Here is a 230,686-nt window from a genome sequence, read left to right as displayed (position 1 = left end):
ATCATGGTTTCGACCAAGGTATTCCACGCGCTGCACTCACCACACTGGCCGGCCCACTTGGGAAATGTGGCACCGCATTCGGTGCAGCCATACAATCGTTTGGCCTTAGCCATCAACAGACTTCCTCAGAGCAAAGCGTCCATCATAGCCTTTCCTGAGGAAGCAGCGACAATCCACATAGCCTGAAAACACCCTACCCGGCAACAGCCATTGAGGCGTTTAACTTTCGGCGTTCGCGAGTAAATCGGAGATTTCATCTTTGAGGGTCACGCGTTGCATTTTCAGGCCTTGTAAGTTCAGATCATCCATTGAGTCGTTACCGTCTTCGACTTCATAAATACGTTTATCCAAGGCTTCGTATTCTTGCACAAGTCGGGCAAACCGCTTATTTGACTGGGCCAATGCGCTGAACTGTGCGCCGTATTGTGGAAACTCATTTTTTAGGGAGTGATGTTCCAACGGCATGTTTGCGTCCTCTTGGTGTATTTACCTTCAGCCTAGTCGAGCCTACGCGCTCTGCTTGCTTGCAGGCCTGCTCAGAGATAAACAACAGCGGCTCGTTGCTGAGCAGTCAACTTTTTTGCACTAACGCACCAAGTCAATCCAGACAGCCACATTTTTGACAACCCCTGACAAAAACGCTCAGTTATTTAGTGGCTAAATGCAGTTGAGTGTTTAGAATAAAAAGACAACCATAGATCGCAAGGACCGGAAACATGAGCTTTATCAGTGAGTTCAAAGCGTTTGCCGTTAAGGGCAATGTGGTCGACATGGCCGTCGGTATTATCATCGGCGCGGCATTCGGCAAAATCGTCGCATCCTTCGTGGGCGACCTGATCATGCCGGTATTAGGTGTGATGATTGGCGGTGTCGATTTCACCGATTTAGTTGTGGTGCTTAAAGCGGCGCAGGGCGATGTCCCGGCAGTGACCATGAATTACGGCAAGTTCATCCAGACCTTGGTCGACTTTCTGATCGTGGCCTTCGCTATCTTTATGGCGATCAAAGTCATGAACAGCCTCAAGCGTAAGGAAGAAGTAGCTCCAGCAGCACCGGCTGCCCCGACCAAAGATCAAGTGCTGCTGACTGAGATCCGCGATCTGCTGAAAGATAAGATCTAACAACCATCGCGAAATAAAGCTCGGGGGGGTCGACACCTTTTTCGGCCACCCTTTTTGCAGGCATATTCGATCATTAATTGATCCTTGGTGGCCAAGCTTCGCGTTGACACACCCCTACAAAACCACCACTCGCGCCTGCTACCAATAATTCTCCACTGCGACTTGGCCCGGCCTACGGGTCAGGCTCAGTTGCATATCGCGCTTCTTCAAAAGCTGGCGCAAGTCATCAATCATCTGAGGATTGCCGCAGAGCATCACGCGCGAGTGTTCAGCGTCCATCGCGACGCCGGCAGCACGCTCTAATTCACCACTTTCAATTAACCCAGTGATTCGTTGACTGAGGCAACCTGCAACTGATTCTCGGGTAACGACCGGCACATACACCAACTTGTGCGCGTATTCAGCCAAGTGTTCCAAAGTGCTTAGCTGCTTAATCAGCTGCTGATATGCCAACTCCTGAGCGGTGCGGGCGCTGTAGACCAGCACAATGCGCTCGAAGCGTTGCCACACCTCAAGGCCCTGCAATATCGACAAGAATGGCGCCAAGCCCGTACCACTGGCGACCAGCCAAAGGTCACGACCATCAATAAAGCGGTCAAGGGTGAGAAAGCCAAAGGCTTGCTTATCCACCAGCAACGTATCGCCCACCGACAACCGACTCAGCTCAGAAGTAAATTCACCGCCCGGCACAACGATCGAAAAAAACTCCAGATAGTCATCATGGGGCGCGGAAACCATCGAGTATGCCCGCCAAACCACAGTCCCATCTGCTTTGCTCACACCTAAGCGGGCGAACTGCCCAGCCGTAAATCTAAATCCCGGATCACGTGAACAGCGCAGGCTGAATAAGGTAGGCGACCAGACATGCACATCGCTAAGAATCTGCCGGGTGAACTTGTCATCACTCACGCTCATAGGGCTCCCCAAGTGAGTCAGTGGTTGGGCCTGAGCAGTGTCCAGGTACTATTGCTGCACGGTGATGAGGGTAAAACAGCTAAGCTATAGCCTTCTAACCGCCCGGCCCATCAGTCTGCAGTGTCGCGCACTTTCTCGTTGATAAAAACCAGCAGCTTATATGCCTATATTTGTTACGCCTTTTGCTGAGCTTGAGCTAATCCGCCAGCCAGAACAGTCCCATGAAACCCTGCAGGCCTTTGATGCCGCAGATGAATACCTGCTCAACCAGTTTGCCGAGCAAGGCACTGGGGCAGGCCTGCGCGTGTTGGTCCTGAACGACAGCTTTGGAGCACTCGCCTGCTCGCTTGCTGCCATGAAGCAAAACCGCCCGCAGATTCTCAGCAGTTCAGACTCGCATTTAGGCCATATGGCGCTGCAGATCAATCTGCAGCGCAATCAGTTGGAGACAGACGCCGTCGACTTCGTAACGGCTGAACAGGTCCCGCAAGGGCCGTTTGATCGCGTGTTGATCCGAGTTCCCAAGACCCTGGCCTTGCTCGAAGAACAGCTAATTCGCCTCCATGGCCAGTTAGCACCGGGCGCTCAGGTTGTGGCGGCCGCCATGGTCAAACACTTACCGCGTGCAGCGGGCGACCTGCTGGAAAAATACATCGGCCCGGTTCAGGCCTCGTTAGCCGTCAAAAAGGCCCGCTTGCTAATTGCCACGCCAGAGCAAATGCCACAACCCGTCTCGCCTTACCCGAGCCGCTATGCCCTGGAAAAGCCGCCAATAAGCCTGATTAATCATGCCAACGTTTTCTGCCGTGAAGGCCTCGACATCGGTACGCGAGCCTTCTTGCCGCACCTGCCTAAACATCAGACGCCGATGCGCGTTGCTGACTTGGGCTGCGGCAATGGCGTACTGGCAATCGCCTATGCACTGGGTAACCCTGATGCACAGATGACGCTGGTGGATGAGTCTTATATGGCGGTGCAATCAGCACGTGAGAATTGGCTGAATGCGCTCGGTGACCGTCCTGTGGATATCCGCGCGGGTGATGGTCTGGCGGAACAACCGGATGAGTCATTGGAGATGGTGCTGTGCAATCCGCCGTTTCACCAACAACAAGTGGTCGGTGACTTCCTTGCCTGGCGCATGTTTCAACAAGCCCATGCCGCGCTGGTCACCGGTGGCGAGCTGTGGATTGTCGGTAACCGTCACCTTGGCTACCACCAAAAACTGAAACGCCTGTTTCGTGGCGTCGAACAAGTGGCAGCCAACCCTAAATTTGTCATTCTCAAAGCAATTAAGTAGCTGTTAGCGACCCACTTTTCTCTGAGCGACCTATGGCAGGCCTTGGACTTTTTCATTCAAGGCTTAACCTGTTATAACAAAGGTGCCTTTACAAAAGGCAGATGCCAACAAATAAGAACGCAATAACGCGTTCAAATAATAAGGAATCTCAGATGAGAAAATTCTTCACCGGCTTGGCGATTACCGCCAGCCTGCTAGGCGCTTCAATGACAGCTCAGGCGGGTCCGGTTCTTGATGACATTGTTAAATCAGGGGAGCTTAAAGTTTGTTTCGATGCGGGCTACATGCCGTTCGAGATGAAAAGCAAAACGGGCGAATTTATCGGTTTTGATATCGATATGAGCAAACTGCTCGCCAAACAAATGGGGGTTAAATACGTTCCGGTTAACACCGCTTGGGACGGCATCATTCCCACCTTGCTGACTGGCAAGTGCCACATGATCAATGGCGGCATGACCATCAACACCCAGCGCAACATGCGCGTTAACTTCGCTGATCCCGTTATCGTGATTGGCCAGAGCATTCTGTTGAATCCTAAGCTCAAGGATAAAATCAACAACTACAAAGACCTCAACGATCCGCAGTACACCATCACGACCAAGCTCGGTACCACCGGTGAACAAGCAGTGAAACGTCTGCTTAGCAAAGCCAAAATCAACGTCTTCGAAACCCAGTCTGATGCCGTGCTTGAAGTCACCAACGGCAAAGCTGATGCATTCATCTATGACCTGCCATTCAACGCAATCTACTTTGCGCAGAATAAGGACAAGGTTGTTCACCTGAACAAGCCGTTCACCTTCGAGCCACTGGGCTGGGCTGTTGCTCAGGGCGACCCTGAAATGCTCAACGTCCTGAACAACTTCCTGCGTCAGATCAAAGGTGAAGGCACCTACGATCGTCTTTACGCCAAGTGGTTTGAAAGCGATACCTGGCTCAATCAGGTTCAGTAACACCCATCAGGCCAGACTCAACTCTGGCCTGATTTCCACTTGCCTCGCGCGTTACCGCAAAACCTAAACTTTCAGGAGGTCACTTTGCTGACCAGTCCCCGACGCTGGCTTTGGCACGGCTTATCAGTACTTATTCTCGCGGGCCTTATGGGCACGTTGTATATAGCCTCAAAGCAGATCAACTACAGCTGGCAATGGGCACGCGTCCTGCCTTATCTCGTCAACACCGCACCGCTCGATCTACGCGCCAGCGGTAATGGCACCATCACCAACATCACCCAAGACACCATTACCCTTACCTTGGATGACGGCAGCAAACCACAGCTGTTCAAAGACTATGATCAAGTCGTCGCCAGCCAAGGTGATTTGATTTTTGAAGGCGATGTAGTCGCTCGTACAGTGAAGTGGCGTTCTGGCCCACTGCTCGATGGCCTGTGGGTGACCTTAAAAATTTCAGTGATCTCGCTGTTCTTCGCCACCTTGATTGGTCTGGCCGCAGGTTTAATGCGGATATCCCATAATCCGGCCTGCCAAAACCTGGCGTTTATGTACATTGGCCTGATACGCGGCACGCCGTTGCTGGTGCAGATATTCATCATGTACTTCTTCGTCGGGACCATGCTCAACCTTGACCGCTTCTCGGCTGGGGTTATGGCGTTGTCGATTTTTACCGGGGCCTATATCGCCGAGATTGTGCGCTCAGGTATCCAGTCGATTGCACCAGGTCAAATGGAAGCCGCTCGTTCGCTGGGTATGTCGTATCCCAAGGCGATGACTCACGTCATTTTGCCCCAAGCGTTCAAGCGCACATTGCCGCCGATGGCGGGCCAGTTGATCAACCTGATCAAGGATTCCTCGCTGGTTTCGGTCATTGCTATTACCGACCTGACCAAAGCCGGGCGAGAAGCCATCAGCGGTAGCTTTGCGACATTTGAAGTGTGGATCACCGTTGCCGGCCTGTACCTAATCCTGACGACCCTGCTGTCGTGGGTTGTTCGCCGCATTGAAAAGAGGTTAGCCGCCAGTGACTGACGCCTATACCGGCAATGACATGATCATTGCCACCCAAGTAAATAAAATCTACGCCAATGGCTGCCATGCCCTTAAGAATGTCAGCGCGACCATTGCTCGCGGTGAAGTGGTGGTGATTATTGGCCCGTCCGGCTCGGGCAAATCGACCTTTTTGCGCGCACTCAACCAGCTTGAACAGATCAATGATGGTCAGATCATCATCGATGGCATCAACATGTATGCCCCCGGCACCAACATAAACAAGCTACGTGAACGGGTCGGCATGGTGTTTCAGTCGTTCAACCTATTCCCGCACAAGACAGTTAAAGGCAACGTCATGCTGGCACCGATCAAGGTAGCCAAGCGTGAACCAAAGCAGGCAGAGCAAGACGCCGAACAACTGCTTAAGCGCGTAGGTCTGGGTGACAAACTGAATGTTTACCCGGCGCAGCTTTCGGGCGGCCAACAGCAACGGGTGGCCATTGCCCGCGCGCTGGCCATGAACCCTGACGTCATGCTTTTTGATGAACCCACATCAGCGCTCGACCCGGAAATGGTCGGCGAGGTGCTTGATGTGATGAAGAGCCTGGCCAACGAAGGCATGACCATGGTGGTGGTGACCCATGAAATGGGCTTTGCCCGCGAAGTGGCTGACCGGGTGCTGTTTATGGAAGACGGTGAGCTCTTGGTCAGCGACACGCCGGATAACATCTTCAGCAGCACCAAACACCCACGCCTTGAGCAGTTTTTGTCGAAGCTCCTGTAGGGCGGCAACGGCCCTGTGTGGCCTTAACACCCTTGGCTCTCGTAGGGTGGTCGACGCTCTTTTCGGCCACCATTTTTGCAGGCTCACTCAATAGCTAATTGACCCACGGTGAACACGCTTCGCTTGTCACACCGAACGAACAACGCCTTTAAGAGGTCATCCCTGCTGCGCTCATAAACCAGCGCAGCAGTAATGACACCACCCCCAATGCCAGCACGCTGCCCGCCCAGATAGCCACCAACCAGCCAATTCGCTGATACAAGGGTTTCTTCTGCTGCGTGTCAGCCATGCGGCGCTCCTTAGTGGTAGCCATGTTCATGGGTTATTTTGCCGCGGAATACGTAGTAGCTCCATGCGGTGTACATCAAAATGAACGGGATGATAAACAGCGCGCCGACCAGAATAAACGCTTGGCTTTGCGGCGGTGAAGCCGCCTGCCAGATGGTCACGCTTGGCGGGATGATATTCGGCCACAGGCTAAGCCCCAAACCGCTGTATCCCAAGAAGATAAGGCCAAGGGTCAGCAAAAATGGCGCGTAATGCTGACGTTTTTGCACAGCCCGCCACAACGCCCATGTACAGAGCAGAACCAGTATTGGCACCGGCGACAGCCAGAACAGATTCGGCAGGCTAAACCAGCGCTCGGCAATTTCGGGGTGGGCCAGAGGTGTCCACAGGCTGACAATACCGGTAACCGCCAAAACCACCAAAATCAGCGGTTTACCCAGGTTGTGCATTTGTTCCTGCAAGCGCCCTTCGGTTTTCATGATCAGCCAGGTGCAACCCAACAGCGCATAGGCCGCGACCAACGCCAGGCCACAAAACAATGCGAAGGGTTTCAGCCAGTCCAGCGGGCCGCCAGCGTAGGCGCGGTTAACCACTTCAATACCATCGATGTATGCACCCAGCGTGACGCCCTGAAAGAAGGTGGCGGTAATCGAGCCGCCAATAAATGCCTTGTCCCAGATATGCCGCTTGTGGGCCTTGGCTTTGAAGCGGAACTCGAAGGCTACACCGCGAAAGATCAAGCCGAGCAACATAAATATCAACGGTAAATAAAGCGCCTCAAGCACCACCGCATAAGCCAATGGGAAGGCGCCAAACAATGCCGCGCCGCCCAACACCAGCCAAGTCTCATTACCGTCCCAGACGGGTGCCACAGAGTTCATCATCAGGTCGCGTTCGCTGTCATCCTTAACGAACGGGAAAAGGATACCGATACCCAGATCGAATCCATCCATGACCACGTACATCATCACTCCAAAGGCGATGATCACAGCCCAGATATGCGAGAGATCTATGCCGACCATGTTCAGCTCCTTTCAGTCTGAGTGTCTTCGTTGTCGTCCGGCGCAGCAGACAGCGGACGCGACGGTGTGCGTTTCTGGCCTGGGCCACCTTCCTGATGGTTAGTGCCTTCAACCGGCACAGGGCCTTTGCGTACCAGACGCATCATGTAACCGAAACCCGCACCAAACAGGGCGAAATACACCACGACAAATAGCACCAGGGTCACGCTCATCTGCATCACGGTGTGATTTGAGACCGCATCCGAGGTGCGCATCAGGCCATAAACGACCCAAGGCTGACGGCCAATCTCAGTGGTAAACCAGCCCGCTAAAATCGCGATCACACCCGAAGGCCCCATCCACAGTGCCAAATTCAAGAACGCGCGATTCTCGTACAGCTTTGCGCCTCGGCGTAACAACAGCGCCCAAACCCCTGTCAAAATCATCAGCAAGCCAAGACCGACCATAATCCGGAAACTCCAGAACACCACGGTCGAGTTAGGCCGGTCCTCCTTGGGGAACTCTTTAAGTGCAGGCACTTGTTTGTCGAGGCTATGGGTCAGGATCAAGCTACCGAGCTTGGGAATTTCGACTTTGAAGCGCGTCTCTTCGCGCTCCATATCTGGCCAGCCAAATAGAATCAATGGCGTAGCCTCACCTGGAGGATTCTCCCAGTGCCCCTCAATTGCGGCGATTTTTGCGGGTTGATGCTCCAGCGTGTTGAGGCCATGAAAGTCGCCAATAACCGCCTGAATGGGTGCAACAATCAGCGCCATCCACATCGACATTGAGAGCATGGTGCGAATCGCCGGACTGTCTCGACCGCGCAGCAGATGCCAGGCAGCAGATGCCCCAACAAAGAACGCAGTGGCCAAGAACGCTGCCGTTGCCATGTGCATCAAGCGGTAAGGAAACGACGGATTGAAAACCACCGCGAACCAATCAACCGGGATGACCCGGCCATCAACTATTTCGAAACCTTGCGGTGTTTGCATCCAGCTGTTTGAGGCCAGAATCCAGAAGGTGGAGATCAGTGTACCGATGGCGACCATCAGCGTGGAGAAGAAGTGCAAGCCCGGGCCTACGCGGTTTAAACCAAACAGCATGACCCCAAGAAAACCTGCTTCGAGGAAGAATGCAGTGAGCACCTCGTAAGTCAGTAAGGGCCCGGTAACGGCTCCGGCAAAATCAGAGAAGGCACTCCAGTTGGTGCCGAACTGGTAGGCCATCACCAGACCTGACACCACGCCCATACCAAAGTTAACGGCAAAGATTTTCGACCAGAAGTGATACAAATCCATGTACACACTTTTGCCAGTCTTCAGCCACAGCCCTTCGAGCACTGCCAAATAGCTGGCCAAACCGATGGTGATTGCGGGAAAGATGATGTGAAACGAAATGGTGAAAGCAAACTGGATCCGGGCTAACTCCAATGCCTCTAAGCCAAACATGGCGCGTCCTCAATCAGGTTATACAAAACCCCGCTTCAACCGAGGTCTGCCAAATTGTTCTCTAGACTCTGATCGTCAAGTGGCGTCAGGGTTCTTATCGTTGATCATTAGAATGATACTGGGTGCGTCCTTAATCACGAGCCGTGGAGGACGCCAACCAAGGGTTCAGCGAAACGTTGGCACTCAAGCGCTGACCTGTATCAATACAGAGTAAGCAAAAAGCTGCTTACGCTAGATCAAGAGTAGCTGTTTACTCAGAATTAACTGCTGTGGTTGTTTGTCGCTATCAGTCACGGTCTTCAACGCAGTGCGTCAGGGCGATCTACATCGAGCAGGATCGCAGCATCCTCAACGACCACGCTAACACAAGACAGTGCATGCTCCTGCAGCAGCGCCTTGGCACCTTGATCGCCTTCCAAACCTTGTAACTGCGGCCAATACTGCTTGCCAAATATGACCGGATGACCACGCTCAGCGTTATACACAGGGAACACAATCCGCGAGGCATCAGCGGCATGTATCAGCCGTTGCAGCGTGCCGTCGGCAATCCAAGGCATATCCCCCAGCAACACAGCAATGGCCTGCGCCTGCGGGTGTAGCCGGGACACCGCTGTAACAGCCGCCGCCAGGCTGGTACCCATCCCCTTATCGGCATCGGTGCAGCGAACAATGGCTGTGTCAGAACGGAGCCCAAGCTGCTGGGGGTCATCATCACCACGCAAGAGCACATAGACCTTGGCAAAATGGCGCTGCGCTTGAGCGATACTGGTGGCCAGCAAGCCTTGGCCGTTGCGCAGCCTGGCAATGCGTTTGTCACTGCCAAAGCGCCGCCCTCGCCCAGCAGCCAACACTACGGCGATAACCTCGCAGGCAGCGTTATTCAGAGCAGATCCTTGGCAATGCCGTTGCGCAGGCGAACGATGTCGGCAAGCACCGCCAGAGCGATTTCCGCTGGGGTTTTACTGCCAATATTGAGGCCTATGGGCGCTTGGATTCGCGACAGGTCAGTTTCGCTTAGGCCGCCAGAACGTAACAACCGCGCAAAGCGCTTCTCGGTGGTTTGCTCAGACCCCATTACGCCGATATAAAACGCCTCGGTTCGCACCGCTTCGATCATGGCTAAGTCATCAATGCGTGGGTCATGGGTGAGCGCCACAACAGCGGTGTCTGCATGACAACCACCTGCGGCTATCACCATCGAAGGCAATTCGCGGCGGATCTCCACGCCCGCAATTTCAACGCCGTCGAGCACCTCATCCCGCGGGTCACAGAGCACCACTTCAAAACCGAGGGTTTTACCAAATTCGGCGCAAATATGAGCCACACTGGAATAGCCTGCCAGAAGCAGACGCTGCGCCGCGCCAATGCGGATTTGCAAGGTGTCCAAGTCGCGGCGCACCCGTGGGCCGTGCTCGACATCCACAGTCAGCTGCCATGTGCCCTGCGGCATAGTGACCGAGCGCATTAACCGGCACTGGCCGAGCAAGGCGCTTTCCATCTCACGTAGATGCGCCTGCACCTCACAGCTGGATGCCAGGTTTTCGACCAAGACCTCCAAAACGCCACCACAGGGCAAACTTACATTCGAGTGACTGTCGGTCCCGTCGCCATAACGCACGGAGGTTGCAGGTTCAGGAAAAGCACCTTCGCTGACACGCTGGAGAAAATCGTCTTCGACACAGCCGCCAGACAACGAGCCCAGCCAGCCGCCCTGCTCATTAACCACTAGCAATGAGCCGGGCGCCCGTGGCGCGGAGCCATAGGTGAATAACACCGTACACAGCCAAATTCGCTGGCCGGCCTGCGACCACTGCAGGGCCTGACGAATCACCAATAGATCAAGATGTTGCATTTAGCGCTCTCTACAAAAATACGGGCCGTTGCCATAACAAATGGGCTGGGCGAAGCTTGTCCACCGGCACAAAACAGCTTTAGCAATCATTCTGATGGGTGGATAAAAAAGCGTCATACCCCTACCGCTCACACTCAACATGTCTGGCAGCGCGGAAATCAAGATTGCCACTTTATCAGGACTCAGCGCTGCAAGCAGGTATGAGTCACGACCCAAACTAGCCCCCAAGAATTTTGAGCATAGGCAGCCGAAACAATTTGTTTCAGCTAGACTTTGCGCCCGCCCATGCCCGAGCTGACGCTGTTATGTCAAACACCTCGCCAATCCTTCTGCGTCACCACCGCCCCTTTATCGCCTTCTGGCTGGCCCGTGTAGCCACTGCCAGCGGTTTCCAAATGCTAACGGTTGCGATCGGCTGGCATATCTACCAACTGACCGGCAGCGTGCTCGACCTGGGTTTGGTTGGCTTGGCCGAGTTTCTACCGCGTGTGCTGTTTATGCTGCACACCGGCCACGTTGCCGACCGCTACAACCGTGCACGCATAGCCGCCATCTGCCAGACAATACAGGCGCTTATCGCCCTGGCACTGGTGGTCAGCAGTTACAGCGGTGATATCAGCCGCGAAATGATTTTCCTCTTGGCGTTTAGCTTGGGCGCAGCGAGAGCCTTTGAAATGCCCGCCACCCAAGCATTACTCCCTCGCTTGGTACCGCCAGCCCTGTTTCCGGCAGCGGTGGCTGCGTCGGCGTCAGCCATGCAAACCGCAACCATTGTCGCGCCAGCCTTGGGCGGCTTTCTATTTGCCTTTGGCAGCATCTGGGTTTATGTGCCAACCGCTATTTTGTACGGGCTGGCTTGTGCGTTGATGCTCAGCCTGCCGAAACACCCCGCACAGCAGAGTAAAGAGAAGGCGTCACTGAACAACTTGTTGGCTGGTATTCGCTTCATTCGTAGCCGCCCGGATGTGTTTGGCGCCATCTCGCTGGATCTGTTTGCAGTATTACTTGGCGGGGCGACTGCACTGCTGCCGGTATTTGCCAAAGACATCCTGATGACAGGCCCCTGGGGGCTTGGTTTGCTGCGTTCAGCACCCGCAGCGGGCGCGCTGTTGATGTCGTTCTGGCTGGCTCGCTTCCCAATCAATCGTCACGTCGGCCGGACCATGTTTACTGCCGTGGCGATTTTTGGTGTGGCAACCATCGCTTTTGGTCTATCGACCTCATTCTGGTTTAGCTTGTTGGTGCTGGTCGTTCTGGGTGCCGCGGACATGATCAGCATGGTTATCCGGGGTGCCTTTGTGCAGTTACAAACACCTGACGCCATGCGTGGCCGGGTCAGTGCAGTGAATGGTTTGTTTATTGGCGCATCCAACCAACTCGGGGAGTTTGAGTCCGGCCTCACCGCTCACTGGCTTGGCACTGTACCCGCCGTGGTACTGGGCGGAGTGGGGACGTTGCTGGTGACCGGCACCTGGATCAAACTGTTCCCGACACTGGCTCAGCGCGATACATTGGAGCAGACCGAGCAAGAACTGGCCGCAACCAAACAGGCCAACAGCAGCGTTTAAGGCACCAGCATTGCCGCTGCGACTTGGCGGCACTGGGCTTTGCTCAGCACCTGCTCAACCAACACCAGGGCGAATTCCAGCGCCGTGCTGGCGCCCTGACTGGTGATGCAATTGCCGTCGACCACCACCGGCTGATCAATGAAGACACAACCTGAAAGGCGCTCACTGACTGCTGGATAACAGGTCATGCGGCGCTGACGCAGCACTCCATAGTGCTGCAGCGCAACCGCCGGAGCGGCTCCAATTGCGGCGAAGAACAACCCGGCATTAGCTTGCTGACGAACCCGCTCAGCCAATGGCGGGTGCTCAGCCAAGCGCTCAGCGCCGGGCATGCCACCGGGCAAGACAATCAAATCAAAGCGCTGCGCCAACACATCGATCAACATGGCATCGGCGGTTAATCGCGTACCTCGGGCACAGGTAATCATCCGCCGGCCTTCTATACTGGCCACTATTACTTCAATCTCAGCTCGGCGCAGGGCATCAATCAATGTCACGCATTCAAGGTCGTCAACGCCATCGGCAACAGCAATTACGGCACGTGCAGTCATCTGTATATCCTCGACCAGACAGAACGTCGGGTCATAAATTCACCGCCACCGGGCTTGCTGGTATGATGCGCGCCTTTTGCGCATTCGCCAGCAATAAAGCTCACTCAGGGATGGATGTGCTTTTCTATTGATCAGGCCATTTTCGGCGCTCTTAACGCCATGGGGAACCCAGCATGCTGGAAAGACTGTTCCAACTTAAAGCACATAACACCAACATCCGTACAGAGATGCTGGCCGGTCTGACCACGTTCCTGACCATGGCGTACATTTTGTTCGTCAACCCGAGCATTCTCGGTGAAACGGGCATGGACAAGGGCGCAATCTTTGTCGCCACCTGTTTAGCAGCCGCCATCGGTTCGGCGATTATGGGCTTTATCGCCAACTACCCTATCGCTCTTGCACCGGGTATGGGCCTTAACGCCTTCTTTACCTACACCGTTGTCCTGCACATGGGCCACACCTGGCAGGTCGCGTTGGGTGCAGTGTTTCTCTCGGCGTGCATGTTTTTTCTACTGTCGATATTCAAGATTCGCGAATGGATTATCAACAGTATCCCGCTGGAATTACGCTCGGCGATCGCAGCAGGTATTGGCCTGTTCCTGGCACTGATCGCCCTGAAGGAATCCGGTATCGTGGTCTCCAACCCAGCCACTTTGGTGGGCATGGGTGATTTGTCCAAGCCTGAACCGCTGCTGGCGATTCTCGGTTTCTTCGTGATAGTTGCACTCGAAGCGCGCAAGGTAACCGGCGCGGTCCTGATTGGTATTTTGCTCACCACCGGGCTGGGTATCGCCCTGGGTGTTTCGCAGTTCGGCGGTTTTGTATCTATGCCGCCATCGCTGGCACCCACCTTCTTGCAGCTCGACATCATGGGCGCGCTGGATATCGGTTTGGTCAGCGTAGTGTTTGCCTTCCTCTTCGTTGATCTGTTCGACAACTCCGGCACCTTGATTGCCGTGGCCAAAAAAGCGGGCCTGATGCGCGCCGACGGCTATATGCCGAAAATGGGCCGTGCACTGATAGCGGACAGCAGTGCGGCGATGGTTGGTTCACTGCTGGGCACCTCAACCACCACCAGTTATATCGAGTCCGCCGCTGGCGTCAGCGCTGGCGGCCGCACAGGACTTACCGCTGTAGTGGTCGCCATTCTCTTTCTGCTGGCGCTGTTTTTCTCGCCCCTGGCGGGCAGTGTTCCGGCGTTCGCCACAGCACCCGCGCTGTTGTTTGTCGCAGTATTGATGACGGCGGGCCTGGCTGAAATAGACTGGAATGACATTACCATTGCCGCCCCGGTGCTGGTCACCGCCCTGGCGATGCCACTGACCTTCTCGATAGCTAACGGGATTGCCTTTGGTTTCATTGCATGGGCAGCTATCAAGCTGCTGGCGGGGCGTGGCAAAGAGCTGAACCCGGCGCTGGTGATCCTGGCTGTTTTGTTTGTGATCAAGTTTGCGTGGTTTAACGCCTAAGCGCATTCGCAAGCGACCACTATCAACAAGCGCTGCAGGTTAACCTGCAGCCTTCTGACCCTGCTGAAGAGTTATTCATGAGCGCGCCACAATTCGACCCCGCCAGCTACGACGAGCAGTTGGCAGAAAAACAACAACGCCTGATCAACCTGCTCGCGCCGTTCAATGCGCCAGCGCCAGAGGTGTTTGACTCACCACGCAAACATTATCGTTTACGTGCTGAGTTTCGTTTGTGGCGTGAAGACAGTCAGCGTTTTTACGCAATGTTTGCGCCGGGTGACAAGCGCACGCCAATCCTGATTGATGACTTCCCGATTGCCAGCGAGCGTATCAATGACTTGATGCCGCGTGTGAAGGCCGCATGGCAAGCCAGTGAAGCGCTCAGCTTCAAGCTGTTTCAAGCAGAGTTCCTCACCACCTTGTCAGGCGATGCGCTGGTCACCTTGTGCTATCACCGCCCGCTTGATGAGCACTGGCAAAACGCTGCGCAGCAGCTTGCTACGGAGCTAGGCGTCAGCCTTATCGGCCGCTCACGCGGTCAACGGCTGGTAATTGGCCGCGACCATGTAGTTGAAGAGTTGCAAGTCAATGGCCGTGCCTTTAGCTATCGTCAGCCTGAAGGTGCATTCACCCAGCCCAACGGCACAGTCAATCAGAAGATGCTCAACTGGGCTTTTAAAGCGCTGGGCGAACGGCAGGACGATTTGCTTGAGTTGTATTGTGGCAACGGTAACTTCACCCTGCCGCTGGCTACCCGAGTGCGCAAGGTCCTGGCCACTGAAATCAGCAAATCTTCGGTCAATGCAGCGCTGGCCAATTTGGCTGACAACAACGTGGACAATGTCACTTTGGTGCGTTTGTCCGCAGAAGAACTCACTGAAGCGCTGAATGAGGTCCGCCCATTTCGCCGTCTGGCGGGGATTGATCTCAAGAGCTATGAGTTTGGCACTGTGTTTGTGGACCCGCCGCGCGCCGGCATGGACCCAGACACCTGTGAGCTGACCCGACGCTTCGAGCGCATTCTGTACATTTCATGCAACCCCGAGACGCTGGCCGCCAACATTGAGCAACTCAGCGATACTCATCGCATCGAACAATGCGCGGTATTCGACCAGTTCCCCTACACCCATCACATGGAGTCGGGTGTATTGCTGGTGCGAAAGTAAGACCGAGCGTGTGGGCAAGGCTGAGCTTGCCCACCAAACCTTGGCAAACACCCAAACACTAGTAACGTCAAAGGCGGGGATAGAAAACACTGCCCGCTGGCTTTGACCTGGCGCTTAGCTGCGATTAAGACAGCGCAGAGCATAGAAGCTCAGCCCCCCGGCAACGACCTCTGCCAACAAAATATAGAGATTAAAGGTTTGCCCGGCACCGCCGTCGAGCCACAGGCCGCCTACTCTTGCGACTGCCAAAGCGCTGTACAGCAGCACCATCAATGTCAGGGCACTGCGGGTTAAATCGATACGCGTCAGGGCTAATCCCAAAAACGCTGCCAGACCAATTTGCAGGCCGCCGTAATAAGCACGCACATCAGTCACCGCAGCCGACTCCATCAACAACATTCCTGAAACATTGGACATCTGCTGCGGGCTAACAAAGTAAGCCAAGCCCAAGGCAAACAAGATCACAATCTGAATCGCCAGCACCACTCTTGCAAATAACATTACTAAATCCTTTTAAGTATCCAAAACCCCAGCTTAGGCGTGATTGAAGCTCAAGCCCAGCAGTAGCCAAAACTGACGACCGGACTGGCGTCTGGCTTATACTGAGCGACACTGATAACAGCACTTTCAAAGGGATGCGAGCTATGCGCTGGAACAAAGGACGACGCAGTGACAATGTGGTGGACGCGCGCGGCAGTGGCGGCGGAGGCAGACGCTTCGGCGGTGGCCGTGGGTTGAGCCTAGGCGGGATAGCCGTGGTGGTTGTCGTCGGCTTATTGATGGGCCAGGACCCGCTGCAAATTCTCGGCAATATTGCCGGTCAAGCCACGCAAAGCAGCGCTCCGGCCCCAACGCAGCAGTCTTCGGGCAATAATCCTGCGGCCAATGACCAGCAGTCTGAATTTGTTCGCTCGATTCTTGGTGACACGGAAGACACATGGCGTGAGATTTTCAACAATGCCAACCGCCAATATAAAGATCCAAAGCTGGTGCTATTTAGTGGCGGGGTTAACTCAGCCTGTGGCTTTGCCGACGCAGCGGTAGGTCCCTTCTATTGCCCGGGCGACCAACAGGTCTACCTGGACCTGTCGTTCTTTCAAGAGCTTGAGCAACGCTTCGGCGCGGCGGGTGACTTTGCTCAGGCTTACGTCATTGCCCATGAGATCGGCCATCACGTCCAGACCTTGCTGGGCGTATCGGCAAAAGTAGACGCCGCACGCAAAGCCGGGCAACGCATGGAAGGGAGTAATGGCTTGCTGGTCCGCCAAGAGCTCCAAGCAGATTGCCTCGCCGGGGTTTGGGCAAACAGCGCACAACGGCGGCTGAACTGGCTGGAACCGGGTGACGTAGAAGAAGCATTAAACGCAGCCAACGCCATTGGTGATGACCGCTTACAGAAACAATCCCGCGGCCAAGTGATGCCCGACTCATTCACCCACGGCACCTCCGCGCAGCGTATGCGTTGGTTCAAGGCGGGGTTTGACAGTGGCAAGCTCGGCAGTTGCGACACCTTTGGTGCCGCCAGCCTGTAGCGCAAACTTATTAATAAAAAAGCCCCTTTCGGGGCTTCTTTATGATTGCATCCAGGGCGGCGGAGGCTCTTCGCCTGATGGCGCGTCATCCGCGTCGAGCATTGCCTGGCGGCGTGCTTCCTCAGCCAGTGCGGCCTTGATTTCACGCATTACTGCATCAACGTCAGCCGCATCTTCAGGGTCATCAAACTCACCCGTCAGGGCCGATTCCGGGGTTAACTTGCCCTCTTCGTACAACGCCCACATTTCTTTGGCGTATTTGGTGTACTTGAGTTCAGGGGCAAACTGACCAAAATAAGCAGCCATGTTGCCGACATCACGCTCAAGCATCTTGAACGCGTGGTTATTCCCCGCTGCATCGACCGCTTGCGGCAAGTCAATAATCACCGGCCCCTCGGGCCCCAGCAACACGTTGAACTCAGACAAGTCGCCATGCACCAGACCGGCACAGAGCATCTTGACGATTTCCTCGATCATGAACGCATGGAACTCACGGGCGTCGTCCGGGTGCAGGTCAACATCATTGAGGCGTGGGGCAACATCACCCTCACCATCATCGACCAACTCCATCAACAGCACACCCTCAAGGAAGTCATAGGGCTTCGGCACTCGCACGCCAGCGCTGGCAAGTCGAAACAAAGCACCGACTTCAGCATTCTGCCAGGCGTCTTCCTGGCCTTTGCGCCCGTACTTTGAGCCTTTGGCCATTGCCCGCGCATCGCGGCTGTTGCGCACCTTACGACCTTCCTGGTACTCCGCCGCCTGGCGGAAACCACGCTTATTTGCCTCCTTATAGACCTTTGCACACCGCAATTCCTGACCACAGCGCACAACATAAACTGCAGCCTCTTTACCACTCATTAGCGGGCGTATCACCTCGTCGATCAGACCATCTTCGACAAGGGGTTCAAGACGTTTGGGAGTCTTCATCAGCTTTAATCACGGGTCCTTTGTGGCTCATTTCACCTGTTCTGCTCGTTATACGGCAATCTTTCGACAGCGCCCAGTCTATACGACCATAACCTTTCATGAGTCTATCAATTAGCCAGCAAATGTCGCCGCAGCGCTTCAATCGCATAGCGCACTTTTGCCGGCTGCACATCGCGCCTCGGCGTCACTATATAAATCCCTACAGGTGGCATTTGCCAACCCGGTAACAACCTCTGTAACTGCCCTGTTGTCAATTCTTCAGTAATCTCGTGTTCAGGCTGCAGCGATATACCCATCCCTGCCAGGGTAAAGTTACGCACCGCAAGCAGGTTGTTGCAAGCCACTCGCCCCTCTATGCGAATTTTCTCAGCTTGGTTGTTGGGTCCTTGTAGGCTCATGGTCTCGTGCATCTGGGTGGTACTAAGGAGCAACCAATTGGCGCTGACCAAATCATGCGGGCTCATTATCGGCGAGTGAGCCCGCAAATAACTAGGTGCCGCACAGAGCACGAAGACAGCGTCGCCAATATGCCGCGCCACCAGCGTCGAGTCTTCCTGTGGGCCGACTCTAATTGCCAAGTCGATTCGTTTCTCGACTAAGTCAATTCGCTCATCCTGAAAGAATAACTGCACACTCAAGCCTTTGTGCGCTTGAAGCAAGGGGGCCAAGGCATCACTCAAATGTCGCCCGGAGAAGCCTACCGGCACTGCGATGCGCAACTCACCAACAGCCGCATCACGCATCTCAGCCAGACGCTGCTCTGCCTCCTGCGCCAACGCCATGACCTGCGCGCTGCTTTGGTAAAACCCGACTCCGGCTTCAGTCAGAGTGAGCTTGCGCGTGGTGCGATGCAACAGGCTGACTTGGGTGCTTTGCTCCAGTTTACGGATCTGTTGGCTCACAGCCGAAGCGGTCATTCCAAGCACTTCAGCGGCTGCAACCATGGAACCGCGCTCAACCACGGCAGCGAAGATTGCCATACGCTTTAGCTGTTCCATTATTAAGCCCTGCTTATTAGTTAAAGCGTTTATAGCCTATTTATCTGGCATTTACTGCTATGAAATTATGGATTCATCCTAAGTACTGGACAATTATCGGATGAACATCGCCCTGATCGGCGCCACTGGATTTGTCGGCGCAGCCGTTTTACAAGAAGCGTTAAACCGTGGGCACAAGGTGACCGCTATCGTTCGCGCCCCTGAAAAGCTCACTGAGAGCCCAGGACTAACAGTTCGAAAAACTGATGTTTATGACACTCAAGACCTCGCTCAAGCCCTTGCCGGGCACGACGCAGTGGTACACGCCTTTAACCCTGGCTGGGGCGAGCCACAGATTCGCAGCCTGTTTATTCAAGGCAGCCAATCGATCTATGCCGCAGCCCAGCAGTGCGCGACCAAGCATTTGCTGGTTGTCGGCGGCGCTGGCAGTTTGTTCGTCGCTCCCGGAATACAGCTGATCGATACCCCGCAATTCCCCGCGGCCTATAAAGAGGGGGCAGAAGGTGCCCGCCAAATGCTGCAGTGGCTCCAGGATAAACGCGACCTTGAATGGAGTTTTATTTCCCCGCCCGCGCTGCTGGAAGCGGGTGTGCGCAGCGGTCAATTCCGCATTGGCGCTGACCAGTTACTGATGAATGGCCAAGCACCTGCCAGCATCAGTGTTGCTGATTTGGCGGTCGCTATTATCGATGAACTGGAAGCCCCGGCGCATATTCACCAACGATTCACTGTCGGATACTAATCCGCTCAGCATTTTTCCCAAGGAGTTCCCCATGACACTGACTTCATCTGCATTCGTCAGCACCGAGACACCCGCGCGCTACATCGGCCGGCTGTGCAAACACTTCGCACATAAAATCCCGGTTACCTATGACGAACAACAAGGCCGTATTGAATTTGAGATGGGTGTAGCCCTGCTGCAAGCCAGCGAAGATGGCTTGCAGCTGAGCGTACAAAGCGAATCAGAAGCACAACTTGAACGCCTTAAAGGTGTAGTTGGAAGCCACTTTGAACGCTTTGCCTGGCAAGAAGCCTTGACGCTCGACTGGAGCTGATAAGCGCTTAGCGACTAATGGGAATCTGCCGGTAAACTCAGTTCAATTGATTCACCCATGGAGTCGTTCAGGCGTTCGAGCTCAAAGTTGATTGCTTGAGCATCCTCTTCCAGAGACAAGGCAATTGCGCAAAAGGCATCTGCAGCCTCAATGAAAGCCAGCACCACGGATGGATCAAACAACGTACCGCTGGCAGCATTGATCCGCGCCATAGCCTCATCGTGACTGAGTGGTTGGCGATATGCATGATGACTGGTGAGTTGCTCATAACGCCCCGCAACCGCCATTAACCGCGCCGAAAGCGGAATCTGTTCGCCGCGCAAGCCTTGGGGGTAACCGCTGCCATCCCAGTTTTCATGCTGGCTGTAAACGATGTCTTTAGCGTCGCTCAAAAAGCTGCGCGAGCCATCAAGCTTTTGCTCGGCAGCCTCCAGTGCGCTATAGCCGGCCTTGGCGTGACCTTGCATAAGCTGCAGGTCGTGGCCTTTTAGCTCCGTCGGGCTCAGCAAAATACGGTCGGGCAAAACCAGCTTGCCAATGCCATTCAGCAATGCTGAGCGCCCCAGTTGGCTAATTCGATCTTCGCTGAGCTCATCACTCAGGCTTGGCTGCTGGCGGGCTAACGCTGTCGCCAAGGTGACCACATAGGCCTTGATCCGTGCCAAGTGCTGACTACAGGGGTTGTCACGCATAGCCGCGAGCCCGGCCATCGCCTCTATCGCCACTTCCTGATGCTTTTCAATATCGCGGGTGCGGCGACGCACTTCTAGTTCCAGGTATTCATTTTTATCGCGAAGAAAGTCCGCGCTGACCTTAAGCTGCAAGTGCGCTGCAACCCGTGCCATAACGATCGGTGGGCTGATTGGTTTGGTGATGTAATCCACTGCACCCAGGTCAAACCCAAGCTGTTCATCCTCAAGCTCACTCTTGGCAGTCAGGAAGATAACCGGGATGCCCGCTGTTTGTGGGTTTTCCTTAAGCGCACGACAGACCTCGTAACCGTCCATACCCGGCATCGTAATGTCGAGCAAGATCAGATCAGGCGGGGTATCACTGGCCGCAATACGCAAGGCATTAATGCCGCTACTGGCGACTTTCACCCGGTAACTGTCGAGTAGCAACTCACTCATCAGTTCAAGGTTCTCAGGGATATCGTCAACAACAAGCACCAGCGGCTGATCCGGATAATTCAAAACATCGTCCATCTTAAAACCTCCCTAATAGATCAAGTCTCACCGCTGCTGTGATCACGAATTGCACGCAGAGCGCTCGCAAAATCATAAGCACGTACCGCACTGGCAAATGCATCATAGTCACCCTTCAAAAACTTGCGTAACTCAAGCGCTTGCGATTCAAAAAGCCTGATCACACGAGGGTCATCATCGGCCAATAGGCGCTCAAGCTTCATGCACAACTCACGTACCTTGGCTATATCCACCGGCTGCTCATCATGGTCAGGGGCCTCGGGAAACACCTTATGGATTGCCGTGATCAACTCATGCAAACTGCTCTGCACGGGCTGCAACCGCTCCTCCAAATCCTGATGTTTCGGGTCTTTGATTGCCGACTCAAGCAGCGCTGTTTGAGCCTGCAAATCATTGGCACCCAAGTTACCAGCCAACCCTTTGAGCGAGTGCACAAGGCGCTCTGCAGTTGCCTGATCGCCGTTATGCATTGCGACGCGAATTTGCTCGGGTGCATCCCCCTGGTTACTGGCAAACGTTGTCAGCAAGCGCTGATACAGCTCAGTTTTACCCAGCATCCGGCGCAAGCCTGTGGCGACATCAACACCGGGTAAATGCCAGTTCTGAGTCTGGGCCACTGCCGCTTTTATCTGGGATTTCGCTGTAACCACTGGCGGCAAATCCGCAGTTTTTACAGTCAGCCAATGCTTTAGAGTCGACCAAAGCTGATTAGGTTCGATGGGTTTACTAATGTGGTCATTCATCCCCGCACGGGTACAGTCCTCGCGGTCCTCAGCCATGGCATTTGCAGTCATTGCGATCACGGGTAACGAGGCGAAGCGAGGTTCTTTACGAATCGCCAAGGTCGCACTAATTCCGTCGAGCACTGGCATCTGCATATCCATGAGTACCAATGCGTAGTAATCGTCAGGATTGGCATGCAACTTTTCCAACGCGATAGCGCCGTGCTCAGCGTGCTCAATTAACAGACCGCTTTCTTCCAACAAGCCTGCAGCCACTTCTCGGTTTAGCTCATTGTCTTCGACCAGCAATACACGCTGGCCGCTAAACCTGGGCACCCACTCCCCGTCAAACTGTGGGTTCGGGTCGCTAGCGCAGGGGGCCGCGTTCAGGCTACGCAACACAGCCTCGCGCAATAGCCCCGGGTTGACCGGTTTGAACAACACATCCTCAATCCCTTCCGCCTTGGCACTGAACAGCAGTTCTTCCCGGCCGTATGCGGTAACCATCAACACCTGCGGCGGATCTACCAGTTCAAGCGCCCGTATCCGCCTTGTCGTTTCCAGGCCATCCATCACTGGCATTTGCCAATCAATCAGCACCAGTTCATAAGGTTGACCTTGACCAATAGCGTGCTGAATTTGACTGATTGCCTGTGCGCCAGACTCGACCACATCAACTGCCATTCCCAGGTTACTCAGTAACCCGAGCAACACCTGACGCGCAGTGTTGTTGTCGTCCACGACCAGCACATGCCGATCCTTGAGCTGAAGCGGAACATCTTGCACGCCGCCCTGTTCAAGGCCTATGCCAAAAGGCACTGAGCACCAGAACAAGCTACCTCTGCCCTGCTCACTCTCAACACCGACCTGCCCGCCCATGGCTTCAGCCAGTTCTTTGCAAATCGCCAAGCCAAGCCCGGTACCGCCGTATTTACGCGTGGTCGATGTATCCGCCTGCTGGAATGACTGAAACAGGCGGCCGATCTGCTCTTTAGTCAGGCCAATGCCGGTGTCTCGCACCGCAAAGTAAATGTGCACTTGCCTGCTGCTGCGTTGATCGACACGGATCAGCAACTCGATCTCGCCAACCTCAGTGAACTTCACGGCGTTATTTGCAAAGTTAATCAGGACTTGCCCCAGGCGAAGCGGGTCACCGATCAAAAACTGTGGCACTGCCGGGTCAAGGTTGAAGATCAACTCAAGGCTCTTTTCATTTGCCTTGTCGCTGATCAGATTAGCCACATTTTCCAGCACTTGGCGCAAGTCGAAGTCGATGTGCTCAATCTTTAACTGGCCGGCTTCGGCTTTAGAGAAATCTAGAATGTCGTTGATAATGCCCAGCAAGTGCTGACCGGATTGCTGGATCTTATTCAGGTAATCGCGCTGGCGCGGCGAGGGATCTGCGCGCAATGCGAGATGCGACATGCCAATAATGGCGTTCATCGGGGTGCGGATCTCATGGCTCATGTTGGCAAGAAAATCCGACTTCAACCGCACAGCATCCTCGGCCATATCCTTGGCTGCCAGCACCGCCTCTTCAGCTTGTTTACGGACGGTAATATCCCGGCTCACGCCAACCAGCCCCAATAACGCGCCCTGATCATCCTGGAATGTGGTTCGCAAGGTATCAAACACCACACGGCGACCGTCCGGATAACGGGCCCAGCCTTCGGCCTCGAAAGCACCCTTACGACTCAGTGCAATTTTATCGTGACCTGCACGCGCCTCGGCCCACTCAACACCGAGCAACTCAACATCGTTCTTACCAATCGCCTCATCCGTCGTGATACCAAATAGATCTGCGCAGGCTTGATTGATCCCCGCGTAATTGCCCATCTCATCCTTAAACCAGATCGGATCAGGAATCGCGTTTATCAATGCGATCAAGGTCCGTCGCTGGAGCTGAGCCTCAGCCTCTGCACGCTCACGTTCAGCGATTTGTACACTGAGCCGGCGATTCCACACCAACACGAAGGCGATCAGCAAAATAATTCCGAGTAAATAGGGCCACCCGACGTTCAGCAAGCGCTGCCAGTTAAACTCGGTCAGTGCCGGCAACCAGTGGTTTTTAATGGTTGCAATGTCGTGATCATTAAGTGTTAGCAGGCCCTTATCCAATACCTGCTGTAATTCGGGAGCACTCTTGCGCACCGCAAAGCTCAACTCACTGCTGCTTAAACCTGACTCGCCGCGAACCTCAATATTGGTCAGGTTGAGTTCACGAATAAGGTAGGTCGCCACGATCATATCGCCGACATAGGCGTCGGCACGCCCAGATGACACTGCTTGCAATGCATCGCTAGTTGAGTCGACGCGCATCAGGCGGACATCGGGAATATCGGCCTTGAGCCGCGATTCGACCACATAGCCACGCTCAACCGCGACCTCATGACCGGCTAGGTCTGAGAGTGTTTGCAGCGGGTCATCCGAGCGGGTGAAAACCAAACTGCTGCTGACAATGTAGGGCTTGGTAAAACGCATGAAGGTGTCGCGTTCAGGTGTTCGAATCACTGACGGCAGCAGGTCAATCTTATCGCTGCGCAAGGCTGCAATTGCCGCATCCCAGTTATCAAACAGCACCACCTCGACTCTCAGCCCCAGGCGAGCGCTGATTAACTGTAAATACTCGCCGCTAAGCCCGGTGTATTTGCCTTGCTTATCGATCACATCAAAAGGTGCCCAGCCCTCACGCTCAACCCCCACGCGAATGACCGGGTTCGCCTTGACCCATGCTTGCTCCTGCTCACTTAGCGGCACTTGTGCCCCATACGCCGAAAAGCACAGCAGCCAGCACAGCAGCAGCCCACCGACACGCGTCATCATTAAGGTTCCTTAGCCTAAGTAGTGCTTTATTGCAGCTTAGCCACTGCGGGCGAAATTACTCGCTACAGCCGCGCATGCAGGAATAAAAACGGCGCCCAGTGAGGCGCCGTTGAGTACCGCTGCGAACCGTATCTACTTCTCGAGAATGGCCGTCACACCCTGCCCGCCTGCTGCGCAAATCGAAATCAAACCACGGGCCTCAGTTTGTTCGGCTGCCGCCAATAACTTGGCCAGATTCGCCACAATACGACCACCCGTAGCCGCGAATGGATGGCCTGCTGCCAATGAGCTGCCTTTGACATTCATTTTACTGCGGTCAATCGACCCCAAAGGCTGATCCAGGCCCAAGCGTAACTTGCAGTACTCAGGGTCTTCCCATGCTTTGAGCGTGCACAATACCTGCGCCGCAAATGCCTCATGAATCTCGTAGTAATCAAAGTCCTGCAAGCTCAGGTTATTACGTGCCAACAACCGGGGCACGGCGTATACCGGAGCCATAAGCAAGCCTTCAGCGCCATCTACAAAGTCCACCGCGGCGGCTTCGCCATCACGCCAGTAAGCGAGAATGGGCAACCCCCGGGCCTTAGCCCATTCTTCACTGGCGAGCAGCACCATAGATGCGCCATCAGTCAGAGGCGTCGAGTTAGCCGCCGTCAAAGTCCCGCGCGAACTGCGCTCGAATACCGGCTTCAGCGTGGCGAGCTTTTCGATGTCGATCTCGGGCCGCAGATTGTTATCGCGAGTCAGGCTGCAAAACGGTGTCATCAAATCGTCTTGCCAGCCTTCAGCATAAGCAGCCGCCATTTTTTGATGACTGGCAACCGCCAGTTGATCTTGCTCATCTCGGGGGATCGACCAGGTTTGCGCCATTAACTCGCAATGCTCACCCATCGACAGCCCAGTACGCGGCTCGCCATTGCGGGGCAGCGATGGTGCCAGGTGGCGGGGTCGGATTTTCAACAGGGTTTTGATCTTGTCGCCTGTGGACTTGCTGCGATTGGCTTCAAGTAAAATCTGGCGTAAGCCTTCGTTAACCCCGATAGGTGCATCTGAAGTCGTATCGACACCGCCAGCAATGCCACATTCAATCTGCCCCAGGGCAATTTTGTTGGCGACCAGTAGCGCCGCCTCAAGCCCTGTACCGCAGGCTTGCTGAATATCGTAAGCCGGTGTTTCAGGGGCCAGCAAAGACCCAAGTACGCACTCGCGGGTCAGGTTGAAGTCACGGGAATGTTTGAGTACGGCGCCTGCAACCACTTCACCGAGGCGCTCGCCGTGCAGGTTAAAGCGCTCAACCAAACCACCCAGCGCGCTGGTCAACATCTCTTGGTTGCTTGCAGTGGCATATGCCGTATTGGAACGTGCGAACGGAATACGATTGCCGCCGATAATGGCAACTCGACGCAGTTGGGTCATGAGTGACTCCTTGCGAAAATAAAATTGGAGTGTCGCATAGGCTAGCCTGTAACAGCAGTTTCGCATTGGCCAGCATGCCAGCTGAAGAAAGTTTCAAGTCAATTGCACAATGCTGTTGTCATAAAGTTAGGTAACTTCTGACGGCCAAAGCTGTTACACATTGCTGGAGTAGCCCTTCATGCTTGAAAGCGCACTCGTGCTTACCATTAGAAGACCCTTGGTTCACTTTTTTGTTCTGCTCGCAGGAGCCCTTCATGTCTGACCGTTATCTATCTTTCGCCAATTCAGCCACCGGACGCCGCGTTGTCAGCGCCCTCGGCCTACCCGCGCCGCTAAGACTGGAACGCTGGACAGCCGGGCGCAACCGACCAGTCGATGGTGCACTGCTGCTCAGCGCAGGGCCGCTATGCCAGGTAATTAGTGGTTTTGCCAACAAGCTCAGTGACCAACTCTTCGCCAATGAAGAAGGCACATTTGAGCTGCCACGCTGGACAGCTGAGCACTCACCTAAGCTCAAGGCATTGGTGTTTGACGCCAGCGAGTTAACCCGCTTCGACCAGCTCAATGCCCTTCGCGAGTTCTTTCAACCCGCGCTCAAAGGACTTGGCACTTGCCCACATGTCGTGGTGCTCGGCCGTCCACCAGAATCCATTAAGAACCCGGTAGCCGCTAGCGTGCAGCGCTCGCTCGAGGGCTTCACCCGCTCGCTGGGCAAAGAAATACGCCGGGGCGGCACTGTGCAATTGCTTTACATCGGCAAAGGTGGAGAAAACCAACTGGAAGGAGCCCTGCGTTTTTTCCTTTCGCCTAAAAGTGCTTATGTGTCAGGACAAGTGTTGCACCTCACCGCCTGCAACGCTCAGGTAAAAGACTGGACACGGCCGTTGATCGGTAAAACCGCACTGATTACCGGTGCCTCACGCGGCATTGGCGCAGCGATCGCCGAAACCATGGCCCGAGATGGTGCCGAGGTGGTGCTGCTGGATGTGCCGGCGATGCAGGATGATCTCGATGCCTTGGCCGCGCGCCTCGGCGGGCGCAGCATTGGCCTGGATATTTGCGCTGAGAACGCGGCGAGCACATTGATTGAAGCGCTACCCGACGGCCTCGATATCCTGGTGCATAACGCTGGAATCACCCGCGACAAGACACTGGCAAAAATGACTGAAGGCTTTTGGAACTCGGTCATTAACGTCAACGTCGCTGCACCGCAGGTATTGACCCAGGCACTCCTCGACGCCAACAAACTGCATGAAGATGCGCGTGTGGTGTTGATTTCCTCGATTAGCGGGATTGCTGGCAACATGGGCCAAACCAATTACGCCACCAGCAAGGCCGGGGTCATTGGTGTAACCCAGTCATGGGCACCAGCGCTGGCCAAGCAAAACATCACCATCAATGCGGTAGCCCCTGGCTTTATCGAAACGCAAATGACCGCCGCTATCCCGCTGACCCTGCGTGAAGCTGGCCGCCGCATGAACTCGATGGGCCAGGGCGGCTTGCCACAAGATGTCGCTGAAGCGGTGGCATGGTTCTCTCAGCCGTCCTCGGGAGCTGTTACCGGCCAGGTGATGCGCGTTTGCGGCCAGAGCCTACTGGGCGCTTAAGATAGAGCGGTAAAGCGTTGACCACAGGAGGCAAGCAGCTTGCCTCCTGTGGTCAACGCGGCGCTTGCCAGCGTCAACAGTACCTGGCTTACCCCTTCTTACGGTTGCGAAACTCAACCGGTGTGACCCCAACCCAGCGCTTGAATGCACGATAAAAGGTACTCGGCTCAGAGAAACCCGTGAGTTCGACAATCACCTCAATGCGCTCATCAGTATTGAGCAGTAGATCTTTAGCCAGCCGGCAACGGTAATCCCCGACCAGATCATTAAAGCGCACCCCGGCGATGGTCAAGCGTTCGCGCAAACGCCGCGCAGGCATATCCAATCGTTTGGAGACTTGCTCCAAGGTTGCGCGGTTTTCAACCACCAGCTCGGCAATCAATTCACGTACCCGGTTGACCAGATCAAGCCGCTCAATCTCACTTAACTGGCGCTGAGCCAGCAAGTCATGCATCTGCAAAAGCTCAGGCTGGGCAAGCGCCGAAGATTTACTCAGGATTGCGCTATCAAACACCAGTGCATAGCGCTCACTGCCCATATGCGCCGGGCACCCATAAGCGGCTCGATAGTCCTCAGCACTGGCTCCACAGGTGTGGATGAAGTGCACCTCGTAAAGTGAAAAGTCGCCTTCTGTCAGCGCCTTGAATAAACGAATAACTGCTCCGGCCAGTAACTCCGGAAAGTGTCGCGAAACGCCGCTGGCGGCCGCCAAGGTCAGCACGGCGCGGTCACCTTCAACATCAAGGCGGGCAGTCAACGCATCAGACAGCAAGCGTATATAACGCAAAGCGTGGCGCAAGCCGGCACCAAAGGTTTCGCTCGAAAAGAATAAATACTCAAGCAACAGGCCCTGGTAGATGGGCAGGTGCTGGATCAAGAACAACCCAGCATGCTCCTGGCCAGTTTCGTCAATGACCGCTTGCCAAAACTTTGTCTGGAGGGCGTGGGGAAAACGTTTGGGCGGGAGTTCGCCTGCTTGTAGACCAATACGGGCCAACACCTTGGCAGGGTCTGTTCCACTGGCTTGCAATGCGGCGAGTACAGGCCGCATCAACGCAATATCATCCGTAAGATCGCGCATGCTTAAAGTTTCTTGTAGGTATTTATTGAGTGCATGACATCTTAGGCAGCTTTACCAAGCGGGCTCAAGTAAGCATCTTGCTTAATTAGCGAACGGCTGGGGAAAATCCATTGTCCAAGGGCTATTGACTGGCATGACAGGCGCTTGAGCAAAGTGGCCAATGCTTGAGGTTATGCAGCTACTAAGCTGCTGCCATGGATTAAATGAGGCGCACCTAAATGACGACCCAATGGCTTGACCTAGATACTGTGCCGGCACTGCCCGGATTATTTATGAGGGCTGTTTTGCGCCGAGGGATCACAGGTAAAAAGTTGCCAGACCTCGGCCTACGCACGCAAATTAGCATCGACCCGGAGAATCTTACGGCCTATCGAAAGGTCTGCGGCGTTGTCGAGTCCAGTCTGTTGCCGCCCGCTTACCCGCATGTACTGGCATTTCCCCTGCAACTTAAATTACTCACCGATAAGCACTTTCCGTTCCCTCTGCTCGGCCTGGTTCATCTAGAGAACAGTATCCAAGTATTACGCCCGCTTGCGGGGCTGGGTCCATTCAGCATCAGCGTGCATGTGGAAAACCTGCAACCCCATGACAAAGGTGCAGTTTTCAGCGTTATTACTCGCCTAGAGGACCAACTCGGCCTGCTATGGCAGGGTGACAGCCGAATTCTATGTCGCGGGGTTAAACTTGAAGGCAGCCCCGAGGCCCCCCTGGAACTGCCGGATGTGCAACTCACCGAACGCGCTCACTGGCACGCACCGAGTGATATTGGCCGACGTTATGCGCGAGTCGCAGGCGACTACAATCCAATTCACCTGTCAGCGTTGAGTGCCAAGCTCTTTGGATTCCCCCAGGCAATCGCCCATGGCCTCTGGAACAAAGGCCGGGTATTGGCCGAGCTCAGGGAGCAACTTCCAGACAGTGGTTACCAAGTTGATGTGCGCTTTAAAAAGCCGCTGTTACTTCCGGGCGATGTCGTCCTTAAGTCCAGCGCCGACGCCGCAAGCGGGCAGTTCACGCTGACGGGGACCAACGACATGCCGCACTTGCAAGGCACTTGGCAGCCACTGGACAGCTCAGTTCAGAGCCCTAATTGAGGATAGGTGATCTCGGCGCTAAAGCGGCTTGCACAGTCGCTCGTTCCATCTCAAGCTATGCGCCTTAAAGGAGCGCAGCATGAATATCACCGAACTCACCAGCCGCCTGCACGCAATACGTGATCGTAACAACTGGCGGCAGTTTCACAGCCCTAAAAATCTGGCGATGGCGGCAAGCGTCGAAATGGCTGAGCTGGTCGAAATTTTCCAATGGCTGACGGAACAGCAATCCCATGAACTGCCGAGCGAAGTGCTGGAGCACGCGGGTCAGGAAGTCGGTGACATCGTCCTTTATTTACTGCTGCTGTGCAGCGAGTTGGGGTTGGATATGGAACAGGTCGTGCGCGCCAAACTGGCCGACAGTGAAAGGCGTTTTGCAGTATGAATGACCGTCATTTCGATGAGCTTGCCACCCGCTTTGCGGAAAAAATCTACGGCGGTGCCAAGGGTGCAATCCGGCTCGCGGTCCTGCAAGCAGATCTCGCCGAAGCCCTGCCTGATCGCCCGTTGCGGGTTCTCGACATTGGCGCTGGCTTGGGGCATATGTCGCTGTGGCTTGCCCAACGCGGTCATAACGTCACCCTGGCCGAACCCGCCGAGCCGATGCTAAACGGCGCTCGCGAACGCTTCGCTGAAGCCGGTATCGAGGCCACGTTCATTCAAGCACCATGGCAGGACTTACTTGGCCAAGGCCATCAGCCTTATGACCTGGTTATCTGTCACGCAGTACTCGAATGGCTGGCTGATCCCCACTCAATTTTGCCTGTACTGCACCAGCTGACAGCACCTGACGGCTGGTTGTCCTTGGCGTTTTATAACAAAGATGCATTGATCTACCGCAACCTGCTCAAAGGTCATTTCCGTAAGCTGCGTAAAGCTGAGTTTGCCGGTGAAAAACAAAGCCTGACGCCGCAACGCCCTGTTGACCCCCATGAGTTGGCAGCGCAACTTAGTGATGACTGGGAAGTCGAATTACAAAGTGGCGTGCGTGTTTTTCATGACTACATGCCGCGCGACTTTCAGCTTAAAGCAGAGCTGGTCGACCTTTTAGAAATGGAACTGGCTTACCGACGCCACCCCACGTTTGCAGGCCTGGGCCGTTATTTACATTGGGTGTGCCGTCCCCGTTAAAAGGAGTCGCAAGATGCACCGTGCAGTCAGCTTAATCGTCAGCCTGACAGCCTTGCTCAGCATTGCGGCCTGTCAGTCAACCAACAATCCCTACAGTGCAGACTCAAAACCTCTACCGCCAGCGCCTGCACAGGCGGCAGGGCAGATCGATATGAGTGCTTACCCTGCCCCCACACGGGATTACGGTCGTTACCGCAGTTGGAGTTGGGCCAATAAGCAGCTCCCCGCTGGCAGTGCCTGGGCCAGCAGTGAAATGATCAGCAGCGCGGTCAGTAACAGCCTCGACCGAGCGGGTTTGCGCCCGGTACAAAGCGGTAAAGCAGCTGATCTGTGGGTAACGGCAAGCGTGCGACTGGAAACTCGCCAGCGCCAGTCCTACGATCAAGGAGGTGTCTACTATGGTGCAGGTAGCGGCTATTACGATCGTTACGACCGCTATGGTGCCTATGGCAGTGTGCCGATAGTGCGCACCTATCAGGAAGAAGTTGCAGTGGTGCGCGTGGACTTATACGACAGCCGTGATGGCCAACCGATTTGGAGTGGCAACGCCGAAGCCTTAAGTGGCAGCGATGAAAGCGAGCGCAACAAAGCACTGCGCGAAGCTCTAAATACAGCACTAGCGAGCTACCCGCCGAGTTGAGCGACACGGCTTGCAACACTCATCATTTGCCTCGCGGCATGGCCCGCGCTTGCATAAGACTACAAACCCTAAGTAGTGGTCGGAGATAAAGCATGAAACGTCATTTATTAATTATCGCCAGCATTGTGCTGTTGAGTGCCTGTCAAAGCATTCAAATCGACCGCGACTACGACCCAAATCGAAATTTCTCCAACTACCAAAGCTGGTCGTGGAAAACCCCGGCACTGACCTATTCGCCCGACGATCCACGAATAAAAAGTGACCTCACCGAACAACGCATCCGCGAAGCGGTAAAAGACCAGTTCGAACAACGTGGTTTACGAGAGGCCCCAGCCAACACTCCAGCTGACCTCAGCGTACAGGTCGCGTTGATAGTCGATGACCGGCAAAACCTCTACACCACCAATTACGGTGGCGGCTGGAATAACGCGTGGGGCGGTGGATACTGGGGTGGCCCGATGTACACCGAAACCCAGACTGTCGATTACAAAGTCGGCACCTTGCAACTCGACCTATACGACACCAAAGACAGCAAGCTGGTATGGCGTGGTAGCGCCCAGCAAGTCATGCCACGCAATGCTCTGAGCCCCGCGGAACGCGAAGCAGCAATCCGCGAAACGGTCACAAAAGTGCTCAGCCAGTACCCGCCCCATTGATCATGACTTTTAGTCCCCAACGGCTCAGCCAGCGACCTGTAGAGGATGGCGATTTACTCACCATTGCCACCTTTGTGCAGAGCGCCACTGAGCTTTTCTATAGCTACCCGAAAGCGAGCTGGCCGCTGACGCCAGAACAGCTCGTCGATGCAATTAGCCAGCGCCGCGATAGCACTGTTGTACTGCTCAACGATGAAGTGGCCGGCTTTGCCAACTATTATCAATGGCAAACCGGCGTGTATTGCGCACTCGGTAATGTGATGGTTTCACCCAACGCCCGGGGGCATGGCGTCGCCAGTTACCTGATCAAGGTAATGGAAGAGCAAGCACGCACCCAACTGCAAGCCAAGCGCATGCGTCTTTCATGCTTCAATGGCAACACCGCGGGCCTGCTGCTCTACAGTCAGCTTGGCTATGAGCCATACGCCATCGTCGAGCGCGAAACACCTGATGGGCAACGCGCCGCGCTAATTCAGATGGATAAAGCCTTATGAGCGACACCGCCAGTCAGCGCATCTTGATCGTGGTAAACAGCGGCCCCAGCACTCCTGCGCGCTGCGCAGCGCCTTTCTATACAGCCACACTTCTGGCCTGTATGGATGCGCAAGTAACGGTATTTCTGAGTGGCGAAGCCACTCAACTGGCACAGGCAGAGGTCTGCGACAAACTTTATGCGGCCGCAGATGGCGAGCCCGTCAGGCACTTTATCCAACAGGCCAAAAGCGCTGGTATACGCTTACTCATGTGTCGCGCACCGGGCGTTGTAATCAATGAGCAAGGCTTGATTCCTGAACTTGATGAGATCGCCAGTGGCGGCGAACTTGCACAGATGATTCTTGAGTACGACAAAGTCTTAACCCTATGAAACTAGATGGCTTGGAATTTCCCGACGACTTGCTTTATGCACCCGAGCACAACCTCTGGCTACGGGAAGAAGCAGACGGCATCCTGACCATTGGTCTCAGCGCTTATGGCTGCGCCAGTTACGGCCAAATTTTCGCCTTCACCCCCAAGCGTGACGGCCAAATCATTGAGGCAGACCGCAGCTTCGGAATTGTTGAGTTCGCCAAGGCGGCCTCTTCGGCACGCTCGCCCATCGCAGGAACCTTGATCGCCAGCAATACCGAAGTGGTGCGCCGCCCTGCCCTGATCAACCAAGACTGCTACGGCGAGGGCTGGATGATCCGCCTCCAACCAAGCGACTGGGCCAGCGCCCGACTCCCGCTGCTCACTGGCGATGCCGCCTTAAATGCCTTCGCAGAGCGCATGCTACTGGACGGTTACAACCCAAAAGACAGCGGCGTACAAGCGCTACGCGAGGATTGAGTCAGGCACCATTCGAGCGATGAATGCGGCTTAAGCTTGGTCCTGAGCTCTGCTAGTTTGAGTCCTGTGAACACTCATCAGGACATCAGCATGCAATCGCAGGACTTGAAGGTAAACGGCATCAACCTCCACGTGCACAGCGATGGCCCCGAACAGGGTCGGCCAATTTGGCTGTTGCATGGTTTCCCCGAGTGCTGGCACTCATGGCGCGAACAAATCCCCGCATTGGTCGCTGATGGCTACCGCGTCTATATCCCGGAAATGCGTGGCTACGGGCGCAGTGATGCCCCGCATGATGTAAATGCCTACGACGTGCTGACCATTTGCGCAGATATCCAAGCCAGCATGACTGCACTCGACCAGCATGAAGTCTGCATTGTCGGCCACGACTGGGGCGCGATGATTGCGTGGCACCTGGCCCTACTCGAACCGCAACGGGTCAGCACGCTGGTGACCATGTCAGTGCCCTTCGCAGGCCGCGGCAAACGCCCGGCAATCGAGGTGATGCGCGAACACTTTGCCGAGCACTTCAACTACATCATTTACTTTCAGCAGCCCGGTATCGCTGAGCAGGAACTGAATGCGGATATAGAGCGCAGTCTGCGTATTTTTATGCAAGGTGCCAGCTCCAGTGACCTGCTGCTGCAACAACGTCCAGCCAACTCGACACTATTCGACGGCATCGAAGCCCCATACACATTGCCAGACTGGTGCAGCGCTGAAGACTTCACGCTGTACGTCGAGGCATTCAAAAAACACGGCTTTCGCGGCGCACTGAACTGGTATCGCAACTTCGAACGCAACTGGCAAAAAACCGAGTTCCTCCAGGATGTAACCGTCGAGCAGCCCACTCTGTTTCTGGTTGGCGATCAAGACCCCGTTGCCACACTTGAAGCCCACACAATCAGCCGCATGCCAAACCGAGTCAGCAACCTGGAACAACATCAGCTAACAGAGTGCGGGCACTGGATACAAAGCGAAAAAGCCGAGGAGGTGAATACGCTGCTGCTGGCGTTTCTTGCGAAACACTTTCCTGCGTAAGGTACAACTACGCAAAGCGTATCCACCAGGACTCAATAGCCACAGTCAAGAATCGGTAATAACCCTGTACTGGGTGATCGCCAATGGTGGATGGAAGAAGCGTCATCCACCCTACCCAACGCCCGGATTTCGCAGGGCAGCAAACGCGAAGCTGGTCCACCAGGGTTAAATATCCAGCCGATCAGAAATGGGCAATAACCCTGTAGTGCGCGACCGGCTGAGATAGATAAAGAGAAGAAATGGCGGAAGGCAGTAAGAGTCGAACTCTACAATTTACTATGTCATTGCTGCTCTGACCCGCTCAATGCAAGGGTTTGAGCTTTTAGTACTGCTCGAATTCGCACATAAAAGCTCTTCGTTTTCGACATTTTTTCGACACATAGGCTCTTGATGCCTATTCTCTGCCTTTCTGATGTGTGAATCTAAATTGGAGCACTGGCCCAGTGGAGTTTGATAAATAATAATGTATGTGTTCTCGTTTCTTAGCTTGGTTTATCTAGCATTGATGATTGCTGCATTTCCTCATGTCAAGAAAGGCCAAGGGTTAGTATCGATTGGCCCGTGGTGGTGCTTGTATACAAATAGCTATGAGAAGAGTGCTAAGAGTCTCTGTGGCTATGGACGGGTAGTGTTGGGTATAGATCTAATCTTACTGGGATACATAATTGCTAGTTAGCAAGCACTGGGTTTTGTAGCTCATCCTAGGTGCTAGGTGCTAGCTGAAGACTTTAGATAAATAGGCGAAGGTTTATAGCCTTCGGAAGGCTGTGTCATTGGTGCATTTTGCTGCTCAATTCAAGGGTTTACGCTTTTTCTATCGCCCGAATCTGCACATAAAAGCTCTTCTTCTTCGACATTTTTTCGACATATAGACTGTTGACCCATACCTTCTGCTCGGACGGTGTGGCACATTAGCATCATGCTAATCGGTTGTTTGCATACAAAGCCTAGTTTGTCCCATTACCACATCGTTCTCCCTACGTTACAAAAAAAATAAAGGATTTCATGATGAATAAAGCCAGTTCTCTCTTTGCTTTTATGATTGTAGTAATAATTTCAGGTTGCAGCTCTAATTCCACTGTTTCCACACCACCAGCCGAACCTAATCGTCCCCCCGTTATATGGACGAAACAAATTGCCACAATGGATGAGCAAGAAAATGCTAAGGCTACAGTTGTTAGCAAGCTCAAAGACCCCGAAAGTGCACGTTTTGGTGAGATTTGGGCTATGCAAGGTACAAATGGTAAACGGTCTGTCTGTGGATACGTAAACGCAAAAAATAGTTATGGTGGTTATACCGGCCAGAAAATGTTTTCGGTAAGTAACTCCCATTTAATTATGGAAGGTAACGATATATTAGGTCGTTTGCTTCCTGAGGTATGCACACCTCGAACTGTTAACTAATGCTGCAGGTAACAATAGGGGACTAACAATAGGGGACAGACCACGGTTTATTCAAAATGTCAGCTAGAAAACGTGCTCTATCCCCTATTGCGTCCTATTGCGACCCTCAAATGAGCGGCTCTCGCAGTGGCTAGGCTGGTGTTGGGTAAATTAGGCGGTCCAGTACTTACCTTAGCTGCGCAAAGGTTTTTCAGTAGCAAAATGACTGCTATGGTCTTCAAGATTTTTGCATTGCGCTCGGATCAGGCTGCATTGATAGGGTATGCTCGATTTGACGGTTCAACGACTCTTTAGCTACACGTTGAGACAGAGCAAAATGGAAGGCAATCACGCCCGGTGGCGTGGCCGGGCTTCAAACCCGGTAGGGGACGGCAGCCGTTCCTAGGTAAGTTCGACTCTTACTGCCTTCCGCCATTTTCTGACCTCAACCGAGAGTCGTAGGGGTAAGCGATGTTTGAGTCGAAGGTGCTCGTAAACGTGGTCTGTCCCCTATTGACACAGCAAAGCTGAATACTGGATTGACTCAGTAGTCCTTCCCATTTATTTATAACGAGCCCGTCATCTGCGAGTGCCGTCAATTTGAATAACTTCCCCATCATCGCAACCATATTGTCGATGGTACTTGGCCTGTCTATCACCCGGTTGTTGACTGGCTTGGTCACCTTGTTCCGGATTCGCAAGACAGCCCCCACTGATTGGGTGCCTATCGTTTGGTCAGCCGTGCTTTTCTCCATTCAGCTTGAGTATTGGTGGGCAATCAATCAACTGCCAACACTTGAAAGCTCATTTTCATATTTAGAGTTCCTATTCTTTGTTCTGCTAACGCTGATGCTCTTCGTGACAGCTTCACTGCTACTGCCCACGCGCAGTGAAGATGAGGCCAGCGGGGTCCGGGTATATTTCGAGCAGGACGGCCGCTTCGCCCTGCTCTCACTGTCTGCATTTCTGACTCTGGGTCTGGTGCTTAACGTATTTGTTATGAAAGTTCCGCTCTGGTCATATTGGGCAATACTGGACATCTTTATGATCACCCTGCCCATCATTGGCTTTCTCGCCAAGTCCCGAAAAATATACGCCGCCATCACCCTTGTTTACCTGCCGTTGATGGCACTGGATGTATTCGTTTCACTTAACGAGTAGCAAACCAGGGCCCAATTTCGCTCATGGCTTGCGGGTCACTTTTCGTCGTATCAACGCACCCGCCAAGCCAATCAACAGGCCTGGGATAAATATCCAAACCAGCTCTGAGGCAATGACTCTAAGGCCGCGCTCTGTGAAGAACGCACCAATGCCTATGGGCGAAACCTGTATGGGTCTGAATGGAAAAAACACCCGCTCCATGCTAAATGGCCAGTAAAGGGCTACACCTAAACCGCCATTGGTCATCGCATCCAAAGCAGCGTGAGAAGCGCCAGCGATGAAACATACGAGGAAGACGATCCAAGGTTTGGCATTAAGGGGTTTGGAGAAAAGCATACAAACTGCCGCTATCACTGCCGCAAACGCTAACGAGTGGGTAAAGCCTCTATGCCCCCACTCGGAGGCATAGGCAATGCCGAACTTGAATCCAATTACATCTGCATCGGGAGCAATAGCCAAAATAACAGCTAAAGCCAGCAAGCGCAGATTCATCGAAGGACCCTTGAAGACCGCGTAAACAACCAGCGGCACAACGGCGTGGGCAAATGCTGAAGCCATAGTATTTCCGTAGAATTTATCGTGTATGTGCGCAGGTGCCTTTGTCCACCGCCAACGCCGAATCCATACGAATCTTACGCTCACCGACCAGCCTGCGGGTAAAGCCTATGCGGTCGAAGTATTCAAGTAATTGAATGCTGCGTTTGCGACCGAGACTGATGGCGTCGCGCCAAATAGCGGGTTTGATTGAGCCGTTTTGCTGCTCGATCGTCTGGGCTATTGCAGCCAACTGGCGAACTGTTTGTTCGGGGTAGAACAGGTCTTTAACCACTTGATGCAGCAGGCCCAGCCTGGCCAGTTTGCGCAACAGCAGACGGACTTCAGCCTCTGGTTTTTGCAGGCTGCTGGCAAGGTCACGTACCCAAGGCGGATCAAAATTGCCGGCAAGCAGTAACGGCCAGAGCTGTTCACGCAGGGCTTCATCGGCCTCGCCAAGTTGTACCTGGTGCTCCGGCAAATGCAGCCATGGCCCGCTGTTCGCAACGGCACCACAAGCAAGCTGCTGCTCCAGTAGACTGATAAAAACCGGACGCTCCAAGATGGGCAATGCGTAGCGCCTTAAGCGGTCACGGTCTGGGCCAAGTTCGTCCGGGCACTCCCCGTGAAATCGCCCTAAGCCCTGAAGTAATTGCTCGGTTAATTGCTGCCAAACACATGTACTAAACAGCCGTAGACCAAGTCGGGTGTTGATTTCCAGCACATCAGCGGGCAACGCCCACTGCGCCCGCGGACGATTGAACTGGCGCTCAATTAATGTGGGATCCAGGCCATTGACCGCACTCATCAGCAAGGTCGGCAGCGCAGTCTCAAGGCTATCAACCAGCAGGCTGTTGAGTTGAGCCAAACGGGCTTCGCTGCGCCGGTTACGGGCCGGTGCAAAGGGATCAAGTACCCGGCCTCCCGCCACCGTGCGCTGCGCCGATTGATCACGTATCACCAGACGATCGTTATGCACCGCATGCACTGGCGCATTGAGCAGGATCTGCGCCAGTGCGGTTTTGCCCGGTTCGACGTGTGTACCGTCAAGCAGGGCCACCCGACCAGTGACATCCTGTGCAGCGAGATGCACGTGAACCGGCGTCCAGTGACTAAAGTCGCGATTTTCGCCGGGCAGTATTTCCAGTTGGATATCAATGCGTGTTGTCGGCGCATGCAGGGCTGGTGTCAGCAACCAGTCACCCCGGCGAACATGCTCCAAAGCAAGGCGTTCGCCGGTAATATTCAGCGCAACGCGCTGCCCGGCAAAAGCGTGATCGGCCTGTTGATTCTGCGCGTGTATACCCCGTACACGTAGACTGCGCCCGCTGGGGCTGAGGGTTAACTCATCACCCACACTCACCTGTCCGGCTTTGGCGGTGCCGGTCACGACAATGCCTGCCCCTGAAACACTGAATGCGCGGTCGATGGGCAAGCGAAAGTGGCCGCTAAGGCTACGCTGCTGCACATGCTCAGCGTTGTTTTTAAGTGCTTCCCGCAGCTCAGCAATACCTCCACCGTTGAGAGTTGAAACGGGATAAATTGACGAACCCGCAAGCGGACCGGTGCTGAGCAACTGAGTCACTTGCTGCTGCACCGCAATCACTTGCTGACTGTCTACACGGTCGATTTTGCTCATCGCTACAATCGCCCGGCGAATGCCTAACAACTCAGCGATTGCCAGATGCTCACGGGTTTGCGGCATGACTCCATCATCAGCTGCGACCACCAATAACAACAGGTCAATGCCGCTGGAGCCGGCGAGCATGTTATGCACAAAGCGCTCATGGCCTGGTACATCGATGAAACCTGTGAGCTGGCCATCGCCAAGGTCGGCATAGAGATAGCCCAGATCGATGGTTATGCCGCGTTCACGCTCTGCCGGACGCCTGTCGCCCTTATGCCCGGTCAGGGCTTGGAGCAAGGCAGTTTTACCGTGGTCAATGTGCCCTGCAGTACCGACGATCAAGGCTCACTCCTCAGACAGTAAATGCAGCTGAGCGGTGAACGCTAGCTCATCATCTAACTGGCGTAAGTCCAGCCACAAGGCGTCATCATCGATGCGGCCCAATACAGGTATGGGTAAGCAACGCAGGTTTTCTTCGAGCCTGTGCAACGCGCGCCCACGCAGGCGTTTTGACTGCAGCGGGCGAATGCAAATGGCCGCACTGGGTAAGCGAGCAACCGGCTGAGCACCACTGCCGATCATGCCCAACGCCCCTTGCACCGAGACTTGCCATGTCTGACCAAATTGCTGCGCCATCAATGGGGCAACGCGTTGGGCCTGAGCCATGATGTCCGCTTGCGAGCGGCTAAGCAGACGCAAGCTGGTAAGGCGCTCGGCCAAAGTATCAGGATCTCGATACAGATTGAGTACAGCCTCAAGGGCTGCCAAAGTTAATTTATCGACTCGCAATGCCCGTTTTAGCGGGTTCTTTTTGATCTTGTTGATCAGCTCGCGACTGCCGAGAATCAAACCGGCCTGGGGGCCACCCAAGAGTTTATCGCCGCTGAAGGTGACAATATCGGCACCGTCCGCCAACGCTTCCTGCACAGTCGGCTCTTTGGGCAAGCCCCAACGGGTCAGATCCACCAAGGTGCCACTGCCGAGGTCTTCAAGCAGCGGTAGATTGTTGGCGTGGGCAATGTTGGCCAGCTCCGCTGTCGGTACGCTGGCGGTGAAACCTTGCACGCTGTAATTACTGGTGTGCACACGCATCAGCAAGCCTGTGCGCGGGTTAATTACCGCTTCATAGTCGCGGGCGTGGGTGCGGTTGGTGGTGCCCACTTCAACCAGCTTGACCCCGGCGCGCGACATGATGTCAGGAATACGAAAAGCGCCACCAATCTCAATCAACTCGCCACGGGAAATAACCCCTTCCTTGCGCACCCCCAAACTATTGAGGGTGAGCAATACCGCTGCGGCGTTGTTGTTGACCACGGTTACAGCTTCGGCCCCGGTCAACTCACGGATTAAACCGCTGATTAAATCATCGCGATCCCCCCGCTTACCGCTGGCCAAATCAAACTCAAGGTTGAGTGGGTAGCGGGCAGCAAGGCTCACAGCCACAATGGCTTCTTCGGGCAGTAACGCACGTCCAAGGTTGGTGTGCAGCACGGTGCCGGTGAGGTTAAATACCCGGCGAATTTTACTGGCATGCTGCGCGGCAAGGCGCTCACCCACTCGCCCAGCCAGCACGGCTTCGCTGAGTTCAATGGCGGCCAGTGCGCCATGTTGCGCGGGCTCGCGCAACTCATCGAGTAGGTCGCGCAGGGTTTTAAGCATGGCTTCGCGACCGTAGCGTTGTTGCAATGGCGCGATAGCCGGGCTGCGCAGCAAGCGGTCGACTGAGGGTAGACGAGCGGCCGTCATTAAGCGTCCTTAACCTGTGGGTATCAGATCCCAGTGTAGGCGTTCATTCTGCACCTGGGGCAAGCAACAGGTTTGGCGCTCGGCGCATATAACCGGCTTCATTAACCATCATGTCCAGATCGAGGCTCGCAATATCGTCGGCCATTGCTTCGGCCTCACTGTCGTATTCAAGGTAAAAGTGTTTCAAATAACCCTGACAGTTCGGGCAGACTTCTGCACGAATGGGTGCCGTCTCTGGTTTTGCATCATCACGCTGACGCGACAGGTAGGCGAGTTGCTTACTCTCTTCGCAGTGGCTGCATTTGACCCGCACATAGTGCCACTCACATGAGCACAGCGAGCAGGTCAGATAACGCAAGCCAATCTGCTTGCCACGGTGGCGGATCATCCCCGCAACCGGAGGCGAACCACAGGCAGGGCACTGGGTGCAGCTTTCGCGCTCACTTAAGGTGCCTTCGGGCAGTGCCAGCAGCCAATGGCTAAAGGCTACTTGCAACCCCGCGCCAAGAAAGGGCACCACGGCTGCGGGCAGCAAATCGAACTGACCACTTAACAGGCTCACCGCCCACGCCTTGCGCTGGCCACTGTCCGCCCGTGATAGCTGCTGCAGCGCTGCAGCAACAGCAGGGTTGTCTGGCGTCGAGAATTGCTCAAGCAACTTATCCAGTGCTGGCAGCCAATCATCGCCCCTCACCAATGCCTCGAATGCCAGTGGCGGCATGTGATGCTCGTGGCTTAAATCCAACGCGCGCTGGTCTGGCCTCGGCAATGCAGGCAATGCGGCAAGCGCACGGTCTTGTGCCTCGCAGAGCTGCGCCATCAGCAGCAGGTAGCCACTGAGTGGATGGCCTTGTGCAAGGATTTTAAACCGCTCGGCACGACGCTGAAATAATGATGCTGTAGCAGGATTAAGGAAGGGTGGGATATTGGCCGACGCTTCGATTTCGCCGCGCTCTAGTATTCTGCCTGACACGCAGGACTCCTTTCGCAAAACAGCTTAGGTAAGTTCAATAACCGCTCGATAAAAAGCCCGCCCAATCCACGCGCCCATGCAAAGAGGCGCGCAGCGGTCTTACTGTACTGGTTTAATGTTTGTTCTCGCCCTTCTCAACTTCTTTATACCAAAGACTGTGATGCTTGCGCGCCCAGCCTTTGCTAACCCACCCGGTAAGCATCGCGCCAACCGAGCCCTTGACCCAGATCCCGGCGTAGATATGCACGATTATGCTCATAACCAGCACCAGTGCGGCTACCGCATGGAGCAATACCGACAGGCGAATCGTGTTGATGCCGAACAAGTAACTGAAGTACTCGCGCCAAATCACTATGCCAGTGACCAGCAGCAGTAACATACACACCAGCAGCACCCAGAAAAGCAGTTTCTGGCCACCGTTGTAACGCCCCACTTCAGGCATCTTGCCTTCACGGTTGGCTATCACATCGTCCATTTGCTTGAGCCACTGCACATCACGTTTGTGAATGAAGTTATGGCTCATAAAGCGCATCACCAGCCACATAAAGAACAGGAACATGGCGATGCCGATAAAGGGATGCAAAATACGCGTCCACGGGCCTCCGCCGAAGAGGTTGCTCAACCAGAATAGCGCAGGGTGAAACAACGCCAAGCCTGACAACGCGGCAAGGACAAACAAAATCGCAACTGCCCAATGGTTGGTGCGATCACCTGCGGTGTAGCGTTGGATGTCATGTTTCATATTGACTCCCTCGAACCTCTGCACAGGCCTTCGCCGCTGCAGAGGTTGATCATTTCACTCAGCGCGGGGTTCTAGGGTCGTACTCATGCACCGCCGGATCAACCTTGTGTACGGCTGTGTCCACCACGGCACCAGGTTCGTCCTCCTCAACCACGTTGCGCCCAACACGCAAATAGTGGAAGAAGCCGATCAGTGCAGTTGCCCCCATGGCAAACAAGCCCAATGGTTTGGCCACACCTTTCCAGACATGAACCATCGGGTTGATGGATGGGTCTTCGGGTAAGCCGGAGTACAGCGTTGGCTTGTCTGCATGGTGCAGCACATACATCACATGGGTGCCGCCCACACCGGGCGGGTCATACAAACCTGCGTTGTCATAGCCACGGGATTTAAGGTCAACAATGCGCTCAGCGGCGTGATCTTTCATGTCTTCTTTGGTGCCGAAGACAATCGCGCCAGTTGGGCAGGTTTTAACGCATGCCGGCTCTTGCCCTACGCCGACGCGGTCAGAGCAGAGGCTGCATTTGTAGGCCTTGTTATCTTTTTTGGAGATACGCGGCACATCAAATGGGCAACCAGTGATGCAATAACCACAGCCGATGCAGTGATCCTGATTGAAATCGACGATGCCGTTGGCGTACTGCACAATCGCCCCCGGGCTCGGGCATGCCGTCAGGCAACCGGGCTCGGCGCAGTGCATGCAGCCGTCTTTGCGGATCAGCCATTCGAGCTTGCCCGCCTCATCTTCATGTTCGGCAAAGCGCATCAGGGTCCAGGAGTCAGCTGTAAGGTCGGCCGGATTTTCATACGTGCCGTGGTTGTGGCCAACCTCGTCACGCAACTCGTTCCATTCCGAGCATGCCACTTGGCAGGCCTTGCAACCGATACACTTGGAGACGTCGATAAGTTTTGCCACCTCATCCATCTGTCGAATCGATGACGTCTGAGTGGTGGTGGCGGAGCGTGCGATGATGTCTTGACTAGCCATGCGTCAGCTCCTATGCCTTTTCCACGTTAACGAGGAAGGACTTAAACTCAGGCGTCTGCGTGTTGGCATCGCCCACGAAGGGTGTCAAGGTGTTGGTCAGGTAACCATTGCGCGCCACTCCGGAGAATCCCCAATGAATCGGGATGCCGATCTGGTGCACGGTTTTGCCGTCAACCGTCAGCGGTTTCAGGCGTTTGGTCACCACCGCAACCGCTTTAATGTAGCCACGGTTGCTCGATACCTTGACCCAATCCCCCGCCGCAATACCCAACTCTTTGCCCAGGGCCTCACTCATTTCCACAAACTGCTCTGGCTGCACAATCGAGTTAAGGCGACAGTGCTTGGTCCAGAAGTGGAAGTGTTCAGTCAGCCGGTAAGTGGTTGCTGCGTACGGGAAGTCGGCAGCGCTGCCAAATAACTCCATATCGCCCTTGAAAACACGTGCCGCCGGATTGCTGGTCACGCGCGGATCATCCGGGTGCAGCGGGTTGCGCCCTATCGGCGTTTCAAAGGGTTCGTAATGTTCAGGGAATGGGCCTTCGGCCATCTTGTCGACGGCAAAGAAACGCGCCACCCCTTCCGGGTTCATGATGAACGGATTCATCCCGGCGTCAGGTGGTGAATCAGCCTTGTAGTCCGGCACATCAGCGCCACCCCATGACTTGCCATTCCAGAACACCAGCGGCTTGTTCATACCTTCCCAGGGTTTGCCTGATACATCCGCAGAAGCACGGTTGTAAAGGATGCGCCGGTTAGCTGGCCACGACCACGCCCAGCCGAGCGTTTGGCCGATGCCGAATGGGTCAGAGTTATCCCGGCGCGCCATCTGATTGCCCTGCATGGTCCAAGAACCGCAGAACAACCAGCAACCGCTGGAGGTACTGCCATCAGCGCGCAATTGAGCAAAGCCTGCCAGTTGATCACCACCCTTAACCAGCAGCGCACCGCTTGCAGGGTCAGTCAAATCATTTATCGCCTTGCCTGAGTACTCCTTGGCAAGCTCTTCTGCAGAAGGATCTTCCGGCTGCAAATACGACCAGTCGAGATTCAGAATCGGGTCTGCGAACTTACCGCCGTCTTTGGAATACATGTCACGCAGACGATGATAAAGCCCCGCCATGATCTGAATATCCGTGCGCGCTTTGCCCGGTGGTTCAGCGCCTTTCCAGTGCCACTGCAACCAACGACCACTGTTCACCAGCGAGCCGTCCTCCTCGGCGAAGCAGGAGGTTGGCAGCCGGAATACCTCGGTTTGGATATCAGCAGTATTCACGTCGTTGAACTCGTCGACGTTGCGCCAGAACTCAGACGTCTCGGTGGCCAGTGGATCCATGATTACCAAGTACTTGAGCTTAGCCAGCGCCGCGCCAATCTTGGCCTTGTTCGGGAACGAGGCAATCGGGTTGAAACCCTGACAGAAGTAGCCATTGACCTTGCCTTGATACATCATGTCGAAGACTTTCAGTACGTCGTAACCCGGTGCAGGCGCATCAAGTTTAGGTAACCAGTCGTAGCCCCAGTTATTTTCTGCGGTAACGTTTTTGCCGTACCACGCCTTCATCAGGCTGACGTGGAATTTCTCATAGTTCTGCCAGTACGACAGTTGCCCCGGACGCAGTGGTTTACTGGCGCGCTTGGCAATGTAGGCCGCGTAATCCTGCTCGGCATCACTTGGCAGAGTCAGGTAGCCCGGCAGCAAATTAGACAGCAAGCCAAGGTCAGTAAGCCCCTGGATATTGGAGTGCCCGCGCAAGGCATTCATGCCGCCACCAGGCATGCCGATATTGCCTAACAACAGCTGCAACATGGCACCCGCACGAATCATCTGCGAGCCTGTGGAGTGCTGAGTCCAACCGAGCGCGTACATGATGGTCATGACTTTGCCCGGTGCCGAGGTTTCGGCGATGGTGTCCCACACCTGCATCATCTGGGTTTTCGGAGTGCCGCAGATGCTGCTGACCATATCCGGCGTATACCGGCTGTAGTGTTTTTTCAGCAGGTTGAATACGCAGCGCGGATGGCCCAGTGTCGGATCGACCTTGGCATAACCGTCTTCACCAATTTCGTAGCCCCAGCCCGATTTATCTGGATAGCCGCGCTTGGACTCATCGTAGCCGCTGAAGAAGCCGTTCTCGAAGTCATAACCTTCGCGAACGATAAAGCTAACATCGGTGTAGTTACGCACGTACTCGTGCTGGTACTTGTCGTTTTCGATCAGGTAGTAGATCAACCCACCCAGGAAGGCGATGTCCGAGCCGGTACGAATAGGCGCATACAGATCTGCCACCGAGGCGGAACGGGTAAAGCGCGGGTCGACCACAATCAGCTTGGCGTTGTTATGCGCCTTGGCTTCGGTCACCCATTTGAAGCCGCACGGATGCGCTTCAGCAGCGTTGCCGCCCATAATCAAAACCAGATCGGCATTCTTGATGTCGGTCCAGTGATTGGTCATGGCGCCGCGGCCAAACGTCGGGGCAAGACTTGCCACCGTCGGGCCGTGTCAGACACGTGCTTGGTTATCGAATCCTAATATGCCGAGTGAACGCACCACTTTATGGGTGATGTAACCCGCTTCGTTGGACGATGCCGACGCCGCGAGGAAACCGGTACTCAACCAGCGGTTGACCGTTTGGCCTTGTTCATTGGTCTCAATGAAGTTGGCGTCACGGTCCGTCTTCATATGCTTGGAGATGCGATTTAGGGCATCGTCCCACTCGAGTTCCTTCCACTCGCTGGAACCGGCCTCGCGCACCTGAGGTACCTTCAAGCGCGTTTCACTGTGCACGAAGTCGAGCAGCCCAGCGCCTTTAGGACACAGCGTGCCGCGATTGACTGGGTGATCAGAGTCGCCTTCGATATGAATGATGTTTTGTGCGACGTTCTTAGCCGCATCGCCCTGGCTGTACATGATCAGGCCGCAACCGACCGAGCAGTATGGGCAGGTATTGCGCGTTTCAATGGTGCGTGCCAATTTGTTTTGGCGTACTTGGTCGGCATAGGCATTGGGCGGTGCAACTCCCAAAGCCACGAGGCTCGACGTCCCAAGGCCTGCAGCGCAGACCTTGAAAAACTGTCGACGGTTCATATCCATCGTGATTCTCCTGCATCAGGCAGTTGTCGTCCCGATACATTGCCGGAACGTAGCACGATGAAGATTAGCGCCTATGTAGCTTTTTGCCAGTAATCGACACACTAATAGTATGGGTAGCCATACTAAAGTTTGGCGCTCATGACCGGCGGCAGCAGGATGCTAAAGCACGCACCTTGCTCACGATTAAACGCCCTTAACTGCCCGCCCATTTGCTCGATAATGCCAAAACTGACCGAAAGCCCCAGCCCCGTGCCTTTACCCACCGGTTTGGTGGTGAAGAACGGCTCAAAGATACGCTCAAGCAAGCGTGGTTCGATCCCGCCGGCGTTGTCTTGCACCTCAATCAATAGCCCCTCAGGCAGCAAGGTCGCGGATAGAGCGATGCGTGGTGTGAACTCGGTTTCACCCTCGCCTCGCGAAAGCAGTGCATCCCGTGCATTGACCATCAGATTGATCAACACCTGTTCCAGCTGATCACCATGACCTTTGACCTTGACCGCAAGGTCCAGCGGTTCAAACTGCAACTCAACGCCCTTGCCCAACAAGCCATCACGCAGCAGTGACATAGCACCCTCTATGGCCTGCAATGGATCAAACAAGCCATGTTCCACCTCGGAACGGCGTCCGAATACGCGCATGTGATCGACAATCTTCGCCGCACGAAGCACCTGCGCCTCGATACGTTGCAACTTGTCTTGCAGGTAGTCCGCAGGCACATCACCGGCGGCAATACGCTTGAGCGTATTGGCCACTGCCATACGCATCACGTTTAATGGTTGATTCAACTCATGGGCCATGCCTGTTGCCATCTCGCCCAATGTGGCCATCTTGGCCCCCTGGAAGAGTTGTTGTTGAGCCTTACGGACCTCGGTGTTGTCGCGCCCCACGGCCTGGATTTCGACCAACTGCCCTTGCTGATCAAAAATGCCGCGATCCGCCCACACCCACCAGGCGTGTTCGCGCCCCGGCAATTGCAAACAAATTTCAGCGCTGCTTATCGGGCTCTCAGGCGTAAGACCAAGCAAGCGCTGCGCAAAGGCGTCGCGCTGCTCATGGGACAGCCACTCACTGAGGTTTGCGCCTATAAGCTGGGCAGAACTGCGTTCGAGATAATCTGCCAGCGGGCGGTTGGCGAAGTTGAGGGTTAAATCCGGCAGATACCGGCAAATCATCGCAGGCGAATCCTCGACCAGAACCCGGTAACGCTCTTCGCTCTCACGGATACGCTCAGCAGCAAGCGTGGCTTCAGTGATATCCAGCCACAAACCAACCGCCTCTCGCGGTTGGCCCAGTTCATCGCGCAGTAATTTCGCTTCATCTAATAACCAGTGGTAATCGCCTTGACGGTCACGCAAGCGAAAGCGGCTGCTGACAGAGCCCTCACGCAACAACTGCCGCGTTCGATTAAAGAAGTTTTCGTGGTCATCAGGATGAACGATGTCTGCAAGCAGGCCCGCTTGCAACTCAGCCAAGGTCCAGCCAAGCAAAGGCTGCAAACTGTCGCTGCAAAACTCCAATAGCAAAGCTCCATCGTTGTAGCGCTGCACATAAATCACCGCGGGTGCACTGGCGATCAAGTTGCTCAAACGCTCATGGGCTTCCGAGGCTTTGGTTTCTTGGGTTTTAATATCGCTGATATCAATCAGAAAGCCATAAATGCGCAGCTTACTGCCACTCCCTTTGGCCAACGCCTGCAAGCGATACCAGCTATAGCCTAGGGTCTGATCAACCACTTGCAGACGCAAGCACTGAATAAAGCTCTGGCCACCTGCAACCAAGTTATTGAGACGCACCCGAAACTCGTCACGGTCGGTGGGATGAATACGTTCAAGCCAGACTTGTAACTCAAGCCCGGCATCTGCTCCAGTGCCGAGGATCGAGGCTAGCTCAGGGGCCAATTGCAGTGTTTGATTGAGGCTGTTGAACTCCCACCAGCCAGCCCCCAACAACCCCTGCAAGGCACTTTGCCGATCTTGCTGATGGGCGTGGTTCAAGGCGTGCAAGCGCCCAATCAAACCCGCGCCAAGCTGGACGAATAACCCGGCCCAATCACTCAGTTGCAGTGCACGCGCATGGCGCTGAGCATCAAACCCAGCGCACAGTAGCCAAGCGGATGTCACACCCTGGTGCTGATACGGCGTAACAAAGCCGAGGCCTTGAGGAAATAACACCTGAAGCCCAGGATGCTTGGTTAAGGTGACCGCACTGAGTTGCTGCGGATAGGTCTGATCCAACTCATCCAGCACCTTCCCCAGCGATTGCTGATCACGCCACTCTTGACCGTGAGAAGCATTGTGCTGTGCATACACACGCCAATCTCCAGCTTCATCCCGCAAGGCAATCGCCACGCTGGGAATGCTTAACGTCTGCCGCAACTCAGATAACACCTCCACAGTTGCAGACTGCAAGCGCTCAGGTGATTGATAGCCCAGGTGCCGGGCAAAATCGGCTGCCTGTGCGAGCGCATGGCGGCGAATGTCATTGCTGCGCGCCTGCTCAAGCAGGTCGGAAACATCCAATAGTTGCAGCAGCCAACCTTCAGCATGGGCATGCAACCAGCCGCGCAGGGTTAAAACGGTGCCAGCGCAGCCTTTGAAATCAAGCTCCAATATTTGCTGCTGATAGCTGGGCATGTCGGTGCCCAGCGCAGCGCCGCGGCACAGATAAGTATCGAGCGGGTGCTGGCTTTCAGAGGTAGCCAGACGCTTGGCCAGTGAGCCAGTGATGTGGGTAACAATCCCCTGAGTATCCAAAAGCAGGCTCAATCCTGCCGAATTTGACGGCATATTCACGGCTGGATCGCTGGCAGAATCCACAGGCAAAAGATTGCTGGCCACAGGGTCATTTTTAGGATTTAAACCGAACCAGCGCGCCATGGCCTTTCCTTAATTAGTCAGCTTAATACTTGCGGTTGCGACAAGGTCATCTGGCAAGCTTGGAATCCGTCCAATACCCGGCAAAACCAGAAACGGCACCAGCGGATTGCTGTTGTACGGATAACTGATACGCACGCTCATCACGCCGTCTGCGCCCGGTGAAGTAATATTCACCGCGACCAGACTGCGCGCCGCGTTGGGCATCCAACTCAACTGCTGATTGACCACTGCAAGCGCCTCTTGCTGGTAATCCGCTTGCCCGGGCACCCAGCTAACCGCTTGGCGTACCGCCTCGGCGCTGGCATTGTTAAAAGACTGCATCATTAACAAGGGCAGGCTATAACTGACTGTGCCGTAAAAAATCGCAAAAAAGAGAATAAACACCAGCGCAAACTCAATCGCGGCGGCTCCCTTTTGGCGGCGAGCAAATGCCTTTTTGACGATGCATTGCATGGCTGATACCTCCACTGCTAAGAGAGTTGAAGATTTGCCCAGTACTGCCCAGCACCCAACTTCAAACACAAACACACTTTCCGATAGCCCTCAACGCAAAGAGCCTAACCACCCATGAACACCGCTATTTTGCTGGTCTGGCTGGCTATTTGCGCCGCACAAGATGTACATCAAAAGCGTATATCCAACTGGTTAACACTCGGTGGCATCCTCTTTGCGCTTTGTTATTTACTCCTGCGCGGTGAAAGCCTTCTGGGCAGCTCGCCCACTGATGCCTGTATTGCTGCGGCCTTTGCCGTTTTACTCAGTTTGCCCGGCTACATGCTTAACAAGCTGGGCGCTGCAGACGTCAAGTTGCTGCTGTTTATTGGCCTGAGCAGCAATAGTCAAATACTGCTCATGACCATTGCCGCTGCCGGTGTCTGCTTAATCGCCTGGGCAAGCTGCGCAAACAGAATTTGGCCAACACTCAGCACAACAACGCACAACTGGCTTAAGCACCTAAAACCACACTCCAAGATAGCTTATCCCTATGGGCTATTTCTTTTTGGTGGCTTTTTGACAGCTCTTATTCTGACTAAAACTTTCTGAATACAAACAAAGTGCTATACCTTAAGTATGGGACGAGCGTACTGACTTCTTAAACCTGTGCTTCTGAAGCATTCAGTCCATGCGTTTCGAGCCTTATCCAGGCATTTAGCCTCTTGGGTACTAATAACTAAAATCATCGGATGAGTTGACATGGAAAGGCATCAACGCGTGATTAAACTCCTCGTTGTGGACGACGAACCAGACATCGTTGACGAACTTTGTGAGTTTTTGAACCATAGCGGCTACATCTGCATGGGTTGCCACAGCGCCCATGAGGCAATCGAATTGTTCAATGCTGATCCGCAGATAGGCATTGTGTTGAGCGATCTGCACTTGCCCGGCAAAGATGGCATCAGCCTGATCAATACCTTGGAAAAAACCTACGGCGGCAATCGCCAGTTCGAGGCGATTATCTTCACCGGCCAAACCGAAACCCAAGACGTTGTTTCGGCGATGCGCGCCGGGGTTGCTGACTTCTACCAAAAGCCCATTAATATGGACGAGGTTGGCCGCGCGGTTAAGCGCCTTGAACGGCATTTGCAGGAGCGTTTGGATGATGGTGCCAAACTTGAACAGATGAACCAGAAGCTGCACTTTCTGGCCGAATCCATCGGTGAGTTGCACCTTGACCTGAATCAGATGCGCAGTCACTTTGGCCAAGTCCAAACCACTCCAGATACAGAGGGTGCTGAAGCAATACCCGTCCACTTCAACCAACTCTCTCCACGCCAACTGGAAGTTGCACGGTTGATTGGCAAGGGCTTGACCAACTATCAAATCGCTTGCGAGTTGGGCATTACCGAAAACACGGTAAAACTTTACGTGTCGCAGGTGCTGCGCCTCACACACATGCATAACCGCACGCAATTGGCTCTGGCGTTGTCGCCGACTCGAAAGAGTGAAGGCTCTGCGGTGACCGCTCACTAGGCTGCGCTGATCACGCAGTTGAGATTGAGCAGACTGAGTCGCAGAGCCACATACAGATGAAGGTTGATGCGCGCTGAAGTTCATAACAACAACTCAGCGCGACTGCCGCAGGTGAGATTGGCACCTACGTCGGCTTTTGCCAGATCGATGCCCAGCTCATTGAGTAATGTATTAACGAGTGGGTCAAATAGCTTCCCGAGTACATTATCGACCACGTGTTCAAGATTGCCCAATAGACTGCTAATCAACGTAATCGATGTATTAATCAAACCACCTAAAATATTTGGATCGCCTGTTGGCAGATAAGGCTCCAAGTCAATCCCTGACAGCGTATTTGAAAGGCCCGACACTAAGTCTTTGGCTTCAACATCTTGAAAGGATGGTGGCTCTCCGACGTCCGACAATGGGGCGGGATCCTGGGTGCTATACACGCGCGATAACATGCCCCCACCGCTGCCAATCACACTTGAGTTGACCTTGGCCCCGATTCCGGAGAGCACAATAAACTCGGCTTGGTCAGGACTAGATACCCAGTTACCGGCCGCAGTCCTCCACTTGATACCAGAACAGAGTGTGAGCAAACACGAGGTTGCCCTAGCCTTCTTTTCACCTAGCATGACTAAAGGCAGCGGGGCTGCCACGGGTAAGCTTGGTGAATTAAATACCTTGTCTTGAACTTCTGCGGGACTATTTCCCAATTGCCCTATGGCTACATTTAAAGCTGATGTCTTCGCATCGACATACAGTGTTTTATCTGTGTTTGTCGAACAGCTGTAATCGGTAACGCGAGCTTGGGCTTCAGCAACATCAATCATCACGTCAATCCGCTTACCGGGGATGATCTGAACAGACGTTACACTTTTACTCTGGCATGGCCCACAAATAATACCCTGCACAAGACCGCTCACAGCCCCGAGCAAATCAAGGTTCAGCGCGTCATTCAAAAAATCTCCCACGGTAGTGGTCGCGCTCACCGAGTCCAGAATGCCCGTTAAAGCACCTGTAGTCCCACTTAAATCAACACTCAGCGCCGTACGAATCTGCGCGGAGCGCACGGCAATTTGATTGGGACCAAAAGGGTCCGCCTTGGCCAGCTCCGGGTTGCCTATAGCCGATAACTGCGGCGGCTCGATGACCTTGATGTTCAGACTGACGTTGCCCAGCCCCGGTACGTTAATCGGCACGCTGGCCACTGCTGCGTTCTTGCTATTAGCCAACTCAACCGTGCTCTGAACCAACTGCAACAGATTAAGCGAGGTGGCCAACCCGGCTTTCTGGGTTGCGCTTTGCGCCTTGATCAAATCACCCAACTGCAACAATGGCGATGCGGCCGGCACCACGGCAGAGAGTGCGCTTAACCCTGCTACTGCCGCATCTAAATCAACACTGCTGCCTGACTGCTGCAATGTGGTCGCCGCCACATCCAACAACGTGCCGAGTGACAGGCCTTCATCAAGTACCGATTGATAGTCGCCGGCTGTAATGCCCTGACTAATCGCTAACTGGTCGAGATAGTCCAGCAGATTGATCTGGCTCTTGGCCAGACCATCCCACCCAGCCGCGGAAAGATTGACTGAACCGCCGAGCAAGCCACCTATAACGCTGTTTAGCAACGGCGATTGAGTTGAGTCGACCGATGCCAGAGTCGTGCGTAAAGTAAGTGCAGCAAGGGGTTCGCGTTTGGCCGCGACGGCACGGGCGGAGATTGTCACTTGTTCGCCGAATAATCCGCCCAGAATCAAACTGGCAGGTATCTCACGGCTGACATCCACCGCAATCGCGCGGCCGCTGGTGTCGGCGCTAAAACTACGCCGGCTGCCACTTTCATCGACATTACCGCATGTCGCGACAAGTTGGCGCTGTTGATCAAGGGTGAAGCCGTTACGTGTTTGCGCGTTCTCTGCAGCGTAGATTTGCGCGGTGGTCGCCTGTCCTCCGGCCTGGCAATTACCATCACGCAGCACCGCCTCCAAGGCCGCCATATCAGCCACACGCTGGACACTGCGCTTCTCCAAATACAAACGGCCGCTGTCGATTACCAGCATCAAAAACGCAAAGGCTGCGAGCATCACTATCGCGGCCATCAGGCCAATTGCGCCGTGCTGGCGGTGCATATCCAGCACATATTTAGGAGAAGACCTGCAAGCCATGCCCGTACTCCTTTGCGATGGATGAACAAGACGTCGCCACCTTGCGTCAATCCGAAGTAAGGTTAATTACTGCTGCTACCCGTCGACATTTTTCCGCCCTCTTCCTGGTCATAAAAATCAGGGATTGGATGGCTGTAGCTGTCGAGCCAGCGCTGATAGGCAAGCTCACGCTCAGCGGGTGTAGCGCTCTGCAATTTGGCGGATGCGGCTCGGCCATCACGTTGTATGGCTAACCAACTTTCGGTTTTTGACGGCTGTGGAAGTGGTCTGCTAGTCACCTTGTCATCTGCTTGCACAAGCATTGGCAGGAGCAAGCCCAAAGCCAACAGACTGCAAGTTACCCACTGGGTCTTTGGTGAGCTGTTCATGGCAAGACGTCCTGCTCAATATGGCTGATGGTTTCGGCCAATACGCCCACAGCTTCCGGGGGGCTTGTTGAATCCTGACTGGCCAGTGGCAGTGAGATTGCAGCAGACTTTAATTGTTGCGAACGCGTGAGGGCCTCACGCACCTGGGTTGCACTCAGGTGCAGACGCGAAACCAGATCAGCGGCTTGTTGTGACTTGTCTTCAACAAACAACAGCGCCAGCAAATTGGTTGCAGGCAAGGTATCGGACTGGCTCAGCTCGACGGCGGTTAGAAACTCAAATCGCGCATCGTCGGTGCGATTCTGGTTGAGGTACACCACGCCTAGGTCATTACGGATCTTCGCATCAGTAGGTGCCAGGGAAGCCGCACGCTCCAGTCGCTGAGTGGCTTCTGCCTGATCGCCACGGGCAGCGGCAAGTTGACCAAGCCCCTGCTCACCTGCAGCCGTCAGGCAGGTTCCGATTAAACTTTGATACAGCGCTTGGGCTTCTCCACGACCAATGTTGCGCATGATCCGCGCTTGGCGAAGACGCACCTCCGGTGAGGATTGCGGCAGCCCTTGCAAGTGAGCCAGCGCCGCATACAAGCGGCCTTCATCGGCCATTTCTTTAGCAAGATTAAGCCCCAGCTCTTGCTCTTGCGTTGGCTTGTTCGCACAGTCTTCGCCGTTGTCAGCAGCAAATCCCGGTGTCACTTGGTGTGCGGCACAACCACTGAGTAGCGCAGCACATAGGACACTGCAAGACATGGCTACTAATTTCATGAAATACCTCCAAGAGCGCGGCTGATTGCACTCAATCCAGGGCCTGCCAGAACGATCAGCAAAGCAGGAAACAGAAACACCATCATCACCACTGACATTTTTCCTGACAGCTTGGAAATGTATTCCTGAAGATTGGTTAAGCGCCGCTCATCGAGGAGTTTTTTCAGCGCTAACAAGGAGTTCATGGCACCGCCGCCTTGGCGGATCAATTGCTGCAAGATGGCCAGGCTGTCGCTGAGTTCGTCCACATCCAGCTGCTTGCCCATAATCATCAGCTCATCGGCCAGTTCCAGGCCGGAATCAACGTGTTTTAGCACCGCGTCCAATTCAGCAGTGAGCACGGGCAATAGCTGTTTGCTTTCAAGGCTGATGACCCGCAGCGACTGTTCAACCGTCAGCCCGGCATCAAACAGAATGCGTAGCAGCGGAATAAAAATAGAGACTTCATTGACTAATTGCTGCTGACGCCGAGCGGCGGCAATCGACAACACACGCTTGGGCAATAAGAAGCCGCAGCCTGCAGCGAGGACCATATACACCCATGCATTTTTCGGTGGTTGCCCCAGCATTGAAATCACCAATACCGCTGCCCCCAACATCAAGACGGGAGCGACCACTTGGCAAGCTAAATAGAAGGCTCGCTGATTAGCCCGACGCCAACCGATACGGTTAAGCAGCACATGGCTTTCACCATCAAGACTAAGGAGCTTGCGACCCAAACGGCTGCGCCCTATCTGCTGGATAAATGCATCACTACGCCGGCCCTTATGCTGAAACTGTTCGCGCCCGCCCGACAAACGTCTGGCGACCAAAGCGCGTACCCGTTGTTGCTGCAAAGCGTTGGCGATCAACAACCCGCCAGCCATTGCGAGCAGTAGCGCCATCACGGCCCAAGCCATATCAGACACTCCTCAGCATGCGCCACAACATCACGGTGCCGATCACTTGCAGGATAAATGCACTCAACAGCATTTTCTGGCCGCTGCTATCGAGCCACATATTCATTAAATAGCTGGGATTGACCGCCAATATGTAGGCCGCCATGCAAATCGGCAGTACACCCAAAACCACGGCAGTCAGCCGGGTTTCACCGGTCATCGCGCGAAGCTGACGGGCCATTTGCTCGCGCTCCTGAATCACCTTGATCAGGTTTGCCAACAGTTCAACCGCGCTGCCCCCAAAACGATGATTAACCTTGACCCCCAAGGCGAGAATACGCAGCTCCTCTTGCTGATAGAGTTCAGCGACATCATCCAGCGCCTCGGGCAAGCTGACGCCCAGCTGTACGTTGCGCTGCACCCTCAGCAACGCGCCATGCAAGGGCTCCGGCGAGGTATCAATGCCTTTGATAAGGGCGTCACCCAAGGTCCGCCCGGTTTGCAGGCTGCGCATCACTTGATCGAGCATTTGCGGCAATTGATGAACCACTCGGCGCAGTCGCCGCCGATAACGCCAACTCAGCAACAGGTGCAGGGCTAAAAGTGGCAACACCAAGGCAATCAATCCAAGCATCCAGCCACCCAGTAACTGGGCGACTACCAGCAGCGCTATCCAACAGCTGAGCAGGATGCCAAGCCGGTCATTGGGCAGCTTAAAACCTGCGCGCAGAAACGCCCGCTCCAGCCACCCCCAGCGAGCCTGTTTAGCGATTGCAGGTTTGGCATGTGCAAGCCGCTCAATGACTTGTTCTGAGCGCGACTGACGCCAACCGTGCTGCAAAAGCAGCAAGGCCAGCGCAGCCAGTACCAAGCAGACAGCAGCCAGTAGCAGCGGCGCTTTCATTGCAGTTCCCGCCATGCGTGCTGAAGTTTTTCGCTGGCCGGATTCATGGCTTCACGCAGGAAGCGGCCTGAGTGACGCTCAAGTCGAAATAGTGTGTTGGTGACATAGACACCATCACGAATGCCCACCACCTCAACCACCTCACTGACGCAGCGGCGACCGTTCGGCAAGCGAGTGAGCTGGATCACTACATCCAGTGCGGCACAGATCATCTGACGGAGCGTGCGCTCAGCCACTTGCCGTCCGGTAAGCCCGACCAAGGTTTCCAGTCGCAGCAATGCATCCTGCGCACTGTTGGCGTGTACGGTGCTCATTGAGCCATCGTGACCGGTGTTCATGGCTTGCAGCACGTCAATAACTTCCACACCGCGAATCTCGCCAAGAATGATCCGGTCCGGGCGCATGCGTAAGGCGTTACGAATTAAGTCACTGGCCATTACCTCACCATGCCCTTCCGCATTCGGCGGGCGGGTTTCAAGGCGAACAACGTGCGGATGATTGAGCTGTAATTCGGCTGTGTCTTCGATGGTCACCAGTCGCTCTTGCTCAGCGACCAACAAGCTCATCACGTTAAGCAAGGTGGTTTTACCGGTGCCGGTACCACCGCTGACAAGCACGTTGCAGCGCTGACTCACCGCCAGACGGAGAAACTGCAGGACGGCTTCATCCACCGATTGGTGGGCCAGCAAATCGGCACTTTGCAGTAAGTCTTTGCGAAACTTACGCACTGACAAACAAGGCCCATCCAGCGCGATGGGTGGGATGATCGCATTCACCCGGCTGCCATCTGGCATACGCGCATCGACCATGGGGCAAGACTCATCAAGCCTGCGTCCGAGCGGAGCCAGGATTCGCTGGATAACCCGCTGCACGTGCTGATCGTCAATAAAACGCAGGTCGCTTTGATGGAGCATACCGTCGCGCTCGATAAACACCCGGTGCGGGCCATTGACCAAAATTTCAGTCACCGAGGCGTCGTGCAAGAGCACCTCCAGCGGGCCGAAACCGGTGAGTTCATCGACCAGTTCCTCAGCCAACCGCTCCATCTCATAGCGCGACACGGCGAGGTGATGGCGGTTTACGTAATCAACCACTCGCTCAGTGACAAAATGGGCGATTTGCGGCCGGGGGCTTTCCAGAATATTGACGCCTTCATCGTCAATGGCATCAATGATAAAGCGGTGCAGCACCAGCTTAAGCCCCTGCCCTTCATACTCGCCTTCCTGGCTGTAACGAGCAGTTCCGCCGAACAGTGTTTCGCCACTCATGCGGATTTCCTCCTAGGCCAAGGCCAACGGGAAGCGCCCGGTGCCTTGCGCCGCTCAGCCAACAAGCAGCCCAACTGGCGAAGCGCTTTGCTGATCCGCTCACGGGGCGCTACCTCAAATAAACTGCGGCCCAGGTTGCGTGCACTCATGCGTACCTCAGGACTGGAGGGCAACACTTGCAACACGGGCAGGCTGTAGGTTTTACCCAGGGTTTCACTGTCGGGTGCGACGCTGGGCATATAGCGGTCAATCAGTAGGCTGGCGTTGTGCAACTTAACGCCGGCATCGCGCCAGCTACTGAGCAGTTCGAGGTTGCGCTGACAACCCGAAACGCTTTGGTCGGTGCACCACAACATTCGCTCAGCGTTAGTTGCAAACAAACGCAAAGCCTCGCTATCCGGCTGTCCGGCAAGGTTGATCACAATATATTGGAAGTGCTGACGTAACGCCCCGAGCAGCAGATACAACTCCGCGGCGGTGGCGGTTTGCAAAGGTTGATCCTTGGTTGTCTGCGACAACACGCGCAGGCCACAACGGGTTTGACTGAATGCACTGTCAATCAGGCTTGCATCCATACGCCGGGTATTACGCATGGCATCAGCAAAGTTGAACGATGCCTGTAAACCCAAGGCTGCCAAACATTCCCCTTGAGGCAGCCCCAAATCAAGCAGCAAGGTGGTTTGATCGGTCTGACATATGGCCAGCGCCAAGTGGCTGGCGATCAAGCTGATGTCTGCATCTTGCTGGCGTGAGCAAAGGGCGATCAGTTTGCCGGTTTGCGCCGTCGGTTGCAGGCTGGGCATGCGCCGACCGAGGTGCCGGACCAAGCCGGTTACCTCGCTGGTACGCGCGCCGTAGGCGATAAAATCACGAGCGCCTGCGCGCATGGCGCTCAAGACCAACTGGTTGTCCAAACCGTCACCCAGGGCGACAATCGCCAGCATCGGCTTGGCTTCCAGCACACCTTCAATCAGCGAACTCTGCGCCACCAGGTTTTCCCGGTCCAAGCCCACAAACAACAGACCGGCTCCGGTCACGTCGGCCAATGACAGCACTTCGTTCAACGCGCCGTGGCCCACCTTAAGTACTTCGCCCAATGAGCTCAGCGATCCGCGCAACCATTCAAGGTCAGCCTCATTACGGGTCAAGGCTAAAAATGTTTGACTCATAGCCACCCCCTATTGCGACAGACCGGAACGTTTATCGAAATCACCGTTCTCGAAGAAGTACATTTTGAAAAAATTCGGATCATAGTGGCGCAGGTTCTCACCCGGCAAAGAAGGCATTTGCGCGTCAGCAGCAAGCGGCTGCACCAGATGCGGAGTAACGATCATCAGCAACTCACGGTCTTCACGGCTGATATTGGTTGAACGAAAAAACGCCCCTAGAATTGGGATATCGCCCAAACCCGGAAACTTGTTCAACTGCGCGTTATTACTGCTGCTGATCAAACCGCTGATCACAAAGCTTTCGCCATCGGCCAAGCTGATACTGGTATCAGTGCGGCGCACATTCAGGGCTGGCACAGTGGTACCGGCAATCTCAATACCGTTTTGGAAGTTCAACTCGCTCACCTCAGGCGCAACCTTGAGGTTGATTCGGTTGTTGCCCACCACCGTCGGCGTCAGCGTCAGGCGTACGCCAAATTCTTTGTACTCGATGCTGATGTTGTCGCTGCCATTGCTCGGCACTGGCACCGGAAACTCACCGCCCGCAAGAAAACTGGCACTCTGACCACTTAATGCAACCAGACTTGGCTTAGCCAAGGTGTAGGCAAAACCGCTGTTTTCCAGGGCATTCAACAACCCCAGAACCTTACTGCTGCCTCCGCCAAAGACAATATTGAAGCCACTGTTTACCAGCGGAATCGCCGGACTGATGCCCCCAACCAAACCGGGAGAAACAGTCACACCGCCGACGGTGCCGGGGGCACCAAAAAGAAAGTTGTTGGAGCCGGTGCCGAATATCGAAGTGCTGGCCTGTTTCATCTTGCTGCGGCTGACCTCGACAAAGCGGATGTCAGTCTGCACTTGGCTGGCCGGTTGCTCTAATGAATCTGGCAGAACCGGCCGGGCAAGAGCGGCCGTAGCCACACCTTCGACATACACCATGCTGCTACGCGGCTGGGCGCTGCATGAAGTCCAGACCATCAAGCTGGTGGCGCCTGACTTTTTACCCAGCAACAAAAAACTGTCATTGCCGATGAGGCGTACGTCAGCAATCTCGGGATCACCCACGGCCAAACGCTTGATCGCCATTGGATAGCGAATTTGCTGCTGCAAGCTTTGCCCCACTTCGATCACCGCAGGCACGGCGGCAAGTGATGAACACCCCGCCGGTGCAGCCAGCGCCTGAGGGATACCGACTACCGTGCAGGCCAGCAAACTCAGGGTAAAAACGATCCGACGACTCATACAGATCATGCGTGGGCTTCCTTGCGGGTCAGGGTGTTTGCCAAGAGTTTTCTACGCCGCGAAACACCTGTATCCCAGGGTTACGGGCAACGGCTTGCGAACTTTGTTTTACGTTGGCAACGCGGGGCGCGGGCTTGCCCTCAAGCTGGTTAATCGGCAGCAGGTTGCGGGTCTTATCATCGAGCGCAACCATCTCGACTTCGCCAGCTGCGTAGCGCGCTTGTAAGTGCTCATCTGCACTGCGCACAGCCAAGCGCAAGATACCGGCCTGACTGGCCAGCATTAGACGGGTCACCCATTCCTGCGGAACCCCCAGAACGACACTGCGCCCGGCTTTAGCAGGTTTGTTCTGATCATCCTTGTCCTTGTGCTGCAACGCTTGGCCTTGCAGGTTCGGGCCTAATGCCTGGCCGTAACTCAAGAGCCGCACAGCAGGCACTGCAACCTGGGCGGTTTGCTGTTGCTGGCCGTCCTTTTCCTGCATAAACAGCAGCACATCGACGTAATCCCCAGGGCGCACATGCCCGCCGCCACTGACGATTTCATCGACTGCAACGGCAACCGCGCGCTCTTGTGGGCGGATCATTTGTGCCAAGGGGCCGCCCGCGGCAAAACTTTCCTGGCTTAACCAGGTGCCAACACCAATTGGATTCCAGGTGCTGCGCCCAACGACTTGTTCGATGCTGGTAAAACTATCGGGGGGTGCAACACGCAGCATCTCAATGCCGACATCTTCAGCCGTGATGGGTACAAATGGCGCCAGGGGTTTAACGGCGACTACCACGGCCGTGCGCTGCACGCTGTCAGTCGCCTGATCGATAAGCGCACCTATGGTTTGAGGTTGCTCGCTTACAGGCGGCGCAGTAGCCGCTTCAGGTACGGGGAGAGGTTGTTGACTCAGGGTTATTCCCCAATAACCTGCCACCGCTGCTCCCAGCAATAGCACTCCAGCCAACGCCATGGTTACCCGGCTGTCCATGATGACTCACTCCTTTGACCTGACAACTAGTGAATGCCTTATTGTTTTACGTGTGCGGCATCAATACAGGTGGCGGAAAACGGATAAAGCGGCTGTGCCTGTTACGGTTGTGAGGTTCCCATTCCACTCACAAAGGTTCGCGCTAAGGAACCTCTGAAAAACTACTGCGCTAGGTATTGCGGCGTTAAAAATCTGCTCACAGCCTCTGGCTGAACGCACTTTAGTGCGGCCCCGAAGGGGTGAGCTATGCGAATCAAATGCTCATTTAAGACAACTAAACTGCGCTTTTTCGCATCTTTTTGCCTTGTACTCCCGTCGCTCGCTACCTTTTTCAGAGGATCCCTAAAGCCGTTACTGCCCACTACAGTGATAGCGCTAATTACGCCACTTAACCACTATGACTTTATAACTATACCCATGGGTCTAATTACTTCTTACAGTTGCGCTGAATCGAGGCGTGAACAACTATCTACTGGCAAGTACGTCTGAGAATAAGGAGATTAAGATGTCCCTCATTAATGTGATTCGAAAACTGCACATTGCCGCCGTGGTTAAAACGCATAAATTTATCAAAGAAGAAAAAGGCGCGGCCGGTATTGAATATGCAATCGTGGCGACTTTAGTTGCGGTGGCATTGGTCGGATTTGCCGGCCCCATCAGTACTGAGGTTAAAAGTATATTCAGCGACATTTGTACTGCTATAGGCTCACAAAGCTGTCCGTCCTAGTTAACACTAACGCTATTCATTAGTTGTATAACCAGGAGACACGCCATGCTCCTTTCATCCACCGAGCAACACGAGTTGCTGTTGGTCGATGATGAAGCGGACACGCTACTGGAATTGACTGAGATACTGGAGCTGGAGGGCTATTGCTGTCACACGGCTACGTCGGTGCGCAAAGCCCTTGAGCAACTGACCCATCATCCCTATATCGGGCTGGTGATCACTGACTTGCAGATGCCAGAAGAGAGCGGCGTAAAGCTGATTCAACACCTGCGAGCTCATTGCTCACGGCAACACTTACCGATCATCGTTACCTCATACCACAACGCTGCGGACGAGGTGGTTGATGTACTCGGACTTAATGTTATCGATTTCTTCCAGAAGCCGATTTATCACAATCGACTGCTAGAAATACTCAATAGACTGCTACCTGCAATGCCGGTAAAAGCCGTGCGATTATAACCCCAAAGCATCTGACTCAAACGCGCTCCCTACCCCTGCGGTACGGAGCGTTTTTTATTGCGCACATTGCTGATCTGGCGACCTCGCATCTCTGACCACTGCGCCGGCCCTAGATATCGAAGCGTGGCTCTCAACCGGGCCCCGTTAAGGAACCTCTGAAAAACTACTGCGCTAGGTATTACGGCGTTAAAAATCTGCTCAAAATGCTCATTTAGGACAACTAAACTGCGCTTTTTCGCATCTTTTTGCCTTGTACTCCCGTCGCTCGCTACCTTTTTCAGAGGATCCTTAAGAGTCCATGGGGACTCGCTCAATTTGCCCGGTGTTTGTTTCAGCCTCTCTAAAGTTGATAGCTAAAGCTTAGAGTCAAGCGCGGCCGGCGGTTATTGCTGTCGAGCGCGACATCAGACATGGGTTTGGCTGCCTCCAGTGAGATGTTGTAATAACGTGCATCACCAAAGCGTAGGCCCAAGGCTGCCGAGGACAACTGCGAAGTCGGTAAGGGCAAGTCGTTATACCAGCTGCGCGCCGCATCCACTGCAATATAGGGCTGCAACAGACGCAACCAGTCACTCTCACGACGGTAGCTGTAATTAAGCTCATAAGAAGCGCCCCAGCCCTTGTCGCCGGAGGCTTGATCGCTGGGGTAACCACGGCCAAAGTTTTGTCCACCCAGCACCACTGTTTCAGCATCTGGCAGGTTGTCATCCGTCCAGTAGAGCGCCGCAGAGATAACCCCTTGCCAGTTGTCCCAGAACTGATCGCTTTGCACCCCAGATAAGCGCACCCGCAGGAAATCCAGATCATAAAGCGGGTTATCCGTGTCCGCGCCCATGCCATCGACACCCTGATAGAGACCCGCACTGAGAATACGCAAGCGCTGGCTGGTGGCCTGACGCCAGTCTGTTTCAAGCCCGAATACGCGAATATCGGTGTCGTCATCAATGCTCAGTGGAAACCCGACCACATCAAACTGGCTCTTGTCGTTAACGGCATAAAGCCGGGAGCCAACAGTCCACAGGCGATCCGGTGCGGCAATCAGCGGATGGCTCAAGCCTATTGAGTAGCGATCATTCTGGCGCTTGCGGGTCAACTCGATGCCGTTATCCAAGCGCAAACGGTCATGGGGCTCGCTCTTGTAGGTCGAGCCATACAGGCTTAACTGAGTGCCTTCACTGCCGAGAAACTGGCTGTAATCCAACCGGTAGTAGCGCTCTTCATCCTCACCCGGCGGTACCAAGGCACTTAAGGTCAACTGCTCAGCCAATGCCGTCTGGGCGTTGCTGCTGGCCGACAAGACGGCCTGGAGCTGATCACGGCTGCTGTCGCTCAGGTTCATGGATGAGGTCCATGGCTTGCGCGATGCTTCGGCAATCAAGGTGGTTGCACCGTCTGTTGTACCGGGTGGCGGCACCTGCGCCCCCACAGTCAGACCAGGCACCATGGTCAGGAGCGTGGTGTAGCGTTCAAAGGTTTTACGGGTTAACGGACGTTCGCCCTGAATCTTATCCAGCAACTTGCGTACATAGCTCGATACCGGGCCAATGTCACCGCGCAACTGGTAGTCCTTCACATACCCTTCAACCAGTACCACGCGCACAACACCCTCATTAAAGGACTGCGGCGGCAGATACGCATAAGACAACAGGTAGCCGTCATCCTGATAACGCTGAGTGATGCTGCGAGTCGCCGTGATCAGCTCGCCAATACTGGCCTCGCGTCCAACCAGAGGCTGAAAGATCGCGGCAACTTCATTAAGGGAATAGACACTGCCGCCGGCAATTTGAATATTGCGCACAGCCACCTTAGACCCCATCTGCAGTTGCGAAGGCTGTGGCGCCGGGACTTGTAGATCAGGGGTGGTCGGCCGGTAAGCATCAACCGGAAGGTTGGGTGTGGGAAGGTTACGTTCGACATCATTACTGTTGAGGTAGCTTGGCAGTTGTTGCGCCAAGGCCAATTGGGAACAAGAAAGACTCAGTAAAACCGGGACTATCAAAGCGCGCATAGGACACTCCATGACCAAACTACTGACACGTTTAAACCAACACAAACAAAAATGACGCCGAACCCCAGGGAGAGGGCTCGACGCCTAATGTTGTCGACTATTTACGGTTTAGCAGGCCTCCAGTCAGGCCACCGCTTGCACCACCGTTCACAGCGACACCAGCTCCAACTCCACCCAGCAACCCTCCTTTCAATAAGCCACCTGAAGTACCGTTACCTGTTGTTGCACCTTTGACTAAACCGCCCAAGGCACCCACAGTCTGGCCTACAGTGTTCACCGTGTTACCCACTTGGTTTAAAACCGGGTTGCTGCTGGCAGCGGCAACCTGAGAACCAAGACCACTTACCACCCCGCCCACTTGATTAAGAACCGCATTGACCGGCGTGCCTAATTTGGTCGCGTCTCCGACCTGCTGTGTGACACTGCTTACACCGCTGACTACCGGCGTAACGGCACTGCTCAAGGCTGCACCTGCAACAGTCAATGGCTGGGTCAAGGCGTTGTTGGTATTAGCTACCCCACTGCCGCCAACCAACGACCCCAGTGAAGCAACAGTCCCGCCAGCCGCAATGCCGTTAACCGCTGCACCACTGACAACCCCGTTGGCGCTGCCGATATTGAGGCCGTTACTGAGTGATTGAACTGCACCACCGGTGGTTTCAAGCAAGCCCCCAACCGGGCCACTGAGTTTGGCTTTCTGCCCTATCGCACCTGTTACACCGCTGGTACTTGCGACCAAGGTGTTGAGGCCGCCTGCGGCTAATGGCAGACCGGAAGTGCCTTCACCGCTGCCATTAACATAACCGCCAGTAGTCGCCACTGTGCCGCCAACACCGCTGAGCACACCGCCTACTGCGTTAGTTAAAGGATTGCCACCGCCAGCACCGGCGACCTGATCACCCAGCCCACCAACAGCGCCACCCACCTTGGCAACTAAACCTGTCACCGGCTGACCCAGCCCAGTTGCAGTGCCGAGGGTTTGAGTTGTGCCTTCAACAATACTGACCACTGGCACCAGCACTTTGGAGCCAAGTTGATCTGTCACCTGCCCTAAAGGCCCTGTGGTGCTGGCAACACTCAAGGTGTCTCCAAGCATGGTCACGCGCTCACCCACACCGTCAACAACGCCGCCGACTTGGCTGACAACACCACCGACTAAAGGCACTTGTTGAATGGCGGAGGAAGCCCCAACTCGCTGCAAAGAAGTCCCCACACTGGAAACCCCAGTGCCCAGGTCGCCTGCTGCATTACCAACGCCGGCCACGGTGATGCCAACGGAGTTGCTGTCTGTACCGAGCTGACCCAAGCCATCATTGAGACCGGCACTTACACTGTTAACCGCTGCACCTGTTGACGAGACTAAACCGCCGACACCTGAAGTCAGGTCGGTGCTGCCTGCAATTGGGGTATTGGCGATTTGATCGCCGAGATCGGTCAAGCCATCGCCAACAGCGCCAGTCGCGTTACCGAGGTTATCGACCACAGTGGCCGTCACCAGTGGCGTTGGCGCTGCGCCAGGATTAGGGTCAACTGGATCACCGCCTCCTGGCGTCGGGTCTGTTGGATCTGTTGGATCTGTTGGGTCGGGAATCTGGCCAACGGTGTCACCCCCCCCTGTTCCATTGCCATTGCCTGAACCATTTCCGGCTCCATTGCCTGCACCATTTCCGCTGCCATCACCATTGCCTGTGCCATTTCCACTGCCGTCACCATTGCCTGTCCCGCTGCCATCATCAGTGGTCGAAACAGGGTCTGATGAACTGCCATTGACTTTGCTTTTGGAGCCACCACCGCCGCTGCTGCAACCGGTAGTGGCTGACATCATAAGAATCAGTGCAAGTGCTGTAGTTGTTTTAATTATTGCGGAGCTGTTCATGATCAGAGTCCTTCATAAGTGTTGTATATCTCTGAGGTTTAATGCCGCCAAACCTCAACAACCTGTGACTTATAAAAGTACAACCCGACCTTCACAACAACGTGTATCTTGGTATTAACAGTTTATATAACCCCCCTTAATTAACGCCCCTTAGTCACTCCCAACTAATTACAAAGTTATAATGCACTTTACCGCGCTTACATAACACACTTACATAACGCACTTACTACGCTATAGCTTGGAATTTCTTATATTTCCAGCTGACGTGACTAGTTGCGTCCTGCCCATCGTTGGGTTAATAAAGTTCGCACGGTGGTTTTTCAGCCGTATCTTTGCGGCATAATGCGCTGCCCTCGCCAAAGGAATTACCCCATGCCCGCTCCGATCTGGTGGTTACTCGCCCTGCCTTTTGTCGCAGGCGCTTGTCTACCACTACAAGCCGGTATCAATGGCCAGTTGGCCAAGCAGGTATCCAGTGTGCTGGCCGCATCGCTGATTTCGTTCGCCGTGGGAACCACGGCCTTGTTACTGCTGGTATTGGTCCAACGAGAAGTCCCTTCACTTAGCGCACTTAAAGGCCTGACATGGTGGCACTGGTGCGGCGGCATGCTCGGCGTAATGTTTATTGCAACCGCTGCATTTGCAGGCCCGCGCGTAGGTGCCGTGTTGTTTATGGCCTTGGTAATTGCCGGGCAACTGACCATGGCTGTTACCCTGGATCATTTCGGCTGGGCCGGTTTTAAAGAGGCACCTATCAGCGCCGGAAAGATTGGCGGCTTGCTGTTGATTGTCGCCGGAATCTGGCTTATTCGCCGCGGCTGAAGGTCGGGAACGCTCTGAATGTAACGGCATGTGTGTTATTTTGCCGACCAAACTTAAAGCCTCCCTCTGCTCGGCGCGCCGCTTTGCTGCCCGCTGAACTGGAATGCATTCGTCATATCAGCCCCTCGCTACACAGCCTCGGGCACGCGCCTCACTGGAATTTGTCATGCTGCAATCATTGAAAAACACCTGGCTGTTCAACTTACGCGGCGACATTCTCGCTGGTCTCGTGGTTGCTCTTGCCTTGATTCCTGAGGCGATCGCCTTCTCGATCATTGCTGGCGTCGACCCCAAAGTCGGCCTCTACGCCTCATTCTGTATTGCGGTGGTCATTGCCTTTGTTGGCGGTCGCCCCGGTATGATTTCCGCCGCCACGGGTGCCATGGCACTGCTGATGGTGACCTTGGTCAAAGATCACGGCCTGCAATACTTGTTGGCGGCATCCTTGCTCTGTGGCGTTCTCCAAATCGGTGCTGGCTACCTCAAACTGGGCTCGTTGATGCGCTTTGTCTCGCGCTCGGTGGTCACGGGTTTTGTTAACGCCCTGGCGATCTTGATATTCATGGCGCAATTGCCTGAACTCACCAACGTCACGTGGCATGTATACGCCATGACGGCGGCTGGGCTTGGCATCATTTACCTGTTCCCCTATGTGCCGGTAATTGGCAAAGTGATTCCTTCACCGCTGGTATGCATCTTGTCGTTAACCGCAGTGGCTGTTGCGCTGGGTCTCGACATTCGCACAGTGGGCGATATGGGCGAACTGCCTGACACTCTGCCAATCTTCCTCTGGCCGGATGTGCCACTCAACTTCGACACCTTGGCGATCATCTTCCCGTACTCGGCCGCAATGGCCGTGGTGGGTCTGCTTGAGTCGATGATGACCGCCACTATCGTTGATGACCTGACCGACACCAGCAGCGATAAAAATCGCGAATGCAAAGGCCAGGGCGTGGCCAATATCGCGTCCAGCCTGCTCGGCGGCATGGCCGGTTGCGCGATGATCGGCCAATCGGTAATCAATGTTAAATCCGGGGGCCGTGGTCGCCTGTCCACGCTGATTGCCGGTGTGGTGCTGCTGATCATGGTGGTGTTTTTAAGCGACTGGGTCAGCAAGATTCCGATGGCGGCATTGGTTGCGGTGATGATCATGGTCTCCATCGGCACCTTCAGTTGGGATTCGATCCGCAACCTCAAGCACTACCCCTTGTCGACCAATATAGTCATGCTCGCCACCGTGACGGTTGTGGTGTTCACCCACAACCTGGCCTATGGCGTATTGGTCGGCGTGTTACTGGCGGCCATGTTTTTCGCCAATAAGATTGGTCACTTCCTGTACATCGAATCCGAAGTGGACAACGCGGCCACCCACCGCACTTATTTAGTCGTAGGTCAGGTGTTCTTTTCCTCATCGAGCAAGTTCACTGATGCCTTTGATTTTAAAGAAGCGATTGATAAGGTCACGATTGACCTGACGCGTGCCCACTTCTGGGATATCACCGCTGTGGCTGCGCTGGATAAAGTCGTACTCAAACTGCGCCGTGAGGGTGCAGAAGTCATAGTGCTAGGCTTGAATGAAGCCAGTGCCACAATTGTCGATCGCTTTGGTGTGCACGACAAACCCGAAGCCGCTGACAGCTTGATAGGTCATTAAAGACTAAATAAGGATGTGCCCATGTCAGAAGTACTCGCCTGCATCGATGGTTCAACCACCGCATCTGCTGTTTGTGATTACGCTGTATGGGCAAGTCAGCGCCTGCAAACTTCACTGACGCTTCTGCATGTTTTGGATAAGACGCAGTACCCCCAGCGCAGTGACTTGAGCGGCATCATCGGCCTTGGCACTCGCGAGCACCTGCTTGAAGAACTGGCAAGTGTTGACCAACAGCACAGTAAACGGGCGCTGGAACAAAGCCATTTAATCCTCGAAACGGCGCAAGCACGTGCCATTCAGGCAGGCATTAGTGCGCCCCTTATGCGTCAACGCCATGGCAGCTTGGTTGAAAGCCTCGCAGCGTTTGAGGAAAGCATTCGCTTACTGGTTATCGGTCGCCACAGCGCCACCAACGATAACGTCTCAGAGCACGTTGGCAGCCAGTTAGAGAATGTTATCCGCACAGTGCAGCGCCCTGCGTTGATCACCTGCGGTGACTTCCTTGCGCCACAAAGTTATTTGTTTGCCTATGATGGCAGCTTCACTGCTCGCAAGGCCTTGCAGATGGTTGCAAGCAGCCCGTTACTGCAAGGTTTGCACTGCCATTTATTGATGGTTGGCAGCGATCGTACAGCCTGTGACGCCTTGCTGAATGAAGCGGCACAGGTGATTAACACTTCGGCTGGCGAAGTCACCATCGCCTGGCGTGAGGCAGATGTGGAGCCGTCGATTCGGACTTATCAACTGCAGCATAAAGTCGATCTGCTGGTGATGGGCGCGTATGGCCATTCGCGTATTCGTCAGTTGTTACTCGGCAGTACCACCAGTCAATTGATCGCTTCGAGTATCTGCCCGTTACTGATTTTACGTTGAGTTCAGCTTCGGCTAAAACTCAACGGCCGTAACGTATAGCCAAACCATGCTGCAGGCGCTCAAAAGTGCTGTCGATACAAATGGCCAACAAACCAATCAGCACAGCCCCCTGCAAAACATAAGCGGTGTTGCCGTTGACCAGCCCGGCAATCACCGGGTTACCCAAGGTGCTGGCACCAATGGTGGAGCCAATCGCCGCCGTGGCGATGGTGACGGTCACAGAGGTGCGGATACCTGCCAGTATCACCGGGCTGGCCAGTGGTAGCTCGACTTGCAGCAAGACTTGCAGCGGCGACATACCAATTCCGCGAGCGGCCTCCAACGCGGATGCTGGCAAGCCTTGCAACCCTGCCAAGGTATTGCGCAGCACGGGTAGCAAGCCATAAAGCATCAGCGCAAAAATAGTCGGCAGATTGCCAAATCCGAGTAACGGCACCGACAGTGCCAGTACTGCAACGGGTGGAAAGGTTTGTCCAATTGATGCGACCTGACTCACCAGCGGCAAGAAATCCCGTCCCCATTTGCGTGTCACCATCACCCCTGCCAAAACGCCAATCACAACAGAAACAAACGCAGCGATAGCGACTACAAAGAGGTGATTGAGCAGCAGTTGGGCGAAGCTCTCACGGTGGTAAATCACTTCCCGTGCAGCCGGTGCCAACTCGCGAAAAAAACCCTCTAACTGACCCATGCCAAACACGGTTAATGCCAGTAACCCCAGCCAGAACAGCGGCCCTCGCCAAGTCTTGAGTTGCTTACTCATGGCTGTGCAGGACTGCGCTGATTGGCAAAACACCCTGCGCAGATGAGTCAGGTCCGCGCACGCACAGCTGATCCACCCGGTGCCAAAGCATCAATGACAAGGCTTGGCGCAAGCTGCTGCCTGTTTCGATATCCAAGCTGGGCGGCTCACCACTGAGTGGCAACATAAATTGCTCGACACGCTGCAAGCTGGCACGCTTGAGGCCGCGTTCGCCTTGCCCCAAGAGATTTTCGACAAAGCTATTCGCCGGATTATTAAGCAGGTTTTGCGGGGTGTCGTATTGAACAACCCGGCCTTTATCCATCACCACAATGCGACTGGCCAAACGCAAGGCCTCATCAATATCGTGGGTCACAAAGACGATCGTTTTATGGATATGCGCCTGAATACGCAGCAACTCGTTTTGCAACGACTCACGGGTAATGGGATCGAGCGCACCGAAGGGCTCATCCATCAACAGAATATCCGGGTCTGCTGCCAGTGCTCGAGCAACACCGACACGCTGGGCCTGACCACCGGAAAGTTGGCTGGGGAATTTCGCGGCAAAGGCGGTGTAAGGCAGCGAGAGCAATTCAAGTAATTCACGCACCCGCGCCTCAATTTTATCGGCCGGCCAACCCAGCAGTCGCGGCACCACGCCGATATTGCGCGCCACCGTCCAGTGGGGGAACAAGCCGGTGCTCTGAATCGCATAGCCCATACGGCGGCGTAACAGTTCGCTGTCGAGCTTCGCGACATTTTCACCGTCAACCCATATCTCACCGCTGGAACAATCAATCAGCTTATTGAGCAAACGCAAGGTGGTGGATTTACCGCAGCCGGAGGTGCCGATAAATACGCAAATCTCACCCTTTTCAATGCGCAACGACAGGTTATCCACTGCTGTGATATCGCCAAACTGACGGCTGACATTGCGTAATTCAATCATGGCCTCGCCTTTCATTTAGGCGCTCCCGTTTTAGTCAGTGAAGCCAGTCCGCTAAACAAGGCATCCGCCAGTAGCGCCAAGATGATGGTCGGTAAGGCTCCAAGCAATACCAGATCCATGGCTCCTTGCCCCAAGCCCTGAAAAATAAAGCTGCCAAAACCACTCGCCCCAATCAAGGCAGCCACTGCAGTCAGGCCAATCGCCTGTATAGTGGTAATTCGCACGCCCTCAAGAATCACCGGCAGCGCTAATGGCAGGCGCACTTGGGCAAACACTTGCCAGCGGCTCATACCCATGCCACGTGCAGATTCAATCACTTCTGCGGCAACGCTTTGCAAGGCCACACAAGTGTTACGCACCACCGGCAACAAGCTGTATGCGATCAACGCCAGTAGTGCCGGGGCCCAACCGATGCCGCGCACACCCAGTTGTTGCAACAACGGCGAATGGGCAGACAGGTAGCTGAGCGGCGCAATGAGCAAGCCAAACAGCGCCAGGCTTGGAATGGTTTGAAAAAAGTTAAGCAAGGCAAAAACCGGGCGCTGCAACGACTCGACAGCAATGATCAGCCAAGCCAGTAGAAAGCCAAGCAGCAAGCTCACTAGCACAGCGCCACCCACCAAACTCAAGTGCCCATACAACAATTGCCAGAACGTCGCGCTACGGCTGTGGTATTCACGCAGCAGAGCCAATGGTGCCAGCGCCCCCGTGCTGATCAGCAGCCAAGTCACAGCGAATAACAGTCCGACAATGATCTTTACCCAGTAGCGCCCGCCGTCAATGCGCTGCTGTAATTCAACCAACAGCAGTACGCTAATAAACAGCAACCCCCAGCAACTGCCTGCCAGCCCAACGCGCGCATAGTTTTGCTCAGGATCGATGTGCAGCAGGCTAAACCAGGCGAGCGCCAACGGCAGTTGAATCAGCAATGCACCGCTAAGCGCAAGCATTAGCCAATAGCGAATGCGTGTCGGCCGCAGCGCCAGCCCCGCGACTGCCAGCAAAACGGCAACCACTGCACACATCCAAGGCCAACCTAACCCCGCCAGTAAACTGAAGCCCTTCCCAGGAACGATTCGATTAGCCTGCACACTTGCAAAGTCACCAAGGCATAGGATCAGCAGGGCCAGCACAGCCAGGGTCACAACAACCGGGTTACGCGCAAGCAACTGGGGTGCTGGCATTAATGACCGAGACCATCCAGAAAGGTGCGCGCAACCTGCTGTGGATCAGCACCATTGACCGCCACATCAGCATTGAGCTTTTGCAGGATTTTTTCATCCAAGGCAGCGAAGACAGGTGCCAGCAACGTTTCAATTTGCGGATATGCCTTGAGTACTTCTGCGCGGACCAACGGAGCGGGCTGATAGACCGGTTGCACGCCTTTGCTGTCCGTCAGGGCAACCAGATCGAGGGCACTCAAGCCCCCGTCAGTGCCATAGCTCATAGCGGCATTGACGCCGTTGGTTTGTAACGCGGCGGCACGCAAAGTCGCAGCGGTGTTCCCTCCCGACAGTACGACAAGCTGCTCAGGTTTGAGGGTGAAACCATAGGCTTTTTGAAAGGCCGGCAAGGCGGTGGGCGAATCGACAAACTCAGCACTTGCAGCAAACTTGAAGTCACCACCTTGCTTCAGGTACTTGGCCAGATCATCCAGCGAGGCCAAGTTATGTTCACGCGCCAGATCACCTCGAACACTCATGGCCCAGGTATTATTGGCATTGGCTGGCTGCAACCAAACCAGTTGGTTAGCCGCTAAATCGAGCTCTTTTACAGTGTTGTAGGCCTTGCTCGGGTCTTTCCATACATCGCTGTCTGCCCGATCAAAAAAGAACGCGCCATTACCGGTGTACTCAGGGTAGATATCAATCTCACCGGCAATAAGGGCCTTGCGCACAATACTCGTAGCACCCAGTTGTAGGCGCAGGCTAACTGGCACGCCGCCCTTCTCAAGGGTCTGCGCAATCAACTGACCAAGGATTGAACCCTCGGTGTCGATCTTCGATGAAATCACCACCGGTTTTGCTGCATAGGCAGCCGAAGCGCTAACCGCACACGCCAGCATTAGCCCCTGGACAAACTGTTTAAAACGCGAAGATACGCCCATCTCTTATTGCCCTGATTCTGCTCAATACGACGCCGTCATCAGCGCGCCCAAAAAGATGCCAGTAGCAATGACCATGTGGCGAGCCTATTGCACCGCCAGCCATTAATGACATCCGTGTGTGGCATAAGAGTAAAGCAGAGCGCTCGCCAGCGCCAAGTAATGGCCAAGCAATGTGCGCCTGGCTAGGCTCCTGGAGAGTGGTCGACGCCTTTTTCGGCCACCGTCTCAGTCAGGACTGCGGCGCAATGAGACGGCCATATACCCGGCCACCAAATACGTTAATGATCAACCCCGCCATAACCAATAAGGCACCGACCATTTGTATATGGCTCAGTTGCTCATTAAGCAGCACGGCTGATGAACTCAAACCGATCACCGGCACCAGCATAGAGAACGGCGCGATCTGGCTGGCCGGATAGCGCGACATCAAGCGGCTCCACAAGCCGTAGCCGAGAATGGTGGCGATAAACGCCAGGTAAACGATGGCCAGTATCGACGACAAGCTGATGGTGCGCAGCGCTGTTTCGATTTGCGCCGGGCCCTCAAAAAGCAGTGACATCGCCAAAAATGGCAACGGCGGAACCACACTGCCCCAGACCACCAAACTGACCAGATTAATCTGCCCGACTTTTTTGGTGATGATGTTGCCCATGGCCCACATCACGGCGGCACAAATAGTCAGCAAGAACCCGGCGAGGGTCATACCAACACCGCTTTGCATGCCAATCAACAGCAAACCAGCGGCCGCCACCACCAGCCCCAGCAAGTTGCTGGTACGCACGCGCTCACCCAGCACCATTGCGGCGAACATTAAGGTGAAGAACGCTTGTGACTGCAAAATCAATGAGGCCAGCCCAGCTGGCATGCCGACCGTCATGGCGGAAAACAAGAAGGCAAACTGACCAAATGAAATGGTCATGCCGTAAGCAACTAGCCAGCGCAAGGGTATCTCAGGGCGCTTGATAAAAAATACAGCAGGAACTGCCGCCAAGGTAAAACGCAAAGCGCCCAATAACATAGGCGGCACACCATCAAGACCGACTTTGATCACCACAAAGTTTAGCCCCCAGACCACAATCACCAGCAGGGCAAAAAATACATCTCTGGGCGTCATCACGCGCACTCCGGTGTACAAGATTAGGAAGCTATCTAAACACTGACGCCGCATATATGAACAGTACAGTGAGGCAATATTCTGGCTGTACAGCTCAATCGATTCTTACGCATTTTTCCGTTAAAACCACGGCGGGCAAGCTGGGGCTTGGCCGCCCTAGGCGTGCCATTGCACACCAGGATATTCGGGTCGATGTGTAGGGCCGGTGACGCTTTTTTCACCCACCATTACGGCCGTAAATATTCGGAAGATTGCATGACCCATGGCGGATAAGGTTTCACTGCCGCACGCTGAAGCGTAGCAAAGCCGTTTGCCCGCTCTCGTCAAGCACGCTTAGCTGAAATTCGCCGCTGCGCTTAAACACATGGACAAAGGATTCACCTGATGTGGTTTCGGCGACCTGCTGGCCGTCTAAAAACCACCAGCGCCGACCGCTACCACCGAGCGCCGACATTTCAAGCCGCAAGGCTTGATCACTGGTTGCCGGTTGGCGCAGCCGATCACCGTCACGCACCCCAACAATCGAAAGAGGCGCTGCGGTTGGTGCTGCGTGAGGCGCACAGGTTTTATCGATTGCTGGCAAACGCGCAGCGCGGCGTTCACTGCGTGGCAGCCAAGGCTCAAGCGGTGCAGGCCAAAGCGCTACATCACGGGGTATCGCCCCAGGGCAACTGGCATCAACACGCAGTTGCTGCGAATTGAGCCAGATACGCTCAAGTAAACCAAGCCCAAAGGGCTGCTCTTGGGCCTGCAAGGTCGGGGGAGTCGTCCCGTCCAAGGTCCAGGCAAAGCGCTGTCGCCTGCAATTATCACTTTTGTTGTCGAGCGGCTGCCCCAATGGCCAACATATTGCGGCAACCCCAACACTCGCGGGTTTCGGATCACGCGGCACAGCGGCGCCCCGTTGACTGTCGCGGTTGACCAGCAAATCATGCACCTGCAGCAATAACGGCGCTGCCGAAGCCAGGCCAAACTGGCCGGCGACCGGCGTACCGTCTGGACGGCCAATCCATACTCCAATCACGTAGCGCGGTGCTACACCAATCGCCCAGGCATCGCGAAAGCCGTAGCTTGTGCCGGTTTTCCAAGCCAGTGTGGGGCGCTGAATCAAATCGGCATGGGGATCGGTATCAGGCCGCGCTTGACCACTGAGTATGCGCCGAATAATCCAGGCTGCACCGGGTGACAACAAACGCCGCTCATACAGTGGGTCTTGCGGCTGATAGCGCAAATGCGCGACCTTGCCGCCACGGGCAAACGCGCTGTAGCCACTGACCAGTTCATCCAACCGACTGCCTGCGCCGCCCAGAATCAGCGATAGATTAGGCTCGGCCAAGGGCGGTAATGCCAACGGCACACCGACACTGCGCAGTTCACCAGCAAACCGCTTAGGCCCGTAAGCCTCAAGCAATTGCACGGCTGGCAAATTCAGTGAACGCGCCAATGCCGAGCTAACCGACACAGGGCCGCTGAAATCTGCGGCAAAATTTCCCGGATGATAATCACCATAACGGCGCGGCACATCTTGCAGCAGTGACTCAGAATGAATCAGCCCTGCATCCAGCGCCATGCCATATAAAAAGGGTTTGAGGGTCGAGCCCGGTGAACGCGTGGCACTGACCATATCAACATGACCGAAGCGCTGGGTGTCCGCCAGATCGACCGACCCCAGATAGGCCCGAACCGCCATATTTGGCAGTTCAGCCACCAAAATCGCTGCCGAAGTGTGCTGCGGCAACCGCGCTTTCCAGCCCATCAATAAATCTTCAAGACGGCGTTGCAGCGCTGCATCAATCGTGGTGTGAATCAACACCGGACTACCCGGTTGATTCAAGCGTCTGGCCAGTAGCGGTGCCAAACGCGGCGCTTGCCGTGGTGCCAGCAACACGGGTTCTTCCAGCGCATCATTAACCGCAGATTGCGGCCACACATCGAAGTTTGAAAGGCGCTGTAAAACTTTGTCCCGCGCAGCCTGCGCACGCTGTGGGTGACGATCAGGGCGCAGACGGCTCGGTGCCTGAGGCAGTACCGCGAGCAGAGCCGCTTCTGCCCGGGTCATTTGGCTTGGCGCTTTGCCAAGGTAGGCCCAACTCGCCGCAGCAACGCCTTGCAGCGTGCCGCCGAATGGCGCGCGATTAAGATACAGAGTGAGGATCTGATCCTTGGACAAGTGCCATTCAAGCTGTGCAGTACGCCAAACCTGCTTGAGCTTGCCCGCCAGACTCCGCGAGTGCGGGTCGAGCATTCGCGCCACTTGCATCGACAGGGTGCTACCACCGGAGACCACCCGACCGCCCCGCACGTTTTGCCAACCGGCACGCAGCACAGCCAGTGGGTTTACCCCCGGATGCTGATAAAACCAGCGATCTTCATAGGTCAGCAACGCTTGCAGGTAATAGGGCGAAACCTGATCAATCGTCACCGGGTAGCGCCACACACCGTCGGCATCAGCAAAGCGCCACAATGGCGTGCCATCCTCGGCGAGCACCACTCGCGCCTGGTCATCCCCTGGCATAGGCAAGGGAAACAACCTATCGAGGGTCAATAGGCTCACCAAGAGTAGCGGCCCCAGTGCAATGAGCACACGCCTGCGGGTCGGCATACGCCGCCAACGTGCACGCAAATTTCGAATCAAAATAACATCCACTGTATGAAGTATTTACCCGCTGTCGGGGAACCCGACACTGTTATTTTCAGACCAATACGCCAGCAGCCACGGCGAATGAATGGCACACTGACGGTCATTATGAGCAAATCACGCTGCTCAGGCTCGGATATGACGAGCCCGGAATTGAAGGGAATAACAGTATGCAGGTAGCGGGATTTTTTGAATCACTTGGCCAAGCCTTTGGCGCAGTAGTGAAGTTTATAGTCGATACGCTCAGCGGTTTTTTCGACGCCTTTGGCGGTGCCATTGGCGGTTTTATTAACGGCATGTCGAAAACCCTTGGCATTACCCCTTCCATCCTCAGCGTTGTGGTGCTGATCATCGGTTTATTGATGCTCTATAAAGCGGTTCGCGCCTTTATGCGGGCTGGCATTATTGCCGGTTTGATCTGGGCGTTTTTGGGTTTGTGGTTGCTGAGCGGTTTAATCGCCTAATGTTCGTAAACAATGCAGCCCGCCATCACTGACGGGCTGCTCTAAATTAACGCGGCTTAACCACCATACGCGCTGGCGCCGTACCCAAAGCCTGCCAGTTTGGCCGATACATTGACTCAACCTGCGGTGGTGGCACACGGTAGCTGCCGGGCGTTACCGCCCGTGCCAGATAGAGCAAGTGGCTGGTTTCATAGCGGCTGACATCCAGCGCCGCCACATAACGATCAGCACGAAACTCCTGATGTTTGACCCCGGCGTTCTGCATCGAGTCGCGCCACTCTTTCACCTGACTGCTGGCGTCGTCCAGACTCGCTGCGCTTTGCGCCAGATTTTGGTTTTCCAGCTCCAACCCTGCGGGCAGCAGATCAACCACCAATGCATCCGGTACGCGCAGGTCTTTAGCCCGCACAGTCAGGTGCACCAGCACTAACTCACCGCTTTGCAAATCATTCAGATCCAGCGGCTTGCCATCCATGCCCAGGTAATCACGCTCGATTGTCAGGTTTTCACCACCCGCGACCGGCGCTTGAGCCGGATAGCCCGAGAGCGTCAGTTGCTGATACAAGGCCTCATCACCTTGCTGACTGATGCTCAAAGGCGTGGCAAGCTCGTCGCCTTCGAGCTTGATACCCGACTGCTGATTGCTCAGGTCGAAGTTGAAGTCACCACTGCGCAGCGCCGCACTCCAGTCAGGCTCGGGCTTGCTCAACAAATTGCGACCGGCCAAATACAGCGCATTACGCTCCTGCGTTGACAGCCACTGATTGCTCGCCACCTCGTCAGCCAAGTTAAACAAACGCTGTTCGCGGCTGCTCGCCGCCAAGTCGTTCTCCTCAAGCAATGCCAGGATGAGCGCATCATCACGCAGTGGGCTGCCGTAATCCGCTAACCAGCTATTGGCCCCTCGGTGACGCGCCAGGCCATCAGCCAGGGCAGTGTCAGCACGGGGCTTGTCGCCCATCTTTGCCAAGGCAATCGACAACTGCACCAGCGGCAAGCCAGAGCGCGCGTCACCCCGGCGCTCATACAGGCTGCGCAAAGCCCCCAGCGGTGCCTGTTGGCTACGCGCCAGGACGTAACCAGCGTAGGCTTGCACGGCAAAACGGCTGTGCTCGACATTCTGGCTGTAATCAACGTCGACCAAATTGCGCTCTTGTACATAACGCAGCAGTCGCTCGCTGGCCTTTTTCAGTGCCTCGGCTGGCACCGCAAAACCTTGCTCACGGGCGCGCAACAGGAAGTCTGTCACATAAGCCGTCAGCCAGTATTCTTCAGGGCTATCAGCCCCCCACAGGCCAAAGCTGCCGTTATAGCGCTGCATGCTCAGCAAACGCTCAATGCCCAGTTCAATGGAACGTTTGCGCTGCTCGGCAGGCTCACCGGTGATGCCCAAGCGTTTTAAGGTACTGGCATCGGCATATAACGACGGATACAAACCGCTGGTGGTTTGCTCAAGGCAACCATATGGATAGGCTTTGAGTGCACGAATCTGCTCGCCCAAATTGAGCGGTGGGCGACTCGAAACCGCTAAGCGGGCCTCAAGACCGGCGGACTCAAAGACATCGAGCGCCCCTTCTGGCAGGCTCCATGGCTGGTCTTTGATCACGCTGCGGTACTGCCTGACCTGCGCGGGGTACGCTGGACGAACCCCTAAGTCCCAGTCACGGCTGAAAGGTTTAAGCGCCTCACCCGGCAGACTCAACCCTTGTACAGCGACCTTGATATGACCTTGGCCGTAGCCGCCCAAGGCATCAACCGGGATATGCAAGGTGGTGCGCTCGCCCTGCTTGAGTTGCAACGACTGCTCAGCGTAATCACTGCTCAATTGGCCATTGGTCGTGACATTGACCTTGAGCGTTTGCGCTTGCCCCGAGAGGTTGGTCAGATCAAGCGCCAGGGTCGTGTGATCCCCCCCGGCCATAAAGCGTGGTGCCGACAGTTCGGCTACCAGTGGTGCGGCGACGACCGTTTTAGCTTCAGCCATGCCGAACTGATCAGCACTCCAGGCTTGCGCCATTAAGCGCAGCTCACCATTGAAGTCCGGAATATCCAGATTCACCACGCCCTCGCCTTGGTCATCCAGACTCAAGGGCTTGGCTTGCAACGCGACAATCAGCACGCTTGTATCTGGGCGCTTACCGCCTGCGGCCAACGCGGCATCCCCGCCGAATGCCAGCTTGGCGAGGCGCCCTTGACCGGCCTCGATCAATTGGCCATACACGTCCAGTTGATCAGCGCCATAAGCCTTGCGGCCGAAGAAATTGGCGAATGGATCTGGCGTTGCGTAATCGGTGATATTGAGAATCCCCGAGTCAACTGCGGCCACCAGCACCTGTGCTTGCTTGGGAATGCTGCCGTCGGCGCTACGCACCCTGACCTTGATGCTCAGCGGCTGCAGCGGGCGAATTTTCTCGCGCGCATCAAGGCTCACCTGCAATTTGCGTTCAGCCCGTTGCAACGGTAGATGCAGCACACCCACGGCACGTTTCGGCGTGGCATTGGTTGCGCGTTCGCCGGGGCGGATCACCAAGGCACTGATGTACAGATCATGACGCGCCCACGCTTTATCGATGGAAATATCAAAGCTTTTGCCTTCAGCGGGCACTTCAATTTCTTGCCACCACAGCGGGCCATCGCTCGACTCAACCATCAAGTAGCCTTTACCAGCGGCGGGTGCAGTGACTGTCACCTTAGCCGTGTCGCCGTCAGCATAGGCCGGTTTATCCAGCGCCAGTTTGACTTGGTCAGGCCGCACTGCGCCGCCATCAGCGTTGTCTTGCCAACGATACCCGGCCCAGAATCGCAGGCTGCTGAGCATGCCGGTTTTAGCATCAAGCACTTCGACGCGGTACGGGCCCCACTCCACAGGGAAACTGATTTTGGCAGTGCCACCCGCCGCAACACTGAGCGTTTCTTCACTGAGGTTGAGGTACTTCTCGTTGTAGTGATAGCTCCAGCCATCGTTGTCGGAGAAATTCCAGTAGTAATCACGGCGCTCACGAATCAAGCGCACGGTGAGTTGATCCGCTGCAAGCTTATGACCCTCAGGATCAGCCACCAACACTTCGAACTCAACCTGGCTATCGGAATCGACCTCTTCGCCGTCGAACACGCCACGCACTGCGGGCAAGCGCTCTGCGGGCCAAACGGGCTGCTCTAAACGTCGGGTGATTGGGCGACCACCGGACTCCTGCAGGCTGGCTTGCAGGATCAATTGCACGGGTGACTTGATCTGCGACCAACGCGACTCAACATCGAGGATTGCCTGGCCTTGCGGGTCGAGCTTTTGCTCATCGAGTTCGATATCTTGACTGAGCTCCTCTTCAGTCACCGAACCAAACTGGTAACCGGGCAGGCTTTTCACTGCCTCACGCAATGGCCGCACATACACTTGACCGCTGATACGATTGCCCGCCGCAGGTGCGCCATAGAGATAACGCCCGGTCACCGAAAATTGCGCATCCTGCTGCGGTTCCAAGGGTTGTTCACTGCCCTTTAACTCCAGCGCCAAACGCTCTGGCAGGAAATCCTCGACCGAAAACTCATACAGCTGCGGCGAACCATCGCCCATGTCCAGCACCAACTGCCAGCGACCCGTTGGTGCCTCTTCAGCGAGCTGCAGTTGATACTGATAAAAACCTGAGTCATCGCCCTTCCAGACAAATTTACGGCTGACTTGCTCATCCGGGCGGCGCACTTCGACATTCACCGGCTGCGATTTGAGCGGGCGACCATCGGCGTCACGCAGCAGTGCATTGAGTAGCACTGTTTCACCTGGGCGATACAAATCACGCGGGCCGAACACAAAGAACTGCAACGGATGCGCTTTGGCACCTGCGATATCAAACTCGGCTAAATCCAGCGCTGAACTGTTCACGCGCAACAGGCTGGTTTGCGCGCCCTTGCTGGCCAGTAGCACATCAGCCTTGTCGGTCAAGGGCATCTGCGCATGGCCCTTGCCGTCGGTTTTCGCGGTGCTCAGTACCTGACCTTTTGCATCGAGCAATTCAAGGTCAATGCCTTCTTGCGCTTCCCCCCCTTCGAGCGCCTGAGTGAATACGTCCAGACGGTTGTGATAGCGGTGCGCAGACAAGCCAATATCGCTGAGGCTGAACAGCGTCGCAGGTTGCGAATAGCTGTAACCGCCTGCCGCACGCATTACGGCCAGGTACACGCCAGGTTGCTTGAAGGGTTCCAGGCCAGTAATCGGCAATACCAGCGTCTCTCGCGTGTTGCGTGCAGGATTCAGATCAAAACGCCCGCCATAGACAAGATCCGCCATGGGCAACAATGACTGTGCATCCCAGGTATCAAGATTCGCGTTGCGTCCCCAACGACTGAGGAACTTGGGCAGCGACTCAGGTTTGATGCGGAAGAACTCAACATTAACCTTGTCGACGTTCAAGGCAATGACCGGCAAACCTTCAGCCAAGCGCGTCGGCAACAGCGAGCCTCGACTGGCAAAACCAACGCTGGCTTGCAGGTCTCGGGTTTCCAAACGAGTAATGCTTTCAGCGCTTAGCGCGGCATCATTCAAGCCGCGAAGTCCGGCATCAACGGTTAGCACCAATTTACGCTGGGGCTCGAGGTGACGCAGGCGCAACTCCATGAGGTTGTCGCTCAACTCCCAAGCACCATCGACCTTGCCGGTCTTGGTATCGACCAAGTGCAGCTTTTCAGCGAAGTTCTGTTCAGGATCAAGTGGCACAGAAAAGCTCACAGACAAGGCGCTGGCACCCTCGAGCTGAACTTCGGACGCATCAACAACCGTCAGCTCACGTCCCGCATAACGCTTGGCTAATGCCTCGCGATCAATGGCTGGCTTAGGCTGTGCAGGGCTATTGGCCGCTGGCGCGCTCGCCACAGCGGCCGGCTGACTCGATGCCCTAACCTGTGCCGCGTCATCAGATGAGTCACAAGCGCTGAGCAAACACAGTACAAGCCCAAGCAATATTCCTTTGTTGCGCATCGCAAACTCCATTTTTTATGGCGAGCGTAAAAACCAGACACTATAGACGAAGGCAGGACCCGCACCGTCACCAGCAGGCAGAACACCGTACATTAGCTCAAAAAAGTAGATCAGCTTCATGATCGGTAGCTAAGTATGACTGCGGTCATGAATCGGAGCATGCAACACCATCAGCTCAGCTACCCACTCAATAAACACCCGCAACTTGATACTGATGTGTCGATTCGGTGGAAAGGCCACGTACATCGGCATTGGATCCAGCTGCCAATCTTCAAACAGGCGCACCAACTCACCCTTCGCTTCGTGAGCCTTGGCCATGTAATCCGGTAGCCAGATAACCCCTAAACCTGCCAAGCCTGCGGCAAGGTATGCATTGCCGTCATCCACGGCTAAAACATGCCGACCTTGCACCTGCAACTGCTCACCGTTACGCCTCAGGGCATAAGGTAAAACTTTGCCGGTGCGCGCCCAGAGAAAACCTACGGTGCGTTGTGCGGAGTCTTCGAGTTCACGCGGGTGCACTGGTGTGCCAAGGCGCTGCAGATAACTCGGCGCGGCATACACGCCGAGCTGCAGATCGCCAATGCGCCGGGCCATAAGCGATTGATCGGTTATCTCGCCGCCGCGCACCACACAATCGACGTGTTCACCGAGGATATCCACGATGCGATCGCTGACGCCCATATCAATCTGGATATCGGGATACTGCTCGTGAAATGCAGGCAATGCCGGTATCAATATCATCCGCGCAAAGGGGCTGGGCACATCCACCCGCAATCGTCCCCGGGGCAATGAAGCCGCCGCTGACAAGCTGGTTTCAGCATCGTCCATATCATTGAGCAGTTTAACCACCCGCTCATAAAAGACCGCACCATCTGCGGTGACCGCAACTTTGCGGGTGGTGCGGTTCAGCAGTTTGACCCGTAGCCGCGCCTCAATCTGCTGGACCAGTTGCGTCACCGTGGTTTTGCTCATGTGCAGGGTTTCAGCAGCCTTGGTAAAGCTGCCCGTTTCCACCACTCGGGCAAATGCCTGCATCGCATCAAAACGGTCCATTGCGCTACAGCCTCTCGATTGTTTGGGTTTTACAAACAGTGATGACTAAGGTTGCTGGTTTATCGCCCAAGCGCAAGTTCATAAAGTCTGTTCAAGGTTAATGACCGGTTGAACAGACCCCTTTATGGAGATTGATTATGAATACCCGAGATGTTGTTTTCCCAAGTGGCCGTCAAGCGCTGTATGAGCGCAATCGCTACTCGCCAGCCATCCGCTCCAACGGTTTGCTGTTTGTATCAGGGCAAGTTGGCAGCCGCGAGGATGGTTCGCCAGAGCCCGATCTGGAGGATCAAGTCAGGCTGGCGTTCAACAACCTAAACGCAGTTCTGCAGGCTGCTGATTGCAGCTTCGATGACGTGGTGGATGTCACAGTGTTTATCGTCGACCCGGAAAAAAGGTTTGAGCGGATTTGGCAGGTGGTGCCCGAATTTTGGGGCGAAGCACCTTTCCCAAACATCACCTGCGTAGGCGTGACCTGGCTCTATGGTTTCCAGTTCGAGATCAAGGTGATCGCCAAGCTGCCAGAAAACGCTTAAGGGCTGTTAGTAGCTAAACAATGCACTGAGGCTGGCAAGTGTGCCTCAGTGCAGATCAATCAAAGCGGCGTCAGCAACTCACCTGTGTCGATAAAGGCTTTGATATTGGCGCTTAGCAGGTCTTCCATCTGCTGGCGCGTTTGGACGGTTGCGCTGCCTACGTGGGGCAATAGCAGGACGTTGTCCATTTCGAGCAGGGCTTGCGGGACCTTGGGCTCGTGAGCAAACACATCCAGCGCGGCACCGGCAATCTGGTGTTGTTGCAGGGCATTGACCAGGGCTGCCTCATCGACCACGGAGCCACGGGCAATATTGATTAAATAGCCCTTTGGCCCCAATGCCTCTAGCACGCTTGCATTAATCAAATTGCGCGTTGCATCGCCGCCCGGGCAGGCCAGCACTAGAAAGTCGGCCCAACGTGCCAGCTCCTGCAAATCGGCTTCATAGGTATAAGGGCTGTCTGCAACCGGACGCCGGCTGTGGTAACGCACCGGCATATCGAAGCCGCCAGCACGGCGTGCAATGGCCTGGCCGATACTGCCCAGCCCAACGATCCCCATGCGCATGCCGCTCACGCGCATGGCCAACGGAAAGCCGCGTTGCTCCCAGCTACCTGAGCGCACAAACCGGTCGGATTCTGCGATGCGGCGCGACACATCAATCAGCATGCCCATGGCCAAGTCAGCGACGCAGTCAGTCAGTACATCCGGCGTGGTGCTCACTGGAATGCCGCGATCACGGGCCTGATCCACAGCAATGGCATCATAGCCAACGCCGAAACTACAGATCGCTTTTAGCTTCGGCAGCAATGCCATTTGCGCTGCACTTAGGCCGAAGCGGGCCGAGGTGGCAACCACCTCAAACTGCGCGCCCTGCTCGCGTAAAAAAGCCTTGGGATCAACCTGTTGCCACAACGCGGTAACCTGATGATCAGCCGCCAGCGCTTGATTGAAGCGATCGCTCAATGGGCCAATCTGGAGAATTCGGGTCATAACGATTCCTTAGCTCTAAAGCACCTTGCCGGGATTCATCAACCCAGCGGGATCAAGTGTGGTTTTGATGGCCTGCATCAACTTGAGTTCAAGTGGATCTTTGTAGCGCACCGCCGCCTCTCGCTTTGATTGGCCCAAGCCATGTTCAGCGCTGATACTGCCGCTGAATGCCAGCGTCGCGCTGTAGATAACCTGCATGATTGCCTCGGCCTGGGCTTTAAACGGCCCGTCCTCGCTGCCAACCGGTTTGCTGATGTTGTAATGCAGATTGCCATCGCCGACGTGGCCGTAGGCCACAATGCGCACACCGGGAAAAGCATCATGCAAGCGCTGATCGGTAAGTTTGATAAAGGCCGGAATACTGCTCACCGGTACGCTGATGTCATGCTTCAGGCTTGGGCCTTCATGGTTTTGCGCCTCGGAAATACCTTCACGAATCGCCCACAACCCAGCGACTTGCGACTCATTGCTGGCAACCACAGCATCGAGGGCAATTTCACGCTCGAAAGCCTCGCCCAAGGCGTTCTCAAGCATCTCAGCCAATTGCGCATCGACTAAGGTGTCGCTGACTTCAATCAACACATACCAAGGGTGGACTTCTGCAAAGAGATCATTGCACCCAGCAACATGACTGAGGACGAACTCGACGCTCTGGCGCGACATCATTTCGAAACCGGTGAGGCGATCACCGCATTGGCTGCGCATCAAAGCGATCAGCTCAATGGCGGCCTCAGTGCTCGGCAATGCCACCCACGCGGTGGTGGTGCTGCGCGGAGCCGGATAAAGTTTGAGCACCGCCGCAGTAATGATGCCCAAGGTGCCTTCAGCACCAATAAACAAATGTTTGAGGTCGTAGCCGGTGTTGTCTTTGCGCAGGCCCCGCAGGCCATTCCAGATTTGCCCGTCGGGCAATACCACTTCCAGCCCAAGGGTAAGGTCGCGCATGTTGCCGTAGCGTAAAACCGCCGTGCCCCCAGCATTGGTTGCCAAATTGCCACCCACGGTGCAACTGCCTTCAGCACCCAGTGACAAGGGAAATAAGCGCCCTGCTTCAGTTGCAGCTTCTTGCAAACGCTGCAAAATGACACCCGCCTCGACCGTGATGGTTTCATTGCCGGTATCAACTTCGCGAATGGCATTCATCCGGGTCAGGGACAACACCACTTGCTCGCCACTCTGATCGGGAATCGAGCCGCCGCACAAACCGGTGTTGCCGCCTTGAGGCACTATTGCCACGCCCGCTTGATGGCACAACCGCACAACCGCGGCAACTTCTTCAGTACTGGCCGGACGCACGACCACTGCCGCGGTGCCGCTGTAAGCGTTACGCCAGTCAGACAGGTAGCTCTGCATGCGCTCGGTGTCAGTAATCAGGCCAGCCGGGCCAACCACCTGCTCAATGTCGAGAATCAGTTTTTCGTGCAGCACTTTGTTCTCCAAAGTGGGTGGGCCAGCATGAGCGGCTATTTCTCGGCCTGTTGTAGCGCGTGAAAGGTCATATCGCGCGACAACAGGTTCGGTCTATACCGCTTAGGTCACTGGGGCCGGGTTGAACAACACCAGATCGTTATGCAGACGATGACGCTCAGCCCAGGTTTGCGACTTGCCGCTGGCCACATCGAGATAGAGTTGGAAAATCTTCCAGCCCATTTCATCCAGGGTCAAACGCCCGGAAGTGATCTGCCCAGCATCCACATCAATCAAATCTGGCCAGCGCTCAGCCAGTTGCGTGCGCGTGGCGACCTTAATCACCGGAACCATCGACAAGCCATAAGGCGTGCCGCGACCCGTGGTGAAGATATGCAGGTTCATCCCTGCGGCGATTTGCAGGGTGCCGCAGATAAAGTCGCTGGCTGGCGTGGCGCAGAACCACAAGCCTTTACCTCGAATCCGCTCACCCGGCGAAACCACCCCGGCGATGCTGCTGGAGCCTGATTTGGCAATGGAGCCCATGGCTTTCTCAACGATATTGTTAAGGCCGCCCTTCTTGTTACCGGGTGTGGTGTTGGCACTGCGATCTGCCATACCACGTTGCAGGTAGCGGTCGTACCAATCCATCTCGCGGATCAACGCATCTGCGACTTCAACTGAAGCGGCACGCGGAGTCAGCAGGTGAATGCCGTCACGCACTTCGGTGTTTTCCGAGAACATTACGGTAGCACCCGCGCGCACCAGCAGATCCGCTGCGACACCAAGTGCCGGATTGGCGGTGATACCGGAGAATGCGTCACTGCCGCCACACTGCATGCCCACCGACAGCTCACTGGCCGGCACGGTTTCACGGCGGCGCTGATTCATCACCTGCAAGCGGGCATCGATCATCTGCATGATCTGCTCGATCATGCCATTGAAGCCAGTGCCCGAATCCTGCAAACGGAACAGCCAGTCTTCTTCGTCCATGCCGTTGGTGAGCTGGTCGCCATCCATCAGTTGGCTGGCTTGCAGCTTCTCGCAACCCAAGCTGATCACCAGCGCCTGACCGCCTAAGTTGGGGTTACGGCTGATGTTGTATAGCGTGCGAATCGGCACCACAGCATCGGGCGCAGTAATTGCCACGCCGCAGCCATAGCTGTGCGACAGGGCAACCACATCATCAACATAAGGATATTTAGGCAGCAGTTCTTTACGCACTCGCTCAACGCAGTGATCGAGAACCCCAACGACGCATTGCACCGTGGTAGTGACACCGAGAATATTGCGCGTACCCACGGTGCCATCAGCGTTACGAAAGCCTTCGAAGGTATAGCCTTCAAGTGGTTCTACAACTGGCGAGGGAATCGTTGCCTTGGGCAGGTTATCCAGGGCCGGAGCCTCAGGCATGCGTAGCTGCGCTTCGGTTACCCAGCGGCCTGCGGCTATGGGTTCCAGTGCATAACCAATAACCTCGCCATAGCGCACTACGTCGCCGTCGATGGCGATGTCTTGCAGGGCGACTTTATGGCTCTGTGGGATGCCTTCAACGGCAACCAAACCGTCGTCGAAACGACCGCCTGCGGCAACACCTTGCTCATTAACCACCACCCCGACGTTATCGGCAGGGTGCAAACGAATGTAGCGCGGCGAATCCTGATGGGGGATCAACTGCATGGACATGCTCTCCTGTTGCATAGGGATCAAACGACCACTGCGTTCTTCGCACTGGAGTCAGTCTCATCGACCAGTTCGATCCTGTGAATACGACCAACGATGAACAGGTAGCTGATCATCGCCAGTAAAGCGTTCGCGCCGACATAAATCAGCGCGCTATCAAAAGATCCGGTGCGGCTAACCAGATAACCGACCACGATGGGCGTGGTAATGGCCGCTAAATTGCCGAAGGTATTAAACAAGCCGCCAGACAGGCCGATGATCTGCCTTGGCGAGGTATCCGCCACCAGCGTCCAGCCCAAGGAGCCAAAACCCTTGCCGAAAAATGCCAGAGCCATCAAGGCAACAACAGCTGTATCGCTCTGCGCGTAGAGGCATAAAACAATGCAACTCGACAGCAACATACCGCTGACCACCGGCAGCTTGCGGGCCAAGGTCAATGAATAGCCACGGCGTAGCAAACCATCGGAAAATATGCCGCCCAGCACGCCGCCAACAAAGCCGCTGATGGCCGGTAACGCCGTGACAAAACCTGCGGTGAGAATGGTCATGCCGCGGGCCTGCACCAGGTACACCGGAAACCAGGTCAGAAAAAAATAGGTAATCGCATTGTTGCAATACTGGCCGAAATACACCCCGACCAAGGTGCGTTGAGTCAGCAACAGTTTTAGATAGCGCCCTTGTGAACCGGCGTTTCCTGCGGGGTGCGGTTCAAGGTCGAGCAGAGCGCCGCCGTTCTCGATGTGATGAAACTCAGCCTCGCCAATACGCGGATGCTCGCGAGGGCCAAATATGGATTTGACCCACACCAAGCACAGCAATAAACCGAGGCTGCCCAGCACCACAAAAACATACTGCCAACCCATCGCCTGCACCACCCAGCCCATCAGCGGGGCAAACACGGCGGTCGCGGCATACTGCGCAGAACTGGAAATGGCCGTCGCCGTCCCACGCTCAGCAGTTGGGAACCAAGCCGCGATGATTCGCGCATTACCGGGGAAACAAGGCGCACCGGCAAAACCAACCGCCATACGCAAAAGAAATAAAGTCACCACAGCCCAAGTCAACGGCAGTACGCCAGCAATGCCTTGCAGCAGGGTAAAACTAGACCAGCAAAATAAAGTTATCGCATAAACGCGCTTAGGGCCAAAACGATCCAGCAGCCAGCCGCCGGGAATCTGACCAATGACATAGGCCCAACCGAATGCGGAGAAAATATAGCCCAGCGTCACCGCATCGATACCCAAGTCAGCCTGCAACGCCGAGCCCGCGATCGATAAACTTGAACGATCGGCAAAGGTTACCGTTGTAGCAAGAAACAACATGAGCAAGACGGAGTAGCGCACCCGGCCTCGTTTGACTGCGGACATCTGGCTAACTCATCAAGGTTTGGAAGTCGCGCCTCCCCCGGCAATCCTTAGACGGCCGGGGTGGGCTTCTGGTGCTTAGCGCACCATGCAAGGTTTTTTGTTGTCGAACTTCCAGTTCGGGATCAAGAACTGCATCGCGATGGCATCATCGCGTGAGCCCAATCCTTTGGCCTTGTAAAGCTCATGGGCTTTGGCCAGTGAGTCCCAATCCAGCTCGATACCCATACCCGGCGCTTTTGGCACTTGCACCAAACCGCCTTCGATTTTCAGCGGGTTGCGGGTCAGGTGCTGACCGTCCTGCCAAATCCAATGGGTATCGATGGCTGTCACCTTACCCGGCGCAGCAGCGGCTACGTGGGTAAACATGGCCAATGAGATGTCGAAGTGGTTGTTTGAATGCGAGCCCCAAGTCAGGCCCCACTCATTACACATCTGCGCCACGCGAACCGAACCGGCCATGGTCCAGAAATGCGGGTCAGCCAATGGGATATCCACTGATTGCAGTGAAATGGTGTGGCCCATCTGCCGCCAGTCGGTAGCGATCATATTGGTCGCCGTTGGCAGGCCAGTGGCGCGACGAAATTCAGCCATCACTTCACGACCGGAGTAGCCATTTTCAGCGCCACATGGGTCTTCGGCATACGCCAGGACGCCATGCAGGTCACGGCACAACGACACCGCCTCTTTAAGCGACCACGCGCCATTCGGATCGAGGGTGACGCGGGCATCTGGGAAGCGTTCAGCCAAGGCGCGAATGGCCTCAACTTCGGCAGCACCTTGCAGCACACCGCCTTTGAGTTTGAAGTCTTTAAAACCATAACGCTCATACGCGGCTTCAGCCTGACGCACCACCGTCTCGGGTGTCATAGCTGTTTGGTTGCGTACGCGGAACCAGGCGTCGTCAGCATTCGACTCGTCACGGTAGTCAAGATCAGTCTTGCTCTTGTCACCGACATAGAACAGGTAACCGAGCATCTCTACCGCATCACGCTGCTGGCCTTCACCGAGCAGGGCGGCAACCGGCACACCCAGGTGCTGACCAAGCAAGTCGAGCAGTGCAGCTTCCAGAGCGGTCACAGCATGAATCGTGATGCGCAGGTCGAAGGTCTGCAAACCACGGCCACCGGAGTCGCGATCAGCAAAGGTGTTGCGAACGCGATTAAGAATGCCGTTGTAGTCGCCAATCGATTGGCCTACCAACAGGCTGCGCGCATCTTCAAGGGTCTGGCGGATTGATTCGCCACCCGGTACTTCGCCAACACCGACATGGCCGGCATTGTCTTTGAGAATAAGAATGTTGCGGGTGAAATAAGGGCCGTGGCCCCCAGACAGGTTCATCAACATACTGTCTTGGCCAGCGACTGGCACAACAGTTAGTTCAGTGATCACTGGCGCGCCGGCGAAGGCTTGGCCGTTACTTGATTCGTTCATAGCTGTTTACCCAAATTATTTTTATGAAGGGCTGTCACGTTTCAATACAGCATGTTCGGCTACACCCTCCCCGCCGAAGGCATCAGCGGGAAAGGCGTGAAGTCAGGCTTAGCCGATGTAAGTTGTCTTCACCGTGGTGTAGAACTCTTGAGCATACCGGCCTTGCTCGCGCGAGCCGTAGGACGAGCCTTTACGACCACCGAATGGCACGTGATAGTCAACACCTGCAGTTGGCAGATTGACCATAACCATGCCTGCTTGAGCATGACGCTTGAAGTGATTAGCGTATTTCAGCGAGGTGGTGCAGATACCCGCAGAAAGGCCAAACTCAGTGTCATTAGCCATCGCCAAGGCTTCCTCGTAATCAGCCACGCGGATGACGTTGGCCACTGGGCCAAAGATCTCTTCGCGGCTAATACGCATGTCAGCAGTGGAGTCAGCAAACAGAGTTGGCGCCAGGTAGTAACCGTCTTTTTCGCACTTAACGCGCTCGCCGCCACAGACCAGACGTGCGCCCTCTTCCTTACCAATCTCGATGTAGCTCAGGTCTTGATTAAGCTGCGATTCAGAGACGACTGGGCCAATGTCCACGCCTGTTTCAAGCGCATTACCAACCTTGATCGACTTCATGCGCTCGGCCATGGCTTCGATAAACTTGTCGTAAATACCCGCAGTCACGATCAAACGGCTCGATGCGGTGCAACGCTGGCCGGTTGAGTAGAAAGCGCTTTGTACTGCCAACTCAACAGCGACTTTCAGGTCGGCATCGTCAAGGATGATTTGCGGGTTCTTGCCGCCCATCTCCAACTGCACTTTTGCCTGACGAGCGACACAATTAGCCGCGATGCTGCGACCTACACCGACAGAGCCGGTAAAGCTGACGCCATCGACTTTCGGGCTGTTGACGATAACGTCACCAACAACACGGCCGCTGCCCATCACCAGGTTGAACACCCCTGCCGGGAAGCCAGCGCGGGAGATAATTTCAGCAATGGCCCACGCGCAACCTGGTACCAGGTCAGCCGGCTTGATTACGACGCAGTTGCCGTAAGCCAAGGCTGGAGCAATTTTCCAAGCAGGAATCGCAATCGGGAAATTCCATGGGGTGATCAAGCCGACCACACCCAGACCTTCGCGAGTCACTTCAACTGAAACGCCAGGGCGTACCGAGTCGAGCACTTCACCCGACTGACGCAGGCATTCACCGGCGAAGTACTTGAAGATATTACCTGCACGCGTTACTTCACCAATGGCTTCAGGCAGGGTCTTGCCTTCTTCGCGAGCAAGCAATTCACCCAGCTCGGCACGGCGAGCGAGAATCTCAGTACCCACTTTATCCAGCGAGTCGCTGCGAGCCTGAATACCAGAGGTAGACCACGCTGGAAATGCAGCGCGGGCGGCAGCAATTGCCTGCTCGACTTGCGCAGCGTCAGCCTGAGCGAATTCGCCGATTACATCAGCCAGATCGGACGGGTTACGGTTTACCGAATAAGTGGCACCGGCCACCCACTCGCCGCCGATAAAGTTTTCAAAGCGTTTTGTCTCAGCCACAAGTAGCCTCCTGATAACAGGCCGCGGCATGCCACGGCGCGTTGAATGTTAAGCGAACCCTTGAACAGGTATGACTCAAGGGTTGTTGGTGAGTTATTGCGCGCCTTGCTTCTCGATCAACGCGGCAAGCTGCTCGTACTCGTCTGGCAGCAGGTCAGTCAGCGGGGCGCGAACCGGGCCAGCGTCGTGACCCACAATCTTGGCACCCGCTTTGACGATGCTCACGGCATAGCCTGCGCGACGGTTGCGGATGTCGAGGTAAGGCAGGAAGAAATCATCAATGATCTTGCCGACGGTGGCGTGATCATCGCGAGCGATGGCGTGGTAGAAATCCATCGCGGTTTTCGGGATGAAGTTAAACACCGCCGAGGAGTAGACCGGTACGCCCAGTGCTTTATAAGCTGCAGCGTAAACTTCTGCAGTCGGCAGGCCACCCAGGTAGCTGAAGCGATCACCGAGGCGGCGACGGATCGACACCATCAACTCGATGTCACCCAGACCGTCTTTGTAGCCGATCAAGTTCGGGCAACGCTCTGCCAGTTGCTCAAGCAAAGTGGCATTGAGGCGGCAGACGTTGCGGTTGTAGACCACCACACCAATTTTTACCGACTTGCACACTTGCTCAACGTGAGCCGCTACACCTTCCTGACTGGCTTCGGTCAGATAATGCGGCAGCAGCAGCAGGCCCTTAGCGCCCAAACGCTCAGCTTCTTGCGCGTATTGGATGGCCATACGAGTCGCCCCACCCACGCCAGCCAGGATTGGCACACCACCGTCGCAGGTATCAACTGCCGTCTTGATGACAGATGAATACTCATCGGGTGCTAACGAGAAAAACTCGCCTGTACCACCGGCCGCAAACAGAGCAGTAGCGCCATAAGGCGACAACCATTCAAGACGGCGGGCATAAGTATCAGCACGGAAATTACCGGCAGCATCGAAGTCAGTCACTGGGAAAGACAGCAGGCCGGAAGAGAGGATGGACTTCAGTTCTTGTGGATTCATTATTCGAACACCCTGGGCAGAATTTTAGAGTCGGTACAGGTACCAAACCGAGGAAATACGTTATCGTACAACTGTCTAGATTGCCAACTGGATTTTTTAGTTAATCCGACCGACTACACCTGTTCCATCGACAAGAATTTATTGCCTGACATAGCAACCCTGCTCAGCGAACCGCTTTAATTCCGCCATAAATAGCGATCTAGAGCAGACTAGGTAGGCATATAGCTGAGCCCACCCGGCGTTTTATTTGTACCTAATTGTTAAGACATCGACTTTAGTCACGTTGACAAGTGCATTGCGCCCTGTTGAAATCAGTCCATAAATGGTTATACGACAACGTATAACCACACAAACAATAACAATTTAGTCAGAGGCCACCTCATGACCATAAACTCTTCAGCTCAACCGCGCCTTTCGCGCCTGCTTTTAACGGGTGCCGCCGGAGGCCTTGGTAAGGTTCTGCGCGAACGCATGCAGCCTTACGCCGATGTAATTCGTCTTTCTGATATCGCACCGATGAATCCTGCCAGCGGACCTCACGAAGAAGTGGTGCAGTGTGACCTCTCTGATAAAGCCGCAGTACATGCACTGGTTGAAGGTGTCGACGCCATCCTGCATTTCGGTGGCGTATCGGTAGAGCGTCCGTTTGAAGAAATCCTTGGCGCGAACATCAGCGGCGTTTTCCATATTTATGAAGCGGCTCGCCTGCACGGTGTGAAGCGCGTGATCTTCGCCAGCTCCAACCATGTGATCGGCTTTTATAAGCAAGACCAACATATCGATGCGCTATCCCCTCGCCGCCCAGACAGCTACTACGGCCTGTCCAAATCCTATGGCGAGGACATGGCTAGCTTCTACTTCGATCGTTACGGTATTGAGACGGTCAGCATCCGCATTGGCTCATCGTTCCCGGAACCGCAAAACCGCCGAATGATGTCGACCTGGCTGAGCTTCGACGACCTGACCCAACTGATCGAAAAATCACTGTTCAGCGCCGACGTTGGCCACACCGTTGTTTACGGTATGTCAGACAATGCGCAGGTTTGGTGGGACAACCGTTATGCAGCACACCTCGGATTCAGCGCCAAAGACAGCTCAGAAGTTTTCCGCGACAAGGTAGAGGCGCAACCACCTGTGGCGGCTGATGACCCTGCTGCGGTCTATCAGGGCGGAGCTTTTGTCGCCGCCGGTCCTTTCGAATAAGCCCAACCGCTTAATCAACTGACCCGCAAAAAAATAAGAGACGCCGCCATGCAAGCTGAATTGATACTCGATGCCCGTAATTCCGTTGGCGAAAGCCCAGTCTGGGACATCAACGAACAATCATTGTATTGGGTCGATATTCCCGCTCGCCGCTTGCACAAGTGGCAAGCAACCCAAATGCAGGCACAGAGCTGGCAAGCAGAAGAAATGTTGGCTTGCATCGCCCGCCGTGAGGAGGGTCAAGGCTGGATCGGCGCAATGCAAAGCGGCATCTTTGACCTACAACCGCAAGTAGACGGCAGCCTGAAAAGCCAACGGCTCGCGAGCGTTGACCACGCCCAACCCGGCATGCGCTTCAATGATGGTCGCTGTGATCGCCAGGGCCGCTTCTGGGCTGGCAGCATGGTAATGGACATGGCAGCCGGCGTACCTGCAGGTGCGCTCTACCGTTTCACCGATGGCCAGCTTTCCAAGCAATTGGATAACTTTATCGTGCCCAACGGACTGGGCTTTAGCCCGGATGGACGCACGATGTATTTGTCTGACTCACACCCAAGCGTGCAACTGATCTGGGCCTTTGATTACGACACGGACACCGGCACCGCACATAACCGCCGTGTGTTTGTGGATATGAACGCATATGCCGGTCGCCCGGATGGCGCTGCAGTCGATCAAGATGGCTGCTACTGGATTTGCGGCAACGACGCCGGTGTGATTCATCGCTTCACCCCAGACGGACGCCTCGATCGCACACTGTCTGTGCCCGTGAAGAAACCGGCGATGTGCGCCTTTGGTGGCGCGGATCTGAGCACGCTATTTGTAACCTCCATTCGACCTGACGGTGATCTGTCTGATCAACCACTGGCCGGTGGTGTGTTCGCCCTTCAACCGGGGACCAAGGGGCTAGCTGAGCCCATGTTCCGCGGCTGATTCACCCGCTGTTCAACACTGTTCGCAACACTGCACTCAAAAAACAACAAGACTGGAGATTCAAATGAATTTCAAACGCAAGTTGCTTATCGCTGCACTCCCTTTGGCCTTTTGCTTTTCTGGCGCGGCTAATGCTCTGGAAATCAAATTCGCTGAAATCCACCCAGCAGGCTACCCAACCGTAGTCGCTGAGGAAGCGATGGGTAAGAAAATCGCGGATGCAAGCAACGGTGACATCACCTTTAAAATGTTCCCAGGTGGCGTGCTCGGTTCTGAAAAGGAAGTGGTTGAGCAGACCCAGATTGGCGCGATCCAGATGACCCGCGTCAGCCTCGGCATCGTTGGCCCAGTAGTACCGGACGTCAACGTATTCAACATGCCGTTCGTGTTCCGCGATCAAGCGCACATGCGCAAAATCATCGACGGTGAAATTGGCCAGGAAATCCTCGACAAAATCACCAACTCCGAATTCAACCTGGTCGCTCTGGCTTGGATGGATGGCGGCACTCGCAACCTCTACACCAAGAAACCCGTACGCAAAATCGAAGACCTTAAAGGCATGAAGATTCGCGTTCAAGGGAACCCACTGTTCATCGACATGATGACCGCTATGGGTGCCAACGGCATTGCCATGGACACCGGCGAAATCTTCAGTGCCCTGCAGACTGGGGTTATTGATGGCGCTGAAAATAACCCGCCAACCATGCTTGAGCACAACCACTATCAGAATGCCAAGTACTACACCCTGACGGGCCATCTGATCCTGCCTGAGCCAATTGTGATGTCCAAGGAAACCTGGAACTCACTAAGCGCCGACCAACAAGCACTGGTGAAAAAAGTCGCCAAAGAAGCTCAGTTTGAAGAGCGCAAATTGTGGGATGCCAAGTCGGCTGCCAGCGAAGAGAAACTCAAGGCTGCAGGTGTTGAGTTTATCACCGTCGACAAAAAACCCTTCTACGACGCCACCGCACCTGTTCGTGAAAAATACGGCGCGCAATACGCTGACCTGATGAAGCGTATCGCTGACGTTAAGTAACACCCTACTCTCTAAAAGTCCTTGGCGGCAGGTGCAAACCCGCCCCAAGGCAGCGTGGTGAAGTTAATGAAGAACACCCTGTTACGCGTCAACGACGTGATCTACACCAGCTGCATTTGGATTGCCGGCTTGTCTGTGGCAACCATGGCCCTGATTATTCCTTGGGGCATTTTCACCCGCTATGCGCTCGGCAGTGGCTCTAGCTGGCCAGAGCCTGTAGCGATCTTGTTGATGGTGCTGTTTACCTTTATCGGTGCCGCTGCAAGTTACCGAGCAGGCGCGCACATGGCTGTAACCATGGCCACCGACCGCATGCCGCAACACATGCAACGCTATATCGAAATATTGGTTCAGCTACTAATGGCAACCATTTGCCTGTTTATGCTGGTCTGGGGCATCAAACTGTGCGCCGCCACTTGGCATCAGTTCAACCCATCCCTGCCCGACCTACGTGTTGGCCTGTGTTACTCGCCGATCCCAATTGGCGGTGCGTTAACCCTGATATTTATCCTTGAACGCCTGTTCTACGGCGACCAAAGCCACCGTCGCGCAGTGAATTACGAAGAACTAGAAGAAACCAGCGAGGCCGTTTCGTAATGGACGCTTTTATTCTCTTGGGCAGTTTTTTGCTGCTGATTACTCTGCGCATGCCCGTAGCCTATGCCCTCGGCTTGTCTGCGCTGGCGGGTGCCTTTTGGATCGGCATTCCGTTCCATGCGGTGATGATTCAAGTGGCAGGCGGGGTTAATAAATTCTCGCTGCTGGCCATTCCGTTTTTCGTGCTCGCCGGGGCGATCATGGCCGAAGGCGGCATGTCGCGCCGCCTCGTCGCATTCGCCAGCGTACTGGTTGGCTTCGTTCGTGGCGGCTTGTCGTTGGTCAACATCATGGCATCGGCCTTTTTCGGCGCGATCTCCGGCTCATCTGTTGCCGACACGGCATCAGTTGGTTCGGTATTGATCCCCGAGATGGCTCGCAAAGGTTATCCCCGCGAGTTCTCCACCGCCGTAACCGTCAGTGGTTCGGTGCAAGCGCTGCTCACACCACCAAGCCATAACTCGGTCCTGTACTCCCTGGCCGCTGGCGGCACGGTATCAATCTCGGCACTGTTTATTGCCGGTATTGGCCCGGGTATTTTGCTCACCTGCGTGATGATGGGTATGTGCCTGATCTTCGCCAGACGCCGCAACTACCCTAAAGGCGAAGTAATCCCACTCAAGCAAGCGCTGAAAATCTGCGTCGATGCACTCTGGGGCCTGATGACCATGTTCATCATCCTCGGCGGCATTCTCAGCGGCGTATTTACCGCCACTGAGTCCGCAGCAATTGCAGTGGTCTGGGCTTTCTTCGTCACCATGTTTATTTACCGTGATTACAAGTGGCGCGACCTGCCTAAACTGATGCATCGCACGGTGCGTACACTGTCGATTGTGATGGTGCTGATCGCCTTTGCCGCCAGCTTCGGCTACATCATGACCCTGATGCAGATCCCGGCGAAAATCACCACGGCATTTCTGACCCTGTCAGATAACCGCTATGTGATTCTGATGTGCATCAACGCCATGCTGCTGGTATTGGGCACGCTGATGGACATGGCACCACTGATCTTGATCCTGACCCCAATCCTGATGCCGGTTATCACCGGTCTGGGTATTGATCCGGTGCACTTCGGCATGATCATGCTGGTCAACCTGGGCATCGGCCTGATCACTCCACCGGTGGGTGCCGTGTTGTTTGTCGGCGCAGCGGTAGGCAAAGTGACCATCGAAAACACCGTCAAAGCCCTGCTGCCCTTCTACTGCGCATTGCTTATGGTACTGATGGCCGTTACTTACATCCCAGCCATTTCGCTGTTCCTGCCAAAGCTGTTGCTGTAAGGCGCTACGCCTTGAGAGCGCCGCCTCAAGGGCGGCGTTTTCATTTATCTGCCAAGGAATACACCTGCCAATGTCCGCCATAGCCCCACTGCCAAGACACATTGCCGTACTCATCCTCGCTGCGCTGGCCTGTTCGTTCGCAGGCAACCACATCGCTGCGCGTATTGCCTTCGATCACGACACCGGCCTGCTGCTCGCCATGCTGTGCCGTGCCGGCGTGACGTTATTGGTATTGGCGGCCTTAGTCTTTTACCGTGGTGAGGCGCTGCGATTGAGTCGCCAGACCTGGTGCTGGCAATTGCTGCTCGGGCTGCTGATCGCCGTGCAGAGCTTCTGCATTTACTCTGCGGTTATGCGCATTCCGGTCGCGCTGGCGCTACTGGTAGTCAACCTCGCGCCTATCTTTCTGGCCCTGCTTAGCTGGGCACTCGGCGGCCCTCCGCCCACTCGGCGAGCCACAGTGCTGATGGGCACTATTCTGTTTGGTCTGGTATTGGCGCTCAATGTACCCGCCCAGCTCTCGAATCACACCGAGATGGATGCCAGTTGGATTGAAGGTGTGCTGTTCAGCGCCACCGGCGCGGCTGTGTTTGCCTGCGCCTTGTGGATAACAGCCCATCGTCTCGCACCTGTTCCCGGCACTGTGCGCAGCATGCTGACCTTATTGGTAGTGTTTGTCTCAACCGCGTTAATAGGTGCCAGTGGCGTGCTCCCCGGTGGTATGGATCTTCCGAGTGCGCCAGCAGGCTGGCTAGCCCTCGCCTGCCTGGTCTTGCTCTACGGGATGGCGTTTTCAGCGCTGTTTGTTTTCGTCAGCCGACTGGATATCACTCGCAACGCACCGGTGATGAATATTGAGCCTGTAGCCGGATTGCTGTTTGGCTGGTTAATCCTCGATCAACTGCTTAATGGTGTGCAAATCATTGGCGGGCTGATTGTCGTTTGTGGCGTAGTACTGCTTGCCTCAAGCAAGCAGGCGTAACGCTAATCCATTGGTGCAATTTGACTGAGTTATTCGCCATGCCGACCACACTCTTGCACTTAGAAGATCGCTTAACCCGCCTGAGCTTAATACCTGCAATTGGCGGCAGTATTGCCAACTGGACGAGTAAACAAACGGGCCAGCCACTGTTGCGCCCGAGCGATGAACAAGCGCTCGCAAGTGGATCACCTCGGCGCTTGGCTTGCTACCCGCTGGCACCTTGGTCAAACCGCATTGCCGAAGGCGGCTTCGAGTGCCCGGATGGCTGGCTCGCGCTTGAGCCCAATACCGACCATGACCCCTACCCGATTCATGGCAGCGCCTGGCAACAAGCCTGGCAAGTTGATGAACACAGCTCCAATCACGCACGCTTGAGTCTCAACAGCAGCCTGCCGTTTGCTTACCGAGCAGAGCAATTCATTGATCTGTGCGACGGTCAGCTAAGCCTGCGCCTGCGCGTAACTCATCTGGATGCTAACCCAGCCTGGCACGGTATCGGCTTCCACCCTTACCTGCCACGTACCGCTCAAACGCAGTTGCGTGCACTGGCGCAAACCGTCTGGAAAGCCAACGGCAACACGCTACCGGAACAACAACGCGCGATACCACCAGACTGGAATTTCAGCCAGCTAAGCCGACTCCCGAATGACCTAGTCGACCATGCATTTACAGGCTGGGACGGCAGGTGCTTGATTACTCAAGCTGACGCCGGCTATGAACTTGCCTGCGAAGTCAGGGGGGCTGATTATTTTTTGCTGTTCTGCCCTACCGGGCGTGATTTCTTTTGCTTCGAGCCAGTCAGTCACCCTATCAATGCCCACCACTTACCCGGCAAACCCGGCCTGCGTTTACTGCAATACGGGCAGTCTATTGAGCTGGAATTTCGCCTGAGCTATCAACCATTAACGGGATAAAAGCACGCTGACTGACGGCTACATAGCTGAGTAAAAGATCATCTGTTGGCGGAGAATGCCCCATCTAAAAACCTTGGTACGGATGCCAAATCAATCAGAGGAAAGCATTTAAGGTCATCCTACGACTAAAGATATAGAAATCCTCCAGCTTTATCTCAAAACGGTCAATTTTCTAAAAAAGTTGTCTGGGGGAAATTATTGCTAAAAATCGGCTAAAAACCGTGAAAAAAAGCAAAAAAACAGTAGTTTTGATAAGTTGAAATATTTCATATCATCCAAAAGTAGACGTTGACAAGAGCAAATCAGTTTGCAAATAATTCAGCCGTTGTACGACGACGCACAACAATAATAATAAACAGAACAGGTCCCACCATGACGAGTACATACCGCTCTAATCGCTTGCCCCATGCCCCGCAGCGATCACCCCAATATTCCACAGTCGTGAGCCTGATGCTCGCGCTGAAGCGCTAAGACGCAGCCCAGTATTAAATTCGTTTTTATCCCACTCCAGGGCATCTCGTCGCGGCTGCTTAAGGCTGAGTCAAAGACCTGGGAATAGAAGCAACTCCACATGGAGCAAAATAATAATGAGTCCACGCAAGATCCTTTCACTCGCAGTTGCCAGCGCCATCGCAGCCTCCGCCCTGCCACTTAGCAGCCATGCAGCAGGCTTCGTAGACGACGCAAAGGTCAACATTGGCCTGCGCAACTTCTACATCAACCGTAACTTCACTAACCCAGGCTACCCCCAAGGCAAAGCCGAAGAGTGGACCCAGAGCTTTATGCTTGATGCGCGCTCAGGTTTCACCGAAGGGACTGTGGGCTTCGGGCTTGATGTACTGGCCATGGAAGCCATCAAGCTAGATGGCGGTCGTGGCACAGCCGGTACCGGCCTGCTGCCAGTGCATGATGGTGGCCGTCCTGCTGACGACTACGGCCGCGTTGCTGCCGCAGCAAAAGCACGTATTTCCAAAACTGAATTGAAGGTCGGCGAATGGTTTGCTGTGCTGCCAATCCTGCGCTCAGATGACGGCCGCTCGCTGCCACAAACCTTCCAAGGTGCTCAACTCACCTCGAAGGAAATCGACGGCCTGACGCTCTACGGCGGTCAGTTCCGCCAGAACAGCACCCGTGACAACGCCAGCATGGAAGACATGAGCTTCAATGGCGGCACCGGCGGCGGCAATGGCGTCTCGGATCGCTTCAACTTTGTCGGCGGCGAATTCACGTTCAACAAAGACCGCACAGTTTTCAGTCTGTGGAACGCACAGTTAGAAGACGTGTACAGCCAGCAGTTCGTCAATCTGGTGCACACCCAAACCGTGGGTGATTGGCTCCTTGGCGCCAACCTTGGCTACTTCTGGGGCAGCGAAGACGGCAGCGAACGCGCCGGCGAACTGGATAACCAAACTGCCTCTGGCCTGTTCTCGGCCAAAGTGGGTTCACACGCCTTCTACGTTGGTTTGCAGAAAGTCAGCGGCGACGACAAGTGGATGCGCGTTAACGGCACCAGCGGTGGCACCCTGGCGAACGATAGTTACAACTCAAGCTACGACAACGCCAAAGAACGCTCGTGGCAGCTGCGTTATGACTTCAATTTTGCAGGTCTTGGCCTCCCAGGCATGACGTTGATGAACCGTTACATCAGCGGTGACAACATCAAAACTGCAACGACAGACGATGGCAAAGAGTGGGGCCGCGAAACCGAGTTGGCCTATGTTGTCCAGAGCGGGACATTCAAAAGCCTATCGATGAAATGGCGTAACAGCTCAATTCGTCGTGACTACAGCACCAGCGAATTTGACGAGAACCGCCTGATTTTCAACTACCCGCTGTCAATTTTGTAACAGTTACTGTTCGACCTCCCTTCATAGCACTTTGCCCGCCACTTGGCGGGCTTTTTTATGTGCGAGGATAAAACGATGGTCTCTGGCTGTTTGAACAATGGTGGGCAAGCTGCGCGGTACCGCACCCTACAGGACCATCGTATTGGTAGCGTGTATGACGCTTTTTTCATACACCCAAAGCGCCACAAACTATTGGCCTGACCCTTACGCGGGTCAAGCCACAGTCAACTGCAGTTGTAGGGCTACGAAGTTTCAGAACGGTATTTACGACAGGCTGGAGACGCTGAGCCAGAACGGCTCAGCGAGTGTGTAGATGACTCAGGCCAGCTTATTGCGGACCTTGAGCCTTCATCAAAGCAGCAAGTTGCTCGTACTCTTCTGGCAACAGGTCAGTCAATGGTGCGCGGACTGGACCGGCGTCATAACCGGCAATCTTGGCACCCGCTTTTACGATGCTCACGGCATAACCGGCGCGACGGTTACGGATATCAAGGTAAGGCAGGAAGAAGTCATCAATGATCTTGCCAACAGCAGCCTGATCTTCACGGGCGATTGCGTGATAGAAATCCATCGCAGTTTTAGGCAGGAAGTTGAACACCGCCGATGAATAAACCGGTACACCCAACGCCTTGTAAGCCGCAGCGTAGACTTCGGCAGTCGGCAGGCCACCCAGGTAGCTGAAGCGATCACCGAGACGGCGACGGATCGACACCATCAACTCGATATCACCCAGACCATCTTTGTAGCCGATCAGGTTCGGGCAGCGCTCTGCTAGTTGCTCAAGCAAAGTGGCATTGAGGCGGCAAACGTTGCGGTTGTAAACCACGACACCAATTTTTACCGACTTGCACACTTGCTCAACGTGAGCAGCCACGCCTTCTTGGCTGGCTTCGGTCAAATAATGCGGCAGTAGCAGCAAGCCTTTAGCGCCCAGACGCTCAGCTTCTTGCGCGTACTGGATGGCCAGTCGAGTCGGTCCGCCTACGCCAGCCAGAATCGGCACACCGCCTTCGCAGGTATCGACAGCCGTCTTAATAACGGAGCTGTATTCATCTGGCGCCAGCGAGAAAAACTCGCCTGTGCCGCCCGCAGCAAACAATGCAGTAGCGCCGTATGGCGACAGCCACTCAAGGCGACGAGCATAGGTATCAGCGCGGAAATTACCGGCAGCATCGAAGTCAGTCACTGGGAAAGACAGCAGTCCGGAGGAGAGGATGGACTTTAGTTCTTGTGGATTCATTGTTTGAACACCCTGGGCGTTTGAGTATGTTTGGCAGCCTTAGCTGAAGTGATACGTTATCGTACAACTACAAAAAAGAATACTTCTTTTCATTCGACTTAAGTCTAGAGCGATGAATTTCCAGCAATAGGGCTGTCTACAATGGGCAACAGCGCAACAAAAAAGCGCAGTCTCGTACGACCTTGCATCATTTGAGCACATAACGTCGTTGACAGCTCAGCCTGTGATTGGTACAAATTTGCTATGTCGTACGACGACGCATAACTTATCCAATAAAAACAAATACGAGAATCCACCTATGCCTGCGATTCCTAAGCATACCCAGGACACACCCTCTTTAAAGGGTCACCTGAACTCATCGTTCCAATGGCTAACCAACCCACGGAACACGCTGTAATGAGCCAGTCAGGAACGCATCAGGCCCCAACAGTAACCAGCATGCAGGTGATTCCAGTCGCCGGCCAAGACAGCATGTTGCTCAACCTGTGCGGTGCACACGCCCCCTACTTCACCCGCAATCTGGTGCTGCTTAAAGACAACGCAGGCAACATGGGCATAGGCGAAGTGCCAGGCGGAGAAGGTATTCGCCAAGCGCTCGAACGTATTCGTCCGCTGGTTGAAGGCCATTCAATTGGTGCCTACAACCGAATTCTTCGTGGTGTGCAGCACGCACTCTCAGGCAGGGCTGACGGCCCACAGACCATCGCTCACCAGGTTACATCCGAGGCTGAAGCCGCCGTACTGCGCCAGCCCCATGAGATCAACCTGCGCCTGGATAACGTCATAACCGCAGTTGAAGCCGCCCTGCTAGATCTGCTTGGCCAATTCCTTAATGTCCCAGTCGCGGAGCTATTGGGCTCTGGCCAGCAACGCGACAGCGTACCCATGCTCGCTTACCTGTTTTACATCGGCGACCAAAGCAAAACCGATCTGCCATATGTAAAAGGCACAGGTGACGATTGGTACAACATCCGTCACAGCATGGCGATGACCCCAGAAACTATTGCGCGACAAGCCGAGTCAGCTGCTGATCGCTATGGCTTTAGCGACTTCAAACTCAAGGGCGGCGTCATGCACGGCAGCGAAGAAATGGCTGCCGTGGCGGCTATCAAATCGCGCTTTCCCCAAGCCCGCGTCACCCTCGACCCAAATGGTGCCTGGTCGCTGGATGAAGCCATTGCCTTGTGCAAAGGGCAGAACCATTTACTGGCGTACGCCGAAGACCCATGCGGCCCAGAGAATGGTTATTCAGGCCGCGAAGTCATGGCTGAGTTCAAGCGCGCAACCGGGATTGCCACCGCCACAAATATGATCGCCACCGACTGGCGCCAAATGGGCCACTCGCTGCGCCTTGAAGCAGTCGACATCCCGCTGGCTGACCCACACTTCTGGACCATGCAAGGTGCCGTGCGCCTTGGTCAGGTCTGCGCTGAGTTCGGTCTGACCTGGGGCTCTCACTCCAACAATCACTTTGACGTCTCGCTGGCCATGTTTACCCATGTAGCCGCCGCTGTACCGGGACGAATTACTGCAATTGACACTCACTGGATCTGGCAAGAGGGCCAAGAACGACTGACCCGCGAACCGCTGCAAATCATTGGCGGCAAGGTTCAAGTTCCACAACGGCCTGGGCTGGGTATCGAGCCCGACCTAGACCGTATACAAAGCGCCCATGAACTCTACAAGCGGGTCGCCACTGGCGCGCGTGACGATGCCATGGCAATGCAGTACCTCGTTCCGGGCTGGCAGTACGACCCGAAACGTCCAAGCTTGGGTCGCGCCAGCTAAGGCGCGCTTCCATCAACCACCGGAGAATTCCAATGAAAAAAACAATCCGTGCTTCTCTAATGTCTGCAATGATTGCCATGGGCGTCTTAGGCAGTCAAACAAGTGCTTTTGCAGCAGACGCCGCCAGCTGGCCAACCCGCCCAGTGCAAGTGGTGGTAATCGCTAACCCTGGTGGTGATACCGACTTCAATGCCCGCATGATGGCCAAGTATTTCAGCGAAATCACTGGCAAAAGCATGGTCGTTACCAACGTCGCGGGCGGTGGCGGTACCTTGGCTGCAGAACAGGTAAAAGGGGCTGCACCTGACGGCAACACCATCCTGTTCACCCACACCGGTCAACTGATCGTTAACGAAGTGGCCGGTCTGTCCAAAGACAGCTACGACGCCTTCGATATCTCCTGCATCGCGGGTGTAGACAAAGGCGCGATCTTTGTTGCTGGCGAGCAGTCGGGCGTAAAAACCCTGCAAGAGCTGATCGACAAAGCCAAAGCCAATCCAAATACCATTGCCTATGGCACTGAGATCGGCAGCTTCTCGCACATCCAAGGGCTGATGTTTGAACAGTTGGCTGGGGTTAAGTTGAAAATGATCGACGCCGGCACCGTTTCAGAGAAAGTCGTATCGCTGCTGGGCGGCCGCATGGATCTGGGCGCCATCAGCTACGGTTCAGTTCAGGACTATATTAAAGGTGGCCAGATGTACGCGCTTGGCCAGCCAAACGCTGAGCGTAACGCGCTCTTGGGCGACGTTAAAACCTTCAAGGAACAAGGCGTCGACTTCACTATCGACAAGCCTTACGTAGTTGCCTTTCCAAAGGGCACTGATCCGGCAATCGTGAAAAAGATGGCCGACATCATGAAGCAAATCACTGAAAAGCCTGAGTACGCAGAAGAGTTGAAGAAATCGTTCAAACAACCTGTTGCCTACTACAACACAGAAGAAGCCATTGCGACCCTGAAAAAGACCCGCGAAGACTTCATGCAGTACAAGGATGCTCTGCGCCAGTCCAAATGATGTAGGGCCCGGGCCGGCCAATTGGCCGGCCTACGCCAAGCGAACATCCCCAGAGGTTAATGATGGCTACAACCAAGAAATCTGAGCTGGCAATTGCCGGCTGCATGCTGGCCGTCGGTATTGGCTACCTGCTAATGACGACCCAACTGCCTCACCATAGCGGTATCGATGCAACCTTCGTCCCTTACTTGCTCTCAACATTGCTGTGCGCGCTTGGCGCATTGCACCTGCTTGCAGTGGTAAAAATGCCGCAAACAGAGGGCTCGGTCGCATCTGACGAAACCCCAAGCGAGCCAATGGACGTTAAAGCCGTAGTCAAAACGCTGGCCTTGATCGTCGGCTACATTGCCCTGCTGAAGACTGTCGGCTTCCCGATTATGACCACGGTTTATCTGTACCTGCAGTTCATCGTGCTCACCCCCGTTAACCAAAAGGTCAATCACGTTGTATACGTGCTGATTGCGCTGATCACGACTGCTGTGGTGTACACCCTGTTCCGTGAGGCCTTCGACCTACTGCTGCCATCCGGCCTGTTTGGCTTCTAGGAGAATCGACCATGCTCGACTTATTGCAGCAAGGCTTCGGTGCTGTTTTTTCCGTCCACATTATGTTGCTGATGTGCATCGGCGTTGCCGTGGGCATCGTCTTCGGCGCTGTACCTGGCCTGTCCGCAACCATGGCCGTTGCCCTGTGCCTGCCACTGACCTTTACCATGGGCCCGCATGCTGGCTTATCGCTGCTGGTGGCGTTGTTCATCGGTGCGACGTCCGGCGGTTTGATATCCGCCATTCTGTTGAAGATTCCGGGTACCCCCTCCTCCATTGCCACAGTGTTCGACGGTGGCCCGATGATGGAGAAAGGCGAAGGCGTCAAGGCGCTGGGTGCCGGTATCGTTTTCTCGTTTTTGGGCACTATTTTCAGCGTTATTGCGCTGATGTTTCTGGCTCCGCAACTGGCTAAAGTGGCTTTGCGCTTCGGCCCTCAAGAATATTTCGCCATCGCGGTTTTCTCGCTGACCCTGATTGCCACGCTTTCTGCTGGCTCTATGGTTAAAGGCTTGTTTGCCGGCGCTTTGGGCTTTGCCGTTTCCACCGTGGGAATTGCCCCGGTTGAGGCGATTCGTCGTTTCACCTTCGATTTTGCTGAACTCAATGGCGGTTTCGCCATGCTCACGGTGATGATCGGTATGTTTGCGGTGGCTGAAATCATTAAAGTCGCTGAGAACGGCCGTACGCCCAAGGGTGAAAAAGCCGAGTCGATCAGCATGAAAAACATCAAAGGCTTCGGCTTTTCGATGCGCGAGTTTCGCGAACAAATTCCTAACGCCACCCGCTCTGGCCTGATTGGCTTGGGCATCGGTATTCTGCCGGGTATTGGCGCAGGCACGTCGAATCTGGTGTCGTACATCATTTCGAAAAAACGCGCGAAAGATCCAGACAGCTATGGCAAAGGCAACATGGGTGGCGTAGTTGCCAGTGAAACCGCGAATAACGCAGGAATCGGTGGCGCAATGTTGCCGCTCATGACCCTCGGGATTCCCGGTGACACCGTTACGGCGATTCTGCTGGGCGGCTTCCTGATTCACGGCATCCAACCTGGTCCGCTGCTGTTCATCACCCAAGGCCCGCTGGTTTACACCATCTTCGCCGCCTTGCTGGTATCGACCGTCCTGATGCTGTTCATGGAGTTTTACGGCCTGCGCATCTTTATCAAGCTGCTGGATATTCCGAAGCACATCCTGTTGCCAATCATTTTGGTGCTGTGCGTTGTCGGTGCGTTTGGCCTTAGTAGCCGCCTGTTCGATGTCTGGTCGATCTTGGTGTTTGGCGTGCTCGGCTATGCCTTTGTCAAAGCGGGCATCCCGCCGGCACCGTTTATCATTGGCTTCATTCTCGGGCCTATGGCAGAAACCAATCTGCGCCGTGGTCTGATGATGTCCGATGGTGATTTCACCAGCTTCCTCACTAACCCGATTTCGGCCGCATTCCTCGGTTTGGCGGTGGCCTTTATTGTTTGGCAACTGATCAGCGCCATCCGCCCAAAGAAGAGCGTTATCAACGAAATCCTCCGCACCTGATCGATGCGTAACTGCAAAGGGCCAGCTCATGTAGCTGGCCTTTTTCATGATCATGCCAATTTTTTTAAACGCAAATAGCACCTTACAGAAACTCACGAGCTGACTACCCGAGCACTTGATCAAATGCAGCGAAACTCGGGCAGTCGAGCCTTGTGCATTGATGATTAAGGGCATCGCATTCTCTCGTTAAGCAAATTATTAACCAGAAGAATGACGCCAAGAATCAACAAGGTCTATTCTAATTAACCATCTTATTGATACCCGAATTGAATCAATGTTCGAGCTTGCCCAACTCCGCTGTTTCACCATGGTTGCGACAGAACTTAACTTCCGCAAGGCAGCAGAACGGCTGCACATGACCCAGCCACCTTTAAGCCGGCAAATACGCCTGCTTGAGCACCAACTGGGCGTTAATTTATTCAGCCGGAGCACCCGATCTGTCAGCCTAACGGCCGCTGGAAGAGCCTTTCTGACGGAAGCTAGCAGCTTGCTTGAGCGAGCCGAACAAGCCGCCCAGCGGGCACGCCGAATAGCCTCAGGCGATATCGGTGCGGTGTCTTTGAACTTCGTTGCCAACGCGGTCTATAGCTTGCTGCCGCGGGCACTTAACGATTTACGCGAGCGCTTGCCCGATATAGAGGTAACGCTACAGGAAATGGCCAGCTTCGAGCAGAATGAAGCGCTGCTGGAGAGGCGTATTGACCTAGGTATTGTGCGAAGGACAGTGGCACAGCCGGGGATCTCAAGCGTGAACCTCTTGCAAGAGCCCTTTGTGTTGGCTGTACCCCGCCAACATCCACTGGCTAAACAAACGCTCATTCAAATCAAAGATCTTGATGATCAGCCTTTTATTCTTTCATCCTGGCAGCCGTTCAATGAACTGATCAATGGGCTGATCCGCACCCACCATATTCAACCCAAAGTTGTCCAAAAACTCAGCTCGACCCTGACTATTCTTTCGCTGGTTAATTCCGGCATGGGCCTGGCATTGGTGCCCTACAGTGCCTCACGCCTGCAACAGGAGAACCTTTGTTTCCGGCCAATTGAACTGCCAAGCGGGGTACAGAGTACGCTGCACCTGATCTGGCGTGAGGATGATGACAACCCAGCTTGCGCGGAGGTAAGACAAGCATTGCTTAAAGCCGCGCAACTGGAGTGCCATGCTCTCTAAGGGCGCTGGCCAACCTCGGCTTGCTGCACCGTCCAGCCCGCGACTTGCTCACTTAGGGTCAAGCCCAAGCCTGGGCGAGTTGGTACTAACATACGCCCGTCACGGGTTTCCAGCCGCTCTTCGAACAGCGGTTCCAGCCACTCAAAATGCTCGACCCAAGGCTCGCGGGTGTGGGTCGCAGCCAAGTGCACATGCAACTCCATGGCGAAGTGCGGTGCCAGCGTCATACCGGCCTGTTCGGCCAGCGTCTGTACGCGCAGGTAGGGCGTGATACCACCCACTCGCGGCGCATCAGGCATCAAATAGTCCGCAGCGCGCTGGCGAATAAACTCCCAATGTTCTGCCGGGCTGGTGAGCATTTCACCGGTGGCGATGGGCGTGTCGAACTGGCGCACCAGATCAGCATGGCCTTCAGCGTCATAGCAATCGAGCGGCTCCTCGATCCACACCAAATTAAAGTCTTCAAGGCGACGACACATGCGTCGCGCCGTTGGCCGGTCCCACTGTTGGTTGGCATCGACCATTAACGGGAAAGATTCACCCAAGTGCTTGCGTACCGTCGCAACCCGGTGCAGGTCCAATGCTGAATCCGGTTGGCCCACCTTGAGTTTGATACCACCGATACCCTGTTCACGGGAGATATCGGTGTTTTTCAACAACTGCTCCAATGGGGTATGCAGAAAGCCACCGGAGGTGTTGTAGCAACGCACTGAATCACGCTGGGCGCCAAGCAGACGCGCCAATGATAAGCCCGAGCGGCGTGCTTTAAGGTCCCAGAGTGCCACATCAAATGCACCAATGGCCTGAGTCGCCAAACCGCTGCGCCCCACAGACGCACCTGCCCAGCAAAGTTTGTCCCACAGCTTGGCAATATCACTGGGGTTTTCACCAATAAGATTCGGCGCGATTTCCAGCGCGTGGGCGAACTGGCCCGGACCTCCAGCGCGCTTGGAGTAACTGAAGCCCATGCCTTGATGACCATCACGGGTTTGAATTTCAGCAATCAGGATAGCGATTTCAGTCATCGGCTTTTGTCGGCCGGTCAGTACTTTGGCATCACTGATTGGGTTGGCCAGCGGCAGTGCCACTGAGCGCAGGCGCAGCCAGGCAATACGGTCATCGTCGGCGCAAGTCATAGCGGGCTGTTGGTTCATTGGGGTCTCCACTTGGTCGAATCAAATAGAGCTTGTAGATCAGGGGATAACCACCCAACCACAAGGCTTCTGGAAAGACACAGCCCTTTTGATTTTAAGATGATTGCGCAATCATTCAACAGCCAAAAAAAATTAAGTGCTGCTGCGCTCAATCACCTCGAAGCCCGTATCCAAACGCAATGGCTCGCGCGCCAATGACGGCTCGACAAAACGCGCCAGCAAGGCCTCGGCAATGGAGCGGCCGATACGCAACCCATCAACCCGCACAGTAGATAACGGTGGATGCATATGCGCCGCGCTGGATAAATCACCAAACCCCATCACCGCCAGTTGCTCAGGCACAGTTAGGCTACGACTGGCAGCCTCCGCCAATACGCCCTGCGCAATGGTGTCGGAGCTGCACACAACGACATCCCCCGCTGTACCACTGGCCAATAAACGGCTTAGCCCTTCCCGGCCTGTAGCCAATGTCGCAGGCGCAGCAAGACGCTCGATGGCTACCGTCGCCACGCCCTGCTCTGCAAGTGCTTGAGCCAAGCTCTCACTGCGCCTGATGCCCCGCGGATCATCAAGGGTGATCACTGAGACCCGCCGATACCCTTTGCCCAGCAAATAACTGGCCACGGTACGTCCAACTGCTTCATGGGAGAAGCCAACCAGCATGTCCAGTGGATGCTCGCATAGGTCCCAGGCTTCGACCACGGGAATACCGACACGCGCCAAGCGTTGACGGCTATCTGGCGTATGCTCGGTGCCCGTCAGCACAATACCGTCTGGACGTCGCCCCAACAGTGCACTGAGTAGCGCCTCTTCTTGCTCAGGATCGTAACCGGTCAGACCGAGCAACGTCTGGTAGCCCGCCTGCGCAAGGCGCTCGGTCAGTGCTTGGACTGTGTCGGAGAAAATTGAATTGGCGATGGTTGGCAACATGATAGCCACCAGACGGCTGCGACTAGAGGCCAACGCGCCAGCAGCAAGATTGGGCACATAGCCAGTGACTCGTACAGCATCAAGCACCCGTTGACGCGTCCTGGCGGCAACTACCTCGGGACGCCCCAACGCACGCGACACTGTAATTGGCGAAACGCCAGCGACACGCGCGACATCAATCAATGTTGGCGGGCTGGCGGGACCAAGGTCTGTTGGCTGGCGGCTCATTGCACTCCCATGATCAGACAGCCAGCCGCTGGCTCGCTTTAGGGTGCAGTCGGCTGTAACGCTTGCGCTTCAGTCTCGGCCTGCTCATGGGCCTGACGCAAACGCTCGCGACTGTTGGTCAGGTGCAAACGCATCGCCGCTCGCGCAGCCTCGGCATCCTGACGCTCGATGGCCTCGAATATTTGCTCATGCTCACGCTCAAGGCGCGCCATGTATAAGCCTTTGTCATCATGGGCCAGGGTTGCCGAATTCACCCGGGTACGCGGGATGATGTTGGTGCCCATGTGACTCATGATGTCGGTGAAGTAGCGGTTACCTGTGGCTTCAGAAATCGCCACATGAAACTGGAAGTCCGAAGCGACTGCATCACTGGCGTGAGCCACACTGTCTTTCAATGCATCCAAAGCGGCGCGCATTGCCTGCAATTGTGCAGGGCTACGGCGTTGAGCAGCCAAACCCGCCGATTCGACTTCAAGGCTGATACGCAACTCAAGGATATTAAGCACATCACGCAGGGTGACGATTGTCGCGGGATCAATCCGAAAACCATTGGCGGTGGGCACATCTATTACAAATGTACCGATGCCATGACGTGTCTCAACCAAACCTGAGGCTTGCAACCGAGAAAGCGCTTCTCGCACAACCGTGCGGCTCACGCCTTGCGCAGCCATGATCGCCGACTCAGTTGGCAGCTTCTCTCCACGCTTGATCTCGCCATCGCGAATGCGCTGCGAAAGCTCTGCGACAAGCTCTTGAGCAAGGCTTCTGTGCTTGCGACGTGGAAGCTGTTGAGTGTTTTGGTTGAGCATGAATCTTAAGGCCTGTGGTGATTATGTATACATCATAACGCAATAGTTGTATGACAACAGTGCCATTAACGCAAGCATAATGCCATGTACTCTATTGAAACCCGCAAAAGCCCAATCACAGCAATACTTTAGACCAGTAGAGAAGCGCCATCCCCACCCACATATCGCAAGGGCTTGCCTCAAGACGGTTGCAGGTGACGCAGCACTGATAACGGCTGAGACAAGTGTGTGACATCAGGCTCCAACTGGGCTCAATGCGCCATCAAACGGATTTAACTTTCTGCCCCAGCCTGCCATGCTTGTTTAATTTGCAGTCAGGCGTGGACAACTTGATCCAGTATTTATCCGAAGCATGGCGGCATCGCCCAACCCACAAGCGCGTCTGGGCCCTGGCCGCACCGATGATTCTGTCGAATGTCTCAGTGCCAATGGTCGCCCTGGTCGACAGCGCAGTGGTCGGCCACTTGCCACACGCCTACCAATTGGCAGCCGTAGCGGTTGGCGGCACCCTATACACCCTGCTGACCTGGGCCATGGGCTTCTTGCGCATGGGCACCACCGGTTTTGCTGCACAAGCGGCTGGCCGTGAAGATGGCGGCGCACTGCGCCAAGTACTCTGCCAAGGCCTGCTACTTGCCGGCGCACTGGCCATAGGGCTGATCTTGCTGGCCCTGCCTTTCAGCCATATCGCCTTGAGCTTGATGCAGCCCTCGGCCGAGCTTAATCAATTGGCCCGCGACTACTTTCAGATCCGCTTGTTTGGCCTGCCTGCCGCCCTTGCGACTTATGCATTAATTGGCTGGTTACTGGGCACCCAAAACGCACGGGGGCCACTGGCAATACTGTTGTGCACTAACATCCTGAACGTGGGGCTCGACCTCTTCCTGGTCCTCGGCTTGCAGTGGGGTGTTAGCGGTGCAGCATGGGCCTCGGTCGTAGCGGAGTGGACAGGTGCCCTGCTTGGTTTGTGGCTCGCGCGCAAAGCGCTGCGTCCATACAGCGGTCAGGTCAACTGGTCAGTGCTGCGTCGCTGGCTCAGTTGGCAACCTCTGCTGGCCGTTAATCGCGATATATTCATTCGCACCTTGGGGCTGCAGTTGGTGTTCTTCCTGATCACCGTACAAGGCACGCGCCTGGGCGATGCCACCGTTGCAGCTAATGCCCTGCTATTAAACGGCTTATTGCTCACCGCCCACGCCTTGGACGGCCTCGCCCATGCAGTTGAAGCACTCTGTGGCCACGCCCTCGGCGCCAAGGATCGCAATGCCCTACGGCGCAGCTTGATTGTGGCAACCGGCTGGTCCTTGGTTGCGAGCCTGCTGTTTGCCCTGTTTTTCTCGCTGGCCGGGGACTGGTTCATTCAACTGCAAACCAATATCCAGTCCGTGCGTGAAACGGCGCATAACTATTTACCTTACTTGGCACTATTGCCGCTGATTGCAGTCTGGAGTTACTTGCTGGACGGACTTTTTATTGGCGCTACACGAGCCAGGGAAATGCGTAACGCCATGCTGATTGCCGTCTCAATTAGCTTGCCATTAGGCTGGTTGCTGCAAGGCTTGGGAAATCATGGCCTGTGGCTCGCTTTTTTATGTTTTATGGCGCTACGCGGTATCAGCCTCGGCGCCTATGCTTACCACATGAACCGGCACAATGGTTGGTGGAACCCCGATTATGCTAAGTCAAAAACTGTCTGAAATTGAACATCAACGCCAAGCCGCTTTGGACGATCAAGAGCTGCTGGACACCCCGGCCGATCCGTATCTGGATACCATTGTCCGGGTGGTGCGTGACCTATTCGGCGTGCAAACGGTGCTGGTCAGCCTGATAGACCGTGATCGTCAATGGTTTAAATCACGGCTCGGTCTAGATATAGCCGAAACGCCCCGCAGCATCTCCTTCTGCGACCAGGCAATTAAAAGTACGCAAATGTTTGTCGTCAGCGACGCCCACAGCGACCCGCGCTTTCGCGACAACCAACTGGTCACCGACAACCCTTATGTGCGCTTTTATGCAGGCCAGCCGCTGTTCTCCGAAGAGGGCCAAGCTTTGGGGACGCTGTGCTTAATAGACTCGCAACCTAAAGTCCTGAGCCCAGCTGAAATACAGTTGCTTAAAGATATGGCAACGCTGGCTGAAGGCTATTTGAAATTACGCCGCTTCAGTCATCAGACCGAACAACTGCGTGACGCGCTCAGCCGCGAACAGCGTAAGGCGATGCTCGATCAACTCACCCAGTTATGGAACCGTGCCGGTCTCGAACACTTCCTCGCAGTTGAGCACCGCGCAGCCCATGATCGCGGTGTGTATTTGGGCGTGCTGTTTTGCGACCTCGATCGCTTCAAGCAGGTCAACGATACCCATGGCCATGACGCCGGTGATCAGGTGTTGTGGCAAACCGCACGCAGAGTCTCAGCGGCCGTTCGCCCCAATGACATCGTGACGCGCAATGGTGGCGAGGAGTTCGTGGTACTGGCCCAAGTCAAAGACGCCCATGAGCTTGAGCAAATAGCGCAGCGCATTCGCAGTAAAATCGGCGACAGTCACTTCACCCTTGAACAAACCGAGCTGCCATTGACCATCAGCATTGGCTGCGCCTTAACTTGCGAAACCGAAACCGGACATGATGCGATGAAACGCGCGGACCGGGCGCTTTACCGGGCCAAGAACAATGGTCGCAACCGGGTTGAAATAGCTGACCCATTCAAATCCAACTCATCTTGTTAATGAATAACCAGGCAATATCTGCAGAGGAAGTCACATGGGCGAGGCAATAGCGGCGTACCTGCACTACATCTCGATTTTCGGCTTATTCGCACTGCTCAGCATTGAGCATGTAACCTTCAACAAAGAGCTGGATCTGGCGCGGGCTCGCCGGCTGGTTGTCACCGACTTAGCCTATGGCGTGTGCGCCGGCGTAGTCTTGCTCACCGGATTGGTTCGGGTCATCTGGTACGGCAAAGGCTGGCAATACTACGTTTCCAACAGCGTGTTCCACGGCAAAGTGACGCTGTTCATTCTGGTCGGTTTAATCTCGGTGTACCCGACTTACATCTACCTCAACTGGCGAAACTCGCTTCAGGCAGGACAGCCCCCCGTGATTACCCGTCGCCAGGCATTCCTGATTACCATGAGCATTCGTCTGGAGTTGCTGCTACTGCTGATCATCCCGTTACTCGCAACGTTTATGGCTCGAGGTTTTGGGGTGATGGGGGCTGGGTAGTGCTGCATCACCTGCGTGGGCATCAGATCCACTTCCTGATGATTGAAAAGTCCCTGCAGGAGCACTCAGGAAAATCGAAAGATAGATTTAGGGTTGTGCACCCGCCAACCGATTTCTGAAGCCTGACCACAGAAACAACAAAACCGGCACGAGGCCGGTTTTGTTTTATTGGCTTGACGTTAGGACGACAAGTACGAAGACCGGGTCAGGCCCAGACGCAGAGCATCGAGGTAGGTCGTACGCTCGCGTGCAGTGATCTTGGCGCTGGCGACTTTATCGCGGTAATGGGTCATCAACTCTTCCGGCGACAAGTGCACATAACGCAGCATGTCTTCGATGGTGTCGTGAGTTTCAATACCGGCGTGATAAACGCTGCCATCCGGATTCTGGTAGATATTCACCGAATCGGTATCACCGAACAGGTTATGCATATCACCGAGAATTTCCTGATAAGCCCCCACCAGGAAGATACCCAGGAGGTAATCCTCACCCTCGCGGACTTCATGAACAGGCAAGCTGCTTTCGATGCTCTGTTCATCCACGTATTGACGGATTTTACCGTCGGAGTCGCAGGTCAGATCCTGCAGCACCGCGCGGCGCAGCGGCTCTTCTTCAAGGCGGTTGAGTGGCAGAATTGGCAATACCTGGCCAATGGCCCAAGTGTCCGGCAAGCTCTGGAACACCGAGAAGTTGCAGATGTACTTGTCAGCCAGCTTGTCATTGAGTTCATCGAGCACTTGGCGATGTGAACGCTGACGCGCTTTCATCGAGTTGTACAAGCGACGACACACCGCAAAGTAACACTGCTCGGCTAGGGCTTTTTCGACCAGGCTGATCTTGCCTTCGGCATACTGGCGGGCTACGTCACTCATGTAGTGAGTGGCACGCCAGTAGGTTTCAGTGGCCATTTCAAAATCAGTCGGTGCCAGCAGGTCAGCCAGGTAGCCAACTGTTTCAGGCAGGCTTTCACGGTCTTCGATAACAGGCACTTCGTCGTTGTGCTTTTCAACGTCGGTGACTTGCACCACCAGCATGGCGTGGTGTGCGGTCAGGGAGCGTCCACTTTCCGAGAAAATATTCGGATGCGGCAATTCTTGCTCATCGCAGAATTCCTTGAGCATGCCAACCACTACGCCTGCGTAGTCATCCATGTCGTAGTTGATCGAACTGGCATTGCGCGAATGGGTGCCGTCGTAGTCCACGCCCAAACCGCCGCCCACGTCGATATGATCAACTGGCAGGCCGAGGCCGCGCAATTCGCCATAGTAGCGAATCGCTTCCTTGAAGCCGTGTTGATAGTCGGCCAGATTGGCGATCTGCGAGCCCATGTGGAAGTGCAGCAAACGAATGCCTTGATCCAGCTTGGCCTCGCGGAAACGCTCAACAACCGAGAGCAGTTGTGCGGCCGACAAACCAAACTTGGATTTCTCGCCGCCAGTGTCTGCCCACTTCGAGGATGCCAGTGACGACAAGCGCACACGCAAGCCAATCTGCGGCGCTACCTTTAGCTCAGCCGCTTCATCGATCACCAACTGCACTTCAGATTCTTTCTCGATGACGATAAACACATTGTGACCGAGCTTTTGACCCATCAATGCCAGCTTGATGAATTCACGGTCCTTATAACCGTTGCAGACGATGGTGCCGCCCTTGGGGGCCAAGGCCAGCACCGCCAACAACTCCGGCTTTGAACCTGCTTCTAAGCCAATGGCCACGTCTTTAGTGGCAATGATGTTCTCAACCACGGCTTCCTGCTGGTTAACCTTAATCGGGTACAGCGCCATGTATTTGCTCTGGTATTCCAGGCGTTCAATATTGGCGTCGAATGCGCCGGTCAACTGGCGCACTCGGTCTTGCAGAATATCCGGAAAGCGCACCAGCAATGGCAGGCTAAGACCGCTGGCACGCAACTCATCAACTTGCTCATAGAGATCGATTGGGGTGCTGTCTGGGCCATTAGGACGCACTTCTACGCGGCCGCTGTCATTGATCGCGAAATAACCCGCGCCCCAATGACGAATTCCGTAAACGCTACGGCTGTCGGCAACTGTCCATTGGCTGCCGTCATCTTTACGTGTGCGTCGTGCAGACATTGAAGTCTCCCTTACTTGCGATAAATAGCCCTGGCTCAGCCAGTGCCTATACAGATTAAAGTCTGGAAATGACGATTTCTAAGTAGTTGACTGGCAATCCACTCAGTAAGTTTAGAAACCCAGCATAGCCGCTATGGCCTAGCCGCCAGATTTCTTTGCCTTGAAACCGCGCTTTGTGAGTTCTTCGAGCAGCAACTCGACGTGATCACCCTGGATCTCGATCACCCCATCCTTGAGAGCGCCGCCGCAGCCACAACGCTTTTTCAGCGCACTGGCCAGCTCCTTCAACGGCTCCTCAGGCAAAGGCACGCCACTGACAGTGCTGACGGTCTTTCCGCCACGGCCTTTGGTTTCACGGCGCACACGGGCAATGCCGTCGCCTTCGGGGATCAGGGTCTTTTTACAGATGCAGGCGTCTACCGGCTGATTACAGTCAGGGCAATGCCGACCGGTATCAGTGGAATACACCAAACCGCTTAACGCGGCGAATGACGAGGCTTTCTTGACCACCGGCTTTCCTCTTTGGCAGGTCAGAAACGTGTTGGCGTAACAAGGTCGAACGGCGCAACAGGTTTGAAAGCGATAGGCTGACAAGCGTCAACCGCGAAGCCCCACTCTGGCAGGGGCAGCGCACCACAACCGAAACAGCTGTGGCTCAAAGGGCGCGCAGTGTAACGATAAAACTGGCCAATGCTAAACATAAAAATGCGCCATTAACCGCTGATTTAGCGACTTTAACCCGCCCATGTTCAACATCATGGACAGCCTGTTGACATATCCTGAACAAAGCGGTGTTTTTGGGCTGTTACTCAGCAGAACGGCTTAATGGCTGCCGTTATGACTCTGGATTTCAAGATAGGTACGCAAGGCTTGCAGTGAGTCGGGGCAGTAGTCTTTTACGCTGGCTTCCGCCAATGCTTGCTGAACAGTCATAAACTGCGCTTCGAGCACTTCTTCTGGCTGCAAAATCAGCGGTGCATCGGACACCGCCGAAAATACCGCACACCATAGACGGTTATCAGTCTGATCAAAGAAGAAGCGCTGACACTCCTGCAATATCACACCCTTAATGCCCAGCTCTTCCTCCAGCTCACGGGCAGCCGACTCGGCATAACTTTCATCGGCCATCACCATACCGCCAGCGGCTACATCCCAATAACCGGGATACAACGCTTTGCTCAGCGTACGACGATGCACGCAAAGCAAACCGGCGGAGTTGAATAGCAAGATGAAGGTCGCGCGCCCAATCAAGCCGCGCTCGCGCAACTCCGCTCTGGGCAACGCCCCGAGTTGACAATCCTGCTCGTCAACCCAGGCAATTCGCTCCGCGTCTGATGCCGCTCGATGTGCGGCTTCAGCTGGCGAGATAGACACCAATCAACCCTGCGACAACAGCTGGCGCAAGTCGATGATACCGGCGTTAGCGCGGGAAATGTAGTTAGCCATAACCAGCGAGTGGTTAGCCAGCAGACCATAGCCGCTGCCGTTGAGAATCATCGGGCTCCACATAGGCTCTTGCGCTGCTTCCAACTCACGAATGATCTGACGCACGCTTACAGTGGCGTTCTTCTTGGCCAGTACATCAGCGAAGTCAACTTCAACCGCGCGCAGGAATTGTGCGAGCGCCCAGGCTTGACCCCGTGCTTCATAGAACACGTTGTCGATCTGCATCCACGGCGTTTCATAGGCGTTTTCGTCAACCTTGACCGCCGTACCCGCCGCCACCAACTCTTGTTTAACCTCAGTGTTCAGGCGCACCTGACCCACACTCGCCGACAGACGCTGCGACAGCGAACCTAAACGCGTAGCAGCATCGCCCAACCAGTTATTGAGGTTGTCCGCACGGGTGTAAAACTGCGCAGCAGGCTTGCCGTCTCCGGCTAGCCGCGCAAGGTAACGGTCCAGCGATTTGATGCCCTCGCGGTATTCAGACTCAGAGGCGGGTAGCGCCCAGCTTTTGTTGTCAAAGTTGAAGCGCGGCTCAGCCTTGGCCAAATCGACGTCTTCAGTTGACTGCGACTGTGAGCGCGAGAAATCTTTGCGCATGGCTCGCGACAGATCACGCACCTGAACCAGCACACCAAGCTCCCAGCTTGGCATGTTATCCAGCCACAGCCCCGGAGGCGCGAGGTCATTCGACAGGTATCCACCCGGCTTATCGAGCAAGGTTGTAGCTACATACTTTAGGGTTTCAACTGTGGTGTAACCATTGACCATCTGCCGTTGCGCGTTCTGTGCGGCGGACTCGGCATGCTGCTGAACTGGGAATTGATCCGGCTCTTGGCTCCAATACCAGCCAATCACCAGCGCGACCAATAGATAAATGCAGAGCAGCGTGCCAAAGATTTTGGTCACCCAGCCTCCGCGAAAATAACTGCGTACGTTGCCGACTGAGTCGTCGACAGTGTCACGCGTGCCAGTCGTGCGTTTCTTCCAATCCAGCATGGCAATGTCCTTCTATTACGGCATTCGGTAGTTCGACCGCAACCTCAGACAAGGGTTGCGTAACAGGCCCCCACTATAAGGGAAACCCGCACTAGAACTACAACCTTAGCATTGCTCGAAGCGTTATACCCGCGCTCCCTGCCCGGAGTTGCGCAACAAAAAATGTGCAGCTGGCTCGAAAGAGACCTGACTCAACTGCAGGCGACTTGGCAATTTTCGCCGGCGTCATACTTTTGTAATGAAAACGCAATAACTTCATGGACTTACGGCATGTTGAACATGCCCATACCGTTCCGTTGTCGGTAGATCCCTATGCGCCTGAAGTTTTTCACTAATCTCAACACTGCCCTGCTCGTCACTGCCTGTATCGCCTTAGGCGCTACACTCTGGTGGTCACAACAAGCGCTTGAGCGACCTTATGCGCTGATGGAGCGCTACATGAATTTGTCTGAGCGCTTCCAGAAAAGCGTCAGTCTAAATATCTTCGATTACCTGCAAAGCGGCGACGCCCTGCGCCACAGCGAAGCCCTGAAGGCCATTGACGAACTGCAACCGGAGCTGGACCAATTGCCCGCAGCGCTGGCCGCTAACGTACGCAACAACCTGGATAATCTGCGCAGCTTCAGCGCCGGTGAATTACTCGCTGCAGGCAAACTGGCTGGCGACCCACAAGGCTTGCTGGTACAAGCTGAGCGCGAAATGACCGGAGCTTTAGAGCAACTGGCGCAGTATGCCGCCAGCGCTGACTCACAAGCGGCAGCACGCTACAACGCGCCGCTATTTAGCGCTGCGCAGCACTTGGTCAAGCTTGCTCATGCCCGCAACAAAATGATTGTCAGCGCCAATAATGAACTGCTGGCGGATGTCGATCGCGAGCGCGAAGCCATTGAGCAACAGGCAAAGATTCTCACCGACCTGCCTCTGCTTGGGGTTAAGCAAAGCAATGAGTCCGCCAGCGATGGTTTCGCCGCAATGCTCGGGCTCGACACCAACAGCGACCAAAGCCAAACAGAAGACCGTGGTGTTGGTCTCAAGCGTGAGTTCACCAGCCTGCTTAGCCGCTACCCCAATGAGTTGAAGAGAACGGTCGGCCTGATTGAGCAGCGCAATCAATTGAGCCGAGCTACCCGCTCACAAATCGATAACGTCACTCAGGCCCTGAATGAGCTAGAGCCTTTGGTACGCGCCGAACATGGCAAAATCCAAGGAGAGGTAAGGCTGCTACAGGGCGCAATGATTGTACTAATTCTGTGCATTGCCTTGATCATCGACACCTTGCAGCGCCGCCTCACAAGCGTTCTGACCTTGCTGGTACCTGCCTTGTCGGCGTGGGCGCAAGGCAACTTTGCCAAAGCAATCAAGCTCAACAACAAGACCCGCGAGCTGGTAGACATCGAGGACTCCCTGAACCACCTGCGCAATTATCTGGTTGAGTTGGTCGGCACTATTCGTGAGCATGCCGAGCAAGTCGCCGGATCAAGCCGCACACTGGCAGACCTCAACGGTGGCATGCACCAAGGCGCGGAACGACAAGCAGCAGACACCGCCCAGATTCGCGACGCATTGGGCAACCTGGAGTCGACCATTGTGCAGGTTGCAGACGACGCCAGTGACGCTGCAGATGCCAGCCGCAACGCCGACAAAGCGCTGGAGCAAGGTCAGCAAGTCATCAGCCAGAGCCTCACGGGGCTGCATACTTTGGCAGGTGAAGTGCAAAACAACGCCCAGGCAATTGAGCGCTTGGCCGAAGAGACCACCACCATCGGCAATGTGCTTACGGTTATTCGCGGTATCGCCGAACAAACCAATCTATTGGCATTGAATGCGGCCATTGAAGCCGCGCGAGCAGGTGAAATGGGCCGTGGTTTTGCAGTAGTAGCCGAAGAGGTACGCTCGCTTTCGCAACGCACCAGCGGAGCGACTGAACAAATTCAGGAGCTGATTGCACGCCTGCAACAAGCGGCTCGGCATTCAGTCGAAGCCATGCGCAGCCAATTGGAACACGCACAAGTCAGCGCCAATCAAGCCGCTGCAGCAGACGGTGCACTGGATGAGATCGTCAACTCCATTCGCATCATTGCCAATATTGCTCAGCGCATTGCCGCCGCCACAGCCCAACAAAGTGGCGCGGTCAGTGAGATTCGCGGCCACAGCGAGCGGATTCACAGCCTTGGCGATGACAACCTGCAACGCATTGGTGAAGGCCGCGATCAAGGCGAACAACTGCTTCAGCTTGGGGCAGAGTTACGCACCGCAGTGCAGGCTTTCCACCTTTAAAGGCTGAAACACAGGTAAAGTCAGGTCGAGATCGGCCACCGCGTACATTTGTCGCACCCCTAGTGCGCGGTGTCATACGGGCGATTGGCTGCATTTCATCGGCCTGACAAAACCACTTACAGCTCGGCCAATGCCACAGACAGCCCAGCTCCGTTATGATGGTTGGATACTTGTTTGTCGAGATCCACATGCGTCGCTTAATCAGCCTGCTCCTGCTCATCATCGCGATCCCAGCCAGCGCCAGCTTGCTCGACAATCGCCCCGCTCTTGCTCCGCTAGGGTCTGCGCTGAATAACAGCGCTGATTTTCTGCCGGTACGTGAAGCCTTCAAACTCAACTTAATCAGCAGCTCGGCAGACTCCGTCAAGCTGCGGTTTGTCGCCACTGACGGTTATTACCTGTACAAACACCGCTTCAAGTTCAGCACTGAGCCCGCCGATATCGGCCTTGGCGAAGCGCAAATGCCAGCAGGCGAGCAGAAGACTGACGAGTATTTCGGCGAGGTCGAGGTCTACCACAACATTGTCGACGTTGATCTGCCGATCAGCCCGCCGACTGATCGCGCCTATACGCTCAATGTCACCTACCAGGGCTGTGCGGATAAAGGCCTGTGTTACCCACCCGAAACTGAACAGATCAAAATTGGCGGTGCTTTCGGCGATAGTGTCGACAGCCCTATACCAGCAGGCTCGACTGCTAACGCAGGTAAAACCAGCTGGCAATGGACTGATTTGGCCTTGTTCTTCCTCGCGGGCCTGGGCTTGACCTTCACCCCTTGCGTGCTGCCAATGCTGCCGATTCTCTCGGGCGTGGTTTTACGCGGTCGTCCAAGCAACCGCCGCGGCTTGGTGCTATCACTGGCCTATGTGCTACCCATGGCGGCCTGCTACGCCGCACTTGGCGCATTGATGGGGCTGTTTGGTGCAAGCCTCAACCTGCAAGCCATGCTGCAATCGCCTTGGGTGCTGATCCCTTTCGCCTTGTTTTTCAGCCTATTCGCCATTGCCATGTTTGGCATGTTCGAGATCCGCTTACCCGCGTTCGTTCGGGAGCGACTGGACCGCAAGGCATCACAAACCCAAGGCGGGTCAATCGCAGGCGCCGCAACGCTGGGCGTACTTTCCAGCCTGATCGTCTCGCCCTGCGTTACCGCACCGCTAACAGGGTTGCTGCTCTATATCAGCAGTACCGGCGATGCCTTGGGTGGCGGTCTGCAACTATTCGCCCTCGGCCTTGGCATGGGTGCGCCGCTGGTACTGATTGGCGCGGGCGGTGGGGCTCTGCTGCCTCGCAGCGGCGCCTGGATGAACGGCGTCCGCAACTTGTTCGGGGTCATGCTGCTGGCCGTATCCATCTGGCTACTTGATCGTTTACTCCCCGGCCCGATCACGCTGGCGTTGTGGGGCTTGCTTGCTGCGGGCTCAGCACTGTTCCTCGGTGCACTGGAGTTCAATGTAAAAAGCTCGAAAGGCAAACTTGCTCAGCTTGTGGGCCTCGCCTTGCTGGTTTATGCCCTCACTGCTTGGGTAGGTGCATTGCAAGGCCAGGATGACCCTCTGCGCCCGCTGGGCCGCATGCAATTGGGCGGCGCTCAGATGATGCCCACTGCGCAGGCTCAACATGGCAACTGGCAAACCGTGACCAGTAGCTCCGAACTTGATGCCGCACTGGCTGCCGCCAAAAGCAGTGGCAAACCCTTGCTACTCGACTGGTATGCGGACTGGTGCATCAGTTGCAAAGTCATCGAGCGTGAAGTGCTGACTGACCCCAAAGTCGGTGCGCAACTCAAGGATTACGCCCTCGTACGCTTTGATATCACTGAAAGCACCCCTGCCCAACGTTCAGTTTTGGATCGTTATTCACTGTTTGGCCCGCCCGCGATACTAATCTTCGACAAGAACGGCGACGAATGGCAGGACCTTCGTGTGGTAGGTGAAGTTGACGCTGAAACCTTCTCTGCCCGGCTAAATAAAGCCCACGAACGCTTTTAAACACCTCAGTCACAAAAGTGCCGCAAACAACGGCCATCGTGCTGGCTACTGCATAGAACTAGACAGTCACGAGGCGACTCCGGCATAGTCCTGCGTGTGAAAACAACAAGGAACACGAAACATGGCGACCTTATTGGCCCTGCACGGCCCAAATTTAAATCTACTCGGCACCCGCGAGCCTGGTGTCTATGGCGCCACCACGCTGGAGCAGATCAACCTTGATCTGGAGCGCCGCGCTCGTGATGCCGGGCATCATCTGATGTACCTGCAAAGCAATGCAGAGTATGAATTAATCGAGCGTATTCACGCTGCCAGAGGTGAAGGCGTCGACTTTATTTTGATTAATCCAGCCGCTTTTACTCATACAAGTGTCGCATTACGTGACGCATTGCTGGCGGTGAGCATCCCATTCATCGAAGTGCATTTATCTAACGTGCACAAACGCGAAGCATTCCGCCATCACTCCTACTTTTCAGATGTTGCTGTAGGTGTGATCTGCGGCCTTGGCGCCAGCGGTTATCGGCTGGCCCTGGAGGCTGCACTCGAACAACTTGAACTTGAACGGCCCTGACCCAACTGGGAGTTGAAAAGCTATGGATATTCGTAAAGTCAAAAAACTGATCGAACTGCTGGAAGAGTCCGGCATCGACGAACTGGAAATTCACGAAGGTGAAGAGTCAGTACGCATCAGTCGCAACAGCAAGCAACCTGCTTACGCGCCGCAACCTGTGTATGCACCTGCTCCTGCCGCCGCACCTGCTGCGCCAGTGGCTGCTGCTGAAGCTGCTGCACCGGCAGCGCCAAAACTCAACGGCACCGTCGTGCGTTCGCCAATGGTCGGTACTTTCTACCGCGCGTCGTCGCCAACCTCCGGTAACTTTGTTGAAGTTGGCCAGAGCGTTAAGAAGGGCGACATCCTCTGCATCGTTGAAGCGATGAAGATGATGAACCACATCGAAGCTGAAACCAGCGGTGTTATCGAATCCATTCTGGGCGAGAACGGCCAGCCGGTTGAATACGACCAGCCTCTGTTCACAATCGTTTGAACCGAGGAGAGCCAGCGATGTTGGAAAAAGTTCTAATCGCCAACCGCGGCGAGATCGCATTGCGCGTCTTGCGCGCGTGCAAAGAATTGGGCATCAAAACCGTTGCTGTGCACTCCACAGCTGACCGTGAATTGATGCATTTGGCTCTGGCAGACGAGTCTGTTTGCATTGGCCCAGCAGCCGGCACCCAGTCTTACCTGAATATCCCGGCAATCATCAGCGCAGCTGAAGTGACCGGCGCCACCGCGATTCACCCTGGTTACGGCTTCCTTGCGGAAAACGCCGATTTCGCTGAACAGGTGGAAAACTCAGGCTTTGCCTTTATCGGCCCGAAAGCTGAAACCATCCGCCTGATGGGCGACAAGGTGTCAGCCAAGGACGCAATGATCAAGGCTGGCGTACCTGTGGTACCAGGCTCTGACGGCCCACTGCCGGAAGACGAAGAAACCGCCTTGGCCATTGCCCGTGAAGTCGGTTACCCGGTCATCATCAAGGCGGCAGGCGGCGGCGGTGGTCGCGGCATGCGCGTGGTCTACAAAGAAGAAGACCTGATCAAGTCTGCCCGCCTGACCCGCAGTGAAGCGGGTTCAGTGTTCGGCAACCCAATGGTTTATCTGGAGAAGTTCCTCGGCAACCCGCGTCACGTGGAAGTCCAAGTGCTCTCTGACGGCCAAGGCAACGCGATTCACCTCGGTGACCGCGACTGCTCGCTGCAACGTCGCCACCAAAAGGTGCTTGAAGAAGCCCCAGCGCCGTACATCAACGAACAAGCGCGTGCCGAAGTACTCAAGCGCTGCGTCGATGCCTGCATCGAAATCGGCTATCGCGGCGCCGGTACTTTTGAGTTCCTGTACGAGAACGGCAGGTTCTACTTCATCGAGATGAACACTCGCGTGCAAGTGGAGCACCCGGTCACTGAAATGGTCACCGGCATCGACATCGTCAAGGAAATGCTCAGCATTGCGGCGGGCAACAAGCTGTCGTTCACCCAAGATGACATCGTCATCCGCGGGCACGCACTTGAGTGCCGGATCAACGCAGAAGACCCAGACAACTTCATGCCTTGCCCGGGCAAAGTTAAGCACTTCCATGCACCTGGCGGCTTTGGTGTTCGCGTTGACTCGCACCTGTACAGTGGCTACACCGTACCGCCACACTATGACTCATTGATCGGCAAACTGATCACTTACGGGGCAACCCGTGACGAAGCCATGGCGCGCATGCGCAACGGTCTCGACGAGATGGTAGTGGATGGCATCAAAACCAACATCCCGCTGCACCGGATGCTGGTTCGCGACAAAGGTTTCAACGACGGCGGTGTGAATATTCACTACCTCGAAAAGAAACTGGGCATGGATAAGCACTGATATCAGTGCTTCACCTGCTAAAACAAGGGCTGCCGTTTGGTGGCCCTTGTTGTTTTCCCCGTACTAACATACAAGCCGCAGCGCTTTTCTGCCCTCCACCAACGCTTGCAAGATAGCTTGAGCTTCGCACCGTCATGCCTTTGGTGTGGAAGCAAACCAACCCCTGCAGTAAGCTTGCGCCCCATTAAGCGCTCATATTTGATTTAGCTTCCAACGAGGTTCCGCTATGCCCTGGTTACAAGTACGTCTCGCCATTACCCCGGAACAAGCGCCGACCTACGAAGATGCCCTGCTCGAAGTGGGTGCGGTATCTGTGACCTTTATGGATGCTGAAGACAACCCGATCTTTGAGCCCGAGCTGAATACCACCCCGCTGTGGTCGCACACCCACCTGCTGGCATTGTTCGAAGCGGACACAGATGCCAACGCCCTGCTCGCTCACTTGCAATTACTCACTGGCGGCGCACTGCCAGAGCACCAGATCGAAGAAATTGCCGATCAGGACTGGGAACGCAGCTGGATGGACAACTTCAAGCCAATGCGTTTTGGCCAGCGCCTGTGGATAGTGCCAAGCTGGACCGATGCACCAGAGCCCGATGCCGTGAACCTGTTGCTCGACCCTGGCCTGGCATTCGGCACGGGCACTCACCCCACCACGGCCCTGTGCCTTGAGTGGCTTGACGGCCAGCCGTTAGATGATTGCAGCCTTATCGATTTCGGCTGCGGCTCAGGCATCCTTGCGATTGCAGCATTACTACTTGGCGCACCCAACGCAGTGGGCACCGATATCGACCCTCAAGCGCTTGAGGCCTCCCGTGACAATGCCAGCCGCAACGGCATCGACCCGGCACGCTTCCCGCTCTACCTCCCGGCCGACATGCCGCAGGAACCCGCCGATGTCGTGGTCGCCAACATTCTTGCAGGCCCGCTGGTCGCGCTGGCCCCGCAAATTACCTCACTGGTAAAAACGGGTGGTCGCCTTGCATTGTCTGGAATTCTCGCAGAACAAGCCGAAGACGTTCGGGCCGCATACGCAGCCGACTTCAATCTCGACCCAACCGCAACCAACGATGGCTGGGTGCGAATCAGCGGTGTGCGCCGTTAAATAAGCAACACTGCAGCCACCCCAAGACTTGCGTTAGACTAGCCTCAATGTTTTTTCGGACCGCCGCATGACCGAGAGTTTTGTCACCCAGTGCCCACAATGCCAGACCAGCTTCCGCGTAAATACCGCGCAACTGGGCGCGGCACACGGCGCTGTGCGTTGCGGCGCCTGCCTGAACGTATTCAACGCCGCAAAACAACTGCAGCAACAGGGCCATGTCATTGCGCCTGCAGGCACATCTTCGGCACCTGCACCGGCCCAGGAAACGCCGCCATCAGCACAAGCCGACAAGGCAAAAAGTGCTGATGACACGCTGTGGATTCATGACGACCTTGATCTCGGTGAACTGGATCTCGATGAAGAACTGGCCAAGCTTGAGGAACGTGAGCAACAACTCTCACAAGAATTTCTCAAGCTGGAGCGCAGCACACATTTCAGCTCCGTTTTCGCCTCACCACCACGCAACGCGCCAGCTGAACACGATGAGCGCTGGGCAGAGGAGCTTCTGCGTGAAGATGCTGCCAAGCCGGCAGAAAAGCTCGCCCTTGAACCCCTGGGTTTAAAGCACAAAGACACCCACAGCAGTCCGCCACCAGCCACGCAACCTTTTCAGCAACAGCCCTTAGCTGAGCAGCCGATTGCCCGCGAACCCGAGCTGAAGCTAACTGATGCTGATTTCGGTGTAACACAGACGCCGCCTCCCAAAGAAGTACTGCCCGAACCGTTAAAAGCCCCCGAATCCCCAGTTAGCGCCGTTGAAGATGATACCGAGCAGGCACCTTTTGTCCCGGTAAACATTTCTCGCCATGAGCCCAATTTCGGCCATAACACGCTATTCGAACTCGAAGACGAACCGGTTGAGTTTGACTGGCAAAAAACCGGGCCATCCTGGGGCCGGATCATAGGCTGGACACTTTTGATCTTGCTGGCAGCTGGCGCGCTGGCAGGCCAATATGTGGCTTATCACTTTGAACAACTTGCTCGCCAAGACCAGTATCGCCCTTTGTTTGAGCAAATATGCCCAAGCATCGGCTGTGAGCTGCCGTCAAAAGTCGACATCAGCATGATCAAAAGCAGCAACCTGGTGGTGCGCTCGCACCCTGACTTCAGCGGTGCACTGGTGGTCGATGCAATCATCTATAACCGCGCGGCTTTTGCTCAGCCTTTCCCGCTCTTGGAAATGCGCTTTGCTGACATTAACGGCAAGCTACTTGCCAGTCGTCGCTTTACCCCGGGCGAGTATCTGGCAGGCGAGTTAGCCGGTCGTGCAGAAATGCCACCGCAAACACCGATCCATATATCCCTGGATATTCTTGATCCAGGCAGCCAAGCCGTGAACTACAGCCTGAGCTTCCACTCGCCGCAGTAGCAACTAAAGGAACAGCTTGTCGCCCTCATAACGGATAGCGATAAGCTGGCAACTGTTCAGATTTTGTTCAAAACAGCCTTTATCCGGTCATCCAGAGCAGGTATGATTCTCCCCCTTTTTCGCCGTCTACTATTTGGCTCATCAGCTTGTCTTTTGAGCACGGAAGCCCTATGTCGACGTTACGCATCGGCCCGTACACACTGCCGAACCAGTTAATTCTTGCGCCAATGGCCGGAGTAACTGATCAACCATTTCGCAAGCTCTGCCAGCGCTTGGGCGCGGGCATGGTGGTATCTGAAATGGTCACGAGCGATGTGCGGTTGTGGAATACGCGTAAATCAAGCCTACGCTTGATCCATCAGGATGATCCCGAGCCGCGCTCGGTACAGATCGCCGGTGGTGATCCGCAAATGCTTGCAGAGGCAGCTAAGCGGAACGTCGAATTGGGTGCCCAGATAATTGATATTAATATGGGCTGCCCAGCGAAAAAGGTCTGTAATAAAGCGGCAGGTTCTGCGCTATTGAAAGACCAAATATTGGTGCGTGAAATTTTGCATGCAGTGGTGGGCGCAGTCGATGTGCCAGTCACCTTGAAAATCCGCACCGGCTGGGACAGAGAGAATAAGAACGGCATTGAGGTGGCGAAGATTGCCGAACAAGCCGGAATTGTTGCGTTAGCGGTACATGGTCGCACCCGTGCAGACCTTTACACCGGTGACGCCGAATACGACACAATTGCAGCGATAAAACAGGCGGTTTCAATTCCGGTGCTGGCAAATGGCGACATCACCAGCCCGGAAAAGGCCAAAGCCGTACTCGCTGCAACGGGAGCAGATGGATTACTGATAGGCAGGGCTGCTCAAGGGCGGCCTTGGATATTCCGTGAGACAGACCATTACTTGCGTACAGGCAAAAAAATGCCGGCACCAAGCTTGGTCGAAATAGAAAGTATTTTGCTAGAACACCTCAGCGCACTGCATGCCTTCTACGGCGAAGTAATGGGCGCTCGAATCGCTCGCAAGCATGTGGGCTGGTATCTAGCGACTCTGCCGGGCGCCAGAGAATTTCGCGCTGAATTCAATCGCCTTGAATGTACGGACGCACAGTGCGCCAACGTTCGCCAGTTCTTCCGCGAGCGGCAAAATGATGGAGATGGGGTGGCTGCATGACGATGTTGACCGAGACTTTAGGAAGTGGAATTTCACCAGTGAGTGACAACACCAGCTTGAAACAGCACCTCAACACGCCAAGCGCAGAAGGGCAAACCCTGCGCGGCAATGTTGAGAAGGCGCTGCATAACTATTTCGCCCACCTTGAGGGTGCTGACGTCTCTGACGTTTACAACCTGGTGTTGACCGAAGTCGAGGCACCCCTGTTAGAAACCGTGATGAACTACGTCAAGGGCAACCAAACCAAAGCCTCTGAGTTACTCGGCCTGAATCGCGGCACCCTGCGTAAGAAGCTCAAGCAATACGACTTGCTCTAACCTCTTCCTCTCAAAAAAGGCGACCTAAACCGTCGCCTTTTTGTTTATTTCTCTGCTCTGATGGACTCTGAAATGACCGACCAGACCACCCGCCTCCCCGTTCGCCGCGCCTTGATCAGCGTATCTGACAAGACTGGCATCCTCGAATTCGCGCGCGAGCTTGTTGCCCTCAATGTGGAAATCCTCTCCACTGGTGGCACCTATAAGCTGCTCAAGGACAACGGCGTTGCGGCAGTCGAAGTCGCTGACTACACCGGCTTCCCAGAAATGATGGATGGCCGGGTCAAGACCCTGCACCCGAAAATTCACGGTGGCATTCTTGGTCGTCGCGCCATTGATGGCGACGTGATGGAGCAGCACGGCATCAAGCCGATTGATCTGGTTGCGGTTAACCTCTACCCATTCGAAGCCACAGTTGCCAAGCCCGACTGCGATTTGGCTGACGCCATCGAGAACATCGACATCGGCGGCCCAACCATGGTCCGCAGCGCCGCCAAGAACCACAAAGATGTGGCCATTGTGGTTAACACCAGCGACTACGCCAGTATCATTGAAGGCCTTAAAGCAGGTGGACTCAGCTACGCACAGCGTTTCGACCTGGCCCTGAAAGCCTTCGAGCACACAGCTGCTTATGACGGCATGATTGCTAACTACTTGGGCACCATTGACCAGGCCGCTGAAAAGCTCAGCACTGAAGATCGCGGCGCATTCCCGCGCACCTTCAACAGCCAGTTCATCAAAACCCAGGAAATGCGTTACGGCGAGAATCCACACCAGAGCGCGGCCTTCTACGTTGAGGCGAAAAAAGGCGAAGCCAGCATTGCCAGCGCCGTGCAACTGCAAGGCAAAGAGCTGTCTTACAACAACGTGGCCGACACCGACGCGGCGCTTGAGTGCGTGAAAAGCTTTGTTAAGCCCGCCTGCGTCATCGTCAAGCATGCCAATCCTTGCGGCGTAGCTGTTGTGCCTGAAAACGAAGGCGGCATCCGCAAAGCCTACGATCTGGCCTACGCCACCGATACTGAATCGGCATTTGGCGGCATCATCGCATTCAACCGTGAACTGGACGGCGAAACGGCAAAAGCCATCGTTGAGCGCCAGTTCGTCGAAGTGATCATTGCACCAAGCATCAGCGCCGCCGCCCGCGAAGTGGTCGCCGCAAAAGCCAACGTGCGCCTGCTGGAATGTGGCGAATGGCCGGCTGAGCGCAGTGCTGGCTGGGATTTCAAGCGCGTTAACGGCGGCCTGCTAGTGCAAAGCCGCGACATCGGCATGATCACCGCTGACGACCTCAAGATCGTCACCCAGCGTGCGCCAAGCGAGCAGGAAATTCACGACCTGATTTTCGCCTGGAAAGTGGCCAAGTTCGTTAAATCCAACGCTATCGTCTACGCCAAAAACCGCCAGACTGTGGGGGTAGGTGCAGGTCAGATGAGCCGTGTGAACTCTGCGCGTATTGCGGGGATCAAGGCTGAGCACGCTGGCTTGCCAGTACCTGGCGCAGTGATGGCCAGCGACGCCTTCTTCCCGTTCCGCGACGGCATTGATAATGCAGCTAAAGCCGGTATCACTGCAGTGATCCAGCCAGGCGGCTCAATGCGCGATAATGAAGTGATTGCCGCAGCCGACGAAGCCGGGATTGCCATGGTATTCACCGGCATGCGCCATTTTAGGCACTAAAATCGGCCGCGCTGAAGCATCCGCCTGCGTTGTTGGAGGTTGACTCCCTGATGCTCATTGCCACTTGGCAACTGCGCTCATTGAGCCAACTTCCGCCTAGCATTCAGACGCTTGATCGCAACCTCGTAGATGTTGTGAGTGGTGTACCAAGATTTTGTAGGGTGGATGGTTTTACCATCCACCAATGGGGCCAAGGCTCCGCCTCCAGTAGGGGATTGATATGAATGTTTTGATCATAGGCAGCGGCGGTCGTGAGCACGCACTGGCTTGGAAGGTGGCGCAAGACCCGCGCGTAGAGAAAGTGTTTGTCGCTCCGGGCAACGCCGGCACTGCGACCGAGGCCAAGTGCGAGAACGTGGCGATTGATGTGCTGGCGATCGAGCAACTGGCAGATTTCGCTGAGAAAAATGTGCAGATGACCATTGTCGGCCCTGAAGCGCCGCTGGTAGCTGGCGTGGTTGATTTATTCAATCAACGCGGCCTGCACTGCTTCGGCCCAACCGCTGGCGCCGCTCAATTGGAAGGTTCAAAAGCCTTCACCAAGGATTTCCTGGCGCGCCACAAGATCCCGACGGCTGATTACCAAAACTTCACAGAAGTAGAGCCCGCCCTCGCTTACTTGCAGAAAGTCGGCGCACCTATCGTAATCAAGGCTGATGGCCTGGCGGCCGGTAAAGGGGTGATCGTCGCCATGACCTTGCCTGAAGCAGAAGATGCCGTGCGCGACATGCTCGCGGGCAATGCTTTCGGTGAGGCCGGCTCACGCGTGGTGATCGAAGAGTTCCTCGACGGCGAAGAAGCCAGCTTCATCGTGATGGTCGATGGCACCAACGTGCTGCCTATGGCCACCAGTCAGGACCACAAACGTGTTGGCGACCAAGATACCGGCCCAAACACGGGCGGTATGGGGGCTTACTCACCTGCTCCAGTTGTCACCGCAGATGTTCACCAACGCGTGATGGACGAAGTTATCTGGCCAACCGTTAAGGGTATGGCAGCTGAAGGCAATGTTTACACCGGTTTCCTCTATGCAGGGCTGATGATTGATAAATCTGGCGCGCCAAAGGTAATCGAGTTCAACTGCCGTTTCGGCGACCCAGAAACTCAACCGATCATGCTGCGCCTGCAATCAAGCCTGTTGCTGCTTATCGAAGCCGCACAAGCCAAGGCGCTGAATATTGTCGAAGCCCAGTGGGACCCACGCCCAAGTCTTGGTGTGGTGATGGCCGCTGGCGGCTACCCTGCTGACTACGCCAAGGGCGATGTAATTGAAGGTCTCGACAACGCGGCTGCAACTGCGGGCAAAATCTTCCACGCCGGTACAGCGCTGAAAGACGATCAAGTCGTCACCTCTGGCGGACGCGTATTATGCGCAACTGCACTCGGTGAGACAGTTCAAAACGCCCAGCAGAATGCCTACGCACTGGCGGCAAAGGTTAACTGGCAAGGCTGCTTCTATCGTAAAGATATCGGTTACCGGGCAATCGCCCGCGAAAACACCGAAGATTAATCGTTAGCCAAGCGCAATTCATGACAAAGGGGGCCGAATGGCCGTCTTTGTCATGTTTTCCCTCTACCCTGTTGACCTATAATCTTTGAACAAACTTTCGATAGGGACTTCACTGTGCGTCGGCCCGGGATTGCCACCAAACTGCTTTTCAGCTTATTGCTGACAGTCTTCTCGCATCTGCCCGCTTACGCGGCAGTGAACGCTGAGTGGTCAATCCTCAACGACTCCAGCGGCGAACTGCAACTCGGTGATATCCGCTCCCCGCAACACAGCACCCAATTCGCACCCGTCGATATCAGCAAACTGCTGACCAGCGGCGGCAATACTGCAGCATGGCTGCATTACCGGCTTGATCCGAGTAATGAACAGCGAATGATCAGGGTCTTCTCGCCTTACCTGGCCTATCTAGACCTCTATGTCCTTGACGGCGACACACTGCTTGACCATGTCCGCACAGGCAATAAGCTCCCACTGTCCAGTCGCCCGCTAAAAAGCCTCGACTTCTTGCTGCCGCTGCCAGTTGCGACCAAACCCGTTGATGTCTACTTGCGATTGGCCTCCGCACAAATACTGCGTCCAACCATTTCATTGAGCAGTGCTCAAGACGTCGCCACTGAAGTTCGGCCTCTGGTGTTCGGCCTCTTACTGGGCGGCATCTTTATGATCGCGCTATACAACTTCGTGCGCTACTGCCTGAGCCGTGAGCAAGCGAATTTATGGTTATGCGCAATCAATATTTTTCTTTTGTTTGCTGCCAGCAACGTACTGGGGATCACCGCAAGCTGGCTTGAAAGCTTACAGCCCTATCAAGCTCAGATTGCCAACACGTCGCTGTTTGCCGCGCTGTTCAGCGCCCTTGCACTGACACTCAGCTTCTTCCGTAACGCCTCGGGGTATTTGTTCCTCAGGCGCTTAATCGTCTTAAAAATGGTGGTGATTGCTGGATTGTGCGCGGTCATCCTGACCACCACCAACATACAATTTGCCCTGCTGATTTATGTGTCTTCAGCGGTATGCGGCCTGAGTGTTTTACTTATTTCACTGCATCAATGGCGCAGTGGCTATGCCCCAGCCCGATTGTTTTTCGTCGCCAGCGCTTTTCTGTGCGCAGTCTGCGTTGCAACCCTGCCGCTGCACATTGGCCTCTGGCCGATGCCGTCTAGCTGGTTGATCTACTGTTTTCTGCTCACAATAGTGATTAGCAGCACTATTTTGTGCATTGCATTAAGTGAGCGCCAGCAGCGCATCATCTACGAGAGATTCAGCTCCAGTCGGGAGCTGGCTGCAAGCTCAGCCGAACTCAAGGCCAAGGGCGAGTTTTTAGCCAAGATCAGCCATGAAATCCGCACCCCAATGAACGGGGTTCTGGGGATGACCGAACTGTTGCTTGGCACCCCGCTTTCAACCAAGCAGCGCGATTACGTACAAACCATTCACAGCTCGGGCAATGAGCTGCTTAGTTTGATTAACGAAATCCTTGATATCTCTAAACTTGAATCCGGCCAAATTGAGCTCGACGACGTGCAGTTCGACTTAAATGCGCTGATTGAAGACTGCCTGGATATCTTCCGTGCTAAAGCCGAACAACAGAAAGTCGAACTGATCAGCTTTATCCAGCCGCAGGTACCTCGCGTTATCAGCGGGGATCCCACACGCATACGCCAGGCGCTACTGAGCTTGCTGGACAATGCCTTCAAGCAAACTGACGAAGGCGAGATACTGATAATTGCGGCGCTGGAAACCAGTGGCGGCAAGCCCCGCTTACGCCTCGCAGTGCAAGACAGCGGCAAACCAATGCCACCCAGTGAGCGCAATGCCTTGCTGCATGCCGAACTGCACAGCAAAGACTTTCTCGCGGCGACCAAACTTGGCGGACGTTTAGGCTTGATCATTGCGCGCCAGCTCATTCGCTTGATGGACGGTGAGTTCGGCATCCAAAACGGCAGTAATCAGGGCTCAACCTTGTGGTTAAGCTTGCCCTTGGACAGCGCGCTGCTTGAACAACCCACCGCCGACCTCGACAGCCCGCTGCAAGACGCCCGACTGCTCATCGTCGATGACAACGAAACCTGCCGCAAGGTGCTGCTCCAGCAATGCAGCGCTTGGGGGCTTAATGTCAGCGCTGTACCTTCTGGCAAAGAAGCCTTGGCGCTGTTGCGCAGCAAAGTGCATATGGGCGAATACTTTGACGTGGTCCTTCTCGACCAGGAAATGCCCGGCATGAACGGCATGCAACTGGCCGCAAAGATCAAAGAAGACCCAAGCCTGAACCGCGATATCCTGCTGATCATGCTCACAGGCATCAGCAATATGCCGAGTAAGATCATCGCCCGTAACGCAGGGATCAAACGTATTCTGGCCAAACCGGTTGCGGGCTACACGCTCAAAGCAACCTTGGCAGATGAGCTAACCCATCGCCGCGATGGCCAACCGACGCAGTCGGTACAAAGTACACACTCGCCCTATCAAGCGCCTGCAGATTTTCAGATATTAGTGGCAGAAGACAACACCATTTCCACCAAAGTTATTCGCGGCATGCTCGGTAAACTCAACTTGCAGCCAGACACCGCAAGCAATGGCGAGGAAGCTCTGGTAGCCATCAAATCGAAACACTATGACTTGGTGCTAATGGATTGCGAAATGCCGGTACTCGATGGTTTTTCTGCCACTGAAATGCTGCGCGCGTGGGAAAAAGCCGGACAGCATCGGCGTACCCCGGTCGTTGCCCTGACCGCACACATCCTTAGCGAACACAAAGAGCGTGCACGCCTGGCGGGTATGGATGGCCACATGTCCAAACCTGTCGAACTTTCTCAGTTGCGCGAGTTGATCAATTACTGGATCGATCAACGCGCAGCACGTGCAGCTCAGACGCCTTGAAAGCCTGAACCCAGGCTAATCAGGGCTGGAGATCGGTGACGCAATCGCTGATCATATGCCCCATCGCAGGGCGGCACGCTCAGCTTCGTCTAAGCTCCAGCACCCGCCAATCAAACTTTCCCCGCAGTAAAGAGCCCACTCATGGCGTCCGAACTATTCAGTCTTTATTTGAAGTTGCTTGTGCTTTACAGCCCGTTCTTCGTGCTGTCGTGCTTTATTGGTTTAAGCCGCGGTTACACCATAAAAGAACGTAAAAAACTGGCATGGAAAGTCGCGACCGGCGTACTTATCGCCAGCGTTTTGCTGTACCTATTTGGCAAAAATATTTTCACCTTGTTTGGCATCACCATCGACGCATTTCGGATTGGGGCAGGCAGCGTGCTATTTATTTCAGCCCTCGGCATGGCTCAAGGGAAGTCAGCTGTTCAGACGGACAACGTCCAACAAGATGTCACCATTGTACCGCTGACTATCCCCCTGACTGTTGGCCCCGGAACCATAGGCGCGTTGCTGCTCATGGGGGCCAGCCAACCTCACTGGGGGGATAAAATTGTAGCGGTACTGGCAATTGCCTTAGCCAGCTTTACCGTTGGCATTGTGCTCTACCTGTCCAATCAGTTTGAACGCCTGCTGGGCGACCAAGGCTTGCAGATTGTGAGTCGCCTGATGGGCCTTTTTGTCTGCGCGCTGGCGGCACAAATTATCTTCACCGGGGTTAAAAATTATCTAATGCCCTAAACCAGTGCGCGACCGTCAACCCCGTGTGCACCAAGCCGATTCACGCACCAATGCAGCGCGAAAGCATTTGACCTATCAGCCAGGAAAACAGTTAAAAGACATATAAAACAACACCTTGCGCGAATTGGCACGGATGCTGCCATTGGAAAGATGACACTTCCAACAGTTGCGCATGGAGCCATAAGAATGAAACGCCGTCCTTTTCTGAAAACGACACTCGCCGCAAGTGCCTTAATTCTCAGCGGTCTATTCCCGTTCAGTGCACACGCAGCCGATACCATTAAGGTCGGCATTCTTCACTCACTCTCTGGCACCATGGCCATTTCAGAGACCTCTCTGAAAGATATGGCATTGATGACCATTGATGAAATCAACGCCAAAGGCGGGGTGCTCGGTAAACAACTTGAGCCAGTGGTCGTAGACCCGGCCTCCAACTGGCCGCTGTTTGCTGAAAAAGGCCGGCAACTGCTGACCCAAGATAAAGTCGCGGTCACCTTTGGTTGCTGGACTTCGGTTTCACGCAAATCGGTACTGCCGGTTTATGAAGAACTCAATGGCTTGCTGTTCTACCCAGTGCAATACGAAGGTGAAGAACTTTCGCCAAACGTGTTCTACACCGGCGCAGCGCCAAACCAACAAGCCATTCCTGCTGTTGAATACCTGATGAGCGAAGACGGTGGCAGTGCCAAGCGCTTCTTCTTGTTAGGCACCGATTACGTTTACCCACGTACCACCAACAAAATCCTGCGCGCCTTCCTGCACAGCAAAGGTGTCGCCGACAAAGACATCGAAGAGGTTTACACCCCGTTCGGCCACAGCGATTACCAAACCATCGTTGCCAACATCAAGAAGTTCTCAGCGGGTGGCAAAACAGCGGTGATCTCCACAGTGAACGGCGATTCCAACGTGCCGTTCTACAAAGAGCTGGCTAACCAGGGCATCGAAGCCACAGACGTGCCCGTGATCGCATTCTCGGTTGGTGAAGAAGAACTGCGCGGCATCGACACCAAGCCGCTGGTTGGGCAACTCGCCGCCTGGAACTACTTCGAGTCGGTTGAAAACCCGGTCAACGAAGAGTTTGTGACCAAGTGGAAAGCCTATGCCAAAGCCAAAAACCTGCCAGGCGCCGACAAAGCCGTGACCAACGACCCAATGGAAGCCACCTACGTCGGCATCAATATGTGGGCCCAAGCGGTTGAAAAGGCAGGCAGCACCGACGTTGATAAAGTCCGTGACGCCATGGCCGGGCAAACTTTCGCCGCGCCATCGGGCTTTACCCTGACCATGGATAAAACCAATCACCACCTGCATAAGCCTGTGATGATCGGTGAGATCCAGGAAGACGGTCAGTTTGATGTGGTCTGGCAGACAGACAGCCCAATCCGCGCTCAGCCTTGGAGCCCCTACATCGAGGGCAACGACAAGAAGCCGGACTACGCCGTTAAATCCAAGTAAAGAACTGTGGGCTCGGCTGATCCGAGCCCTCAGGGTTAATACGCTCTGCGCCGTTGTGCTCTGTACACAGCGCAGATCACGCCAAAACCTCCATCAAGAGAGGTGGTGCTTTAACAGGGAACTGCATAATGACCACTGCCCTTTACCGGCTCTCTCTCGCACTCTTGCTCTGCCTGTCGTGGTCGAGCAGCTATGCTGGCGATGCGGCTGAGTTCAGCGCCGCAAATTCGTCTAAACAGGCCAAGCTATTACAGGCTTGGGCAGCTGCACCCGATGCGGCGCGCTTGCCATTACTTGAAGCCTTGCACAGCGGTCGCGTTGAGGCCGACAGCAACAAAACCCCCTTTTATAAAACCGAATCTGGCTATGAAGCCGCTGAAGGCGATGCGGTTACAGCACCCGACGGAAAACTGCGTAAGTTGCGCCTGAACAATCGCCTACGTGGACTTATTGCCACGGCATTGGCCAGCCATCAGTTATTCTCGAAAGATTCGGCAGTCCGCTTGCAGGCCGCCCAAGACCTGCAAAAAAGTGCGAAGCCTGCGCAACTGCAACTGCTCAATGAGCGTGTGGCTCAAGAGCAGGATAGCGACGTCAGCGAAGCCTTGTCCCTCGCCCTGGCCAGTTTGCAACTCATTGACAGCGACCCTCAGGTTCGGCTGGCAGCAGTGCGTTTGCTAGGTGAAACCGGTCAGCCTCTGGCACGGGTGCGCTTGGAGCGACTGCTTGCCGACACGACTGAAACCAATGCCGATGTGCGCACCGCAGCTGAAACCAGCCTGGCCCAGGTTAAACGCCGACTGATGTTTGGCGAGCTGCTCGGGCAGGCCTTTAGCGGCATGAGCTTAGGTTCCATTTTGCTCCTCGCCGCACTGGGCCTTGCGATCACCTTCGGCCTGCTCGGCGTGATCAACATGGCCCACGGCGAAATGCTGATGCTCGGCGCGTACTCGACCTATATGGTCCAAGTCATGTTCCAACGCTTCGCCCCTGAGGCGATTGCCTTGTACCCACTCGTTGCACTGCCCGTCGCGTTTTTCGTGACAGCCGCCATTGGCATGGCGTTGGAGCGCACAGTCATTCGCCATCTATACGGTCGTCCACTGGAAACCCTGTTGGCAACCTGGGGGATCAGCCTGATTCTGATCCAGTTGGTGCGGGTGATTTTCGGCGCGCAAAACGTCGAAGTCGCCAACCCCTACTGGCTTTCGGGCGGTATTCAGGTGTTGCCGAATCTGGTCCTACCGTACAACCGTATCGTAATTATCGGCTTTGCCTTGTTTGTGGTGGTGCTGACCTGGCTGCTGCTGAATAAAACCCGCTTGGGCCTCAATGTTCGCGCCGTCACCCAAAACCGCAATATGGCCGCTTGCTGCGGCGTGCCTACCGGGCGCGTCGACATGCTCGCCTTTGGCCTGGGTTCAGGCATAGCTGGGCTTGGCGGTGTCGCCCTGAGTCAGATTGGCAACGTAGGCCCTGACCTTGGCCAAAGCTACATTATCGACTCCTTCCTGGTCGTGGTACTTGGCGGTGTTGGCCAGTTGGCAGGCAGCGTCACGGCGGCGTTCGGCCTGGGGATCGCCAACAAAATTCTTGAACCGCAGATCGGTGCCGTGCTTGGCAAGATCCTTATCCTCGCGCTGATCATTCTGTTTATCCAGAAACGCCCGCAAGGTTTGTTTGCACTCAAAGGACGGGTGATCGATTAATGACTATGCCCCTGAATCAAACCCTGCTGGCGCGCACCAGCGCCAAGCTCGGCCCACAGCTTTCAATTGCAGTCGGGGTCTTGGTGCTGGCGTTGCTGGTCGCCCTGCCGCTCTTACACCTGACGCCAGCTGACAGCGCCTTCCACGTTAATGCTTACACCTTGACCCTGGTCGGGAAAATCCTCTGCTACGCGATTGTCGCCCTTGCCCTTGATCTGGTCTGGGGCTATGCCGGCCTGCTGTCACTGGGGCATGGCTTGTTCTTTGCGCTGGGGGGCTATGCCATGGGCATGTACTTGATGCGCCAATCGGCAGGTGATGGCTTGCCGGCGTTTATGAGTTTCCTCGCCTGGAAAGAGTTGCCCTGGTACTGGATGGGCACCGATAACTTCATCTGGGCCATGTGTTTAGTCGTGTTGGCACCTGGCTTATTGGCGTTCATTTTTGGTTTCTTCGCCTTCCGCTCGCGGATCAAAGGCGTCTACTTCTCGATCATGACCCAGGCGCTGACCTTTGCTGGCATGCTGCTGTTCTTCCGCAATGAAACCGGCTTTGGCGGTAACAATGGCTTCACCGATTTCAAACGCATTCTCGGCTTTGACATCACCGCCCCGGCTACGCGGGCAGCGCTGTTTTTAGCCACAGTGCTCCTGCTCGTTGCCAGCTTGCTGCTCGGTTGGAGACTCGCCAAAAGCAAGTTTGGCCGCGTCCTGACTGCCCTGCGTGATGCGGAAAACCGTTTGATGTTCTGCGGCTATGACCCTCGCGGCTACAAGCTGTTTATCTGGGTGTTGTCCGCCGTGCTTTGCGGCTTAGCTGGCGCGTTATATGTGCCGCAGGTCGGCATCATCAACCCCAGCGAAATGTCGCCCACAAACTCAATTGAAGCCGCAGTGTGGGTGGCGTTGGGCGGACGTGGCAGCCTGATCGGCCCCATACTGGGTGCGGGCATGGTGAACGGCATGAAGAGCTGGTTCACCGTTGCATTCCCGGAATACTGGCTGTTCGCACTGGGTGCGTTGTTTATCCTGATCACCCTGTATTTGCCGCACGGCATTATCGGTTTGCTTAAGCGAGGGGGCAAACAATGAGAGCCACACCGATCCCGGAAGCCATGCTTGAACCTATTTATGACCCCTTAAGCAGTGCCCGTGATGCGATTGGCGCTGGGCGTCTGGCTGAGAAAGGCCTCAATGTCCGCCACGGCACCATCCTCACGCTGGAGGATATCAATGTCAGCTTCGATGGTTTCAAAGCCCTGACCAACCTCAACCTGTACATCGGCGTTGGCGAGTTGCGCTGCATTATTGGCCCTAACGGTGCCGGTAAAACCACCATGATGGATGTCATCACTGGCAAAACGCGTCCGGATAACGGCAGCGCCTATTTCGGCGAAACCCTTGATCTGACCCGAATGAGTGAAGTCGAAATCGCTCAATCGGGAATTGGCCGCAAGTTCCAGAAGCCAACGGTGTTTGAAGCGCTGAGTGTGTTCGAGAACCTGGAGTTGGCGCAAAAAACCAACAAGTCGGTATGGGCCAGCTTGCGCGCCAAACTCAGTGGCGAACAACGCGACCGGATTGATGAAGTGCTCGAAACAATTCGCCTGGACGGCTCACGTGAGCGTCAGGCGGGCCTGCTTTCCCATGGTCAAAAACAGTTTCTGGAAATCGGCATGTTGTTGATGCAAGACCCGCAACTGCTACTGCTTGATGAGCCGGTCGCGGGCATGACTGACGCCGAAACCGAATTCACCGCCGAGTTGTTCAAGTCGCTGGCACGCAAGCATTCGTTGATGGTGGTTGAGCATGACATGGGCTTTGTTGGTTCAATTGCCGATCACGTGACGGTGCTTCACCAAGGCAGCGTGCTTGCCGAAGGCACACTCAACGATGTGCAGGCTGATGAACGCGTTATTGAGGTTTATCTCGGTCGTTAAGATCGCCTTAGCACCCGGAAGATCGGCTTAAAGAAGGATCATTCATATGCTGCAAGTTCAACAACTGCACCAGTATTACGGCGGCAGCCACATTCTGCGCGGGTTGTCCTTCGATGCAAAGATAGGCGAAGTCACCTGCTTGCTGGGCCGCAACGGCGTTGGTAAAACCACCTTGCTGAAATGCCTGATGGGGTTAATCCCAGCCAAGCAAGGCGACGTTAAATGGGATGACCAAGCTATTACCGGCTTAAAACCCCACCAGCGCGTGCACGCAGGCATTGCTTATGTGCCACAAGGACGAGAAATTTTCCCACGCCTCACCGTTGAGGAAAATCTATTAATGGGCCTTTCGCGCTTTCCCGGCAGCCAGGCTAAGGAAGTACCTGCCTTCATCTATGAGTTGTTTCCCGTGCTCAAAGAAATGAAGCTGCGCCGTGGAGGTGATCTGTCTGGCGGGCAACAGCAGCAGTTGGCAATTGGCCGCGCACTGGCCAGCCAACCGCGCTTATTGATTCTTGATGAACCGACTGAGGGCATCCAGCCTTCAGTGATCAAAGAGATTGGCGTAGTGATCAAAAAACTGGCGGCACGCGGTGATATGGCGATTCTGCTGGTTGAACAGTTTTATGACTTTGCAGCAGAGCTGGCCGACCAGTATTTAGTGATGTCACGGGGTGAAATTATCCAGCAAGGTCGCGGTGAAACCATGGAGGCAGATGGCGTAAGAGGATTGGTAGCGATTTAATCTTTGCCCGCTTACGACTGTTAAAAACGACGCACTGCGAACAAACTAGCGCATAAGCCCAATGATCAGCCTGCCAACAAAATTGTTATGAACGCACCTATAAACTCAGCCATTACATCGGCGATTTTCACGCCCAGCTGGCATGCCGAGCTGGAGCTTGGCTATGCCCGTGATGGTGAAACCACTCGCCCAGTCATGCGCCGTCACAAAGGCCCACTGCGGGTGCAAAAGCATCTGTATGCAGAAGGGCCAGAGGTCTGCCAACACATTATTGTTCACCCTCCGGGAGGAATTGCCGGCGGGGATCGTTTGGATATCGACGTAAAAGTTGGCGAAAACGCGTGGGCGCAATTAACCAGCCCCGGCGCCGCCAAGTGGTATCGCGCTGCAGGCCCGGCCTATCAAAACCTCAAGATAGGTGTAGAAGCCGGGGCCACACTGGAATGGCTACCGCAAGAAACCATCGTCTACAGCGCTGCTCGAGCAGAACTCAGCAGCACTGTCGAATTGAACGGCGATGCCAAGCTATTTTATTGGGATATTGTTGCCCTCGGTCGCCCAGCCAGCCACGAGCGCTTTGACCTCGGTCACTTTCAGGCTGAGATCAATATCCGCCGTGACGGAGAGTTGCTCTGGCATGAGCGCCAGCGCGTCGTTGGCGACGACGGATTGCTCGACTCGCCCATAGGCCTGGATGGTTATCCGGTATTTGCCACCCTGCTGGTTAGTGCAGACATTGACCCCGAATTACTTGAACGTTGCCGCGAGTTAGCCGCCACCAATGACCTCGAGTTACGCGCAGACCTCAGCCAGCTTCCGGGTATGCTGGTTGCCCGGTGCCTTGCTCGCGAAGCACTGCATGCACGGGCCTGGCTGATACAACTGTGGCAACTCTTACGCCCAGCTGTGCTTGGGCGTGAAGCCATACCTCCACGAATTTGGAACACCTAAGTTTCCCTACACTATTTTTTGATGCGTTTAAGGCCGGAGAAGTACAGATGGATTTAAGTCCACGGGAAAAAGACAAACTGCTGATTTTCACAGCGGGACTGGTTGCTGAGCGTCGCTTGGCGCGTGGGGTAAAACTCAACTACCCAGAGTCCATCGCCTTGATCTCTGCTGCGCTGCTCGAAGGTGCGCGCGACGGTCAAACAGTTGCTGAGTTGATGCACTTCGGCACGACCCTGCTGAAGCGTGATCAAGTAATGGAAGGCGTACCCGAGATGATCCCGGAAATCCAGGTTGAGGCGACCTTTCCCGATGGCACCAAGTTAGTCACCGTACATCAGCCTATTGCTTGACGACCTAATGGCCTAACAGGAGCTTCGCGTGAATATCGACAATGCCACTGAAGATGATCTGCCCGAGTTACTGGCCATTTATAACGATGCGGTACTCAACAGTACGGCCATCTGGAATGAAACAACGGTCGATCTAGAAAACCGCCGCCTCTGGCTGCGTGATCGACTGGGTGCTGGGTTTCCGGTACTCGCCGCACGCAACATGACCGGCCGTTTAGTCGGTTACGCCACCTACGGCACATGGCGCAGTATTGAAGGCTTCAGGCATACCGTTGAGCACTCGGTATATGTCTGCGCAGACCAGCGCGGGCTGGGCATTGGCCCGCTACTGATGAAAGCGCTGATTGAACGCGCACGCAGCGCCAAGCTGCATGTAATGGTCGCGGCCATAGAAAGCGAAAACCGCGCGTCAATCCGGCTGCACAAACAGCTGGGCTTCAGCACTACAGGGCAAATGCCGCAAGTGGGCCGCAAGTTTGATCGCTGGCTTGACCTGACCTTTATGCAACTGAACCTAAACGCTGAAGAACCAGACGATCAGGAGTAACGTCGATGAACAGAGCCCAGCTGCGTCGCGTACATCCAGACAGTTTTGCCCACTATCGCCAAGGGTTGATTGCGCTGCTGTTTGATGCAGTCAAACACGGCGCATCGGTGGGCTTTCTGGCTGACTTATCCGAGTCACAAGCCAGCGATTACATCAGCGATGTGCAGGCGGGTGTTAACGATGGCAGCGTCTTGCTTTGGGTGGTCGTTGACGATGAACAGGTGCTGGCATGCGTGCAACTCGAGCTGTGTCAAAAAGCCAATGGCCGTAACCGCGCCGAAGTGCAAAAACTACTGGTATTGAATCAGGCGCGTCGTCATGGCCTTGGCCAGCAACTGATGCAAGCAGTGGAACAAGAAGCCATTAAACAAAAGCGCGGCCTGCTGTATCTAGACACTGAAGCAGGCTCTACCGCCGAACTGTTCTACCGCACCCAAGGCTACCAGCGGGTCGGCGAGTTGCCTAACTATTGCCAAAGCCCGGACGGCAGTTATTCGCCGACGGCTATTTATTTTAAAACCATGGGACAACCCACATGATTCCAGGTGAATACCGCGTCAAGAATGGCGACATTGAACTCAACCAAAATCGACGAACCCTTAGTCTGAGTGTCGCCAACAGCGGGGACCGACCCATTCAGGTGGGCTCGCACTATCACTTCTTCGAAACCAATGATGCACTGACCTTTGACCGTGCCGCCGCACGGGGCATGCGCCTGAATATTCCTGCGGGCACCGCCGTGCGCTTTGAGCCGGGTCAGTCGCGTCAGGTTGAGCTGGTTGAATTAGCCGGGCACCGCCGTGTATTTGGCTTTGCCGGACGCATCATGGGCGACCTTTAATCCGGCCTCAGCGCACTACAAACAATTACCCATTTTCGCTGCTTAGCCGCCAGCCAGATACAGGACATATTTAATGAAAATCAGCAGACAAGCCTACGCTGACATGTACGGCCCAACCGTTGGCGACAAGGTACGTTTGGCCGATACCGGGCTTTGGGTTGAGGTTGAAAAAGACCTCACAACCTATGGCGAGGAAGTAAAATTCGGCGGTGGCAAAGTGATCCGCGACGGCATGGGCCAAGGCCAGCTCTGCGCCAAGGATGTGGTCGATACCTTGATCACCAACGCACTGATTATCGATCATTGGGGCGTGATTAAAGCCGATGTCGGTATCAAGGACGGGCGCATCGCAGCCATCGGTAAAGGCGGTAACGCCGATATCCAGCCGGACGTGACCATCGCTGTCGGCGCAGGCACTGAAGTGATTGCAGGCGAAGGCATGATTCTCACCGCTGGTGGCATCGACACGCATATTCACTTTATCTGCCCACAGCAGATTGAAGAAGCACTGATGAGCGGCGTGACCACCATGATTGGCGGGGGTACTGGTCCGGCCACTGGCACCAATGCAACCACATGCACCTCAGGGCCTTGGCACATGGCGCGCATGCTGCAAGCCGCCGATGCCTTCCCAATGAATATTGGCTTCACCGGTAAGGGCAACGCCAGCCTGCCTGAACCGCTTATCGAACAAGTCAAAGCCGGCGCCATTGGCCTCAAGCTCCACGAAGATTGGGGCACCACACCAGCGGCCATTGACAACTGTTTGAGTGTTGCCGACCAATACGACGTGCAGGTGGCCATTCACACCGACACGCTGAACGAGTCTGGTTTCGTCGAAACCACATTAGGTGCATTCAAGGGCCGGACGATTCATACCTATCACACCGAAGGTGCCGGTGGCGGTCATGCGCCAGATATCATCAAAGCCTGCGGCTTCCCCAACGTCTTGCCAAGCTCGACCAACCCAACCCGGCCTTTTACCAAAAACACCATCGATGAACACCTCGACATGCTTATGGTTTGCCATCACCTGGACCCGAGCATTGCCGAAGACGTGGCATTCGCTGAAAGCCGTATCCGCCGTGAAACCATTGCCGCCGAAGACATCCTGCATGACCTTGGCGCTTTCTCGATGATCAGCTCTGACAGCCAGGCAATGGGCCGAGTCGGTGAAGTCATCACCCGTACCTGGCAGACCGCTGACAAAATGAAACAGCAGCGCGGGGCACTCCCTGGCGATGGCGAAGATAACGATAATTTCCGCATCAAACGCTACATTGCCAAGTACACCATTAACCCGGCGATCACTCACGGCATCAGCCACGAAGTGGGTTCGATTGAAGTGGGTAAATGGGCGGACTTGGTACTTTGGCGACCCGCTTTTTTCGGGGTGAAGCCGACCTTGATTCTCAAGGGTGGGGCGATTGCAGCCAGCCTGATGGGCGACGCCAACGCTTCAATTCCAACGCCGCAACCTGTGCACTACCGGCCGATGTTTGCCAGCTACGGCGGCTCTCGCCATGCAACCTGCCTGACCTTTATCAGCCAGGCAGCCATGGAAGCCGGCGTACCTGAACAACTTGGGCTACAGAAGCAGATCGCAGTGGTGAAGGGTTGTCGCGAGGTCAAGAAAACTGACCTTATCCACAACGACTACCTGCCGAACATTGAGGTCGATGCCCAGAATTATCAGGTTAAGGCTGACGGGCAGTTGCTGTGGTGCGAGCCGGCTGAAGTCTTGCCAATGGCGCAACGCTACTTTTTGTTTTAGGCAAACACCACAAGGCCCGCAAATGCGGGCCTTGGCTAGCGTAACTGACTGTCTTTACTGGCGCGGCGATTGTAACCAGCACCGCTGGTGTTGGCTTTATCCTCAGCTTCTTGGCAGACCACGCACAGCCTCACCCCCTTGATCGCGTCACGGCGCGCCTGTGGAATGGGTGCGCCGCACTCTTCGCAAGCGCTCAGGCTCTCGCCTTTGGGTAACTGACCACGGGCCCGCGCAACAGCATCTTCGATACTGCTGTCGATCTGCTCTTGCACCGCACCATCACTTGCCCAGCCGCCGGCCATGGCTGACTCCAGAGAGAGGCGTTAATCATTAAGGTATGCGCCAAAACCATGTATTTGACAAGCGCAGGCCGTCTATTCCTTAACGTCCATAAACTCCTCTGCCCAGACGATGTACTCTTCTGGCAGGGTGTATTTGAGCGCCAGCTCAGAAGCGCTCAGCTCAGAGGCAACCGCTCCACGCTGCTCGCGTAAGCAGTCATAGGTTGCCTTGATTGCAGCAAAATAAGCACCATGGCCGTTGACCACAATACGCACTCCAAGCTTGGCTAAGCGGGCATCGTCACGCAGCTTCGGATTGCCGTAGGTCACCAGCATTAATGGCACGCTAAGGTGCTCAGCAATTTTTTCAAGGTGCTCAAAGTCTTCAATACCGACAATGCAAATGCCATCCGCCCCTGCCTGCTGATAGGCTCGGGTGCGACTGATAACTTCGTCGACACCCAGCACACCCGCGTGAGTCCGGGCGATGATCGAGAGATCAGGGTCAACGCGTGCCTCCAGCGCCGCGCGAATCTTCCCGACGCCTTCTGCAACGCTGATCAAGTCCGTCGATTTACGCCCGAACTGTGCAGGCAGCAGGGTATCTTCAATGGTCAATGCGGCGATGCCCGCTCGCTCAAGCTCAACCACAGTGCGCATCACATTGAGGGCATTACCATAACCATGATCCGCGTCGGCTATCACTGGCAAGCGACTGACACGGCCAATACGGGTGGCCTGCTCAACGAACTCACTGAGGGTAATCAAGGCGAAATCGGGCGCAGCAATGACCTGCAGCGAAGCAACGGAACCGCCAAGAATACCCACTTCAAACCCCAGGTCAGCGGCGATCCGCGCAGACATCGGATCAAATACCGAGGCGGTGTGGTAGCAGGTATCGGCGGCGAGCAAGGCGCGAAAAGCGCTGCGCAGCTCATGGTGGGAAGCTCGTTGCATAATTGGCATAGATTGTATTTTCCAAAAGAACTGATAGTGAAACGACCCTCGACTGCCTGTCTTTCGCCAGAGACTGAATGCCAGCAGCTAAGCTTCAGAGCATTCAAATAACTCAGTTGATTACGGCTTGGGCAAGTTTTGCTCAGGGTCTACATCTGGCAGCCAGCGCTTTAAAATCAACGCATAGGTGCCATCTCGGCGCATGTCATCAAACGCCCGTTGCCAGGTCGCGACAACTTCAGGGTCGGTACTTAACGAAAAAGCGATGTAATAGGCCGATTGCATAAAGGGCACATGGCTCTGTACTTCGGCAACGTTCAAGCCACCTGTCGCAAGCTCATCTTTGAGCGTCACATCCTGAGTGGCAATCAGCTTAACCCGGCCATGTTTCAACATGGTCACCATATTTTTAGCCGTGCTAACGCCATACAGGTTGGCAAAACCCATATCAGTCAGCGCATCAAAGGTGTACCACTTTTTAGGCACGGCCAACGGGCCGCTAGCCTGGGCATCGGCCAGGGTGTTGATTGTCAAATTGCGCGATTTCAGCGAATAAAAGCTGGTCGTGCCAAGCAAAATAGGCCCAACCCATTGAAACAGTTTTTCCCGTTCAGGGGTACGCACGGTCGAAAAGATTGCCGTATTGGCGTCATGCAGTGCTTTGTAATAGCCACGCGCCCAGGGTCTGACTTTTATCAATGCACCTTGGCTTGCGGTACGGCGAATTAACTCGCGAGCGATGTCGACCGACATGCCGCGCAACTGATTGTCTTGAGTAAAGGCTAGCGGCGCAGCTTCCTCAGTAAATAATTGGATATTCGCGTTGACGCTGGCAGTGAACAGACTCAACAGCAGCACTGCGACAATATTACGCTGCATAGCACGCATCAAGCCCAACCCCTGTGCAAACACATTTTGACGATGACCATTCACCACAGCCACTTAAAACCGTATTCCATAGACGCCCGAAACGGCCTGTGCATTACATTAATATCAATGTTATCGGCCGGTACAGCGCATTTGCTTAGAGAAAATTAATGCTCAGCGTGGCAAAACCCAGAAGGAAAGCCGCAGGTTTCGACTCAAGTCATAAGCATTTTACAGGCCAAAACAAGGCGGTATTGAACGCAGTTCCCTGGCTAAAAAACCTGCCCAGTACTGCGTCTTACTGGTGAGCCGAACAAAAATCACACACTTCAACCGACAATCGGACTAGCCTCGAAAGCCCAAGCAGGCGATGATCGCCATTCAACTCAGCGCTATGACAGATATGATCGACACTACCGAAGCCTCGACGCCTAAACACAAACCCCGCCCGTTAATCGATTTGCTCGTCAGCATCGTCCTGCCGTCACTGGTACTGATGAAGCTCAGTGGCGAAGCGCGGCTTGGCCCTGACGGTGCTTTGATCCTAGCACTGGCCTTCCCTATTGGTTGGGGCGCGTTTGAGCTGATCAAGTACCGCAAATTTAACTTCATTGCCTTGCTCGGCCTGATTAGCGTGATCCTCACCGGCGGCATTGGCCTGCTGCACCTGAACAACCAATGGCTGGCGATCAAAGAAGCCGCAGTGCCCGGCGCAATCGGTATTGCTGTGCTCATATCGACACGCACGCGCTACCCGCTGATTCGCACCATGCTGTTCAATAAAACCGTGCTCAATGTCGACAAAATTCAAGAACGACTTGAGGAAGGTGGCAACACCCAGCAGTTTGAAGCGCGCCTGCTCAAAGCTACTTACCTGCTTAGCGCCACGTTCTTTTTCTCATCGGCGATGAACTACATTTTGGCGCGCTGGATTGTGGTTAGCCCGGCAGGCAGTGAAGCCTTCAACGATGAGCTGGGCCGTCTGACGCTACTGAGCTACCCCATGATCGCAATCCCGTCGATGATCATGATGATGGCGATTTTCTACTACCTGTGGCGCACCATTCATGGCCTGACCGGCCTGAAACTTGAAGAAATCATGCACCAGGCCGAAAAAGATAAGCAGTCTTAAGCCCCATTAAAAGGCAAGACGCCGAAGCCTTACTTAGCTGCGTTTATCTGGGTCCTTATATGGATAAACGCGCCCTTAAAAAGCTGCGACCTGTGCCTGCGTGCTAACCCTTTCCGTTTACCTGAGTTTATTTTTGTCGGCCTTTGGCGCAGCGACCTTACTGCCGCTGCAGTCTGAGGCACTGCTGGTTGCCTTACTGCTAAGCAGGGATTACTCCGTTGGTTTACTGCTACTGGCTGCCAGCCTCGGAAATATCCTTGGCTCAGTGATTAACTGGTGGCTCGGACGCTACATTGAGCATCTGCGCCAGCGCCGTTGGTTTCCGGTCAATCCAAGCCAACTTAAAAGAGCTCAACACTTCTACGCAGGCTACGGCCGCTGGAGCCTGCTGCTGAGCTGGCTACCCATCATTGGTGACCCGCTGACGTTGGTCGCGGGCATTATGCGTGAGCCACTGTGGCGCTTTATATTGCTGGTCAGCATCGCTAAAAGCGCGCGCTATGCGATCTTGGCCACACTAACCCTTAGCCTCAGCTAGGCTCATTTGTCGCAAAGCGCAACACATGGGGAGCATTCGAGCGCCACATCCCATAGAATGCGCGGCCGTTTTTCAGGAACAGCGCGCAGCATGTCTTTTTCTACTCCAGCCCGCGCCTGCGGCATCGACTTCGGCACATCCAACTCAACCGTTGGCTGGCAGCGCCCAGACGCTAACGCTTTGATTGAGCTCGAAGACGGCAAGATCACCCTGCCTTCGGTCATTTTCTTCAACTTTGAAGAACGCCGCCCGGTTTATGGCCGACTGGCCTTGCACGAATACCTTGAGGGTTACGAGGGTCGCCTGATGCGCTCCCTGAAAAGCCTGCTGGGTTCAAAATTACTCAAAAGTGAAACCACAGTGCTTGGCAGCGCGCTGCCGTTCAAAGACCTGCTGGGCTTTTTCATCGGCGAGCTGAAAAGCCGCGCCGAAGCCGTTGCCCAACGCTCCTTTGAAGAAGTGGTACTGGGTCGCCCGGTGTTTTTTGTCGACGATGACCCAGCTGCCGACCAAGAAGCGCAAAACACCCTGGTTACAGTTGCCCACAAGCTGGGGTTTAAAGACGTATCCTTTCAATACGAGCCTATTGCGGCGGCATTCGACTACGAAAGTACTATCAACCAAGAAGAGTTGGTGTTGATCGTCGATATTGGCGGTGGTACTTCAGACTTTTCATTGGTGCGCCTGTCCCCAGAGCGTCGTGCGGTTGCCGAGCGCCACGAGGATATTCTGGCCACCGGTGGCGTGCACATCGGCGGCACCGATTTCGACAAACAGCTGAGCCTACAAGGGGTGATGCCGCTGTTCGGATATGGCAGCCGGATGAAAAGCGACGCGCTGATGCCGACCAGCTTTCACCTCAACTTGGCAACTTGGCACACCATCAATGCGGTGTACGCGCAAAAGTCGCAGCTCTCGCTAAAAAGCATGCGCTACGACATTGTCGACCCAACCGGGATTGACCGTCTGTTCAAACTGATAGAACAACGCGCCGGTCACTGGTTGGCCATGCAAGTAGAAGACAGCAAGATCGAACTGACCGAGCAAGATCAGCGCCCTATTGATCTGCGCCGTGTTGAGCCGGGACTGGTTGCCGAGCTAAGCCGCGAGCTATTTGACAACTCCATCGAACCCTTGCTTGAGCGCATCCGCGCCAGTGTCAGCCAATTGCTTTCTAACGCAGGTGTCGGTGTAGCGGATGTCGACACCGTGTTTTTCACCGGCGGTTCCAGCAGCATCCCCGCCTTACGTCAAAGTGTGGCGGCCATGCTGCCAAATGCCCGCCATGTCGAAGGCAATAACTTTGGCAGCATTGGCAACGGCCTAGCGATTGAAGCGCAAAAGCGCTACGGCTCAATCTGATTGATTAGAGGGTGCTCACCTACCGGGGTGAGCATCCATTACGCCCCGATTCAGCTAAAAACGCACAGTCTGATCCGGTCAACCTAACCAGCGATACCGTTCAACTTCTTTCAGCGTCGGCGCACGCCCCAGCTTGCGAGTCAGCTCGATAGTTGCTGCATGCAGCGCTATTTTTTCCTGCGCGTCGCGTGTCCGCAGCTGTATTCTCTGTTTATCCATAACGTTCATTTTTTGGCCAATCCGGTCTTTAATATCCCGATAAAAATCCTCATAAGCTTGATCAGACTCAAAACCTTGCCTTTTCAAAGCAATGATGAAATTGGGTATTTTTGTCTGAATAACAATGTATTTACTAAGCCACTTCACTGACGTAATTGAAGCCCACGGCAGCGTTACGCCAATGATCCTTGAACACTCTCTAACCCCCCTGTTCGTCTGCTTGAAACTCGAAACTTCCGGCAAAATATCTGATTCGGCGAATGTTAAATAACACTGCAACCACGCAGCTCGCTAAACAAAAAACAGTGCATACCAAGGCGCCAATCAACAGCGCAGCAATCATCCCGATTAACGCCAACTTGGACCACGGGATATAAACAATCGCAAACCAAAGCCATAACAGCAAAAACGTCCACTTAATCTGCGAACTGCGCACCGAATAATTAAACTGTAAAAAAACCAAATCTCGCACCGTAAAACAGCTTATTACCTTCCAGAGAATCATTTCGCGCGGGCCTCTCTTTAGGTTCAGACAGTGACCGCTTTTAGCTAAGACGAGGGTTTGCGTCGGCCTATGAGATGTTGATATCGGTCACCCCAAGGGTTCGAACGTAATGCAAGCCCGAACCCACTTGGCCGTGCTTTGGCATGGTTCTAGTCCAATTTTGATCGGGATTTATTCTCTTCACAGGCTAATCAGTCACCTGCATGACCATCGCTAATGATCGCATCAACGCATACTTGCACAACTGAAAAATCGCAATTTGCTATATGAGCAAGAATGGAATAATGTGCCTCTTAGCAAGATGCGATATGGATATCAGCATGCATGTGATCACGCAGAAGCGTGTCTGGGAGGCAAAACTAAGGTGGCCTCAATCTGGCAATGCTATGGACGCTTGGTATCGCCTTATCAGCAAAGTCGACCCAAAAGACTTTGCCGCGATGAAGCGACTCTTCCCCAGTGTCGACAAGGTTGGCGATAAGCATGTATTCGATATCGGCGACAATAAGCTGCGACTCATCGCCTCCGTAGATTATGTCTTCAAAAAAATCTATATCCGGGCCGTACTCGACCACAAGGCATATGACCGCAACCAATGGAAGTGAGGTGCAAATGAGCGCACTGCTAATGCATGCAACTGAACATTGGCGTTATATAGCGCCATTGCTCACACCTCCCAAAACCGAGGCTGACTACGACAGATTGGTCGGAACGCTTGATGAGCTTCTAAACCTAATCGGTGATGAAGATCAACACGGCCTCGCCTCTCTTGCTTCTAAGATGGGCGACCTCATTGCGGCCTACGATGCAAAGCATCATGCAATCCCCGACGCTCCTGGGCATGAAGTGCTGCGGTTTCTGATGACTGAACATAAGCTCAGCCAAAAAGACCTGCCAGAGATAGGGGCTCAATCGGTCATCTCAGAAATTCTTAATGGCAAACGTCAGCTCAATGTTCGCCAGATACGGGCACTCTCCAAGCGCTTCAAGCTTCCCGCAGAGGTATTTTTCAAAGTCAAACACCCCAGCTGACAAAATAATCCCGCTTCGGCTTTGCCCAAGTGCAAACGGATTAAATCAGCCGCTTTTCAAAGTACACGCGGTTAAAGCCCGCTTCAGTACGCCGAGCCACTTGCACATAACCAAGCTTGGGGTAGATCAACAGATTGTCGCTCATCCGCTCGTTGGTATAGAGCTGAACGGTGTTTATCCCGAGTTGCCTGCCCGTTTGTTCGCAAAATGTGATCAGCGACTTGCCCACGCCCCGCCCAGCCGCACCAGGCAATACGGCTACGTTTTCCAGCAGCAGGTGGCCGTCTTTGGCGTAGAACACGATAAAGCCTTGGAAGTTGCCCTGTTCATCTGTAGCCAGGTAAACAATCCCAGCAGCAATCTGCGCGGCATAATCGGCCAGCATAGGTGCGGGTTTACGCCCCATCACATGCACATAGCCTTCATAAGCAAGCTCGGCGCAGGCTCTGATGCTTGCTTCATCACTGGCGGTGGCTGAGCGAATCATGACGGTCTCTTTAACTGTTGAGCCCTTGATACTGTCCGAGCCCAAGCGGTGTCGCAACCCAGAACGCAAAAAAGCCAGCAAGGCATCCCTAAACTGGCTTTTTAAATTGCGTAAGTCTCAACTTAACGCGGAACGGCAGGTGCCTTCACCGGCTTTTTGCCTTTACCCTTTTTAGCGTTAGCCCGCTCTTTGGCCGCCTCTTGGTTCTTGGCGAAAGCGGCGGCTTTAGCCTGCTCACGCTTGTCCCAAGGCTTGCTGCCATCGCTGGCGCGTGGCGGCAGGCCGTTGTGCTGGGTGAGCATCGGCTTGCCAACTTTTTTACTACCTGCAGGCGTCGAGTTCTTGCGACGGGCGCTTTGATATCCATCAACTGACGGCTGGAAGGCTGGAATCAGTTGATTCTTGCCATTACCGATCAAATCACTACGGCCCATGCGTTCAAGGGCTTCACGCAGCATCGGCCAACCGCGTGGGTCGTGATAACGCAAGAACGCCTTATGCAAACGACGTTGCGCTTCACTTTTAACAATGGTCACACCATTACTCTTGTAGGTCACTTTGCGCAGCGGGTTTTTACCCGAGTGATACATGGCCGTTGCCGTCGCCATTGGCGATGGATAGAAGGCTTGAACCTGGTCTGCACGGAAGCCATTGGACTTGAGCCAAAGCGCAAGATTCATCATGTCTTCATCGGTTGTACCCGGGTGGGCGGCGATAAAGTAAGGAATCAGATACTGCTCTTTGCCCGCCTCTTTCGAGTACTTCTCGAACATGCGCTTAAACTTGTCGTAGCTGCCGATGCCCGGCTTCATCATCTGATTGAGCGGGCCTTCTTCGGTGTGCTCCGGGGCGATCTTCAGGTAGCCGCCAACGTGATGGGTAACCAGTTCTTTAACGTACTCTGGCGACTCAACCGCAAGGTCATAACGCAGGCCGGAGGCGATCAAAATCTTCTTCACACCCGGCAATGCCCGCGCCGAACGATACAACTGGATCAAGGATGAGTGATCGGTATTAAGGTTCTCGCAAATGCCCGGGAACACGCACGACGGCTTACGGCACGCGGCTTCGATCTCCGGGCTCTTACAGGCAATCCGGTACATGTTGGCAGTCGGGCCGCCGAGGTCGGAGATTACCCCGGTGAAGCCGGGCACCTTGTCGCGAATTTCTTCAATCTCGCGAATAATCGACTCTTCAGAACGGTTCTGGATGATCCGGCCTTCGTGCTCAGTGATCGAGCAGAAGGTACAGCCACCAAAACAGCCACGCATGATGTTCACTGAGAAGCGAATCATCTCGTAGGCCGGAATTTTTTCCTTGCCGTAAGCGGGATGTGGAATACGTGCGTAGGGCATGCCGAACACATAATCCATCTCTTCGGTGGTCATGGGGATCGGTGGTGGGTTGAACCAGACATCGACTTCACCATGACGCTGCACCAGCGCGCGAGCGTTGCCCGGATTGGTCTCCAAATGCAGTACGCGGTTGGCGTGTGCGTAGAGCACGCCATCACCGCGAACCTTCTCAAAGGAAGGCAAACGAATCACGGTTTTGTCACGCTCAAGACGTGGGTGCGGCAGTAGCTGCACAACCTTGGCTTCGTTCGGGTCCTCAACCGGACCTTTTTCCTGCTCAATGGCGCAGGCCGCCGTATCCTGAGTGTTGACGTACGGGTTGATGATCTTGTCGATCTTGCCCGGACGGTCGATGCGAGTGGAGTCAATCTCCATCCAGCCTTCAGGGGTGTCACGGCGAATGAACGCAGTGCCGCGAATATCACTAATATCTTCGATTTTCTGACCATAGGACAGGCGCTGGGCGATCTCGACCACTGCACGCTCGGCGTTGCCGTAGAGCAGGATATCGGCGCAGGCATCAATCAGAATCGAATGGCGGACTTTGTCTTGCCAATAATCGTAATGGGCAATACGGCGCAAGGAGGCCTCAATGCCGCCCAGCACAATAGGCACATGCTTATAGGCTTCTTTACAACGCTGGCTATAGACCAGGCTCGCCCGGTCTGGACGACTGCCCGCTTGCCCGCCAGGGGTATAGGCATCGTCCGAACGAATTTTCTTATCCGCGGTGTAGCGGTTGATCATTGAGTCCATGTTGCCTGCTGCAACACCGAAGAACAGATTCGGCTCGCCAAGCTTCATAAAGTCATCTTTGGACTGCCAGTTAGGCTGGGCGATGATGCCAACCCGGAACCCCTGCGCTTCAAGTAAGCGACCAATAATCGCCATGCCAAATGATGGGTGATCAACATAAGCATCACCGGTAACGATGATGATGTCACACGAATCCCAGCCAAGCTGATCCATCTCTGCCCTGCTCATTGGCAGGAAAGGGGCTGGTCCGAAACATTCGGCCCAGTATTTTGGATAATCGAATAATGGCTTGACTGCTTGCATGACGGTAACCGAAAGGTTCATGGAAATTCACGGGCGCGGATAATAGCACAAATTTTAACCAAACCCGACGCCCACGCTCAGGCTTTACCTCGATAAAAGCAGCTATAAATCCTGCCTTTTCCATAGAACGAAGCTAAATATGCCAGAGAGCTTAGCCAAGCCTCGTTGAGCTGCATGAAGAATATGCCCCACAAAAAAGACCTATCTTTTGTATGGTTTTAGTGAAAGAGGCTCTATCATAGCGAAAAGCACGCAACTATCCGTAACAACCACGCAGTTATACCGGCATCTTTAGCACGCTCGCTTTTACATACCCCAACCGACCAACGGTTCGACAGAACTTTAGGCTATTACCTTGCCACTACCGAAAACTCGACACTAAAACCGTCGACCCCAAGCGACTAACAATGATAGCCGGGAGGGCAATAGCGCCCGATCACTTAATCATCAGGAAAGCGCTTGGCCAATCTAAAGCTCCCAACGCGTGCAGATCATTAAATTGGTCAATGAGGACTAAGTAGTGAAAGGGCCAAACGAGCGCATTTACAGCCGTTTTATCAAGTTGCAGAACTTACAAACAGTCGATATCCAGGCGATGTACAAGATTTATTCCACCTTTTATCAAAACACTTCACGCGCGACATTCTTGAGTGATTTGCAACATAAAACCGGGGCCATTATTGCTCGCACCCGCAGAACCAAACGCATAATCGGCTTCTCAACCCTAACCATTTTTGACTGCGGCCTGCATGGCAAGAAAATTCGCGGCATTTTCAGCGGCGATACCATTGTTGAACCCGAATATTGGGGTAGCCGCTGCCTGCATGTTGCCTTCTATAAACAGATTCTGCTCGCCCGACTACGCCACCCGCTCACACCGCTGTACTGGTTTTTGATTTCCAAGGGTTACAAAACCTACCTGTTACTGACGCGCAACTTTTACGACTTTTACCCAGACCGTAACACCCCTGACAGCCCACTGCGCGATGTTGTCAGTGCCTTCAGCACACAACAATATCCCCAAGCATTTGATCCTGAACGAATGCTGCTGGACTTCGGTGCAAACGCACCTTGCCTGGATGAGAACGTTGCCGAGATCACCCCACAGATTCGCGCACAAGAACCTGACATCGCCTATTTCGAAGACTGCAATCCCAGCTGGCGTAAAGGCACTGAGTTGCCGTGCACAGGGGAAATTTCGTTCTCGGCGCTCATCAAATACTGTTACCACCTGAGCCTTAAGATCCTCAGGCTGAAGCTCGAGCAGCTCGGCACAAACAAAAAAAACGCAGACCCTAGCACTGCGGGCCCGAAAGCATGATGCGGCGACTGACAAGCCCGCTCGGTCACGGGCTACTTAAAGCGTTCACACGTCACGGCCTGAAACGTTTTGAGCGTGAAGCGCCAAACCTGGAAGCAATCCAGCGGGGCATGTTGCAAAACTGGCTGCACGGCCATACCCGCTCAGCTGCGGCAAAATACAGCCATCTTCAAGCGAGCGACAGCTGGGAACAGTTTTCGAGCAAGCAGCCCCTCAGCAGCTACGACAACTACCGTTCACCCGTTGAGCAGCAACGAATTCAGCAAAACAGGCTTCTGTTCGACAGCCCGGTAAGCCGCTATCAACCCACCAGCGGTTCGAGCTCATCCATCAAATGGATCCCCTATACAGAGGCCTTTCTAGGTGAGTTGGACCACGCGATCACTCCTTGGATTGGGGATCTTTACCGGCAGTTTCCAGATATTGCTCAAGGCAGTCATTACTGGTCGTTGTCATGGATTCCAACTGCATTACGCGATACCAGCGGTGAACTCAACGATGACATGCAGCTTATGTCACTCGGCAAACGCCTGATTGCCGGACTCACTCAAAACGCCCCCAGCACCATCGCCCTGGCGGACACCGCAGATGATTCACTGTTCGCGACACTGGCGTATTTAGCCGCAGACGAAAAGCTCAGCGTCATGTCAATTTGGAGTCCAACCTTTGGGCTTGGCCTGCTCGAACAACTCAGCCACTGTCGAGAGGAGCTTGTAGAGGTGCTTGAGCATGGTTCCTGGGGACCACGCGCAAGGGCCATGGACCGTATCAAATGCCCGCAATCGCGCAAGGCCGCTCAACAGTTAAAGACTTGGGACGGTGTTGCAGACCCTGCATTCTATGCAGAACTCTGGCCACGCCTAACATTGCTCAGCGCTTGGGACACCGCTGCGGCTGCGCCCTGGGCCGAACAACTGAAAAAGCTACTCGCCCATGCACAATTTCAGGGTAAAGGTTTGTGGGCGACGGAAGGCGTGGTGAGCATACCTGTCCAAGGGCACTATCCACTGGCTTATCGCAGCCATGTCTATGAGTTTGAAGACCTCGATAACGGGCAGATTCTAGCCCCATGGCAATTGCGCAAGGGTCAGCAGGTCATGCCCTTGCTGACCACCAGTAGCGGTTTTGCACGCTATCGCTTGAATGATGTTCTCGAAGTCAGTGGCCACTGGCAAACCCTGCCATGCTTTATCTTTCTCGGGCGCAACGATGGCACCGATTTGGTCGGCGAAAAAATCAGCTCGACCCTTGCCCAAACAATAATCAACAGCCTGACCTATGGCGATTCACGCCCCGTCACCCTGCTTGCCCTCAGCGACAACTGCACTGGAAAACCCGGTTACGCATTATTAGTTGAGTCCACTTCAGGGCCCTCAACCCTTGCGGCTCAGCTCGAGCATGCACTGCTAAATAACTTCCACTACCGCTTAGCACGGGACCTAGGCCAACTCGCGCAGGCTGCCTGCATCAGCTTGCCAAATATGCGCCAGATCTATTTAGAACAGTCTCGCGCCCGCGGGATGCTTGAAGGAAACATAAAGCTCGACGCATTAAGGCACTGGCCTGGGCCACTGCCAACGGAATTTCGCTACGCATTACAGGCCACCCATGAATAAACCAATAAAAATACATACCCGCCTTGCCACTGCCAAAGACAACACCGCCCTACTGGCCCTGCTCCGACGCACGCCACAAATGGGCAGCATTACTCTGACATTTGAACGTGAACCGAATTTTTTCGCTGGAGCCCTGGTCAATTGCGAACATGAATATGTGCTGGTTGCCGAGGATCTTGAGGTCCCAGGCGTGCTCATTGCGATGGTTGATATTGGCCAGCGACGACAGTACATCAATGGCAAAGTTGAATCCGTCAGGTATATGCATGACTTACGTGTTGCGCCCGAGGCGCGTGGTGGGAAAGCACTAGAGGCGCTGTTCCTGGCGATTGCCGAACACATCGATACGACTAACAGCTGGATGGAAGCGGTGATTCTGGAGGAAAACCTTGTTCCGCTAGGCATTATCGACCGCGGCCGGGCCTGGCTGCCTAATTTTTACCCAGGCGGACGGATAGTCACCAGCCTGCTACCCGCCCAAAAGCCCAAAGGGCAACTTAATAACAGCCTGACAATCCGCACGGCCACCCTGGACGATGCGCCTTTGCTACAGCAACTCTGGAATGAGGCCAGCCACCGTCAAGGATTCCCGCTCTATAACGTCAATGAAATGCTGGCCGGTAATGGCTACTACCAGTGCATCAAGATCAGCAACTACCTAATCGCACTCATCAACGGAAAACCGGTTGGTAGCTTGGGAATATGGAACCAGAAACACTTTAAACAAACTCGCGTAGCACGTTACTCTCCGTGGCTGGCAGCGTTGCGCATACCTTACAACCTGTATGGCATGCTGTTCGGCGGTGTCTATTTGCCACCGCCAGGCGATTGCTTTAACTACCTGATGCTGCACAGCCTGACGATTGATCAAGACAATCCGGCAGTATTTAAAGCATTACTCGACCACGTGCTTGTTCATCACCTACAGCCACAACAAAGTCTGGTATGCGGTTTTTTTGAAGACCACCCCCTGGAAGCAGCACTGGAAATTTATCGGCGTAAAAAACTTTATAGCCGCCACTTCTTCATCAGTTACCAACAAGACCCGAGCGCAGCGCAGCACTCGACCAGCCGCCACATTGAAGTCGCCCGCCTATGAGTTTTAGCCCAAGCACGCCAGATGCGAATGCTAGCGCCAATCCACCGGCCGACTTTGCCGATCAAGGCAATCGCAAGACACAAAAAAGACTGACACTGTTTGCCGCAATGCTGGCGCTGACGGCAGTTTCTTATGCAGGCTACTGGTTGTTTCACCTGCGATTTATCGAAAGCACCGACAATGCCTATGTACGCGCCGATACAGTCATTATTTCCAGCCAACTCGCTGGGCGCATTGACCGGGTTCTGATCAAGGACAACCAGTGGGTTGAAGCAGGACAAACGCTGGCACAGATTGAAGATGCCGACTTCAAATTCAGTCTCGTACAGAGCCAAACACAGATTGCACACTTGGCAGTTCAGCTGGACGACCTGAGCAATCAGCGCGATCAGAAACTCGCAAGCATTGAAGCGCAAAAAGCAGCCGTTCGCGGCCAGCGCGCAATGCTGACGCGCCATCAGCAAGACCTTGAGCGTGTCCGCAAGATGCACAGCAATGGCTTTGCCTCTGAGCAAAAGCTCTCCACATTATCAACCGATGTTGCAGTGGCAACTGCCCAGCTAGACCAGTCCAAACTGACACTTAAAAGCCAGCAAATAGCCTTATTGCAACTGGAAAATCATCGCCAACAACTTCAAACCCAAATTGCTGGCCGCGAAAATGAGCGGCAATTGGCACAACTCAACCTCTCGCGCACAACCATCACAGCGCCTGTGGCTGGCAGAGTTGGCAACCGCTCATTGCATCAGGGGGAATATGTGCGCCCGGGTGAAGCGTTGTTATCACTGGTGCCGCAAACCAAGTGGATACTGGCCAATTTTAAAGAAACCCAAATTGATGCGATGCACACAGGGCAAACGGCGCAGTTACGTTTCGATGCCCTGCCCGACCTAATGCTCGAAGGCGTCATCGACAGCCTGCAACCGGCCACAGGCTCTCAATTCAGCCTGCTACCACCTGACAACGCTACAGGCAACTTCACCAAAGTAATCCAGCGCGTACCCGTAAAGATCCTGCTTCCAGAAAATGTCACAGAGCTGGATCAAATACGCCCCGGGTTATCGGTAGAGGTAACTGTTGACCGCCGTCAGTAGCCCAGTCCAAGCGCCAAGCCTGCGCGACTGGGTAGCCGTGCTCAGCACCATGCTCGGTGCTTTTATGGCGGTAATCGACATCCTGATTACCAATGCCTCACTGAAAGAAATCCAGTCCGCTTTAGGCGCAACCATCAGTGAAGGTTCATGGATATCAACCGCATACCTTGTCGCCGAAATCATCATTATTCCGCTCACCGTGTGGCTCAGTGACTTACTGGGCAAGCGCCGTCTTACAATCTGGCTGACGCTTGGTTTTATGATGTCTTCGCTGCTTTGCTCGTTGGCGTGGTCGCTCAACAGCATGATTGTCTTTCGCGCACTTCAAGGATTTTGCGGCGGAGCATTTATTCCGCTGGCGTTCAGTATGGTGCTCACCCATTTACCGGTGCATAAACGCCCAACTGGCATGGCACTGTTTGCGGTCACCGCAACATTTGCCCCCGCCGTAGGCCCAACCATTGGTGGCTGGCTCACAGAAACCTTGGGCTGGCAGTACTTGTTTTACATCAATCTACCGCCAGGATTGTTAATGCTGATGGGCCTGGTCTATGGCCTACAAAAACAACCTATCAACTGGCGACTGCTAAACCAGGCGGACTATGCGGGCATCTGCAGCATGGCGATTGGCTTGGCATCGCTGCAGGTATTTCTCGAGGAAGGCTACCGCAGTGACTGGTTCAGTTCACGCAAGATCCTGATCTTGGCAATTGTCGCCTTTGTCAGTCTCAGCGCGTTTATTATTATTCAACTGTCGAGGGACAATCCGCTGCTTAATTTGCGCATTCTGAAAAACCGCAATTTCTTCCTAAGCTGCATCGCGACCGTTGGCCTGGGCATTGGTTTGTACGGATCAATCTATGCGCTGCCACTGTATATGTCGCAGATCCAGCACAATAACCCACTGCAAATTGGCCAGTTGATTATGTGGATGGGGCTGCCACAACTGGCGATAATTCCCTGCGTGCCTTTGCTGATGCGCTTTATTGATCCGCGCATCCTTTGCGCCATTGGCTTTATGTTGTTTGGCTATGCCAGTTTTATCAGTGGCTCGCTAAACCCGGATATGGGCGGCGAACAGTTGCTGCATATTCAGCTGATTCGCGCCGCCGGCCAGCCGCTGATCCTGATTACTTCATCGCTGATTGCAACCAGCTACATCGAAGCCAAGGATGCCGGGGCGGCCTCAGCGCTGTTCAACATTATCCGTAACCTCACCGGGGCTGTGTTTATTGCCCTGCTGGTGACCATGCTGCAAAACGATAGCAGCCGTAACTATGAATATTTACGAGCGTCAGTCAGCAGCCTTAACCCGCAGGCGTTAAACCGACTGCAATGGTTAACCGATCGGTTTGGTGACCCCGACCAGGCGCTGGCAATAGTCGTCGAGCAAACACGGGAACAAGCCTCAATCCTGGCTTACAACGAGGCCTTCCACATCATGGGGGTTGCGTTGATCATCAGCGTGCTGGCGATGTGCTTTACCCGAAAGCTACCCGCAGGTTTGAAAGCAGCCGGCGCACATTAAATTCAAGACGCTGCGTGGCTCAGATAGCGCCGCGGCACGCGTTCGGTGACTTTGGTCAGCAGTTCGTAACCAATGGTGCCCGCAGCCTGCGCCACTTCATCGACCGGTAATTGCTTGCCCCAAAGCTCCACTGAGTCGCCAACTGTTGCACTTATGTCCGTCAAGTCCACGGTTAGCATGTCCATCGACACCCGACCAATCAGCGGCACACGCTGGCCATCAACCAAAACTGGAGTGCCTAACGGGGCATGACGTGGGTAGCCATCGGCATAACCGCAACTTACTGTACCGATGACTGAATCTCGCGACGCCACCCAACTGGCGCCATAACCAACGGACTCGCCCGCTGCAACATGACGCTGAGCAATCAGTTGCGCGGTCAGTGTCATCACCGGTTTCAGGCCAAGTTCGGAGGCGCTTAAATCAGCAAAAGGCGTTGCGCCATAAAGCATGATGCCGGGCCGCAGCCAATCCATATGCGCAGCGGGAATCAACAAGATCGCTGCCGAATTGGCCAATGAGCGCTGATCGAAGTCCAGGTCGAGCACATCAAGGAAGCACTCAAGCTGGCGCTCGGTCAGCTCATGACCACGCTCATCGGCACAGGCAAAGTGGCTGATCAGGTTAAGCTCCGCGCAACCTGGACTGCCTTGCAACGCAAGGTGAGCCGCGCGCAAGCTGTCACTATCAAACCCCAGGCGGTGCATGCCGCTGTCGAGCTTTAACCAGATATTAAGCGGTTGCCCGGCAGGGGCAGCAAGTACGGCGTCAAGTTGCGCGGCGTTCTGCACGGCAATATCCAGTCGCAACTGCTGCGCCAACTGAACCTCAGCGGCTTCAAAGCAACCTTCGAGCAACAAAATTCGGGCGTGGTCATGCACGGCGCGAACCTGTGCTGCCTCCTCCAGACTGGCCACGGCAAATCCATCGGCGATGTCATGCAATGCCGTCACCACTTCACGCACACCGTGGCCATAGGCGTTAGCTTTGACTACGGCAAAGGCCTCACGCCCCGGCGCACAACGCTTGGCAACGGCGTAATTATGGCAAAGGGCAGACAAATCGATGGTGGCAACAAGCGGGCGCATACACACGGCATCCAAAAAGCAAAACAGGCGACCAGTTTAACGTCTGGACGCCTGTTTGTTATTGATCCTACGAAGGTTTTGCCGATTAATCTTCGTCGAACTGATAGCTGCCCGGTGCCAGATTTTCAAAGCGCGAGTATTTGCCCAAGAAGGCCAGACGTGTTGTGCCAATGGGGCCGTTACGCTGTTTACCAATAATGATTTCAGCCACGCCCTTGTATTCGGTCTCCGGGTGATAAACCTCATCCCGGTATACGAACATAATGATATCGGCGTCCTGCTCGATCGCACCGGATTCACGCAAGTCGGAGTTGATTGGGCGTTTGTTTGGCCGTTGCTCCAAGCCACGGTTGAGCTGAGACAGGGCAACAACTGGGCAGTTGAACTCCTTGGCTAGCGCTTTAAGCGAGCGCGAAATCTCGGAGATTTCATTTACCCGGCTTTCGCTGCTGGAGCCCGGAATCTGCATAAGCTGCAGGTAATCGACCATGATCATGCCGATCTCACCGTGCTCACGGGCAAGACGCCGTGTGCGAGCGCGCATTTCAGAAGGTGAAATACCGGCGGTGTCGTCGATAAACAGTTTACGATCGTTAAGCAGGTTTACCGCAGAGGTCAGCCGCGGCCAGTCATCGTCATCCAACCGACCGGCACGCACTTTGGTCTGATCGATACGCCCCAGGGAAGCCAACATCCGCATAACGATGGAGTCTGCTGGCATTTCCAGCGAGTACACCACAATGGCCTTGTCGCTGCGCAGCACCGCGTTTTCAACCAGGTTCATGGCGAACGTGGTTTTACCCATCGACGGACGACCGGCCACGATGACCAAGTCGGCAGGCTGCAGGCCACTGGTTTGCGCATCGAGGTCAGTAAAGCCTGTCGACAGGCCGGTAATGTCGTCACCGCTGTTGAACAGGGTGTCAATCCGATCGATGGCCTTGACCAGAATGTCGTTGATCGCCAAAGGCCCGCCGGTCTTCGGTCGCGCTTCGGCGATCTGAAAGATCAGGCGTTCAGCTTCGTCGAGAATCTCTTCGCCTGTTCGGCCTTCCGGCGCGTAGGCGCTGTCTGCGATCTCGCTGCTGATACCGATCAACTGGCGCAAGGTCGCACGCTCACGAATGATCTGCGCGTAGGCCTTGATGTTAGCAACCGAAGGCGTGTTCTTTGCCAACTCGCCCAGATAAGCCAAGCCACCAGCCGCCGACAACTGGCCTTCTTTGTCCAACTGTTCGGACAGGGTCACCACGTCAAACGGGTGGTTACGCTCTGCTAATTTGAAGATGGCGCGAAAGATCAGCCGGTGATCGTGACGATAAAAGTCACCATCGGAAACCTGATCCAGCACGCGCTCCCAGGCGTTGTTGTCGAGCATCAAGCCGCCAAGTACAGCTTGCTCCGCCTCAATCGAGTGCGGCGGCACTTTTAGGGCCGAGGTTTGCAAGTCGTATTGTTCAGGAATGCTGATGTCGTTCATAAGCTCTGAGAATAATTCGTTGGGGGCATAAAAACAAAAGGCACGACATCGCTTGCGCAATGCCGTGCCTGATTGTCAGCAGACCTGCACCTAAGTGCAAGCCCACTATGTCGCATACTGCTTACGCAGCTACAACAACAACCTTAACGGTTGCTTCAACGTCGCTGTGCAGGTGCACGGCTACGTCGTATTCGCCAACTTGACGAATAGTGCCGTTCGGCAGACGAACTTCAGCTTTAGCTACTTCAACGCCAGAGGCGGTCAGTGCATCAGCGATGTCGTGAGTACCGATCGAGCCGAACAGTTTGCCCTCATCGCCCGCAGTAGCGGTGATGGTGACTTCAAGTTCAGCCAGCTGAGCAGCGCGAGATTCAGCAGAAGCTTTCTTCTCGGCAGCAATTTTTTCCAGCTCGGCGCGACGTGCTTCAAAAGCAGCAACGTTTGCAGCGGTAGCTGCAGTGGCCTTGCCTTTCGGCAGCAGGAAGTTACGGCCGTAACCAGCCTTAACGTTCACTTTATCGCCCAGGTTGCCCAGGTTGGCGATTTTTTCCAGCAGGATCAGTTCCATTTGGTAATAACCTCTTAACTTTTAACCTTCACCGTTCGCGGAGTCAGAGCCTTTTTTACGCTCATGACGCCCACGAAAATCAAACAGACTGTCGACAATGGCGATTACCACCAGTAACGGATAAGTCAGCTGCATAAACAGCAACAGCGTGATGTACAGCCCCACAAGCCAAAACTTGGACATCCGCCCTTGCGCCACCAACCCATGAATCAGGGCGATGCCTGCAAACGCCAGCGGTACGCTACACAACGGTGTCAGCATGGCCATTTGTGGACCAAGATTCGGCCCTAACAGCATGCCCACCAGCAGCAACATCGCTAACGGCGGCGGTAGCTTCAAGGTGCGAAATTCGCGCCCGAAACCACCCGGGTTATACAACAACGCCTGCCAGTAGCGCCCAAGCATCAGGCTCAACAGGCTGACAATCTGCAACAAAGCTGCCAGCAATCCAGTCAGCACCGGTGCAATCAGGCTGTCTAGTCGCGCTCGCTCATCTACCGACATTTGCTGGTAGACCCCATCAAGCATTTGCGGCATGAGCTGTTTCAACTCACCCGCCATGGCATCGATAGGTTCACGGAATACCGCACCCAAAACCAACCCATACACCAAGCCTAGTGCCACGCTGCAAAGCAGCACACGGTTCCACGACATACTGGAGCGCAACAACAACCCCATCCCCAGCGCGCCCAGCAACACCATCAAGGTGCGCGGTTCGCCGAAATACCACCAGCCAATGGCCGGCAGCAATGCCCATGCGAGGATGCCTAGGGCATCACTCAAACCGCGCCGCAGGAGTACAAGACAGCCTGCAGCAGCACTCAACCAGAACAGCAGCGGCAATGCCGCCGATCCGACCACTACAAGAGTGGCCTGCACACGGCCGCGCATAATAAATTCAGCTAAGGCGCGCATGCGTTAATCCCTTACTACTTGTCGAACATCCGGTCTTAGCGGCCGTGGCTGTCGGTGTAAGGCAACAGGGCCAGGAAGCGAGCGCGCTTGATAGCGGTAGCCAGCTGACGCTGATAACGAGCCTTAGTACCGGTGATACGGCTAGGAACGATTTTGCCGGTTTCCGAGATGTATGCTTTCAGGGTGTTGAGATCTTTGAAATCGATCTCTTTCACGTCTTCAGCGGTGAAACGGCAGAATTTACGACGACGGAAGAAACGTGCCATTTGATAGGCTCCTCAATAGATCCGTGGATTACTCGTCAGCGTTGTCGCTGTCGTTGTTGTCGCTGTCATCGCTGTTCGAGTCATCAGACTCAGCGCTGTCAGGACGGTCACGACGCTCACGGCGCTCACTGCGGTTTTCTTCGGCCTTGAGCATCTCCGACTGTTCAACGACTGCTTCGTCGCGACGGATGACCATGTTACGGATCACAGCGTCGTTGTAACGGAAGTTGTCTTCCAGCTCAGCCAGGGCTTTGCCAGTGCACTCAACGTTCAGCATCACGTAGTGAGCCTTGTGAACGTTGTTGATAGCGTACGCCAACTGGCGACGGCCCCAATCTTCCAGACGGTGGATTTTGCCGCCGTCTTCTTCGATCAGCTTGGTGTAACGCTCAACCATGCCGCCGACTTGCTCGCTCTGGTCCGGGTGAACCAGAAAGATGATTTCGTAATGACGCATAAATGCTCCTTACGGGTTGTAGCCTGCCGCTAAATGCAGTCAGGCAAGGAGTGAATATCACTTGTTTAGTCTTGCTGAACGGAGGGCACAAAAGCGCCTGCCGTCACGGCAAGGGGCGACATTCTAGAGAAGCCCCAGACGACAAGCAAGGTAAACTGGTGATTATTTGAACAATTACAAGCCTGCCACTGACCACCGGGCAATGCCCGACAGCCAGCCGCAAAACCGTAAAGCGCTGGGTTCAGCAGCGCTCAGGTCATCTTACTTTTTGACGGTACGACGCTGGCGCATGGCTTCAAACAGGCAAACACCTGTAGCCACCGAGACGTTGAGGCTGCTAACGCTGCCCGCCATTGGCAACTTGACTAGGTAATCACAGTGCTCACGGGTCAGGCGACGCATACCGCGACCTTCCGCTCCCATGATCAAGATGGTTGGCCCAGTCAGGTCTTGGTCATAAATCTCTTGCTCGGCCTCTCCCGCCGTACCAACGACCCATAACCCACGTTGCTGGAGTTTCTCCAGGCTGCGCGCCAAGTTAGTTACCGCCACCAAGGGAATCACTTCAGCCGCGCCGCAAGCGACTTTACGCACGGTTGCATTGAGGGTGGCTGATTTATCTTTCGGAATCAGCACCGCCAGCGCGCCTGCCGCATCGGCAGTGCGCAAGCACGCACCGAGGTTATGCGGGTCGGTCACGCCATCAAGCACCAGAATCAGCGGCGCACCTTCGGTACGGTCGAGCAGCTCATCGAGCATGGCCTCGCCCCACACCTGGCTCGGACTAACATCTGCCACGACACCCTGATGCACGCCCTCAACCCAAGCATCCATCTCACGGCGCTCGCACTGACCTACGGCCACGCGCGCTTCGCTTGCGAGGGCAATCAAGGTTTGCACACGCGGATCACTGCGCCCTTCTGCCAACCACACCTGCTTCACCCGCTTCGGGTGATGACGCAACAATGCCTCTACAGCATGAACACCGTAGATTTTTTCCAACTGACTCATGGTTTCGCCTTACGTTTACGCGGTGCACTGCTGGTCGTCCCGCCAGATTTTGGCGGGCCCTTACGGTGTTTTGACGGTGCGGCTGACTTACCATCTGCCTTGGCTCCGGACTTTGCACCACCCGATTTAGCGCCACCCGTTTTCGGCTTGGCCTTTGAGCCAGCCAGCAACGCGCGCTTAACATCGCGGCTTTTTTGCACATCGGCGCTAGGTGCATCCTTGCTTACAGATTTGCTCGGACGCTCAGCCTTGCCAGCGCGCTCTGTACTGCTGCTGCGCTCGCCCTTGGCTGATCGCTCATTACGTCCACGACCGGTATCGCCACGCTTGCGACCGACAGCCGCATCAGCAGCGCCTTGAGCCATCTCGAAGTCAATTTTGCGCTCGTCCAGATCGACCCGCATCACCTTCACTTCAACGCTATCACCCAAGCGGAAGTTACGGCCGCTGCGCTCCCCGGCTAAACGGTGGTGAACCGGGTCGAAGTGGTAATAGTCCGCGGGCAGCGCGGTGACATGCACCAAGCCTTCAACGTAGATATCACTCAACTCGACGAACAGGCCAAAACCAGTCACGGCAGTGATCACACCCGGAAAGGTCTCGCCAACACGGTCTTTCATGAACTCGCACTTGAGCCAATTAACCACATCTCGCGTGGCCTCATCGGCACGACGCTCAGACATCGAGCACTGCTCGCCAAGCTCTTCAAGCATCGCTTCGTCGTACGGATAAATACGCGCTTTTGGCATGCTCGTGGCACCGGCACGCTGAACATGCGGCGTATCCAGCTTGGAACGAATCACACTGCGGATCGCCCGATGGATCAACAGATCTGGGTAGCGACGAATCGGCGAGGTGAAATGCGCATAGGCATCGTAATTAAGACCGAAGTGGCCGTGATTATCAGCGCTGTACACCGCCTGGCTCAGGGAACGCAGCATCACGGTCTGAATCAGGTGGTAATCCGGACGATCCTTGATGGTTTCAAGCAGAGCTTGATAATCCTTCGGCGATGGACCGTCTTTAGCTTTACCACGGTGCAGGCTCAAGCCCAACTCACCGAGGAAGGCTTTGAGCTTTTCCAAACGCTCAGGCGGCGGACCATCGTGCACGCGATACAAAGCAGGGATTTCATGCTTTTGCATAAAAGCTGCGGTGGCGACGTTGGCGGCCAGCATGCATTCTTCGATCAACTTGTGCGCATCGTTGCGCTGGGTTGGACGAATTTCAGCAATCTTACGCCCAGCACCGAAGATGATCCGGGTTTCCTGGGTTTCGAAATCAATCGCCCCACGCTCATGGCGAGCGTCCAGCAGCACGTGATAAAGCGAATAAAGCTGCTTGAGATGCGGCAGTACTTCTTTGTATTCACCACAGAGCGCTTTGCCATCGGCCGTTTTCGGCTGCTCCAGCATGGTGCTGACCTTGTTGTAAGTCAGACGCGCATGGGAGTGAATCACGGCTTCGTAGAACTGATAGTCGGTCATCTTGCCGGTTTTCGAGATAGTCATCTCGCACACCATGGCCAAACGGTCGACATGGGGGTTCAACGAACACAGGCCGTTTGACAACTCCTCCGGCAGCATCGGGATAACCCGCTCCGGGAAATACACGGAGTTACCACGCACCTGGGCTTCCGCATCGAGCGCGGAACCGACTTTGACGTAATGGGAAACGTCAGCGATGGCCACATAGAGTTTCCAGCCACCGCCAAACAGACGCCAGTTACCGCCGCCTTTCTCGCAATACACTGCATCATCGAAGTCGCGTGCATCTTCACCGTCGATGGTGACGAACGGCAGGTGACGTAAATCGACCCGCTTTTCTTTGTCTTTTTCTTCAACTTCCGGCTTGAGCTTGCGGGCTTCTTTAACCACAGCATCCGGCCATACATGGGGAATGTCATAGCTGCGCAGTGCAACGTCGATCTCCATGCCCGGCGCCATGTAGTTGCCGACAACCTCAACCACATCACCTTGCGGCTGGAAGCGCTGAGTTGGCCAGTGGGTGATTTTCACCTCAACAAACTGACCCTGCTTAGCGCCCGCATTGCGGCCCTGGGTAACCAGAACCTCTTGCTGGATTTTCGGATTATCTGGAATCACGAAGCCAATGCCGCTTTCTTCGTAATAACGACCGACGATGGATTCATGGCCGCGGGAGATCACTTCAACCACAGCACCTTCACGGCGTCCACGGCGATCAAGGCCGGCAACCCGCGCCAAGGCGCGGTCGCCATCAAAGACCAAGCGCATCTGCGCAGGACTGAGAAACAGGTCGTCGCTGCCGTCATCCGGGATCAGGAAACCAAAGCCATCACGGTGACCGCTGATGCGGCCCAAGACCAAATCAAGCTTATCAACGGGTGCGTAAGTACCACGTCGCGTGTAAATAAGCTGACCGTCGCGCTCCATTGCGCGCAGTCGACGGCGCAGCGCTTCTATCTGCTCGTCAGTGGTTAACCCGAACTCTTCCAGCAGCTGTTCGCGGTTTGCTGGGGAGCCACGCTCATCGAGATGCTTGAGAATAAGCTCACGACTTGGAATGGGGTTTTCATATTTTTCCGCTTCACGAGCGGCCTCGGGATCGAGGGATTGCCAATCGGCCATTAGAGAGGATTCACCTTTTCTATATAAATTCGGTTTGTCATGTGCCTATTGAAGCGCGAAACAGGTGTCCGGGTCAGCCCAGAGCACATAATAAAATTTTTTAACGACGGGGGTTTACAAGTAAAATACCGATCCGTATTATGCGCGCCACAACGACGGCAAACGTTGTTGTAGTTGATCGTAAAAGAGCAATCTTTGCAATCAATGCCCAGGTGGTGAAATTGGTAGACACGCCAGCTTCAGGTGCTGGTGACCTTACGGTCGTGGAAGTTCGAGTCTTCTCCTGGGCACCAAATTCAAAAAACCGAGCCAAAGGCTCGGTTTTTTTATGCCTGTTATTTAGCTTAGCAGCTGATTGACATAAACCGCCAAGAGCCCTTGGCGGTCCTTATATCTAGCGGCTTCTAGACCCTGAACTGCCCCAGACTGGCCTTGAGTTGAGTTGCCAAGCCATCGAGTACACGACCACTCTTGGCGGTTGCAGCGACCGCTTCAGCGGCATGCCCCGCCTCTGAGTGAATGACCTCAACTCGCCCACGCACAGCATTCGCCCCCTGAGCCTGATGAGCCGCCGCACTGGCCGCCGCATTGATCGCTCCGTGAACTTCTTCAACGGCAATTTGCACCGAACTCTGCACCCGCTCACTTTCATTGAGCGCTGCCAAACCTTGCGCCGCCTGTCGGCTGGCCTGATCAATGGCACTCACCGCCTCTCGAGCCCCCAGCTGCAGCGCGCCAATATGCGCCTGGATATCACCTGTGGACTGCTGGGTTTTACTGGCCAGCGCTCGGACCTCATCGGCCACCACGGCAAAACCGCGACCACTCTCTCCGGCGCGGGCCGCTTCAATCGCCGCATTGAGCGCCAACAGATTGGTCTGCTCGGCGATACCATGAATGACCGTCAGCACCACTTCGATCTGCTCACTTTGACGGGCCAGACGCTGAATTACTCCTGCGCCGGTGTCCACACTGCTGACCAACTCAGCAATCGATGCGCCCACGCGCTTGGCGATTGCCGCATTGTCCTGAGTGGCCTGACGAATCGACCCTACGCGTTGCAAGGCCTCCTGCATCGAATGACTTTCTGCCTGGGCCTCGTCCGCCATCTGTGCCAGCGCCTGCAAGCTGCCAGCCACCTCATCACGCTGTCTGGCTGCGGAAACCTCGGCCGCCGCACTGCGCGCAGCCAAACCTTCGATCTCTACACCGGTGCGCACGGCAATATCACCAGCCTCGCGAACGATAGGCTGCAACCTACCCACAAAGCGATTGACCACCGCAGCCATATCACCGATCTCATCACGGCTGCTCATGTGCACCCGCCGGGTTAAATCACCCTCGCCAGCCGCCCAATCATCCATGACCGCGATCAAGGTATGCAGCTTGCTTACCACACGACGCCCCAACACCAGCGCCAGCACTATCAAAATCACCAAACCGACTAACGCCAGACCAATACTGATATTCCAACGCAGGCTTTGAGCTGCTGACTCGATAGCCTGCCGGCTATTTTCAGTCATGGCTTGAGCGGTTTGCTGGGCACCTTTGAGCCGCCCAGCCAAGGCAGCAGCACTGTCACTGGCTGCCGCACTCAAACCGTCCGAAACCAGCTGACCACTGCTGCCAATTAGTGCAGTGAAACGCTGGTCGAACTGAGACACAACCTTTTCAACATCAACGGTTGAGATGCCCAGAATAACTTTGCCGATCTCAGAACCCATTGGATTAATAGATGATTCAGCTATGTACACCCCAGAATCACTGGCCGCAGCGTTGAGCAACTTATCCAACGTGCCGCGACCCTGCCCCTTGCTGATCAAGGCTTTCACACGCTCGTCAGTACGGTTAACGTGCCGCGTCAGCCGCTCGCCACTGGCATCCAGGTACACGGCAAAGAGCACATTGGGATTGCGATGAGCCATGCGCACCAACTCGGTCAACGCTGGTACGTCGTTATCCCAAATAGCTTTGGGTGCAACTGCAGCCAGCAACTGGGCAAGGTCATCAGCAGACTGCTTGAGGTTGCTCTCCAGCACGCCGCGCAACTGCACCTGCTCTGCACTCAAGCGCTCCTTTAATCCAGCGTTCAGGCTGGCCTGAGTCCTACTGGAAAGCCCCTCAAGACCGCCCCGAACCTCGGCGCTGGCCGCCTCAAGATCCGCCGACAGTTGCTGGGTATCATTACCCAAACGCGCCGACAGATCCTCAACCAGCGTGCTGACCGTTGTGCGCGTGAGCACCACCGCCACCAGCACCTGCACCAACAACGCCAGACCCAGGGCAATAAATACCGGGCGCAGCAAACGACTACGCAACAACGAAGCAATGGCGAACACGGGGCAACTCCTCAACGACCGTACTTCTATAACGGCGACTTCAGGGATTTATTGAGGCCCAGCAAGGTTTATGCCCAAAGATTTTTCGTCTGTACGCAAATTAGCCAACAGCCGCCGAAATCACCCCAGCTCAGAATGCAAAAAGGGCCGCACGAGGCGACCCTTTTAACCACCGGCAATGACTTAGCCGAATGGATGACGCAGCACGATGGTCTCGTTACGGTCAGGACCGGTCGAGATGATATCGATAGGTGCGCCCACCAGCTCTTCAACCCGCTTGATGTAATTGCGAGCGTTCGCTGGCAGCTCTTCAAGGGTCTTAGCGCCCAAGGTGGATTCACTCCAACCCGGCACTTCTTCGTACACAGGCTGCAGGCCGATGTAGCTGTCCGCATCAGTCGGCGCATCAACCAAAACGTCACCGTTCTGATCTTTGTAACCCACGCAGATGCTGATGGTTTCAAGGCCATCGAGCACGTCCAGCTTAGTCAGGCACAGACCCGAGATGCTGTTGATTTCGATAGCGCGACGCAGGATAACCGCGTCAAACCAACCACAACGACGAGCACGGCCAGTGGTGGCACCGAACTCATGGCCACGCTTGGCGAGGAACGCACCGGTTTCATCGAACAGCTCGGTTGGGAACGGACCCGAACCCACACGCGTGGTGTAAGCCTTGGTGATACCCAGAATGTAGTCGAGGTACATCGGACCAAAACCAGAACCAGTGGCAATGCCGCCCGCCGTGGTGTTGGAACTGGTCACGTAAGGATAAGTACCGTGGTCGATATCCAGCAGCGAGCCTTGAGCACCTTCAAACATGATGTCTTTGGCATCACGGCGCATCTCGTGCAGAATCGCAGTTACGTCAGCCATCATCGGCTTGAGCAGCTCTGCGTACTCCATGCACTCGTCCAAGGTCTTCTGGAAATCGATCGCAGGTTCTTTGTAGAAGTTCTGCAACACGAAGTTGTGGTAATCAAGCAGCTCGCCCAACTTGGCAGCAAAGCGTTCACGGTGGAACAGATCACCGATACGCAGGCCACGACGGGCAACTTTATCTTCGTAAGCCGGGCCAATACCGCGACCGGTGGTACCGATCTTGGCATCGCCACGGGCTTTTTCACGGGCCTGATCCAAGGCCACGTGATAAGACAAAATCAGCGGGCAAGAAGGACTGATACGCAGACGCTCGCGCACCGGCACACCCTTCTCTTCAAGCTTGATGATTTCACGCATCAAGGCATCAGGCGCAACCACAACGCCGTTGCCGATCAAGCACTGTACGCCATCGCGCAGCACGCCTGACGGGATCAGGTGCAAAACGGTTTTCTCGCCGTTGATTACCAAGGTGTGGCCAGCGTTATGACCGCCCTGATAACGAACTACGGCAGCAGCCTGCTCGGTCAACAGGTCGACGATCTTACCCTTGCCCTCATCGCCCCACTGGGTGCCCAGGACTACGACATTCTTACCCATAACACTTGTCCTCATTCGCGCAAGCTAGATGTCGGCGATAACCGACGGAAACATATCAGGACGCCAAGGGCGTCACTTGCCAACGACCATCACGCAACTGCAACTGACGGTCACAGCCAGCCTCATGCGCATCAGCCAAATTCTGCTCTGGCAGAGCCTGTACAACGCGCGCACCTTCGCCGCGCAACTTCTGTACTGCTTGCCACAGGTAAACATCGTGGTGATCAGGCGCCCAAATACCCGCTGGCGCATCAGGCAATTGCATATTGCCCAAGCTCACCAAGGTTTTTAAGTCTGTCGAGAACCCGGTTGCCGGACGCGCGCGACCAAAGTCTGCGCCGATATCGTCGTAACGACCACCCTGAGCAATCGACTGACCGACACCCGGCACGAACGCAGCAAATACCACACCCGTGTGATAGTGATAGCCGCGCAACTCGCCAAGATCAAAGTACAACGGTAATTCCGGGTAACGCAGGCTCAGCTCATCGGCAATTGCCACCAGATCATCCAGCGCCGCATGCACATCATCCGGCGCTTCGACCAGGCAAGCCTGAGCCAGATCAAGTACATCGCGACCACCACAGAGCTCGGCCAAAGCACGCAGCATCTTGCGCAACTCGGCTGGCAGGGCTTCAGTCAGCTCAGCAATTTCATCAATCGCCTTACGCTGCAGGGCATCGAACAGCTGCTGCTCAACCACACCAGACAGGCCTGCCGCACGCGCCAAGCCGCGATAGATACCGACATGACCAAGGTCCATATGCACATCAGGCACCACAGCCAGCTCAAGGGTATTGACCAGCAAGCTGATGACTTCAACGTCACTCGCCGGACTGGCATCGCCATACAACTCGGCACCCAACTGAATCGGGCTACGCGAGGTGGTCAGCGCTCGTGGTTGCGCGTGCAGCACGCTGCCCGCATAGCACAAACGACTTGGCCCTTCGCGACGCAAGGTATGTGCGTCAATACGAGCAACCTGCGGCGTGATATCCGCACGGAAACCCATTTGCCGACCCGACAAGGGATCGATCACTTTGAACGTACGCAGATCGAGGTCCTGACCCGCGCCAGTCAGCAGCGACTCAAGGTATTCGATATGCGGCGTTACTACGAATTCATAACCCCAGCACTGAAATAGATCCAGCACCTGCCGGCGCGCCACTTCAATGCGCGCAGCCTCTGGAGGCAATACTTCTTCAATGCCATCTGGCAGCAGCCAGCGGTCTACCGTCGCCATTTCGCCATTCCCCTCTTGATCCGGGCGGCACAAGCCATCAGTGAAGCCAATAAAGAAGTGCTGTGCCCAGCAACATGCTGGTCAGCCCCATAAGACGCAGTCCGCGATCTGACAACTGAATTAGCTGCTCGACCGTGCCGCGCCAACGACGCGGATAGAGGAAGGGCAGGATGCCTTCCAGCACCAACACCAAACACACTGCAATGCCTAATTCCTGCCACATGATTCCCACAGACGCAAAAAAGCCGGGATTTTCCCGGCTGCCGCATCATACCACGTTTTCTTAAACGGTCACCCCGACGGACGACATGCGTCCGTCGGGTTAACAGTTATGGCTGCTTGGATTTCTCCAGATAGCGGAAGAACTCGCTACTTGGATCCAGCACCAACACGTCACGCTTGTCCGCAAAACTCTCGCGGTAAGCCTTCAGGCTACGGTAGAAGGAGTAGAACTCCTGATCCTGACCATAGGCCTTGGCGTAGATGGCTGCAGCTTTAGCGTCACCCTCACCGCGCAGCTCTTCAGCTTGACGATAGGCTTCGGCCAACAATACACGGCGCTGACGATCGGCATCCGCGCGGATACCTTCTGCCAACTCCTTACCCTTGGCGCGGTGCTCGCGCGCTTCACGCTCACGCTCCGAGCCCATACGATCGAACACGCTACGGTTTACTTCTTTAGGCAAATCAATGCCCTTAACCCGTACGTCCACAACCTCGATACCCAGCTCGTTCTGCGCCGCCTTGTTCAGCGATGCAGTCACGTCAGCCATCAAGGCATCCCGCTCACCCGACACCGACTCATGCAGCGTGCGCTTACCGAATTGGTCACGCAGCGAAGCTTCCAGTCGACGTGCCAGTCGCTCATCAGCGGTCTGCTTAACACCCGAAGTTGCTGTGTAGTACTTCTCGGCATCACGCACACGCCACTTGGCATAGGCATCAACCATCAGCGCTTTCTTTTCCAGCGTCAGGAAACGCGAGCTGCTGGCGTCCAACGTCATCAAGCGACCATCAAACAGGCGTACTTTGTTGACGTATGGGATCTTCACATGCAGACCCGGCTTAACATCCGGATTAACGATACGACCAAACTGCAGCAATACCGCACGCTCGGTTTGCGCCACGATGTAGAAGCTGTTCCAGGCAACAATTGCCAGAACCACCGCAACGATCAAGGCAACCAGTGATTTACTACTCATCAGCGGCTCTCCCTTGAACGCAGATCAACCGGTTGTGTCGTGCTCGATGAACGCACATCTGGATCACTTGCCGAAGCACTGCCAGATATTGCACTTGAGCCACTGCCCTTACGGCCATCGATCATTTTATCCAGCGGCAGGTAAAGCAGGTTGTTCTGCCCCTTGTCGCCAGTGACCAGAACCTTACTGGTATTGCTCATCAGCTCTTGCATGGTGTCGAGGTACAGACGCTCACGGGTAATTTCCGGCGCCTTGCGATACTCGCCAACCAGTGCAGTGAAGCGATCAGCCTCACCCTGAGCGCGAGAAACCACTTCATCGCGGTAACCCATCGCATCTTCAACCAGACGCTGAGCCTGACCACGCGCCTCTGGAACCACACCATTGGCGTAGGTTTCAGCTTTGTTCTTCTCACGCTGTTCGTCTTCACGGGCACGAATCACGTCATCGAAGGCTTCCTGAACTTCACGTGGCGCAGCAGCGCTTTGCAAGTTCACCTGAGTCACCACGATACCGGTCTTGTAAGTGTCCATGAAACGCTGCAAGCGCTCCTTAACCTCACTGGCCATCAGCTCACGACCCTCGGTCAGAACCTGGTCCATTTCGGTCGAGCCAACGACGTGACGCACCGCACTGTCAGTTGCTTGCTGCAAGCTGGTTTCTGGCGAGTCAACGTTAAGTACAAAATCTTGCAGATTGCTGATTTTGTACTGCACGGTCAGCGGCACTTCGATGATGTTTTCGTCTTCGGTCAACATCTGGCCCTGCTTGCTGTATGCACGCTCGCGGGTGACGTTTTCCTGAAACTTACGATCAATCGGCGGGAAATAGATATTCAGGCCCGGCCCAACGGTCTCGTAATATTTACCGAAACGCAGAACAACAGCTTGCTCCTGCTCATCGACAACATAGATCGCGCTGTACAGCCAAAAGGCCACAATGACCAGGAAGCCAACCAAGAGCATGCCGTAGCCACCCTTGCTGCTGCCACCATTGTCACCGTCACCACTGCCACGTTTTTTACCGCCACCGAATAACCCGTTAAGGCTTTCCTGTAGCTTGCGGAAGGCCTCGTCGAGATCGGGAGGCCCTTTGCGGTCGCCACCGTTGTTACGGCGTCCACCCCATGGATCCTGATTATTCGAGTTGCCACCCGGCTCATTCCAAGCCATAGCGCTCTCCATCTGATAAAGCAAAGACGCGCCCGCGGCGCGCCAGCCAATGCTACCGAATGCCCAGCCCCAGCGGCACAACCGCTGACACAGGCTTTATTGCAAAGTGTGTTGCTCGATAAACTCTAACGGCTGCAGACCGGCGCGACTCACCAACCGATTCAGCTCCACACGCGGCAAACGTACTGCCAACAAACTACTGCCATCTTCGCTGTGACCCTCGCTTTGCACGGCACCTAACTCAAAAAATTGAGCACGTAACCGGCCAAGCTTTTGCGGCAACTGTAATGTGCCGACAAACAGGTCATCACTCAAGAGTTCCGCAATTGCCTGCTTAAGTAAAGGTAGACCACGTCCATCCCGCGCCGACAACCATACACGTTGTGGCTTGCCATCGGCATTACGCTGAATTTGTGGCTCCACACCTTCAAGCAAATCAAGCTTGTTGTAGACCTCAAGAATCGGCAGCTCATTGGCACCGATCTCAGTCAACACCTCCAACACCTGTTCGATCTGCGCCATGCGCTCTGGCTCATGAGCATCGATCACATGGAGCAGCAAGTCGGAGTTACTCGACTCTTCAAGGGTCGCACGAAATGCCTCAACCAATTTGTGCGGCAAGTGGCGAATAAAGCCCACAGTATCTGCCAGCACAATAGGCCCGAAGTCGTTTATTTCAAGGCGGCGCAAGGTTGGATCAAGGGTGGCGAAGAGTTGATCGGCCGCATAGACCTCAGACTCGGTCACGGCGTTAAACAGGGTCGATTTACCGGCGTTGGTGTAACCCACCAATGACACCGAAGGAATGTCCGCGCGCTGACGGCCACGACGCGCCTGCTCTCGCTGGCTGCGCACCTTATCGAGCTTCTGCTTGATTTGACGAATCCGCACCCGCAGCAAACGGCGATCCGTTTCGAGCTGGGTTTCACCCGGGCCACGCAGACCGATACCACCCTTTTGACGCTCAAGGTGAGTCCAGCCGCGAACGAGTCGTGTACTCATGTGATCAAGCTGAGCAAGTTCGACCTGCAACTTACCCTCGTGAGTACGCGCGCGCTGGGCAAAAATATCGAGAATCAGACCGGTACGGTCCAACACCCGACACTCAAATGCACGCTCAAGGTTACGTTCCTGACTGGGCGTCAGAACGTGATTGAAGATAACCAGATCAGCCTCTACGGCCTTGACCTGATCTCGCAATTCCTCAACCTTTCCGCTACCAATAAGGTATTTCGCAGTCAGCCGATTACTCGGCACGCTGAGAAAGGCCACCGTGTCAGCACCCGCTGAAATAGCGAGTTCCTGAAACTCTTGCGGATCTTCACTCGCCTCGGAGTTCTGGCCATCCAAATGAACCAGGATGGCCCGCTCACCACCTTCATGGCGTTCGAAGAACAATACAGCCCCCTAAAATCAGGCGTTACCTGGCTCGGACTCGGCCTGCTCCGTTTCGCTAGCGGTTGGCAGACGAACCGGACGGCTCGGCACTACGGTGGAAATTGCATGTTTGTAGACCATCTGGCTGACAGTGTTCTTCAGCAAAATCACAAACTGGTCGAAAGATTCGATTTGTCCCTGCAACTTAATCCCGTTAACCAGGTAAATAGATACCGGGACGCGTTCCTTACGCAGGGTATTTAAGTAAGGGTCTTGTAGCGAATGCCCTTTTGACATGTGCCGCACTCCTTTAAGGATCAATTTCAATAATTTAAGAATCAATAAACAACTTAGCGCCGCCTCCCCCTCAAGGATAGACGGCTAACGGCATGGTCTCATTTCAATATGGAGGCCGATGCAAAGTATTTCAAGGCACGTGACGCATTGTCGCAAGCTAAGCTGTCTAGCCAGTGCACATCAGACCAACTGCGCAGCCATGTAAACTGCCGTTTAGCCAACTGGCGAGTCGCAATAATCCCCAGTTCCTGCATCTTCGATCGACTTACACCGCCGTCAAGGTATTCCCACACTTGGCGGTAACCTACTGCACGTATAGACGGTAAACCTGGATGCAAGTCACTTCTTTGACGCAGAAGTTCGACCTCTTCGATAAAGCCTTGTTCAAGCATTATCTGAAAACGCCGTGAAATTCGTTCGTGAAGCACGCTTCGATCAGCCGGCGCAATGGCCATGCAAGCAACATTATAGGGTAAATGCCCAGCGGTCGCCGGGTTAACCTCAACATTTTGTTGCGCTTGGCGCTGACGATGCTCCGTCATGGTCAAACCGCTGACCTTATACACCTCAAGCGCACGGGTTAGACGTTGCGGATCATTGGGGTGAATACGTGCAGCTGACTCTGGATCAACCACCGCCAACTCATCATGCAGCGCCCCCCAACCCTCAACAGCAGCCCGCGCTTCAAGCGTTGCACGTACCTGTGCATCGGCACCGGGCATATCCGCCAAACCTTCTTGCAATGCCTTGTAGTAAAGCATGGTGCCGCCGACCAACAGTGGGATCCGGCCTCTGGCCGTGATTTCAGCCATTTCAGCCAGCGCATCAGCACGAAATTCCGCAGCCGAATAGCTTTGCGCCGGGTCGCGAATATCAATCAAGCGATGGGGAAACTCAGACAAAGTGGCTTTGTCAGGTTTGGCGGTGCCGATGTCCATACCGGTATAAATCAACGCCGAGTCGACGCTAATCAAATCACACGGCAGCGCCCGCGCAAGCTCCAAGGCCAAATCGGTCTTACCGGCAGCCGTTGGCCCCATCAGGAATATTGCTGGCGGCAGGCGCTCAGGCATTGCTTAAATCTCTCGGCAAGGTTGCGCGGCCAATTAGCGTCCGCGCAGGAATAATTTGTCCAGGTCATCCATACCAAGCTGCGTCCACGTCGGGCGACCATGGTTGCATTGGCCGCTGCGCTCAGTGTGTTCCATATCACGCAGCAAAGCATTCATCTCAGGCAGCGTAAGGCGCCGGTTAGCGCGCACCGAGCCATGGCATGCCATGGTACCGAGCAACTCATTGATGTGCGCCTGGACGCGGTCACTGGTGCCATATTCAAGCAGATCAGTTAGCACATCCTGAACCAACCGCGTGGCTTCAGCCTGTTTGAGCAACGCCGGAATTTGACGGATCGCCAAGGTTTCAGGGCCCAAGCGTTGCAACTCGAAACCCAGAGTCTGGAACAATGCCGCGTGCTCCTCAGCGCTGTCCGCCTCTCGCTGGCTGACTGCAATAGACTCCGGCACCAGCAGTGGCTGACCCCGCAAGCCTTCGCTGGCCATAGCGACCTTGAGTCGCTCATAGGTGATGCGCTCATGGGCCGCATGCATATCGACCAGCACCATGCCCTGAACGTTTTCGGCGAGAATATAGATGCCTTTAAGCTGTGCAATGGCATAGCCCAAGGGCGGCACATCGCCCTGCTCTTGCGGCAAGCCAACGGGCGCAGACGCTTGCGGCATCGGCGTGAAATACTCGCGATAAGCTGCTTGAGCCTCAGCGGCAGGCAACGCTGCCCCGCCCCCTTGAAACCCAGCTCCAGGCGAACGCCATACCGACTCAGCTTGCGGGCGTTCAAGCACATTGGCAGCCAGCCCCATCTCGCCTTGCGGGCCAAACTCACCAGCAGCCTGGCCGGTCGGCCGCACCATGGTCGTCACGGACGCAGGTGCTGCGAGTTGATCTTCAGGGCGCACATCACCCAAGGCGCGATGCAAGGTACCGTAAAGGAAGTCATGGACCATGCGCCCATCACGGAAACGCACTTCGTGTTTGGTCGGGTGCACGTTGACATCGACCACACCCGGATCAATCTCTAGAAACAACACGAAGGTCGGGTGGCGACCATTAAACAGTACATCGCGATACGCCTGACGCACGGCATGGGCGACCAACTTGTCTCGCACCATGCGCCCGTTGACGTAGAAATACTGCAGGTCAGCCTGACTGCGCGAGAAGGTTGGCAAGCCCACCCAACCCCACAGACGCAAACCATTGCGCTCGATCTCAATCGGCAACGCCTGCTCAAGAAAACCGTTACTACAGACTGACGAAACTCGCCGAGCACGACTGGCTTCATCATTTGCTTCATGCAGCGAAAGAATGGTTTTACCGTTGTGCCGCAGTTGAAAGCCGACATCAAAACGGGCCAACGCCAAGCGCTTGATGACTTCTTGCAGGTGATCGAATTCAGTTTTTTCAGCACGCAAGAACTTGCGGCGCGCCGGTGTATTGAAGAATAAATCGCGCACTTCAACGGAAGTGCCAACCGGATGCGCAGCAGGTTGGACCCGCGGCTGCATATCGCGCCCCTCAGTCTCGACTTGCCAGGCCTGCTCTGCGCCTGCAGTACGCGAAGTCAAAGTCAGCCGCGACACGGAACTGATTGAGGCAAGCGCCTCGCCCCGGAAGCCCATGCTTATAACGTGCTCAAGGTCTTCAAGTTCACGGATTTTACTGGTGGCGTGACGGGCCAGGGCCAAGGGCAGGTCGTCAGCAGAAATACCGCCCCCATCGTCGCGCACCCGCAGCAGCTTGACGCCACCTTGTTCAACATCGACTTCGATGCGTTTTGCACCGGAGTCCAGGCTGTTTTCCAACAACTCTTTAATAACCGAAGCGGGGCGCTCAACAACTTCACCGGCAGCAATCTGGTTAGCCAGCCGCGGGCTAAGCAGCTGGATTCTTGCAGCATCCATCATGGTTGTGCAGCCAATGAAGTGGCAGGAATTTTCAAGACTTGGCCAATTTTGACCACGTTAGAACTCATAGAATTGGCGCTTTTGATCGAAGCCATGCTCACCTGATACCGCGCTGCAATCAGCGCCAGGCTATCGCCCGAGCTGACTCGGTGCTCACGTGGCCCCTGAGCAATCTTGCCGGAATCACGCATCCAGGCAACGTAGGTACCGGGCGGTGGATTCTGCTCAAAGAACTGCTTAACCCCAGTCATAATCGAACGCGCCAAGGAGCGCTGGTGACTGGCAGTAACCAACTTACTGGCCTCATTGTTGTTGGAAATAAAGCCTGTCTCGACCAGAATTGACGGAATATCCGGCGACTTCAACACCATAAACCCGGCCTGCTCAACGCGGCGCTTGTGCAGCGGCGTCACCTGACCAATATTACTCAAGACTTTCTGGCCGACGTTCAAACTCGAAGACAATGAAGCTGTCATCGACAAGTCGAGCAACACCCCAGCCAGCATACGGTCCTTATCGTCGAGGCTGACGTTGCCAGCCCCCCCGATCAAGTCCGACTGGTTTTCCGAATCAGCCAGCCAACGGGCAGTTTCAGAAGTGGCACCGCGGTCTGACAAGGCATACACCGAAGCCCCAAATGCAGCGCGTGAAGGCGCAGCATCGGCATGGATCGAAACGAACAGATCAGCGCCCTTCTTGCGAGCGATCTCGGTGCGCTTACGCAATGGAATAAAGTAGTCCCCCGTGCGCACCAACTCGCCACGGTAGCCCTTCTCAGCATTGACTTGACGTTGCAGTTCTTTGGCGATGGCCAAGGTAACGTTTTTCTCGACACGCCCTTTAACCGAAGACAACGCGCCCGGATCCTCACCGCCGTGACCCGCATCAATAGCGATCACGATCTCACGCTTACCGCTTGGCACCGGAGTCAGTTTAGGTGGCGACTGGGTCGGGGTAATAGGCACAGGTGCCGAAGGTGAAACTGTAGTAGGTGGCAAGTTAGGCGTGCTATCGGCACCTTTGTCGTAGAGATCGACAACGAGGCGATTGCCATACTGCTGATTGGGTGCCAAGGTAAAGCTCTTCGGAGTGACCGCCTCTTTAAGGTCAATCACCACGCGCAAGTCATTAGCCGTACGCTGCGCAGAGCGCACGTCGGTAATGGGGGTATTGCTCAAGGACAACTTATCCAGCGAGGTCGCCAACTTAGCACCGGTGATATCGATCACGATGCGGTCAGGCGCTGCCAGCGTGAATACGCTGTGTGTCACCGGGCCAGACAAGTCAAAGACCAAACGGGTATTGTCCGGCGCCCGCCATAGGCGAACACTGCGCACATCAGAGGCAGCAAATACCTCGGAGGCCAAAGCCGCCAGCACGACCCCAACTAAAACTAAACGCGCGCTTATGCGCATACCCGACCCCATTATTGTGTTCATCTCCCGATGGCCAAATCGGCACACCAGGCAGTACCGCGCGAGCTATGCGCTTGAAAACGCAGCATTCGCCCTGTTCCCTGCACGCTAATGGTAATGTCCATATCGGCCTTTGGCAAAACGCCTGTGCCCTGCTCTGGCCACTCGACCAAACACAGCGCGTCCCCTTCGAAGTAATCGCGAATACCCAAAAACTCCAGTTCTTCAGGATCTACCAAGCGGTATAGGTCGAAATGATAGACCCGAATGTCGCCTAACTCGTAGGGCTCAACCAGGGTGAAGGTGGGACTTTTAACCGCACCGACATGACCAAACCCACGGATTATCCCCCGCGAAAACGTGGTTTTACCTGCCCCGAGGTTGCCGTGCAGGTAGATAACCCCAGTACCTCCCGTGATACCGGCAATACGCCCACCCAGCTCAACCATCGCCTGCTCATCAGCGGCGTATAGCTCTAACTCAGACAACTGATTGCTCCTGTAATAACTGACGAATGGCATTACACAAATCACTGGCCGCTAAACCTACGCCCTTAGCCGCTAATCGCTCACCGGCCAGAGCATGCAACCATACGGCCAAACTCGCTGCATCAAAGGATGACAGTCCTTGCGCTATCAGCGCACCAATGAGACCAGCCAGAACATCCCCCAGTCCAGCACCAGCCATCACCGGATGACCTCGATCACATAGGCGTAATTGCCCGCCTGGGTCAGCAATCAAACTGCCAGCGCCTTTCAACACGCAAACTGCATTAAACCGCTTGGCCAGCTCTAAGGCTGCTGCGGGCCGGTCAGACTGTACTTGCGCACTACTCAAGCCCAATAAACGTGCAGCCTCGCCAGGGTGAGGCGTGATTACACAATTTGCTGGCACTGAGACACAATCCTTGGCCAACAGGTTCAGCGCATCGGCATCCCAGACCTGCGGCATCCAGCTAATGGCTGCAACCGATAACAAGCTACGCCCCCAAGCACCCTGGCCTAAACCGGGGCCAACCACTAACACCGATGCATTTTTTGCCAGTGCTAGCAGTTGATTAGCCGACGCCACTGACGCGGCCATCACCTCGGGTATGCGCGCCTGCGCCGCATTCACATGTTCAGCGCGGGTGGCCACAGAAACCAGGCCAGCACCACTTCGTAGTGCAGTTTGCGCGGCCAGCAACGCCGCGCCAGCAAAGCCCAAATCACCACCCACTACCAGCACATGCCCCAGTTGACCTTTATGTACAGTCGGCTGACGCGCAGGCAACTGCGCCACATTCCCCCCAACAAGGCGCTGCCCTATCGCAGCCTGCCCTGCGACAATCGCGGGGCTCGCGTGCAGATCATCGAACTGTATCTGCCCAACGTACTCAGGCGCTTGCCCAGTGAATAAACCTATCTTCAAACCGATCACCGTGAAGGTGATATCGGCCCGCACTGCACAGCCAAGCACTTGCCCGGTATCGGCACTCAAGCCAGAAGGTATATCCACCGCCAGCACGGGCAAACCACTGCCATTAAGCCGTGCAATAACAGCCGCATAGGGCGCACGCACCTCCCCCTTTAGGCCGGTGCCGAGCAATGCATCGACGACCACACCACAGAGCACCGCGTGCTCAGACCAAGGCTCAATCAGCACGCCAGCCTCCTGAGCCTGCTTAAACGCCAGCAGCGCATCGCCTGCCAATGCGCCCGTCTCACCCACCGCAAGCACTTTCACCTGCCAGCCAGCCCGCTGGGCCAATTCGGCGATTAAATAGCCATCGCCGGCATTATTACCGCGCCCAGCCAGCACCGTCAGCTCGCCAACATCACTCCAACGCCTGCGCAATGCACGCCACATGGCCCGTGCAGCCAGCCCCATAAGCTCGAAACCAGGCGTGCCCGCTACAATTAAACTGGCATCAAGCTGGCGCACTTGAGCTGCGCTATAAAGGGCTGAAGGAAAATTGTCTGCAGAATCCGGCATGCGAGTACTCCGTTGTCTGGCAGAATTATACGCACCTCATCTATTGGTTTGCCGCTGAACATGTCTATAGATACGCTTGATCTCAACCAACTCGCACAGTCAATCAAAGACTGGGGCCGGGAATTGGGTTTTCAGCAGGTCGGTATCAGCGGGCTAGACCTAGGCGAGCATGAAGCGCACTTGCAGCGCTGGCTGGACCAAGGCTACCAAGGTGAGATGGAGTACATGGCGGCGCACGGCAGCAAGCGCTCGCACCCCGAACAACTGGTTCCCGGTACGTTGCGCGTGATTTCGCTGCGCATGGATTACCTGCCGGGCGACACGCAAATGGTTAAACGCCTTGCTCAGCCCGAGAAGGCCTATATTTCCCGTTATGCCTTGGGCCGCGACTACCACAAGCTGATCCGCAAGCGCTTGCAGCACTTGGCCGAGCGTATCCAGCAGGCCATCGGCCCTTTCGGGTTTCGCGCCTTTGTCGATAGCGCGCCGGTACTGGAAAAGGCCATCGCCGAACAATCAGGTCTCGGCTGGATCGGCAAAAACACCTTGGTGCTCAACCGTAAAGCGGGTAGTTATTTCTTTTTGGGCGAGCTGTTTGTTGATATCGACCTGCCAGTCGATGCCCCGCACGCCAGTGAGCACTGCGGACGCTGCACGGCATGCATGGATATTTGCCCGACTCAGGCGTTTGTTGGGCCCTATGTGCTCGATGCCAGACGCTGCATTTCCTACCTGACGATCGAGCTCAAAGGCGCGATCCCTGAAGAGTTGCGTGCCCCAATCGGAAATCGGGTATTTGGTTGCGATGACTGCCAGATGGTCTGCCCCTGGAACCGCTTCGCCAGCCCCACGGAGCAATCCGACTTCAAACCGCGCCACCAACTCGACAATGCCGAGTTGGCGGAGCTGTTTTGCTGGAGCGAAGAAGAGTTTCTCAGCCGCACCGAAGGCTCGCCACTGCGCCGAGCCGGCTACGAGCGCTGGTTACGTAACCTGGCCGTTGGCCTTGGCAATGCACCTTCAAGCATTCCGGTAATCGAAGCGCTCAAGGCGCGCCGCGATTACCCATCTGAGTTAGTGCGCGAACATGTTGAATGGGCGCTCAAGCGTCATAACGAATCAGTCACTATCAAACCTTGAGAAAGTGCTCGCGGTAATACTGCAACTCGGCGATGGACTCGCGAATATCATCTAAAGCCTGATGCGTGCCTTTTTTGACGAAGCCTTCCTTGATTTGCGGTGCCCAACGGTCCGCCAGAATTTTAAGTGTCGAAACGTCCAGATAGCGATAGTGGAAATATTCCTCCAGGGTTGCCATATAGCGATACAGAAAACGACGGTCCTGGCCAATGCTATTGCCGCAAATCGGTGATTTACCTTTAGGCACCCACTGTTCGAGGAAGGCGATGGTTTGGGCTTCGGCTTCAGCCGAACTGATTTTACTGTCACGCACCCGCTGAGTCAGGCCACTTTCGCCGTGGGTACGGGTATTCCACTCGTCCATGCCTGCCAGCGCCTCATCACTCTGATGCACAGCAATCACAGGGCCTTCGGCCAGAATATTAAGCTCACTGTCGGTGACAATGGTGGCCATCTCGATAATCACATCATGTTCTGGGTCGAGACCGGTCATTTCCAGGTCGATCCAAATCAAGTTATTTGCGTTTTGCATAGTTCGCTCCTCTAAGGCCTAGCCAGTGTCGCCAGTTTAGCGAATAAATTAGCTGGGGATACGCCAAAGCAACAGACTCGAGTCGCGCCAGTCATTCAGCTTCAATTGCTGGTCTGCTGGCACATCCGGCACGCCGAAGGTATTGCTCACCAACAAGGTGCCGGGTTGCATTTCTTTACATGCTTTCTGCCAAAGATCGGCCATGGGCGCGGGCGACAAAAAGCAGTACACCAGATTAAATTCAGCCAAATCAGTGCGCCAAAGGCTCTGGTAGCGAATGCGGCAATTGCGCTGCGTAAGCGACCGCATCCAGGCCAGCAAAAAGGATAACGGCGCGGTTTCAACGCCCACGAACTGCCCTTGGGGAAATTGTCGCGCCAGCGCCAGCAAGGGCCCGCCCGGGCCGCAGCCCAAGTCGACAAAGCGCAACACAGTGGGCTGCTGCGCGACGATTTCAGCCAGCAACTGAGTGCCCTGCGCACCGGTCAGGTATAACGGCACCCGCTCTGTGAAGCTATTCCAATTGAGTAACAGCAGTAACACAAAGGCCAGCAGAAACACCCAGGACGGCAACGGCGCACCACCAAAGGCCAACAGAGCAGGCACAAAGGCCAGATTGAGCCACCACCACCATCGCGACAACCCCAACCAACGGCCAATACTCGCAGCCATCAGCCCTTGCAGTAATCCTGCGGTCAACCAGCCAAAACGCCAACCCGCTACGGCGTTGGCCAGCAACACAATTGCTGCGAGCATGGCGGTTGCCAACAACTGCGCAAGCAGCGCCACCAAAGCAGGATAGCGTTGAGCTAGTCTGCGCAGTCTTTCAACCACCCTCATCAATATGCCCGCCCTTACAGCACCTTAATTTGGCACCGTCATGATTGTCCTATCCGATTTTGTCGGCTGATCCACCCCGACGTCTAGCCAGAGCAACTGCCTTTAGCCTTGCGCGTGCTAGAATTGCCTGCGAAATAAACGGCTGTAGCTTTGCCACCCTTATGTAACACACCTTCGGAACCTTCATGGCCAAACGCCAACTCAATCGCCGGCAAAACTGGCGCATCGAAAAAATTCAGGGCGAGCGTGCTGCCCGCGCTGCCAAGCGCGAATCACAAGCACTGCAAACACTGGAAGGCGGTGACCTTGGCCCAGAACAAACAGGCCTGGTGATCGCCCACTTCGGCGTTCAAGTCGAGGTCGAAGCGCTCGAAGGGGAAATGGCCGGCCAAGTCTTCCGCTGCCACCTGCGCGCCAACTTACCGACCATGGTCACCGGTGATCGCGTGGTCTGGCGCCCTGGCAATCAAGGTATCGGGGTTATTGTCGCGCAGTTGCCGCGCAGCACCGAGCTATGCCGCCCAGACACCCGGGGGCAGCTAAAACCGGTTGCGGCAAACGTTGACCTCATCGTTATCGTCTTCGCGCCGCTGCCCGAACCGCATGCCAATTTGATCGACCGCTACCTGGTCGCCGCTGAGCACGCAGGTATTCGGCCACTGCTGCTGCTCAACAAGGCCGACCTGATTGACGAGCAAAACGGCGTCGCCTTAAACGCCATGCTCGCGGTCTATCGTCAACTCGGCTACCCGCTGCTTGAAGTGTCGGCCCATCACGGTGACGGCATGGAGCAACTGATGGAGCAGCTTGATGGCCATGTCAGCGTCTTCGTCGGCCAGTCTGGTGTCGGTAAGTCGTCGCTGGTTAATAGCTTGCTGCCCGAGGTTGATACCCGCGTAGGCCCGCTGTCTGAGTTAACCGGCAAGGGCACTCACACCACCACGACAGCGCGCTTGTTCCACTTCCCGGGCGGTGGCGAACTGATCGACTCCCCCGGCATTCGCGAGTTTGGTTTGGTGCATGTCAGCCGTGACGACGTAGAAGCCGGGTTCATTGAGTTCCATGAACTGCTCGGTCACTGCCGTTTTCGCGACTGTAAACACGACCGAGAGCCTGGCTGCGCACTGCTCAAGGCGCTTGAGGAGGGGCGTATCCAACCACAACGCATGGCCAGTTACCGGCACATTCTCACTACCCTGCCTGAAGATAACTACTAAGCACAGCAGGGCGGCCAACGTGAAGTTTGCTCACTACGGCCTGCAAACCCAAATATTCACGAGCGTAATGGTGGGTGGGAAAAGCGCCACTCACCCTACCGAAATCGCCTTTGCAGGGTGACCAAGGCGAAGCTTGGCCACCCTGGCCCAAACACCATAATGAGCAAAGGTGAGTCAATCACGCGGACACTTGCAGCCGCCGACGGTGGATGAAATAACAGCATCCACCCACCCAATCTTCTGGCCACCTAGGTAATGAATAGCGGCCTCAAGGCTCCGGATTATCGAGCTTAAGCGCGCCGTCTTCAAAGATGTTCAAGCGCTGCTTGATCTCGTCCGAGGGCAAAATATCCTGCGGCGCAACGCCTACGGCCCCAGCGTCAGGTTTACCTGAAGCATCATCAGTGGCCGGCGCATCTCCCGCGCCTTGAGCACCATCAATAGCGCGCTGGGCTTTTTTCGTCAGCACCACGATATCGATACGCCGGTTAACCGGATTCAACGGATCCTCGCGGTCAAACAACGCGGAGGATGCGTAACCTACAACCCGCGCCACTTTGTCCGAGTCATAACCGCCCTCTACCAGAACCCGGCGCGCAGCGTTGGCACGGTTGGCTGATAACTCCCAGTTACCGAAACCACCACTGCCGGCAAAGGGTTTGGCATCAGTATGGCCGCTGACACTGATTTTGTTCGGCACCGCGTTGATGGTGTCAGTAAGCGCCAGCAGGATATCTTCAAAGTACGGCTGTAAGCGTGCGCTGCCGATGGCGAACATGGGCCTATTTTCAGCATCCATGATTTGGATACGTAAACCATCCTGGGTAATTTCGAAGAGAATCTGATCCTTGAAGTTACGCAACTGAGGGTCTTCGTTGACCTTGTTCTGCAATTCCTGGAGCAGCAACTCCAAGCGTTCGCGCTCCATTTGCTCAGCAATGCTTTCAGCTTTTTGCGGGTCAATCGGCCCGGCATCGGAAGACGTATCAGGCTGTACATCCGTGGCGCTCTGCGGCGCATCGGGCTGTGCTTCCGGGTTCAAGGTGCGATCAGGTGAGGGCGTCGGCGAGCCGCCTAAATCAATCACATAGGGGCTGGCACTTTCGGTAAAACCAATAGGGTCCTGAAAATATCCGGAAATCAGTTTCTTCTGCTCGGGCGTGGCCGATGACATCAGCCACATCACCATGAAGAACGCCATCATCGCGATCGCGAAGTCGGCAAAGGCAATTTTCCACGCGCCGCCATGGCCGCCACCCGCGACTTTCTTGACGCGCTTTACGATAATGGGCTGATTGTTCTCCATGATTCAGCCTTTAGTTCCCACGCATAGCCTGTTCAAGCTCGCTAAAGCTTGGACGGTGCGCCGGGTACAACACTTTACGCGCGAACTCAACGGCCAGAGAAGGCGGCATGCCGGACGCTGATGCGACCAAACCGGCCTTGATCGCCTCATAGACATTGACCTCTTCTTTAGCGTCATGCTCCAAGGAGCTGGCCAGTGGACCAAAGAAACCATAGGAAGCCAGGATACCCATAAAGGTACCGGCCAGTGCAGTACCGACCTTCTCACCAATCTCAGCGTTGTCCGCCTCGGCCAATACCGACATGGTAATCACGATACCCAGCACCGCAGCGACAATACCCATGGCAGGCAGACCATCGGCGATTTTGGCAACAGCGTGGCTCGGGTGCTCAAGCTCTTCCTTGAGGCTGGCGATTTCCATATCGAACAAGCCTTCAAGCTCATGGGGTGCCATATTGCCGGAGGACATGATGCGCAGGTAATCGCAGATAAAAGAGGTCATCCGCTCATCTTTGAGGATCGCGGGGTATTTACTGAAAATAGGGCTCGCCGCCGGGTCTTCGACATCGGCTTCAATGGCCATCATGCCTTCACGTCGGCTTTTGTTAAGAATTTCGTAGATCAGTTGCAGCACATCCAGATAGTAGGAGTGTTTAAAACGCGAACTGAACATCTTCAGCGACTTCTTAAACACATGCATGAAGGTGCTACCCGGGTTTGCCTGAAGGAATGCCCCCAATGCCGCCCCCCCGATGATCAGCACCTCAAATGGGTGGACCAATGCCATTACGTGGCCGCCAGACAGAATGAATCCACCCAAAACACTGGCGAACACCACTATGATGCCGATGATTTTTGCCATAATTTAAGAACTTACACGCCTGAAATAATGAATAATTGAATCAATCCTTCTCTATATCGGAAGGTTTGGGCGAGACTATAGTCAGTTAATAATAAAAGCCAGTTTGCAAACCCAATGTCTAATCAAATCGCTAGACCTCGCACTGTTAAAGCATGGCTGGAGCTATTAGATAAGCAGCTGATGCCAGTGCAGATTGAAAGCCGACAGAAAGTACTGGCCGCACTGACGGACAGCCGTCGCTCTTTAGGCGAAATTGCTGACTTAATTCAAACTAGCCCAGCATTGGCGATCAGTGTTCTACGCGAAGCCAATGCGTCACAAAGCACCCTAGGCGAGCCAGCTGAAAGCCTCGAAAACGCCCTCAACAGGCTCGGCTTGCAACGTACACAAACCTTGCTTGAGCGATTACCCGCACTGAAGCGCGAGGAAATCCCCCTGGCATTGCGCCAAATCCAGCTGATCAGCCAGCACGCATCACAACAAGCGAGCGGTTTGTTCTCCAGCCGCCTGGCCCGACTCTGGCAAGAAATACACTGGGGCAGCATGTTATTTCTTGCCCCTGTCTGGGCATTGATTGCGGCCTACCCCGACCTACTAAGTACGTGGGAACAACGTGTCCTGGTTAAAGCTGAGCCTGCGCAAAAAGTGGAAGTCGACATGCTTGGCGTCCCTTTACTCCAACTCTGCCTCGCCATTGCCGAGCGCTGGAAATTGCCTGAATGGATTTGCCACAATTACCGCCTGCTTCTCAATGACCGCCGCTTTCTTGCCAAGGCGTTATTGATTGCGCGCGACAACGAGCACCCATTGCATCAACAACAGTGCCTGGACGCCGAGCCTGATCTGCAGCGCTGGCTCAGCCAACCGGCCAATTGCATACTTCTGGCAAACGGCTTGGCGCTTTCCGCCCACCACGCGTGGGACGGCCCACATAGCCTGCGCTGGCAACAACTCACCGGGCTTTACCTGCAATTACCGGTTGCGGATTTACAGCAATCGATCCATCAGCAAGCCGCGATCAGCGCCCGCAAGCTGGTCACAACAGACCTTTGGCACCCTGCGCAAGCATTGCTTTGGCCCTGGCATACCAGTCACTTAGTCACCGCTGAACCACCCAAACCGGTGAGCAATACGGGCGCGCAAGACTGGCGCCAGTTATGTCAGCAACTACTGAGCGAGCCCAGCGCGTTCAACAATGTGCTGCAAATAACCGCCTGCGCCAGCCGCGCCTTGCAAGCAGGCGGTATGCAACGCGTACTCTTGCTGCTGGCGGATCGAACGCAAAGCAAACTGTTCTCGCAGCAAGCTATTGGACTCGATCCGTTAGCCAACGGACTGAGCATTGATCCTCAGCAGAGCCAGGTGATTCGCACGCTACTTAGCAAGGCTGGGCAACTGCGCCTGACCCCTGAGAATATCGCCCAGTTTTCTGCGCGCCTGCCAGGCGCGGTTAAAGAGTTATTCCCTAGCGAGCATGTTTTGATCAGGTCACTGGGCAGTAATGGCCGGGTGGTGATGATTGCAATCTGCGATTGCGGCGGTGCAGCATTGGATGATAATCGCCTGCAAATATTCGCTAAAACCAGCCAATGCATCGAGCGCGCACTGGCCAGCTTTGCGAATCGAGGCCGCTAACAGACCTCGCGGTTCTGCCTGAGCGAGCCGTCGCAGAAATGTCTCGCACAGTAGTTGCTCGAAGGTTAAGTAGCCTTTCCGTTACAATGCTGGCGATATACACACCCTATTGAGGTCCGGCATGTCCGCCTTCGCTGAACTCCCACTGGTTATTGAACCTGCTGAACTGGCCAGCCGCCTTGGCGCACCCGAACTCATACTGGTCGACCTGACCAGCGCAGCGCGCTATGGCTCTGGGCATATTCCCGGCGCGTACTTTGTCGACCCAAAACGCACACAGTTGGGTCAACCACCTGCACCCGGCTTGCTGCCGACAGATAAGGATTTAGAGCTAATATTTACCGAGCTTGGGCACAACCCCGACGCGGTTTATGTGGTGTATGACGATGAGGGTGGCGGCTGGGCTGGCCGCTTCATCTGGCTATTGGATGTGATCGGGCACAGCAACTATCACTACCTCAATGGCGGCCTGCTCGCGTGGCTCGATGACAATCGAGAGGTTAGCACCTCCCAACCCACACTCCATAAGCGCGCAGTTGAACTGACTTTGGACGATGCCCCAACCGCTAGCCGTGAATACCTGCAAAGCCGTTTAGGTGCCAGTGACCTAGCGATTTGGGATGCACGCGCTCCCGGCGAATACAGTGGCGAGAAAGTAGTTGCAGCAAAAGGCGGGCACATTCCAGGGGCCATCAACTTTGAGTGGACCGCCGGCATGGATCGCAAGCGCTCGCTACGTATCCGTCAGGACCTGGCAGAAGTGCTGCAGTCGCTAGGGATCACCCCTGATAAAGAAGTCATCACCCATTGCCAGACACACCATCGCTCGGGCTTTACCTACCTGGCAGCAAAAGCACTTGGCTACCCGAAGGTCAAAGCCTATGCCGGCTCGTGGGGCGAATGGGGCAACCATCCCGATACCCCAGTAGAATAATGCCTGGCAACGCATCAGTAAGTGCAGTGCTTACACCCGCGCAAGCACTGTGCATTCAAGCAAGTATCTAAGGAAACGCAATGAAAGAACGTCTCTTCATCATCAGCCAATATTTGATACCGCATCATTTATTGTCGCGCTTGATTGGCTGCGCTGCTGAGTGCCGTGCCGCGTGGTTTAAAAACCGCCTGATCAACTGGTTCATCAAGCAATACAACGTCAACATGAGTGAAGCGCAGATCGAAGACCCCAAGGTTTTTGAGCACTTCAATGCCTTCTTCACCCGCGCCCTCAAAGACAATGCGCGCCCGCTCGACAACACTGCTGATGCAGTGCTTTGCCCAGCAGATGGTGCCATCAGCCAGCTGGGAAAAATCGAGCACGGCCGCATATTCCAAGCCAAAGGCCACAGCTTCAGCGTGGTCGAGTTGCTTGGTGGTGATACGCAACTGGCAAGCCCCTTTATGGGCGGTGAGTTTGCGACCGTTTACCTGTCACCAAAAGACTATCACCGCGTCCACATGCCACTCGCAGGCACCCTTAAACAAATGATTTATGTGCCGGGCCGCCTGTTCTCGGTCAACCAGAGCACCGCCGAAAACGTGCCAGAACTATTCGCCAGAAACGAGCGCGTAGTCTGTCTGTTCGACACCGAGCGCGGGCCGATGGCTGTGGTCTTGGTCGGCGCAATGATTGTTGCATCGGTCGAAACCGTTTGGGCTGGTCTGGTAACACCACCCAAGCGCGAGCTGAAAACCTTCAACTACGATGAAGCTGCACGTGCGCCAATTCACTTGGAGAAAGGTGCGGAGATGGGTCGTTTCAAATTGGGCTCGACGGCCGTTGTGCTATTCGGACCTGAACAGGTTAAATGGAGCGAAGCGCTCGGGGCGGGCAGCAGTGTGCAGATGGGGCAACTCATGGGTACCAAAGCGCTCGACACTGGCGTTTAGACACCAGGCTTGAATGAATAGTGTAGAGTTGTAGAAACGCTTGGCCAAGGAAGGCTCAGCGGATAAGCGTCGCCGGGGTTGTGGTAATAGTCTTTTGACTCAACCACATAGGATTCGTTTTTACCTCGTGCCAAGCAAGGATGCTGCTAGAGTTTCTAGTATGACCACTAGAATGTTGGCCTTTTTGCTGGCGTGGAGTATTCAAGTTTGACTGAGACACAGGCACCTCACCTCTTGCTTCGCGTTTCGACGCCGAAAAACCAGAGCTTGTCGTTCTGTGACTCTACTCCGCGCGACCTTAAACGCTGGATATCGCACCTGCCTAAAGCCAACATTGGTGAAACAGCACGCCAGCTTTATCAAGCGCTGGTCGAAATAAACCAACTGCTGACCCCCTCTGAGAATCGCTTACAGCTGCTAGAGCTGCTGCGTCCCGAGGTGCACTACGTTTGTCAGCACTTGGAGAAGCACTTTCTCAATCAAGCCATTGTCCTTGATGAGCGTCCACGTAAAGTGGCTAATCTATGTCAGGCGCTGCAAAACCACCTCGCCAACGGCTACAAGCTGGTGATTGCACGCAATGTCATTAAAACCACCAAAGAATCAAAGCAGCTGCTGACAATCGCCCTGCAACGCGCGATTCACAGCCTTTGTGGGCCACTGGTGCGTGCCAGCCAGCTTTACTGCCCGGTTCCTGAAGGGCTGTGGCTTGAACTGCATCAGCTGTATCTGATTGCCAAACAACGCGGCCTAAAAAATATTGTGGTGCGCGACCCCTTGGCTCGCCACAGCCAAGGGCTAAGTATTGAGCAAAACTACATCGTCGCCGCATTGATGGGCTGCTCGCGCTGCAACCAGATGCGCCAGAGCGCAATTGCTCGCGTCGCCGAGGCGCTTGAGCAGTGGAGCACCTTGGTCAACATTGAAGATGGCAACGATCCCGAGAGTTTGTTTGCAATTGCCACGCAAATGGATGGGCCGCCCCGCTACACCTCGCTATTTCAGAAAAAAGACCTGCGAGTTGCTATCGGCATCGACACCCACCCACTGATTGATGCGATCAAAGAGCACTTGCTCCTGCCGCCCGAATCCGCTGGCAAGTCACAACTGTTAGTACCGGAAGGCTTAAGCATTGATCTGCTGCAACACCTGAGCGCGGCGTGGGGCGATATCTCCGAGCGCACCTTCCAGCGCAGCGATGGCCAAGGGTCCTTGACGCTTTGCATTGGCATGAGTGCATTGCATTACTTCATCGCCAACAAACGCACCTTTGCCGACATTCTTAAACTGCCGGAAGAGATCAACAAGGTCGAATTCAAAGAGACTCAGGGCAAGCCTGATATCTGGTCAAACGCATTCGATGCACAGAAAAACCCATCTTGGGATCACGGCCTGCCTTTCGAAGAAATTGAATATCAAAAACCGCAAAAGCAAAAACCCGAAGCCCATGAAGCTGAGCAGCAAGACGCCGAAAACCAAGTATTTCCAACATTCGAGCTGCCCATCATCAACCTCAGTCCGGGTGGTTATTGCCTAACATGGCCCAAAGAAGTGCCAAACCAGTTGCAGGCAGGTGAACTGCTGGGTATTCAGGATGCACCTGGGCAAGCCTGGAGCATTGCAGTGGTGCGCTGGATCCGTCAGGCACGAGGCGGCGGCACCCAAATGGGTATCGAGCTGATTGCACCTCACGCTCAACCTTGCGGCCTGCAACTCATTCGCAAAAGCGAACAAAACAGCAGCTATCTGCGCGGCTTATTGCTACCTGAAATCAGTGCGATTTCTCGCCCAGCTTCGGTCATCGTGCCGCGCCTACCCTTCCAGGAAGGCAATAAAGTGATAGTCAATATCGCCGGTGTTGAGCACCGCGCCGTACTCGGCCAAAAACATGCCTCCACCGGCAGCTTTAATCAGTTTGAATATCGCCTCAACAGCCTTGCCAACGATGATCCCGGGAAGCCTGTCACACCTGTGGGAAACCAGCGTGCGGGTTCCGAGGAAGACTTTGACTCACTCTGGAAGTCGCTGTAGATTCCGTGCAACTTCACTTATTTAGTGTGCTGCCAGGTGGCTAATTCTGTAAGGCGCTTTTCTATTCGCATCCATCTGCATTGTTCGATCCAGGCGCGGCACCCGTGCGATGCGCTGCAGATCTGAAGCCTGCAAACAGCGATGAATCCGATTAACCCTTGGCCAAGCCCTCGAATACCTTGGCGCAGACCGAACTGAACAATGGCCATCGAAAAGAAAACAATTCGCCTACTGATTCTCGAAGACTCGCAAAACGAGGCCGAACGCCTTGTCAGCCTGTTTCGTAACTCGGGCAGCGCAACACGGGTTCACCGCCTGACCTCCAGCGATGACCTCGGCGAGGTGCTGCAGCAAACCTGGGACCTGTTGATTTGTGCACCGATCAGTGAACAGCTGTCACCAACCGAGGCCATCAGCACGATTCGACGCCTGGCCAAAGATGTCCCAGCCATTCAGCTACTGGCTGACAATGACTCGGACAGCATCACCGAAGCACTGACCATGGGCGCCCAAGATGCATTGCCCCAAGGCGATGACGAGCGACTGGTACTTGTTGCCAAACGTGAACTGCAAAATCTTGAAGAACGCCGTGCTCGCAGACGTGCAGAAGTGGCTTTGCGCGAGGCCGAAAAACGCTGCCAACTGTTACTTGAGAGCTCTGTAGACGCCATAACCTATGTGCACGACGGCATGCATATCTATGCCAACCGCGCCTACCTTGAACTATTCGACTACGAAGACGCGGACGAGCTTGAAGGTATGCCGATGATCGATTTGATCGACGGCAACGACCAAAGCGAATTCAAGAACTTCCTGAAAAACTACTCAGACAGCGAAAGCGCTGCTGAGCTGAAATTCTCCGGGGTGAAGGCCAGCGGCAAACGCTTCAAGGCGCGCATGAGTTTTCTGCCCGCCACATATGACGGCGAGCCTTGCACCCAAGTCGTTATTCGCTCGGATGCTGACAACACCGAGCTGGAAGAAAAGCTACGTGAAATCAGTAGCCAGGATCTCGTTACCGGACTCTTCAATCGCACCCACTTCCTCGAGCTGATCGACACGGCGGCCGACCGCGCAGTCAATGCCGGGCAGGTCTCCAGCCTTGCTTACATACGGCTTGACCAGTACGCAACATTACTCGCCGATATTGGTATCGCCGGTATCGACTTGCTGCTGGCTGATCTTGCTGGCTTGTTGCGCACACACTTTGCCGGTGAGGCGCAACTGGCTCGCTTTGGGGATGACGTATTTGCTGCTCTGCAACTGGGCGTCACACCTGAGCAAGCAGAAGCAGGGCTCAGGGGGCTGCTGAAAAAAGTTGAAGGCCATCTATTTGATGTTAATGGCCGCACCGCTCAGACCACCCTGTCGATTGGAGTTGCAGGACTCAATGAAACCACGCCGAGTGGCCAAGTCGTGGTTGATCGCGCCCACCGTTGCGCCGATGAGCAAGAACATGGCAACAACCTGAAACTGTTTAACCCCGCCGATGTGATCGCCGCGGCGGCAAATCGTGGTGATGTCGTCGCCATGATTAAGCAGGCACTAGATAACAATGGCCTGCGTTTGCTGTTCCAGCCGATTATCAGCTTGCGCGGCGACAATCAAGAGCACTACGAGGTGCTCTTGCGTATGCTCAACTCCAAAGGCGAAGAAGTCCAACCGACTGACTTCCTCGCGGATGCGGTGGCTGCCGGGCTAGGCGATAAACTTGATCGCTGGGTCATCCTCAACGCCATCAAGCAGCTTACCGAACATCGCAGCAATGGCCATAACACTCGCCTGTTTGTGCATTTATCCAGCGCGAGCTTGCAAGATCAAACACTGTTGCCATGGCTAAGCGTTGCGCTCAAAGCTGCCCGCCTGCCTTCAGATGCATTGGCCTTCCAACTTAGCGAAACCGATGCCATTACTTATTTGAAGCAGGCAAAAGCGCTGACTCAAGGCCTTAATGAGTTGCATTGCAAGGTAGTACTCAGCCAGTTTGGCTGTGCACTCAACCCATTCAACTCACTTAAACACTTGCACATCGACTTTGTTAAGGTCGACGGCTCGTTCAGCCAAGACCTTAATCGCCCAGAGAACCAGGAAGCCCTCAAAACACTGCTCGACAGTTTGCACTCACAAGCCAAGTTGACCATTGTCCCGTTCGTTGAATCGGCGTCTGTGCTCTCGACCCTCTGGCAAGCCGGGGTCAACTACATCCAGGGCTTCTACTTGCAGGGGCCGACGCAAACCATGAACTACGACTTCGCCTCTGACGATGAATAGAGGCGCGACGCTCTTTGCGCCCGCCGACAGTTAAAAGCGCCTTACTGACCCTTGCTCACATGGAGGTGCGCTATAACGCCCAGCGCGCCAGTTCGCGATATTGCCCCTTGTGTGACTCGTACAACACAAAGTGATCTGCCCTGAGCAGGAACGCGGGCGGCTCAGTTGCCTCCGGCACAGCCACCTTGTAATCCCGAGACAAGGTCAGGTGCGCTCGAAACTCGCGAGCGTCAGGCAACAGATTGAAGGGTAATAAGGCTTGCTCCAACGCATAGACCAGTTGGCCAAGCGCCGGTGGTGGGTCTTGTGGCCGCAACAGCAATAGACTGGAGCGCCGCCATACATCCAGGCAGTCAAGCTGAACACTGAGCGGCTGACCTTTAACCTGCAACTGATCAACTGCTGCGCAGATTGCGCCAATCTGGCTGACCGCAACGGGCCCGAGAAACACCAAGGTCAGGTGAAAGTTCTGGGCGGTCACTGGCCGCCCAGAACGCAATTGCAAATGCTTGCGCCACTGAGAAATAGCGCTGCGCTGGGCCGGGGTGCAGGGCAAGGCGAAAAATAGCCGTTTGCTCGGTTCAGCACTTAACGGATTCATCGCCTTTCCCTTTATTTACTCGGCAGTTTGCACTGTATTAATCCAAGCCATCACGGTCACGAAAGCCCAGCAAGTACAAAATACCGTCAAGGCCCAGTGTCGAGATGGCTTGCTTGGCCGATTGCTTAACCAACGGTTTGGCGCGAAACGCGACACCCAGCCCGGCAATCGCCAGCATGGGTAAATCATTGGCACCATCACCAACAGCAATGGTCTGCTCAAGGCGCAAACCTTCCTTCTCAGCCAGTTGACGCAGCAGGTCGGCTTTGCGCTGAGCATCAACAATCGGTTCAACCGCAACGCCCGTGACCAGGCCATCAATAATTTCCAGCTCATTGGCATAGACGTAATCAATGCCAAGCTTGGCTTGCAGTTGCTTGGCAAAATAACTGAAGCCACCGGAAAGAATTGCAGTTTTAAACCCCAGTCGACGCAACTCACTGAACAGTGTCTCGGCCCCTTCAGTCAGGCGCAATGAAGCACCGATCTCACTGAGCACCGACTCCGGCAAACCTTTGAGCAACGCTAGACGCTCTTTAAAGCTGGCAGCAAAGTCCAACTCACCGCGCATTGCCCGCTCAGTGATCTCGGAGACCTGATCACCCACACCCGCAGCTTTGGCTAACTCATCGATCACCTCGGCCTCGATCAGGGTCGAGTCCATATCAAACACGGCCAAACGACGGTTACGACGGAACAGTGAGTCGCTCTGAAAGGCGATATCGACATTGAGTTCCTGGGCCACGCTGAGAAACTCTGCGCGCAATGCGCCTGGGTCTGCCGGTTCGCCCCGCACCGAAAACTCGATGCAGCCTTTACCTTGCTCGGCGGGCATATCCAACGGCATACGGCCCGAGAGGCGATCGATATGATCGATATTCAACCCATACTTAGCGGTAATAGTACTCACCCGCTGCAGTTGTTCTGCAGTGACCTTGCGCGTAAGCAAGGTCACGATGTGCCGGGCTTTACCCTGGCCGTCGACCCACTGCTGGTAATCCGCTTCGGAGACAGGCGTAAAGCGCACCTGCTGATCCAGTTCGTAGGCGCTGAACAGCACATCTTTAAGCACAGAAGAGCCGCGCTCGGTATCAGGAATCTCGACCAGAATGCCAAAAGACAAGGTGTCGTGAATGACCGCTTGGCCAATATCTAGAATAGAGACCCCACCCTGGGCCAATACCCCTGTAATGGCGGCGGTTAGACCGGGACGATCTTCACCAGTGATGTTGATCAGGACGATTTCGCGCAAGGCGCACCCTCCGAAGGCTCAATAGGTTGTAAACAGCCGTAAAAATGACTGTTAAGACACTTACTGACGTGCAGATTAAGAACGTCACAAGACCATAGCTGGAATAAAAAAGTACTTTCCCAGCCTATTTCGACGCCGACACCTGCCTCTGAATAGTTTTTCGGCAGACGGTTATACCCAGCAGGGCCGGTGAAGAGCGCACATTCTACCCACTTTCTATGCAATTCGTGCACGCCCGGTGCTTTGCCGTACGCGGGCCGCTCGCTATACTGCGCGGCATCTTCAGTCGACAAGAATCGAGCGCTGTGAACCGGCCCGCACCCGTGAAATCCGATAATTTCTTTATCTTGCTTTTCCAAGCCCTGCGCCAGCGCCGTGTACCGCTTGCGTTGCGTATCGCCAGTCACAGCTTATTGCTCGTTGCGATGGCGCTGGTGATCTATGCCTGGGTGATTGGCATGCAATTCAAGCAAGCCATGCAACAGCAGGCAGAAGCGCTGGGCACCAGCCTGATTACGCAAACGGCCTCTTCAGCCACTGAGTTGTTGGTCTCCAACGATATTCTCAGCCTGAACGTGCTGCTCAACAACCTAGTGAAAAACCCTCTGGTCGCACACGCCGCTATTTATAGTGTCGACAACCGTATCCTGGCCGAAGCAGGCTCGCGCCCCAGTCAAGGCATGCTCGGCGAGACTGAAGGGTTGTATTCGACGCCTATCACCTTTCAAGACGTCATTGCCGGGCAACTGCGCATCAGTCTGGACATGCGTCAGTTCGAACAACCCATGACCATCAGCCTGCAAAGCATGGGCATTCTCAGCCTGATTTTGCTGGCCTTGACCCTGACCTTGAGCCTGCGCCTTGGCCGCTATATATCAACGCCAATACTGCAACTGCGGGTGTGGCTGCGTGACCCTGACGATCCTGCACCCGGTGCAGGCCGCCAAGATGAGATTGGCGACCTCGCTCGCCAACTGCAAGCACGCCTGGTTCCGGAAAAACCCGAGCCAGAGCACGAGCTAGAGCCAGAAGACCTGCTAGATGAGGCGGACTACGACGACTCTGATGCCGATGATGAGCCCGGCTTTTCAATGCCCAATCTCAGTGCTAAAGACGATACTGACGATGACCTTCAAGATTTTGATGAGCCTCGGCCTGTCAGTAGCACACGGCACACCAAGGCAGACCCCTTTGCCGACTTGCACGACCTGGATGATACCGAGGTTGAGCTGGACGAAGACGAATTCGCTGAGACGACGCCAGTCCCCAAAAGCGTGATGCCAAATGCACCAAAAGCCTCGCAGCCAAGCGCCGTGCTGGCGATTCAGCTTGGCGCTCAAGAACAACTACGGCGTCTGCCCCGGGCGCGCCTGATGGACCTGCTCAAGCGTTATCGCGATTGCCTGGAGCGTGCAGCCAACCTGTATCAGGCGGAACTCCACACACTCAAGGACGGCAGCAGCTTGATGCTCTTCCATCGCCAAGACAGCGGTGAAGAGTACCTGATACACGCTATTTGTTGCGGTGAGCTGATGCGCGCACTGGGCCACGCCCTGCAAATTGAGGTTGCCGATAGCGGCATCACCCTGCAACTGCAATTGGGCATGACGCTGGGCGAAGACCTGATGGATCTCAGCCAGGGCGATCTACTGCTCAACGAAACCTCTCAGGACGCTCTGGCACTGTCCCAGCACAGCCGCAATTTGCTGCTGGTTGAGCGTGGCGTTGCAGATGACGAATTGGTTCGCCAACGCGCCCGCACACGCGCCATTGCCAGCCCTGAAGGTGCCTGCTGTGTCGAAAGGCTGCTTGATCCCTACCCTGCACTGCTGGAACGCCAGCTAGGCAAGTTGCGAGACCAGTAAGCTCTTGCACGAGGTGGATGGCATATTTCACCCACCTCATGTTGATCACGCCCTGAAACGCAGCCACTCTCCAGCTGCCGCCATCCACCCCGGATGGGATCATTCGACCGGCCTTCCCCATAGAAATAAAAAAAACCCGCTTTTGAGCGGGTTTTCAGTCTGGCTTGGCCGTTATTCAGAAGCGGTAAACTTCAGAGTCAATGCGGATCGGCTGAGCCATAGGGATTTTAGGTGAATCTTCTTTCTTTGGTGCAGCAGCAGGTGCTTTTTTCGGCGTTTGTTCGGCAATCACTGGAAGCTCACCGTCCTGCTCTTTAACCGCCACCGCAACCTGCTCGACCAATTGGTGCATCAGCGTGCTCTGGGCATGTACTTGGTCAGCAATAGTGCCACCGTGAGCCTGTTCCAAGCGCACCAGTCGACCGTCCAATAACTGACCGTTTTTACTCATCAAGCGCCACTGGGCTTCAAGCACTGCTGGACGATCAGGCCCCGAGTCAAGCCGAGCGATCGACATCAGAATCTGAATCTGCGGGGCGAAACCGGGCGCAGCAGGCGCTAGCGCCAGACGCTGGCTGTTCAGTTGCGAGGACAATTGCAGGAGCAGCTGCTGATCAATATCTGCGGCCAAGCTACCTGCCCAGCGCGCATCTCTCGATGCAATCAGACTGCCATCCGCCTGGCGTTGCAACAGCGCTTCACGCTGCAAGTAATCGGCAATAGACACCGGGCCTAACAACACCGCCAAACCGTCTTTGGCAGAGGGGACTTTCGCGTCACCACTGTCGAGCTGATACAAAGGCACTGGCTGGTAACGTGCACAACCCGCTAACCCGAGTAGAGTTACCAACAGAATCAAAGGGAGTCGCATTGCAGTCATCAATATCATCCAGCCAGTCATTCGACCGGTCTATATATCTATAAATTCAAAAGCGGTTTAGGCCATAACTTTCATTTTCAGCGAGTTAAAAACCCGAGTAAAAACTCACCAGACAGCCAAATACTAAATTTAAGGCCAGGCCTTGCCTGAACCTTTTGTGATGTACTTCACACTAAACGCATGGCTTAAAAAGTCAAAACCGCTGGTAACAGCCAGCGGCTATATCATCCTAGAAACCTACGCCAGACTCCAGTGTTGATCTGCCTGTGAGTATTTCAGGTGTTACTCAGCTACTCAACAAGCAAGCTATCAACCCGCTGAAACCCCCGTGGTAGCTTGTTACCACGCCGTCCACGCTCACCTTTGTAGTGTTCAAGATCATCCGCTTTAAGTGACAGGGTTCGCTTGCCAGCTTGAAGCACCAACGTCGATCCAACCGGCAAAACAGCCAGATCAGTCAGGTATTCCTCCCGTGAAGCGACCCGATCACCTGGGATTCCGATTATTTTATTGCCCTTACCTTTACCAAGTTGTGGCAAGTCGGCCACTTTAAACAGCAATAGGCGACCTTCGGTCGTCACAGCCGCCAGCCAATCCTCCTCGCGGCTGACCAGAGGTTTTGGCGGTATCACTTTGGCACCATTGGGCAGGCTCAACAGCGCTTTACCTGCCTTATTCTTGGCTTGCAGGTCTTCACCTTTGACCACAAAACCGTAACCTGCGTCCGAGGCAATCACGTACAACGCCTCATCATCGGGCAACATCACACATTCAAAGGTGGCACCTGGCGGTGGCGTTAGCCGCCCGGTCAAAGGCTCACCCTGGCCACGGGCTGAAGGCAATGAGTGGGCTGCGAGGGAGTAACTGCGCCCGGTTGAGTCGATAAACACTGCGAACTGGTTGGAGCGCCCTGGGGCCATGGCTTTAAAGCCATCGCCGGCTTTATAGGACAGCCCTGTAGCATCTATGTCATGGCCCTTACCGCAACGTACCCAGCCTTTCTCAGAGATCACCACGGTAACTGGCTCTGCTGGCATCAGTTCGTTTTCAGACAACGCCTTAGCCTCAGCACGCGCGACAATCGGTGAACGCCGGTCGTCGCCGTAGGTTTCAGCGTCCTTGATGATTTCATCACGCACCAGTTTTTTCAGGCGCGCTTCGCTGCCGAGCAACTTGAGCAGTTTTTCCCGCTCTTTTGCTAGTTCGTCCTGCTCACCACGGATTTTCATCTCCTCAAGACGCGCCAACTGGCGCAAGCGCGTATCGAGAATGTAATCGGCCTGAATATCGCTCAGCTCAAAACGCTCGATCAGCACCGCTTTGGGCTGATCTTCGGTGCGAATGATATGGATGACTTCATCAAGATTGAGGAAGGCAACCAGCAAACCTTCCAACAGGTGCAAACGGCGCTCAACTTTATCCAGCCGGAATTGCAGACGGCGACGCACGGTATTAACCCGGTACTCCAGCCATTCACGCAGCATTTGCCGCAGGTTCTTCACCTGTGGTTTGCCATCCAGGCCAATCACGTTGGTGTTGACCCGGTAGCTCGACTCAAGCTCAGTGGTGGCAAACAGGTGCTGCATCAACTCAGCCGCATCTACCCGGTTTGAGCGCGGGATAATCACGATGCGGCATGGATTTTCGTGGTCAGACTCGTCACGCAGGTCAGCCACCATCGGCAGTTTCTTGGCCTGCATTTGACCGGCGATCTGCTCCAGTACCTTGGAGCCTGAAACCTGATGCGGCAAAGAGGTGACTACGATATCGCCATCTTCAACCCGATACACGGCACGCATACGCACCGAGCCACGGCCGGTTTCGTATATTTTCAGCAGGTCGGCCCGCGGGGTAATGATCTCGGCTTCAGTTGGGTAATCCGGGCCCTGAACATGCTCGCAAAGCTGCTCAACCGTGGCATTGGGCTCGTCAATCAAACGCACACAAGCTGCTGCCACTTCCCGCAGGTTATGCGGCGGCACATCGGTCGCCATGCCAACAGCAATCCCTGTAGTACCGTTGAGCAGCAAGTTGGGTAAGCGCGCAGGCAGCGTCGCGGGCTCGTTCATGGTGCCGTCAAAGTTTGGTACCCAATCAACAGTACCTTGCCCCAACTCGGTCAGCAGAACTTCCGAGTAGCGGGACAGTCGCGCCTCGGTATAACGCATGGCCGCGAAGGACTTTGGATCATCCGGTGCCCCCCAGTTACCCTGGCCGTCGACCAAGGTATAGCGGTAACTGAATGGCTGGGCCATAAGGACCATTGCTTCGTAGCAAGCCGAGTCACCGTGCGGGTGAAACTTACCCAGCACGTCACCCACAGTACGTGCCGACTTTTTGTGCTTGGAGTCAGCATCCAGCCCCAGCTCACTCATGGCGTAGATAATCCGCCGTTGAACAGGCTTCAAACCATCGCCGATATGCGGCAATGCACGGTCCATGATGACGTACATGGAATAATTGAGGTAAGCCTGCTCGGTGAAGTCGGCAAGGGACCGGCGCTCAACACCGTCCATACTCAAATCGAGAGAATCGCTCATGCGTGCCTCATTGCAAGGTTGATTGGCGCAGCAACAACGTGCCGTCGCGCTGGGTAAATTCAAGTTTTTTCAGGGCACTCATGCCCAACAATACTTCATCACCGGCCATGCCGGGAGCAATCAAAGCGGCGACATCCTCAAGCACAATATCGCCTAATTTAAGCTGTTTAAGTCGCGTTCGATGTCCAACTGCTTGGCCGTTTGCGGTTCTCACTGTGACCGCCGCACCAGCCTGCAAGCCGAGTTGTTGAGCCAGGTCGGCAGGCACCGCTACATCCGTGGCGCCGGTATCCAGCAAAAACTCGACGTCCTCACCGTTTATCTGCCCGGTTGCGTAATAGTGGCCTTGCCGACTGCTGGCCAAACGCACCTCCACTTGGCCGTTGCTGTGGATCGATTGGGGGTTGCTATTCGGGTTACGCTGTTTATCTTCAAGGTTGCCAAAAAAATGTGTGGCCAGGAACAAACCTGCACCCCAGGCCAGGACTAGCATCACACGACCGGCGCGCTTTCCTGCAGGCTGTGCAGTCACTTTTTCGAACCCCACCCGCCTTTCGGCGCTGCAAAACGCCAAACGATCGGACGAGCCTCGCCATCGGCGCGAACCAAACCACCATTATCGACACCCAGCCAGGCCCCTTGCTCATCAATTTGCAGGGCTTCAGTCCGACCATAAGGGCTTGGATAGCGGCGCGCTTCGGTAAGCACCTCGTCGGCGAATGACCAGCAGCGTTCAATTTCGCCATTACTCAAGGTACGCCGGCATATACGGTGGTCCTGACGTTCAAGGGTGAAGAGTTTTTCGCCGTAGTAGCTCAGGTCAGAAAAATCCTTGGGCTGCGGTTTGCTACCCAGTTGCTCCGGTCCAGCTGTTTTCCCGCTTTCACTTATCAACACGCAACCGCCAGTACATTCCCACACTGAACGCTTCTTGTGCAGCACCAGCAGACCACGGCGCTCACGCTCAGCAGCAAGCCATATACGCTCACCGGCCGGATCAATCGCGATACCTTCAAGCAGCGCATTGGAATGTAGCAACATGCCGCTGCCTCGGGCTTGACGCACCAGCGACTCTGGCAGCCGCAGCCATTCTGGGTCAGCAGCAACCGGTAGCATCAACACCGCCGCCTTCGCTTCACTGACCAAATAACGATTGCCGATAGCGTCGCAACTCATGCCTTCAAAATCGAGTGTACCGCCACGCACCAGACCGGTCGCCCAAGCACGTGCACGAATCCCCCAGGGCAAGCCTGAATCGGGGGCAGGCGGCGCGGTAAACAACTCAGGCTCAGCTTGCCAAGTGCCTTCACCGCCAGCCAGACGGTAGATGCGACCATCGTCCCGGTCTGAAACAGCCCACAAAGCATCACCACACCACGCAAAACCTGACAAATTACCCGCGGGCATGCCATCAATAGGGTGTTCACTGACTAGCTTGAGCGGCTCATCAGGCTGACTAACAGCCAACTGACTGGCCGCTACAAATGGCGCAACACTAAGCATTAGCAGGGCATAAAGCGCTGACCTCAAAGCAGTACCTCAGCCAAATCACCTTTGGACTCCAGCCACGCCTTACGGTCGCTTGCGCGTTTTTTCGCCAGCAACATGTCCATCATTTCTTGTGTGGCCGGGTAATCTTCCAGTGTCAGCTGCACCAAGCGTCGGGTATTGGGGTCCATGGTGGTTTCACGCAGCTGGGGTGGGTTCATCTCACCAAGCCCCTTGAATCGGGTGACCTGTGGCTTACCCCGGCGTTTTTCGGCAACCAGACGGTCAAGAATGCCGTCTCGCTCTGCATCATCAAGGGCATAGAAGATCTCTTTCCCCAAGTCGATGCGGTACAACGGCGGCATCGCCACAAAAATGTGCCCAGCATCAACCAGCGCACGGAAGTGCTGGACAAACAAGGCGCAAAGCAAGGTTGCAATGTGCAGTCCGTCAGAGTCGGCGTCGGCGAGGATGCAAATTTTGCCGTAGCGCAACTGGGCCAAATCACTGGACCCTGGGTCGATACCGATGGCCACAGCGATGTCGTGCACCTCTTGCGAGGCCAGCACTTCACTGCCATCCACTTCCCAAGTGTTCAAGATTTTGCCGCGTAACGGCATGATCGCCTGAAACTCTTTATCTCGGGCCTGCTTGGCAGAGCCGCCAGCGGAATCACCTTCGACCAGGAATAGCTCAGAACGCATAGGGTCCTGGCCAGCACAATCGGCCAACTTGCCTGGTAGTGCCGGTCCTTGAGTAATTTTCTTACGCTCAACCTTTTTCCCGGCCTTGAGTCGGCGGTTAGCGTTACTAATCGCCAACTCAGCCAGTTGCTGACCGAACTCAGGATGGGCGTTTAGCCACAGGCTAAACGCATCTTTAACCACGCCTGAAACAAAGGCGGCGGCTTCACGCGAGGACAGGCGCTCTTTGGTTTGCCCGCTGAACTGGGCATCTTGCATCTTCATCGACAAGACGAAGGCAATCCGCTCCCAAATATCTTCCGGTGCCAGTTTGACCCCACGCGGCAGCAAGTTACGAAACTCACAAAACTCTCGCATGGCATCAAGCAGCCCCTGACGCAGGCCGTTGACGTGGGTGCCGCCCTGCGCTGTCGGAATCAGGTTGACGTAGCTTTCCTGAACACTCTCTCCGCCTTCGGGCAACCACAATAGCGCCCAATCGACAGCTTCTTTATTACCCGCCAAGCTGCCACAGAATGGCTCATCCGGCAGGCGCGGATATTCGCTTACGGCGTCAACCAAGTAGGAGCGCAGGCCGTCTTCAAACAGCCACTCAATCTTTTCACCGCTGGCTTTATCTTCAAAGCTAACGCTCAGCCCCGGGCAGAGTACAGCCTTGGCCTTGAGTACGTGTTTAAGACGACTGATCGAGAATTTATGCGAGTCGAAGTACTTGGCGTCAGGCCAGAAATGTACGCTGGTCCCGGTGTTGCGTTTACCAACGGTGTTGACAACTTCGAGCTCACTGGCCTTAAAGCCATTCTCAAAGGTCATGCGGTGCTCATTACCATCGCGCTTAACGCGCACTTCGACCAGGGTCGACAAGGCGTTAACCACAGAAATCCCAACGCCGTGCAAACCACCTGAGAACTGGTAGTTTTTATTGGAAAACTTACCACCGGCGTGGAGCTTGGTGAAAATCAGCTCGACCCCAGGAACCCCCTCTTCAGGGTGGATATCCACTGGCATGCCGCGACCATCATCGGTCACTTCCAGGGAATTATCCTCGTGCAGAATCACCTGAATGCTGCTGGCATGCCCGGCTAGCGCTTCATCGACAGAGTTGTCGATAACTTCCTGAGCCAAGTGGTTGGGGCGGCTGGTATCGGTGTACATGCCCGGGCGCTTACGTACCGGGTCAAGACCTGAAAGGACTTCGATGGCATCGGCGTTATAACTGGCCATAGGGTCTCTTAATCTTCATCGGTTAATCGAGATACTCACAAAAACACAGACTGCGCTGGTAAATTTGATCAGCGACTTCTGCGCGGTGCAATGTGAGTCATTCAAAGGTCAGAAAAGTCGATATCGTGCCACAAATCGGGCGCCATACCGGCAAAAGCAAATAACATCGGCAAGCGCTGGGCAAAGCCCTGAAAACCATGGTCTCCGCCCGCTTGAATACGCAGCGCACAGCCGCGATACAAGGCCTGCGCCTGACGATAATCCAAGGTTTCATCAGCCGTCTGTAACCAGACCTGATAGCGCGCTGGGTCTTGGGTCGGTACCACTTCCAGTTCAGCCAGAGCGCTGACGTGATCTGTCGTCAGGTCCCAGGTTTCGTCACTGTAAAAATTTTTCTGTGGCCCGAGGTAGCCGTCAAACTGCACATGTGGGCGAACGGCTGGGTTTATCAATACCGCCCTTAAATTATGACGTTCAGCCAAGTGAGTCGCATAGTAGCCGCCCAGTGAACTGCCGACCAGCAGTGGCCGGCCCAGCGCGTCAATTTCTGCTTCCATCTGCGCAAGCGCCTGGCGCGGATGATGATGCAAAGCAGGGACCCGTAATTGCTCATCCAGCCCCATACGGGCCATAGCACGGCGTAGCTGGCTGGCCTTAAGCGAATCGGGTGAACTGTTAAGTCCATGCAAATAAAGGATAGTTTCAGTCATAGGACAGGAGGCTACTAGGTCACGACCACAAGCTGCAAGCGCCTGTTTCAAGGTGTATACAGCCTGATAGTGGCGTTAATAGCCCTTGACGCTGTAATCGACCTCAAAGTCGATTCCAGTCACCCGCGACACCCCTGTTTCAATCCGCCCGTCAGCAAACAAGCGCAGCCAACGATAACCGGGCGCACTCGTATCTACCTGGAAGGCTTCGCTGCCGGGGGCAAACTGCACGCAAGTTGATGGCGAAGCCAGTAGCCGCACAGCGTTACGCATCTGATCGAACTCTTGATGGATATGCCCCCAGAGCATGCCACGAACCTGCGCAAAGCGCCCCACAAGCGCAAACAAGGCATCTGGATTACGCAAACCAATCGGATCCATCCAACGGCTACCAATAGGCACCGGGTGATGATGCATGCATATCAGGTGGTGACGATCAGGCGCCTCACTTAGCGCTCGTTCCAGCAGAGCCAACTGCCGATCACTCAGGAACCCCGGAACAGCGCCAGGAATCGACGAGTCGAGTAAAATCACCCGCCAGTTGCCAACATCCATGACCGTGTCGAGTAAATCAGTGCCAACACAGGCCGCCTGCATGGCGGGCAGCTCATCATGATTGCCCGCCAACCAACGTATCGGCGCAGGAATAACCGAGGTCATCTGCCGAAAACGGGTGTACGAGGCTTCGCTGCCGTCTTGAGACAGGTCGCCAGTGGCGAGCACCAAATCAATCTGTGGCTGCTCGTCAAGAACCTGTTCAATCACTCGCTGTAAGCTGTCTTGGGTGTCCATGCCTAGCAGCTTGCCGTTGACCTCGGCAAGCAGATGACTGTCCGATAGCTGAACCAGCAGCACCGATGAGTCGGCAGGATAAGTTTGCGCGCTCGGCAAGGCCTTCTCCTTGAGCGGAATGGTTTAATTATGGCGGCTTGTACAACAAGGGGAAACACGATTTGCGCGGCCTGGTTCACAGATCCCACGCACAATTAAGCGAAATTACTGGCAGTAGCGGCTTATCGCCACTAGACCCGGATCCCTGCCAAGCATACTCAACAGCATTCCCCCTAAAAAGCACCAATTCCACCCATGCATAACAATAGCTAGCGCTGGCGAGAATTAGCCTAATAAATGATTGAGATTTGCGTTGAAGGTTCAGTCAGAGTGACTGCAGGATAAGACCTGCCTTAGATTTGCGGCTCGGTTTCATGACCACAAGCCAGGCAATGACTTAGCCATTCACCGAGAAAGAGGTTGAGCTGGGTTTTCTCATCAGGCTGATGCATATCGGCATTCGGGTAATGATAAACCCCGCGAAACTGCCGTGCACTTTCTGCGCCGACGACTTCAGCCATGCGTGCATCATGATAAACCCGCACCTCAAGTGCAGGCACGGGCAGCCAGGGTAAGCTGTGCTCTTGGCGTACCCGAATGGTTGAGGTGTACGGGCAGTTCTCCAAGACATCCAGCGCCAGTACCCCGAGCAACTTCTCGCCTTGACTGATCGCTACACGTCGCGCACTTGGTTCCTCGCGCATTGCCGGGAGCAAGCGCATTAAGCGTGCATAATTGGCCTCGCAAGCCGTCTGCAGCTCGACCAGATCCACACGGTAACGATCACGTATCAAATTTACTGCCATAACCCCCTAACCTCGGCGCGGTTAAGCGCCAGCCATTGCAAGGCAATAATGCTTGCGGCGTTATCGATTCGCCCATCTTTTACGGCATCCAATGCATCTTCCAGGGGCCACACATGAACCTGGATGTCTTCTCCTTCTTCGGCGAGCCCAAAAACACCGCCAACCCCTTCACTGTCACACCGCCCGACGAACAAATGCACGCGTTCGTTAGAGCCACCAGGTGAAGGATAGTACTGAGTGACCGGCCACAAAGCCCCCAACTTCAGCCCAGCTTCCTCCATTGCCTCGCGGTGTGCCACCTCTTCTGGTTCTTCGTCTTTATCAATCAGGCCCGCGACCAATTCAAGCAGCCAGGGATTGGCACTCTTATGCATAGCACCAACCCTGAATTGCTCAATCAAAACCACTACATCACGCTGTGGATCATAAGGCAGTACGCAGACTGCATCATGGCGCAAGAATACCTCTCGACTGAGTACCGGACCCATTTCGCCGGAGAACTGGCGATGGCGCAAATGCAAACGATCAAGACTGTAAAAGCCGCGGAAACAGGCCTCACGCTCTAGAATTTCGACCGCATCCGGCCCCGGCTTAAAAGTGTCTGGCATTGAATCCTCACTCAGTCTGTTAACCTGACTTTCACGCATCCTACCCCTGACGCAGTCTCATTACATTAGCTTGAGCAGCAATTTGCAGATGCACTTGCAACTGGGATCATGCAGCATAGATGGGGTTTAAAAGGCTCGAACTCAAGCGCTACGCTGTAGTCGAAGCCTGCAACCCTTAAAAGCCTTCAGCCAAACGATGGATTACATGTCTCTGACCAAAAAGCTCGCAATCATTGGTATCAGCCTCATTCTTAGCGCCTGCCAGAGCATGATGCCTGGCGAAAAACCCTTGGTCGCTCAACGTACTGCTTGGGAACACGTAACGCCAGGCTGCACAGGTGAGCCTTGCCCGTTAGTGAATATTGACACGCTCAGCTTTGCCGAAGAGCCGCAACTCAATCCACTGATTGAACGGGCACTGCTGCGCATGACCACCGAGGCACCAGACGCCCCGCTGCCCGCTTCATTACAATCCTACGAAAAGGACTTTCTGGCGCGCGCTGAGTCCGGTTGGAAAACCTACCTGCAAGCCAAAATGCGCGAGCAACATGACCAATTAGTGATCATTGAGCTTTCCAGCTATTTAGCGACGGGTGGTGCCCACGGTATGCCGGGCCGCGGCTTCATCAACTATGACCGCGACCAGCACAAAGCACTGACCCTGGGTGACATGCTCAAACCTGGCACTGAAGACGCCTTTTGGCATGCAGCAGAACAGGCACATCAACGCTGGTTGAAAGCCAACAAGCTCGATCAGGATCCAGAGTATGTGAAAACCTGGCCCTTCACCCGCACAGCCAATGTGGCCATGCTGAAAAAGTCCGTATTACTGAAGTATGACGTCTATACCCTAGCGCCATACTCCAGCGGCCATGTATCGCTGACCATCCCTTACTCGCAGCTGGGTGCCATCCTCAAGCCGGAGTACGTTCCGGCCCCGCAATAACCCCACCGAGTAGCCACTGCAACCCGCCAGCAACCAGCAACGCTGGTAGGGTTGCGCCGACATCGGGCAATAAATTACTCAGCAGATGGTAAACCACCACGCCACACGCCCACGCCAGTAAGGTGTCCCAGCGCAAGCCAACGCTTGGAACTTGCCCGGATTGACGCTTGCGCAGGACAAAGTGATCAACCAGCACCACACCAAATAATGGCGCAAACACCGAGCCGATCAGCAGCAAGAAGTTTTGGTATTCAGCCAAGGGGGCCAGCAGGGCTATCAGTGTGCACAGCGCACCAATGGCTAAGGCCAAATGCTCAACCTTGAACCTGAGGACAATCCCGGCCGATACCGCCGCCGAGTGAATATCAGCGAAGGCGTTCTCTGATTCATCAAGCAAAATCAGCAACAACGGAATACCTAGCCCAGCACCTGCCAACGCAAGTAGCAGTGCATTCACTTCGCCGCTCGGCGCAAAAGCCAGGGTATATGCCACGCCCAGGCTCATTAGCCAGAAGTTGCCGAGAAAGAAGCCTGCCGCTGTACCACCAAATACATTTCGCGCGCGTTTACCAAACCTTGAGTAATCGGCAATCAAGGGCAGCCACGACAGCGGCATGGCAATGGCGATATCAAAGCCCAAAGCGAACGGCATCGAACCATCACCGGCACGCGCCCAAAGCGCAGTTAAGTCGGTCTTATCGAAAAGATTCCACGTCAGCCAAATGCATGCGCCCAATAGCAACCAAATCCCCCATTTGCGCAGAATACGCCGGACAAATGTCAGCGGTCCGGTCACCGCAAGCAACGTGGCGAGGGCGCCAAAAAACACAGTCCATAGCGCCGCATAGCTCAGTACGCTGCCCTCTCCAAACGCCCGCGTCGACAGCAGGCTGGCCGCGTCACGCATCACGATAATTTCAAACGCGCCCCAGCCAACCAATTGCAAAATATTTAACAAGGCAGGCACCACTGCGCCTTTACTGCCAAGGCTAAGCTTCAGTGCAGCCATGGACGACAAGCCCGTGTCGACACCAATTACCGCTACAGCGCCGAGGAGCAGTACACCCACTGCAGTGCCGCAGGCGATAGCCAGCATCGCGCCCGCCATACCCAAACCCGGCGCCAGCAACGCACCGAGCTGCAGCACCATCAAGCCGATGCCAAGGGAGAACCACAGTGAAAACAAGTCACGTGCACCAAAGACCCGCTGATCGGCAGGGACAGGGTGATGTGGCGAATAAGGACTAGGAGTGTTCACACGCAAGACTCACAAAAGTTATTGTCGAAACCGCGAACGCCCAGCTCATATGGCCGGGCGTTCGTGGCGATGTTTCGAGGGTTTAAATCAGACTTGCCGGTAGATCACCGAACCCTCTTCCTTAAAGCGTTGCGATTGCTCTTTGAACCCCTCTTCAATCGCCTTGCTTTCCTCTGAAAGGCCGTTGACCTTGGCGTACTCACGTACTTCCTGAGTGATTTTCATGGAGCAGAACTTCGGCCCACACATGGAGCAAAAATGCGCGACCTTCGCTGAGTCCTTCGGCAAGGTTTCATCGTGATAACTGCGCGCCGTGTCCGGATCGAGGCCGAGGTTGAACTGGTCTTCCCAGCGGAACTCAAACCGCGCCTTAGACAAAGCGTTGTCACGAATCTGCGCCCCGGGATGGCCCTTAGCCAAGTCAGCGGCGTGGGCTGCAATCTTGTAGGTGATGATGCCAGTTTTAACATCATCCTTATTTGGCAGACCCAAGTGCTCCTTGGGCGTCACATAGCACAGCATCGCGCAGCCAAACCAGCCGATCATAGCCGCACCAATACCTGAGGTGATGTGATCATAGCCAGGGGCGATATCTGTCGTCAGCGGGCCGAGGGTATAGAACGGCGCCTCGTCACAGCATTCAAGTTGCTTGTCCATGTTCTCTTTGATCAGGTGCATCGGCACATGGCCCGGGCCTTCGATCATGCACTGAACATCATGCTTCCAAGCAATTTTGGTCAGCTCGCCCAGGGTTTCCAACTCGCCAAACTGCGCGGCATCGTTGGCGTCGGCAATCGAGCCCGGACGCAAGCCATCACCCAGCGAGAAGCTGACATCATAGGCCTTCATGATTTCGCAGATTTCATCGAAGTGGGTGTACAGGAAATTTTCCTGGTGATGGGCCAAGCACCACTTGGCCATGATCGAGCCGCCACGCGATACAATACCGGTCACACGTTTAGCGGTCAGCGGCACATAACGCAGTAACACCCCGGCGTGGATGGTGAAGTAGTCAACACCCTGCTCGGCCTGCTCGATCAAGGTGTCGCGGAACAACTCCCAAGTCAGGTCTTCGGCGACACCGTTAACTTTTTCCAAGGCTTGATAAATCGGCACGGTGCCGATTGGCACTGGCGAGTTACGGATAATCCACTCACGGGTTTCATGGATGTGCTTGCCGGTCGACAAGTCCATCACGGTGTCTGAGCCCCAGCGAATGCCCCAAGTCAGCTTGGCAACTTCCTCTTCGATCGATGAGCCCAGTGCCGAGTTGCCAATATTGCCGTTAATTTTCACCAGAAAATTACGGCCAATGATCATCGGCTCAAGCTCACTGTGATTAATGTTGGCCGGAATAATCGCCCGGCCGCGCGCCACTTCCTCACGAACAAACTCAGCAGTGATTTGCTGCGGAATCGAAGCGCCAAAGCTCTGCCCCGGATGCTGATCATCAAGTAAACCCGCGGCCCGAGCTTCCTGCAGCTTTAGATTCTCGCGAATCGCCACATATTCCATCTCAGGGGTAATAATGCCCTGACGGGCGTAATGCATCTGGCTGACGTTATGCCCGGCCTTGGCGCGACGTGGATTGCGCACGTGGGCAAACCGCATTTTGCTGAGCTCTTCATCAGCCAGACGTACCTGACCAAAATGTGAGCTCAAACCGTCAAGCTGCTCGGTGTCTCCACGGTCTGCTATCCATGCTGAGCGCACATCAGCCAGCCCCTTGCGCACGTCAATCTGCACCTGTGGATCGGTGTATGGGCCAGACGTGTCATAGACCAGTACCGGTGCATTGATCTCTCCACCAAAATCAGTTGGGGTGACGTCTAAACTGATCTCACGCATCGGCACGCGAATATCGGCGCGCGAACCTTCGACATAAATTTTCCGCGAACGGGTAAACGGCTGAACAGATTGCAGATCAACCTGCGCGGACTCACTGAGGTTCTTTTGGCTATTTTGTTGTTGTACGCTCATCGACGGCACTCTCCTGAGATAGTTGTCGGAGCGAACGTGAACGAGAGAATGCTGGCGCGGGTGCACCGAGGCGGTGCTGAGAAGACTCGCCGAGGCAGTGGCGAGGACATCTTGTTCCCTACGCAGGCCTTAACCTGATCAGGTTCAACGGGATCCGGCAACAGCCAATCTCAGCCCCTCAATTAGGGCACCCCGACAAGAACATGGCCATTCTAATCAGCACATCAGGAAAATCCAACCCACAAGTCAAAATAAGCTGACCCGCGCGTCGATTTGCGACCGCAGCGATTGTGCTTCAAACACTTGCATCTATAACAAGTTGCACGACAATCAATTTACTCAGCTTAAAGCTCAATGGTTTTGACTCGATCCATTCGTGACGCGGTAATATAGGAAGGATTAAGATTAACAACAGTGCCAACACTAAATTGCAGATTGTTGCGGTTACGCAACATAGCTTGTTGCAAACTACACCCATGACGCTAAACGTCTGCCTTGACCCTCCGGTCGGTGGCGCTTAGCCTTGTCGATTACTGCTAATTCTAGGAACACGCCCTAATGTTGCGTAGACTTTCTCTGGCTGTCGCTGTTGCCTCCGCGATGACCGGTCAAGCTTGGGCTGCACAAGCTCCGACCACCGCAATGAACGACCTGATATCGGTATATCGGGAAGCTGCGCAGAATAACGCTGATATCGCGGCTGCACGCGCCGACTACCAAGCGCGCCGCGAAGTTGTTCCGCAAGCACGCGCAGGGTTACTGCCTAATTTGTCTGCCGGTGCCGAGCTTGCAGATACGCGGACCAAACTTGACTCGCCCTCCTATACCGCAAGCCGTAGCGGCACGGTATATCAGGCTAACTTGAGCCAACCGCTTTTCCGTGCTGACCGCTGGTTCCAGCTGCAAGCAGCTGAAGCGACAAGCGAACAAGCCTCCCTTGATCTGTCAGCCACTGAACAGAATTTGATTCTGCAAAGTGCCGAGAGCTACTTCAACGTGCTCCGTGCCCAAGACAACCTGGCCTCGACCAAAGCGGAAGAAGCTGCGTTCAAGCGCCAACTGGATCAGTCCAATGAACGTTTCGATGTCGGCCTTTCGGACAAGACCGATGTGCTGGAGTCTCAAGCAGGCTACGACACGGCTCGAGCTAACCGGATCATCGCTGAGCGTCAGGTTGACGATGCCTTCCAGGCGCTGACCACCTTGACCAACCGCGACTACCCCGCCCTTGAAGGCATGCGCCATACGCTGCCAATCTTGGCGCCAACGCCAAACGACGCCAAGGCCTGGGTCGACACAGCCGCTGCACAGAATCTGAATCTACTGGCCAGCAACTATGCCGTAGATGCTGCGAAAGAAACCTTAAGCCAGCGCAAATCGGGTCACGCTCCAACCCTCGATGCGGTCGCCAGCTATCAAAAAGGTGATAACGACAGCTTGGGCTTTACCAACAGCGGCCTGAATACTGGCATACCACCTTACAGTGGCGATGTTGAGCAAAGCTCGATTGGCTTGCAATTGAACATCCCAATCTACAGCGGCGGCTTGACCAGCTCGCAAGTGCGTGAGGCCTATCAGCGTCTAAACCAAACTGAACAGCAGCGCGAAAGTCTGCGCCGTCAGGTGGTACAAGACACTCGTAACCTGCACCGCGCTGTTAATACTGACGTCGAAACCGTCAAAGCCCGGAAGCAGTCCATCGTCTCCAACCAGAGTGCGCTGGAAGCTACCGAAATCGGTTATCAAGTCGGTACACGTAACATCGTTGACGTACTGGACGCCCAGCGCCAACTGTACAGCTCGGTTCGCACCTATAACGATGCACGTTATGACTACATCCTCAACAACCTGCGCTTGAAACAAGCTGCAGGCACCTTGAACCCAGGTGACCTGGAAGCTTTGGATACTTACCTGAAGCCGGACTACAACCCGGATAAGGATTTCCTGCCGCCGGATTTGGCTAAGGCTGCAGAGCAGCAGATGAAAGGCGACCCAAACTACTAAGTTTGCACGGCCGATAAAAAAACCGACTCAGGTCGGTTTTTTTATGTCTGGAGAAATCACTCCGCCTTCAGCAGGTGCCCAAGTGCAGTCAATAACCGCTCAAGCGCGCCTTGATTCGCCTGCATTACAGCCAGCCCTGCTTCGCGCATGTCTTGTGCTTGCTGAGGTGATTGCCAGAGGAGTGCAACCTGCCGAGCCAGCTCAGCTCCATTATTTACTTCAAGCAGAGCACCTGCCTCGCGAAGTTGGTTGGCGATTTCAAGGAAGTTAAACAAATACGGTCCGCTCAATACCGGTTTGCGCAGTGCTGCCGGCTCCAACAAGTTGTGGCCACCATTGGCAACCAAACTGCCACCCACGAAAGCAATATCGGCCAACGCATACAGAAACAACAACTCGCCCATGGTGTCGCCAAGGAGCACCTGATGCCCTTCGCTCACAGGCTCACCTGCTGAACGTCGCTGGACCTGTAGCCCAGCAGCCTTGATTTGCTCAAACACCGCATTAAAGCGTTCGGGGTGGCGCGGCACCAAAATCAACAGTGCATCTGGCCACTGCTGTAATAGCTGGCGATGAGCAGCGATGACCTGTTCATCTTCACCTTCATGGGTGCTGGCGGCAATCCAAACCGGACGCTCAAGCGCTGCCCACTCACTACGCAGCGCATGGGCACGTTCAAGCAGTGCAGGGTCGATAGTCAGGTCATATTTGATCGAGCCAGTCACCTCAACACAATCATCACGAGCGCCCAAGCTACGAAAGCGCTCAGCCTCAACCGGAGTTTGCGCGGCAATCAAACTCATCTGCGCCAGCATCGGCGCGGTCAGTTTGGAGAATCGTCCATAGCCCCGTGCAGAACGCTCAGATAAACGTGCATTGGCCAACGCCACCGGAATCCCGCGTTTCGCGCATTGATTAATGTGGTTAGGCCACAGTTCGGTTTCCATAATCACTGCCAGCTTAGGCTGAACACGATCCAAAAAGCGCGCCGCTGCCCAAGGCAGATCGTAAGCCAAATAACAATGCTGCACTCGCCCTTGGTACTCAGGGGCTGCAAAGATTGCCTGGATGCGCTCCGAACCCGTGGGAGTCATGCAGGTAATGGTGATAGGCAAATCCGGGTAGCGGGCCATCAACGCTTTGATCATTGGCGTGGCAGCAATGCTTTCTCCGACCGAGACTGCGTGCACCCATATTCCACCGGGTTTGAATGTCGGCAAGCCAAACGAGAATCGCTCGCTAATTCGCGATGCGTAGGCCGATGCCTTACGCGCACGCAGGGCCAAACGCACAGCGACCAGTGGCAGGCCGAGGTGAAACAACAGGGTGTAAAGCAATCGATTCATAAGCTCTCGGCTTAATTGAGTGGGGCTTAGTATAAATGGCCGTCAGCTTATCAGAGGCCAATTGCTGGATCAGCCAATTGCACGCAAGTGCTCCGAGAAGCGGGCCGCGAGCCAGCGCGCAGCTGGACCCAGCGCTTCATCACGTCGCCACACCAGCTCCACCACAAGCGACGGTGGCGTCCAATCACTGAGCAACTCGACCAAATGGTTTTGATAGGTTGGGTACTGCACCACATGACGCGGCAACCACGCCCAACCCAGATTGCGCATCAACAATTCGGCCATGGCGTAGAAACTGTCGGTACGCCACACCGTTGGGCTGATCTGCTCCCCGCCAGGGTAGTAGCTGTCCTGCAACGCCATCAACAACTGTCGATGCTGAGCCAGCTCACGGCGGCCAACCTGCGTGCCCCCTGCAAGCGGATGCCCGCCCCCACAGACGGTAACCATTTCAATCGTGCCCAGGCGCTGGCGCTCAAGTGCATCGGGCATTTGCTCATGGTGGAACAACAAACCCAGATCAGCTCGACGATCCAACAACTTACGCGCCACCTCACCTTGCGCGCCACTGGCCAACTGGACCTCTAACAGTGGATAAGCCGTCGATAACGCTTCAAGGCTATCGAGAACCGGCTGATAGGGCATGGCCTCATCCTGTGCCAGGCGCAAACGCACTTCTTCACCTCGCACCAAGCCAAGCGCCCGCCCCTCCAGACGCTGACATTGACGCAGCACCTCACGCGCCTCTTCTAGGAGTGCGCCACCCTCTTCGGTCAAACGAGGCTGACGACCACTGCTGCGCTCAAACAGCAGCACTCCGAGGTCGGCTTCAAGCATTGCGATCGAACTGCTGACCGCGGATTGAACCCGGTTCATTTGTCGTGCCACGGCAGAAAACGATTGGCCTTCAGCAACGCTGACAAATAAGCGGATTTGCTCAAGATTCCACTGCACAACCTATCTCCTATACAGGCAGGTAATCACTTTATCCCATCAATTAAATAACTAGAATAGCCAGCATTGACCAGGAGATACCAATATGAGCGGATACCTTTACCTCGCAATCGCCGTGACCGCTGAAGTCATCGCAACGACATCAATGAAAGCCATCAGTGGCCTGAGCAAACCGCTGCCTCTGATTCTGGTCATAGTCGGTTACGCAATCTCCTTCTGGATGCTCAGTCTGGTGGTAAAAACCATTCCAGTGGGGGTCGCCTACGCAGTTTGGGCAGGACTTGGCATCGTCTTGGTGAGTATTGCCGCCACCTTTATTTATCAACAACGCCTCGACCTACCCGCCATGCTTGGCATGGGACTGATTGTCGCAGGCGTGATGGTTATTCAGCTGTTTTCCCAGACCACCGGCCACTGATATCAACACCTTTAGCCCCTGAAAAAAGATAATCAGGGCTAAAGATTCAGCTCATGCCGAGCTGAATCCAGCAGGCAGGTTATACTGGGCATCTGACATTTTTGATGAGACGCGCGCATGCTCAACACGCTAAGCACAGACGTTCTAATCATTGGCGGCGGCATCGCTGGTTTGTGGCTGAATGCACGTTTGCGCAAAGAAGGTTTCGCCACCATCCTGGTCGAAAAGCACACATTAGGTGGCGGCCAGAGCGTTAAATCCCAAGGGATCATCCACGGCGGAGCCAAGTATGCGCTCCACGGCGCTCTCACTGGTGCCTCTGAGGCGATTGCCGATATGCCGAGACGCTGGCGCGAGGCGTTGGCTGGAAATGGCGAAATTGACCTGCGCGGCGTCCCCCTGCTTTCCGACGCCCACTATTTGTGGTCGCCGGGCACAATTGCGGGCAACCTCACCAGCTTTTTTGCCAGCAAGGCGGTACGCGGACGCGTAGACCAGGTTAAAGGCGATCAACTGCCTCCCGCACTGCAGCACGCCAAATTCAAAGGCAAGGTTTACCGGCTCGCCGAGTTGGTACTGGACGTGCCGAACCTGATCAAACGCCTCGCTGAACTGGCGGGCGATAGCTTACTTGCCGGTGAGGTCATTGAGCCGATATTTGAAGCGGATAAATTAACCGGCCTGCGCGTAGATGGCCGCGAGATTCGTGCACAGCGGATCGTCCTGAGCGCTGGGAGCAGTAATGCAGAACTACTCAACGCATTAAATATCAGCCAGCCGGCGCAACAGCTGCGCCCTCTGCATATGGTCTTGGTCAAAGGACCGACACTCAAGCCGCTGTACGCTCACTGCCTCGGGGGCGGCCCCAAACCCCGTGTCACCATCACCACCCATCCGGCAGCAGACGGCCAATGGGTTTGGTATCTAGGGGGGGAAATCGCTGAAGCTGATGGCGTTGCTCGCGACCCTGCCTCGCAGATAAAAGCCGCACAGAAAGAACTGGGTGATTTGTTACCTTGGATAGACCTCTCCAGTGCGCAATGGGCGACAGTACGCGTCGACCGCGCTGAGCCGGCACAGACAGGTTTGATTCGCCCTGATAATGCCTTTCTAACAGACTCAGGCAACCTACTTGTCGGTTGGCCAACAAAGCTGGCACTTGCCCCCGACTTTGCCGACCGGGTGCTGGCAACACTTGAGCGCGATGGCATCAAACCCGGTCCTGCATCTGCACTGTCCGACTTGCCACGCCCTGCAGTTGCCGAACCCATTTGGGAGCGCTTGTTTTGACTCAGACGCTGCATGGCTTGCACCGCCCGCTAGGGTCAACGGGACTGCTAGTATCCCCACTGGGGCTAGGCACCGTGAAAATTGGCCGCGACCAAGGGGTTAAGTACCCCAATGGGTTCACTATCCCAGATGATGCCAGCGTGCGTAACCTGCTCGCCCTCAGCCAGGATCTAGGCATCAATTTGATCGACACCGCCCCCGCTTATGGCACCAGTGAAACCCGCCTCGGGCCACTATTGCGTGGCCAGCGCCAGGATTGGGTCATTGTCAGCAAGGTCGGCGAAGAGTTCGAAAATGGCATGTCGTTTTTTGATTTCAGCCCCGCGCACACCCGAATGTCAGTCGAACGCAGCCTGCAACGCCTGGAAACCGACTACATTGATATGCTGCTGGTGCATTCCGACGGTAACGATGTCTCCGTGCTCCGCAACAGCGGTATTTACAGTACGCTGTCTGAGTTAAAGCACGAAGGCAAAATCCGCGGCTTTGGTTTGTCCGGAAAAACCGTTGAAGGCGGTCTGTTAGCACTAAACGATGGCGATTGTGCAATGGTGACCTACAACCTTAATCAACAAGATGAATTGCCGGTACTCGACTACGCCCAACAGCACAGTAAAGGTATTTTGATCAAAAAGGCGCTGGCCAGCGGTCACGCATGCTTGGCATCCGGCGAAGACCCCATTCGCGCCAGCTTCGAATTAATATTTGCCCATCAAGCCGTTTCAAGTGCCATTATTGGCACCATTAATCCGCAACATTTAACCGCTAACGTCGCAAGCGCAGCAGCCGTCATTCGTGAAATCACCTGAAACACTTGCTGTCCAGTTCACTGCTTTGGTGGCACTGAAGTTGTGGCAGGCTCTAGCGTCAAAAGTCGTCACCCACCGCATTGGCTGAGTAGCTAATCGTAGAGGAGTTGAGATGTCGCGCACCTTAATCAGTAAAGATCCTGGCAACTTTAAAACCCTGCCATTGCGTGTCGAAGCCACCCCTGACGCCCTGACATATCAGGGTTATGGTTGGCCGCTCAACTTCGATGAAATGCTTCAGCGCCGAACAGATGTAGACATTACTGACCCGCAATCTTTTTCCGTTGAACTGGCCAATCTTGGTGTCTCGGTTCGCCTGACGCTGAACTGGCAAGGCCGTGAATATTGGGTGCTAGTGCGTCAACGCCGACTTGATCGCGGCGATGTAGTCCTCAAGCTCATATCAGGCTATGTACCCGCTCACGAGCTAAATTTGCCCTTGCTCACCGCGGTTCAAGAAGTTGCTGAAGAATGCTTGCTGGAAACGCCAGAAGGCTGGCTGAGTGGCCGTTTCGGCGAGACTTGGCTGCCAGCGCCCTATCAAGGCACGCTGCATTATCGGGAAGCCGTCAACTTTCGCTTAAGCCCGCTCTCAGGCGCTGCGCGTCCGGTTCAATGCGGCAACCTGACGCTACTTGAGCGACCACGCGCCTATGTACACGTGCCGACGGCTTCATTGCAGTTGGTTTATGACCTGAGTCTTGAGTTGCCGAAAGAAGTAAAACAACTGAGCCTTTTTCATGTTGATGAATGCCTTGAAAACGGCAAACTCATTGCACGCCTGCAGCGCACCCGGCCCGATCTTTTTCTGCTGCCACTGGAGCAAGGCCGCCCCACCGGTGAACTGTTCACTTTAAACAAAGGCACGCTCAAAACGGCAACAACCCGCGGGGTTTGGCTCGCAGAAAGCTTTGCACCTCAGGACGGATGGGTGGTTAGAGACTCGCACATCCGTTGGAAAGACTGGGTACAACAGCAAAACCTCCAAGCCCCATTGAAGGCTAAACAAGCTCCAAAAAATACAACAGTTAGACCGCAAACCCCGCATCAAAAAGCAATGGGAGCATGCAATAAACCACTGCACTCTTGCGCCTGAAGCTACTTCAGCTCTGACGATGTCTTGCCGAGTAAGCGGCGGGCAATAATCAATAACTGAATCTGTTGGGTGCCCTCAAAAATATCCAGGATTTTTGAGTCACGCGCCCACTTCTCCAGTAATTCGTCCTCGCCATAGCCGAGTGCCCCGACCAGTTCAACGCACTTTAACGTCACTTCATTGGCCACCCGCCCGGCTTTAGCTTTGGCAATTGATGCCTCTTTTGAGTTAGCAATACGGTTATCGGCCATCCAGGCGGCTTTAAGGGTCAAAAGGCGAGCGGCTTGCCACTCTGCTTCCAACCTGTACAAAGTCGCTTGCGCGTGGCTGACACTCAGCAGCGGAGTGACGTAATCAAGTTTGAAATTTTTCTCAAGCAACTGGCGAGTACGGTCCAGTGAAGCTTTTGCCACGCCAATGGCCATACCCGCGACGAGCGGTCGGGTGTTGTCAAAAGTCTCCATCACCCCTGCAAAACCTTTTTCAAGATCGACCTCAGGCCGGCCCAACATGTTGCTCGCAGGTACTCGGCAATCAGTAAAGCTAATGGAGGCGGTGTCAGAGGCTTTAATACCGAGTTTTTTCTCTAGCCGTGTCACGCTCATGCCCGGCGTACCGTGCTCAACCACAAATGACTTGATAGCAGCACGCCCAAGGGCCCTATCCAAGGTCGCCCAAACCACTACAGCATCGGCGCGCTCACCTGAGGTAACGAAAATTTTCTCCCCATTTAACAGGTAGTCATCGCCATCCTTGATTGCAGTGGTGCGGATCGCTGCGGAGTCAGAGCCACAACCCGGCTCTGTGATTGCCATCGCTGCCCATACACCCCGGAAGCGCTCCAGCTGCTCAGGGTTAGCCACAGCAGCAATGGCGGCATTACCCAAGCCCTGACGTGGCATAGCCAGCAACAAGCCGACATCTCCCCAGCACAGTTCCATAATGCCCAGGAGCGCAGCCATATTGCCGCCGTTTTTGATGCCTTGGCTTTCGTCGCCATTGCTACTTTTGCCTGCCGACGTCGCGCCAACAGCCTCGGATGAACTGGCATTCATCCCATCAAGCAACCCGGCCAGCAGTTCTAACTCGCGCGGGTAACTGTGCTCAGCCTTGTCGTACTTACGTGAGATTGGCCGATAGTAATGCTCTGCAACCTGATGAGCGTGACTCACCAGCCCTTTAAATTTTTTTGGGGTATCTAGATTCATCATCACTCCTTGATGCAATGCGTGACAAACGAAGCGGCGACTGGCTACAGCTGCAGACCGCCTTTAATCAGCGCGATGGCTCGAATATCGCGGTACCAGCGCTCCACCGGATGATCTTTGGTGAAACCGTGCCCGCCAAGTAACTGCACCGCATCGGTTGCAATTTTCATCGCTTTCTCAGCGCAGAGCAGCTGAGCTAGGTAGCTTGCCCGCTGAAAGGGTTTTGCGCGCTCAGCGAGTGAGCAGGCGTTCCAGACCATCAGGCGCATGGCATCAACCTCGATGGCCATATCAGCGATCATAAACGCCACCCCTTGACGATGGCTGATCGGCTCAGCAAAGGCTGTTCGCTCGTTGCAGTAGGTGATCACGTAATCCAGAGCCGCTTGAGCTGTTCCAATCGCCAATGCACACCAGGCTAGATCGGAGTAATTGAGAAAATGCTGATAGTTGAAATCCGCGGCACTTAAACGCGCATCAAGGGGAACCTTAACGGCGTTTAATTGCACACGACAGGTACGCGTTGCCTTTAAACCCATCGCCGGCTCAGCTTTACGCTGAACACCCTGGCTCTGTGCATCGACAATAAACAATGCAGGCCCACCCGCAGCGTCTGCAGCAACAATAATATGGCTGGCATCAAGGCCGCTTACGACCATGCACTTTTCACCATTGAGCACATAGTGCTTAGCCTTACGTTTGGCTTTAGTGGTCAACTTGAGCGGGTCGAATAATGGCTTCGGCTCATTAACTGCAATAGCCATTGCAGGCTGCTCTGCATCCCTAAGAAACTGTGGTAGCCAGTGTGCTTGTTGGCTGGCGGCCCCCCAACGACGTATACAGTTAGCGCCGGACAATGGCATCAACATGCTTGCTGCAAGGGCTAAGTCGCCCTTGGCCAGCGCCTCAGCCATCAGTGCGTTGGTTAAGGTCGTGCGCTCACCCGCCAGGCCACCATGAAGTTCATTCACCGCATAATGGACAAGACCTAACTCATCCATGCGCTTGAGCAGCTGAGTCGAAACTGTTGCCTGTTCATCAGCAGCGCAAGCCTCGGCCCTCAGCACTTCACGTGCGAAGCTTTCGAGCATCTCGACCAGCATTTTCTGCTCTTCAGTCAGAGACAGATCAAAAAGCGCACTGGAGTCCCCCAGCGCGTGGGGAGGTTGGGCGTTGTTGGAGCGCCGCGCCG

The 230,686-nt window shown here is 55.0% G+C and carries 202 protein-coding genes, 2 tRNA genes, 2 pseudogenes and 1 riboswitch (2 of these 207 running past the window's edge); of the genes and pseudogenes, 98 read left to right on the top strand and 108 right to left on the bottom strand.

All coding sequences use genetic code 11. From position 1 onward, the window contains the following. Both radA and ACIGCM_RS08985 read right to left on the bottom strand, forming a co-directional pair. Nucleotides 1–113: the 5' end (the start) of a DNA repair protein RadA gene (gene radA / locus ACIGCM_RS08990; protein ID WP_397501694.1), read on the bottom strand. 1,252 nt of this gene lie to the left of the window's left edge; 113 of the gene's 1,365 nt are visible here — the first part of the coding sequence; the start codon lies at nt 111–113; its stop codon lies off the left edge, out of view. Between the two features lie 106 nt (nt 114–219). Continuing rightward, the gene (locus ACIGCM_RS08985; RefSeq protein WP_397501693.1) at nt 220–465 is read right to left on the bottom strand and encodes a YdcH family protein; all 246 of its coding nucleotides are present in this window, start codon (nt 463–465) and stop codon (nt 220–222) included. Between the two features lie 251 nt (nt 466–716). On the opposite strand from ACIGCM_RS08985, the gene mscL reads away from it, so the two are divergent. Then, on the top strand, nt 717–1,121 hold the full coding sequence (mscL, locus tag ACIGCM_RS08980; RefSeq protein ID WP_397501692.1) for a large-conductance mechanosensitive channel protein MscL: 405 nt from the start codon (nt 717–719) through the stop codon (nt 1,119–1,121). Between the two features lie 138 nt (nt 1,122–1,259). Here mscL and ACIGCM_RS08975 read toward each other — a convergent pair whose 3' ends face one another. Then, complete coding sequence (locus tag ACIGCM_RS08975; protein WP_397501691.1) at nt 1,260–2,036, bottom strand: ferredoxin--NADP reductase; 777 nt, start codon at nt 2,034–2,036, stop codon at nt 1,260–1,262. Between the two features lie 160 nt (nt 2,037–2,196). Here ACIGCM_RS08975 and ACIGCM_RS08970 point away from each other — a divergent pair, with 160 nt between their 5' ends. From ACIGCM_RS08970 to ACIGCM_RS08955, 4 genes are all read left to right on the top strand, one after another. Next, nucleotides 2,197–3,333 (top strand): methyltransferase, encoded by a 1,137-nt coding sequence (locus ACIGCM_RS08970; RefSeq protein WP_397501690.1) that lies wholly within the window; start codon nt 2,197–2,199, stop codon nt 3,331–3,333. Nucleotides 3,334–3,485: 152 nt separating this feature from the next. Continuing rightward, on the top strand, nt 3,486–4,283 hold the full coding sequence (locus ACIGCM_RS08965) for a transporter substrate-binding domain-containing protein (RefSeq protein WP_397501689.1): 798 nt from the start codon (nt 3,486–3,488) through the stop codon (nt 4,281–4,283). 84 nt (nt 4,284–4,367) lie between these two features. After that, a complete protein-coding gene (locus ACIGCM_RS08960) occupies nt 4,368–5,315 on the top strand; it encodes an amino acid ABC transporter permease (RefSeq protein ID WP_397501688.1) in 948 nt (315 codons plus the stop codon). Nucleotides 5,316–5,334: 19 nt separating this feature from the next. Beyond that, nucleotides 5,335–6,060 carry an amino acid ABC transporter ATP-binding protein gene (locus tag ACIGCM_RS08955; RefSeq protein ID WP_397501984.1) on the top strand — a complete coding sequence of 242 codons (726 nt, stop codon included), beginning with the start codon at nt 5,335–5,337 and terminating at the stop codon, nt 6,058–6,060. A 148-nt stretch (nt 6,061–6,208) separates the two neighbouring features. Here ACIGCM_RS08955 and ACIGCM_RS08950 read toward each other — a convergent pair whose 3' ends face one another. The 5 genes from ACIGCM_RS08950 to ACIGCM_RS08930 form a co-directional block, all read right to left on the bottom strand. Further along, nucleotides 6,209–6,349 (bottom strand): DUF2474 domain-containing protein, encoded by a 141-nt coding sequence (locus ACIGCM_RS08950; RefSeq protein ID WP_397501687.1) that lies wholly within the window; start codon nt 6,347–6,349, stop codon nt 6,209–6,211. Between the two features lie 10 nt (nt 6,350–6,359). Next, nucleotides 6,360–7,370 (bottom strand): cytochrome d ubiquinol oxidase subunit II, encoded by a 1,011-nt coding sequence (cydB, locus tag ACIGCM_RS08945; RefSeq protein WP_397501686.1) that lies wholly within the window; start codon nt 7,368–7,370, stop codon nt 6,360–6,362. 2 nt (nt 7,371–7,372) lie between these two features. Further along, nucleotides 7,373–8,800 (bottom strand): cytochrome ubiquinol oxidase subunit I, encoded by a 1,428-nt coding sequence (locus tag ACIGCM_RS08940; RefSeq protein WP_397501685.1) that lies wholly within the window; start codon nt 8,798–8,800, stop codon nt 7,373–7,375. A 299-nt stretch (nt 8,801–9,099) separates the two neighbouring features. Then, on the bottom strand, nt 9,100–9,651 hold the full coding sequence (locus ACIGCM_RS08935) for a nucleotidyltransferase family protein (protein WP_397501684.1): 552 nt from the start codon (nt 9,649–9,651) through the stop codon (nt 9,100–9,102). Nucleotides 9,652–9,680: 29 nt separating this feature from the next. After that, the gene (locus tag ACIGCM_RS08930) at nt 9,681–10,652 is read right to left on the bottom strand and encodes an XdhC family protein (protein WP_397501683.1); all 972 of its coding nucleotides are present in this window, start codon (nt 10,650–10,652) and stop codon (nt 9,681–9,683) included. 305 nt (nt 10,653–10,957) lie between these two features. Between ACIGCM_RS08930 and ACIGCM_RS08925 the strand changes: the two genes are divergently transcribed. Next, nucleotides 10,958–12,220, top strand: a complete 1,263-nt coding sequence (locus tag ACIGCM_RS08925; protein WP_397501682.1) for an MFS transporter — start codon at nt 10,958–10,960, stop codon at nt 12,218–12,220. Here ACIGCM_RS08925 and ACIGCM_RS08920 read toward each other — a convergent pair. Further along, nucleotides 12,217–12,771: a DJ-1 family glyoxalase III gene (locus ACIGCM_RS08920; protein ID WP_397501681.1), complete on the bottom strand. Its 555-nt coding sequence runs from the start codon at nt 12,769–12,771 to the stop codon at nt 12,217–12,219. The genes ACIGCM_RS08925 and ACIGCM_RS08920 overlap by 4 nt on opposite strands. A gap of 173 nt (nt 12,772–12,944) precedes the next feature. Between ACIGCM_RS08920 and ACIGCM_RS08915 the strand changes: the two genes are divergently transcribed. Further along, a complete protein-coding gene (locus ACIGCM_RS08915) occupies nt 12,945–14,240 on the top strand; it encodes an NCS2 family permease (RefSeq protein ID WP_397501680.1) in 1,296 nt (431 codons plus the stop codon). Between the two features lie 77 nt (nt 14,241–14,317). Continuing rightward, nucleotides 14,318–15,406 carry a tRNA (uridine(54)-C5)-methyltransferase TrmA gene (trmA, locus tag ACIGCM_RS08910; protein ID WP_397501679.1) on the top strand — a complete coding sequence of 363 codons (1,089 nt, stop codon included), beginning with the start codon at nt 14,318–14,320 and terminating at the stop codon, nt 15,404–15,406. 114 nt (nt 15,407–15,520) lie between these two features. Here trmA and ACIGCM_RS08905 read toward each other — a convergent pair whose 3' ends face one another. Further along, nucleotides 15,521–15,907, bottom strand: a complete 387-nt coding sequence (locus ACIGCM_RS08905; RefSeq protein WP_397501678.1) for a DUF4345 domain-containing protein — start codon at nt 15,905–15,907, stop codon at nt 15,521–15,523. Between the two features lie 143 nt (nt 15,908–16,050). Here ACIGCM_RS08905 and ACIGCM_RS08900 point away from each other — a divergent pair, with 143 nt between their 5' ends. After that, nucleotides 16,051–16,938: a neutral zinc metallopeptidase gene (locus ACIGCM_RS08900; protein ID WP_397501677.1), complete on the top strand. Its 888-nt coding sequence runs from the start codon at nt 16,051–16,053 to the stop codon at nt 16,936–16,938. Nucleotides 16,939–16,977: 39 nt separating this feature from the next. On the opposite strand, the gene ACIGCM_RS08895 is transcribed toward ACIGCM_RS08900, so the two are convergent. Further along, nucleotides 16,978–17,868 carry a PA4780 family RIO1-like protein kinase gene (locus tag ACIGCM_RS08895; RefSeq protein WP_397501676.1) on the bottom strand — a complete coding sequence of 297 codons (891 nt, stop codon included), beginning with the start codon at nt 17,866–17,868 and terminating at the stop codon, nt 16,978–16,980. Between the two features lie 107 nt (nt 17,869–17,975). Further along, complete coding sequence (locus tag ACIGCM_RS08890) at nt 17,976–18,866, bottom strand: LysR family transcriptional regulator (RefSeq protein WP_397501675.1); 891 nt, start codon at nt 18,864–18,866, stop codon at nt 17,976–17,978. A 100-nt stretch (nt 18,867–18,966) separates the two neighbouring features. Between ACIGCM_RS08890 and ACIGCM_RS08885 the strand changes: the two genes are divergently transcribed. Together ACIGCM_RS08885 and ACIGCM_RS08880 are read left to right on the top strand one after the other, a co-directional pair. Then, nucleotides 18,967–19,608, top strand: a complete 642-nt coding sequence (locus ACIGCM_RS08885; protein WP_397501674.1) for an NAD(P)-dependent oxidoreductase — start codon at nt 18,967–18,969, stop codon at nt 19,606–19,608. A 31-nt stretch (nt 19,609–19,639) separates the two neighbouring features. Further along, a complete protein-coding gene (locus ACIGCM_RS08880) occupies nt 19,640–19,921 on the top strand; it encodes a DUF2218 domain-containing protein (protein ID WP_397501673.1) in 282 nt (93 codons plus the stop codon). A 14-nt stretch (nt 19,922–19,935) separates the two neighbouring features. On the opposite strand, the gene ACIGCM_RS08875 is transcribed toward ACIGCM_RS08880, so the two are convergent. From ACIGCM_RS08875 to ACIGCM_RS08865, 3 genes are all read right to left on the bottom strand, one after another. After that, nucleotides 19,936–21,126 carry an HD domain-containing phosphohydrolase gene (locus tag ACIGCM_RS08875; protein WP_397501672.1) on the bottom strand — a complete coding sequence of 397 codons (1,191 nt, stop codon included), beginning with the start codon at nt 21,124–21,126 and terminating at the stop codon, nt 19,936–19,938. A 20-nt stretch (nt 21,127–21,146) separates the two neighbouring features. Then, nucleotides 21,147–24,671, bottom strand: a complete 3,525-nt coding sequence (locus ACIGCM_RS08870; RefSeq protein WP_397501671.1) for a response regulator — start codon at nt 24,669–24,671, stop codon at nt 21,147–21,149. A gap of 132 nt (nt 24,672–24,803) precedes the next feature. Next, on the bottom strand, nt 24,804–26,087 hold the full coding sequence (locus ACIGCM_RS08865) for an acetyl-CoA C-acetyltransferase (protein WP_397501670.1): 1,284 nt from the start codon (nt 26,085–26,087) through the stop codon (nt 24,804–24,806). Nucleotides 26,088–26,341: 254 nt separating this feature from the next. Here ACIGCM_RS08865 and ACIGCM_RS08860 point away from each other — a divergent pair, with 254 nt between their 5' ends. Further along, nucleotides 26,342–27,694 (top strand): 3-oxoacyl-ACP reductase, encoded by a 1,353-nt coding sequence (locus ACIGCM_RS08860; RefSeq protein ID WP_397501669.1) that lies wholly within the window; start codon nt 26,342–26,344, stop codon nt 27,692–27,694. 88 nt (nt 27,695–27,782) lie between these two features. Here the strand turns inward: ACIGCM_RS08860 and ACIGCM_RS08855 are convergent, their stop codons facing one another. Then, nucleotides 27,783–28,775: an AraC family transcriptional regulator gene (locus tag ACIGCM_RS08855; RefSeq protein ID WP_397501668.1), complete on the bottom strand. Its 993-nt coding sequence runs from the start codon at nt 28,773–28,775 to the stop codon at nt 27,783–27,785. A 218-nt stretch (nt 28,776–28,993) separates the two neighbouring features. On the opposite strand from ACIGCM_RS08855, the gene ACIGCM_RS08850 reads away from it, so the two are divergent. The 12 genes from ACIGCM_RS08850 (at nt 28,994) to ACIGCM_RS08795 (ending at nt 37,207) form a co-directional block, all read left to right on the top strand. Then, nucleotides 28,994–29,869: a MaoC/PaaZ C-terminal domain-containing protein gene (locus tag ACIGCM_RS08850; protein ID WP_397501667.1), complete on the top strand. Its 876-nt coding sequence runs from the start codon at nt 28,994–28,996 to the stop codon at nt 29,867–29,869. Nucleotides 29,870–29,948: 79 nt separating this feature from the next. Further along, nucleotides 29,949–30,254, top strand: coding sequence for a MazG-like family protein (locus tag ACIGCM_RS08845; protein ID WP_397501666.1), 306 nt, complete (start codon nt 29,949–29,951; stop codon nt 30,252–30,254). After that, nucleotides 30,251–31,000: a methyltransferase domain-containing protein gene (locus ACIGCM_RS08840; RefSeq protein ID WP_397501665.1), complete on the top strand. Its 750-nt coding sequence runs from the start codon at nt 30,251–30,253 to the stop codon at nt 30,998–31,000. The genes ACIGCM_RS08845 and ACIGCM_RS08840 overlap by 4 nt, the downstream gene beginning before the upstream one ends. A gap of 13 nt (nt 31,001–31,013) precedes the next feature. After that, on the top strand, nt 31,014–31,640 hold the full coding sequence (locus ACIGCM_RS08835) for a DUF4136 domain-containing protein (protein ID WP_397501664.1): 627 nt from the start codon (nt 31,014–31,016) through the stop codon (nt 31,638–31,640). A gap of 92 nt (nt 31,641–31,732) precedes the next feature. Beyond that, nucleotides 31,733–32,296, top strand: a complete 564-nt coding sequence (locus ACIGCM_RS08830) for a DUF4136 domain-containing protein (RefSeq protein WP_397501663.1) — start codon at nt 31,733–31,735, stop codon at nt 32,294–32,296. 2 nt (nt 32,297–32,298) lie between these two features. Next, nucleotides 32,299–32,790, top strand: coding sequence for a GNAT family N-acetyltransferase (locus ACIGCM_RS08825; RefSeq protein ID WP_397501662.1), 492 nt, complete (start codon nt 32,299–32,301; stop codon nt 32,788–32,790). After that, a complete protein-coding gene (locus ACIGCM_RS08820; RefSeq protein ID WP_397501661.1) occupies nt 32,787–33,161 on the top strand; it encodes a DsrE family protein in 375 nt (124 codons plus the stop codon). Before ACIGCM_RS08825 ends, ACIGCM_RS08820 begins: the two co-directional genes overlap by 4 nt. Beyond that, on the top strand, nt 33,158–33,622 hold the full coding sequence (locus tag ACIGCM_RS08815) for a glycine cleavage system protein H (RefSeq protein WP_397501660.1): 465 nt from the start codon (nt 33,158–33,160) through the stop codon (nt 33,620–33,622). Before ACIGCM_RS08820 ends, ACIGCM_RS08815 begins: the two co-directional genes overlap by 4 nt. A 90-nt stretch (nt 33,623–33,712) precedes the next feature. Further along, nucleotides 33,713–34,663 (top strand): alpha/beta fold hydrolase, encoded by a 951-nt coding sequence (locus tag ACIGCM_RS08810; RefSeq protein ID WP_397501659.1) that lies wholly within the window; start codon nt 33,713–33,715, stop codon nt 34,661–34,663. A gap of 1,008 nt (nt 34,664–35,671) precedes the next feature. Continuing rightward, entirely contained in the window at nt 35,672–36,067 is a 396-nt protein-coding gene (locus tag ACIGCM_RS08805; RefSeq protein WP_397501658.1) for a hypothetical protein, read from the top strand. A gap of 318 nt (nt 36,068–36,385) precedes the next feature. Continuing rightward, a tRNA-Sec gene (locus ACIGCM_RS08800) sits at nt 36,386–36,481 on the top strand. Between the two features lie 165 nt (nt 36,482–36,646). Continuing rightward, nucleotides 36,647–37,207, top strand: coding sequence for a hypothetical protein (locus ACIGCM_RS08795; RefSeq protein WP_397501657.1), 561 nt, complete (start codon nt 36,647–36,649; stop codon nt 37,205–37,207). Nucleotides 37,208–37,228: 21 nt separating this feature from the next. Here the strand turns inward: ACIGCM_RS08795 and ACIGCM_RS08790 are convergent, their stop codons facing one another. The 9 genes from ACIGCM_RS08790 to ACIGCM_RS08750 all read right to left on the bottom strand — a co-directional run bounded on the left by ACIGCM_RS08790 (nt 37,229) and on the right by ACIGCM_RS08750 (nt 50,237). Next, nucleotides 37,229–37,765 (bottom strand): metal-dependent hydrolase, encoded by a 537-nt coding sequence (locus ACIGCM_RS08790; RefSeq protein WP_397501656.1) that lies wholly within the window; start codon nt 37,763–37,765, stop codon nt 37,229–37,231. Between the two features lie 16 nt (nt 37,766–37,781). Beyond that, complete coding sequence (selB, locus tag ACIGCM_RS08785; protein WP_397501655.1) at nt 37,782–39,710, bottom strand: selenocysteine-specific translation elongation factor; 1,929 nt, start codon at nt 39,708–39,710, stop codon at nt 37,782–37,784. A gap of 3 nt (nt 39,711–39,713) precedes the next feature. Next, the gene (gene selA / locus ACIGCM_RS08780) at nt 39,714–41,114 is read right to left on the bottom strand and encodes an L-seryl-tRNA(Sec) selenium transferase (protein ID WP_397501654.1); all 1,401 of its coding nucleotides are present in this window, start codon (nt 41,112–41,114) and stop codon (nt 39,714–39,716) included. A 43-nt stretch (nt 41,115–41,157) separates the two neighbouring features. After that, nucleotides 41,158–42,087: a formate dehydrogenase accessory protein FdhE gene (fdhE, locus tag ACIGCM_RS08775; RefSeq protein WP_397501653.1), complete on the bottom strand. Its 930-nt coding sequence runs from the start codon at nt 42,085–42,087 to the stop codon at nt 41,158–41,160. 112 nt (nt 42,088–42,199) lie between these two features. Continuing rightward, a complete protein-coding gene (locus ACIGCM_RS08770; RefSeq protein ID WP_397501652.1) occupies nt 42,200–42,829 on the bottom strand; it encodes a formate dehydrogenase subunit gamma in 630 nt (209 codons plus the stop codon). 58 nt (nt 42,830–42,887) lie between these two features. Beyond that, nucleotides 42,888–43,817 (bottom strand): formate dehydrogenase subunit beta, encoded by a 930-nt coding sequence (fdxH, locus tag ACIGCM_RS08765; protein ID WP_397501651.1) that lies wholly within the window; start codon nt 43,815–43,817, stop codon nt 42,888–42,890. 10 nt (nt 43,818–43,827) lie between these two features. Then, complete coding sequence (fdnG, locus tag ACIGCM_RS08760; protein ID WP_397501650.1) at nt 43,828–46,908, bottom strand: formate dehydrogenase-N subunit alpha; 3,081 nt, start codon at nt 46,906–46,908, stop codon at nt 43,828–43,830. A 122-nt stretch (nt 46,909–47,030) separates the two neighbouring features. After that, entirely contained in the window at nt 47,031–49,784 is a 2,754-nt protein-coding gene (locus tag ACIGCM_RS08755; protein ID WP_397501649.1) for a PAS domain-containing protein, read from the bottom strand. A 9-nt stretch (nt 49,785–49,793) separates the two neighbouring features. Beyond that, nucleotides 49,794–50,237 carry a TadE/TadG family type IV pilus assembly protein gene (locus ACIGCM_RS08750; RefSeq protein ID WP_397501648.1) on the bottom strand — a complete coding sequence of 148 codons (444 nt, stop codon included), beginning with the start codon at nt 50,235–50,237 and terminating at the stop codon, nt 49,794–49,796. Nucleotides 50,238–50,351: 114 nt separating this feature from the next. Between ACIGCM_RS08750 and ACIGCM_RS08745 the strand changes: the two genes are divergently transcribed. Together ACIGCM_RS08745 and ACIGCM_RS08740 are read left to right on the top strand one after the other, a co-directional pair. Next, complete coding sequence (locus ACIGCM_RS08745; protein WP_397501647.1) at nt 50,352–50,828, top strand: prepilin peptidase; 477 nt, start codon at nt 50,352–50,354, stop codon at nt 50,826–50,828. Between the two features lie 150 nt (nt 50,829–50,978). After that, a complete protein-coding gene (locus ACIGCM_RS08740) occupies nt 50,979–51,755 on the top strand; it encodes a response regulator transcription factor (RefSeq protein ID WP_397501646.1) in 777 nt (258 codons plus the stop codon). A gap of 80 nt (nt 51,756–51,835) precedes the next feature. On the opposite strand, the gene ACIGCM_RS08735 is transcribed toward ACIGCM_RS08740, so the two are convergent. From ACIGCM_RS08735 to cpaB, 9 genes are all read right to left on the bottom strand, one after another. Further along, a complete protein-coding gene (locus tag ACIGCM_RS08735; RefSeq protein ID WP_397501645.1) occupies nt 51,836–53,905 on the bottom strand; it encodes a TadG family pilus assembly protein in 2,070 nt (689 codons plus the stop codon). Between the two features lie 62 nt (nt 53,906–53,967). Then, the gene (locus ACIGCM_RS08730; RefSeq protein WP_397501644.1) at nt 53,968–54,273 is read right to left on the bottom strand and encodes a DUF3613 domain-containing protein; all 306 of its coding nucleotides are present in this window, start codon (nt 54,271–54,273) and stop codon (nt 53,968–53,970) included. Then, nucleotides 54,270–55,037: a tetratricopeptide repeat protein gene (locus ACIGCM_RS08725; protein ID WP_397501643.1), complete on the bottom strand. Its 768-nt coding sequence runs from the start codon at nt 55,035–55,037 to the stop codon at nt 54,270–54,272. The genes ACIGCM_RS08730 and ACIGCM_RS08725 overlap by 4 nt, the downstream gene beginning before the upstream one ends. Then, nucleotides 55,034–55,936, bottom strand: coding sequence for a type II secretion system F family protein (locus ACIGCM_RS08720; protein ID WP_397501642.1), 903 nt, complete (start codon nt 55,934–55,936; stop codon nt 55,034–55,036). The genes ACIGCM_RS08725 and ACIGCM_RS08720 overlap by 4 nt, the downstream gene beginning before the upstream one ends. 1 nt (nt 55,937) lies before the next feature. After that, nucleotides 55,938–56,819 carry a type II secretion system F family protein gene (locus ACIGCM_RS08715; RefSeq protein WP_397501641.1) on the bottom strand — a complete coding sequence of 294 codons (882 nt, stop codon included), beginning with the start codon at nt 56,817–56,819 and terminating at the stop codon, nt 55,938–55,940. Beyond that, the gene (locus tag ACIGCM_RS08710) at nt 56,816–58,087 is read right to left on the bottom strand and encodes a CpaF family protein (RefSeq protein WP_397501640.1); all 1,272 of its coding nucleotides are present in this window, start codon (nt 58,085–58,087) and stop codon (nt 56,816–56,818) included. The genes ACIGCM_RS08715 and ACIGCM_RS08710 overlap by 4 nt, the downstream gene beginning before the upstream one ends. Beyond that, the gene (locus ACIGCM_RS08705) at nt 58,084–59,256 is read right to left on the bottom strand and encodes a pilus assembly protein (RefSeq protein WP_397501639.1); all 1,173 of its coding nucleotides are present in this window, start codon (nt 59,254–59,256) and stop codon (nt 58,084–58,086) included. Before ACIGCM_RS08705 ends, ACIGCM_RS08710 begins: the two co-directional genes overlap by 4 nt. A gap of 9 nt (nt 59,257–59,265) precedes the next feature. Next, nucleotides 59,266–60,510 carry a type II and III secretion system protein family protein gene (locus ACIGCM_RS08700; RefSeq protein WP_397501638.1) on the bottom strand — a complete coding sequence of 415 codons (1,245 nt, stop codon included), beginning with the start codon at nt 60,508–60,510 and terminating at the stop codon, nt 59,266–59,268. Nucleotides 60,511–60,529: 19 nt separating this feature from the next. Next, entirely contained in the window at nt 60,530–61,480 is a 951-nt protein-coding gene (gene cpaB, locus ACIGCM_RS08695; RefSeq protein WP_397501637.1) for a Flp pilus assembly protein CpaB, read from the bottom strand. 505 nt (nt 61,481–61,985) lie between these two features. Here cpaB and ACIGCM_RS08690 point away from each other — a divergent pair. After that, a complete protein-coding gene (locus ACIGCM_RS08690; RefSeq protein ID WP_397501636.1) occupies nt 61,986–62,207 on the top strand; it encodes a Flp family type IVb pilin in 222 nt (73 codons plus the stop codon). Nucleotides 62,208–62,252: 45 nt separating this feature from the next. Then, nucleotides 62,253–62,666: a response regulator gene (locus tag ACIGCM_RS08685; RefSeq protein WP_397501635.1), complete on the top strand. Its 414-nt coding sequence runs from the start codon at nt 62,253–62,255 to the stop codon at nt 62,664–62,666. 340 nt (nt 62,667–63,006) lie between these two features. Here the strand turns inward: ACIGCM_RS08685 and ACIGCM_RS08680 are convergent, their stop codons facing one another. After that, nucleotides 63,007–64,674, bottom strand: coding sequence for a ShlB/FhaC/HecB family hemolysin secretion/activation protein (locus ACIGCM_RS08680; protein ID WP_397501634.1), 1,668 nt, complete (start codon nt 64,672–64,674; stop codon nt 63,007–63,009). A gap of 97 nt (nt 64,675–64,771) precedes the next feature. After that, nucleotides 64,772–66,550 carry a collagen-like triple helix repeat-containing protein gene (locus ACIGCM_RS08675; RefSeq protein WP_397501633.1) on the bottom strand — a complete coding sequence of 593 codons (1,779 nt, stop codon included), beginning with the start codon at nt 66,548–66,550 and terminating at the stop codon, nt 64,772–64,774. Nucleotides 66,551–66,922: 372 nt separating this feature from the next. Here ACIGCM_RS08675 and ACIGCM_RS08670 point away from each other — a divergent pair, with 372 nt between their 5' ends. From ACIGCM_RS08670 to ACIGCM_RS08660, 3 genes are all read left to right on the top strand, one after another. After that, the gene (locus tag ACIGCM_RS08670; protein WP_397501632.1) at nt 66,923–67,372 is read left to right on the top strand and encodes a DMT family transporter; all 450 of its coding nucleotides are present in this window, start codon (nt 66,923–66,925) and stop codon (nt 67,370–67,372) included. Between the two features lie 166 nt (nt 67,373–67,538). Then, entirely contained in the window at nt 67,539–69,026 is a 1,488-nt protein-coding gene (locus ACIGCM_RS08665) for a SulP family inorganic anion transporter (protein WP_397501631.1), read from the top strand. A 21-nt stretch (nt 69,027–69,047) separates the two neighbouring features. Further along, on the top strand, nt 69,048–69,899 hold the full coding sequence (locus ACIGCM_RS08660; RefSeq protein ID WP_397501630.1) for a universal stress protein: 852 nt from the start codon (nt 69,048–69,050) through the stop codon (nt 69,897–69,899). A gap of 19 nt (nt 69,900–69,918) precedes the next feature. Here ACIGCM_RS08660 and ACIGCM_RS08655 read toward each other — a convergent pair whose 3' ends face one another. From ACIGCM_RS08655 to pbpC, 6 genes are all read right to left on the bottom strand, one after another. Further along, on the bottom strand, nt 69,919–70,662 hold the full coding sequence (locus ACIGCM_RS08655) for an ABC transporter permease (protein ID WP_397501629.1): 744 nt from the start codon (nt 70,660–70,662) through the stop codon (nt 69,919–69,921). Continuing rightward, nucleotides 70,655–71,605, bottom strand: coding sequence for an ABC transporter ATP-binding protein (locus ACIGCM_RS08650; RefSeq protein WP_397501628.1), 951 nt, complete (start codon nt 71,603–71,605; stop codon nt 70,655–70,657). The genes ACIGCM_RS08655 and ACIGCM_RS08650 overlap by 8 nt, the downstream gene beginning before the upstream one ends. Beyond that, nucleotides 71,602–72,774, bottom strand: coding sequence for an ABC transporter permease (locus tag ACIGCM_RS08645; RefSeq protein ID WP_397501627.1), 1,173 nt, complete (start codon nt 72,772–72,774; stop codon nt 71,602–71,604). The genes ACIGCM_RS08650 and ACIGCM_RS08645 overlap by 4 nt, the downstream gene beginning before the upstream one ends. Next, nucleotides 72,774–73,697: an ABC transporter substrate-binding protein gene (locus ACIGCM_RS08640; RefSeq protein ID WP_397501626.1), complete on the bottom strand. Its 924-nt coding sequence runs from the start codon at nt 73,695–73,697 to the stop codon at nt 72,774–72,776. Before ACIGCM_RS08640 ends, ACIGCM_RS08645 begins: the two co-directional genes overlap by 1 nt. A 229-nt stretch (nt 73,698–73,926) precedes the next feature. Then, complete coding sequence (locus ACIGCM_RS08635) at nt 73,927–74,811, bottom strand: EamA family transporter (protein ID WP_397501983.1); 885 nt, start codon at nt 74,809–74,811, stop codon at nt 73,927–73,929. A gap of 277 nt (nt 74,812–75,088) precedes the next feature. Beyond that, nucleotides 75,089–77,413 (bottom strand): peptidoglycan glycosyltransferase PbpC, encoded by a 2,325-nt coding sequence (gene pbpC, locus ACIGCM_RS08630; protein WP_397501982.1) that lies wholly within the window; start codon nt 77,411–77,413, stop codon nt 75,089–75,091. 206 nt (nt 77,414–77,619) lie between these two features. Here pbpC and ACIGCM_RS08625 point away from each other — a divergent pair, with 206 nt between their 5' ends. Continuing rightward, nucleotides 77,620–77,913: a hypothetical protein gene (locus tag ACIGCM_RS08625; RefSeq protein WP_397501625.1), complete on the top strand. Its 294-nt coding sequence runs from the start codon at nt 77,620–77,622 to the stop codon at nt 77,911–77,913. Nucleotides 77,914–77,959: 46 nt separating this feature from the next. Here the strand turns inward: ACIGCM_RS08625 and ACIGCM_RS08620 are convergent, their stop codons facing one another. Together ACIGCM_RS08620 and ACIGCM_RS08615 are read right to left on the bottom strand one after the other, a co-directional pair. Continuing rightward, complete coding sequence (locus ACIGCM_RS08620; protein WP_397501624.1) at nt 77,960–82,882, bottom strand: alpha-2-macroglobulin family protein; 4,923 nt, start codon at nt 82,880–82,882, stop codon at nt 77,960–77,962. A gap of 129 nt (nt 82,883–83,011) precedes the next feature. Beyond that, nucleotides 83,012–83,938: a LysR family transcriptional regulator gene (locus ACIGCM_RS08615; protein ID WP_397501623.1), complete on the bottom strand. Its 927-nt coding sequence runs from the start codon at nt 83,936–83,938 to the stop codon at nt 83,012–83,014. A 137-nt stretch (nt 83,939–84,075) separates the two neighbouring features. Between ACIGCM_RS08615 and ACIGCM_RS08610 the strand changes: the two genes are divergently transcribed. Further along, complete coding sequence (locus ACIGCM_RS08610) at nt 84,076–84,474, top strand: RidA family protein (RefSeq protein WP_397501622.1); 399 nt, start codon at nt 84,076–84,078, stop codon at nt 84,472–84,474. A gap of 59 nt (nt 84,475–84,533) precedes the next feature. Here ACIGCM_RS08610 and ACIGCM_RS08605 read toward each other — a convergent pair whose 3' ends face one another. The 7 genes from ACIGCM_RS08605 to kdgD (ACIGCM_RS08575) form a co-directional block, all read right to left on the bottom strand. Further along, the gene (locus tag ACIGCM_RS08605; RefSeq protein WP_397501621.1) at nt 84,534–85,466 is read right to left on the bottom strand and encodes a 2-hydroxyacid dehydrogenase; all 933 of its coding nucleotides are present in this window, start codon (nt 85,464–85,466) and stop codon (nt 84,534–84,536) included. A 15-nt stretch (nt 85,467–85,481) separates the two neighbouring features. Next, entirely contained in the window at nt 85,482–86,891 is a 1,410-nt protein-coding gene (locus ACIGCM_RS08600) for an FAD-binding oxidoreductase (protein ID WP_397501981.1), read from the bottom strand. Nucleotides 86,892–86,996: 105 nt separating this feature from the next. Then, entirely contained in the window at nt 86,997–88,553 is a 1,557-nt protein-coding gene (gene garD / locus ACIGCM_RS08595) for a galactarate dehydratase (protein ID WP_397501620.1), read from the bottom strand. Nucleotides 88,554–88,579: 26 nt separating this feature from the next. Then, on the bottom strand, nt 88,580–89,923 hold the full coding sequence (locus ACIGCM_RS08590) for an MFS transporter (protein WP_397501619.1): 1,344 nt from the start codon (nt 89,921–89,923) through the stop codon (nt 88,580–88,582). Between the two features lie 75 nt (nt 89,924–89,998). Next, nucleotides 89,999–91,354, bottom strand: a complete 1,356-nt coding sequence (gene gudD / locus ACIGCM_RS08585) for a glucarate dehydratase (RefSeq protein WP_397501618.1) — start codon at nt 91,352–91,354, stop codon at nt 89,999–90,001. 108 nt (nt 91,355–91,462) lie between these two features. Continuing rightward, nucleotides 91,463–92,905 carry an aldehyde dehydrogenase family protein gene (locus tag ACIGCM_RS08580; protein ID WP_397501617.1) on the bottom strand — a complete coding sequence of 481 codons (1,443 nt, stop codon included), beginning with the start codon at nt 92,903–92,905 and terminating at the stop codon, nt 91,463–91,465. Between the two features lie 93 nt (nt 92,906–92,998). Further along, nucleotides 92,999–93,910, bottom strand: coding sequence for a 5-dehydro-4-deoxyglucarate dehydratase (gene kdgD, locus ACIGCM_RS08575; protein WP_397501616.1), 912 nt, complete (start codon nt 93,908–93,910; stop codon nt 92,999–93,001). Nucleotides 93,911–94,291: 381 nt separating this feature from the next. On the opposite strand from kdgD (ACIGCM_RS08575), the gene ACIGCM_RS08570 reads away from it, so the two are divergent. The 8 genes from ACIGCM_RS08570 to ACIGCM_RS08535 all read left to right on the top strand — a co-directional run bounded on the left by ACIGCM_RS08570 (nt 94,292) and on the right by ACIGCM_RS08535 (nt 102,699). Then, nucleotides 94,292–95,113 (top strand): NAD-dependent epimerase/dehydratase family protein, encoded by an 822-nt coding sequence (locus ACIGCM_RS08570; protein ID WP_397501615.1) that lies wholly within the window; start codon nt 94,292–94,294, stop codon nt 95,111–95,113. A gap of 48 nt (nt 95,114–95,161) precedes the next feature. Next, nucleotides 95,162–96,043: an SMP-30/gluconolactonase/LRE family protein gene (locus tag ACIGCM_RS08565; RefSeq protein WP_397501614.1), complete on the top strand. Its 882-nt coding sequence runs from the start codon at nt 95,162–95,164 to the stop codon at nt 96,041–96,043. Nucleotides 96,044–96,107: 64 nt separating this feature from the next. Beyond that, nucleotides 96,108–97,079 (top strand): TRAP transporter substrate-binding protein, encoded by a 972-nt coding sequence (locus ACIGCM_RS08560; RefSeq protein ID WP_397501613.1) that lies wholly within the window; start codon nt 96,108–96,110, stop codon nt 97,077–97,079. Nucleotides 97,080–97,145: 66 nt separating this feature from the next. After that, a complete protein-coding gene (locus ACIGCM_RS08555; RefSeq protein ID WP_397501612.1) occupies nt 97,146–97,676 on the top strand; it encodes a TRAP transporter small permease in 531 nt (176 codons plus the stop codon). After that, complete coding sequence (locus tag ACIGCM_RS08550) at nt 97,676–98,956, top strand: TRAP transporter large permease (protein ID WP_397501611.1); 1,281 nt, start codon at nt 97,676–97,678, stop codon at nt 98,954–98,956. The genes ACIGCM_RS08555 and ACIGCM_RS08550 overlap by 1 nt, the downstream gene beginning before the upstream one ends. A 70-nt stretch (nt 98,957–99,026) precedes the next feature. Further along, nucleotides 99,027–99,938 carry an EamA family transporter gene (locus tag ACIGCM_RS08545; protein ID WP_397501610.1) on the top strand — a complete coding sequence of 304 codons (912 nt, stop codon included), beginning with the start codon at nt 99,027–99,029 and terminating at the stop codon, nt 99,936–99,938. Nucleotides 99,939–99,976: 38 nt separating this feature from the next. Further along, nucleotides 99,977–100,852, top strand: a complete 876-nt coding sequence (locus ACIGCM_RS08540; RefSeq protein ID WP_397501609.1) for an aldose 1-epimerase — start codon at nt 99,977–99,979, stop codon at nt 100,850–100,852. A 587-nt stretch (nt 100,853–101,439) separates the two neighbouring features. After that, nucleotides 101,440–102,699 carry an OprD family porin gene (locus ACIGCM_RS08535; RefSeq protein ID WP_397501608.1) on the top strand — a complete coding sequence of 420 codons (1,260 nt, stop codon included), beginning with the start codon at nt 101,440–101,442 and terminating at the stop codon, nt 102,697–102,699. A gap of 328 nt (nt 102,700–103,027) precedes the next feature. On the opposite strand, the gene kdgD (ACIGCM_RS08530) is transcribed toward ACIGCM_RS08535, so the two are convergent. After that, nucleotides 103,028–103,939, bottom strand: a complete 912-nt coding sequence (kdgD, locus tag ACIGCM_RS08530; RefSeq protein WP_397501607.1) for a 5-dehydro-4-deoxyglucarate dehydratase — start codon at nt 103,937–103,939, stop codon at nt 103,028–103,030. A gap of 396 nt (nt 103,940–104,335) precedes the next feature. On the opposite strand from kdgD (ACIGCM_RS08530), the gene ACIGCM_RS08525 reads away from it, so the two are divergent. The 5 genes from ACIGCM_RS08525 (at nt 104,336) to ACIGCM_RS08505 (ending at nt 109,991) form a co-directional block, all read left to right on the top strand. Beyond that, nucleotides 104,336–105,727: an enolase C-terminal domain-like protein gene (locus ACIGCM_RS08525; RefSeq protein ID WP_397501606.1), complete on the top strand. Its 1,392-nt coding sequence runs from the start codon at nt 104,336–104,338 to the stop codon at nt 105,725–105,727. A gap of 32 nt (nt 105,728–105,759) precedes the next feature. Next, nucleotides 105,760–106,743 carry a tripartite tricarboxylate transporter substrate binding protein gene (locus ACIGCM_RS08520; RefSeq protein WP_397501605.1) on the top strand — a complete coding sequence of 328 codons (984 nt, stop codon included), beginning with the start codon at nt 105,760–105,762 and terminating at the stop codon, nt 106,741–106,743. 62 nt (nt 106,744–106,805) lie between these two features. Then, nucleotides 106,806–107,288, top strand: a complete 483-nt coding sequence (locus ACIGCM_RS08515; protein WP_397501604.1) for a tripartite tricarboxylate transporter TctB family protein — start codon at nt 106,806–106,808, stop codon at nt 107,286–107,288. 11 nt (nt 107,289–107,299) lie between these two features. Continuing rightward, nucleotides 107,300–108,820, top strand: coding sequence for a tripartite tricarboxylate transporter permease (locus tag ACIGCM_RS08510; protein ID WP_397501603.1), 1,521 nt, complete (start codon nt 107,300–107,302; stop codon nt 108,818–108,820). Nucleotides 108,821–109,094: 274 nt separating this feature from the next. Then, nucleotides 109,095–109,991 carry a LysR family transcriptional regulator gene (locus ACIGCM_RS08505; RefSeq protein ID WP_397501602.1) on the top strand — a complete coding sequence of 299 codons (897 nt, stop codon included), beginning with the start codon at nt 109,095–109,097 and terminating at the stop codon, nt 109,989–109,991. Here the strand turns inward: ACIGCM_RS08505 and ACIGCM_RS08500 are convergent. The 3 genes from ACIGCM_RS08500 to ACIGCM_RS08490 all read right to left on the bottom strand — a co-directional run bounded on the left by ACIGCM_RS08500 (nt 109,988) and on the right by ACIGCM_RS08490 (nt 113,112). Then, a complete protein-coding gene (locus ACIGCM_RS08500; protein ID WP_397501601.1) occupies nt 109,988–111,145 on the bottom strand; it encodes a mandelate racemase/muconate lactonizing enzyme family protein in 1,158 nt (385 codons plus the stop codon). The two genes, ACIGCM_RS08505 and ACIGCM_RS08500, sit on opposite strands and share 4 nt — an antisense overlap. A 132-nt stretch (nt 111,146–111,277) precedes the next feature. Further along, nucleotides 111,278–112,303, bottom strand: a complete 1,026-nt coding sequence (locus tag ACIGCM_RS08495; protein ID WP_397501600.1) for a LacI family DNA-binding transcriptional regulator — start codon at nt 112,301–112,303, stop codon at nt 111,278–111,280. Between the two features lie 38 nt (nt 112,304–112,341). Beyond that, nucleotides 112,342–113,112 carry a FadR/GntR family transcriptional regulator gene (locus tag ACIGCM_RS08490; RefSeq protein ID WP_397501599.1) on the bottom strand — a complete coding sequence of 257 codons (771 nt, stop codon included), beginning with the start codon at nt 113,110–113,112 and terminating at the stop codon, nt 112,342–112,344. A gap of 332 nt (nt 113,113–113,444) precedes the next feature. Here ACIGCM_RS08490 and ACIGCM_RS08485 point away from each other — a divergent pair, with 332 nt between their 5' ends. From ACIGCM_RS08485 to ACIGCM_RS08475, 3 genes are read left to right on the top strand one after another with little or no spacing between them, the layout of a single operon-like run. Continuing rightward, nucleotides 113,445–114,809, top strand: coding sequence for an MATE family efflux transporter (locus ACIGCM_RS08485; RefSeq protein ID WP_397501980.1), 1,365 nt, complete (start codon nt 113,445–113,447; stop codon nt 114,807–114,809). After that, nucleotides 114,787–115,839, top strand: coding sequence for a diguanylate cyclase (locus ACIGCM_RS08480; RefSeq protein WP_397501598.1), 1,053 nt, complete (start codon nt 114,787–114,789; stop codon nt 115,837–115,839). Before ACIGCM_RS08485 ends, ACIGCM_RS08480 begins: the two co-directional genes overlap by 23 nt. A 34-nt stretch (nt 115,840–115,873) precedes the next feature. Then, nucleotides 115,874–116,335: a DUF2214 family protein gene (locus ACIGCM_RS08475; protein WP_397501597.1), complete on the top strand. Its 462-nt coding sequence runs from the start codon at nt 115,874–115,876 to the stop codon at nt 116,333–116,335. Between the two features lie 179 nt (nt 116,336–116,514). Here ACIGCM_RS08475 and speA read toward each other — a convergent pair whose 3' ends face one another. The 4 genes from speA to ACIGCM_RS08455 all read right to left on the bottom strand — a co-directional run bounded on the left by speA (nt 116,515) and on the right by ACIGCM_RS08455 (nt 120,873). Continuing rightward, nucleotides 116,515–118,428, bottom strand: a complete 1,914-nt coding sequence (speA, locus tag ACIGCM_RS08470; RefSeq protein ID WP_397501596.1) for an arginine decarboxylase — start codon at nt 118,426–118,428, stop codon at nt 116,515–116,517. Nucleotides 118,429–118,566: 138 nt separating this feature from the next. Next, nucleotides 118,567–118,938 (bottom strand): translation initiation factor Sui1, encoded by a 372-nt coding sequence (locus tag ACIGCM_RS08465; RefSeq protein WP_397501595.1) that lies wholly within the window; start codon nt 118,936–118,938, stop codon nt 118,567–118,569. 312 nt (nt 118,939–119,250) lie between these two features. Further along, nucleotides 119,251–119,802, bottom strand: a complete 552-nt coding sequence (locus ACIGCM_RS08460; protein ID WP_397501594.1) for an NUDIX hydrolase — start codon at nt 119,800–119,802, stop codon at nt 119,251–119,253. A 3-nt stretch (nt 119,803–119,805) separates the two neighbouring features. Further along, entirely contained in the window at nt 119,806–120,873 is a 1,068-nt protein-coding gene (locus ACIGCM_RS08455) for a DUF2333 family protein (RefSeq protein ID WP_397501593.1), read from the bottom strand. 1,761 nt (nt 120,874–122,634) lie between these two features. Between ACIGCM_RS08455 and ACIGCM_RS08450 the strand changes: the two are divergent. From ACIGCM_RS08450 to ureC, 24 genes and pseudogenes are all read left to right on the top strand, one after another. Continuing rightward, a pseudogene (locus ACIGCM_RS08450) lies at nt 122,635–123,150 on the top strand (methyl-accepting chemotaxis protein); the annotation flags it as partial. Between the two features lie 188 nt (nt 123,151–123,338). Continuing rightward, nucleotides 123,339–125,141 carry a protein-disulfide reductase DsbD gene (locus ACIGCM_RS08445; RefSeq protein WP_397501592.1) on the top strand — a complete coding sequence of 601 codons (1,803 nt, stop codon included), beginning with the start codon at nt 123,339–123,341 and terminating at the stop codon, nt 125,139–125,141. Nucleotides 125,142–125,262: 121 nt separating this feature from the next. After that, on the top strand, nt 125,263–125,712 hold the full coding sequence (gene aroQ, locus ACIGCM_RS08440) for a type II 3-dehydroquinate dehydratase (protein ID WP_397501591.1): 450 nt from the start codon (nt 125,263–125,265) through the stop codon (nt 125,710–125,712). Between the two features lie 22 nt (nt 125,713–125,734). Continuing rightward, nucleotides 125,735–126,187 (top strand): acetyl-CoA carboxylase biotin carboxyl carrier protein, encoded by a 453-nt coding sequence (gene accB / locus ACIGCM_RS08435; protein ID WP_397501590.1) that lies wholly within the window; start codon nt 125,735–125,737, stop codon nt 126,185–126,187. Nucleotides 126,188–126,204: 17 nt separating this feature from the next. Further along, nucleotides 126,205–127,554, top strand: coding sequence for an acetyl-CoA carboxylase biotin carboxylase subunit (gene accC / locus ACIGCM_RS08430; RefSeq protein ID WP_397501589.1), 1,350 nt, complete (start codon nt 126,205–126,207; stop codon nt 127,552–127,554). A gap of 226 nt (nt 127,555–127,780) precedes the next feature. Further along, on the top strand, nt 127,781–128,659 hold the full coding sequence (gene prmA / locus ACIGCM_RS08425; RefSeq protein WP_397501588.1) for a 50S ribosomal protein L11 methyltransferase: 879 nt from the start codon (nt 127,781–127,783) through the stop codon (nt 128,657–128,659). Nucleotides 128,660–128,726: 67 nt separating this feature from the next. Then, complete coding sequence (locus ACIGCM_RS08420) at nt 128,727–130,028, top strand: DUF3426 domain-containing protein (protein ID WP_397501587.1); 1,302 nt, start codon at nt 128,727–128,729, stop codon at nt 130,026–130,028. 170 nt (nt 130,029–130,198) lie between these two features. Beyond that, nucleotides 130,199–131,197: a tRNA dihydrouridine synthase DusB gene (dusB, locus tag ACIGCM_RS08415; RefSeq protein WP_397501586.1), complete on the top strand. Its 999-nt coding sequence runs from the start codon at nt 130,199–130,201 to the stop codon at nt 131,195–131,197. Continuing rightward, nucleotides 131,194–131,514 carry a DNA-binding transcriptional regulator Fis gene (fis, locus tag ACIGCM_RS08410; protein ID WP_397501585.1) on the top strand — a complete coding sequence of 107 codons (321 nt, stop codon included), beginning with the start codon at nt 131,194–131,196 and terminating at the stop codon, nt 131,512–131,514. The genes dusB and fis overlap by 4 nt, the downstream gene beginning before the upstream one ends. Nucleotides 131,515–131,586: 72 nt before the next feature. Continuing rightward, nucleotides 131,587–133,194, top strand: coding sequence for a bifunctional phosphoribosylaminoimidazolecarboxamide formyltransferase/IMP cyclohydrolase (gene purH / locus ACIGCM_RS08405; RefSeq protein ID WP_397501584.1), 1,608 nt, complete (start codon nt 131,587–131,589; stop codon nt 133,192–133,194). Between the two features lie 220 nt (nt 133,195–133,414). Beyond that, the gene (purD, locus tag ACIGCM_RS08400) at nt 133,415–134,704 is read left to right on the top strand and encodes a phosphoribosylamine--glycine ligase (protein ID WP_397501583.1); all 1,290 of its coding nucleotides are present in this window, start codon (nt 133,415–133,417) and stop codon (nt 134,702–134,704) included. A gap of 114 nt (nt 134,705–134,818) precedes the next feature. After that, nucleotides 134,819–137,584: a response regulator gene (locus ACIGCM_RS08395; RefSeq protein WP_397501582.1), complete on the top strand. Its 2,766-nt coding sequence runs from the start codon at nt 134,819–134,821 to the stop codon at nt 137,582–137,584. Between the two features lie 141 nt (nt 137,585–137,725). Continuing rightward, complete coding sequence (locus ACIGCM_RS08390) at nt 137,726–138,322, top strand: MarC family protein (protein ID WP_397501581.1); 597 nt, start codon at nt 137,726–137,728, stop codon at nt 138,320–138,322. A 186-nt stretch (nt 138,323–138,508) separates the two neighbouring features. After that, nucleotides 138,509–139,777 (top strand): urea ABC transporter substrate-binding protein, encoded by a 1,269-nt coding sequence (gene urtA / locus ACIGCM_RS08385; RefSeq protein ID WP_397501580.1) that lies wholly within the window; start codon nt 138,509–138,511, stop codon nt 139,775–139,777. A 128-nt stretch (nt 139,778–139,905) separates the two neighbouring features. Further along, complete coding sequence (urtB, locus tag ACIGCM_RS08380; RefSeq protein ID WP_397501579.1) at nt 139,906–141,486, top strand: urea ABC transporter permease subunit UrtB; 1,581 nt, start codon at nt 139,906–139,908, stop codon at nt 141,484–141,486. Next, complete coding sequence (urtC, locus tag ACIGCM_RS08375) at nt 141,486–142,577, top strand: urea ABC transporter permease subunit UrtC (protein WP_397501578.1); 1,092 nt, start codon at nt 141,486–141,488, stop codon at nt 142,575–142,577. Before urtB ends, urtC begins: the two co-directional genes overlap by 1 nt. Continuing rightward, complete coding sequence (gene urtD, locus ACIGCM_RS08370) at nt 142,574–143,425, top strand: urea ABC transporter ATP-binding protein UrtD (protein WP_397501577.1); 852 nt, start codon at nt 142,574–142,576, stop codon at nt 143,423–143,425. Before urtC ends, urtD begins: the two co-directional genes overlap by 4 nt. A gap of 46 nt (nt 143,426–143,471) precedes the next feature. Then, nucleotides 143,472–144,170 (top strand): urea ABC transporter ATP-binding subunit UrtE, encoded by a 699-nt coding sequence (gene urtE, locus ACIGCM_RS08365; protein ID WP_397501576.1) that lies wholly within the window; start codon nt 143,472–143,474, stop codon nt 144,168–144,170. An 87-nt stretch (nt 144,171–144,257) separates the two neighbouring features. Continuing rightward, the gene (locus tag ACIGCM_RS08360) at nt 144,258–145,121 is read left to right on the top strand and encodes an urease accessory protein UreD (protein WP_397501575.1); all 864 of its coding nucleotides are present in this window, start codon (nt 144,258–144,260) and stop codon (nt 145,119–145,121) included. Between the two features lie 47 nt (nt 145,122–145,168). After that, complete coding sequence (ureA, locus tag ACIGCM_RS08355) at nt 145,169–145,471, top strand: urease subunit gamma (RefSeq protein ID WP_397501574.1); 303 nt, start codon at nt 145,169–145,171, stop codon at nt 145,469–145,471. 28 nt (nt 145,472–145,499) lie between these two features. Then, entirely contained in the window at nt 145,500–146,018 is a 519-nt protein-coding gene (locus ACIGCM_RS08350) for a GNAT family N-acetyltransferase (protein ID WP_397501573.1), read from the top strand. A 5-nt stretch (nt 146,019–146,023) separates the two neighbouring features. Then, a complete protein-coding gene (locus tag ACIGCM_RS08345; protein ID WP_397501571.1) occupies nt 146,024–146,557 on the top strand; it encodes a GNAT family N-acetyltransferase in 534 nt (177 codons plus the stop codon). After that, on the top strand, nt 146,554–146,859 hold the full coding sequence (locus tag ACIGCM_RS08340) for an urease subunit beta (protein ID WP_397501570.1): 306 nt from the start codon (nt 146,554–146,556) through the stop codon (nt 146,857–146,859). The genes ACIGCM_RS08345 and ACIGCM_RS08340 overlap by 4 nt, the downstream gene beginning before the upstream one ends. 73 nt (nt 146,860–146,932) lie before the next feature. Then, nucleotides 146,933–148,633 (top strand): urease subunit alpha, encoded by a 1,701-nt coding sequence (ureC, locus tag ACIGCM_RS08335; RefSeq protein ID WP_397501569.1) that lies wholly within the window; start codon nt 146,933–146,935, stop codon nt 148,631–148,633. Between the two features lie 35 nt (nt 148,634–148,668). Here the strand turns inward: ureC and ACIGCM_RS08330 are convergent, their stop codons facing one another. The 3 genes from ACIGCM_RS08330 to ACIGCM_RS08320 form a co-directional block, all read right to left on the bottom strand. After that, nucleotides 148,669–148,935, bottom strand: coding sequence for a DksA/TraR family C4-type zinc finger protein (locus ACIGCM_RS08330; protein ID WP_397501568.1), 267 nt, complete (start codon nt 148,933–148,935; stop codon nt 148,669–148,671). Nucleotides 148,936–149,007: 72 nt separating this feature from the next. Next, a complete protein-coding gene (locus ACIGCM_RS08325) occupies nt 149,008–149,871 on the bottom strand; it encodes an oxaloacetate decarboxylase (protein WP_397501979.1) in 864 nt (287 codons plus the stop codon). Nucleotides 149,872–149,991: 120 nt separating this feature from the next. Continuing rightward, a complete protein-coding gene (locus tag ACIGCM_RS08320; protein ID WP_397501567.1) occupies nt 149,992–150,750 on the bottom strand; it encodes a substrate-binding periplasmic protein in 759 nt (252 codons plus the stop codon). 391 nt (nt 150,751–151,141) lie between these two features. Between ACIGCM_RS08320 and ACIGCM_RS08315 the strand changes: the two genes are divergently transcribed. From ACIGCM_RS08315 to ACIGCM_RS08305, 3 genes are all read left to right on the top strand, one after another. Then, complete coding sequence (locus ACIGCM_RS08315) at nt 151,142–151,870, top strand: VC0807 family protein (RefSeq protein ID WP_397501566.1); 729 nt, start codon at nt 151,142–151,144, stop codon at nt 151,868–151,870. A 100-nt stretch (nt 151,871–151,970) separates the two neighbouring features. Next, complete coding sequence (locus ACIGCM_RS08310; RefSeq protein WP_397501565.1) at nt 151,971–152,408, top strand: YqaA family protein; 438 nt, start codon at nt 151,971–151,973, stop codon at nt 152,406–152,408. A 90-nt stretch (nt 152,409–152,498) separates the two neighbouring features. Next, nucleotides 152,499–153,770, top strand: a complete 1,272-nt coding sequence (locus tag ACIGCM_RS08305; RefSeq protein WP_397501564.1) for an Hsp70 family protein — start codon at nt 152,499–152,501, stop codon at nt 153,768–153,770. Between the two features lie 78 nt (nt 153,771–153,848). Here the strand turns inward: ACIGCM_RS08305 and ACIGCM_RS08300 are convergent, their stop codons facing one another. Then, nucleotides 153,849–154,232, bottom strand: coding sequence for a hypothetical protein (locus ACIGCM_RS08300; RefSeq protein ID WP_397501563.1), 384 nt, complete (start codon nt 154,230–154,232; stop codon nt 153,849–153,851). A gap of 582 nt (nt 154,233–154,814) precedes the next feature. On the opposite strand from ACIGCM_RS08300, the gene ACIGCM_RS08295 reads away from it, so the two are divergent. Further along, on the top strand, nt 154,815–155,099 hold the full coding sequence (locus tag ACIGCM_RS08295; RefSeq protein WP_397501978.1) for a type II toxin-antitoxin system HigB family toxin: 285 nt from the start codon (nt 154,815–154,817) through the stop codon (nt 155,097–155,099). Between the two features lie 7 nt (nt 155,100–155,106). Beyond that, nucleotides 155,107–155,526 (top strand): type II toxin-antitoxin system HigA family antitoxin, encoded by a 420-nt coding sequence (locus ACIGCM_RS08290; RefSeq protein WP_397501562.1) that lies wholly within the window; start codon nt 155,107–155,109, stop codon nt 155,524–155,526. Nucleotides 155,527–155,566: 40 nt separating this feature from the next. Here ACIGCM_RS08290 and ACIGCM_RS08285 read toward each other — a convergent pair whose 3' ends face one another. Both ACIGCM_RS08285 and ACIGCM_RS08280 read right to left on the bottom strand, forming a co-directional pair. Further along, nucleotides 155,567–156,013, bottom strand: coding sequence for a GNAT family N-acetyltransferase (locus ACIGCM_RS08285; RefSeq protein WP_397501561.1), 447 nt, complete (start codon nt 156,011–156,013; stop codon nt 155,567–155,569). Between the two features lie 122 nt (nt 156,014–156,135). Next, nucleotides 156,136–158,427 (bottom strand): YgiQ family radical SAM protein, encoded by a 2,292-nt coding sequence (locus ACIGCM_RS08280; protein ID WP_397501977.1) that lies wholly within the window; start codon nt 158,425–158,427, stop codon nt 156,136–156,138. Nucleotides 158,428–158,947: 520 nt separating this feature from the next. On the opposite strand from ACIGCM_RS08280, the gene ACIGCM_RS08275 reads away from it, so the two are divergent. Genes ACIGCM_RS08275 through ACIGCM_RS08255 form a run of 5 tightly spaced genes read left to right on the top strand, consistent with a single transcriptional unit; the run spans nt 158,948 to nt 165,085 of the window. Beyond that, nucleotides 158,948–159,748, top strand: coding sequence for a hypothetical protein (locus tag ACIGCM_RS08275; protein WP_397501560.1), 801 nt, complete (start codon nt 158,948–158,950; stop codon nt 159,746–159,748). Then, on the top strand, nt 159,748–161,364 hold the full coding sequence (locus ACIGCM_RS08270) for a GH3 auxin-responsive promoter family protein (RefSeq protein ID WP_397501559.1): 1,617 nt from the start codon (nt 159,748–159,750) through the stop codon (nt 161,362–161,364). Before ACIGCM_RS08275 ends, ACIGCM_RS08270 begins: the two co-directional genes overlap by 1 nt. Beyond that, nucleotides 161,357–162,463, top strand: coding sequence for a hypothetical protein (locus tag ACIGCM_RS08265; protein WP_397501558.1), 1,107 nt, complete (start codon nt 161,357–161,359; stop codon nt 162,461–162,463). Before ACIGCM_RS08270 ends, ACIGCM_RS08265 begins: the two co-directional genes overlap by 8 nt. Then, on the top strand, nt 162,460–163,557 hold the full coding sequence (locus ACIGCM_RS08260; RefSeq protein ID WP_397501557.1) for an HlyD family secretion protein: 1,098 nt from the start codon (nt 162,460–162,462) through the stop codon (nt 163,555–163,557). Before ACIGCM_RS08265 ends, ACIGCM_RS08260 begins: the two co-directional genes overlap by 4 nt. Continuing rightward, nucleotides 163,541–165,085 (top strand): DHA2 family efflux MFS transporter permease subunit, encoded by a 1,545-nt coding sequence (locus tag ACIGCM_RS08255; RefSeq protein WP_397501556.1) that lies wholly within the window; start codon nt 163,541–163,543, stop codon nt 165,083–165,085. The genes ACIGCM_RS08260 and ACIGCM_RS08255 overlap by 17 nt, the downstream gene beginning before the upstream one ends. A 2-nt stretch (nt 165,086–165,087) precedes the next feature. On the opposite strand, the gene alr is transcribed toward ACIGCM_RS08255, so the two are convergent. The 8 genes from alr to rnr all read right to left on the bottom strand — a co-directional run bounded on the left by alr (nt 165,088) and on the right by rnr (nt 173,479). Then, entirely contained in the window at nt 165,088–166,173 is a 1,086-nt protein-coding gene (gene alr / locus ACIGCM_RS08250) for an alanine racemase (RefSeq protein WP_397501555.1), read from the bottom strand. Between the two features lie 85 nt (nt 166,174–166,258). Then, nucleotides 166,259–167,653: a replicative DNA helicase gene (gene dnaB / locus ACIGCM_RS08245; RefSeq protein ID WP_397501554.1), complete on the bottom strand. Its 1,395-nt coding sequence runs from the start codon at nt 167,651–167,653 to the stop codon at nt 166,259–166,261. A 121-nt stretch (nt 167,654–167,774) separates the two neighbouring features. Beyond that, entirely contained in the window at nt 167,775–168,221 is a 447-nt protein-coding gene (gene rplI / locus ACIGCM_RS08240; protein ID WP_397501553.1) for a 50S ribosomal protein L9, read from the bottom strand. Between the two features lie 21 nt (nt 168,222–168,242). Next, nucleotides 168,243–169,136: a hypothetical protein gene (locus ACIGCM_RS08235; RefSeq protein WP_397501552.1), complete on the bottom strand. Its 894-nt coding sequence runs from the start codon at nt 169,134–169,136 to the stop codon at nt 168,243–168,245. Nucleotides 169,137–169,171: 35 nt separating this feature from the next. Then, nucleotides 169,172–169,402 carry a 30S ribosomal protein S18 gene (gene rpsR, locus ACIGCM_RS08230; RefSeq protein ID WP_003246847.1) on the bottom strand — a complete coding sequence of 77 codons (231 nt, stop codon included), beginning with the start codon at nt 169,400–169,402 and terminating at the stop codon, nt 169,172–169,174. A gap of 28 nt (nt 169,403–169,430) precedes the next feature. Continuing rightward, nucleotides 169,431–169,859 carry a 30S ribosomal protein S6 gene (gene rpsF, locus ACIGCM_RS08225; protein ID WP_397501551.1) on the bottom strand — a complete coding sequence of 143 codons (429 nt, stop codon included), beginning with the start codon at nt 169,857–169,859 and terminating at the stop codon, nt 169,431–169,433. Nucleotides 169,860–170,120: 261 nt separating this feature from the next. Beyond that, nucleotides 170,121–170,870: a 23S rRNA (guanosine(2251)-2'-O)-methyltransferase RlmB gene (gene rlmB / locus ACIGCM_RS08220; protein ID WP_397501550.1), complete on the bottom strand. Its 750-nt coding sequence runs from the start codon at nt 170,868–170,870 to the stop codon at nt 170,121–170,123. Then, complete coding sequence (rnr, locus tag ACIGCM_RS08215) at nt 170,867–173,479, bottom strand: ribonuclease R (protein ID WP_397501549.1); 2,613 nt, start codon at nt 173,477–173,479, stop codon at nt 170,867–170,869. Before rnr ends, rlmB begins: the two co-directional genes overlap by 4 nt. A gap of 206 nt (nt 173,480–173,685) precedes the next feature. Here rnr and ACIGCM_RS08210 point away from each other — a divergent pair. Then, a tRNA-Leu gene (locus tag ACIGCM_RS08210) sits at nt 173,686–173,772 on the top strand. Nucleotides 173,773–173,883: 111 nt separating this feature from the next. Here ACIGCM_RS08210 and ACIGCM_RS08205 read toward each other — a convergent pair. From ACIGCM_RS08205 to ACIGCM_RS08140, 14 genes and pseudogenes are all read right to left on the bottom strand, one after another. Next, nucleotides 173,884–174,768 (bottom strand): methyl-accepting chemotaxis protein, encoded by an 885-nt coding sequence (locus ACIGCM_RS08205; RefSeq protein ID WP_397501976.1) that lies wholly within the window; start codon nt 174,766–174,768, stop codon nt 173,884–173,886. Beyond that, nucleotides 174,742–175,002, bottom strand: a pseudogene (locus ACIGCM_RS08200) (HAMP domain-containing protein); the annotation flags it as partial. The gene ACIGCM_RS08205 and the pseudogene ACIGCM_RS08200, both read right to left, overlap by 27 nt. A 999-nt stretch (nt 175,003–176,001) precedes the next feature. Beyond that, nucleotides 176,002–177,297: an adenylosuccinate synthase gene (locus ACIGCM_RS08195; protein WP_397501548.1), complete on the bottom strand. Its 1,296-nt coding sequence runs from the start codon at nt 177,295–177,297 to the stop codon at nt 176,002–176,004. 55 nt (nt 177,298–177,352) lie between these two features. After that, on the bottom strand, nt 177,353–178,540 hold the full coding sequence (locus ACIGCM_RS08190) for an ATP phosphoribosyltransferase regulatory subunit (RefSeq protein WP_397501547.1): 1,188 nt from the start codon (nt 178,538–178,540) through the stop codon (nt 177,353–177,355). Nucleotides 178,541–178,577: 37 nt separating this feature from the next. Beyond that, on the bottom strand, nt 178,578–178,763 hold the full coding sequence (locus tag ACIGCM_RS08185) for a DUF2065 domain-containing protein (protein WP_397501546.1): 186 nt from the start codon (nt 178,761–178,763) through the stop codon (nt 178,578–178,580). A gap of 106 nt (nt 178,764–178,869) precedes the next feature. After that, a complete protein-coding gene (gene hflC / locus ACIGCM_RS08180; RefSeq protein ID WP_397501545.1) occupies nt 178,870–179,742 on the bottom strand; it encodes a protease modulator HflC in 873 nt (290 codons plus the stop codon). Then, complete coding sequence (gene hflK, locus ACIGCM_RS08175; RefSeq protein ID WP_397501544.1) at nt 179,742–180,914, bottom strand: FtsH protease activity modulator HflK; 1,173 nt, start codon at nt 180,912–180,914, stop codon at nt 179,742–179,744. The genes hflC and hflK overlap by 1 nt, the downstream gene beginning before the upstream one ends. Nucleotides 180,915–181,010: 96 nt before the next feature. Then, the gene (hflX, locus tag ACIGCM_RS08170; protein ID WP_397501543.1) at nt 181,011–182,312 is read right to left on the bottom strand and encodes a ribosome rescue GTPase HflX; all 1,302 of its coding nucleotides are present in this window, start codon (nt 182,310–182,312) and stop codon (nt 181,011–181,013) included. A 15-nt stretch (nt 182,313–182,327) separates the two neighbouring features. Then, on the bottom strand, nt 182,328–182,588 hold the full coding sequence (gene hfq / locus ACIGCM_RS08165; RefSeq protein ID WP_010488369.1) for an RNA chaperone Hfq: 261 nt from the start codon (nt 182,586–182,588) through the stop codon (nt 182,328–182,330). A gap of 98 nt (nt 182,589–182,686) precedes the next feature. Then, nucleotides 182,687–183,661, bottom strand: a complete 975-nt coding sequence (gene miaA, locus ACIGCM_RS08160) for a tRNA (adenosine(37)-N6)-dimethylallyltransferase MiaA (RefSeq protein WP_397501542.1) — start codon at nt 183,659–183,661, stop codon at nt 182,687–182,689. Nucleotides 183,662–183,694: 33 nt separating this feature from the next. Next, nucleotides 183,695–185,566 (bottom strand): DNA mismatch repair endonuclease MutL, encoded by a 1,872-nt coding sequence (gene mutL, locus ACIGCM_RS08155; RefSeq protein WP_397501541.1) that lies wholly within the window; start codon nt 185,564–185,566, stop codon nt 183,695–183,697. Continuing rightward, the gene (locus ACIGCM_RS08150) at nt 185,563–186,993 is read right to left on the bottom strand and encodes an N-acetylmuramoyl-L-alanine amidase (RefSeq protein WP_397501975.1); all 1,431 of its coding nucleotides are present in this window, start codon (nt 186,991–186,993) and stop codon (nt 185,563–185,565) included. Before ACIGCM_RS08150 ends, mutL begins: the two co-directional genes overlap by 4 nt. 8 nt (nt 186,994–187,001) lie before the next feature. Next, nucleotides 187,002–187,469, bottom strand: a complete 468-nt coding sequence (gene tsaE / locus ACIGCM_RS08145) for a tRNA (adenosine(37)-N6)-threonylcarbamoyltransferase complex ATPase subunit type 1 TsaE (RefSeq protein ID WP_397501540.1) — start codon at nt 187,467–187,469, stop codon at nt 187,002–187,004. After that, on the bottom strand, nt 187,462–188,955 hold the full coding sequence (locus tag ACIGCM_RS08140; protein WP_397501539.1) for an NAD(P)H-hydrate dehydratase: 1,494 nt from the start codon (nt 188,953–188,955) through the stop codon (nt 187,462–187,464). The genes tsaE and ACIGCM_RS08140 overlap by 8 nt, the downstream gene beginning before the upstream one ends. Nucleotides 188,956–189,015: 60 nt before the next feature. Between ACIGCM_RS08140 and queG the strand changes: the two genes are divergently transcribed. Beyond that, nucleotides 189,016–190,095 (top strand): tRNA epoxyqueuosine(34) reductase QueG, encoded by a 1,080-nt coding sequence (queG, locus tag ACIGCM_RS08135; protein WP_397501538.1) that lies wholly within the window; start codon nt 189,016–189,018, stop codon nt 190,093–190,095. On the opposite strand, the gene orn is transcribed toward queG, so the two are convergent. Together orn and ACIGCM_RS08125 are read right to left on the bottom strand one after the other, a co-directional pair. Continuing rightward, nucleotides 190,085–190,627 (bottom strand): oligoribonuclease, encoded by a 543-nt coding sequence (gene orn, locus ACIGCM_RS08130; RefSeq protein WP_397501537.1) that lies wholly within the window; start codon nt 190,625–190,627, stop codon nt 190,085–190,087. The genes queG and orn overlap by 11 nt on opposite strands. A gap of 48 nt (nt 190,628–190,675) precedes the next feature. Then, nucleotides 190,676–191,467 carry a class I SAM-dependent methyltransferase gene (locus ACIGCM_RS08125; protein WP_397501536.1) on the bottom strand — a complete coding sequence of 264 codons (792 nt, stop codon included), beginning with the start codon at nt 191,465–191,467 and terminating at the stop codon, nt 190,676–190,678. A gap of 185 nt (nt 191,468–191,652) precedes the next feature. Between ACIGCM_RS08125 and rsgA the strand changes: the two genes are divergently transcribed. Then, nucleotides 191,653–192,684 carry a small ribosomal subunit biogenesis GTPase RsgA gene (gene rsgA, locus ACIGCM_RS08120; protein ID WP_397501535.1) on the top strand — a complete coding sequence of 344 codons (1,032 nt, stop codon included), beginning with the start codon at nt 191,653–191,655 and terminating at the stop codon, nt 192,682–192,684. A gap of 268 nt (nt 192,685–192,952) precedes the next feature. Here the strand turns inward: rsgA and motB are convergent, their stop codons facing one another. Together motB and motA are read right to left on the bottom strand one after the other, a co-directional pair. Then, nucleotides 192,953–193,990, bottom strand: coding sequence for a flagellar motor protein MotB (motB, locus tag ACIGCM_RS08115; protein ID WP_397501534.1), 1,038 nt, complete (start codon nt 193,988–193,990; stop codon nt 192,953–192,955). A 10-nt stretch (nt 193,991–194,000) separates the two neighbouring features. Continuing rightward, the gene (gene motA / locus ACIGCM_RS08110; protein ID WP_397501533.1) at nt 194,001–194,852 is read right to left on the bottom strand and encodes a flagellar motor stator protein MotA; all 852 of its coding nucleotides are present in this window, start codon (nt 194,850–194,852) and stop codon (nt 194,001–194,003) included. Between the two features lie 114 nt (nt 194,853–194,966). Between motA and ACIGCM_RS08105 the strand changes: the two genes are divergently transcribed. The 5 genes from ACIGCM_RS08105 (at nt 194,967) to ACIGCM_RS08085 (ending at nt 202,676) form a co-directional block, all read left to right on the top strand. Next, the gene (locus ACIGCM_RS08105) at nt 194,967–196,487 is read left to right on the top strand and encodes an HDOD domain-containing protein (protein ID WP_397501532.1); all 1,521 of its coding nucleotides are present in this window, start codon (nt 194,967–194,969) and stop codon (nt 196,485–196,487) included. A gap of 121 nt (nt 196,488–196,608) precedes the next feature. Beyond that, the gene (locus tag ACIGCM_RS08100) at nt 196,609–197,421 is read left to right on the top strand and encodes a rhodanese-like domain-containing protein (RefSeq protein ID WP_397501530.1); all 813 of its coding nucleotides are present in this window, start codon (nt 196,609–196,611) and stop codon (nt 197,419–197,421) included. 80 nt (nt 197,422–197,501) lie between these two features. Beyond that, nucleotides 197,502–198,374, top strand: coding sequence for an archaetidylserine decarboxylase (gene asd / locus ACIGCM_RS08095; RefSeq protein ID WP_397501529.1), 873 nt, complete (start codon nt 197,502–197,504; stop codon nt 198,372–198,374). Nucleotides 198,375–198,581: 207 nt separating this feature from the next. After that, nucleotides 198,582–200,405: a molecular chaperone gene (locus ACIGCM_RS08090; RefSeq protein WP_397501528.1), complete on the top strand. Its 1,824-nt coding sequence runs from the start codon at nt 198,582–198,584 to the stop codon at nt 200,403–200,405. A gap of 201 nt (nt 200,406–200,606) precedes the next feature. Beyond that, nucleotides 200,607–202,676 carry an EAL domain-containing protein gene (locus ACIGCM_RS08085; RefSeq protein WP_397501527.1) on the top strand — a complete coding sequence of 690 codons (2,070 nt, stop codon included), beginning with the start codon at nt 200,607–200,609 and terminating at the stop codon, nt 202,674–202,676. A gap of 70 nt (nt 202,677–202,746) precedes the next feature. Here ACIGCM_RS08085 and thpR read toward each other — a convergent pair whose 3' ends face one another. Together thpR and serB are read right to left on the bottom strand one after the other, a co-directional pair. Next, the gene (gene thpR / locus ACIGCM_RS08080; RefSeq protein ID WP_397501526.1) at nt 202,747–203,277 is read right to left on the bottom strand and encodes an RNA 2',3'-cyclic phosphodiesterase; all 531 of its coding nucleotides are present in this window, start codon (nt 203,275–203,277) and stop codon (nt 202,747–202,749) included. 37 nt (nt 203,278–203,314) lie between these two features. Then, entirely contained in the window at nt 203,315–204,529 is a 1,215-nt protein-coding gene (gene serB, locus ACIGCM_RS08075; RefSeq protein WP_397501525.1) for a phosphoserine phosphatase SerB, read from the bottom strand. A gap of 305 nt (nt 204,530–204,834) precedes the next feature. Between serB and ACIGCM_RS08070 the strand changes: the two genes are divergently transcribed. After that, nucleotides 204,835–206,394: an AhpA/YtjB family protein gene (locus ACIGCM_RS08070; protein ID WP_397501524.1), complete on the top strand. Its 1,560-nt coding sequence runs from the start codon at nt 204,835–204,837 to the stop codon at nt 206,392–206,394. Nucleotides 206,395–206,569: 175 nt separating this feature from the next. Here ACIGCM_RS08070 and ACIGCM_RS08065 read toward each other — a convergent pair whose 3' ends face one another. From ACIGCM_RS08065 to ACIGCM_RS08025, 9 genes are all read right to left on the bottom strand, one after another. Then, a complete protein-coding gene (locus ACIGCM_RS08065) occupies nt 206,570–207,274 on the bottom strand; it encodes a membrane integrity-associated transporter subunit PqiC (RefSeq protein ID WP_397501523.1) in 705 nt (234 codons plus the stop codon). Nucleotides 207,275–207,564: 290 nt separating this feature from the next. Then, entirely contained in the window at nt 207,565–209,814 is a 2,250-nt protein-coding gene (parC, locus tag ACIGCM_RS08060) for a DNA topoisomerase IV subunit A (protein ID WP_397501522.1), read from the bottom strand. A gap of 7 nt (nt 209,815–209,821) precedes the next feature. After that, nucleotides 209,822–210,307, bottom strand: coding sequence for a TIGR02281 family clan AA aspartic protease (locus tag ACIGCM_RS08055; RefSeq protein ID WP_397501974.1), 486 nt, complete (start codon nt 210,305–210,307; stop codon nt 209,822–209,824). Between the two features lie 35 nt (nt 210,308–210,342). Next, nucleotides 210,343–211,317: a DNA topoisomerase IV gene (locus ACIGCM_RS08050; protein ID WP_397501521.1), complete on the bottom strand. Its 975-nt coding sequence runs from the start codon at nt 211,315–211,317 to the stop codon at nt 210,343–210,345. Nucleotides 211,318–211,340: 23 nt separating this feature from the next. Beyond that, nucleotides 211,341–213,230 carry a DNA topoisomerase IV subunit B gene (gene parE / locus ACIGCM_RS08045; protein WP_397501520.1) on the bottom strand — a complete coding sequence of 630 codons (1,890 nt, stop codon included), beginning with the start codon at nt 213,228–213,230 and terminating at the stop codon, nt 211,341–211,343. Between the two features lie 101 nt (nt 213,231–213,331). Next, nucleotides 213,332–213,940 carry a YqiA/YcfP family alpha/beta fold hydrolase gene (locus ACIGCM_RS08040; protein WP_397501519.1) on the bottom strand — a complete coding sequence of 203 codons (609 nt, stop codon included), beginning with the start codon at nt 213,938–213,940 and terminating at the stop codon, nt 213,332–213,334. 75 nt (nt 213,941–214,015) lie between these two features. After that, nucleotides 214,016–214,831 (bottom strand): 3',5'-cyclic-AMP phosphodiesterase, encoded by an 816-nt coding sequence (cpdA, locus tag ACIGCM_RS08035; RefSeq protein WP_397501518.1) that lies wholly within the window; start codon nt 214,829–214,831, stop codon nt 214,016–214,018. Nucleotides 214,832–215,124: 293 nt separating this feature from the next. Then, a complete protein-coding gene (locus ACIGCM_RS08030; RefSeq protein WP_397501517.1) occupies nt 215,125–215,577 on the bottom strand; it encodes a DUF1249 domain-containing protein in 453 nt (150 codons plus the stop codon). Continuing rightward, nucleotides 215,568–216,185, bottom strand: a complete 618-nt coding sequence (locus tag ACIGCM_RS08025) for an NUDIX domain-containing protein (protein WP_397501516.1) — start codon at nt 216,183–216,185, stop codon at nt 215,568–215,570. The genes ACIGCM_RS08030 and ACIGCM_RS08025 overlap by 10 nt, the downstream gene beginning before the upstream one ends. Nucleotides 216,186–216,390: 205 nt before the next feature. On the opposite strand from ACIGCM_RS08025, the gene ACIGCM_RS08020 reads away from it, so the two are divergent. Beyond that, complete coding sequence (locus tag ACIGCM_RS08020) at nt 216,391–217,131, top strand: RsiV family protein (RefSeq protein WP_397501515.1); 741 nt, start codon at nt 216,391–216,393, stop codon at nt 217,129–217,131. Here the strand turns inward: ACIGCM_RS08020 and cytX are convergent. After that, nucleotides 217,100–218,389 (bottom strand): putative hydroxymethylpyrimidine transporter CytX, encoded by a 1,290-nt coding sequence (gene cytX, locus ACIGCM_RS08015; RefSeq protein ID WP_397501514.1) that lies wholly within the window; start codon nt 218,387–218,389, stop codon nt 217,100–217,102. The genes ACIGCM_RS08020 and cytX overlap by 32 nt on opposite strands. 87 nt (nt 218,390–218,476) lie before the next feature. Further along, complete coding sequence (gene thiC / locus ACIGCM_RS08010; RefSeq protein ID WP_397501513.1) at nt 218,477–220,369, bottom strand: phosphomethylpyrimidine synthase ThiC; 1,893 nt, start codon at nt 220,367–220,369, stop codon at nt 218,477–218,479. A gap of 98 nt (nt 220,370–220,467) precedes the next feature. Then, nucleotides 220,468–220,574: riboswitch (TPP riboswitch) on the bottom strand. A 353-nt stretch (nt 220,575–220,927) separates the two neighbouring features. Between thiC and ACIGCM_RS08005 the strand changes: the two genes are divergently transcribed. Then, nucleotides 220,928–222,373: a TolC family outer membrane protein gene (locus tag ACIGCM_RS08005; protein WP_397501512.1), complete on the top strand. Its 1,446-nt coding sequence runs from the start codon at nt 220,928–220,930 to the stop codon at nt 222,371–222,373. 56 nt (nt 222,374–222,429) lie between these two features. Here ACIGCM_RS08005 and waaA read toward each other — a convergent pair whose 3' ends face one another. Both waaA and ACIGCM_RS07995 read right to left on the bottom strand, forming a co-directional pair. After that, entirely contained in the window at nt 222,430–223,719 is a 1,290-nt protein-coding gene (waaA, locus tag ACIGCM_RS08000) for a lipid IV(A) 3-deoxy-D-manno-octulosonic acid transferase (protein ID WP_397501511.1), read from the bottom strand. A 69-nt stretch (nt 223,720–223,788) separates the two neighbouring features. Next, entirely contained in the window at nt 223,789–224,673 is an 885-nt protein-coding gene (locus ACIGCM_RS07995; protein ID WP_397501510.1) for a LysR family transcriptional regulator, read from the bottom strand. A gap of 85 nt (nt 224,674–224,758) precedes the next feature. Here ACIGCM_RS07995 and ACIGCM_RS07990 point away from each other — a divergent pair, with 85 nt between their 5' ends. The 4 genes from ACIGCM_RS07990 to ACIGCM_RS07975 all read left to right on the top strand — a co-directional run bounded on the left by ACIGCM_RS07990 (nt 224,759) and on the right by ACIGCM_RS07975 (nt 228,286). Continuing rightward, nucleotides 224,759–225,091, top strand: coding sequence for a multidrug efflux SMR transporter (locus tag ACIGCM_RS07990; protein WP_087518406.1), 333 nt, complete (start codon nt 224,759–224,761; stop codon nt 225,089–225,091). Nucleotides 225,092–225,208: 117 nt separating this feature from the next. Beyond that, a complete protein-coding gene (locus ACIGCM_RS07985) occupies nt 225,209–226,381 on the top strand; it encodes an NAD(P)/FAD-dependent oxidoreductase (protein WP_397501509.1) in 1,173 nt (390 codons plus the stop codon). Beyond that, nucleotides 226,378–227,190: an aldo/keto reductase gene (locus ACIGCM_RS07980; RefSeq protein WP_397501508.1), complete on the top strand. Its 813-nt coding sequence runs from the start codon at nt 226,378–226,380 to the stop codon at nt 227,188–227,190. Before ACIGCM_RS07985 ends, ACIGCM_RS07980 begins: the two co-directional genes overlap by 4 nt. 112 nt (nt 227,191–227,302) lie before the next feature. Next, complete coding sequence (locus ACIGCM_RS07975) at nt 227,303–228,286, top strand: metal ABC transporter ATPase (RefSeq protein ID WP_397501507.1); 984 nt, start codon at nt 227,303–227,305, stop codon at nt 228,284–228,286. A gap of 2 nt (nt 228,287–228,288) precedes the next feature. Here ACIGCM_RS07975 and ACIGCM_RS07970 read toward each other — a convergent pair whose 3' ends face one another. Both ACIGCM_RS07970 and ACIGCM_RS07965 read right to left on the bottom strand, forming a co-directional pair. Continuing rightward, the gene (locus tag ACIGCM_RS07970) at nt 228,289–229,494 is read right to left on the bottom strand and encodes an acyl-CoA dehydrogenase family protein (RefSeq protein WP_397501506.1); all 1,206 of its coding nucleotides are present in this window, start codon (nt 229,492–229,494) and stop codon (nt 228,289–228,291) included. A 44-nt stretch (nt 229,495–229,538) separates the two neighbouring features. Further along, nucleotides 229,539–230,686 carry the 3' portion of an acyl-CoA dehydrogenase family protein gene (locus tag ACIGCM_RS07965; protein ID WP_397501505.1) on the bottom strand. The gene runs 136 nt beyond the window's last position, so only the last 1,148 of its 1,284 coding nucleotides appear in the window; its start codon lies off the right edge, out of view — the gene reads right to left on this strand; the stop codon is at nt 229,539–229,541.

The sequence above is a fragment of the Pseudomonas sp. NPDC078700 genome (assembly GCF_044542375.1).
GTDB lineage: Bacteria > Pseudomonadota > Gammaproteobacteria > Pseudomonadales > Pseudomonadaceae > Aquipseudomonas.
This window is presented reverse-complemented; position numbering and strand designations above follow the sequence as displayed.

Excerpts from the sequence above, each read along its gene's own strand:
- ACIGCM_RS08875 (WP_397501672.1), bottom strand. The coding sequence starts at position 21,126 with ATGGACGATGTTTTGAATTATCCGGATCAGCCGCTGGTGCTTGTTGTT.
- ACIGCM_RS08845 (WP_397501666.1), top strand. The coding sequence starts at position 29,949 with ATGAATATCACCGAACTCACCAGCCGCCTGCACGCAATACGTGATCGT.
- accB (WP_397501590.1), top strand. The coding sequence starts at position 125,735 with ATGGATATTCGTAAAGTCAAAAAACTGATCGAACTGCTGGAAGAGTCC.
- thpR (WP_397501526.1), bottom strand. The coding sequence starts at position 203,277 with ATGAATCCGTTAAGTGCTGAACCGAGCAAACGGCTATTTTTCGCCTTG.
- ACIGCM_RS08755 (WP_397501649.1), bottom strand. The coding sequence starts at position 49,784 with ATGGCGCGCTGGTTCGGTTTAAATCCTAAAAATGACCCTGTGGCCAGC.
- ACIGCM_RS08985 (WP_397501693.1), bottom strand. The coding sequence starts at position 465 with ATGCCGTTGGAACATCACTCCCTAAAAAATGAGTTTCCACAATACGGC.
- ACIGCM_RS08680 (WP_397501634.1), bottom strand. The coding sequence starts at position 64,674 with ATGCGCGCTTTGATAGTCCCGGTTTTACTGAGTCTTTCTTGTTCCCAA.
- dusB (WP_397501586.1), top strand. The coding sequence starts at position 130,199 with ATGTCGACGTTACGCATCGGCCCGTACACACTGCCGAACCAGTTAATT.
- ACIGCM_RS08730 (WP_397501644.1), bottom strand. The coding sequence starts at position 54,273 with ATGAACAGCTCACCAAAGACCCAGTGGGTAACTTGCAGTCTGTTGGCT.
- dnaB (WP_397501554.1), bottom strand. The coding sequence starts at position 167,653 with ATGAACGACATCAGCATTCCTGAACAATACGACTTGCAAACCTCGGCC.
- ACIGCM_RS08970 (WP_397501690.1), top strand. The coding sequence starts at position 2,197 with ATGCCTATATTTGTTACGCCTTTTGCTGAGCTTGAGCTAATCCGCCAG.
- ACIGCM_RS08660 (WP_397501630.1), top strand. The coding sequence starts at position 69,048 with ATGTCAGAAGTACTCGCCTGCATCGATGGTTCAACCACCGCATCTGCT.
- ACIGCM_RS08495 (WP_397501600.1), bottom strand. The coding sequence starts at position 112,303 with ATGAGCCGCCAGCCAACAGACCTTGGTCCCGCCAGCCCGCCAACATTG.
- ACIGCM_RS08915 (WP_397501680.1), top strand. The coding sequence starts at position 12,945 with ATGCTGGAAAGACTGTTCCAACTTAAAGCACATAACACCAACATCCGT.
- ACIGCM_RS08550 (WP_397501611.1), top strand. The coding sequence starts at position 97,676 with ATGGACGCTTTTATTCTCTTGGGCAGTTTTTTGCTGCTGATTACTCTG.
- ACIGCM_RS08030 (WP_397501517.1), bottom strand. The coding sequence starts at position 215,577 with ATGGCAGTAAATTTGATACGTGATCGTTACCGTGTGGATCTGGTCGAG.
- ACIGCM_RS08860 (WP_397501669.1), top strand. The coding sequence starts at position 26,342 with ATGTCTGACCGTTATCTATCTTTCGCCAATTCAGCCACCGGACGCCGC.
- ACIGCM_RS08810 (WP_397501659.1), top strand. The coding sequence starts at position 33,713 with ATGCAATCGCAGGACTTGAAGGTAAACGGCATCAACCTCCACGTGCAC.
- parC (WP_397501522.1), bottom strand. The coding sequence starts at position 209,814 with ATGAGCGATTCTCTCGATTTGAGTATGGACGGTGTTGAGCGCCGGTCC.
- ACIGCM_RS08965 (WP_397501689.1), top strand. The coding sequence starts at position 3,486 with ATGAGAAAATTCTTCACCGGCTTGGCGATTACCGCCAGCCTGCTAGGC.
- ACIGCM_RS08675 (WP_397501633.1), bottom strand. The coding sequence starts at position 66,550 with ATGAACAGCTCCGCAATAATTAAAACAACTACAGCACTTGCACTGATT.
- ACIGCM_RS08055 (WP_397501974.1), bottom strand. The coding sequence starts at position 210,307 with ATGCTAGTCCTGGCCTGGGGTGCAGGTTTGTTCCTGGCCACACATTTT.
- ACIGCM_RS08290 (WP_397501562.1), top strand. The coding sequence starts at position 155,107 with ATGAGCGCACTGCTAATGCATGCAACTGAACATTGGCGTTATATAGCG.
- ACIGCM_RS08560 (WP_397501613.1), top strand. The coding sequence starts at position 96,108 with ATGAATTTCAAACGCAAGTTGCTTATCGCTGCACTCCCTTTGGCCTTT.
- hflC (WP_397501545.1), bottom strand. The coding sequence starts at position 179,742 with ATGAGTAGTAAATCACTGGTTGCCTTGATCGTTGCGGTGGTTCTGGCA.
- ACIGCM_RS08665 (WP_397501631.1), top strand. The coding sequence starts at position 67,539 with ATGCTGCAATCATTGAAAAACACCTGGCTGTTCAACTTACGCGGCGAC.
- ACIGCM_RS08975 (WP_397501691.1), bottom strand. The coding sequence starts at position 2,036 with ATGAGCGTGAGTGATGACAAGTTCACCCGGCAGATTCTTAGCGATGTG.
- ACIGCM_RS08040 (WP_397501519.1), bottom strand. The coding sequence starts at position 213,940 with ATGACTGAAACTATCCTTTATTTGCATGGACTTAACAGTTCACCCGAT.
- ACIGCM_RS08590 (WP_397501619.1), bottom strand. The coding sequence starts at position 89,923 with ATGTCCGCAGTCAAACGAGGCCGGGTGCGCTACTCCGTCTTGCTCATG.
- miaA (WP_397501542.1), bottom strand. The coding sequence starts at position 183,661 with ATGCCTGAGCGCCTGCCGCCAGCAATATTCCTGATGGGGCCAACGGCT.
- ACIGCM_RS08900 (WP_397501677.1), top strand. The coding sequence starts at position 16,051 with ATGCGCTGGAACAAAGGACGACGCAGTGACAATGTGGTGGACGCGCGC.
- urtE (WP_397501576.1), top strand. The coding sequence starts at position 143,472 with ATGCTGCAAGTTCAACAACTGCACCAGTATTACGGCGGCAGCCACATT.
- ACIGCM_RS08195 (WP_397501548.1), bottom strand. The coding sequence starts at position 177,297 with ATGGGTAAGAATGTCGTAGTCCTGGGCACCCAGTGGGGCGATGAGGGC.
- ACIGCM_RS08125 (WP_397501536.1), bottom strand. The coding sequence starts at position 191,467 with ATGAGGGTGGTTGAAAGACTGCGCAGACTAGCTCAACGCTATCCTGCT.
- ACIGCM_RS08740 (WP_397501646.1), top strand. The coding sequence starts at position 50,979 with ATGGAAAGGCATCAACGCGTGATTAAACTCCTCGTTGTGGACGACGAA.
- ACIGCM_RS08525 (WP_397501606.1), top strand. The coding sequence starts at position 104,336 with ATGAGCCAGTCAGGAACGCATCAGGCCCCAACAGTAACCAGCATGCAG.
- ACIGCM_RS08625 (WP_397501625.1), top strand. The coding sequence starts at position 77,620 with ATGCAGGTAGCGGGATTTTTTGAATCACTTGGCCAAGCCTTTGGCGCA.
- ACIGCM_RS08345 (WP_397501571.1), top strand. The coding sequence starts at position 146,024 with ATGAACAGAGCCCAGCTGCGTCGCGTACATCCAGACAGTTTTGCCCAC.
- ACIGCM_RS08955 (WP_397501984.1), top strand. The coding sequence starts at position 5,335 with ATGATCATTGCCACCCAAGTAAATAAAATCTACGCCAATGGCTGCCAT.
- cydB (WP_397501686.1), bottom strand. The coding sequence starts at position 7,370 with ATGGTCGGCATAGATCTCTCGCATATCTGGGCTGTGATCATCGCCTTT.
- ACIGCM_RS08930 (WP_397501683.1), bottom strand. The coding sequence starts at position 10,652 with ATGCAACATCTTGATCTATTGGTGATTCGTCAGGCCCTGCAGTGGTCG.
- ACIGCM_RS08475 (WP_397501597.1), top strand. The coding sequence starts at position 115,874 with ATGGGCGAGGCAATAGCGGCGTACCTGCACTACATCTCGATTTTCGGC.
- ACIGCM_RS08735 (WP_397501645.1), bottom strand. The coding sequence starts at position 53,905 with ATGGCTTGCAGGTCTTCTCCTAAATATGTGCTGGATATGCACCGCCAG.
- accC (WP_397501589.1), top strand. The coding sequence starts at position 126,205 with ATGTTGGAAAAAGTTCTAATCGCCAACCGCGGCGAGATCGCATTGCGC.
- ACIGCM_RS07985 (WP_397501509.1), top strand. The coding sequence starts at position 225,209 with ATGCTCAACACGCTAAGCACAGACGTTCTAATCATTGGCGGCGGCATC.
- ACIGCM_RS08390 (WP_397501581.1), top strand. The coding sequence starts at position 137,726 with ATGGCGTCCGAACTATTCAGTCTTTATTTGAAGTTGCTTGTGCTTTAC.
- ACIGCM_RS08615 (WP_397501623.1), bottom strand. The coding sequence starts at position 83,938 with ATGGACCGTTTTGATGCGATGCAGGCATTTGCCCGAGTGGTGGAAACG.
- queG (WP_397501538.1), top strand. The coding sequence starts at position 189,016 with ATGTCTATAGATACGCTTGATCTCAACCAACTCGCACAGTCAATCAAA.
- ACIGCM_RS08510 (WP_397501603.1), top strand. The coding sequence starts at position 107,300 with ATGCTCGACTTATTGCAGCAAGGCTTCGGTGCTGTTTTTTCCGTCCAC.
- rlmB (WP_397501550.1), bottom strand. The coding sequence starts at position 170,870 with ATGAGTCAGTTGGAAAAAATCTACGGTGTTCATGCTGTAGAGGCATTG.
- motB (WP_397501534.1), bottom strand. The coding sequence starts at position 193,990 with ATGGAGAACAATCAGCCCATTATCGTAAAGCGCGTCAAGAAAGTCGCG.
- ACIGCM_RS08535 (WP_397501608.1), top strand. The coding sequence starts at position 101,440 with ATGAGTCCACGCAAGATCCTTTCACTCGCAGTTGCCAGCGCCATCGCA.
- ACIGCM_RS08520 (WP_397501605.1), top strand. The coding sequence starts at position 105,760 with ATGAAAAAAACAATCCGTGCTTCTCTAATGTCTGCAATGATTGCCATG.
- ACIGCM_RS08325 (WP_397501979.1), bottom strand. The coding sequence starts at position 149,871 with ATGCAACGAGCTTCCCACCATGAGCTGCGCAGCGCTTTTCGCGCCTTG.
- urtD (WP_397501577.1), top strand. The coding sequence starts at position 142,574 with ATGAGAGCCACACCGATCCCGGAAGCCATGCTTGAACCTATTTATGAC.
- ACIGCM_RS08850 (WP_397501667.1), top strand. The coding sequence starts at position 28,994 with ATGACGACCCAATGGCTTGACCTAGATACTGTGCCGGCACTGCCCGGA.
- ACIGCM_RS08685 (WP_397501635.1), top strand. The coding sequence starts at position 62,253 with ATGCTCCTTTCATCCACCGAGCAACACGAGTTGCTGTTGGTCGATGAT.
- ACIGCM_RS08360 (WP_397501575.1), top strand. The coding sequence starts at position 144,258 with ATGAACGCACCTATAAACTCAGCCATTACATCGGCGATTTTCACGCCC.
- urtC (WP_397501578.1), top strand. The coding sequence starts at position 141,486 with ATGACTATGCCCCTGAATCAAACCCTGCTGGCGCGCACCAGCGCCAAG.
- ACIGCM_RS08825 (WP_397501662.1), top strand. The coding sequence starts at position 32,299 with ATGACTTTTAGTCCCCAACGGCTCAGCCAGCGACCTGTAGAGGATGGC.
- fdxH (WP_397501651.1), bottom strand. The coding sequence starts at position 43,817 with ATGGCTAGTCAAGACATCATCGCACGCTCCGCCACCACCACTCAGACG.
- aroQ (WP_397501591.1), top strand. The coding sequence starts at position 125,263 with ATGGCGACCTTATTGGCCCTGCACGGCCCAAATTTAAATCTACTCGGC.
- ACIGCM_RS08295 (WP_397501978.1), top strand. The coding sequence starts at position 154,815 with ATGCATGTGATCACGCAGAAGCGTGTCTGGGAGGCAAAACTAAGGTGG.
- rpsR (WP_003246847.1), bottom strand. The coding sequence starts at position 169,402 with ATGGCACGTTTCTTCCGTCGTCGTAAATTCTGCCGTTTCACCGCTGAA.
- ACIGCM_RS08710 (WP_397501640.1), bottom strand. The coding sequence starts at position 58,087 with ATGAGTGGCGAAACACTGTTCGGCGGAACTGCTCGTTACAGCCAGGAA.
- rpsF (WP_397501551.1), bottom strand. The coding sequence starts at position 169,859 with ATGCGTCATTACGAAATCATCTTTCTGGTTCACCCGGACCAGAGCGAG.
- ACIGCM_RS08605 (WP_397501621.1), bottom strand. The coding sequence starts at position 85,466 with ATGACCCGAATTCTCCAGATTGGCCCATTGAGCGATCGCTTCAATCAA.
- ACIGCM_RS08150 (WP_397501975.1), bottom strand. The coding sequence starts at position 186,993 with ATGGGGTCGGGTATGCGCATAAGCGCGCGTTTAGTTTTAGTTGGGGTC.
- ACIGCM_RS08770 (WP_397501652.1), bottom strand. The coding sequence starts at position 42,829 with ATGAAACATGACATCCAACGCTACACCGCAGGTGATCGCACCAACCAT.
- ACIGCM_RS08835 (WP_397501664.1), top strand. The coding sequence starts at position 31,014 with ATGCACCGTGCAGTCAGCTTAATCGTCAGCCTGACAGCCTTGCTCAGC.
- ACIGCM_RS08455 (WP_397501593.1), bottom strand. The coding sequence starts at position 120,873 with ATGCTGGATTGGAAGAAACGCACGACTGGCACGCGTGACACTGTCGAC.
- ACIGCM_RS08655 (WP_397501629.1), bottom strand. The coding sequence starts at position 70,662 with ATGAGTAAGCAACTCAAGACTTGGCGAGGGCCGCTGTTCTGGCTGGGG.
- ACIGCM_RS08790 (WP_397501656.1), bottom strand. The coding sequence starts at position 37,765 with ATGGCTTCAGCATTTGCCCACGCCGTTGTGCCGCTGGTTGTTTACGCG.
- ACIGCM_RS08100 (WP_397501530.1), top strand. The coding sequence starts at position 196,609 with ATGTCCGCCTTCGCTGAACTCCCACTGGTTATTGAACCTGCTGAACTG.
- urtA (WP_397501580.1), top strand. The coding sequence starts at position 138,509 with ATGAAACGCCGTCCTTTTCTGAAAACGACACTCGCCGCAAGTGCCTTA.
- ACIGCM_RS08750 (WP_397501648.1), bottom strand. The coding sequence starts at position 50,237 with ATGCAATGCATCGTCAAAAAGGCATTTGCTCGCCGCCAAAAGGGAGCC.
- ACIGCM_RS08235 (WP_397501552.1), bottom strand. The coding sequence starts at position 169,136 with ATGCGCGCCTTAGCTGAATTTATTATGCGCGGCCGTGTGCAGGCCACT.
- mscL (WP_397501692.1), top strand. The coding sequence starts at position 717 with ATGAGCTTTATCAGTGAGTTCAAAGCGTTTGCCGTTAAGGGCAATGTG.
- alr (WP_397501555.1), bottom strand. The coding sequence starts at position 166,173 with ATGCGCCCGCTTGTTGCCACCATCGATTTGTCTGCCCTTTGCCATAAT.
- ACIGCM_RS08185 (WP_397501546.1), bottom strand. The coding sequence starts at position 178,763 with ATGTGGCAGGAATTAGGCATTGCAGTGTGTTTGGTGTTGGTGCTGGAA.
- waaA (WP_397501511.1), bottom strand. The coding sequence starts at position 223,719 with ATGAATCGATTGCTTTACACCCTGTTGTTTCACCTCGGCCTGCCACTG.
- ACIGCM_RS08610 (WP_397501622.1), top strand. The coding sequence starts at position 84,076 with ATGAATACCCGAGATGTTGTTTTCCCAAGTGGCCGTCAAGCGCTGTAT.
- ACIGCM_RS08320 (WP_397501567.1), bottom strand. The coding sequence starts at position 150,750 with ATGCAGCGTAATATTGTCGCAGTGCTGCTGTTGAGTCTGTTCACTGCC.
- ACIGCM_RS08545 (WP_397501610.1), top strand. The coding sequence starts at position 99,027 with ATGTCCGCCATAGCCCCACTGCCAAGACACATTGCCGTACTCATCCTC.
- ACIGCM_RS08500 (WP_397501601.1), bottom strand. The coding sequence starts at position 111,145 with ATGAACCAACAGCCCGCTATGACTTGCGCCGACGATGACCGTATTGCC.
- ACIGCM_RS08105 (WP_397501532.1), top strand. The coding sequence starts at position 194,967 with ATGTCTAATCAAATCGCTAGACCTCGCACTGTTAAAGCATGGCTGGAG.
- ACIGCM_RS08260 (WP_397501557.1), top strand. The coding sequence starts at position 162,460 with ATGAGTTTTAGCCCAAGCACGCCAGATGCGAATGCTAGCGCCAATCCA.
- ACIGCM_RS08540 (WP_397501609.1), top strand. The coding sequence starts at position 99,977 with ATGCCGACCACACTCTTGCACTTAGAAGATCGCTTAACCCGCCTGAGC.
- ureC (WP_397501569.1), top strand. The coding sequence starts at position 146,933 with ATGAAAATCAGCAGACAAGCCTACGCTGACATGTACGGCCCAACCGTT.
- ACIGCM_RS08890 (WP_397501675.1), bottom strand. The coding sequence starts at position 18,866 with ATGGAACAGCTAAAGCGTATGGCAATCTTCGCTGCCGTGGTTGAGCGC.
- ACIGCM_RS08340 (WP_397501570.1), top strand. The coding sequence starts at position 146,554 with ATGATTCCAGGTGAATACCGCGTCAAGAATGGCGACATTGAACTCAAC.
- ACIGCM_RS07970 (WP_397501506.1), bottom strand. The coding sequence starts at position 229,494 with ATGAATCTAGATACCCCAAAAAAATTTAAAGGGCTGGTGAGTCACGCT.
- hfq (WP_010488369.1), bottom strand. The coding sequence starts at position 182,588 with ATGTCAAAAGGGCATTCGCTACAAGACCCTTACTTAAATACCCTGCGT.
- ACIGCM_RS08940 (WP_397501685.1), bottom strand. The coding sequence starts at position 8,800 with ATGTTTGGCTTAGAGGCATTGGAGTTAGCCCGGATCCAGTTTGCTTTC.
- ACIGCM_RS08265 (WP_397501558.1), top strand. The coding sequence starts at position 161,357 with ATGAATAAACCAATAAAAATACATACCCGCCTTGCCACTGCCAAAGAC.
- rnr (WP_397501549.1), bottom strand. The coding sequence starts at position 173,479 with ATGGCCGATTGGCAATCCCTCGATCCCGAGGCCGCTCGTGAAGCGGAA.
- ACIGCM_RS08870 (WP_397501671.1), bottom strand. The coding sequence starts at position 24,671 with ATGATGACGCGTGTCGGTGGGCTGCTGCTGTGCTGGCTGCTGTGCTTT.
- cpaB (WP_397501637.1), bottom strand. The coding sequence starts at position 61,480 with ATGGACAGCCGGGTAACCATGGCGTTGGCTGGAGTGCTATTGCTGGGA.
- ACIGCM_RS08490 (WP_397501599.1), bottom strand. The coding sequence starts at position 113,112 with ATGCTCAACCAAAACACTCAACAGCTTCCACGTCGCAAGCACAGAAGC.
- ACIGCM_RS08420 (WP_397501587.1), top strand. The coding sequence starts at position 128,727 with ATGACCGAGAGTTTTGTCACCCAGTGCCCACAATGCCAGACCAGCTTC.
- rsgA (WP_397501535.1), top strand. The coding sequence starts at position 191,653 with ATGGCCAAACGCCAACTCAATCGCCGGCAAAACTGGCGCATCGAAAAA.
- ACIGCM_RS08050 (WP_397501521.1), bottom strand. The coding sequence starts at position 211,317 with ATGCTTAGTGTTGCGCCATTTGTAGCGGCCAGTCAGTTGGCTGTTAGT.
- ACIGCM_RS08720 (WP_397501642.1), bottom strand. The coding sequence starts at position 55,936 with ATGGCTTGGGCCGTGATGGCGCTACTGCTCGCAATGGCTGGCGGGTTG.
- ACIGCM_RS08905 (WP_397501678.1), bottom strand. The coding sequence starts at position 15,907 with ATGTTATTTGCAAGAGTGGTGCTGGCGATTCAGATTGTGATCTTGTTT.
- ACIGCM_RS08065 (WP_397501523.1), bottom strand. The coding sequence starts at position 207,274 with ATGACTGCAATGCGACTCCCTTTGATTCTGTTGGTAACTCTACTCGGG.
- thiC (WP_397501513.1), bottom strand. The coding sequence starts at position 220,369 with ATGAGCGTACAACAACAAAATAGCCAAAAGAACCTCAGTGAGTCCGCG.
- selA (WP_397501654.1), bottom strand. The coding sequence starts at position 41,114 with ATGACGGCCGCTCGTCTACCCTCAGTCGACCGCTTGCTGCGCAGCCCG.
- ACIGCM_RS08025 (WP_397501516.1), bottom strand. The coding sequence starts at position 216,185 with ATGCCAGACACTTTTAAGCCGGGGCCGGATGCGGTCGAAATTCTAGAG.
- fis (WP_397501585.1), top strand. The coding sequence starts at position 131,194 with ATGACGATGTTGACCGAGACTTTAGGAAGTGGAATTTCACCAGTGAGT.
- prmA (WP_397501588.1), top strand. The coding sequence starts at position 127,781 with ATGCCCTGGTTACAAGTACGTCTCGCCATTACCCCGGAACAAGCGCCG.
- parE (WP_397501520.1), bottom strand. The coding sequence starts at position 213,230 with ATGGCCAGTTATAACGCCGATGCCATCGAAGTCCTTTCAGGTCTTGAC.
- ACIGCM_RS08820 (WP_397501661.1), top strand. The coding sequence starts at position 32,787 with ATGAGCGACACCGCCAGTCAGCGCATCTTGATCGTGGTAAACAGCGGC.
- ACIGCM_RS08305 (WP_397501564.1), top strand. The coding sequence starts at position 152,499 with ATGTCTTTTTCTACTCCAGCCCGCGCCTGCGGCATCGACTTCGGCACA.
- purD (WP_397501583.1), top strand. The coding sequence starts at position 133,415 with ATGAATGTTTTGATCATAGGCAGCGGCGGTCGTGAGCACGCACTGGCT.
- ACIGCM_RS08565 (WP_397501614.1), top strand. The coding sequence starts at position 95,162 with ATGCAAGCTGAATTGATACTCGATGCCCGTAATTCCGTTGGCGAAAGC.
- mutL (WP_397501541.1), bottom strand. The coding sequence starts at position 185,566 with ATGATGGATGCTGCAAGAATCCAGCTGCTTAGCCCGCGGCTGGCTAAC.
- ureA (WP_397501574.1), top strand. The coding sequence starts at position 145,169 with ATGGATTTAAGTCCACGGGAAAAAGACAAACTGCTGATTTTCACAGCG.
- ACIGCM_RS08645 (WP_397501627.1), bottom strand. The coding sequence starts at position 72,774 with ATGCCAGCACCCCAGTTGCTTGCGCGTAACCCGGTTGTTGTGACCCTG.
- ACIGCM_RS08505 (WP_397501602.1), top strand. The coding sequence starts at position 109,095 with ATGTTCGAGCTTGCCCAACTCCGCTGTTTCACCATGGTTGCGACAGAA.
- ACIGCM_RS07975 (WP_397501507.1), top strand. The coding sequence starts at position 227,303 with ATGTCGCGCACCTTAATCAGTAAAGATCCTGGCAACTTTAAAACCCTG.
- ACIGCM_RS08865 (WP_397501670.1), bottom strand. The coding sequence starts at position 26,087 with ATGACCCAACTGCGTCGAGTTGCCATTATCGGCGGCAATCGTATTCCG.
- ACIGCM_RS08640 (WP_397501626.1), bottom strand. The coding sequence starts at position 73,697 with ATGGGCGTATCTTCGCGTTTTAAACAGTTTGTCCAGGGGCTAATGCTG.
- ACIGCM_RS08020 (WP_397501515.1), top strand. The coding sequence starts at position 216,391 with ATGTCTCTGACCAAAAAGCTCGCAATCATTGGTATCAGCCTCATTCTT.
- ACIGCM_RS08270 (WP_397501559.1), top strand. The coding sequence starts at position 159,748 with ATGCGGCGACTGACAAGCCCGCTCGGTCACGGGCTACTTAAAGCGTTC.
- ACIGCM_RS08715 (WP_397501641.1), bottom strand. The coding sequence starts at position 56,819 with ATGAAAGCGCCGCTGCTACTGGCTGCTGTCTGCTTGGTACTGGCTGCG.
- ACIGCM_RS08920 (WP_397501681.1), bottom strand. The coding sequence starts at position 12,771 with ATGACTGCACGTGCCGTAATTGCTGTTGCCGATGGCGTTGACGACCTT.
- ACIGCM_RS08885 (WP_397501674.1), top strand. The coding sequence starts at position 18,967 with ATGAACATCGCCCTGATCGGCGCCACTGGATTTGTCGGCGCAGCCGTT.
- garD (WP_397501620.1), bottom strand. The coding sequence starts at position 88,553 with ATGCAGTTGATCCCCCATCAGGATTCGCCGCGCTACATTCGTTTGCAC.
- ACIGCM_RS08480 (WP_397501598.1), top strand. The coding sequence starts at position 114,787 with ATGCTAAGTCAAAAACTGTCTGAAATTGAACATCAACGCCAAGCCGCT.
- ACIGCM_RS08085 (WP_397501527.1), top strand. The coding sequence starts at position 200,607 with ATGGCCATCGAAAAGAAAACAATTCGCCTACTGATTCTCGAAGACTCG.
- ACIGCM_RS08555 (WP_397501612.1), top strand. The coding sequence starts at position 97,146 with ATGAAGAACACCCTGTTACGCGTCAACGACGTGATCTACACCAGCTGC.
- ACIGCM_RS08285 (WP_397501561.1), bottom strand. The coding sequence starts at position 156,013 with ATGATTCGCTCAGCCACCGCCAGTGATGAAGCAAGCATCAGAGCCTGC.
- ACIGCM_RS08805 (WP_397501658.1), top strand. The coding sequence starts at position 35,672 with ATGAATAAAGCCAGTTCTCTCTTTGCTTTTATGATTGTAGTAATAATT.
- ACIGCM_RS08190 (WP_397501547.1), bottom strand. The coding sequence starts at position 178,540 with ATGGCGACGGTAGACCGCTGGCTGCTGCCAGATGGCATTGAAGAAGTA.
- ACIGCM_RS08005 (WP_397501512.1), top strand. The coding sequence starts at position 220,928 with ATGTTGCGTAGACTTTCTCTGGCTGTCGCTGTTGCCTCCGCGATGACC.
- rplI (WP_397501553.1), bottom strand. The coding sequence starts at position 168,221 with ATGGAACTGATCCTGCTGGAAAAAATCGCCAACCTGGGCAACCTGGGC.
- ACIGCM_RS08515 (WP_397501604.1), top strand. The coding sequence starts at position 106,806 with ATGGCTACAACCAAGAAATCTGAGCTGGCAATTGCCGGCTGCATGCTG.
- ACIGCM_RS08570 (WP_397501615.1), top strand. The coding sequence starts at position 94,292 with ATGACCATAAACTCTTCAGCTCAACCGCGCCTTTCGCGCCTGCTTTTA.
- ACIGCM_RS08830 (WP_397501663.1), top strand. The coding sequence starts at position 31,733 with ATGAAACGTCATTTATTAATTATCGCCAGCATTGTGCTGTTGAGTGCC.
- ACIGCM_RS07990 (WP_087518406.1), top strand. The coding sequence starts at position 224,759 with ATGAGCGGATACCTTTACCTCGCAATCGCCGTGACCGCTGAAGTCATC.
- urtB (WP_397501579.1), top strand. The coding sequence starts at position 139,906 with ATGACCACTGCCCTTTACCGGCTCTCTCTCGCACTCTTGCTCTGCCTG.
- trmA (WP_397501679.1), top strand. The coding sequence starts at position 14,318 with ATGAGCGCGCCACAATTCGACCCCGCCAGCTACGACGAGCAGTTGGCA.
- ACIGCM_RS08635 (WP_397501983.1), bottom strand. The coding sequence starts at position 74,811 with ATGACGCCCAGAGATGTATTTTTTGCCCTGCTGGTGATTGTGGTCTGG.
- ACIGCM_RS08330 (WP_397501568.1), bottom strand. The coding sequence starts at position 148,935 with ATGGCCGGCGGCTGGGCAAGTGATGGTGCGGTGCAAGAGCAGATCGAC.
- ACIGCM_RS08700 (WP_397501638.1), bottom strand. The coding sequence starts at position 60,510 with ATGATCTGTATGAGTCGTCGGATCGTTTTTACCCTGAGTTTGCTGGCC.
- speA (WP_397501596.1), bottom strand. The coding sequence starts at position 118,428 with ATGTCTGCACGACGCACACGTAAAGATGACGGCAGCCAATGGACAGTT.
- ACIGCM_RS08690 (WP_397501636.1), top strand. The coding sequence starts at position 61,986 with ATGTCCCTCATTAATGTGATTCGAAAACTGCACATTGCCGCCGTGGTT.
- ACIGCM_RS08840 (WP_397501665.1), top strand. The coding sequence starts at position 30,251 with ATGAATGACCGTCATTTCGATGAGCTTGCCACCCGCTTTGCGGAAAAA.
- ACIGCM_RS08445 (WP_397501592.1), top strand. The coding sequence starts at position 123,339 with ATGCGTCGCTTAATCAGCCTGCTCCTGCTCATCATCGCGATCCCAGCC.
- kdgD (WP_397501616.1), bottom strand. The coding sequence starts at position 93,910 with ATGAATCCACAAGAACTGAAGTCCATCCTCTCTTCCGGCCTGCTGTCT.
- ACIGCM_RS08705 (WP_397501639.1), bottom strand. The coding sequence starts at position 59,256 with ATGAGTCAAACATTTTTAGCCTTGACCCGTAATGAGGCTGACCTTGAA.
- purH (WP_397501584.1), top strand. The coding sequence starts at position 131,587 with ATGACCGACCAGACCACCCGCCTCCCCGTTCGCCGCGCCTTGATCAGC.
- ACIGCM_RS08855 (WP_397501668.1), bottom strand. The coding sequence starts at position 28,775 with ATGCGCGATCTTACGGATGATATTGCGTTGATGCGGCCTGTACTCGCC.
- ACIGCM_RS08315 (WP_397501566.1), top strand. The coding sequence starts at position 151,142 with ATGATCGACACTACCGAAGCCTCGACGCCTAAACACAAACCCCGCCCG.
- ACIGCM_RS08725 (WP_397501643.1), bottom strand. The coding sequence starts at position 55,037 with ATGAAATTAGTAGCCATGTCTTGCAGTGTCCTATGTGCTGCGCTACTC.
- pbpC (WP_397501982.1), bottom strand. The coding sequence starts at position 77,413 with ATGCCGACCCGCAGGCGTGTGCTCATTGCACTGGGGCCGCTACTCTTG.
- ACIGCM_RS08140 (WP_397501539.1), bottom strand. The coding sequence starts at position 188,955 with ATGCCGGATTCTGCAGACAATTTTCCTTCAGCCCTTTATAGCGCAGCT.
- ACIGCM_RS08745 (WP_397501647.1), top strand. The coding sequence starts at position 50,352 with ATGAACACCGCTATTTTGCTGGTCTGGCTGGCTATTTGCGCCGCACAA.
- ACIGCM_RS08895 (WP_397501676.1), bottom strand. The coding sequence starts at position 17,868 with ATGAAGACTCCCAAACGTCTTGAACCCCTTGTCGAAGATGGTCTGATC.
- ACIGCM_RS08880 (WP_397501673.1), top strand. The coding sequence starts at position 19,640 with ATGACACTGACTTCATCTGCATTCGTCAGCACCGAGACACCCGCGCGC.
- ACIGCM_RS08950 (WP_397501687.1), bottom strand. The coding sequence starts at position 6,349 with ATGGCTGACACGCAGCAGAAGAAACCCTTGTATCAGCGAATTGGCTGG.
- gudD (WP_397501618.1), bottom strand. The coding sequence starts at position 91,354 with ATGAACGAATCAAGTAACGGCCAAGCCTTCGCCGGCGCGCCAGTGATC.
- ACIGCM_RS08650 (WP_397501628.1), bottom strand. The coding sequence starts at position 71,605 with ATGAAAGGCGAGGCCATGATTGAATTACGCAATGTCAGCCGTCAGTTT.
- ACIGCM_RS08205 (WP_397501976.1), bottom strand. The coding sequence starts at position 174,768 with ATGGCTGCGGTGGTCAATCGCTTTGTGGGTAGGTTGCAGCCTATCGTT.
- ACIGCM_RS08670 (WP_397501632.1), top strand. The coding sequence starts at position 66,923 with ATGCCCGCTCCGATCTGGTGGTTACTCGCCCTGCCTTTTGTCGCAGGC.
- ACIGCM_RS08925 (WP_397501682.1), top strand. The coding sequence starts at position 10,958 with ATGTCAAACACCTCGCCAATCCTTCTGCGTCACCACCGCCCCTTTATC.
- kdgD (WP_397501607.1), bottom strand. The coding sequence starts at position 103,939 with ATGAATCCACAAGAACTAAAGTCCATCCTCTCCTCCGGACTGCTGTCT.
- ACIGCM_RS08280 (WP_397501977.1), bottom strand. The coding sequence starts at position 158,427 with ATGCAAGCAGTCAAGCCATTATTCGATTATCCAAAATACTGGGCCGAA.
- ACIGCM_RS08815 (WP_397501660.1), top strand. The coding sequence starts at position 33,158 with ATGAAACTAGATGGCTTGGAATTTCCCGACGACTTGCTTTATGCACCC.
- orn (WP_397501537.1), bottom strand. The coding sequence starts at position 190,627 with ATGCAAAACGCAAATAACTTGATTTGGATCGACCTGGAAATGACCGGT.
- motA (WP_397501533.1), bottom strand. The coding sequence starts at position 194,852 with ATGGCAAAAATCATCGGCATCATAGTGGTGTTCGCCAGTGTTTTGGGT.
- asd (WP_397501529.1), top strand. The coding sequence starts at position 197,502 with ATGAAAGAACGTCTCTTCATCATCAGCCAATATTTGATACCGCATCAT.
- hflK (WP_397501544.1), bottom strand. The coding sequence starts at position 180,914 with ATGGCTTGGAATGAGCCGGGTGGCAACTCGAATAATCAGGATCCATGG.
- ACIGCM_RS08620 (WP_397501624.1), bottom strand. The coding sequence starts at position 82,882 with ATGCGCAACAAAGGAATATTGCTTGGGCTTGTACTGTGTTTGCTCAGC.